The 164,694-nt window shown below is 46.1% G+C and carries 163 protein-coding genes and 2 riboswitches; of the genes, 113 read left to right on the forward strand and 50 right to left on the reverse strand.

What is annotated here, in order from left to right; genetic code table 11:
- The 31 genes from ACFPOF_RS06150 to ACFPOF_RS06300 all read left to right on the forward strand — a co-directional run.
- On the forward strand, positions 1-806 hold an 806-nt coding region (locus ACFPOF_RS06150; RefSeq protein ID WP_378130651.1), incomplete at its 5' end, for an S-layer homology domain-containing protein.
- Positions 807-1,360: 554 nt separating this feature from the next.
- Complete coding sequence (locus ACFPOF_RS06155) at positions 1,361-1,900, forward strand: hypothetical protein (protein WP_378130653.1); 540 nt, start codon at positions 1,361-1,363, stop codon at positions 1,898-1,900.
- Between the two features lie 50 nt (positions 1,901-1,950).
- On the forward strand, positions 1,951-2,451 hold the full coding sequence (locus tag ACFPOF_RS06160; RefSeq protein WP_378130654.1) for a hypothetical protein: 501 nt from the start codon (positions 1,951-1,953) through the stop codon (positions 2,449-2,451).
- A gap of 198 nt (positions 2,452-2,649) precedes the next feature.
- Positions 2,650-3,990 carry a DNA cytosine methyltransferase gene (locus ACFPOF_RS06165; protein WP_378130656.1) on the forward strand — a complete coding sequence of 447 codons (1,341 nt, stop codon included), beginning with the start codon at positions 2,650-2,652 and terminating at the stop codon, positions 3,988-3,990.
- A gap of 271 nt (positions 3,991-4,261) precedes the next feature.
- The gene (locus tag ACFPOF_RS06170) at positions 4,262-5,152 is read left to right on the forward strand and encodes a hypothetical protein (protein ID WP_378130658.1); all 891 of its coding nucleotides are present in this window, start codon (positions 4,262-4,264) and stop codon (positions 5,150-5,152) included.
- A 58-nt stretch (positions 5,153-5,210) separates the two neighbouring features.
- Complete coding sequence (locus tag ACFPOF_RS06175; RefSeq protein WP_378130660.1) at positions 5,211-5,396, forward strand: hypothetical protein; 186 nt, start codon at positions 5,211-5,213, stop codon at positions 5,394-5,396.
- A 294-nt stretch (positions 5,397-5,690) separates the two neighbouring features.
- The gene (locus tag ACFPOF_RS06180; RefSeq protein WP_378130662.1) at positions 5,691-6,515 is read left to right on the forward strand and encodes a DNA adenine methylase; all 825 of its coding nucleotides are present in this window, start codon (positions 5,691-5,693) and stop codon (positions 6,513-6,515) included.
- Positions 6,516-6,530: 15 nt separating this feature from the next.
- Positions 6,531-6,851, forward strand: coding sequence for a hypothetical protein (locus ACFPOF_RS06185; RefSeq protein ID WP_378130664.1), 321 nt, complete (start codon positions 6,531-6,533; stop codon positions 6,849-6,851).
- A 172-nt stretch (positions 6,852-7,023) separates the two neighbouring features.
- Positions 7,024-8,619: a stalk domain-containing protein gene (locus ACFPOF_RS06190; protein WP_378130666.1), complete on the forward strand. Its 1,596-nt coding sequence runs from the start codon at positions 7,024-7,026 to the stop codon at positions 8,617-8,619.
- A 368-nt stretch (positions 8,620-8,987) separates the two neighbouring features.
- A complete protein-coding gene (locus ACFPOF_RS06195; protein ID WP_378130668.1) occupies positions 8,988-9,302 on the forward strand; it encodes a hypothetical protein in 315 nt (104 codons plus the stop codon).
- The gene (locus ACFPOF_RS06200) at positions 9,299-10,189 is read left to right on the forward strand and encodes a hypothetical protein (protein WP_378130670.1); all 891 of its coding nucleotides are present in this window, start codon (positions 9,299-9,301) and stop codon (positions 10,187-10,189) included. Before ACFPOF_RS06195 ends, ACFPOF_RS06200 begins: the two co-directional genes overlap by 4 nt.
- Positions 10,190-10,272: 83 nt before the next feature.
- A complete protein-coding gene (locus ACFPOF_RS06205) occupies positions 10,273-11,181 on the forward strand; it encodes a DNA-methyltransferase (protein ID WP_378130672.1) in 909 nt (302 codons plus the stop codon).
- Between the two features lie 72 nt (positions 11,182-11,253).
- Positions 11,254-11,673 carry a hypothetical protein gene (locus ACFPOF_RS06210; protein ID WP_378130673.1) on the forward strand — a complete coding sequence of 140 codons (420 nt, stop codon included), beginning with the start codon at positions 11,254-11,256 and terminating at the stop codon, positions 11,671-11,673.
- Position 11,674: 1 nt separating this feature from the next.
- Positions 11,675-12,232, forward strand: coding sequence for a hypothetical protein (locus ACFPOF_RS06215; RefSeq protein ID WP_378130675.1), 558 nt, complete (start codon positions 11,675-11,677; stop codon positions 12,230-12,232).
- Positions 12,233-12,322: 90 nt separating this feature from the next.
- Positions 12,323-13,771, forward strand: a complete 1,449-nt coding sequence (locus tag ACFPOF_RS06220; RefSeq protein ID WP_378130677.1) for a DNA cytosine methyltransferase — start codon at positions 12,323-12,325, stop codon at positions 13,769-13,771.
- Between the two features lie 920 nt (positions 13,772-14,691).
- Positions 14,692-16,017, forward strand: coding sequence for a replication initiation protein (locus ACFPOF_RS06225; RefSeq protein ID WP_378130679.1), 1,326 nt, complete (start codon positions 14,692-14,694; stop codon positions 16,015-16,017).
- Positions 16,018-16,468: 451 nt separating this feature from the next.
- Positions 16,469-16,756: a hypothetical protein gene (locus ACFPOF_RS06230; protein WP_378130681.1), complete on the forward strand. Its 288-nt coding sequence runs from the start codon at positions 16,469-16,471 to the stop codon at positions 16,754-16,756.
- Positions 16,731-18,563, forward strand: a complete 1,833-nt coding sequence (locus ACFPOF_RS06235) for a phosphoadenosine phosphosulfate reductase domain-containing protein (protein ID WP_378130683.1) — start codon at positions 16,731-16,733, stop codon at positions 18,561-18,563. Before ACFPOF_RS06230 ends, ACFPOF_RS06235 begins: the two co-directional genes overlap by 26 nt.
- Before the next feature lie 387 nt (positions 18,564-18,950).
- Entirely contained in the window at positions 18,951-20,678 is a 1,728-nt protein-coding gene (locus ACFPOF_RS06240; protein WP_378130685.1) for an LPD1 domain-containing protein, read from the forward strand.
- Positions 20,679-20,701: 23 nt separating this feature from the next.
- Positions 20,702-20,869 (forward strand): Spo0E family sporulation regulatory protein-aspartic acid phosphatase, encoded by a 168-nt coding sequence (locus ACFPOF_RS06245; protein ID WP_378130957.1) that lies wholly within the window; start codon positions 20,702-20,704, stop codon positions 20,867-20,869.
- A 331-nt stretch (positions 20,870-21,200) separates the two neighbouring features.
- Positions 21,201-21,755 (forward strand): hypothetical protein, encoded by a 555-nt coding sequence (locus tag ACFPOF_RS06250; protein ID WP_378130686.1) that lies wholly within the window; start codon positions 21,201-21,203, stop codon positions 21,753-21,755.
- The gene (locus ACFPOF_RS06255; RefSeq protein WP_378130688.1) at positions 21,730-22,344 is read left to right on the forward strand and encodes a hypothetical protein; all 615 of its coding nucleotides are present in this window, start codon (positions 21,730-21,732) and stop codon (positions 22,342-22,344) included. Before ACFPOF_RS06250 ends, ACFPOF_RS06255 begins: the two co-directional genes overlap by 26 nt.
- Before the next feature lie 345 nt (positions 22,345-22,689).
- Positions 22,690-23,736, forward strand: coding sequence for a hypothetical protein (locus tag ACFPOF_RS06260; RefSeq protein ID WP_378130690.1), 1,047 nt, complete (start codon positions 22,690-22,692; stop codon positions 23,734-23,736).
- Positions 23,737-23,751: 15 nt separating this feature from the next.
- Positions 23,752-25,008 carry a hypothetical protein gene (locus tag ACFPOF_RS06265; RefSeq protein WP_378130692.1) on the forward strand — a complete coding sequence of 419 codons (1,257 nt, stop codon included), beginning with the start codon at positions 23,752-23,754 and terminating at the stop codon, positions 25,006-25,008.
- Positions 25,009-25,071: 63 nt separating this feature from the next.
- Positions 25,072-25,587: a single-stranded DNA-binding protein gene (gene ssb, locus ACFPOF_RS06270; protein ID WP_378130694.1), complete on the forward strand. Its 516-nt coding sequence runs from the start codon at positions 25,072-25,074 to the stop codon at positions 25,585-25,587.
- A gap of 547 nt (positions 25,588-26,134) precedes the next feature.
- Positions 26,135-26,800 (forward strand): hypothetical protein, encoded by a 666-nt coding sequence (locus ACFPOF_RS06275; protein WP_378130696.1) that lies wholly within the window; start codon positions 26,135-26,137, stop codon positions 26,798-26,800.
- Between the two features lie 178 nt (positions 26,801-26,978).
- The gene (locus ACFPOF_RS06280) at positions 26,979-27,788 is read left to right on the forward strand and encodes a hypothetical protein (protein ID WP_378130698.1); all 810 of its coding nucleotides are present in this window, start codon (positions 26,979-26,981) and stop codon (positions 27,786-27,788) included.
- A 79-nt stretch (positions 27,789-27,867) separates the two neighbouring features.
- The gene (locus ACFPOF_RS06285) at positions 27,868-28,422 is read left to right on the forward strand and encodes a hypothetical protein (protein WP_378130700.1); all 555 of its coding nucleotides are present in this window, start codon (positions 27,868-27,870) and stop codon (positions 28,420-28,422) included.
- A complete protein-coding gene (locus tag ACFPOF_RS06290) occupies positions 28,416-29,009 on the forward strand; it encodes an HD domain-containing protein (protein WP_378130702.1) in 594 nt (197 codons plus the stop codon). The genes ACFPOF_RS06285 and ACFPOF_RS06290 overlap by 7 nt, the downstream gene beginning before the upstream one ends.
- Before the next feature lie 265 nt (positions 29,010-29,274).
- Positions 29,275-30,447, forward strand: coding sequence for a DNA polymerase III subunit beta (gene dnaN, locus ACFPOF_RS06295; RefSeq protein ID WP_378130703.1), 1,173 nt, complete (start codon positions 29,275-29,277; stop codon positions 30,445-30,447).
- A 459-nt stretch (positions 30,448-30,906) separates the two neighbouring features.
- On the forward strand, positions 30,907-31,224 hold the full coding sequence (locus ACFPOF_RS06300; protein ID WP_378130705.1) for a helix-turn-helix domain-containing protein: 318 nt from the start codon (positions 30,907-30,909) through the stop codon (positions 31,222-31,224).
- 329 nt (positions 31,225-31,553) lie between these two features.
- On the opposite strand, the gene ACFPOF_RS06305 is transcribed toward ACFPOF_RS06300, so the two are convergent.
- Both ACFPOF_RS06305 and ACFPOF_RS06310 read right to left on the reverse strand, forming a co-directional pair.
- On the reverse strand, positions 31,554-33,053 hold the full coding sequence (locus ACFPOF_RS06305) for a caspase family protein (protein ID WP_378130706.1): 1,500 nt from the start codon (positions 33,051-33,053) through the stop codon (positions 31,554-31,556).
- Between the two features lie 254 nt (positions 33,054-33,307).
- A complete protein-coding gene (locus ACFPOF_RS06310; protein ID WP_378130708.1) occupies positions 33,308-33,589 on the reverse strand; it encodes a hypothetical protein in 282 nt (93 codons plus the stop codon).
- Positions 33,590-33,930: 341 nt separating this feature from the next.
- Between ACFPOF_RS06310 and ACFPOF_RS06315 the strand changes: the two genes are divergently transcribed.
- From ACFPOF_RS06315 to ACFPOF_RS06360, 10 genes are all read left to right on the forward strand, one after another.
- Positions 33,931-34,980 (forward strand): DUF6094 domain-containing protein, encoded by a 1,050-nt coding sequence (locus ACFPOF_RS06315; protein ID WP_378130710.1) that lies wholly within the window; start codon positions 33,931-33,933, stop codon positions 34,978-34,980.
- A 28-nt stretch (positions 34,981-35,008) separates the two neighbouring features.
- Entirely contained in the window at positions 35,009-35,644 is a 636-nt protein-coding gene (locus ACFPOF_RS06320; RefSeq protein ID WP_378130712.1) for a hypothetical protein, read from the forward strand.
- A 2-nt stretch (positions 35,645-35,646) separates the two neighbouring features.
- Positions 35,647-38,514 (forward strand): hypothetical protein, encoded by a 2,868-nt coding sequence (locus tag ACFPOF_RS06325; protein ID WP_378130713.1) that lies wholly within the window; start codon positions 35,647-35,649, stop codon positions 38,512-38,514.
- 484 nt (positions 38,515-38,998) lie between these two features.
- On the forward strand, positions 38,999-39,784 hold the full coding sequence (locus tag ACFPOF_RS06330; protein ID WP_378130715.1) for a hypothetical protein: 786 nt from the start codon (positions 38,999-39,001) through the stop codon (positions 39,782-39,784).
- Between the two features lie 97 nt (positions 39,785-39,881).
- A complete protein-coding gene (locus tag ACFPOF_RS06335; RefSeq protein ID WP_378130717.1) occupies positions 39,882-40,247 on the forward strand; it encodes a hypothetical protein in 366 nt (121 codons plus the stop codon).
- Between the two features lie 39 nt (positions 40,248-40,286).
- Positions 40,287-40,886 carry a phospholipase D-like domain-containing protein gene (locus ACFPOF_RS06340; RefSeq protein ID WP_378130719.1) on the forward strand — a complete coding sequence of 200 codons (600 nt, stop codon included), beginning with the start codon at positions 40,287-40,289 and terminating at the stop codon, positions 40,884-40,886.
- A gap of 60 nt (positions 40,887-40,946) precedes the next feature.
- On the forward strand, positions 40,947-41,390 hold the full coding sequence (locus tag ACFPOF_RS06345) for a hypothetical protein (protein WP_378130721.1): 444 nt from the start codon (positions 40,947-40,949) through the stop codon (positions 41,388-41,390).
- A gap of 593 nt (positions 41,391-41,983) precedes the next feature.
- Positions 41,984-42,904: an exonuclease domain-containing protein gene (locus ACFPOF_RS06350; protein WP_378130723.1), complete on the forward strand. Its 921-nt coding sequence runs from the start codon at positions 41,984-41,986 to the stop codon at positions 42,902-42,904.
- Between the two features lie 49 nt (positions 42,905-42,953).
- Positions 42,954-43,487: a hypothetical protein gene (locus ACFPOF_RS06355; protein WP_378130725.1), complete on the forward strand. Its 534-nt coding sequence runs from the start codon at positions 42,954-42,956 to the stop codon at positions 43,485-43,487.
- Between the two features lie 33 nt (positions 43,488-43,520).
- A complete protein-coding gene (locus ACFPOF_RS06360; protein ID WP_378130727.1) occupies positions 43,521-43,724 on the forward strand; it encodes a hypothetical protein in 204 nt (67 codons plus the stop codon).
- An 83-nt stretch (positions 43,725-43,807) separates the two neighbouring features.
- Here the strand turns inward: ACFPOF_RS06360 and ACFPOF_RS06365 are convergent, their stop codons facing one another.
- Entirely contained in the window at positions 43,808-44,260 is a 453-nt protein-coding gene (locus tag ACFPOF_RS06365) for an AbrB/MazE/SpoVT family DNA-binding domain-containing protein (RefSeq protein WP_378130729.1), read from the reverse strand.
- An 823-nt stretch (positions 44,261-45,083) separates the two neighbouring features.
- Here ACFPOF_RS06365 and ACFPOF_RS06370 point away from each other — a divergent pair.
- The 31 genes from ACFPOF_RS06370 to ACFPOF_RS06520 all read left to right on the forward strand — a co-directional run bounded on the left by ACFPOF_RS06370 (position 45,084) and on the right by ACFPOF_RS06520 (position 66,929).
- Positions 45,084-45,542 carry a hypothetical protein gene (locus tag ACFPOF_RS06370; protein WP_378130731.1) on the forward strand — a complete coding sequence of 153 codons (459 nt, stop codon included), beginning with the start codon at positions 45,084-45,086 and terminating at the stop codon, positions 45,540-45,542.
- A 52-nt stretch (positions 45,543-45,594) separates the two neighbouring features.
- Positions 45,595-45,849, forward strand: a complete 255-nt coding sequence (locus ACFPOF_RS06375; RefSeq protein WP_378130733.1) for a hypothetical protein — start codon at positions 45,595-45,597, stop codon at positions 45,847-45,849.
- A 103-nt stretch (positions 45,850-45,952) separates the two neighbouring features.
- The gene (locus tag ACFPOF_RS06380) at positions 45,953-46,954 is read left to right on the forward strand and encodes a 3'-5' exonuclease (RefSeq protein ID WP_378130734.1); all 1,002 of its coding nucleotides are present in this window, start codon (positions 45,953-45,955) and stop codon (positions 46,952-46,954) included.
- A 22-nt stretch (positions 46,955-46,976) separates the two neighbouring features.
- A complete protein-coding gene (locus ACFPOF_RS06385; protein WP_378130736.1) occupies positions 46,977-47,375 on the forward strand; it encodes a PadR family transcriptional regulator in 399 nt (132 codons plus the stop codon).
- 13 nt (positions 47,376-47,388) lie between these two features.
- Positions 47,389-48,063, forward strand: coding sequence for a hypothetical protein (locus ACFPOF_RS06390; RefSeq protein ID WP_378130738.1), 675 nt, complete (start codon positions 47,389-47,391; stop codon positions 48,061-48,063).
- Positions 48,064-48,140: 77 nt separating this feature from the next.
- On the forward strand, positions 48,141-48,545 hold the full coding sequence (locus tag ACFPOF_RS06395; RefSeq protein WP_378130741.1) for a hypothetical protein: 405 nt from the start codon (positions 48,141-48,143) through the stop codon (positions 48,543-48,545).
- A gap of 491 nt (positions 48,546-49,036) precedes the next feature.
- Positions 49,037-49,300 (forward strand): hypothetical protein, encoded by a 264-nt coding sequence (locus ACFPOF_RS06400; RefSeq protein WP_378130743.1) that lies wholly within the window; start codon positions 49,037-49,039, stop codon positions 49,298-49,300.
- A gap of 399 nt (positions 49,301-49,699) precedes the next feature.
- The gene (locus ACFPOF_RS06405) at positions 49,700-50,041 is read left to right on the forward strand and encodes a YodL domain-containing protein (RefSeq protein ID WP_378130745.1); all 342 of its coding nucleotides are present in this window, start codon (positions 49,700-49,702) and stop codon (positions 50,039-50,041) included.
- Positions 50,042-50,732: 691 nt separating this feature from the next.
- Positions 50,733-51,050 (forward strand): hypothetical protein, encoded by a 318-nt coding sequence (locus ACFPOF_RS06410; protein ID WP_378130747.1) that lies wholly within the window; start codon positions 50,733-50,735, stop codon positions 51,048-51,050.
- Positions 51,051-51,713: 663 nt separating this feature from the next.
- Positions 51,714-51,908: a hypothetical protein gene (locus ACFPOF_RS06415; protein ID WP_378130748.1), complete on the forward strand. Its 195-nt coding sequence runs from the start codon at positions 51,714-51,716 to the stop codon at positions 51,906-51,908.
- Positions 51,909-51,979: 71 nt separating this feature from the next.
- The gene (locus tag ACFPOF_RS06420; RefSeq protein ID WP_378130750.1) at positions 51,980-52,276 is read left to right on the forward strand and encodes a hypothetical protein; all 297 of its coding nucleotides are present in this window, start codon (positions 51,980-51,982) and stop codon (positions 52,274-52,276) included.
- Positions 52,277-52,287: 11 nt separating this feature from the next.
- Positions 52,288-52,557: a hypothetical protein gene (locus ACFPOF_RS06425; protein ID WP_378130752.1), complete on the forward strand. Its 270-nt coding sequence runs from the start codon at positions 52,288-52,290 to the stop codon at positions 52,555-52,557.
- Positions 52,558-52,815: 258 nt separating this feature from the next.
- Positions 52,816-53,217 (forward strand): hypothetical protein, encoded by a 402-nt coding sequence (locus ACFPOF_RS06430; RefSeq protein WP_378130754.1) that lies wholly within the window; start codon positions 52,816-52,818, stop codon positions 53,215-53,217.
- 163 nt (positions 53,218-53,380) lie between these two features.
- Complete coding sequence (locus tag ACFPOF_RS06435; protein ID WP_378130756.1) at positions 53,381-53,659, forward strand: hypothetical protein; 279 nt, start codon at positions 53,381-53,383, stop codon at positions 53,657-53,659.
- Between the two features lie 61 nt (positions 53,660-53,720).
- Positions 53,721-55,640 (forward strand): ATP-dependent DNA helicase, encoded by a 1,920-nt coding sequence (locus ACFPOF_RS06440; protein WP_378130758.1) that lies wholly within the window; start codon positions 53,721-53,723, stop codon positions 55,638-55,640.
- 15 nt (positions 55,641-55,655) lie between these two features.
- Entirely contained in the window at positions 55,656-56,369 is a 714-nt protein-coding gene (locus tag ACFPOF_RS06445; RefSeq protein WP_378130760.1) for a metal-dependent hydrolase, read from the forward strand.
- A gap of 21 nt (positions 56,370-56,390) precedes the next feature.
- Positions 56,391-56,723: a response regulator transcription factor gene (locus tag ACFPOF_RS06450; protein ID WP_378130762.1), complete on the forward strand. Its 333-nt coding sequence runs from the start codon at positions 56,391-56,393 to the stop codon at positions 56,721-56,723.
- Entirely contained in the window at positions 56,704-56,856 is a 153-nt protein-coding gene (locus tag ACFPOF_RS06455; protein WP_378130764.1) for a hypothetical protein, read from the forward strand. Before ACFPOF_RS06450 ends, ACFPOF_RS06455 begins: the two co-directional genes overlap by 20 nt.
- Before the next feature lie 261 nt (positions 56,857-57,117).
- Positions 57,118-57,456 (forward strand): hypothetical protein, encoded by a 339-nt coding sequence (locus tag ACFPOF_RS06460; RefSeq protein WP_378130766.1) that lies wholly within the window; start codon positions 57,118-57,120, stop codon positions 57,454-57,456.
- Between the two features lie 17 nt (positions 57,457-57,473).
- Complete coding sequence (locus ACFPOF_RS06465; RefSeq protein ID WP_378130768.1) at positions 57,474-58,223, forward strand: hypothetical protein; 750 nt, start codon at positions 57,474-57,476, stop codon at positions 58,221-58,223.
- Entirely contained in the window at positions 58,220-58,918 is a 699-nt protein-coding gene (locus tag ACFPOF_RS06470; RefSeq protein ID WP_378130770.1) for a hypothetical protein, read from the forward strand. Before ACFPOF_RS06465 ends, ACFPOF_RS06470 begins: the two co-directional genes overlap by 4 nt.
- A gap of 58 nt (positions 58,919-58,976) precedes the next feature.
- Positions 58,977-60,344 (forward strand): hypothetical protein, encoded by a 1,368-nt coding sequence (locus ACFPOF_RS06475; RefSeq protein WP_378130772.1) that lies wholly within the window; start codon positions 58,977-58,979, stop codon positions 60,342-60,344.
- Positions 60,345-60,366: 22 nt separating this feature from the next.
- Positions 60,367-61,335 (forward strand): ThiF family adenylyltransferase, encoded by a 969-nt coding sequence (locus ACFPOF_RS06480; RefSeq protein WP_378130774.1) that lies wholly within the window; start codon positions 60,367-60,369, stop codon positions 61,333-61,335.
- An 80-nt stretch (positions 61,336-61,415) separates the two neighbouring features.
- Positions 61,416-61,871 carry a hypothetical protein gene (locus ACFPOF_RS06485; protein ID WP_378130776.1) on the forward strand — a complete coding sequence of 152 codons (456 nt, stop codon included), beginning with the start codon at positions 61,416-61,418 and terminating at the stop codon, positions 61,869-61,871.
- Between the two features lie 276 nt (positions 61,872-62,147).
- Entirely contained in the window at positions 62,148-62,984 is an 837-nt protein-coding gene (locus tag ACFPOF_RS06490) for a phosphoadenosine phosphosulfate reductase domain-containing protein (RefSeq protein ID WP_378130778.1), read from the forward strand.
- Positions 62,985-63,025: 41 nt separating this feature from the next.
- Entirely contained in the window at positions 63,026-63,412 is a 387-nt protein-coding gene (locus ACFPOF_RS06495) for a hypothetical protein (RefSeq protein ID WP_378130780.1), read from the forward strand.
- A gap of 99 nt (positions 63,413-63,511) precedes the next feature.
- Positions 63,512-63,775 carry a type II toxin-antitoxin system HicB family antitoxin gene (locus ACFPOF_RS06500; protein ID WP_378130782.1) on the forward strand — a complete coding sequence of 88 codons (264 nt, stop codon included), beginning with the start codon at positions 63,512-63,514 and terminating at the stop codon, positions 63,773-63,775.
- 128 nt (positions 63,776-63,903) lie between these two features.
- Entirely contained in the window at positions 63,904-64,791 is an 888-nt protein-coding gene (locus ACFPOF_RS06505; protein ID WP_378130784.1) for an ATP-dependent DNA ligase, read from the forward strand.
- 123 nt (positions 64,792-64,914) lie between these two features.
- Entirely contained in the window at positions 64,915-66,198 is a 1,284-nt protein-coding gene (locus ACFPOF_RS06510) for a Y-family DNA polymerase (RefSeq protein WP_378130786.1), read from the forward strand.
- The gene (locus ACFPOF_RS06515) at positions 66,195-66,521 is read left to right on the forward strand and encodes a YolD-like family protein (RefSeq protein WP_378130788.1); all 327 of its coding nucleotides are present in this window, start codon (positions 66,195-66,197) and stop codon (positions 66,519-66,521) included. The genes ACFPOF_RS06510 and ACFPOF_RS06515 overlap by 4 nt, the downstream gene beginning before the upstream one ends.
- 177 nt (positions 66,522-66,698) lie before the next feature.
- On the forward strand, positions 66,699-66,929 hold the full coding sequence (locus ACFPOF_RS06520; protein WP_378130790.1) for a type II toxin-antitoxin system HicB family antitoxin: 231 nt from the start codon (positions 66,699-66,701) through the stop codon (positions 66,927-66,929).
- Between the two features lie 132 nt (positions 66,930-67,061).
- Here the strand turns inward: ACFPOF_RS06520 and ACFPOF_RS06525 are convergent, their stop codons facing one another.
- From ACFPOF_RS06525 to ACFPOF_RS06535, 3 genes are all read right to left on the reverse strand, one after another.
- The gene (locus tag ACFPOF_RS06525; protein WP_378130792.1) at positions 67,062-67,703 is read right to left on the reverse strand and encodes a serine/threonine-protein kinase; all 642 of its coding nucleotides are present in this window, start codon (positions 67,701-67,703) and stop codon (positions 67,062-67,064) included.
- Between the two features lie 394 nt (positions 67,704-68,097).
- Positions 68,098-68,568, reverse strand: a complete 471-nt coding sequence (locus ACFPOF_RS06530; protein ID WP_378130794.1) for a hypothetical protein — start codon at positions 68,566-68,568, stop codon at positions 68,098-68,100.
- A 116-nt stretch (positions 68,569-68,684) separates the two neighbouring features.
- The gene (locus tag ACFPOF_RS06535; RefSeq protein WP_378130796.1) at positions 68,685-70,991 is read right to left on the reverse strand and encodes a sensor histidine kinase; all 2,307 of its coding nucleotides are present in this window, start codon (positions 70,989-70,991) and stop codon (positions 68,685-68,687) included.
- 90 nt (positions 70,992-71,081) lie between these two features.
- On the opposite strand from ACFPOF_RS06535, the gene ACFPOF_RS06540 reads away from it, so the two are divergent.
- From ACFPOF_RS06540 to ACFPOF_RS06560, 5 genes are all read left to right on the forward strand, one after another.
- Positions 71,082-71,252 (forward strand): hypothetical protein, encoded by a 171-nt coding sequence (locus ACFPOF_RS06540; protein ID WP_378130798.1) that lies wholly within the window; start codon positions 71,082-71,084, stop codon positions 71,250-71,252.
- A gap of 509 nt (positions 71,253-71,761) precedes the next feature.
- Entirely contained in the window at positions 71,762-73,570 is a 1,809-nt protein-coding gene (locus ACFPOF_RS06545) for a PA14 domain-containing protein (protein WP_378130800.1), read from the forward strand.
- Between the two features lie 174 nt (positions 73,571-73,744).
- On the forward strand, positions 73,745-80,233 hold the full coding sequence (locus ACFPOF_RS06550) for a S8 family serine peptidase (protein WP_378130802.1): 6,489 nt from the start codon (positions 73,745-73,747) through the stop codon (positions 80,231-80,233).
- Positions 80,234-80,713 carry a hypothetical protein gene (locus tag ACFPOF_RS06555; RefSeq protein ID WP_378130804.1) on the forward strand — a complete coding sequence of 160 codons (480 nt, stop codon included), beginning with the start codon at positions 80,234-80,236 and terminating at the stop codon, positions 80,711-80,713. It abuts the gene before it with no gap.
- Positions 80,714-80,972: 259 nt separating this feature from the next.
- Positions 80,973-82,403, forward strand: a complete 1,431-nt coding sequence (locus ACFPOF_RS06560; RefSeq protein ID WP_378130806.1) for a hypothetical protein — start codon at positions 80,973-80,975, stop codon at positions 82,401-82,403.
- A gap of 47 nt (positions 82,404-82,450) precedes the next feature.
- On the opposite strand, the gene ACFPOF_RS06565 is transcribed toward ACFPOF_RS06560, so the two are convergent.
- Positions 82,451-83,434, reverse strand: a complete 984-nt coding sequence (locus tag ACFPOF_RS06565) for a tyrosine-type recombinase/integrase (RefSeq protein WP_378130808.1) — start codon at positions 83,432-83,434, stop codon at positions 82,451-82,453.
- A gap of 193 nt (positions 83,435-83,627) precedes the next feature.
- On the opposite strand from ACFPOF_RS06565, the gene ACFPOF_RS06570 reads away from it, so the two are divergent.
- A complete protein-coding gene (locus ACFPOF_RS06570) occupies positions 83,628-84,293 on the forward strand; it encodes a hypothetical protein (protein WP_378130810.1) in 666 nt (221 codons plus the stop codon).
- Between the two features lie 557 nt (positions 84,294-84,850).
- Here the strand turns inward: ACFPOF_RS06570 and ACFPOF_RS06575 are convergent.
- The 7 genes from ACFPOF_RS06575 to ACFPOF_RS06605 all read right to left on the reverse strand — a co-directional run bounded on the left by ACFPOF_RS06575 (position 84,851) and on the right by ACFPOF_RS06605 (position 93,134).
- Entirely contained in the window at positions 84,851-85,531 is a 681-nt protein-coding gene (locus tag ACFPOF_RS06575; RefSeq protein WP_378130812.1) for a GIY-YIG nuclease family protein, read from the reverse strand.
- Positions 85,532-86,473: 942 nt separating this feature from the next.
- Positions 86,474-86,980, reverse strand: coding sequence for a hypothetical protein (locus ACFPOF_RS06580; RefSeq protein WP_378130814.1), 507 nt, complete (start codon positions 86,978-86,980; stop codon positions 86,474-86,476).
- Positions 86,981-87,238: 258 nt separating this feature from the next.
- Complete coding sequence (locus ACFPOF_RS06585; protein WP_378130816.1) at positions 87,239-87,955, reverse strand: helix-turn-helix domain-containing protein; 717 nt, start codon at positions 87,953-87,955, stop codon at positions 87,239-87,241.
- A gap of 411 nt (positions 87,956-88,366) precedes the next feature.
- Positions 88,367-89,407 carry an NAD(P)-dependent oxidoreductase gene (locus ACFPOF_RS06590; protein WP_378130817.1) on the reverse strand — a complete coding sequence of 347 codons (1,041 nt, stop codon included), beginning with the start codon at positions 89,405-89,407 and terminating at the stop codon, positions 88,367-88,369.
- Between the two features lie 3 nt (positions 89,408-89,410).
- Positions 89,411-90,526, reverse strand: coding sequence for a Gfo/Idh/MocA family protein (locus ACFPOF_RS06595; protein WP_378130819.1), 1,116 nt, complete (start codon positions 90,524-90,526; stop codon positions 89,411-89,413).
- A gap of 24 nt (positions 90,527-90,550) precedes the next feature.
- Positions 90,551-92,299, reverse strand: coding sequence for a sensor histidine kinase (locus ACFPOF_RS06600; RefSeq protein WP_378130821.1), 1,749 nt, complete (start codon positions 92,297-92,299; stop codon positions 90,551-90,553).
- A gap of 67 nt (positions 92,300-92,366) precedes the next feature.
- Entirely contained in the window at positions 92,367-93,134 is a 768-nt protein-coding gene (locus ACFPOF_RS06605; protein ID WP_378130823.1) for a LytR/AlgR family response regulator transcription factor, read from the reverse strand.
- A gap of 161 nt (positions 93,135-93,295) precedes the next feature.
- Here ACFPOF_RS06605 and ACFPOF_RS06610 point away from each other — a divergent pair, with 161 nt between their 5' ends.
- Positions 93,296-93,520, forward strand: a complete 225-nt coding sequence (locus tag ACFPOF_RS06610; RefSeq protein ID WP_378130825.1) for a type II toxin-antitoxin system HicB family antitoxin — start codon at positions 93,296-93,298, stop codon at positions 93,518-93,520.
- A gap of 100 nt (positions 93,521-93,620) precedes the next feature.
- Positions 93,621-93,711: riboswitch (cyclic di-GMP riboswitch) on the reverse strand.
- A gap of 411 nt (positions 93,712-94,122) precedes the next feature.
- On the opposite strand, the gene ACFPOF_RS06615 is transcribed toward ACFPOF_RS06610, so the two are convergent.
- The 10 genes from ACFPOF_RS06615 to ACFPOF_RS06660 form a co-directional block, all read right to left on the reverse strand.
- Positions 94,123-95,232, reverse strand: coding sequence for a GGDEF domain-containing protein (locus ACFPOF_RS06615; protein ID WP_378130827.1), 1,110 nt, complete (start codon positions 95,230-95,232; stop codon positions 94,123-94,125).
- 17 nt (positions 95,233-95,249) lie between these two features.
- Positions 95,250-96,392 (reverse strand): hypothetical protein, encoded by a 1,143-nt coding sequence (locus ACFPOF_RS06620; protein ID WP_378130829.1) that lies wholly within the window; start codon positions 96,390-96,392, stop codon positions 95,250-95,252.
- A 40-nt stretch (positions 96,393-96,432) separates the two neighbouring features.
- Positions 96,433-97,056, reverse strand: coding sequence for a nuclease-related domain-containing protein (locus ACFPOF_RS06625; protein WP_378130831.1), 624 nt, complete (start codon positions 97,054-97,056; stop codon positions 96,433-96,435).
- 102 nt (positions 97,057-97,158) lie between these two features.
- Positions 97,159-97,629: a hypothetical protein gene (locus tag ACFPOF_RS06630; protein WP_378130833.1), complete on the reverse strand. Its 471-nt coding sequence runs from the start codon at positions 97,627-97,629 to the stop codon at positions 97,159-97,161.
- 276 nt (positions 97,630-97,905) lie between these two features.
- Complete coding sequence (locus tag ACFPOF_RS06635) at positions 97,906-98,082, reverse strand: hypothetical protein (protein ID WP_378130835.1); 177 nt, start codon at positions 98,080-98,082, stop codon at positions 97,906-97,908.
- A gap of 475 nt (positions 98,083-98,557) precedes the next feature.
- Positions 98,558-98,959 carry a hypothetical protein gene (locus ACFPOF_RS06640; protein WP_378130837.1) on the reverse strand — a complete coding sequence of 134 codons (402 nt, stop codon included), beginning with the start codon at positions 98,957-98,959 and terminating at the stop codon, positions 98,558-98,560.
- Between the two features lie 245 nt (positions 98,960-99,204).
- Complete coding sequence (locus tag ACFPOF_RS06645; RefSeq protein ID WP_378130839.1) at positions 99,205-99,801, reverse strand: hypothetical protein; 597 nt, start codon at positions 99,799-99,801, stop codon at positions 99,205-99,207.
- Between the two features lie 30 nt (positions 99,802-99,831).
- Positions 99,832-100,809 carry a helix-turn-helix domain-containing protein gene (locus tag ACFPOF_RS06650; protein ID WP_378130841.1) on the reverse strand — a complete coding sequence of 326 codons (978 nt, stop codon included), beginning with the start codon at positions 100,807-100,809 and terminating at the stop codon, positions 99,832-99,834.
- A gap of 453 nt (positions 100,810-101,262) precedes the next feature.
- Positions 101,263-101,448: a hypothetical protein gene (locus ACFPOF_RS06655; protein ID WP_378130843.1), complete on the reverse strand. Its 186-nt coding sequence runs from the start codon at positions 101,446-101,448 to the stop codon at positions 101,263-101,265.
- A 26-nt stretch (positions 101,449-101,474) separates the two neighbouring features.
- Positions 101,475-101,831 carry a hypothetical protein gene (locus tag ACFPOF_RS06660; protein WP_378130845.1) on the reverse strand — a complete coding sequence of 119 codons (357 nt, stop codon included), beginning with the start codon at positions 101,829-101,831 and terminating at the stop codon, positions 101,475-101,477.
- Between the two features lie 465 nt (positions 101,832-102,296).
- Here ACFPOF_RS06660 and ACFPOF_RS06665 point away from each other — a divergent pair, with 465 nt between their 5' ends.
- A complete protein-coding gene (locus tag ACFPOF_RS06665; RefSeq protein ID WP_378130847.1) occupies positions 102,297-102,803 on the forward strand; it encodes a prepilin peptidase in 507 nt (168 codons plus the stop codon).
- A 350-nt stretch (positions 102,804-103,153) separates the two neighbouring features.
- On the opposite strand, the gene ACFPOF_RS06670 is transcribed toward ACFPOF_RS06665, so the two are convergent.
- The 20 genes from ACFPOF_RS06670 to ACFPOF_RS06765 all read right to left on the reverse strand — a co-directional run bounded on the left by ACFPOF_RS06670 (position 103,154) and on the right by ACFPOF_RS06765 (position 123,572).
- Positions 103,154-108,733 carry an Athe_2463 domain-containing protein gene (locus tag ACFPOF_RS06670; RefSeq protein ID WP_378130959.1) on the reverse strand — a complete coding sequence of 1,860 codons (5,580 nt, stop codon included), beginning with the start codon at positions 108,731-108,733 and terminating at the stop codon, positions 103,154-103,156.
- Between the two features lie 72 nt (positions 108,734-108,805).
- Positions 108,806-110,086 carry an S-layer homology domain-containing protein gene (locus tag ACFPOF_RS06675; RefSeq protein ID WP_378130849.1) on the reverse strand — a complete coding sequence of 427 codons (1,281 nt, stop codon included), beginning with the start codon at positions 110,084-110,086 and terminating at the stop codon, positions 108,806-108,808.
- Between the two features lie 57 nt (positions 110,087-110,143).
- Positions 110,144-110,755, reverse strand: coding sequence for an HD-GYP domain-containing protein (locus ACFPOF_RS06680; RefSeq protein WP_378130851.1), 612 nt, complete (start codon positions 110,753-110,755; stop codon positions 110,144-110,146).
- Between the two features lie 147 nt (positions 110,756-110,902).
- The gene (locus ACFPOF_RS06685) at positions 110,903-111,529 is read right to left on the reverse strand and encodes a hypothetical protein (protein WP_378130853.1); all 627 of its coding nucleotides are present in this window, start codon (positions 111,527-111,529) and stop codon (positions 110,903-110,905) included.
- The gene (locus ACFPOF_RS06690; protein ID WP_378130855.1) at positions 111,526-111,987 is read right to left on the reverse strand and encodes a hypothetical protein; all 462 of its coding nucleotides are present in this window, start codon (positions 111,985-111,987) and stop codon (positions 111,526-111,528) included. Before ACFPOF_RS06690 ends, ACFPOF_RS06685 begins: the two co-directional genes overlap by 4 nt.
- A gap of 71 nt (positions 111,988-112,058) precedes the next feature.
- On the reverse strand, positions 112,059-112,217 hold the full coding sequence (locus ACFPOF_RS06695; RefSeq protein ID WP_378130857.1) for a hypothetical protein: 159 nt from the start codon (positions 112,215-112,217) through the stop codon (positions 112,059-112,061).
- A gap of 1 nt (position 112,218) precedes the next feature.
- Positions 112,219-112,407, reverse strand: a complete 189-nt coding sequence (locus tag ACFPOF_RS06700) for a hypothetical protein (RefSeq protein ID WP_378130858.1) — start codon at positions 112,405-112,407, stop codon at positions 112,219-112,221.
- A 24-nt stretch (positions 112,408-112,431) separates the two neighbouring features.
- Positions 112,432-112,581, reverse strand: coding sequence for a hypothetical protein (locus tag ACFPOF_RS06705; RefSeq protein ID WP_378130860.1), 150 nt, complete (start codon positions 112,579-112,581; stop codon positions 112,432-112,434).
- Positions 112,582-112,593: 12 nt separating this feature from the next.
- Positions 112,594-113,469 carry a hypothetical protein gene (locus tag ACFPOF_RS06710; RefSeq protein WP_378130862.1) on the reverse strand — a complete coding sequence of 292 codons (876 nt, stop codon included), beginning with the start codon at positions 113,467-113,469 and terminating at the stop codon, positions 112,594-112,596.
- Between the two features lie 15 nt (positions 113,470-113,484).
- On the reverse strand, positions 113,485-114,414 hold the full coding sequence (locus tag ACFPOF_RS06715; RefSeq protein ID WP_378130864.1) for a hypothetical protein: 930 nt from the start codon (positions 114,412-114,414) through the stop codon (positions 113,485-113,487).
- Complete coding sequence (locus tag ACFPOF_RS06720; protein WP_378130866.1) at positions 114,414-115,814, reverse strand: ATPase, T2SS/T4P/T4SS family; 1,401 nt, start codon at positions 115,812-115,814, stop codon at positions 114,414-114,416. The genes ACFPOF_RS06715 and ACFPOF_RS06720 overlap by 1 nt, the downstream gene beginning before the upstream one ends.
- 18 nt (positions 115,815-115,832) lie before the next feature.
- Positions 115,833-117,071: an AAA family ATPase gene (locus tag ACFPOF_RS06725; RefSeq protein WP_378130868.1), complete on the reverse strand. Its 1,239-nt coding sequence runs from the start codon at positions 117,069-117,071 to the stop codon at positions 115,833-115,835.
- The gene (locus ACFPOF_RS06730) at positions 117,068-118,042 is read right to left on the reverse strand and encodes a CpaB family protein (protein ID WP_378130870.1); all 975 of its coding nucleotides are present in this window, start codon (positions 118,040-118,042) and stop codon (positions 117,068-117,070) included. Before ACFPOF_RS06730 ends, ACFPOF_RS06725 begins: the two co-directional genes overlap by 4 nt.
- A gap of 22 nt (positions 118,043-118,064) precedes the next feature.
- Positions 118,065-119,597 (reverse strand): hypothetical protein, encoded by a 1,533-nt coding sequence (locus tag ACFPOF_RS06735; protein ID WP_378130872.1) that lies wholly within the window; start codon positions 119,595-119,597, stop codon positions 118,065-118,067.
- Positions 119,598-119,660: 63 nt separating this feature from the next.
- A complete protein-coding gene (locus ACFPOF_RS06740) occupies positions 119,661-120,188 on the reverse strand; it encodes a hypothetical protein (RefSeq protein WP_378130874.1) in 528 nt (175 codons plus the stop codon).
- Between the two features lie 15 nt (positions 120,189-120,203).
- A complete protein-coding gene (locus ACFPOF_RS06745) occupies positions 120,204-121,118 on the reverse strand; it encodes a replication-relaxation family protein (RefSeq protein ID WP_378130876.1) in 915 nt (304 codons plus the stop codon).
- Positions 121,119-121,129: 11 nt separating this feature from the next.
- Positions 121,130-121,981 (reverse strand): 30S ribosomal protein S1, encoded by an 852-nt coding sequence (locus ACFPOF_RS06750; protein ID WP_378130878.1) that lies wholly within the window; start codon positions 121,979-121,981, stop codon positions 121,130-121,132.
- Positions 121,978-122,463 carry a hypothetical protein gene (locus ACFPOF_RS06755; protein WP_378130880.1) on the reverse strand — a complete coding sequence of 162 codons (486 nt, stop codon included), beginning with the start codon at positions 122,461-122,463 and terminating at the stop codon, positions 121,978-121,980. Before ACFPOF_RS06755 ends, ACFPOF_RS06750 begins: the two co-directional genes overlap by 4 nt.
- Before the next feature lie 94 nt (positions 122,464-122,557).
- Positions 122,558-123,166 (reverse strand): hypothetical protein, encoded by a 609-nt coding sequence (locus ACFPOF_RS06760; RefSeq protein WP_378130882.1) that lies wholly within the window; start codon positions 123,164-123,166, stop codon positions 122,558-122,560.
- A gap of 163 nt (positions 123,167-123,329) precedes the next feature.
- A complete protein-coding gene (locus ACFPOF_RS06765) occupies positions 123,330-123,572 on the reverse strand; it encodes a hypothetical protein (protein WP_378130884.1) in 243 nt (80 codons plus the stop codon).
- A 308-nt stretch (positions 123,573-123,880) separates the two neighbouring features.
- Positions 123,881-123,963: riboswitch (cyclic di-GMP riboswitch) on the forward strand.
- 37 nt (positions 123,964-124,000) lie between these two features.
- Here ACFPOF_RS06765 and ACFPOF_RS06770 point away from each other — a divergent pair.
- Both ACFPOF_RS06770 and ACFPOF_RS06775 read left to right on the forward strand, forming a co-directional pair.
- Entirely contained in the window at positions 124,001-124,663 is a 663-nt protein-coding gene (locus ACFPOF_RS06770) for a LytTR family transcriptional regulator DNA-binding domain-containing protein (protein WP_378130886.1), read from the forward strand.
- A 160-nt stretch (positions 124,664-124,823) separates the two neighbouring features.
- A complete protein-coding gene (locus ACFPOF_RS06775; RefSeq protein ID WP_378130888.1) occupies positions 124,824-125,135 on the forward strand; it encodes a hypothetical protein in 312 nt (103 codons plus the stop codon).
- 58 nt (positions 125,136-125,193) lie between these two features.
- On the opposite strand, the gene ACFPOF_RS06780 is transcribed toward ACFPOF_RS06775, so the two are convergent.
- The 5 genes from ACFPOF_RS06780 to ACFPOF_RS06800 form a co-directional block, all read right to left on the reverse strand.
- Positions 125,194-127,584 (reverse strand): type IV secretory system conjugative DNA transfer family protein, encoded by a 2,391-nt coding sequence (locus ACFPOF_RS06780; protein ID WP_378130890.1) that lies wholly within the window; start codon positions 127,582-127,584, stop codon positions 125,194-125,196.
- Between the two features lie 102 nt (positions 127,585-127,686).
- Positions 127,687-128,427 (reverse strand): hypothetical protein, encoded by a 741-nt coding sequence (locus ACFPOF_RS06785; RefSeq protein WP_378130892.1) that lies wholly within the window; start codon positions 128,425-128,427, stop codon positions 127,687-127,689.
- A gap of 632 nt (positions 128,428-129,059) precedes the next feature.
- Complete coding sequence (locus ACFPOF_RS06790; RefSeq protein ID WP_378130894.1) at positions 129,060-129,929, reverse strand: hypothetical protein; 870 nt, start codon at positions 129,927-129,929, stop codon at positions 129,060-129,062.
- A gap of 158 nt (positions 129,930-130,087) precedes the next feature.
- On the reverse strand, positions 130,088-130,627 hold the full coding sequence (locus tag ACFPOF_RS06795; protein ID WP_378130895.1) for a hypothetical protein: 540 nt from the start codon (positions 130,625-130,627) through the stop codon (positions 130,088-130,090).
- Positions 130,628-130,662: 35 nt separating this feature from the next.
- Positions 130,663-131,973, reverse strand: coding sequence for a hypothetical protein (locus ACFPOF_RS06800; RefSeq protein WP_378130897.1), 1,311 nt, complete (start codon positions 131,971-131,973; stop codon positions 130,663-130,665).
- A 595-nt stretch (positions 131,974-132,568) separates the two neighbouring features.
- On the opposite strand from ACFPOF_RS06800, the gene ACFPOF_RS06805 reads away from it, so the two are divergent.
- From ACFPOF_RS06805 to ACFPOF_RS06920, 24 genes are all read left to right on the forward strand, one after another.
- Positions 132,569-133,585 carry a replication-relaxation family protein gene (locus tag ACFPOF_RS06805; protein ID WP_378130899.1) on the forward strand — a complete coding sequence of 339 codons (1,017 nt, stop codon included), beginning with the start codon at positions 132,569-132,571 and terminating at the stop codon, positions 133,583-133,585.
- A 272-nt stretch (positions 133,586-133,857) separates the two neighbouring features.
- Positions 133,858-134,265 (forward strand): hypothetical protein, encoded by a 408-nt coding sequence (locus ACFPOF_RS06810; RefSeq protein WP_378130901.1) that lies wholly within the window; start codon positions 133,858-133,860, stop codon positions 134,263-134,265.
- 15 nt (positions 134,266-134,280) lie between these two features.
- The gene (locus tag ACFPOF_RS06815; protein WP_378130903.1) at positions 134,281-135,369 is read left to right on the forward strand and encodes a conjugal transfer protein; all 1,089 of its coding nucleotides are present in this window, start codon (positions 134,281-134,283) and stop codon (positions 135,367-135,369) included.
- Positions 135,370-135,418: 49 nt separating this feature from the next.
- Complete coding sequence (locus tag ACFPOF_RS06820; protein WP_378130905.1) at positions 135,419-135,721, forward strand: hypothetical protein; 303 nt, start codon at positions 135,419-135,421, stop codon at positions 135,719-135,721.
- Between the two features lie 81 nt (positions 135,722-135,802).
- The gene (locus ACFPOF_RS06825) at positions 135,803-136,138 is read left to right on the forward strand and encodes a TcpE family conjugal transfer membrane protein (protein WP_378130960.1); all 336 of its coding nucleotides are present in this window, start codon (positions 135,803-135,805) and stop codon (positions 136,136-136,138) included.
- 294 nt (positions 136,139-136,432) lie between these two features.
- Entirely contained in the window at positions 136,433-138,820 is a 2,388-nt protein-coding gene (locus ACFPOF_RS06830; protein WP_378130907.1) for an ATP-binding protein, read from the forward strand.
- The gene (locus ACFPOF_RS06835; RefSeq protein WP_378130909.1) at positions 138,786-141,791 is read left to right on the forward strand and encodes a CD3337/EF1877 family mobilome membrane protein; all 3,006 of its coding nucleotides are present in this window, start codon (positions 138,786-138,788) and stop codon (positions 141,789-141,791) included. Before ACFPOF_RS06830 ends, ACFPOF_RS06835 begins: the two co-directional genes overlap by 35 nt.
- 47 nt (positions 141,792-141,838) lie before the next feature.
- On the forward strand, positions 141,839-143,758 hold the full coding sequence (locus ACFPOF_RS06840; protein WP_378130911.1) for a glucosaminidase domain-containing protein: 1,920 nt from the start codon (positions 141,839-141,841) through the stop codon (positions 143,756-143,758).
- Between the two features lies 1 nt (position 143,759).
- Positions 143,760-144,191, forward strand: a complete 432-nt coding sequence (locus tag ACFPOF_RS06845; RefSeq protein ID WP_378130913.1) for a hypothetical protein — start codon at positions 143,760-143,762, stop codon at positions 144,189-144,191.
- Positions 144,192-144,218: 27 nt separating this feature from the next.
- Entirely contained in the window at positions 144,219-144,911 is a 693-nt protein-coding gene (locus ACFPOF_RS06850; RefSeq protein WP_378130915.1) for a YkgJ family cysteine cluster protein, read from the forward strand.
- Between the two features lie 289 nt (positions 144,912-145,200).
- Positions 145,201-145,593, forward strand: a complete 393-nt coding sequence (locus tag ACFPOF_RS06855; protein ID WP_378130917.1) for a DUF4258 domain-containing protein — start codon at positions 145,201-145,203, stop codon at positions 145,591-145,593.
- A gap of 79 nt (positions 145,594-145,672) precedes the next feature.
- Positions 145,673-145,906 carry a hypothetical protein gene (locus ACFPOF_RS06860; RefSeq protein WP_378130919.1) on the forward strand — a complete coding sequence of 78 codons (234 nt, stop codon included), beginning with the start codon at positions 145,673-145,675 and terminating at the stop codon, positions 145,904-145,906.
- 100 nt (positions 145,907-146,006) lie between these two features.
- Positions 146,007-146,252 carry a hypothetical protein gene (locus ACFPOF_RS06865; protein WP_378130921.1) on the forward strand — a complete coding sequence of 82 codons (246 nt, stop codon included), beginning with the start codon at positions 146,007-146,009 and terminating at the stop codon, positions 146,250-146,252.
- A gap of 192 nt (positions 146,253-146,444) precedes the next feature.
- Entirely contained in the window at positions 146,445-146,729 is a 285-nt protein-coding gene (locus ACFPOF_RS06870) for a hypothetical protein (protein ID WP_378130923.1), read from the forward strand.
- Positions 146,726-147,076 (forward strand): hypothetical protein, encoded by a 351-nt coding sequence (locus ACFPOF_RS06875; RefSeq protein WP_378130925.1) that lies wholly within the window; start codon positions 146,726-146,728, stop codon positions 147,074-147,076. Before ACFPOF_RS06870 ends, ACFPOF_RS06875 begins: the two co-directional genes overlap by 4 nt.
- 3 nt (positions 147,077-147,079) lie before the next feature.
- On the forward strand, positions 147,080-147,637 hold the full coding sequence (locus ACFPOF_RS06880) for a hypothetical protein (RefSeq protein ID WP_378130927.1): 558 nt from the start codon (positions 147,080-147,082) through the stop codon (positions 147,635-147,637).
- Between the two features lie 507 nt (positions 147,638-148,144).
- Positions 148,145-148,819, forward strand: coding sequence for a RadC family protein (radC, locus tag ACFPOF_RS06885; protein ID WP_378130928.1), 675 nt, complete (start codon positions 148,145-148,147; stop codon positions 148,817-148,819).
- A 288-nt stretch (positions 148,820-149,107) separates the two neighbouring features.
- Positions 149,108-149,599 (forward strand): hypothetical protein, encoded by a 492-nt coding sequence (locus ACFPOF_RS06890; RefSeq protein WP_378130930.1) that lies wholly within the window; start codon positions 149,108-149,110, stop codon positions 149,597-149,599.
- The gene (locus ACFPOF_RS06895) at positions 149,599-150,441 is read left to right on the forward strand and encodes a hypothetical protein (protein WP_378130932.1); all 843 of its coding nucleotides are present in this window, start codon (positions 149,599-149,601) and stop codon (positions 150,439-150,441) included. The genes ACFPOF_RS06890 and ACFPOF_RS06895 overlap by 1 nt, the downstream gene beginning before the upstream one ends.
- Positions 150,368-150,748: a DUF6573 family protein gene (locus ACFPOF_RS06900; RefSeq protein ID WP_378130934.1), complete on the forward strand. Its 381-nt coding sequence runs from the start codon at positions 150,368-150,370 to the stop codon at positions 150,746-150,748. Before ACFPOF_RS06895 ends, ACFPOF_RS06900 begins: the two co-directional genes overlap by 74 nt.
- Positions 150,749-150,773: 25 nt before the next feature.
- A complete protein-coding gene (locus ACFPOF_RS06905; protein ID WP_378130936.1) occupies positions 150,774-151,490 on the forward strand; it encodes a hypothetical protein in 717 nt (238 codons plus the stop codon).
- A gap of 13 nt (positions 151,491-151,503) precedes the next feature.
- Positions 151,504-151,698 carry a hypothetical protein gene (locus ACFPOF_RS06910; RefSeq protein ID WP_378130938.1) on the forward strand — a complete coding sequence of 65 codons (195 nt, stop codon included), beginning with the start codon at positions 151,504-151,506 and terminating at the stop codon, positions 151,696-151,698.
- 99 nt (positions 151,699-151,797) lie between these two features.
- Positions 151,798-152,238, forward strand: a complete 441-nt coding sequence (locus ACFPOF_RS06915; RefSeq protein WP_378130940.1) for an LPD11 domain-containing protein — start codon at positions 151,798-151,800, stop codon at positions 152,236-152,238.
- 293 nt (positions 152,239-152,531) lie between these two features.
- Positions 152,532-153,665 carry a hypothetical protein gene (locus tag ACFPOF_RS06920; protein ID WP_378130941.1) on the forward strand — a complete coding sequence of 378 codons (1,134 nt, stop codon included), beginning with the start codon at positions 152,532-152,534 and terminating at the stop codon, positions 153,663-153,665.
- Positions 153,666-153,982: 317 nt separating this feature from the next.
- Here the strand turns inward: ACFPOF_RS06920 and ACFPOF_RS06925 are convergent, their stop codons facing one another.
- Entirely contained in the window at positions 153,983-154,891 is a 909-nt protein-coding gene (locus ACFPOF_RS06925; protein WP_378130943.1) for a hypothetical protein, read from the reverse strand.
- Between the two features lie 616 nt (positions 154,892-155,507).
- On the opposite strand from ACFPOF_RS06925, the gene ACFPOF_RS06930 reads away from it, so the two are divergent.
- The 7 genes from ACFPOF_RS06930 to ACFPOF_RS06960 all read left to right on the forward strand — a co-directional run.
- Positions 155,508-156,071, forward strand: coding sequence for a hypothetical protein (locus tag ACFPOF_RS06930; RefSeq protein ID WP_378130945.1), 564 nt, complete (start codon positions 155,508-155,510; stop codon positions 156,069-156,071).
- Positions 156,064-156,732, forward strand: a complete 669-nt coding sequence (locus ACFPOF_RS06935) for a hypothetical protein (protein WP_378130947.1) — start codon at positions 156,064-156,066, stop codon at positions 156,730-156,732. Before ACFPOF_RS06930 ends, ACFPOF_RS06935 begins: the two co-directional genes overlap by 8 nt.
- Positions 156,733-156,869: 137 nt before the next feature.
- Positions 156,870-157,130 carry a YgiT-type zinc finger protein gene (locus tag ACFPOF_RS06940; protein ID WP_378130949.1) on the forward strand — a complete coding sequence of 87 codons (261 nt, stop codon included), beginning with the start codon at positions 156,870-156,872 and terminating at the stop codon, positions 157,128-157,130.
- A gap of 186 nt (positions 157,131-157,316) precedes the next feature.
- Positions 157,317-157,691, forward strand: coding sequence for a hypothetical protein (locus ACFPOF_RS06945; RefSeq protein WP_378130951.1), 375 nt, complete (start codon positions 157,317-157,319; stop codon positions 157,689-157,691).
- Between the two features lie 438 nt (positions 157,692-158,129).
- On the forward strand, positions 158,130-159,524 hold the full coding sequence (locus ACFPOF_RS06950) for a DNA cytosine methyltransferase (RefSeq protein ID WP_378130953.1): 1,395 nt from the start codon (positions 158,130-158,132) through the stop codon (positions 159,522-159,524).
- Between the two features lie 53 nt (positions 159,525-159,577).
- The gene (locus ACFPOF_RS06955; protein WP_378130955.1) at positions 159,578-159,928 is read left to right on the forward strand and encodes a hypothetical protein; all 351 of its coding nucleotides are present in this window, start codon (positions 159,578-159,580) and stop codon (positions 159,926-159,928) included.
- Between the two features lie 418 nt (positions 159,929-160,346).
- Positions 160,347-164,694, forward strand: a 4,348-nt coding sequence (locus tag ACFPOF_RS06960) for a fibronectin type III domain-containing protein (RefSeq protein ID WP_465251465.1), incomplete at its 3' end; no start/stop codon positions are given.

The following is a 164,694-nucleotide window of genomic DNA, read 5'->3' on the forward strand; positions in this document are numbered from 1 at the left end:
CTGGCGGTACTGGCGGTACTGGCGGTACTGGCGGTACTGGCGGTACTGGCGGTACTGGCGGTACTGGCGGTACTGGCGGTACTGGCGGTACTGGCGGTACAGGTGGCTCTGGTGGTTCTGGTGGCTCTGGTGGCTCTGGCACAATTACTTTGGACAACGGTGATGAGTTCACCGTGGATTCGGAGTGGGTGGCAGCGCGTGTATCGAGCTGCACATATGACCCAAGTGATCTCGTTCCTAGCGACATCGCCAAAAATTGGGCGAAATCGGACATTGAGAGCCTCATTAAGAAAGGTGTAATCAAGGGCTATAAAGACGGAACATACGGCCCTGGTAAAAATATTACACGAGCAGAGTTCACGGCGTTGTTTGTTCGTTCGTTGTGCCTTGGAAACTTCCACGCAGAAAAAGGATTCGAAGATGTCAACAGCAACGCTTGGTACTACGATGAGATCAATGTAGCCAAAGCACTCGGGCTTGTTGCAGGAATTAACGATTCCGAGTTCGCACCAGAAAAGAACATTACGCGTCAGGAAATGGCGACAATCATCGGCAGATTCTTAATTAATGCGAAAGTATCCGCTTCTCTGGATAAAACGCAAACGGATAGCGCCTTTGCTCCGTTCAAAGATGCTGCTCTCGTTGCAATTTGGGCAAAACCTTTTATTGCAGTCGGTGTTGTCGAAGGGATCATTACGGGCATACAGTCAAACGTAGTCTCCCCTAAAGGACTTACAACACGTGCTGAAACGGCTGCAGTTCTGAACCGGGTCCTGACGTTGATAAACAAGAAAAGCAAAGTTTAGGTTGGAGAAGCTATCCTCTCTTTCATCGGAGAGGGTAGCTTTTTTTTGATCAAAAAAAAAGATATCACTCCAGGATGACGAAATCGCGTTACACTGTTATTGGCTCAGCACGCGATCCCAAACACCAAAATGAGGCCATCGCTCCGCCTTAGAGCGGTGGGCTCTCATTACATTCGTTGCGCCTATGCCGCACCATAGTTTATAATGAAATCATTACGAATCACCATCATTATCCATGCCGATACTATTTTTCAGGTATGGAAGGAGTCAGCTTTTTAGCGGATATGTAGTGGCATAGACTAAGGAGACCATTAGAACATACGGGACACGTGTGTTCTATTTTTGTGTCTTCTTTTTTTTATGCCCAAAAACAAGGAGGCGTTGGAATGCTTCAGTTTGCCCGCCGAGTTCCAGTATGACGACGGGGCCGTCAAAGAAGCGATCACACGGATTGAGGACACCGTTAAGGGAGATTACTCACCCGAGACGCAGCAGAAATTGCAGCGTGTGTTAGCGGAATTGAAAACAATATAAATTTTGGAGGTAATTCGAAAATGGGAAGAGCGACTAGATCAGGATTTGGGTATGGCATGAATGAGCGCGAAGCACAGAGCGATTTCATGGACACGCTGAATCGGCAGTATGGAGAAGGCGGGTACCAGGGCGGTGGGAACGACATTTGTGAATGGCTTGATAGCAAGTGCGAACAAGAGCCGGTTCCCGCTTCGGCACCATCCAAGACGAAGTTCGTCAAGGTTGCTGCGAGAGCGGAAGGCAAGCTCGTAAACGGCTTTCTGATAACAACAGAAACGCCGAAACTTATCCGTCAACAATCGCGCGCGATATTCGGCAATCGGGCACCCGTTCCAGAAGTCATTGAATCGTTCGCCCTCACTCAAGGTAGCGCGAAGCAAATCGCGAACGACATGGCGATCAAGCACAGTACGCCTGTACATGTGCTGCCAGCTCGTCTTTGGCAGGATAACCGCACAAAGCGTTTGTCCCTTCCGCCACGTATCGCTGAGGTGACGCCAATCGGCGGAAAAGAAGCAGAGCCGGGCAAGTGGCAGTTCAATGTTGAAGTTCTGGGTTAAGCCTGATCCCGATGGAGGCTATTCGAATTTAACTAGAGGGAGGATGCTTCGTGCCAAAATCACGACCTGTTGAAGTACATGTAAACAGCAGGGGACGAAAGCATCTGAAGCTCCAGGAATTGCTTCATTCCGAAGGGACGCATGTATACCTTTCCGTCGATGCAAAAAGAAAAACCGATTTGTTCAACAAAGGCTTCATGGACGGGCGAAAACGTCCAGTCCAGTTACAGTCTTCCTACGAGGAGTGCCGCGAAGAAAAGTTCGTGTTCGCGATCGAAAAGGGGATTGTCGAGGACAAGTTGGATGATCAATTTCGGTTTTCCGGTCTCGTCTCGCTGGATAAGACGTTCTTGATCAACGTTCGCGAAGCGGATCAGTTTATCGAGAACGTCTGCATGGACTGCGAATACTTCGGGGAAGCGGGATGCTTCAGAAACGATTTTGCATGTGCGGAAGAAGATCGTGATCGTTTTCGCGATTCTCCGCACTTTGAAGCGCTTAAAGAAAAACGACAGGAGAGGAGACTTCAAACATTTCCCTTAATGGGTTGAGGGATACGGCTTGCTCCTTGCCACAGTAAGGTTTCTTACTTGAGCTAAGCCGACTCTTTAGTACCTCGTAAAACTGAAGCAGGAGAGAAGGGCGGGCTTGATCCCTTTCTTGGATAGTGCAGGTGTCGCGGCCCGGGCGCTTCACCCTTTCGGTTGTCCTCTTGTGAGCTGTGAGCTCACGCGAATAGAGGACTGTAAATGTTTGAACGATCCGACAAACTCACTGTCTGTTCGTTTTTCGCGGGTGGTGGCTTGCTAGATTACGGATTCAAGGACGATTTCGACATAGTATGGGCGAACGAACTTAATCCAGCAGCAGCTGCATGTTACCGCGCGAACATCGGAGATCATATTCAAATTTGTGATTTGGCGAAAGTGAAGCCTTCTGACATCCCATTTTCGGATGGCTTCATCGGCGGTCCGCCATGCATCGATTATAGCTCAACAGGTGCGAACCGTGGGGAATTCGGCTCAACAGGCAAACTGGTCTGGGTCTACTTCGAACTCATCAATGCCAAGCGCCCTAAGTTCTTTATTTTCGAGAACGTTCTGGGTCTGGCAGTGCGGCATAAAGAAACGCTTGAGCGATTGCTTCGCGCATTCGAACAATCCGGATATAACGTGTCAGTTGAAATACTCGACGCGTCAACATTTGGCGTATCTCAGGCACGGAAGCGGGTTTTTATCGCAGGTATTCGAAGAGAACTTGGATTTACGTTCCGTTTCCCTGTACCGACACACACCAAGTCAAGCGTAAGAGATGCCATTGGTGATCTGCCGGCGCCGACCACCATAGCCGCGCGCGATCGAATGCTTGGTACGTTCCCTAATCATGTTGCGACTTGGGAAAGTCCTACCCCTGAGCGTATCGTTGATGTCATTCATCATCCCAGGTCACAATGGCGCGGGATGCGGCGCTTGGTATGGGAGGAACAATCCCCTACCCTTACCGCGCATATCGCAAAGGACGGACGGGAACACCTCCATCCGGAGGAACCGCGGCGAATCACGGTGAGAGAAGGTTTGCGGCTGATGTCGGTACCAGATGACTTCGTTATCCCTACTGAGGTACCACTAAGTCATCAGTACAGGATAGTGGGCAACGGAATTGCTTACAACATAGCTAAGGCTCTGTCGGAGGAAATGAATGCCCAGATCCGATCCCATCGGTGTCAATTGCAATTTGAACGCAAAGGAGGGCGCGCCATGATCTGGTTTCACGGAACATCCCAATCCAATAGGAACGCTATTTGGGACTCATGGTTTGTGCCGAACGAAGGTACGTGGGGGAAGGGAGTTTACTTCTCTTCAAGTTTGGAAGGCTCGTCATTTTTCGGTGACTGTGTGCTTCGGGTAGAAGTTCCTGATGTTCACATCCTGAACATCGATTTCGAGGACTGGCAGACTAAGTACCCGGAAGAGGACAGTTGGGCCGATACGCTTTTGCGTTTTGCGCCACAAGCAGCGGCGATCCATTATCCATATGGAGAAGTGGAGCTCTGCGTGTTCCAACCTGAAATCATTCGCTTGGTTCAGTAACCACAAAAGTCTCATTACCAGGGAACTGTTCATGAAGACCCGGGAATTGGTCTAGCAGCGGGATTAATCGTTTCAAATACTGTCCGCGCTACACGGGCTTGTACCGGCAATCTAGGATTTGGAGCATTACGACTATACCCTCAACAGAAATCCCGCTCGATGGCCCCGGGATCGGCGAACAGCACCTGAATGCGAAACTGAACCAGACCGAGCGACGTCATATTGGCGCCGTTTTTGCTCCAGGAGGCAATTTGAAGGGAGAGACAGCACATTGAGAAGAATCGCCTTCATTACGGAAAGCTCAACCCGTCAGGACACGGCTATGCGAGCATTCGAGTTTTTCCAAGGACATCGCTCACGGTGGGTAAATGCGGTTATTGCGTACATGCAGATTCGCGACTTCCCTCGGAATGATATTTTCTTTCTGAGCCAGTATGGGCAGCGGATTATCGGATTCGACGAAATCATCGAGCCGTATCCGGTGGGAAAGTATCACCTGCGCAAAGACGCGAGTCGCCAATTTGCCGATAAAATTCTGGCACATGTACGTGCCATGAACCCGCTTCCCTTTGTCGAAATTCATGCCGGCCAGACGATCGCTAATCCGCTTATGGATTTGTTCAACCAGCACGGCATCGAATACCGCTTATACGGCGACGGCGTTCCCCTTGGAGCGAAACCGTCGGCTTATGAGTCGTTGATCGAGGAAGAACTGAATATCCGCAAACTCAAGGACATTCAGCGGGAGAAATGGCACGTTACCGCATGCATTCAGCATCGATCCCCGCGGGAGGCCAGCCAACTTGTCACCGAATACGCCGATCGCGCTCAGCTTTACGGCGTGGAGGGTCTATTTCGCGAACTGAAGGAGTTGCTGGGCAACTACAATCAAAAGCGAAAGGACGAGAAGAAGGCACTCGGCGAGCTTGAATCCGTTATGACTCAGGAGGATACAGACGGGGAAATGTCGGCTTTCTTTTATATGAAGAAGACCGTCGCCGACCTTTTTATCAACCTGCCGGAATACGAGCGGCTGAAAGCGAAGTTCGGCAAATCCATCGCGAAATTTACGACCTATCTGTTGAAGCGGGACTACGCTCTGCAGGCGGAGAATCGAATCAGCGAAACGATGCTGCGCATGCAGATCGCGCTTCTCAAATAGTTCAAAGGGGAATTTTGAGCGATGGAACCAAAAATTATCTCAGGGGGAAATATGAAATATGGCCGTAGTAAAAGCAAAACCAGGTCAAAAACTCGATGAATTCGTTCGCGAAGCTATTATGGATCAACAGGTCGGGTTGTTTGAGTTTAATAACTATCAATTCGAACTGAAAGGCGGAGAGGAACATCGGGATTTTTTTCTGATTATGGCTGATTACTATCTCCAAATGGCGAGAAAAAGTTAGGGGAATCGATGTTTCCAATTAATCGGCGTCCACTTCAAATGATGACTTGTAGGGTGGCTTTCCGAGGAGGTAATTCGAATGAAACTAGCTAAGGAAATACGATCTCTCTAATCTCAGGTGCGAAGAAGGAGCGGGCGGGGGCGGTGACCCTCGCTCGTTACGAGGTTCAATGTAGCCCCCTTCAGCGAGCTCCCAATCGGGATAAGTAGCACTCGCGCTTCGGCGCGTGAGGACAGAAAGAGTCCTGCCTGTTTCCGAATCGGCATTATTCGATCCGGAAATGGAGAGATTGGTATGACAACCGCAAATGCAACGGAAATTAGAACGCACAGCCCGATCAGATGGTTTGGTGGCAAGCATTACGTCTCAAGGCACATGATTCCGCTTTTCCCGAAACATCATTGCTTCGTCGATGTGTTCGGCGGTGGCGCCCATGTAACCGTGGCAAAACCGCGTGAAATGAGCCGTGTCGAAATTTATAACGACCTCGATGACTCGCTTCTACATTTCCTTTGGACACTTAGGAATCACAAGAAGGAGCTCATGGCGGCACTGGCTTCCATGCCCACAAGCAGGAGCCTGTATCGCCAGATTTGTCAGTCTCCGACGCCGACCGATCCGATTGAGCGTGCTGCCTACTGGTTCTACAAACTGAGGCAGCAGATCATCCCGACAAACGGGGCCCCTAGCGGGTTCAGGTACGGCAAGGTGAAGAATAGCGCTTTGGACTTCCAAAACGCCGTTGCTCGACTTGACAGCTTCGAAAGAAGGATGTCGACCGTGCTTCTGGAAAATCTGGATTTCCGTGAAGTTATCGCGCGCTATGATGGAGAATCGACATTTTTCGTGGTCGATGCCCCTTATTTTTCGAAGGAACATTACTATTTGGGCGGATTTTCGAAAAACGACCACATTGAACTTGCGTCGATGCTCAAGCAGATTAAGGGAAAATGCATGGTCACATACTATGGAGATCCCTTCATCTTGGAGCTTTACCACGGGTTCTATGTTCGGACCGTGGAAACCAAGGTGGGCACCGTTGCAAAAGCGCAGCTTGGCCAAGAGCGACGCCGGGAAACGGAATTCTTTTTCATGAATTACAACCCGGATTCGCTCTAACGAGATAGGGACTGTATGGCTGCTAACGCCATACAGTCTCATCTCGCCTTGCTCACCATGGTCGAGGACATGTTGCAAGAAGTTGAAGACCTCAAAGGGAGAGGCCTCTTTCTCATAATTGCGAAGGGACTCGGCAGAAGCATTGTAGCAGAGCTACAGCGAATACTGACGGAAATGCGAGAGAATAAATTGTGGGTGTTTGACATTCCGATCGCAGAACATCGATATCGTTACTCTCTTTATGGCAAGCACGAGGAAATCGAAATTTCTCCAGATGAACTTGAATTCTACCGGGAAGCGGCTATGGATGTGATCGAAAAAAAGGTCACGAAATAGCTATCCCGGATATTCGAATACTCTAAATTTCGGATGCACCAGCTCGAACATGGGAGCTTTACAATATACGAATATGTATGTTCTTATTCAACTTTTGCGGTGTTTTCTCAATTTGGAAGGACATGGGCAAAGTCTGTCGAAATCTGAATAATCAAGATTAAGGGGATGTACTATGAAGAGATGGTTTCTGATTCTAATTATGATGATAGTCTTATTCCTAACCACTAATACAGTCGTATTATACGAAGCGATTGCCAAGAGCAATCAATCGTTTCTAAAGCTTTCTTTTTCTTTTAAACTGAACCCGAATGAGATGCAGGGCAATTTAAGCCCAATGTTCATTAACAGAGATAAGCAAATCTTAATGTCTGTAAAGGTCGCTGAGAAACAACAAGTAATTCGGATATACGACGCGCTGAATGGGAAGATAATAAAAGAACAAAAGGTAAAAGATATTAATAGCTATTTTCAGGTAAGCCCAGACCTGAAGTGGATATACGAAGTGAACTATAATACCGCAATTAAATTTATGGGTCCTGTCACTGTGTATAACACTGCCACGCTCCAGCCTGTTATAACAATTGATAGCGCAGGCTTACCAGAATATTTAGTTATTCCTCCAAACGGGAAGGGGGTATATCTACTGTCTGTTCGTGAATTTGAAACAAAATTTTCGCGCTTTAAAATACGCTATTGGCAGGAAGGTATGGATGAAGCTGCGGAATATGCGGAATATGATTATTTTGACAGGTTACCTCTGTGGTATAGCTTTAAGATCTGGCCTGATGGAGAACGGGCAAGCTTCACGATTTTCGGGGGTGCGGTCGGAACGACTTGGGGGAGTCGTCTCGTTGTCTTTAATTTAAAGACCGGAAAGGTTCTGCATACTTTCAAAGACACAGGGGGTATTTATAACTTCATAGAATCAAGGAATATGATTCTCGTAAATTCCCTCTATCCTACAGCATACGATATGACTACATACAAGAAAATAGCCACTTATAAAACACCTCCAATACGTAAAGGTGGCACATCATTTGGGGGTTTGTCTAATATTCAGATCACTTCGGACAGTAAGTATATGATCAACTCATATGGGGACGGAAAAATAAGAAAATGGGATCTAAACACCGGAAAAATCATTTCAACTTTAGCTGTATCCTCAGATAATGTTTCACATGACTTGTTCAGAGATGAAAATACTATGACAGTTGAAGGCTCTTACACCTACAGCAAAAGCCTGATATGGCGTTATTCAATACGGAAACAATTAATGGAATTTCCAAAAATCAATGCCTTCAAGGTTTTTTGGGCGAGAACCAATCGGGTTTTGCTTACTGGAGAAGGATGGGTTAATGGCTCGACATACTCGGTTTGGAAGCTCGATCAGTTGTTAAAAGATACCGAAGTTATTATCGATACTTATGTCGACGGGATTAAGAAAACTGGATCATTCCCTCCAACAATCCAGAATAACAAAGCTTTCGTATCGATTTCTGATTTATCCCGCTATATAGGTGGTAAGAAGGTGGCAAGCAAGTCCAATAAGGATATACTGGTAACGATTCAAACAATCGACCATAAGATCGTTGTTCAGGAGAAGAATGGTCAGATAAAAGTAAATGATCTTCCCCGAACTCTACTGGAACAACCAAGGGCTATTAATGGTGAGTTATACGTTTCCGTTGATGATGTAAAAACGATTTTCGGGATCCAAGCTGAATACGACACCAGAACGAAAAGTGTTTATTTGACCATAGAAAATTAAAAACCAACCAAGCCTATCGGATGTCAGAAACATTGTCACATAAAAAGTCGTATAAATCGCGGCTTTTTTATTTATGGGATCAAGTTCTAGTATTTCGCCGATGTCACAAACTTGATCCCATTCCCGTGGCAAACTCTTTTCCATTTGCTTCAAACTTTCTGCTTTCAAGGAACGCTCATGACATGGTATTATTGAGATATTACCTATTCCCACCGTTTGCCTTGCCGATCCTATTTTCGTGCAGGGAAGGAGTCGCTTAAGCGAACATCATAAGGTTCAACCATTTGAGCACATTGAAGACATACGGAACCCGTATGTATTTTTTTGTGCTCTTTTTGCGTTGTCCAAAACCCAGGAGGAGTTTGAATATGTTGAGCGTCAAGAATCTCTACATCAAGTCGTGGTTATTAGCTGAGGAAGAAATCGAAGCAGAGTTGTCTGGATCCGAACTTCAATGGAAGCGAATGGGCCGGCAGTTTTTCTTCGCGGTGACTCCCGAAACATACGAGAAAGTGCTGGATGCGATCAGGCCCTTGAACAATCGAAACGGATCGATGATTCACGAAAGCGACATTGATTACGTCAACAGTTCACCGGAGGAGATTGACCAGCAGATCGAAGCGTTGTATGAGGAAATCGGCATTGAGGCAGTGACAATCGAAAAGGATGGTGTACCGGCATGATTATCGTAGAAAGCAAATTCTCCATGCTCCAACCAAACGGTAAACCGCAATGCACTGGTGACATTACCCTGCGGGAGATGATCGACAGAAGGTTGTATGTAATGATGTCGCCGGATATGGGAGACTATCGTCATAAACAAGCTATCGTCATCAAAGAAGGGGAATCCCTTACCGTCACATTTATCGGGTTCGAGGACGGGGATGCGGCAGATGAGCAGAAATGGAATAGAACTATCACATTCCAGATCAATTTGCTCCGACTGCTACAGGAGAATTGCGATAAGTTGATGGTCATCCGACATGATCCGGATTCAGAATTCCTCTTGGGATTTCTGAAAAACCTGGATATCGCAGAGTTTTCGCTAAGCATTTTGATCGAAACGATCGCTTATCAGCTGAGTATGGCTGCCAGGCGGGGAGCGCTGAGGGTGTTCGATACGAGGTTCGGTACAAACTACCGCAGCATGGTATCCATCCAGCCGAGTGACGAATTCGAGGCGGATCGCGTGTACGATGAGTTGTGCCGTTACGCCGCAGAACGGATCGCGGAAGAAGGCGTCACCCTCACCTGGGCGCTTCGGCAGTATGAATGCGAGAAACTTATTGAATGCTCCGTCTTGGAAATTTTGGCCGGCGCGGTGAAGACGTTCTCTGATCTGGAGCGGGATGTGCTTGCTTTGATGCCAGCGAAAACCCATCCCGAATCCGGATTCGACTTTATCGAGATCAGCTTGCAGGCAGCTATGACGCTCTTTTCTGCAGGTGATGCGGTACACGTCGATTGGGATAATCTGCGCCGTGTAGAAAAAGGACACTGGGCGGAGCTGAACACCAACCATCTCCAGCATGGTAAATGGTATATGAGGGTCACAAAGGAAGCGGAATAGGGAATCTCCTAATGGTTGCCCCTGCATGGGCGAGAGAACTTGACTCGTCCCGATGCAGCGGGCGAGCATTGGAGGTCATTCGAATGAGCCAAGCCATTTTAGCAGAACGAATTGCCGAGGTCATGCGTCGGTCCGGCCGGGCGGTGACGATCAAGGAAATTTCGAACCACATTCCGGACAAACCGGAGACGACGATCCGCGGCAGATTGTACAACAACTTGGAACGTAGATTTAAGCGCGTCACGCGCGGCGTTTATATGCTGATCGACGGCGCTGCTCTCGTTGTTCAAGGTGATGGTCGGGACCTGTCCATTCTGGATTCATCCAGCGTAGACGGACTGGTAACTGATCACCCATGGAGGGATGATAAATCGAACTCGGGCAGCAATCGTCGCTTCGACAAGACGTACGATCAAACCTCGTTTCGTTATACGTTGGAGGACTTCAAGGAGAAAGCTCGCGTACTGAAGCCGGGCGGCTTTTTAGTGGAAGTGCTGCCGGCTGAAAACGAGAACAATTGGAAGTATCTCTACGAGATCAAGTGTATGGCGGAGCAAGTGGGGCTTCGGTTCTATGCCAAGGTGCCATGGCGTAAAGGGGAATTCGTCTACAATACCGGCAGAAAATCCAAGAATACCGAGGATATCATGTTTTTCACGAAGGGCAGGGCGCGATGCCTTCGTCCGGACGTCCAGCGCGGCGGTCTGATGAGCGGGACGGCCTTCATGCTCCCAACGGAATTTGACTTCGCCCCAAAAGCTCCGCACCTGCGGATCCATCAGTCCGAGAAGCCCGTCGAACTGTATGAGGCGATCTTGGAGGCTATAACGCTGCCCGGAGAAGTTGTCGTTGACTCGTTCGCTGGAAGTGGGAACCTCGGAAAAGCTGCGATTAACCGCGGCCGTATTGCCATTCTCTTTGAACTTCTGAAAGAGAACGTGACGAAAATCTTAGACAACCTGGCGCCGCAACATTCGCCGGCTCTTCTTTAACCGCTTTTCCCCTGCACGGGAGTTCGGAAAAATCGACTCCCGGTGCAGCGGGGAGTTTCAGGAGCGATTCGGATGAATGTAGCTGTAGCTAATGAGGAAACACACGTTAAAGAAAAAGTGCAGTTGGATATCGGCTATAAAACCATTTGGTGTCGACTCGAGAACGGTGGTTACTGGTTATTCCGTTCCCGTCCGGCGCCGATGGCAGACCTTCTTGTGCGGGAGTTTAATGAGCAGGTAGAGCCTGGTCGCCGCTATTACGCGTTTCCCATGGGATTTAACGCGAAAACGCTTGGCCCAAATTACTTCGCCCCAATCCTGTTGCAGGCAATGGAAGATCATCTGCAACACCCAGACGATGAGAAGAATCGCCGGATAAAGGAAGAAGTCGTTGGGCTTGCGATTACTCAACACGGCATGACACGAGAATTGGTCGATGTCATTGAACAGGAAATCGCCGCAGTTTACAACCAATCAAGAGGAGGCTGGTAGTATGGCAAAGGATATGGAGATTGTCCATGAAATCGATGTAAAGGTTCGCATACGCGTAAGCAACGATCGTCTGCAGGAAGCGGGTATATCGGCTAAGGAATTCGCGGAGAACATCACTCTCTTCGAACGCGGATTCGATATTCCATCTGTTGTTCTTTCCCAATCCGAGGAGGATCCGGTTGCATGCTTTTCAGCTGCTATCATAAGCTCTGAGGTCATTTCGGAACCAGAAACGTATCCTGCAGTAATCGGTGAGCCGCTTACTCCTGGCGTAGAACTGATTTTCGTTCATACTTTCTTTAAGCCCAGCGTAACAGCTCAAGCGTTTATTGCACTTCAACCGGGGCACGTTTGGACTGTCCAATGGCGAGAAATGAGCCAAACAGGCGTTCAAACAGTTGAAGTTTGGGGGGAAGGCTGTGAATGGGACGAATTACTCGTCTTATTCCGAAAAGGCGTTGCTCAAAAGCTGAAGATGGGGTTCCTGATAACGGCCAACGCAGAATCCGGTTTTGCTGAGAGAAAAGAATCTGACTTGGAATGGACATTGGCAATGTAATTGAAAGAAAATCGAATATCCATAAACAGAAGGAGGGAGCCCCTTGTAGCATTAGGGGGGGCTTCCCCCCCCTCGGCTATGGGGCATACCATGAAGAACCAATCGAAATTACTTCTTCAGAAGGTGTATTCGGTCAGCAGCAAGCATGAGAAACCGCGCCTTTGGCTTCAGCATCTTGTCTGTGAGACTGCTGGCTTCCAGCCAGGCGCCGACTTGTATGTACTTGTCAATGAAGACGATAGATCAATTTGCGTCCAGAATAAGCCGTTTGACAGCGTAGAGGACGTGTATGAGATCAGCGTCGCTTCTAGAATGAACCGTACAAGCGGTCAACCGCGGCCGCTCGTTGATACATGCGGCGACCGATACTCGAAGATCCTTTGCATCCAAGAAAAAATCGAGATTTCCGTTTATCATCATGGAGATTTCGGGAAGGTCGTCGTCCGCCCACTACGATATAAACTTTTCGAGATGGATTCCTTCGAAACTAACGATGAGCGCATTCGTCTTTTATCCATTTGCGCCGGCGCGGGAATCGGAACAGCTTGTTTTAAAGACACGGCGTACTATAGCCCGACAATGGAAATTGAGCTCGAGGAGGATAGTGCATCTGTTCTGAAGCATAACTTCGAACACAGTTATCTATTCATCGGGGACCTGCGGGATTGTCATACCGTCGCCAAAGCGGATGTAGCGTTTGTATCTATGCCGTGTACGGAATTTTCTAACATTGGGGATCTCGACCAAGGTTATTTTCAAAATCTTGTTTTGGGAACGTACAAGATTTTAAAGACCGCGGCTCCGCGGGTTGTGTTCTGCGAGAATGTCCCCGGATTTTACAGCTCTGTGACCTACCAGGATTTGCGGGAGCTTTTAAACAACGACTACCCGTATATCGTCGGGCCGCTTCAGCTTCAAAGCCATGATTTCGGAAGTATAGCGCTGCGCGATCGTTCGTATGCGGTTTACTTTCAGGACAAGGCAGATTTTGAATTGTTCCGTGTCCCGAAACCGCCGATCGTTCGCCACAAGAAGCTCAAGGAATTCATGGATCCACGTTCTACGGTTCATGAGTGGAAAAGCCTTGAAAACTGGCATGAGAGCTTTGCGAAGAAGGCAGAGAAGGATAATTCGTGGCAGGACCGAAATTTGGACAAAACTTTTGTCGACGAGAACGCGACAATGCTGCAATGTATCCCACGGAGGTATCGCGGCCATTCGGCGAGCAATTCCTATGTGCTAAGCGCAGACCGGAAACAGTGGAGGTTTTTGACCGTAAGCGAATTGCGGCGAATATTCTCCATCCCAGACTGGTTTGAGTTTCCTGCGCATGTGCCGGTTACGAGGATTTACGAAATGATTGGACAGTCCGTATGCGGCCGCGTTATTCGCGCGTTCGCGAACGAGATCGCTTCTCTGTTTTTCAAACGGTTTGCAATGTCCTCTTTAACGGGGCGGCAACTGATGAAGAAGGAAGAGGAGGTAGGTATCCCTATTTCAATGGACCAGACCGGTCAAATTGGATTTATTCTTTCATAGTCACCTGACGAACTGAAAGGGTAATAAGTATGAAGAAGCTCCGTGGGATTAGTCCCAGGAGCTTTTTTCTTTATAATGGATGTAAATTCTCATTCTGAAACCTTTATTTTTCTGAGAATATTAATTAATGGTGGCTCATATGCTATATGTTAATGTTCTTTTCTCTTTTTATTATATTGTTTAAACCTATTAATACTTGTTTAAGAGAGCGGAGAGCCCAATAGAATCAAGCCTTCAGGGATTCAAATGTCCGGTTGTAGGTGGTGAAAAGTCCGGGGATTTGTGGTTTGCTGTCCGGCGATTCGTGGTGAAATGTCCTGTGGATAGTGGTCGTATGCCCGCTTAGAAGTGGCTTAATGTCCTGTTAATAGTGGTTGTGTCCGGATAGAAGGGGTAATGTGTCCGGATAAACGGGGTAAATCGTTCCGCATAGGATAATGTCCGGAGAAAAAGGGCTGATTTATTCTATACATGTCCGGAAAATTGGGGTCAATTGCACCAAACTCTCGATAACACGGTTCAATGTCCGGTAAAAAGGTACTAAGTTCATGGATTAGTAAACCGGTAGTGTTCTATTGGTGCTACACACGGCGATCGAGGCACTTTTCTTCAGGACATGTTGGGATTTATTGCATGCCGATAGTAATATATGATAATTTCTCACCCTTTTTGAACGGACATTAAAGAAATCGAGGGACAACACGAAAAAAAACTTTCACCCTGTTTTTCCGGACATTATATTCAGCTTCATCCGGAGCACGAATAAACAATAGCGTAGTGAGTAGGTTATCAGACTATTGACTCAAATGGAAGTGGCCCCATTTTTCCGGACATATTGATTTCCCCTATTTCTGGCATGTATTGTGTCATTTCATTAGCGAAATAAATCAGATATAGTAGATATGTGGGGAGGGACAATCATGAGTGAAACGATCTTGGATGATACATACGTGTTAGAAGAAAATGGGCAGATCGCGTTTCCGGATGAGCCGGAGCATTCTGCCACGATAAAGGATTATTACTGGATCAACCAATCCAGAGAAATCATTAACTCTCAACAAGACTTGACCCTCATGGAGAGACGACTCATTTTCTCTTTGGTCTCTCTCATACAGCCAGATGATGATGAGTTTAAAACATACACCATTCAAATAAAAGACCTTGCGAATCTGCTTGGTGTCGCAGAGAAATCTTTCTATGAGCGGGTTGAAAAGACTGTCGACCAGCTTCAGTCCAAGCAGCTCATAGTTGAAAACGAAAAAGTCCTCAAGAAAATTACCTGGGTGCAGAGCGCGACATATGTAAAGGGCGAAGGCAGAGTAATCATTAAGTTGTCAGAGGATCTTGCCCCGTTTTTCCGGAACTTAAAACGAGCATACACCAAGTACCGTCTAAAAAATGTCTTGATGATGAAATCGGAATACTCCTGGCGTTTATATGAAATTCTGAAAGAACGGGAATTCCGTAAGGAAAGAATATTGAGGATCGCGGATATACGATATTTAATGAATATTCCTGAAGATAAATACAAAATGCTTAAACATCTGAGGGAACTCTTGGATGCAGCTCAGAAAGAGATCGATGAAAAAACGGATATCACCTTTACATATGACGTACATAAGAAAATTGGTCGGTCTGTAGATTCGTTCATATTTAAGATCAGCAATAACACCAAGAACAATCAAACCGAGGCTGACAGCGCGAGTTATGACGCAGAGCGCCTTCTTCATTTGCTTGCTGAGCACGGCGTTCATCGAAAAAAAGCGAGTCAGCTCATAAAGAAATTTCACCCGTTCTACATTGAGGAAAACGTACGGCAGGCATTATCCATCAATGGCAATGACTCGATTCGTAATGTGGCGGGTTTTATCGTCAAGGCCATCGAAGACAACTACGCCAACTCCAATTGGGATACTCCAAATGATGATGCACTCTTTAACATGGAGCTTCGTAACGTCGAGCAGCGTTTGGAAGATGCGACCGCTGCAGATATCGAAAGCCTGAAAAACGTTCTTAGAACTTATCATGATCTTATAAATCGAGAAGCTGCTAATGCTAATATTAAAGACGTAGATGATCTTAACAGGCTAGGTAAAGAACGTGATGAAATGATTCTGAAGCATTTTGATACGATTCAGCGAAAAAGAAAGATGTCCCATATGCCGCCTTTACACTATGACGATCTTCAAGATTCACTGTTAAAGAGAGCATATGAAAGTTGGGAAGTCGCACAAACCTATTATTAATTGGTTTTCGGGATTTTATGGTGGATAACACCCCAACCTTCTTGCGTCCTTACTAGCCATATGCTACGCTAATATTGCCTTTTCTTTTTCTTCTCATACGGGAGACTAGGCTCGTATAGAGGTAAAATCGGTGGTCTTATCAACCACCTGACCACGATCACTTCTGTAGTAAGTGATCGTGGTTTTTTTCTATTTTGAGAACATTAATTATAACACCCTATCGATCCACCATAAGTTGAGCCCAATCTATTGCCCTACAACTACCTGCATGGTAAAATTTTGTTACTAACGATTCATTTGATTTCCTTCGCCAATCTATTTTGGTGAAGATGGAGCACGCTATTTTAGCGAATAAATAAGGGCATGTGATACAGGAGACATTCGAACATACGGGATCCGTATGTTTTTTTGTCTTCTGTTTTTTTTATGCCCAAAACAAGGAGGATATTCGATGACACAGGTTCAGCGCACGTTAATGCTCGATGGAGGACTCCCCGATTATTTGGTGACTTCCTCTGGCCGCCGCTTTGCCCGGGTTTATACCGTGGACGACGGCAGCTATGCTGAGTACTTCCTCGAAACACCGGACGAACTGCATGCCTTTACAACAGGTGAAATGATCACAGTGGTGAGGCAAGATGCAATGTTCGTTGGTTATTACGAAGGCTTTATTTTCGGCAACGACTCATTTCGTGCAGAGGGGGAAAATTGGAATGGAACGGTACGCGTTTGTCGATAGCAAGAACAAGGTTAACGTTGCCGAACGGCTGAAGGAGTACAACTTTATCCTAGCCGACGTATGGGACTTCTTGGAGCGGGCAGGCTTTGCCTTTCACGGCGTCATCCGAGATTGGTCAGCAGTTTTTCACTTGGACACTTTTTTCGTGCTTCATACATTCCTCAAGGACAAGCCTCAAGAGGACTGTATCGAGAGAGACAGCAATCTCCAATGGGAGCAAATATTTGAGCGCGATTCCTCCGCGGGCGCGCTCTTTTCGTTCCTGGAGCTTGCTGGCTTCCGACTGATGATTCCGGTTCAAGCCATGATCGATGCGTTATTCGACGACGGGGAGAACTGGCATTACCAAAGTCCGAAGCATAAGTTCCAAATGTACTGCTTCCATGCCTCGTGCACGATGCTCGTCGAAGTCTATTTGCAAAATCAGATTCCGCCGTATGGCGCCCAGGAAGACGCGCTGCCGTACCCTGTCGATCGTTGTCAGCAGTCATTTGATTTTGACTTCGAAACAGTGGCTACGGGCAAACAGGGCCGGACACGCGTGATTGAAGGCGAATCTCTCGATATCTTGGAGAAGGTAGAAGAGGAATTGCTCGCTGACACACGCTCGCGTATTCGAAAGATTTACGACGAACACTCTCGTATCGGATTGCTAGTCTCCGGGGGAAAGGACTCGAGACTTGTTGCCCAACTCATGATCGAGCATGCGATCGCGAATCCGGACCCGACAAAAAAAGTCTCGATTGTCTCGAGCGATACCCTGGTCGAGAATCCTGGTGTCAGGGCGGGAATTTTGGCGCTGCAGGAGGCGCTTTCCAAAGCGCTGCCGTGGGTCGAATTCCATATCGTCGAGCCCAGTGAGGATCAAACCCTGATGGTCTGTATCATCGGGAAGGGGTACCAAGCGCCGTCCGTCTCGTTCAAGTATTGTGTCCGCCGTTTAAAGATCGAACCCGCCAGAGATTATCTTGAAGCGGTGTTTCTAGCGGAAGGCGCCGCCGACACGTGCCTCGTGATGGGTAGCCGAGATAACGAGAGCGGAAATCGTCAAAGGAGCCTTGGGAAGTATTTCGGAGAGGAATTTTACGGCCATCATCCAGTCGGAAATATCCGAACCGCGAGCCCTATTCGTGATTGGACGGGGCAGGAAGTCGTCACGTATCTGGCTTTCAATCGCGCGCCGTGGAGTAAGTACGGAGCTCGCAATACCGAGCTGCTTCAGTTTTACGGCAGCGCTGCCGGAAGTGAATGCCCGCTCGGCGCCGCAGTCGTGAACGATAACGAGGCGATGATGCAATGCGGAAAATCTGCGAGAACCGGTTGTTACGCGTGTACAATCTCGAACGACAGGAGCATGGGAAATTTGATCAGCTCCTATCCGGAGTACCAGAAGTATTATCGCTTCCGTGGAATCCTAAAGGGCATCGCCCAGGACATTCGCTACGGAGGCATTACCGGATACCAACGCATTGGCCGTTCGAAAATTGGCCGCGGCATCGGTGACCTGACAATCGACGCTCGCACGGTCATTCTCGAAGCGATGCACCGATTGGGTATCGAATGGCGCGAAAGCGAAATTCTGATCGCCTACCAGATGGTGCTTCATCGGGAAGAGCTCGAGGGTTTTCCCGTGACGGACCGCTTCAGGGAAGCCATCTATGCGCTTCTTGGCGTTTCCGGCGGATTCCGCGGCGTGCTTTGTCATCCCGTATTCGATCCGTTTGGAACGGGAATCGATCAGTTCACCTCTGAGGACGCGGCTGCCATTAAGCGAATTCGAATGAAAGAGGGAGTGGGAGCTTTATGACCATGATCGCAGAGGATATTGAAGAATACGATATTCCTATTGAAATTTGTGCTTGTTGCTATAAGAGAAGGGATAATCTCGATTCAAAATTGCACTTGTGTCCTACCTGTGAGGATGAGATTTTTCCCGAAACCTCGAAATGCACAAGTTGCGGAGATGAGGTTGTGGTAAATAATATGGTACACGATCAGACGATTTGTATTCCGTGTCATATTGAAGCCTTCGAGGTGGCATATGACGCTTACCTGGACCAAGAAATTGATAGGTACACACGACAAGAGTAAGGCGGCAACGTCATAGATCCATACCATATGTAACTCCGGCTGAGCGGAGGGATGACACTATTGTCTCCCGCTCAGCGCGGGGGGCATATGGAGGTAATTCGTAGTGGCTGTTGAACAACTTGAATTTTCGCTCTTTGACTATTTTCCTGCGGTGTTTGCGGGACATACCGCGCCCGCTCCAGTCGTAACGGAAATAGAGAAGGACGAAACCGTCGCAAGCCGTAAGCTGTACTCCTATGACGTAGGTGAAGAACTCTGGGGCGCTAGGAAGCACTTTGCATCCTTACTCAAGTTTTCACCCGAACGGTATGCAGCGCTCGAGAAAGACCCGACGCAGGCATTCGAAGCCATTTGCAAGGACGAACTGTTCGGTGCGCTTCCTGTCGACGAGCTCCGCGAGCGTGGGTTTGCGTCGGAAGTGGCGTTCGCCATCAAGCAAATTTGGGATCGCGTCGTTCAGCGTCCCGAGGATTCCGCTAAGGCTCGTGAACACTATGTTCTGGCGATCGCGGAATTGAAGGGTGTCTTTTCAGACACTCTGACGGTGACGGCGTTCGACACGGCGTTCTTTGCGCTCAAGGATTCCGTCAAAAAGGCAACGAATTCCGAGTCGTCTCGATTGGTTCAAAAGGATCCGTCCTTGCTAGACCACGCCTTTTGGCTTTCCCTTGGCGATCGATTCAGGAACTTTTTTCTCGGTAAAGCCAGGAGGGATGCCGGCTACATTTCCGTATTCAAGCGGGCGTTCCATTCGGACGAGGCCAAGGGTTGGAAGTGGACGGAGCCAAAGGCACGTAATACCACCAAGAGTAGTTCGAGAGAGCGCTGGGAACGCAGGGTGCCGACGGAAGTCATTCGACTCTCCAAGGAACCTTCTGGCGTCGAGAAGCCGGAGGACTTCCTTGAGCATTATGGATATCGCGGTGTTCAATTCGGACATTGGATGGAGGACGCTGCAGGCCGTTACCATGTGCTTTGCTGTGGGAACGCGAATGCCGACCTTGCCATGATACTGAACCTGCCGCGGCATGCGATCAGTTTCTATGGAAGGCTTGGGCTTGCTTTCGGCGCACGCGGTTCCGGTAAGGCAAGCGCTCATTTTGAGCCGAATACGAACGTCTTCAACCTGACGAAGATGAACGGTGGCGGTGCGCTTTGCCATGAATGGGCTCACGCGCTGGATTATAACCTGAACTCGTTCGCGCATGGGTTTGGCAATGGCAAGATAGCAGCGCTATCCGGCAGCGATGCCGGGCCGCAATTGCCGCACAACGTCGCGTACGCGTTCAAGCGCATAATGGAGAGGATCAAGAAGGGAAACGGCAAACTACGTTATGTGGTTCCAAGTGAACTTCCTTCAACAAAGGGTAATTTCCGTAGGAGTGTTATTTCCTCTGTTCTGAAGCGCTGCGATTATGACGTATCTGAAGCGCTCATGTCGATCAAAGACTCTTACAGAGTCAAGCAGAACCTATGGGCAGACGTCGGTATTACCTGCTGCTACATCATTAAGGATGCGGGCAGAGAGGTGCCAACAGAGTTTTTCATACCGACCGACTTTAGTGCATTTTTCCTCGATGCGAAAGACCGAGGCGAATACTGGCGTCGGGACCATGAACTTTTCGCGCGAGCGTTCGAGGCTTGGGTTGAGGACGAGCTTGCCGATTGTGGAATGACAAACAGCTACCTGGTCAGCGGAACCCGCTCCGAAGGTCCGTACCCGCAAGGATCCGAGAGGATTGCCATTAACGAAGCATTTCGTTGGTGGTGGAAGGAGTTGCTTGATTCCAACATCTTAGAGGACGAGCAAACATGGAGGCGAGACCGTTGATAGAGGGAGTGAGGGTCATGCCGATGCAAAGGCGAGCCAATATCAGAAGGGCTATTGAACGTAAGCGGAGAGAAATGCATTCTCTTAGCGATCGGTATGGGATTACGTCTGAAAAGGTCTTGCGGAAATCGGAAGAGCTCGACCATTTGCTGAATACATATGGGCAAGGGGAGAGCGTGAAGAAAAATTAACGTTCCAGAAAAAAGACGCATGCTGCGCTGTAGTGCAGTATGCGTCTTATTTTTTTATGATTTTCGGTCCGCCCATCTTGGCAGATGTACTGAGCATGATCTTTGCGAGCTTTTTCGCTTGTTCCGTGGACAGTTCTTTTACAGCAGTCATCGGGGTTCACTCCGTCCCATACTAGATTTATATACTAGCATCGACGGATTTCATCCGCCCTATACGTACAATGAGGTTCTATGAACCGCTTCCCCGCTCATATACTTGTCCAAAGTGGAATTTTGGAATAGTGACCGGGCGTTAACCGGTCATGAACCGTGAGGGGATGTTCGATCGATCATGGCAAGCCTATTAAATGATGTGCTTCGACCGCTGGGCAAAGATTCACCAATCGCAAAACCGAGTGTTCAAGAAAAACGAGACGAAATACTCACGGCACCGTCTACGCCGTCTCGCCCGACAAAGTCAGCATCAAAAGGAGCGGGCAGTTCCGCCGCGGTGAAGGGCCGAGTCCGAAGGGAGCGATCGGATAAGAAGAAGGATATCAAATTTCCGGTCACTCCAGAGCAGCGGGAAGAGCTACGGCGCCTAGCGAGTGAAATGCGCATCATGGACCGTAAGCCGGGTGTAAAGTACGAAACCATCTCCAATACGGCCGTATTGAAGAAGGCGATGGAGCAGTTCGCCATTTTTCCGGAGCGGTACCCGCCGCTTCTCTATAAAGATTCGGGGCAGTACATGCATGCGGAGCCGATTCTAAAAGAATATGAGCAAATCGAGGCACTCGCCAGACGGTGGAACCTATCATACCGGAAGACAGTTTATCGTCTCATTATGAACTATATCTTCATCAAGGAAGTGGATATGGATGCTTATCGGAAACAGCAGAAATAGCCATAGTGTCGCCGAGAAGCTGCGGGGAATAACAGGGAGCCTGACTTGGAGTGACCTGTTTACGCGATCAAAGCGTCTTATCCGAATCCAGGTACGTGCAGAAGAAATCGACTTTTCGCGTGCGGAAGTATTCATCGGTGACATTAACAAGAAGACGAAAGGTACTTTTTCAGAGCTGACTGTCGAACATCTCGTGCATATTCTCTATGCAGACTTTCTCATACATATCCGTGAGCAATTGAACGAGTCCAAAGTCACCGCGGACGCGATTACCTTGGAGGATACCGTTCAGAGCCTTCGGATGAAGCGGGCCGCATACTTCCCTCGATCCAGAAAAAAGGACCCTACCGGCGGACTCGCGACACCTAAACGCTGGGCGCTATTGGACGTACAATTTTTACGGGAGAACATTCAGAGGGGCGAGGTGTTCCTATACGACGCCCAAACCGTATTTCCTGAGTTTTCGATGGAGATTTCGGAGCTCATCTCTATTTTGTTCGTCGATTTCGTCGCGCAGCTGCGCAGAGGAAATCAGCAAAAACTAATCAATGCGTTAATCGATCGATTTTTTTCCCATGACTTCGAATGATTGGAGTGCGGTTGTTGGTACCACTGTCGTAACTTACTTTACCATTCCTACTTGGTGATGCTATAATTCTTGTATTACAGTATCTTTTCATATTCTCCGTTGTCACTTTTTTCAATGGAGATGGAGTCGCCTTACGGCATCAATGTATGTAAATGGAAACTAGATGGGCTTACACTATCCGTGTGCCCATTTTTTTGTTTCCGTCGCCATGAAAGACGCATTCGTATTTTGAATGCGTCTTTTTTTATTGGCAATTTGAACGAGGAGGCGCGCTGGTCTTAGTTCTTGATTATCTGACCTGCAAGCACGGAGGTAATTCAAAATTTATTAATGGAGGAATGTACAATGGGGAAACAAGAGTATACCTTCCCGCCATTGTCGGGTGAGGAAGGCGAGTACATCGTCAACTTGGCAAAAGAAAAGAAGAAACTAGCTCATTCTGTGATCGAATCCGTTTATGAACTGGTTCCGAGTGAATACCACAAGAACATTCGCTTGCTCAGCCAGAAGGAAAAGATCGCAGATAAGCAGTATACGCTCACGCCAAAGCATATGGAATATGGTCTCCATTCTTACCGTGGAAAAACCTATATGGAGACTTTCCGGCCGTACGTGGACGTGGAAGGCAGAATCGAGCAGATGATCGCCGTTCACAAGGAACACAGTGCCAGTTACGAGCTCGACATCACTCCGGAGCAAATCGGTGACAAGTGGGTCATGACTTGCCACTTTAGCGGGCTCAACAAAAATGGACAGCCATTCAAGACGAAGGAGCGGTCAATTATTGGTTTTGGAGCTACGCATGGCGTTGACGCCACGAACCCGATTGAAAATGCATCCACAAGTGCAGTCGGTCGTGCATTGTCGCATGGCGGTTACGGCAATATCGGTTCTGGCCTTTCTTCTTACGAAGACATTTACATCGCAATTTCCCGGCAAAAAGCACTCGACAAGCTGAAAGAAGATTCCAGCGGATCCAACGGAGCCAAGCAGACGCCGACCGGCGCTGACGGAAATACTGGTCACGCACAAGATGGGAAACAATCGCAAGGAAGCGACCGATCTTCGCAAGGAAGCGGACATCGCCCACCATCTGGAAACGGAAATTCTTCTCAGCATCGATCCCAAGGCAATTCCGGTCGTCCGGTAAACAACGGAAACGGTCACGGCCAAGGGCAGGGCAACGCCGGGCAGGAGGAGAAAAATCGCCTGAGAGAGAAAAATAAATTGGTTAACCGATTAATGGTCGGCACCCAGAACTGGGCCAAGGGAGACCTTAAAGCGAAGGTTCAAAACTTGATTCAGGCGACCTGGGATGGGAAGTTCAATTCGCTTTCTCTCGAGCAGCTGCAGACCCTCGATCAGCGGCTAGGCGTAAATCAAGCATCGTAGTAAAGGAGTGGGGGCATGAAGCTACGCAGAACAAAGCACGATGGATGGTACGAGATTCAGGCTCGCTGCCCCATTTGTGGACATAAAGGCTGGTGCCGGATAAACCGTGAGCTGACGATCGTGCATTGCATGCGTGTAGCAAGCGATGATTATTTCGACTCGATTATCGGCCGTCAATTCCGGCATTATCTCGATCCAAATGCTGTCCCGAAGACGAAGGTTGAAATTGAGATGAGTAACGCAGTCGAGAAGAAGCCTGATTACCATCTCAACCGCGTCTATCGTGCCTTGCTTAAGGAGCTCCCGTTGTCCCCAGAGCATTTCACGCATCTGCTGGATGACCGTAATTTCGAAGAAAAGGTTGTTCGATTACGCGAGTATCGGACCATGCCGACCCAAGAGCGCTATAAAATCGCGAAAAGCGTCATCAACCGCTTGAGCGATAACAGCGACCTCTTGGGCGTGCCAGGCTTTTTCTGTCAGGAGGGTCGGTACGGTCCGTACTGGACGATGGCGGGTGGAGCGGGACTTATGATCCCGTTCCGTACCGTCACGAACGAGATTACGGGATGGCAGATTAGGGTGGATAACCCGGCGCTTGAGCTCGATATGGAGGGTGCAATCAAGGGAGAAATATTGGAAGAGCTTCCGCGTGATGAGAGCGGAAATCGTACTGCGAAATGTTCGCTGAAAATCCAGGATAAAATCTTAGAGGTTATCCTTACCGAAAAGGATAAGAAGGTGTGTTACTCCAAGTCTGGTCAGTTCGTTTTCAGTGTTGAATTAAAGCAAGGGCAGCGCTATTGGTGGTGGAGCAGCGGATCGAAAGACAACGGCTCGTCAATTGGCGGACCGATTCCTATCCATCTTGCTTTACCAAGCCCATGCTTGAAATTCTGGGAGACCGGGGATCTTGCGAACAATTTATTGGACTGCTCCGAAGTCTGGGTTACAGAAGGGCCGATCAAAGCTGATAAAGCCGCTGATGGACTTCTCAAACCTGTTTTCGGCATTCCTGGCGTTGGCGCATTCTCGCTCTTGCTGGAACCGCTGAAAAAGCTAGGCTGCAAGCACATCGTCTTTGCGTATGACGCGGATGTCATCAAGACGCCCGAGGTTGAGATGGCGCTCGAGCAATGCGTCGAATTTTTTGCAAAAGAAACCGACATGAAGCTCAGCCTCGCAATGTGGGACATTTCTTACGGTAAAGGGCTCGATGATTTGCTGGACAACGGCTACACGCCTCATGTATCTACGCTGCTTGAAGCATAAATGTGGTGTCGACCTTTGTTCGACTCGGAGAAAATTCAAAAACTTAAAAGGTGGTAATTAACCATGTTGAACAGAGTCATCCTTATCGGCCGCACGACCAAAGATTGCGAGCTTCGCTATACGCCGGCCGGCATCGCAGTTGGGCAATTTTCGCTTGCCGTTGACCGTCCTTTTTCCGGTGGAGAAGGAAGGGAAAAGGAAGCTGATTTCATTCCGATCGTTACTTGGAGACAGCTTGCGGAAACATGCGCAAATTATCTTCGCAAGGGACGGCTATGCGCGGTAGAAGGCCGTATACAAGTTCGTAATTACGAGAACAACGAAGGTCGCCGTGTGTACGTGACGGAGGTCATCGCTGACAACGTTCGTTTCCTCGAATCTGCGAATCGAGAAAATGCCGGTGGAAACGGCGGTGGGGGCAATAGCGGTTCTGGTTACGGCGGTAACGGCGGTGGTAATAGCGGTTCCGGTCACAGCGGAAACGGCGGCGGCTACGGTGGTAGTGGTAGCAGGAGTAACGACCCGTTTGCCGATGACGGCAGACCGATCGACATCAGCGATGAAGATTTGCCATTCTGACCGGCGTACTGTTGTGCAATCTGAAAGTAACCTAATAACCCGCGTTATATATGGGTTTTTCTGTGATAAGTAGTGTGTAATCTGGTGAATAATTCCGAGAGTTATTCCCTTACTTATCATTGGTGAAAAGAGTTGTGCAATATGCGCATTTAAGGGAAGGTAAGGGTGAATAAAAATGATAAAAGGTATTTTGGATTACGAAGTTAATAATGGTATTACCGAGGTTATTCTGGAGGATGAATCCAACGACCTCGTTGCATACCAAATTATTAACAGCAAGGAGAAAGGGACTTCCTTCGCATTTTTCTATGAGGGGTGCCATGTAGATTCGGCTAATCTCAGTGAACGTGAAAAAACTGAGATCTTAGCGTACCTACAAACAAATAACATTTCTCTGGCTGAGTAATCTCGGAAATAAATTCACAATGAGCTCTTTTGGAATGGTAGGAAGATATGCAACCATAAGGCAACCTTGATAGTTCCCAGCCGCGGGGGTGAGAAAACGACTCCCCGCGGTGATCGGGGGCGTTGAGGAGGCATTCGTACAATGAACAATCGGAATTTTCCAATATATTCGTTCGTGCTGAATAGCAAGGGCTTGATTCATCAGCTAAAAGCGGAGTTGGACTTGGGCAGGCTCGCTGAAGTTGCAAACGATGCTGTCCGGGAATTCCTGAACAAGTATGGCGAAAATGACCCATGGGACAAGGCACCGAATCATTTCGACGGCTTCGCCCAAATTTATCGGGACATTCCTGGAGTTCAGGGAACGACCGACATTTGGACGTATCATTTCGATGGAGAAACTTCTTTGGACGAAATGGAATCTGATCTTGCGGAGATGATGCTGCAGGAAGGCAGCCGGATCTGCGAATGGTTCCTCGCGGTAAATGATGGACATTTCATCAAGCCGGTAAATTATGATTTTCGGAACGGGTATATCAATGCACTCCTGCGGTATATCTGGGATGAATTCGATGATCCGGTATTACCGTCGGTACTGGCATGCAAATCGCACCACGTCTTCACGCTTACCAACGAAGGCGGCGGCTATGCCATCGTCCCGGGTCTTTGTGCGATTAACCGCGTCGGCTACATTGTCTTGGATCAGGCCTGCGATATCGGCGTCGGATTCAGATTGGAACCTTCAGTAGCTCTTCAGGAAAAGAGACGGTTGGTTTCGTGCTTAGAACGCATGAACTCGTGGTTATGAACTCAGGCGGCCGCTAAATGGTAGAGTAGGCTAAGCATAGCGAAAGCGGCGAGCATGGCTTTTCAAATGCCTTCATAGGCAGCTGCGACGAGGATCAAAGTTATCCGATCTGTACCCGGCATGGGGGATTAATTTCCAGTCCCCCCATGCGAAAGGGGACTGAAAGGAGCTCATTCAAATGATTGTCGGTCTTTACTTTTGCGATTGCGGTGAAAGCTATGTGGCGGATGTCGCGTCTCAAGAAGTGTTGTGCTTAAAATGCCATACATCGCTGAAACTCGTGACGGATCCGTCGCTAAAGATGCTCTCGAGGCTGGAAAATAGACAGCTTGAGCACCTATGGAAACTCTTTAGCAAAGTCTCGTTCGATCCTTCGAACGAGGAGATTACTGAGCGTTTCCTTTGCTGGTTGCCGACAACGAATCGATTCGCTATATGGCTGTGGTTCGCGAAGCAGTATCAAGGTACGTTCGCGGACCTGCCGGGCAAATTGATTTGGCAGGAGAAAGGCCGGCAATATGCGAATGACTGTGATTGCGGTCAGCATGTTCCTGTAGGTCAATCCTGTTACTTCAACGAGAAGCACAGCAAAGTTCGTTGCGATACATGCGGAAAGCGGGAAATGCTGGATCTTTGGTTGCTCGAGGGCTACCGAAACCCTTGGATTCGAGGAGCAAGCGACCCGGAATTCGATCGGACAAGCTTCTGCTTCATCGATACGGTTGTCGAGCTTCTCGAGAAATTCCGGCATGGTAATTGGAGTCTAGGAAATGCATTCGTTTATAAAAACCTCGTTTTCATCAACCAAGTGAACGGCGGGGACGAATGGATGGCCATCAAGGACTGGTGCCCTTTCGATTCTATTACGTTCCGCGCAGTACTCCGCCACGGCGACGAGAATGGCCGAAAGTACATCCGGAAATTGCTCAATTACCCGATCGATGACCGCAGCATGCCGAACTATTGGCTTGCGGATGCGTTGAGTTAATCGATCTCATTTCGTCTTACCCTTTTCGGAGGGGGCTGAATTTTACGCCCCCTTCGTGGGGGTGAGAGGAGCGATCAAATTGTCTACTAATGACCTGTCTTTTTGCAAGGATTGCGGTAAACCGGAATGGCGTAGTTTAGATGAGTTTGATTCCATCATTAGCGAGTGCATTTGCGAGAGCGCCAGAGTTAAATGCGATCTCTGCATGCATCGGTTCTTGCGCAAGGACATGTCCCTGAATGATATGTTCCTATCACTTTGCAAGATGTGCAATCAGGCCGAACCACATCTAATGGATAACCTTGCAGTTGCTAGATTTAACCCGTCCGATCGTCCAGCGGCCATGCTTTGTGTCCAGGAAATCGATGGGATGCTGCAGCTGACGATGCGGGCATACCATTTGGGTGTCAGCATCGTATTCCCGGCCATGACGAAGCAAAATCTCGTGGCTCGGTGGTTATTCGGACCGGTTGACCCATCCAAAGAAGAGCCAGAATCAAATTTCCTTTTTGACGCTGCTTTTCTCCGAATGATGGACGATTACATGGGTAAATCCGAAGTTGCTTCCATCCGGCGAACGCTAATGGAGCGGGCAAAGGCGGAGGCGCCGCAAGGTGATCCTATATCATGTTGATCTTTCGTAGAATGAAGGACGTCAAATCCGTCATTCCAAAACAAGCAGGTGGTCAGCACATGAGCCTCTTCAGACGGCTTTTTCCAGTCGGTACCCGCAGTCTACTGTTCGGGGTGCATCAATTTCTCTGGCATCCTTGGACGGTATATCGGGCCTGGCGGTATTTATACGGGAAACCGACTTGGAGAGAAATTGTGTGCATCTTCCTGCATGATCTCGGATATTTCGGAAAACCGAATATGGACGGGAAAGAAGGAGGACGGCATCCGGAGGTAGGCGCCAAGATCGCAGATCGTTTGTTCGGAGATGAGTACCGGCAGCTGGTTTTATACCATAGTCGGCACTATGCGAAAATGCAAGGGGAACTGCCGAGCAAGCTCTGTTGGGCAGATAAGCTGTCCATCATGTTCGATCCCAAATGGTTCTATTTATTGCGGGCCAGATTCACGGGGGAGATCAAAGAGTATCGCTTCTACGGCAAATCGTCTGTAGCAATGAGCAAGTCCGATTCGGAATGGTTTGATTGGATTACCCATCACTTCGTGGAATCGGCGAGGATGGAATCGACCCAAATCAAAAAGGTATAAGTTCGAGCCGGTGGCAATCGCCATCGGCTTTCCTTCTAGACTTGGCTATTGATAGAGAATGGATAATCGTGATAAAATAGGCTCATTACAAAGATCAACACTTTTCACGGCCGTCAAATTTTCGGCTTGTGAATGAGCGTCCGTCAACGGACAAAACTATAATCGGGCACGTAACTGCCACGGAGAATTGATGAAACATACCACAAGTATGTTTTTTTCTATTTTTCGTGGTTTTTTGCGTGCGAAAAACAGGGAGGAAATTCGAATGGCAACAGCAGTAAAAGGTAAAGAGGAAAAACAGACTGGTTTGATGACACTTGGCAAGGCAGCATTTAGCGTTGAGCGCGAATCTTTGTTGAATACGCTCTTACTTTGCGCCAAGATTGTGCCGAAAACGAGTGCGATCCCGCTCCTTCAGTGCATCAAACTCGATCTGAAAGGCGAAGTGCTCTTCATCACGGCGATGGATTTGCCGGAGCAAGCGGTTCTTCAGTTCCTCAATGTCACAAACGACGGCGGCCAAGACGGAAGCTACTTGCTGAACGCGAAAGAGTTCATCGATCTTGTGGGGAAGATGCCGGAAGGAACCCTGTCCTTCATGCAGAAGGATTCCACGGTTACGGTGAAATACGGTGACCGTGGACGGGCAAATCTTCAGGCGCTCAGCTCGGAGCAGTATCCGGCTTTGCCGGAGCCAGGTAATGCGAGCTACTTGACGTGCCCGATCGAAATGCTTCGTAAAGGCGCTCATTCTTTCCGCTTTGTCGGGTCAGATGAGTCGTCGCCAGCTTTAACCGCGGTCAATCTGTACGACGCGGAAGGGAAGTTGGGCTTTATGGCGACGAACCGCCATCGCGTTTATCGGTATATCTCCGATATCGCAATCGATAACGCAGAGTCCTTTCACAGCGGTATGATACCGGCCATCAAGTTCAAAGGAATCGTCGATTCGCTCAAATCGTCAAACGTGGACTTGGCGGTCACAAGGAATTACCTCGTGCTGCGGGACAAGAACGTGATTTACTTTGGGAAGCTCCTAGATGGCGTGTACCCGGATCTCAATCCCGTTTTCGGGAAAATCAAGAGCGGTCCAAGTTTCTCGGTGTTGCGAGCAATGTTAGATGACACCATTAAACGGATGCTTTCGCTCGTTGGTGTCGAAAACAATCGTGTCACGCTCGAAGTAGACGAGAGTGGCGCACTGACGATGCATTCGCGATCTGCGACAGGTGAGATTTGCGAATCGTTTCCGGACGCCAAACTGGATGGAGAGTTCCCGACGATCAAGTTCAATGCGATGTATTTGCGCGATGCACTTCTTGTCGGCGATCGTGAGGTAAAGACCATCTCCTTGCGCACAGCGGGTCCTTCATCCCCCGGTTACATCGAGTTCGACGGGGATACTTCCGTGGTCGTAGTCGTTAACCCAGTCAGGTAATTCGTATTTACAGAGAAGACCGGGCGCTTGCCCGGTCTTCATCCACTTCTAATAGGAGTTGGTTACCGTCGAAGGTATCGCGCAAGACGGGAAAAGCGCATACTTAATGAGTCTTAAGAGCCGTCAATCTGAACTCAAAAAATTAGATTCAATTGACGAGAAAATAAAAGAATATTAATCGCAATCATTATGATGTAAATTACAAATGCTGAATACATAAGCCCTAGCCCACAGTATGCAAATAGTGTCCATCCCCATTGTATAGGTTCACATTCCTTAGACAAAGTTGTCATGCACTTTTTTCCCAACGACCTATTCTCCTTTGTTCGCTATCAAAAATATTATCTTAATAATACAATAAATTACTCATGTTTTTAATATTATGAGCAATATAATATTCTGATTATTTGTTCTTCTTTTGACTACACTATTAGTGTGGTAGAAAGAGGGATGACACCTGTGATCAATAATCGTATCGGTAGCATCATCAGAAACTTCCGGTTGAGCCGTACAATGACACAAGAACAACTTGCAGATAAAATCGGAGCATCCTCTGGATATATAGGCAATATCGAAAGAGGCAATATTAACATAACGATAAAAACGCTAAACCGAATTGCAGAAGCCTGTGAAACGGATTTCGTCGACTTAATAAAGATTGGATCAACGGAGGATGAGGCAAACGCAAAAATACTTGCGCTGTTGCTTACAAAAGAGCCTTCGGAACGGCGAAGAGCATTGAATGTGCTGGTGGAGATGTTCAGGATCGATCCATAATAAAAGGCATTAGGCTTGGGGTACCAGGAGTCTAATGCCTTTTATATTGGTTATTTTCGTTTGGTGGAGCAGGCGATAATAGAAATTGAATTATACTGTACTGTTATAGTGCAGTATCGTTCTTTAGACTTCGTGCTCGGGCAGGAGCTTAATCGGAAATGTTACGATACTGAACTACAATTAATCCCAATACCAAAAAAAGGCTTCTCTCACCTCAGTCAGAAGGGAGGGGGCCTTTTTTTAGTTTTTGGCGATATTTTACGTCACGATCGTGCACTTTGGTGTTTCATCCACTTAGAGCACCTCACTTGCGGGCATTACTGAAGACACTATCCATTCAGTTCTAGTGGTTTTTCGATTTGTGCAAGTGCAAGCACGCTTGCTTTCGCGCCTGTTAACATTTCCCGAATGGTCCTGGCTCCTCTTGGCTTTAAGATCAATTCATTGCTATTCGTTAGGATGATCAACTTCGTGCCATCGGGAGTTGTGTATTCTATATAACCACTTGTATCATCTTCAATTAGCTTTCCGCCAATCTCATCTTCAGCGGTCTCGAACTTATCGACCATTTCGTCATAGTTCACTTCGCTATTGATAGGAATTACAATCTCATCCGGACAAACAGGGAATATTCGCTCAACGTCCTCAGGCAATTCACCTGGGTCAACGCGAAGATGCAATGTGCGGATAATCAAGACTTGTTTTGATTCATCGGGATCTTGGGACGATTCGATGATAAAGCGAAATAACGGAGTATCGAGAGTACCACCACCTCCATTTGTCGTCTTTGTCATTTGTTTGCGACGAAAGCCTAGATAATCTTTGCAGCGTTCGTAGATGGTGTCAATTTCTTCGGTAACTGGACCCTCCATTAATTGATTGATAAAGTTCCGGGCACCGGCGGAATGATATTCAGGCTCCCTATGTGCTTTCCTGCTAAATCCCGGAAGGCTACGGACAGAACGGTTTTCACACTTCCGAAACATCATATCCTCATATGCAAGATCTAAACCCGTTAAAGGCAATGTCAATGCATCTTGCTCATCTACTCCCAGTTCCCGAATAACGAATGTATTTGAACTCGAAATTTGTGCCCATGGTGTTTGCGATCTACGATGATCCGTACTGCTACGGATATAATCAGGCACCGCCTGTCGTAGATAATTCTGCAAAGAGGAATCAGTGATGTATTGATCTCGATAGACGGCATCTCTCACTTCACCTTTGAGCGCTTTCAGAAGGTGATGTGTCCAAATACCATGTTGTAGTAAGTCACTTGGATACGATTTCTGTCCGGGAGAGCAAGATACAAACATCGCCTGATATTCAGTGGTTCGGACAAACTCGGCGAATTCCTGATTTCTCATATCGGCAAGTAAGTCGCGCGAATGAATTTGCTCTTGCAAATAGGTTGCGCAGGCATCGATAAAGATAAGACTCTTATTACACTGGGACTCGTGTAGAGGATCAAATAAAACTTCCCTAAGGGCAACCGTTGTGTCATGAAGATTCGTTGGGTGAGTATCCCATGTGGTGACCCGATTAGACCCACCAGCAAAGAAACCATGCCCAGCGTAGTAGAAAATAAACCGACTTTCTTCATGGAGATTTTTAATGTGATATCGGAGCTCTTCCCGTAGTGCCGTCGCGGTCGCATCCTGATTAAGCCACATCGTGATGTGTTCTTCGGGGACACGCATGTCCTGTACAAGCCAATCATAGAATGCCCTTGCGTCGTTCTCCGCATAATGGACTTGCGAAATTGGGAACTGGTATTGTTCCACGGCAATAATAACCGCGTAAGTCTGATTAGGTGCAATGACGTCCATAAGGCCCTCCATTTTCCGGATCAATAATACTATTTTCCATTTTACCTAAAATGGGCTGGGAATTTAAGACATAGACCATAAGAAGATTTTTTATTCGGTATTTAGCACGTTCGCCCGCATCATACCGCGTCGTAGAAGCGATGTGAAAAACGATCAGAAAAAAACAAGGCTTCTCTCCTTCGTTTGAAGGGAGGAGCCTTGTTTTCGTTTTCGGGAAGGACGTGGATGATCGTCTCCTTTTTGGCTTTCCACGCTCATCGCGCATCCCGCGATTCATCGTTTGGGTATGTGCGTTTTTGCGCCTCTACCTGAGAAACCAACACTTTCGCACGGTTCCCGGCTACCTCCGAATAAGGCAATTTTGTTAAGTCTTCCACAAGTACATATTTCTCGCCGTTCCACATTTCCGCGAAATTCGTTCTATATTCGATTTCTCCGCCATCCAGGACAAATTGCCCGTTGAACAGAGCAGATCTAAAGAGGTAACCATAAACGTATCCATCTTCGATCTTTCCAGCTCTAAAGGTATCGTTCATAGAAGTGCTCCTTCCAATTTCACTCAGAGGCTCTTTAATAAATTTAGTATAAACGAGGTATTCTGTTTCTCCAAATCAATTTCAAAAATCGCTCCGGCTATCATTTGAACGGATTTTCAAGTATAATATAAGCATTACGACTTCCATTTTTTTCTTTGCTTATCCATTTAGGCGAAGAGCGGGTGTCCCCATTTACGGGGAAATTTTCATCAATGCTTGGACATACAAAGGGATCACGCCATAGGTGTGCCCTTTTTTTGTTTAAGCCAATAACTTGGATGTAAGAGCTGATCGCTGATGCGGCCGGCTCTTTTTTTATTTCCAAAAAGGAGGATATTAGAATGTCAGCTGCAGACAACATGAAAGGCATGTTCGACCGAACGATCAGAAACAAGGTGCGTATGGGGAATTTCGAGACGACTGATCAGGATATTCTTTCGATCCGTAGTCTCCTGCAGTATCCCGCTTCACCGTTTTCTGTCGCGGACTTTTGCGCCGGCAGCGGACGCGCGCTCGAGCTTCTGATGGAAGAATCGTCCGGCGTTGGGTTCGGAATTGAACCAAATGAGGAGAAGTATTTGGAGCTGCGATCGCGGATTCCGAATGCTTTGTATGGCGGGTATGAAGAGTGCCGTATCAGCCGGGATACGTTCCGTCTGATGTACCTCAATCCGCCTTACGATTCCGATAGCGAGACGGCCGAAGCCAAGGTGGAGCGAAAAGAAAAGCGATTCTTGCGTCATCTGATGATGTATGTCGCAGTAGACGGTATTCTCGTTTACAACATACCGCGCCGTAGAATGACCAAGGATATCGTATCCATGCTCGTGGCGAATCTCGATGATATCCGCGTTTACCAGTCACACGACGACACCTATAACCAGGTGTACACGATCGGCCGGAAGCGGAGAGAGAAATTCAGCAGAGCGAGTGAAGTGGAACGGATTTTGGCGTTGATGCAGGAGGGCGGCAGTCTTGAACGTCTTCCAATGCTGGATGTGCCGGTCTATAAGGTGCTATCCGGGAACATCGCGCCGAAGTATTTTCGTTCTAGCAACATGGACGTCGATCAAGTGCGCGAGGTGTCTTTGAAATCGACCTTGACGGAGCGGGGCCAGGAATGGACAACCCCGAAGAAGCCGGCCGCGAGGCTCCAACCGCTATTGCCCGATAAAGAAATGCATCGGGTGCTTCGGATGGCGAGCGGACGACTAAACGGAAAGGTTGGGCATGGCGACATGCTTCACGTGCTCAAAGGCATCGTGAAGAAGGAAATCAACCAGGTGATTCAAGAGATGCCGGGCGAAACGGTCGTCACGGACTCGGAGGTTTTCAAGATCACCTTCAAGACAGTTGACCGGTTCGGCACTATTCGCACAATCACTGGTTAAATTCTAAGCACGAACTGGAGGCAATTGGATGAAACATATGGAGTTCATAGACAAAGACTTGTATATCAAGGTGCATACCTCGCTTGTTGTGACCCGCTTCGATGAGAAGGCAAGTAAGCACGAGTTGATCTACGCGAATGTCATCGACATCGACTCGCGGGTTCAGGCCGTGTTCGCCCAGTTCCATCACGCGCGCAAGGCGAGCGACGTTTACTTCTCGATCCGGCACGCCCCGCGGATTGGTGAGAAGGGGTATGACAAGTCCTCATGGTCTATTCGACCGAATGGAAAGTACAAACACCAGACCCAGCGGGAGAACGAAACGTTCGTTACCGGTCTTATTGCCAGTGAATGTGTGCTTGAGCGGCAAAAGGACAGTTTCGCGATCTTCGCTTGGGATGGCAACATCCTACAAAAGCTCTTTTGGGCGATCGAGGCGTACTATGAGACGCCTCTGCTCGAAGAATGGACGCCGTACCTCTATGACCAGCTCGTAAATGACAAGTTTTTAGTTCCGCTTGTTGTTCACGATTTCACGGGCGAGTACCGTGATTTGGTTGCCTACGAGTTGCTCGCAGGCGAGGACGTTTTGGATGGGTACATTTCTTCTGGGATTCGCAGCGGCCGGATAGTATTGACCGAGGACATCAGGGAGGCGATTTGAAGTTGACGACTGCGGCAATCGAATCATTAAATATCACAACCGAGGACGAAATCCTACCGCTAACAACAGCTCCAGTAGGTTCTCCGACTTCCCTTGACGGTATCGAGAGCATTGGCGATTACCTTGCTCTTTTCGGCGCCGATCTCATTCGACGTCTGGACGAGGAATATGTTCCTTTGCATCACCCAGGTAGGGACGAGCCGCTCGACATTCTCGACCATCTGAAACGCCCGCTCTTTAGCGCGCAAGCTCATGTGGTTACCGCGCTATTCAAGGGATACCAGAAAAATCGGAACCAGCTGCTCGTGGGGATGATGGGAACGGGCAAAACGGCGATGTCCGTGGCTATGTTTTTTGCCCTCATTTCCCAGCAACTTTCTGATTGGCTGAACGGTGTCGGGCGTGTGATTTACATGGTTCCGAATCATCTGATCAAAAAGACGAAGCGGGAAGTCGGCATTCTCCTCGATAAACGTGTGTTTGAAGTAACCTTCCTAGAGGATTACGTAGACGTCATCAAGCTGCGGGACTCCAGGAAGATGGAGAGCAAGCCGAAGAAAATCGAAGTGTACATCATCGCGCGGGATACGGCCAAGTTGGGTTATATTTACGAACCGGCCGCCACTTGGGTTGACCGGACCTATAACAAACGCTATATTCGCCATGGTGAGGAGGTCACGACGAGTCGGACCGCATTCCAAGGGTGGAAATGCCCTTGCTGCGGCGGACAACTCATGAAACTCGAAGAGGGCAGTATTGTGCCGCTCGAGAAGAGTGACTTCTTTAACAAACACGGGAAGCCGGCACGCCGGAACGATAATTTAATTTGCTCAAATAAAGTTCGCCTCTACAAGAACAGCGATCCGGAGAAAGATGATTACCGGGTATGCGGCGCCCCCTTGTGGCAAGCCAAAAACAAGGACCGACGCAGTTTTTCCGGTGAGCAGCGTCCTCCGGGTGGCGTAGCGCCTCGCAAAGTATCGCCTGCGGATCTATTGAAGCGTTATTTCAAGAACAAGTTCGATTTGGCGATCGGGGACGAGTGCCATGAATTAACCGGTGGCAGTGCTCAGGCGCATGCGTTTCACGTTCTCATGCAATGCTCGAAGCATGCGCTCGCTATGACAGGAACGCTTATGAACGGGTACGCCTCCAATCTATTTGAGCTATTCTATCGAATGTTCCCGAATCGATTGAAAGAGAACGGGTTCAAGTGGGGCGATGTTGGGCGATGGGTGGATTTGTACGGTGTTCGTGAGAAGGTCACGAAAATCAGGAAGAGCGACAAGCTAAACAGCTCCAGTAATGGCAAACCGCGTGTCAGCATCAAGGAAATGCCGGCCGCAGCTCCGCAGCTCTTCACGGATATGCTGAGCGACGTCGCATGCTTCATCCAGATGTCCGATATGTTCGAGGTTTTGCCTGAACTGACTGAAGGGCCGATGTTTGTCCCGCTGGCGCATGATCGTAAAATGATTGCCTGCGAGACTTCGATTATGCGTAGACCCGGGACGAAGCGGCGTCCATCCAAGGGGATGCGTCTTGTTGCGCCTTCTTGGTATTTGGAGCGAAACCTTGCTAGCGTTGAAGATCGCTTACGCGATGCAGTCATGGCGGAACTTGAATGCGGCCAGTCTGTATTGATGGGCAGCTTGCTTAGCACGCTTCTAAGCTATCCGGACGTGCCTTTCAATTTTCAAGGCGTCTATCATCCGGATACCGGCGAAGAGATCGTCTCTCCTGATTATCGGCTCAGCGACCGGGTGATATATCCGAAAGAGGTAGAGCTGATCAAGTTCGTGAGAGAACGCGTCAAAGCCGGGCGCAAGGTCGGGGTATATGCGACATTTACGGGCAAACTGGGGACGCTTCAGCGTCTTCAAATGCTCCTGGAGGAGAGAGGTTTCAAGACAGCCGTTCTGGAGTCTGATATCGAAGGGCCGGAGCGGGAAGAATGGATTTCGCAGCGGGAGAAGGAAGGATGTCAGGTTTTGCTTACTAACCCAATTTTAGTAAGCACAGGCCTCGACCTCTTGGGTTTCCCATCCCTGTTTTTCTACCAGACGGGGTACCGCTTGTCGATCGTCCGTCAAGCAAGCCGGCGCCATTGGCGCATAGGGCAGAAGAATCTTTGCGAAACAGTGTACTGCGGTTACAAGGATACGATGCAAGAGCTTGCGATCAATTTGATGGCGGCGAAGATGAGTGCGGCGCTTGCGCTTGAAGGCCAGTTTAGCCAGGAAGGTCTTGCAGCGTTGACGGAGGGATCTGGGGGAAGTCTTGCGACCGAACTTGCGAAACGCTTCGTCGGTAACGACATTGCGGGCGTTGAGAGCGCTGAATCGATTTGGGGCAAGATGTCGATCGACGCTTCGAAACTTGCTGTCGTTGCGGCCGAGCCGCCGGCTGAACAAGAGGAAGATGACGTTCTGGATATATCGAACGACCACGATGCTTCTGCCCAACTTGAATCCAGTTCCCCAATCCAAACCTTTTATGCAGAATCTCTGCAGGCCGCGATATTGGCATGGGCGAAGGTGGCGATCCCTGTTGACCTTTACGCGCGCGTTGAACAGCAATTGTCATATGTTGAGCAAAACGTGTTGAAAGGCTATGCCGGGCTCACCGCGGTATCCGTTTCCTTGCTGGGGGATTACGATCTGGTTTGGGACAAAGCGAGTTCGCCATCTGATGATGAGTCGCTTCGCCGCTGGGTCTATAACCTTACCGTAAAACCGGCAGTGGAAAGAACGAAACCGTCGGCTACCGGAGGAAATTCGCTGGAGCTTCTCGTGGAAGGTAAGACGGTGAAGGTGAAGACCAAAAAAGTCTACAACGTCACCGAAGGTCAGTATGCTTTTAATTTCTAATTATGACCAAAGGAGCGGTCATTGGCACGAACAGCATTATAATCGGAAGGCGCGGGTGATCCCCGCGTCTTTTTCGTTTTCTCCGAAAAATTGAACATCACACAAGTTACACTTTTCTGAATGGTTTGGAAAGCACGAATTTAGGAGATGCTATTAAATAGAGTAGGAGAATGTGATTGTCCTGTATTATTCTTTGCCGGTCCTGAAACCTGAAGTGGCCACCATCTGCAGACAATGCGGATGCGGGAAGTAGGGGAGCCGCGTTGTTCATCTGAGAGGATGCATTCTCTGAACGAGCGCTCGTGCATGTCAACGATTCGCGTTGTTCATTTCTAGGCGATTCGCGCCAAAGTGACGGCGATCCGCGCCATATTCAAGTGGAATACCCAATCCCACACCGCCCCAACGTGCAGGTTTAACGTAGGGGCTTTTTGGCGTGGGGAATATGATAAAATAGGAGCAAATTGCCTAGGGGGACAAGAACTTGTCTATAAACTGGTTGGAGGCATTCAATAAGCTCATGAAGCTGCTCGATGAGGAACCAACGTATCATTCAGGCGGCGACTTTATTAAGGTCATCAAGGATTTTTCGGACGAACTGCCGCAGTCATATAACGATGCGATAGAGTTTCTTAAAAGAATGGGATTAAGCACGACACGCAGAGATTACTTCAAGTACTTTCTCGAGCAGCTGCCGGAGCATGTTCGCGTGCAGGCATACGCTGCATTTGCTGAGAATCTTAGACAAATCGTTGCGGATAAGAATGAAGACTCGGATGAGGAAGATCGAATCAAGACGACGAAATATGATGCGTTCTACGGGTATGTCCAGAATATGATCTCCGGTGGCATTCTCGTTCCAAAGCCTGTCGTTGAAGATGAGACATGGAATGCCGAGCGAATCAAGAAGTATCTCGAGAAAATGGATAGGGCATTCAACGCTGGAGAATATGAGCAAACCAATACGCTTGCCTATACGTTCCTCGAAGGATTGTTCAAAGCGTTCCTGAATGAGAAGGATCCGGGGTTTAAGGACAATCAGCTAATTGCGATGGGGAAAAGGGTAAGGGATATCATAGAGGAGGAAGTAAGCGCAGAATACCCTACGGGCCTGACCAAGTTGATAGCGACGGTCGCCAACAATATTTCGGAAATCCGTAACAGGTACAGCGATTCGCATTTTGATAGGACCGCAGAGAGAAGCATTGCGCAGTTTTCACGCGACCTAGTGAATAGTGTTGGCCGATATGTCTTATCGTTTTTGACTTGACCTGCGAACAAGGTCGACAAGATTTTTTTGCAAAAAATTTTGAGAATACGAAATCTCGTTATATGATATTGGCAAATAACAAAGGAGGTTGGTCACCATGGCCAAGCCAGCAACAGCCAAGCCGAAAATATACCCGACCTGCCGAATTTGTGACAAGTTGAACGCCGAAATGACGCATTGCGCCATTTTCGGAGCTCTCAAACCTGGTCAAGTAGACAATACTGCCGTGGGTAGCGCTTGTAACAAATCGGGTGATTTCGTCCGGATGCTTCATGCTAAACCGAATGAATATAATCTGGGTCGTACGCCGGCGGGCAAGCCGGTAGATGAAGATGCGGATAGCCAGCTCCTCGTTTTTGATGTAGACGACGAGACGATGGGCTTTAAAGAACGTCACGGCATGACGCTCGAACAATGGGCATTAAATACGTTTGGCGGTACACCGCCAGAAAAACCTGAATAAAAACGGCCAAGTCGCCACAAAAGAAGGAGCTGTAATAAGATGAAGCTAAAATGGAAATTGAGCGGCGCCGCAATCGTTGCTGCGGTTCTGCTCGCTAGTAACGGTCAACTTCAGGGTTTATTGAATTCGGGTTTAGTGCATGCAGCAGCATCAACAGGATCCGGCTCGGGGAATGCGCAGATCGAGTACGCGTTCACGCAAGCAGGGCAGCATCCGGAGAAAATGCTCGATGGCGTAATCGACGGTGCGAAGAAGACTCTCGACATCTCGATCTACAGCTTAACGGAAAAGTCCATCGTTTCTGCGATTGTGAACGCGAAAAAGCGCGGTGTTGTTGTTCGCGTTATTAGCGACAAGCAGGAGGTCGAAGGAAAAGCGCAGGCTGCAGCTATGAAAAAGCTCGTTAAAGCGGGTATTCCGATTAAGATCAACACATTTTCTGGGCTCATGCATGAAAAAGTCACAGTGGCCGACGGGGCCGTCGTCACGACTGGATCTTTTAACTATTCCGCAGCCGCCAGTACAAAAAACGACGAGGTGCTAGTAGTAATCCGAGACGCAAAGATCGCACAGGACTGGACGCAAGAGTTCGAAGTCATGTGGAATGACACACAGCGATATAGAGACTATTCCGTGTAACATGATGCTACAATTCCTGTATGTTAGTATATTAATATGCGAATGTTGAGGAGGAGAAAAATGAGAAGAATTACGAGAGATTACCGGGAATCCGTGTTGGAAAGAATGGCGGCCGTCAATGCCATACCGAAGCTCGAGTCGCTTCAACCGTACGCATTAACCCATACACATGATGAAAGCCCGCGGCAGTTCTATATCAAGGCGCCGTATTCGGAAGATACGATGAACGTGCTCATCGCGTTCATTCAATTCGCATCGTCCGAGCTCGATGAATGCTTTGGGATGGATCAAGCCGACATCATCGACGTGCTGAAGGAATTGTACGACTGCGAACCTTCCCAAGACCCGCTCCCGGACGCGGCTGAGATCGATTTGTACCTGAATTGGGAAATCTGGTGTGGAGTAGGGGACCGCGTTCAAGCCCTTGAATACCTCGGGCACGACCGGCTGAATGGAATACTTCAAGGGTTTATTGATACCTGGCTCAAAAAGAACCCGGCTTGAAAATGGCGAAGGTGTTCGAATCGCCACCCATCTTAAATGTTGATCCGGACACCTTCGATTCCATCCCGTGCCCGGTGTGCGATCGTCTGGGCGTAATTGACGCAAGTTGCATCTGGTGCGCGGGAGCGGGAAGTATAGAGCAACTCCGTTTTATCGTCGAGCCGGAAGTATCAACGGTCGTTAACGCGAACACGCATTCGAATATTCTTCCTGAATCTACCGAAAAATGCTATAATAGAGGTAAGGATACTGGTGGGCCGGTCACGGTGTAGCTCTCTTTAAGGGGGTGATCACCCTGACCGACATCGATGCGCTTATTGCTGTAGTTCGTCTACTAACCGCACTGTTGAGTCTATGGTTTGGTATCCGTAAACTCTATCGCTGGTTAAAACGCAAAAAGCAGCAAAAAACCCACCGCCAAGGTTGACCGCCGATAGCGTGGGTTTTTTGCTGAATTCCTTCTGATTCAGTTGCGCACCGTGGGTTGAACCACAGTATCCGGGACGGGGGTGGCTCCCCGTCTTATTTCTAGTTTAAGCATACCATTTCTGAAATATTCCCGCAAGGATAGAAGCGTGAAACGGGGAGGGAGCATGGTGCAAAGCGATGGACATCTTGAGCCGCTTCGGTATAAGAGTTGGGATGATATCCCTGCAGGACTATTCAGCAAAACCGCGCTCGGCCAGAAGGGGTTAAAACCCGGCCCATTCGTCCACGGGTCCATTTACCTGAAGAGTCGTCGCATTCTCGTCGAACTCTATCGTGAGGATGAGGCTGTTCCCAAACGTGCACCGAGTCCCAAACAACTCGCCGCGCTCGAGAAAGCCCGCGCCGTTCAGGAGGAAGCACGAACCTGCACAAGCTGCCGGACGGTCGGGTCCGAGTATCTTTATGGCCAGCTTTGTGAACATTGTCGGCATGAACTATGGTTGACGGAAGTCAGCGAGAAATCCAGGGAGAGATTTCGGCGTTGGGTTGAACATTCAAATGCGTATGCTGTCCTCGACGTTGAGACAACCGCCCTCGATGACGACGCTGAGATCGTAGAAATTGCTGTCGTTGCTCTCGACGGCGCCGTGCTTTATCAGTCTCTCGTTCGGCCGTTAAATCCAATTCCTCCGGAGGCGACCGCCATCCACGGCATTACCGATGAAATGGTTGCCGGCGCGCCGCGTTGGACCGATGTATGGCCAGACGTTCGGCGGCTATTTGTTGACCGAATTGCGCTCATCTATAACGATGACTTCGACACACGAATGGTTTATCAGGCGTGCATGCAGCATCACCTTCCGGCAGGAATAATCGCCAGTAAATGCGTGATGAAAACCTATGCACGCTTCGGGCGTTCATATAGTTGGAAACACCGAGATTATACTTGGATTAGTTTGGCGAACGCTTGCTCGGAACAGGGAGTTAAGGTCAAAGACGCGCATAGAGCGCTTGGTGACGCCTCAATGACTGTTCAACTGATTCAATGCGTGGGTAGAAAAGAATATGGGATAACATGCTTATAACTTTCGCCTTCCGGCGATAATAGATAATAGAACAGAGAGGAGTGGTCGAGTGAACGCAGAATCGGTAAAAATCGGTGATGTCCTTCAGCAAATCTATTGGTTCTCGGAATCCATACACAGCGCCAGGAAAATGGCGCGATTTATCGTCGAACGTGGCGGTCTTGGGGAATATGCCGAGCCTGAAACCTCCGGGCGTTATCAAGGGCAACCGAAAGTAATGACTCTGATCTCGTACGTCTTCCAATGCTACGCTGAATCTCGCATTGCCCATTTGCAGTTGACTGACGATCATGACTGCCTCTTAACGCCAGTGATTCACCCGCACGTTCTAGTCAACCATTGCAAATCTCGCAACCCGGTAAAATTTCTTGGCATTCGCGCTGCAAAAGCCGGTGAACGTTTCGGGTTTACGATATGGGACGGAGACGGCGCGCCTTCCAATGTACGGGATTGGACTGGGACGGTCATGCGCAAACAATCGATGTACAGCGGAGGCCCAATCGAATACATCCTGAAACGGGATATCGACGGCCAACTTATCAAATTGCAAAAGGACTTTCTGATCCCGCTTCAGCCTGCATAACACTGATCCAATACACCATGGGGAGGAATACTGATGTATGATTTCGCACTCCAGATGCGGGTTCTCCGCACCAAGCGGAAGGAGATGGGTGTCTGCATTTACTGCACGGGGCCGCTCGTCACCTCGACGATGTGCGAGAGGTGCGCCGATAAAAAGCGGCCGGGGACGAACGAGCTTATCATGCGAGAGAAGATGAGATACCCGCTCACTCGTAAACGCGCGGAGCGCAATAGATAAAAGGCCGGATGCCATAGGGCGCCGGCCTTTTATCTGCTCATATGCTCTCTATCAATATACTTGTTTACACCCCTGTGCATGTTTCAGATTGTCCGCTCCTTCAGCTCCTTATAGAGCTGGCTTACGCGTCCGGTGGTCACGCCGAGCATCTCGCCAAGCGCACGCTGTTTCGCGTTCGGATGCTGAACCATGAGCTGCTGCAGGCGCTCGAGCATCGCAGATTGTTTTTCCCGACGCTTCCGTGGAGCAGAACCGTCGCCTGACTGTATCGTCTCCGGCCGCTCCGGCGCCGGCGGCCGCAACTCATCTAAGCAGCTATTGCAAATCAAACGTCCTTTAAAATTCACCAAGGAAGATCCGGCATCACTGCAGAATAAGCAGGAGAACCCGCGGTACGTCTTCAGCATGATATATTTTTCATCCACGTATATTTCAAGTGGGTCGCCTACACCGATGCCCAATACCCGTCTGAGCTCGATGGGGAAGACGATCCTCCCGAGTTCGTCGACCTTCCGTACGATGCCAGTGTTTTGCATATCTCCCAATCTCCCTCGATGAGTGTTTGAAAAAAATGCTTTCTTCCATTTTATCACAATCCCAACGCCCATTGTCCTTACTCTTTTGAAGCATATTCTTACTCATAGCCTCCTGGGCGCCGTCCAAAACGCAAACATACTTCTTTTCAATATACTTGCTAGCACCCTTACCGCCCACCGGCCGCCCGACTATCGGCGCACGTGTTCGACGTATCCTGCTACTACGCCGCGCCACCCGCTGCTTTCTCCGACCGATCGTCTGCCGTCGCCCAGCGACGTCGCTGCCAGCCTGCCGCAATTCGCGTATCTATATTCTTCCCGCTCCGGTTGTCCTTTAGCCCCGCTCCAGCTTCCTGCGACTGCCCGCTTCCGTTAGCTCACTCGGCGGTCTGGCCGCGACCTGCGGCTTTGCACGCATGTCCTTCCACGTCCCGCGGCCCTTCGACTTTTGGATTTGGTTTTCCCCTTCCAAACCCGGTTTTGATTTTCGCGCAGCGCGCGTCGTCGGCCCCCCCGACGAGCGGAAGGCTGCTACTGGATCCGGATGAAGTGGCAGGGAGGAGGTCTTCGACTAGATACGAATACAGCAAAAAGATAAACACGTATTTAGTAGAAGAGCTGCATCGAGGTACTAGATTCGAATCTAGGTACAGACAGCAGTAGAAGGGCAGGTTGAAAGGGGAGAGGTACGCGAGAATGCGCCGAAAGTGCGGGGCGCGGGAGCGGGTAAGGGTGTTTACAAGTATATTGCTAGGAAGCATGTTAGGAGGTATAATATGGTTATGGGTGAGAATGTGTGTTCGTTATAATGGAGGTATAATGGATGGCAAATGAATCGGCGCCGGCGCAGTTCGTGCCACTGGAACTTGCGGTCGCTAGGCTTGGATTGACCGCAGCGGAGCGGGATGAGACGCTTTCTAACTACATGTACATGTATCGCGATGGCGACATTTTTGCCTACAAGCATTACTGGACGCGGCATTATGTCTATCTCAATGAAGTTGGCACCATCCAGGATGGCGTGCTCAATACCGGAGATTACAATTCGGTTTTGGAGTTGGACAAGCCGCCTGCGGAGCGAGTGACACCTTGCTTCATTTGTGGGTCGGCTGCCGCCGCGGAGTTTGCCGGCGCATCGATCTGCAGCTCGTGTGAATCGATCGTTCAGCAAACACCGACGACAGCGCCTGTCTCGAACATGAGCGAAGAAGCCCGGCGGAAAATGGCCTTTCTTATCGTGAAAGTTTACCTCGAGCTCGAGGAGGAGGAGACGGGCGAATAATGTTTTTTGGATGTAAAACAGAGTAGACACATAATGCGAAGGAGCGAAATAGATGGGAGCATTTATAGCACAGCAACCGAACGGTTTGTATTGTCGATTTTCAGAAGTTGTTGATTGTCCTACTCATTACAATATGACAAGAGATGATCTTCTTAATAATCATACTGGAACTGTGCCAAGTAAGGCAGTAGGAGAAGATATTCTCAATAATTACTTAAAACCATTTTCAGAAGTCATTGAACGGTTTGCACCAAACAATATGACACAGGAAGAGTTTGACAAGTTGGTTAAGGAAATGAGTTCTTGATGAACAGTACGAAGATACTGTGCAACTGCAAAATGAAACCAGAACTGAGTTCAAAAGCAACCGACATCGGCCGACGATGATTCCCTCTCCTGCAGGTGATTCGATGCAAAAGACGATTCTACTAGCCGCGAATTTGTATGAGCACAATCGGGAGACCCGTTTGATGTTTTATTGCCTTGTCCCTGGCGTGAAAGAAGGATATATGGCGCTGAACGTTGGAGCGGGACGGGCGGATTACGGCTTCTGGACGGGGCTACACCAAGTCCTTACATTGCTCCATCGCTCCTATAATGGTTTCAGCCTCAATCTTGCAGTCTACCAATCCGCTTTGTCGCTTCAGGGACACCAAAACGATAAGGATAATGTCGCCCGTCTGCTTAGTGAATTCGTTTCTTATTCGCACATCCCGAGCGATCCGTATATTAAGCGTCTCGATTTGGTTAATGACCTTGCGATCGTCGACCAGATTAAGCCCGGAGAGCTGAAGGGATATTCACTCACGGCGATCGATGCCGTGGAAGCCAGCCCGCCGGTTATCGCCAAGGAGAAGCCAAAGAAATTTGATTACTACAGCGACCTCACCATGCCGCGGGATGGTGTCGTGCTCGACTTTGAAGCGACGTCGCAGATCGTGGAATATGCGAGAGTCATAGAAATCAGTGCGCTGAAGTTTCGCGACGGAAAGATTATTGACCGCTATGAAACACTCTGCAATCCAAAGTTCAAGATTCCAAAGCAAGCACGGGAGCTCACCGGCATTACCGATTCGGACGTCGCCGATAAGCCCAGTTCGTTCCAGGCCATGAAGCAGCTGAACAAATTTCTTGCCGGCACGCCGGTTCTCGTTGGACAGAACATCCAATACGACTATCGGGTGCTAAAAGCGGTATGCGAGAAAGCGAGTATTCCGGTATGGAACGGTAAGCTGCTTTGCACAATGAAGCTAGCCCGGCAATCGAATCTATCGATTGACAAATACGACCTCTCCACGCTCTGCAGCGTCTTTGATATCGTGAACGAACGGCCGCATCGCGCGTGGGCGGACACAAGGGCAACTTTTGAGGTTATGCAGTCCATCTACCAATCTGCTCGTCTAACATCGTAACAAATTCAAAGGAGACATACAGATGCCACGTAACGAAAACCCTATTGAAAAAACCGAATCGCTCGGTCATCTCGTCAAAGTACAGCAGGTCATCGATTTCATGGTACTGTCTGACTTGATGAACGGCCAGCGCTACCATAGCGAGATGGAGCAGTTCATCACTCAAACGCTCGGCAACGGCGTTGGCGTCAATGACGCCTATTTCAGCAAGCGGCTTCAGACACTATACGAAAACGGCCATGTTACCCGTCATTGGGAAGGTGACAATCGTTACAATCGATTCTACAAAATTACCGATGCAGGTATTGAATACTTCAAGCTCATGCTTCGCGAGTTGCCGGCAAGGGTTGGCCGGGCCAAGCAGGTATACGATCGTTTCGACTCGTATTTGGAAAAGTTCGGCCACGTGAATTTGAAGTAAGGAGAGTGCAATCATGGAAGAACTGAATTATCCAGAAGTGATCGAAAAGATAAAGGCGCGCTTTCCGGAGGGAACGGTAAGGAAGCGCGAAGACAATAGGCGCGCCTATATCCCGAACCAGGTATACAATGACCGCGTGGAATCCGCAACGCAGAGCCGGTGGGATCAAGAATTTCGCGAGGTTGAGATCAACATCCCGCATCGGTTCGTCAAAGTCGTCGCCAGGGTGACCATCGGGTCCCATTACAGAGATGGCATCGGTTTTGCCGAAATCGGAGTAGACGCCAGCGGGAAACCAAAGCAGCTCGCTACCACGGTTGACCAAGCCAAAGCGGAAGCGATCCGTGAAGCACTCGATACGTGGGAAATTGGGTGGCAAGACCTTGCACCGTACTATCAAGATGAGAAGGATTGGGGAAGCAACCCTGCACTAGCGCACTTGCTAACAACTCGGGCGCCTGATAAGGGAACTCCCGCTCCACAATCGGCCGAGATGGTCGAGCGAAACTGCATCTTTAGAAATTGCGGTACCAAACTGAGCCGTGATGAATGGGAATTGCTCAGCAATGTCCCGAACCTTGACCGCTCGCGGATGACATACTGCTTCGCCCATATCCCAGAACAGTATAGAAAGAAGATTCCGCATGAAAAATTGCAAGAATTTCAAAGGAAAAAAACTGATAGATAGTGCTTTTACCCATTCTAATATATTGATATATTGGTATTATAAAAAACTGGAAAACTCATTTGAAAAGGAGAATGTATATGCAGCCATTTTTGGAACTGAAAGGCCATATGATCGCCTTGAACGCAGTACGGGCCATTGTCAAAGACGAGGAGCGCGTTGTTCTTCTATTGATCAATCAACCGGCAAGGGAGGTTTCGCTGGATGATGACAGATTAATGCAACAACTGGTGCTTCTCGCCGGGAATCATGGATTTACGAAATACGTTGAGGTTGTTGGCGGGTCGCTTAAAACGCCGCTTATTGAGGACAACGGCCGACCTTATTCAGCTCTGATCAATCTCAATCTCATAGCAGAAGTAAAGGAAGGCTGGGAAGGGCAAATTCATTTTACGGATGGTTCCATGATCGAGTCAGCGAACTCGTATGCCGGAATGCTCTCGGTTCTGAAACTCCCCATGATGGCTCGGGTGGATCCACAGTAAGAGGAGAATGAAACATGGCGCTGAAAACGTCTGGTTGAAGAGAGGCAGGGGAGACTAACGAAAGTTTGTGCGATTTGTCAGTTACCAGGAAATGATTTTGGTCGCTGTGAGGAGCATTATTGTTGTGATGGTTGTGGGAGTAGGGATAAGGGCAAGCGTATAGCAACTGAAATCGGGATCTACTGCAAAGAGTGTTATTGCGATTATTGGAGAAACCGGAAACCTATAGGATCGACATATTTACGTTTAGTCATTATATGTCCTTGGTGCGGCTTTACTGAAACGGACTGTGGAGAGTATAGAAACGAAAAAACGAATTGTAACGGCTGCGAACGAGATTATTATGTAAGAATCAAAGGGAGAAGATTTACAACAACGAAACGGGAACCCCGGTATGGGTGGTACTAATTCACGGTTCTTCCGGACTGAAAGGTTCGCTCTGATACTTATAACGAAGACAATTTGGCCAGTATCTGGAATGGAGGTTCGAAATGGAAATTTTAATAAGAAAACATGTTGTTAATTCTGATGCTGTTGCGTTGCGAGAATTGAAAACGTATCAGCTGGTCGCAGCATGGAAAAGAACTGATTCGAAAAATCAGCAACTCATTGAACAAGTTCGAAAAATCGAGGATACCATTGAGAGCGGAGAATACTCGAATGAGGGCGAAAAGTTAACTCAATATAGTCGTCTCATTTCAAAAAATATCGAAGATCAATTGATCTCGGACATTCTTGGTGAACACATAGAGTAGAATGACAACAGAATGAATAGGACGGTGTATAACGATGTTGCTGGTTATTGGTATTACAGGTGAAATGATATCCAATCCTTGTCATGTTAGAGTGATCGAAAATGGCAAACAAAGTTTTATTGAAGTTACTACATCGTCTGGCAAAGAAGTAAGAACACCTCCCCTATAACAAATGATTTCGCAAATAAGCTTCTTAAAGATCTTGCTGATAATATGAGCCATGCTGTAATAACTGGCCAAGCTACTGTAGTTGATTACCGCGAGGAAGACTTTAGTAAATATATTGTTCAAGAAGTAGGTTAATGTTTAAGTAACTTACTGAATTGAATACGCGGTTGTAATCTGTAAAATCTTGAACGGTGAAGTGGCACGATTCAAAATTAAAGGAGCTTACGATAAATGAAAGTGGAAATTCTTCAATACCGGTCTCCTCTAGGACATGCGTCTCATACATTTATTGAATATGCTGGTATCCGTGATGAATATAATTCGGCAATAAGTGAAAAACGAGAGATAGTTTATGAGATTGAAGATTTATATTCATTTTCAAATGGAGAGATTGATGGAAATACCACTCCTGTAGAAATATTGGATTACTTGACCTATATTTTCAACGTCGAACATCCTGACGATTACACGGCTCGTTCTGTTTCCATATCAGATGTCATTCGAATAGAGCAAAATGAATTTATCTATACCGAGGAAGGTTGGATTCCTCTGATGGGGAATAAGACCGCCTGATCAGACTCATATAAGAAAATATGTTTCTAGCTTTGCAAATGGATCAAATGAATAGAAAGGTGTGAATGAGATGTATGAGGTCATCTTAACCGAAAAGTCATTTTGCCCTATCTGTGAAAAGCCGGTTCACTTGTTGCAGGATAGAAATGAAGAAAACCCAAAATTCTATATTTGTCATCCATGTAATTTCATAGACCAAGTAGGGGTCGGAGCAGTTACACCGTTTCCAGATCCAAGAATTTTGAACAACGTGAAGCGAGTCTTTGTTTGGCCTAAAGAATATGAAGAAAACAAATGAACTTTAATAGGGAGGTATTTTAGAGATTGGAATTTACACCAGCACAAAAAGAGACTTATCAAATATATAGTGAATTTCTTGTAAAACATAACCCGTTGATGAAAGGAATGTAAAAATGGTGAGCAACAACGTTGCATGAATACCGTCTGAATATTTAGTTGTATAACAAGAAGAATGGAGTGAGACATGTGGAGAATGCCATGAGGGGATTTGTTATCATTGCATTGCTTTGTTTATTAGTTTTTTGGTCTATGCAACATGGCTATTTATGAATAGGTCCGTTCATAACATTAATTTGGGAGGTTTGTATGCTCTCTAATATTTTCAAAAGGCATTCAGTATATCCTATTGCTTCAAATACACTTTCCGATGTTCAGAAGAAGAGAGTTCTACGTGATCTTGCTGATCGAGCAGAGGGAATCGAATATCATTGCGACAGATATCTCATTAACGGAAATCAGTAATGAAACTCTTTATCTTCAATTGATCAGATTGCTAAACAAGAAAATCGAAAGAAACGAACCTCTCACGAATAATGATGTCAATATCCTCAATGGGATGTTTGACTCTTCATATGACATTGCAGCCGAAATAGTCCCAATCAGTGAATTATCTAGCGACGGAAGAGCACTACCAGGAGACGGTTTCTTCTTTGTTAACTATTTTGGTTATGTCAGATTGCATAATGTAAATAAGTGGCACTTTGAATAATTCCGTTCATTCGTAAGGAGGAAGTTTATGAGGATTACGGAGCAATATCGCACTTACCATTCTTGGAGTAGGCGTGCAATTCTAGCGATGTTTACGTTCTTGGCTATTATCGGAATGATAACGTCTATCGTGATCATTCCCATTAGTAGAGATATGACCATTTCTCAGCAAGTGAGAATTTGGTCGAAGACTTCGATTGGATTTGCAATCCTATGCTGTTCGATTATGATTCTCTATTTTATTGCTGACCATCTCAGGAGAAGAAAATTACCAAAGTAACATAGTGAATAGGAGAGTGCATTCTCTTGTATGGTTTCGGTTTCCCAGGTCAAGAGGATAACTGCAGAGCAATCATTCGCGTAAATTGTTTTAATGATAGCTGTGACAATGTTTTGCAGCATCTATTGATTTGGATGATAGTACTCCCCGAATAAATGGAGCATATCCTAAGTGCGGTTTTGAGTACTCAAAAAAAGTAAACGATATAGATGATCGCATAGTCCATAGAGAATCTAAACCGAGAAGTTGAATGCATCAAAATGAATGTTAGGAGTGCATAAGCTATGAGCCAAATTTGCGTTATTTGCGAATCTCAGCCTACAGGAAGCTCAGAGATTGCGGAATGCCCCTCCTGTCTAGCAGAGGTCGAAAAGGAACTTGATCGTGAAGAAGATCATGAACAACCTTCGCAATAAAAAGAGTTTGACCACCACGACGATGATTACGATCCGTGGGGAGGCTGAATACAACCTTGTAACCGGAGAGGGTGATTTTATGAGTCGAGACGTTAAGAATTTTCTTTATGGATTCTTGGCAGCAACCTTTTTAGCAATCGCAATATATGGCCTTATAAAGTAACTCGATGAATATCAGGGTTCATTGATTCGAATCATGTAAATCCAATTCTCCGGGGAGAAGGATGATAAAAGTTGCTCGATCAAGTCATTTCGGAACTCAAACGGATAGGCGTTTATGACAAGGGTGATGGTGGCGTTATCGCTGGAATTAAAGGCGATTCGATTCTCATTCGGGACGAAGCTTCTGCTATTGTTGGCAACGTTAAGGACGTTCTGCAAACCCTAAAGACGATTACAGACGACAGCGGTCACGTGGGGATTATCTCCACCATTGATCGATTCTTTGAAGTTTGGGATGCTCTTGGGGCGGTCATGGAAGATGCTGAAAGCACTGACGGGTTCGTACTTGAGCAGGACTTGGCTAAATAGGAGGCGCAGCCATGTACCAAATGGAAACTGATAAATTGGGCAACTTCATTATTGCCAGTTGTAAGCATTGTTTCAAAAGTGTTCGATTGGATTGTAAAGACGAGGCACAAGTAGCAAGCTGGAATGAGGATTTGAAGGAAGGTATTGGTTCCGGTGTCTATATTCAATGTGAAACAACTTGCCCCGCCTGCGAAGAGGATGTAAGGAGAGCCGAGGATTATTACGAGAAAAGAGACGACGCGGGGTATCAGCTTTTTCAATATGACGATGATGAGTTTTAATTTTCTGAACACCTGATTAAACCTGATATTCCGAGTTCCCTATTTTTCGATTTCGTTATCGTTTCTTGAAAGGATATCCTTACCTATTCGATTATTAATATGGAGGCGGTTGTTTTGAAAAAAATTAAAGGTACTCTTTTATTGGCAATAATTGCATGCATGGCCGTTGTCTTGTTTTGGGAATTCACGGACAATAAACCTAATGAGGTTCTTCCCGGTAAGTTCGAAATTCAGAACTTTTAGTAAGAGGGTGATAACTTGTCTAATTACCAAAGTGACAGAATCGATGCTCCTAAATGTAAAATTCAAGACTGCGAATTTCCCGGCACAAGAGATGGGTATTGCCAAAAACACTATTATCGATTGAATAAATATCAGGTGAATCGGTTTCCACGAAAAACCAACTTACAAGTTGTCCTTGATGATAATCCGGAAATTAACAAATGGTTTAATCTTATAGTCAAACGTGGATTGGCAGACAATATGTTTATTTCAACTGATGGGAATCAAGAATTGAAGTTAACTATAGGAGACCACACAGAAATCTTAGTATTATCTGAAGGACTCGATCAGATTGAAATTGGGCTGCGGTCGTTGAAGGAAAAATATCCTGAACACAGACTGAATATTAAGATGTTTTTGAAAGGGGTATGGAGTTGAATAAGAGTACGAAATGGATAATGCTTGGGAGCGCATCTTTACTAATTGCAATGACTGCTTGGGCCTTCTTTATCTATCAGAATGCTATGACTGGCTTGTTTGGAAAATGAACACCATTTTTATAATAGGATGCTACTGAAAGTTGGGAAGTGGGAAGAGCAGCATGAGTATATATTCCAGCACACTCTCGAGAAAGTTTGAACAATTGCGTCGCGATAATACGCTCATCCACCTGGATATTGTCAAATCACGTGGACAATTCTTTAAGCTAGCGGCTCGTGTCATATCCGTTAATACTGAAAATAATACAATGCTCCTTTATGACGTTGATGGCAAGAAGGTAGAGAATATCCACTTCTCCGAGATCGACGATTATACTCATGACGCTGCGCCGCCGCAGCCGCCTGCAGATTTAATTGAAATTAATTTGGAGAAATCTTAGTAATATAGTACTATATTAATATATTATCTAATTAATATATATGTATTGCGAGGTGAGCGTTATGGAAGAGTTCATCGAACGAGCATTAGGAAGTGGAGGACACTTATCAAAGCTCGTTCAAGGGTACATACCACGGGCACCACAGGTCCTTATTGCGACAAAGGTTGGAATGGCACTCGAAGAAGGTAAACACCTCTTGGCGGAAGCTGGTACAGGAACGGGTAAATCCCTCGGTTATTTAATTCCGGCAGCACAATGGGCCGTGGCGAATAAAAAAACCGTTGTGGTATGCACGCATACGATCCCGCTCATGACTCAAATCGTAAATGTCGAGCTTCCACGGGTTCAGCAGATCCTTAAAATGGAGAACCTGAACCTGAAATATCAGCTCGTTAAGGGCAAAGCCCATTATGTCTGCTATAAGAAACTCGAAGGCTTATGGCAGGAAGTATTGCGCAGCAACAGCATGGAAACAAAACTCATTCAACGCATCTTCGCCAAAGTAACCAAGGAACGTATCGCCGATCGATCGGCATTTGGCTTCGACATCGATGACTCGCTCTGGAACCGAATTTCCGCTTCTTCCTGTCCAGCTATTAAGAAGCCTGAAAACTGTATGATCGAAGACCTGAAAGTAAAAATGCAGAAGGCACATATTATCGTTACGAACCACGCGTACTTCTTCAGTGACCTGATAATGCGGAAGAAAACCGGAAACGGCTCGTTGCCCGCATACGATGCGGTTATCTTCGACGAAGCCCACGAGCTCGAGGACGTATGTTGCAATATATTCGAGAAGGAAGTCAATCTCAACCGGTTTGAATCGCTATTCGATTACTTTTTCAAGCGCGAAGCGATCGGCGACCTCGACAAGAGTATTCAACTTGAACTCACCCAGCTCCGCCAATCCTTTTCACGAAAGTTGGAGGAAATATATGAGGGTGTCGGGAAGGGAATGAAGCGTGACGCCTTCAAGCTGATGACGGATAAGGTTGATGTATCAGACGTTTGCTCAATCCTGGCGCAATTCATTGAGCGCGTGAAATCGCTAAAGGTTCGCGGGGTTTCAGAAATTCTCGATCGGCTTTTCGAATCAAACGACGATCTTGACTTTATTGGCAACAACGAGAAGAAGTCATGGGCGTACTGGGCGACGGTACACGGCCGCGGAGACATTTCGCTCCACGCGGCGCCCTTGTTTCCCAAAACCGTGCTAGCGAATGGACTCTTCGATAAAGTCCCAGTCATCCTAGCCAGCGCAACGATGTCCACGGACGGAAAGTTTACTTTCTTCGCTGGCCGTTGTGGGGTGCAGGAATATGACAGCCTCATGGTCGGTAGTCCATTCGACTATGAGAAAAAGACCATGATCATCTGTCCCGATGATGCACCGGATCCGGACAGCCCGGAATTTATGCAATATACCGTCGAGAAGCTGCAGGAGACTTTGATGTACTCCGGTGGACGTATGCTTGTACTGTTTACGAGCTTCGATTCAATGAATCAAGTCGCAAGACGATTCGAACAGCATTGTATTGAGCGGGGCTACAGTTTACTGGTTCAGTATCCGGGTTGCGATCGCGAAAAGATCATCCAGCAGCTCAAAACCAATTCACGGACGATTGTTCTCGGGTGTACGAGCTTCTGGACCGGGGTCGATGTCGCAGGGGACGCACTCACAACGCTTGTCATCGTGAAATTTCCGTTCCCGCAGCCGAACGAACCGCTTATCCAGGCGCAAATCGCTTTGCTCGAAAAGGCCAATCGAAATAGCTTTCAGTTTTTCATGTTCCCAAAGATGATGATCAAATTGAAGCAAGGTTTTGGCCGTCTCAACCGCTCGGTTAAATGCCAAGGTGCCGTCATTATATTGGACCCGCGCATGAGAACGAAGCGATACGGGAAAGCCGTTTTGAGAAGTCTGCCGAAGTGCAGATATTCCGAGAAGCTCGAAGATATTATTCATATTCTTCCCGTTTGAAAGGAAGTGGCCGATATGATGGGAAAATCCCATTTGGTAATCAGTACCGGACTCACATTAAGCGTATTGGGTATGGCCGATGAGAAAATTACGATACCGGTCGCCGCGGTCACCGCTGTCAGCGCGCTGCTCCCAGACATCGATGAACCGAACTCGCTTCTTGTTTCCCGTGCGATTCCGACCCGCTTCCTCCGATTCATTCAAACGGCTCTTATCGGACTTGGCATCTTCCTTTACTTTTATGGTCATGCCTACGCGCCGTGGAATACAGTTCTCGCCGCTCTCGTCGGCATCGTTTCGTTCATGCCGACCCGGACACTTCGAAACGTTGTGATGGTACTGATCGGCGCCGGTTTGATCCTCTACGGCCATGCGTTTATCCCTTGGAGTTACATCGTCGGCAGTCTTATCATCCTGTGTGCGCTTCTCCCTCATCGCGGGCTTACGCACACGGTATACGGCGTCATCGGGTGGGGGATATTGCTTTATTTCTCGACAGCCAGTTACGACCATGCCATTTGGATTGCTGGAACGCTGTCGTACACGCTTCATCTTCTCGCCGATTCGCTTACCAACCACGGCATTCGACCGTTACCGCCCTTTGAGTGGCGCTTGAAACTGAACCTCATGAGTACAGGTACAAGATTCGGGGCCTTTGTCGAAAGTGGATTTATGCTTTTGACCTTCGCTGTCGTCTACCTCGTATTCTTTCGCCATAGCGCGATCTAGTTAAGAAGGGAGAATGCAATTATGGATTCCATCACTCTGCAGCAGCACCCATTTATCGGTATGCTCTTTGACGAATTAAAAGATAAGTACCAACTGACCCGTCGTGAAAACGAAGTGCTCCAGATTTTTACGCTCAACGGCTGGACGAACCGCGAGCTTGGGGATGCCCTCAATCTTAGTGAGAAGACCATGAAAAATCACATCGCCTCAATCCAGCGGAAATTCAACGTCAACTCGTCCCGCGAGATTCAAGCTGTTGTCTTTCGCAGCACGCTTTTGCCGGCATTCTTGAACGGATCCGACTCTCAAAATTCCCAAGAAGGAAAACGTCCTTATGCTGCTCTATCATCTTAATCAAGCCGCTACGGCTGCCGCAAAGGGGAACGGCGTGCCGTCTTTAACCCAGGTGGAGCTCGATCAAATTTTGAAAGAACTCGAGGAGAAAGCCACGCGAGCGGGGTTGCTCAGCACTACGCTCAAGTCATAGGTTATTCTTAAGATCGAGGAGCATCGTCTCACTCGATTTTTTGTTTTTCTAAGTCCCGAAAATATGGTATAATATGCTCATTACAATGATTTTTTTATTTTCTTCTCCGTCAATTTTTCGGATGAAGAACGGGAACATGTGGCTTTGCCGCATCATTATCATCGAGACGTAATTGGCCTGGAAACCGAAGTGTGCCTATTTAGGTGCGCTTTTTAGTTTCCGGGCTTTTTTTGCGTCCAAAACGAGGAGGAAGTTGGAACGATGAGGATCGACTTATCCGCTTTTAAGGAGAATCTTCCGGAGCAGAGGGAATACCTTCAGGGGCTTACTCCGGGACTGTTTCGCGCGATCGATGCCGCACACCATGTAGCAAAAAGTGATGCCGTCGATTGGAGCGGATTCACTCTGGAAGAGGCGAAACGGGCTTTGGAGATGGCGATGTATTACGAAAGTGACGAGAATATTGATGAAATCGACTTGGAGAATGGGGTACCGAATGAAGGGAACGCCATTCACGAGTTTCTTCACAACGTTCAAGTCATTTCGAAATTCAAGCACATCCAGCCTGAAAAAGCCGGTGAAGAAATCATCTTCTTTTAAGAGAGGAGCTGGGGAAATTGGAAAGGTCATACTATTGTGCTGAACAGGTCTACCAGATGCAAGCTACGTACGATGGATTCGTTCTCTGCAAGATTGCACATGAGGCCGGAGTCGATATGGTATCTAATCCTATCGATTACTTCTGTAATCATTTCGGCGAGCAAAGTGACGTCTTCTGGGAATGCATGAAACGTATCTTTGGTGAGATCGAGCATACGGGCGAGGGTCTTGATGAATACAGCTACGAACAGAACACCTACAAGGTCCCGCTTCCGGAATTGAACGAATTTTACATGTTCCTTTCTGAAGAAGAAAAGGGTAAATACGTCCAAAAGTTCAATAAGATGCTCACGATCAGCGACGATTTCTCCTGTGAGTTTGAAATGGAAGGTGTAATGGCAGGAAACTGCTTTTATATCACCTTACATGGGGGATACGGGTGTTATTCTCCTTTTTTGGAGAAGATGGTGGAAATTCGAAATGAAGTTCGGGAAGTGATCCGAGCGCGTAAAGCGTTGATCGTTAACCAGCTTCGAAACGTTGTCTTGCTCAAGTTGGTCTATGATCGACTGGGAGTGGTGGTTGAATCAGCGATGGAAGACCATGTGAATGTGGTCTTTTCTCGGATTATGGAGCGCTGCTCGAATCTGAGTGTTGCCCTGTCGCCGGGAGATTCGTTCTCGTTTGATTCCATGCTCTCTATGCTTAACCAATCACTCGACAACCAGGTAGCAATTCAAATTAAAAGAGGGGAAGTGGCGGCATGACTTTGGCTACTCAATTGGAAAAGGAAACCGGTACAAAAATGGTGATCACGCTCCGCGAACACGGTTTACCGTCCGTCGAGGAGTTTCACGATGGAGTCAGCATGGGGGAAGGCGTCTACACACACGAAGCTGTTGCGGAGGCCGTTATCCAATCCCTCGATTATGAAGCCATCCGGACACCCATTTTGCCAAGGAACACCATCTATTACTCAGAGGGACCGGGGAGACGTTACGTTTTCCTCGAGATTCCACCTCATCGCCGAACGGCGTTTTACCACAAGGCGAAGATAAAAGATGTTCCGTTCCCACGGCTACTCATCGGTTTTCAACTAACGGCACGAAAGGAACAATTGGCCATTACCCAAGTATATGTAGCGGCGTTGGAGGACCAGATCATTCCCAATGAGGAATCGAAGGTCTTTTTTTATCCATATACCAACGTTAACGATTACGTCGTCTGCTGGGGCGGCCAACAACTTCCTAATATCGAGCGAGTGGCTCAATTGGCTACGATTCCGGAACTATTCTTTAATTCCCCGAATTCCGACTGTTACTATTCGACGGCGAACCTGAGCAAGAAGCCGTACCGAGAATTGGTCGAGAGTATCAAGGGAAAATCGTTTCCGGATGATTATCTGAAGCCAACGGGTTTGGGACTCCAGGAATGGATCAGTAAGCTCTCATCCTCGATTTAATGTTATGTGCCATAGGAGCTTTTCGAATTTAACCTAACCCAATGGAGGTAATTCTCAAATGTCTAAAGGACCTGATTTGTTCTCTTATTTTGGCGGTGTCGATCTCTTTTCTTCATCCAACTCGTCGAACGATTCCAAACCACAACCAACGGAACCCCCGAAGAGCAATACGCCAGCGGCCGTGACAGCGGAAGGGAGCACCAACTCCGAGTCTTTGCCGTCTGAAGGCGCCGGCGCTGCAACGGGCGGGATAAATGTCGTTAACCTTGCGGCTAGACGTCTTGAGGAAAGACGCCGCAATAAACCGGAGGATGACTGCGACGATGCTTGCAGCGCAGAGGAAGAAACCGAGAGCGAAGACAAAGAGGACGAAGGCGCTACCGACGAAAATGCATCCGAATCGTTTGATGGTGACGATGAACCGGATGAACGTGCGGCCGATCGAGCTGAGCTAGGTGGAAGAAGTGCTAACACCGAGGTAAAAGGCGACCAAAAGGCGGCAGGGGCTAATCCAGGCGGCAAAAAGGAAGAGGCGAAGCCAAAGTTCGACTTAGGTACGTTTATCGCGTACGCGGGTCACACGCTCAGCATTGGCAAGTATTTCGGTGCCGAGCAATTGGAATCCCTCGATCTTGAAGCCGTCCGCAAACGTCTTGAAAAGGACTTTCCGGAGTTGTCTAAGCAGCGTACCAAAATGGAATGGGACGAGAAGAAAAATCTTGTCATTCCGATGGTCACCGGCGGCAAGAAGGGAGCCTTTTTCAGCCAAGGGCTGAAAGGCTTCTTTTTTCGCTCGCAGGATCTCGCCAAGCACAAGGAACCAATTAACATTTTGGCGGGGCAAGACGGCTATTACGAGGTTCGGGAAAACCCGATCGGCGTATTCGTCTCCAAGGTGCCTGTCGTAGAGGAATTGGAGCCTTGTCGAGAGGGGTTCAAGATGAATCTTCCGAAGATTCCGGCAGATCTCTTCACGCAGCTCGTGACGTTCTTCTACGACTATGCTTGCTTCGAAGTCGAAGTGATGGGCGTTTTCTACTGGGACACCGAAAACGATCGCTACGTGCTGGACGTGCCTTTTCAGTCAGTATCGAAAACGCGTATCAACGTCAGCTATTCCGATTTCCCGCCTCAATTCATCAAGGTAGCGGAGATTCATTCTCACAATACCATGCCCGCATGGTTTAGCGACATAGACGATGAGGACGAGAAGGGAACGATGCTTTACGGCATCGTAGGTCGCATCCAGAAAGGAATCAATCAAGTCAAATTCGACTTAGTTGTGCGCGCTGGCGTCGCCGGGAGATTTATTCACCTCGAGCCGGAAACGATCATTGAGGGTGAATACCCGAAAGGTGCCTGCGTGGACCCGATCCGGTACCCGATGAGCTGGCAAGATCGCGTTCGCATCGACTATTCAAAATAGACGTCCAATGGAGGTAATTCGCATGATTAAATTGCTGGATTTTCACCAAGAAGGTGTAAAGTATCAATCACCCGTGAATCGAATTTTCTACTATATCGTGATGATCGGTTGCGGCGGCAACGGTGGTTATGCGGTCCAGCGCATTACCAAGATGCTTCACGCATTCGGTAATGTTGGATCATTCCTGATGCTCGCCGATCCGGACACGGTAGAGGAGAAAAACCTTCTGCGCCAACCGTTTATCCAATCGGATATCGGAAAGAAGAAAGCAGATGTGCTGGCCAAGCGGTACGGTGCAACCTATGGGCTCAAAATCGGTTCTTATTCGGACGGCTACATTGAGTCCGTAGAACAGCTCGAAGGATTGTTCTCGCATACGGATTATAAGCATGCGAGCGGGCAATACATCCAGAAGGTTCTTATCGGTGCTGTCGACAACGACTTTTCTCGGAAGATCATGAACGACTACTTCAATAAGACAGACGATTTGATTTACATCGATGCCGGCATTGAAGGCGTCTTCCTTCCGGAAAACGGCACGAAGCCCGAAGAAAGCTGGACGAGCGAAGAGCGCCAGGAGCACTTGGAAAGCGGGTATTCCGGTCAGGTGGTTGTCGGCGTGAAGAAGAACGGAAATCTCGTTCTCAAACCGCTTGACGGCGTTTATTCTATCGATGCGAAGGATGCAATTCCGCCCTCGCACAGCTGCGGGCTTGAGCCTTATCAGCCACAACGGATGATCGCAAACGAGATGGCCGCTTTTCAAATTACGACCGTTGTGAATGAATTGTTTGCCACGAACTCGGTTTATGTTCATGTCCTGAACTTCAACGCCCGCGCGGGCAGTTGTCGTCCTATCTTTGCTGAAGATGCAGTGATTGGCGACCTTCCCGCTCCGGCGGCCGCAAGCGAACCAGAAGAGTCGGATGACGATTCCGATGACGATCTTCTGGACGAGGACGAGAATGAAGCCTTGGAAGATGACAATTGATTCGCAGCTAGCATAGGGGAGTCATCGTTTGAGGAGCGCGAAAGCGTTCCTCTTTCCATTTTATCGGGGAGGCATTTGGCATGAGGGAAATGGATCCGGAGAAGTTGTTCAATAAATTCAAGAAAGTGGTCGATGCTCGCGATAGCCAAAAAATCGATAAGGCGCTTTATGAGCACCTTCATCTTCATACGGGCTTCATCGCCCACTACGATATTCACGGATTCCGTGAAACGTACTCGGACCGGGGTTTCCTAGATTTCGTCGATCACTTTGAGAACTGCTTCTACTTGACGTATGGAAAGCATGGTGATTTCAACCAACGTCTCAAAGCGTACATCCTGGAACACGCAGCCGACATTCGGCTGGAGTTTCAGCGAGCGGCGGAGCTGAAGGAACTCTCTCTCCTGAATGCTCTTGCAAACAAACACGGACTATCGGTTCAACCGAAGGCTGGTTCTGCTGCAGCAGCTGTGCCTGTACGTGTTGACCTTGAATCGACCATTTCCAACAGCGGGCAATACGAATTTGCTTTTTAAGTCACTATCTTAACTCCGAAGCGGGCGTGCCACATAGCGTTGCCCGCTTCTCTTATGAGAATTGACGAATTTTGGTGAATGGTCTATTATAGACGTATTACTCATTATGCTTGTTTTTTCTCCGTCGATACAATTTCGACGAAGATGGAGTTTGCCGGTTAGACGGTATATTTTTATAGGGTTTATTTTGCCATGGAGACGCTAAACACCTTATTTGGTGTTTTTTTGTGTTTCCATGGCTTTTTTATGCCCAAATTCAGTGGAGGGGATTCGGACATGCTCTCTAATGTGATGGAAATGAAGCGGGGCGCAGGTGCATATGTACTTCCGGAATTGCCAAGCGAGATGCTACCGATCGACGAATACGATGAAGTCCATGTGAACGTCTCCGGAGGAGCCGATAGCGTTGCCACCGTTCTGGTTGCACTTCACGACTACCGCATTCCGAAGGAGAAAATCAAGCTCGTACACATGAGAGTCGATGGCGATCCCAATTCAGGCAAGCGGCCGCTTTTTGATTGGCCGCAAACCGATGAATTCCTGGAGTACTTAAGCAAAGCGCTCGATCTTCCCTTGATTGTAATATGGGACGAGTTAGGACTAGAAGGCAGGATCCGCGAACGAGGGATGTTTCCTTCGAGCCAATGTCGGTTTTGTACCTCCTACCTAAAGCGCGACGTCTACGCCAAATGGGTTCGCCAGTTCGATAACATCAAAATCCTACTTTTGACCGGCGAGCGTTCGGAGGAGTCAACAGAACGGTCAGAAAAGCCGATCTTCAGGCTTCATTCGGCGCATAAGACACGTCGGAAGAACCGGCTCGTTCATTGGCTGACGCCGATCAAGCATATGCTCAAAACCGAAGTCAGGCAGCTCTGCGCTGATTACGGCATTGAGCTCCATCCCTGTTATCAGTGGGTGAGCCGTTGTTCATGCAAATTCTGCATTTTCAATACGTCCAGCGAAATGAGTCGCACCTCTCAGCTTTTTCCTGAAGACTGGGCGTATCTGAAGGAGATGGAACAAGAACTCGGTCATACCATGAAAAGCAAGGATGGCATGTCCCATTCGCTTAGCGCCTTTATCAAGGAAGATCAAATCGCGTTCTTTTAAACCGGTTGCCTTATAAGTATTCAATATTAGGAGGTAATTCCATGTCTACGATCTTCAAAGTTTCATCACCACCTCATGCCCCTGAAAGGCTAATCGCAAAAATGCGCCGCATTGTAGAAGACGTTGTTGTATTCAAGAAATTTCACTTCGATTTCGAGCTGAATGATCGTACGACGCTCGATCACAAGCCCGGAGTTTATGCCTGGTACGTTTATGAATGTGGGACGCATCTTATGCCGCTTAACGACCTCAGAGCCGTCCAGGAGTTCCAACGTGATTGGATTAAAGGATTGGCTTCTATCGAGGGTAAGAAGGCAGATGATGACCGTCTCTATGTCCTAAACGGTCGGACCGGAGACATCCAGCGCGTAATGGAATTTAAGAAAGAACCAAACCTTATGGAGCGTCTGCTCCATACAGCGATATAAGCGTACGGACGTCTTGAGGATTACTGAAGCATTAGCTTCGGTAGTCCGACTAGGCTGCCCGTGCAAGCCTAATTAATTCAATTTTGGGAGGACTTTATCATGAATAATATTGCCAACGGAAACGAAATGAGCTTTCAAGTTTTGATCGAAGAGGACAAGGTTCAAGGCGATTTCATCGCGTATATTCCGGCAGTTCGTCTCGGCGTCCATGGAGATACGATCGATGAAGTGCGGGCCAATGCCAAAGAACTTCTTCAACTGGAGATCCAGTCGCGCCTGCAGCAAGGCAAAAGCTTGCCTTCCGACAATTTGGCTTGGGTGGAGCAGATTACGATTGAGATCCCGCTTCAACTGAATAAGTAAACGTCGCCTTTTGGCCGTAGCCCCCGGCCCACAATAGGGGTTTATTTTTTTACCCTTTTCGCGACCTGCAGTGTCAATCCCCATCAACTCCCATTTTCGGTTCGACACGCGTCATGATACCATAGAAAATGGTGATGCATATGTTCTTCCCACCCATGCTTTTGCAATACGCAAATAACAACGAGCCATTCGATGACGAAAAATACTATGCCCAGCTCAAGCTAGACGGTATTCGTCTGCTTGTCTCGAATATGGATTCGCTGAACCTATATACAAAGAACTTAAACGTAACAAGCAGATTTCCTGAACTGCATTCCCCGCCGATCAGTAGAGGAACCATCATCGATTGCGAGCTAATCGTTGTCGACCCCGCGACAGGTCATCCGGACTTCGAGGCCTGCTTAGCCCGCTTCAATTCAAAGAAAGCAATGCACGAAGTAAGCGCGTGTGCCTTCGACATTCTCTACTATCGTGGTGAGAATGTTATGGATAGGCCGCTCGAGCAACGCCTTGAGCTTCTCGAGAACGACCTGAAGGAGAACGAGAGGTTTTCCCGCGCCCGCTGCTTTAATGGGAGTGCTGTACAGCTCTTTCAAATCATCAAGTCAGCCGGTTTAGAAGGTCTTGTCCTCAAGCGCAAGGATAGCCGGTACTTGAGTCGGAAGAAGCCGTGCGAACCTGGTGTTAAGGGCATCCGGACATCCCAATGGTTAAAGGTACTAAATTACGACTTAGCGCACGACATCCGGATTATGGGCTATTCGAAAAAAGACAACCGGTGGCTGATCGGCAGGGAAGAGGGGAATTGGTTCAAACCCCTCGGAACAATGGAGCTTGGTATCACCGCGGCGCATCGTCGAATCGTTTGGCCGCGCATGCAGCGATCGATCGTTCGCGAGGACAAGAATTTCATTTACGTCGATCCCATATCCAGTTTAAGCTGCAGCGTGAAACATCGCGGTTTCTACAAATCCGGATTGATGCGTCTCCCCGTTTTGGAAAAGATTCATAATTGAGACCAAGCAACCGAGGGACAGCAGCCTTGGTTTTTTTATGCCCGTAAAATTTCCTTTGATTAATTCGTGTACTTCCACATATAATACCAATACGAACAAATGTTCTGTATTGGAGGGGCGACCATGAATTTTGACATCAACAAACTTCCCCGGCATCCCATTTTTTGCATTGATATTAAATCAGCGTACGCGAGTATTGAGTGTGTCATGCGGGGCCTCGACCCGCTTACAACTTATCTTGCCGTTGTCGGCGATTTGTCGCGGAAAGGCTCGGTGGTTCTCGCGGCCAGTCCACCAATGAAAAAGGATTATGGAATAAAAACCGGCTCACGTTTGTACGAAATACCTACAAACGATTCGCGGATCCATGTCGTGCAAGCCAGAATGGGGAAGTACTTAGATTATGCCATGCAAGTGCCGCGTATTCTAAAACGGTTCATGCCGATGGAGTGCATATCCATCTATTCGGTCGATGAACTTTTTGCCACATATGATCATTCCTTATTCGGGGATAAGTGGACGGCCGCGCGGACAATCCAATCCTCGATCAAACTCGAACTTGGCTTACCTAGTGCGATCGGAATCGGGGAAAACTACTTTCAGAGCAAAATTTGTCTGGACCTGATGGCGAAGAAGAATGTGGCCAACAACTACATCGACGAAGTGACTTATGAAACCTTCGCAGAAAAGCTGTGGCATTTCCCAGTGAAAGACTGCTGGGGCATTGGTAGCCGCATGGAGAAAAACCTTGCCCAATTGGGCATTTTCAACATCGGCGAACTTGCAAAAGCCAATATGCAAAGCATGAAATCTCGCTTCGGTGTCATCGGCCAACAGATGGTTTTACACGCATCAGGAATCGATTATACCAATCCTTATTACAGACCAGAGATGAGTCATAATGCGATCGTACAAAAAGGGTTTGGCAGCGGGATTACCCTTATGCGCGATTACATGAAGCGGGATGAGATCATTACTGCGATTTTAGATCAGACCGAGATTGTTGCTTCCCGAGCTCGAGAAGCAAGGGTGGCCGGGCGGACGATTAACCTTGCGATCGGATATTCGGACGATATGGGGGGCGGGGGGTTTAGCAAGGATAAGACAATTGCAACACCGACAAACCTTACTCATCGGATATTCCAGGTATGTAAGGAGATATTTCAAGAAAAGTTTTCCACATCGGCCCCTGTACGTCGCATTCACGTTGGACTTACCAACCTGTCTCCGGATGAAATAGCACAGCTCGATTTGTTTGAGGATGATACGAAAGAACGCCAGATCGCCGCAGCCATGGACAGGATCCGGAATCGTTTTGGTGCGGCATCGATCACTTGGGCGCGCAGTATAACCGCCGGCGGAACGGCCATCGATCGAGCCGGCAAGATCGGAGGGCACAAGATATGATTCACGACCGCGGCCGAATAAAGTGGGCGCCGTTCCTGATTCCCGAGCACAAGAAGCGGATTGCTCAAATGTATGAATCCGAAGAGGACGTTCAGCGGCCGGAGCTTGATGAACAATTCGTGGAGGAATTACAGGAGACAATTAATTACGCAATAAATGAAGATGCAGAAGTTCTAGTTACTTACCACCTAAATAATAGATTTCACACGATAAGCGGTGCCATCTATAAAGTTGACCCATTTTCTCAGGAAATCGTTCTTCTAAGAGACTCGGAGCGTACTAGGATCCGAATTGCACATATAACAAATCTACAGAAAAAGTGATGGTGTCAAAGTAGCCATCACTTTTTCTGTAGTTAGAAAGTATCAACTAGAGCTCATGTTCTCAAAATACAAGAACACACGTTCCTATTTTGTGTTATAATTCAATTAACGACACCGTTTGACTTCGGGTAAGTTAGGCGGAGGGGTAAATTGGAGTCCCAGGAGGGTGTAATTATTATGGAACATGAACAGCAGTTTTTGGTTTTATTTGAGGAAGATAAAATGGAAAAAAACTTTACGGCGTATATCCCGGCGTTCCGTCTTGGTGCCCGTGGAGATACGCTGGAAGAGGCGAGAGAGAATGCGAAGGACTTAGCTCAAATGGCTATTGCGCTAGCTAGGATATCCGGCAAATCGCTTCCACAAGGCGACGCGATCGTAGAATCTATCACCGTCGCAACAATCTAACATGGTTCCCGCCGAATAATAGGCGGGTTTTTATTTGCATGGAGTAGGGGGTAGTAACAGCTCTCGGGTTGGATGGCTGGCAACTGCGTCGCCGACATCACAACATCGGCGACTGTAACCATGCTTGATGGATTATACTAACCGGGGCGTTTTAGCTTGGAAGCTTTCCAATGCAGCGGCGAAGTCTGCTTTCCTGATCCCATTGAAAAGAAATTTTTGCATTAAATTATTTATGGATTCCGGATCGTTGTTGTACAGTCCTTCGATTTTACGGATGAGGTCGTCTTGAAACTGATTTTGCAGGATTGAGGGGACAGGTTCGCAAATGCCGAAATCTAGGCGTTTGACTTCTCCAGAATCCGTCCATAGAAGGCTCTCGGATAGTTTGAAATCCCAGTCCTTGAATCCGGCCTGAAGTTCTCCTAGCTCTGTCCGAAACATGTCATAAATCAGATCTGGCGGGAGCTGCTCATGCATGTCTCTATAGCCGCTCAGGTTAACGCCCTCGATCCATTCCATAAGGACAAACACGCCAGGTTGATACGCATAGAGAATCGGTGCGCTAGTTTTCTGTAAGGCGAGCAGCGCTTTGCACTCCGTCTCGCCATCCTTCGTACCTTTTCGCGTGTAAACCTTTAGAGCGTAATCCCGAATTCGATAGACATTCGAGCGGCTTCCGGGGACAGTAGGAGGCCATATCGGTAGATCATTGGTCTTCAGAAATGACTCTAGTAACTCCAGGATGTCGGAGGGTAGGGGGGTCACAACATACATAAATCTCGCTCCTTCGCTGATGGTAGATGCTGTGAATTTGGGGATTCATGTCTATTAAACCATATTTCATTCTTCTTGACATGTTCCGTAGAGGAATCAGCGTCCTTATTACCACCACTTCAAAAATAGACTTTCTCTTTCTTTCAATTACGCGTTACTTACCGGTCATCAGCCCGGCTTCCCGTTCACGCAAGGATCGCGGTACTCTCGCCAATAACTCTGATCAATAAGGGTGGATTTGTATCAATTATAAGGGGGAGTTGGTGTAGACGGACAAGAACTTACAATCATTGCCCCCCGTACAACGCGGTTTTTTTATTATATCGATGCAAGTTCTTGTCTTTTCCTCGGGACAAGAACTTACATATGGGGTATTTTGCGAAGTTAGTAAATCTTACGTTGTGCGTAATTGCTGTGTTTTTTCAAGTTCCTTAATACATACTTTAATAATTTCTTTTTCAAATGAATTTTTCTCATACTTTCTTATATATATTAATGCAATTGGAAGAAACATAACTAATACCGTCAATCCATAACCAAGTATGCTAAGAAACTCATTTTTAATGTCAATCAGACTTTTTAATTTAAATCCCATAAATGTAAAAGTAAAGCCCATAAATATTCCAAGGAAAGTTGCTATAAATTTTAGTAGATTGTCTTTTGACTCTTTCTTCGCTAGCAATAAGCTTAAGTCTGAATGGTTATAATTCCTAAGATAATATTCTTTGACTTCTTTTTCTTTTGTTATTATTTTTTGAGCACGTGTAAACTCTTTTTTGAGTTTTTCTTTATCTTTTTCTATTTGCTTTGATTCTTGAAAACTACGTCTATAATGATGTTTTAGACTTCTTGATGGATTTTTCATTTTCAATCCCCCAGTAGTGTAATTATCGGAAGAAATATGTAATTTTATTAAGATTGAGGGTTCAGCAACTACGCATAACACCATGTTCAAACTTCGGGCCATTTTTTAAAGAGCTTCTAAATCGGGAAGACGGCTTTAAGTTTCATTCCATTACCCTTGCTCGAATTGAGCTCGTAAAGGCCGTTTAGGGAGAGAATTCGGCTTTTCATATACTCCATTCCCGTCCGAGAACCACCAATTTCTCTTTCCCATTTCTCAGTGGTGTCGAAACCAATTCCGTTATCTTCGTAAGCTAATGTAAGTCGTGAGCCTGTTGCAAGAAGGTTTATTTTTAGGCGAGTGGCTTGTGAATGCTTTTTGGCGTTATTAAGTAATTCCTGGATGATCCGGAAGATGTGACGCTTCATTTCCATAGTACAACTCTCGATCAATGATGGTGAGGACGTGCGAAATTCAATTTCAAAAAGGGAATTACTTGACTCAAGGTTTATCTGTTTTTCGATTGTTTTGATCAGTCCGAGTTCTTGAAGTAGATAAGGATGAAGCTCGAAGCAGCTTTGCCGCAGATTCAAGTTGATAATGTCTATAAAGTTTACTATGGACTTCATTTGTTCCAGGTCGTCTGTAGTTAATTTTTGGTTACCAATTACAGAAGTACACCTGCGTTTTAGAAAAAATAAATCCTGCATGGTTGAATCATGTAAGTCTAAAGCGATGCGAACCCGTTCCTTTTCCTGCAGCTCGAACATCAGTTTTCGGAACCAAGCGAAGTCGCCTGAAGCCTCTTCAGTTGGAATATGGGCTGCTAGTTTTTCCAACCTTAAGGTTATCTTGCGAATTAGATGCAGGTTCTCGAGACTAATAGATAAATACGAAATCACCAAATTAAGCCATTGTAGCTCTTCGTGGCCGAGATAGGTGTTCGCCTTCTTCTGTGTCAAAATCAAGTAGCAGGCATATTCCTCATTTCGAGTGATCTCCAGGCGAATGTAGGTTGGATGTTCGGGTGACTCTGCTTCCGCCAATATCCCTGCTTCGTATTCATCGATATTTCCGACTGAGATAATTTCTTTATTACTTTTATGCAGGAAGATGATTGCCCCCCCGAGTACTTGTAGCGTTTCGGTGATGTCGATCAGTATGATCTCTCTAAGTTCACGGAAGCTTGAAATATGTCTGAGGTTTTTTGCGATTTTTTTTAAAGATTGTTGCAAGTGGTATTTTCTCGGAAACATGACTCTTTCTAGCTTCGTGGTCAAATATTCGAGTGAGTATAGGATGAAAGAGAACAGTACTACGATCAGGAGGAAAGTTGCGATCAGGCGGTTGGTTTCATTTTCTTCTGGGTACAGGAGGGCTATTGCCCCAACGATAATACCGCTGGGGATAAGGGCAACTAATGTCGTAAGGATGAAACGTCGGATGACGAGATCGATGTCATATAATTTTTTAGAAACGAGCAAGTAGGTGAACGATAATGGAAAGAATAATACGGCCCAACTGGAATAGACAGACGAGACACCTGTTCTCCCCATCAACAAACTTGGAAGGAAAGAGAAACAGATTAGCGGCAAAAACGAGAGGATAAAAGATGCCCCGATCGTACGGATGATCATCCGCAATTCCTTGTTCTCTTTCCGGATTTTCGAGTAAATGGTTATTAAATAAATGATGTTTGCTATTACGCCTACTATGAATAACGTGATGTTGTATAAGTAAAGAGATCTAAAAAGAGAATAAACCTTCGCACCGGCTACAAAAAGTAAGCCGTGAAAAATCAAAGTTAGAACAACTAATCCGTACATCAATTGAATTGTCGAATTCCTGCCAGGCTTTTTGCCTCTGTCTTCAAAGAACACAATGAAGAAGTGCATGAGTACAACTGGAAGTAAGACTACGCAAGTACCTATAACCGCTTTGCCCATGAGATCATCACGAACAGAAGCCCCCAAACTCATAAATGCGCCACCAATTGAAATAAAAACGAATGATAAATATTTGGCTGAACGAATATGCGCTAATCGTTTATATATGGATGCTGCCACAGCAAAACATAATAGCTCTACCGACAGTCCCAAGTAATCATAAGAAAACAAGTTTGAATTCTTTTGAACATCTATTTTGTGCTCTTCTCCAGCCCGCAGAACGACGAAAGATTCAGCTCCGGCTATAGAGCCCCATTTGATGATGGAAGAATAGTCGCTCGTTTTCTGGCCGTTGATTGATACGATCTCATCATCTATTTTTAGAGCACCGATTGGAATGCTCTTGCTTTCGGAGTCGACATGAGTAACAAACCAGTGATGTTCTTTGTTTTGCAGCTCGACTCCGAGATAGGGCTGATTTAATGAAATAAAAAAATACCAAAATTGTAAGGAAGCAATAGATCCTAGTAGGAGACCCAATAATATTCGCTTTTTCATTCGACATTATTCTCCATTATTCTATTTTTTGTGATATAAAATATTTAGTATGTAGTCTCTAAAATAAAACACGAAGGGAGTTGGCTGCTTGTGTCAAAGGTTGTTTGGTCACCCGAATTGCGCGAGGAAGTCAAAAAAGCTAAAAAAGGTGCAAGTCAATTAGGTTCTGTGAAATTGCTCCCCCACGAAAAGAAAGCTGTAGAAGACGTGTTACGAGACAAGGCTGATAATGTTATTAGCCCGCAAGGTGTTTGGTTCTAAGTGTAATAATATTACACCATTTATTTCCTTTCCCTCAAGACCAATTGCAATGGGTTTGAGATCATTAGCAATCCGTAGATTTAACATGACTAATAATTTCGTTTCACAAAGAATCCTTACTCTGTAAGGGTTCTTTTTAGCGTTCTCAGAAATTCAATGTCTTTCTCAACTTGTAAGAGCGATTGTTAGATCGATCGTTCAAAAGGGGGAATTAGATCAAAATTGAAAGGTAGGGGAAGTCATGCTAAAGAAGATCAATCGATCCATCGTAAATCATCAAGTAACTAGCCGGTCGGGAGCCCGTTGCCATCTAGCGACTGCTTGTTTTTTGTCGTTTCACGATATTTTTTCTGATCGAACGCTTTGAAAATATAACAAAATGCGAGAATTCCATAATTTATTTAGTATATTCGACAATTACAAGTTTTATTCGACAATAGTTCTCATGGAAAAAAACAGGAAAATAGATTTTAATGAGCTTGATAGTACAAATAATTAAGGAGGTAGCTATGAGAAACGCAAAGCGATCGCTCTTTATTTTGCTGTGCATTATTAGTTTGTTTGTGACACCGTTTTCAAGTGGTATATCGAATGCGACAAGTCCCACCGGGACAGGTTTGACAGGTGAGTATTTTAATAACCCTGATTTGACAGATTTAGCTTTGACGCGAGTCGATCCGACAATCGATTTCACATGGGGAGCAGGCTCTCCCGACCCGGCAATCGATCCGGCTTATTTCTCGGTCAGATGGACGGGGAAAATCCAACCGCAATATAGCGAGGCTTATGTCTTCAACATGGATCAGTCCGACGGAGCGAAAATATGGGTGAATGGTCAGCTTATCTTGGATAGCTGGGAAGACGAGATGCCAAAGACAAGTTCTCCAATCGTACTTATAGCCGGTACGCTATATGACATCAAGGTAGAATTCGTCGTGTATGGAACGGGGGCGACCGCGATACTGAAGTGGTCGAGCCCAAGTCAGACTCAACAAGTCGTTCCGCAGAGCCAACTGTACGTAAATGTTCCAGAACCTCCGATAGGCACAGGAACAGGAACCGGGCTGATGGGAGCGTACTTCAATAGTGAGTATCTGACGGATCTGGCGTTGACGCGAATCGATCCGACAATTAATTTTACATGGGGAACAGGATCACCCGACCCGACAATGGATCCGGATTATTTCTCGATCAGATGGACGGGGAAAATTCAACCGCAATATAGCGAAGCTTATGTATTCAGCATGGAGCAGTCCGATGGTGCGAGAATCTGGGTAAATGGTCAACTCATTCTGGATGGTTGGGAATACGAGATGCCAAAGACGAGTTCTCCAATCGAGCTAACGGCCGGCATGCTTTATGACATTAAAGTAGAGTTCGCAGTGTACGGAACCGGAGCGACCGCGATACTGAAGTGGTCGAGTCAGAGTCAGGCGCAGCAGGTCGTTCCTCAGAGCCAATTGTACGTTAATGTCCCAGAGGTGCCTGCAGGTACGGGAACTGGGCTGACGGGAGTCTATTATAACAGTCATGAATTGACGAATCTGGCGCTGACGCGAATCGATCCGACAATTAATTTTACATGGGGAACAGGGTCACCCGACCCGACAATGGATCCGGATTATTTCTCGGTCAGGTGGACGGGGAAAATTCAACCGCAATATAGCGAAGCCTATGTATTCAGCATGGAGCAATCAGATGGTGCCAGAATATGGGTAAATGGTCAACTCATCCTGGATGGCTGGGAATACGAGAAGCCAAAGACGAGTTCTCCAATCGAGCTAACGGCTGGCATGCTTTATGACATTAAAGTAGAGTTCGCTGTGTATGGAACCGGAGCGACCGCGATACTGAAGTGGTCGAGTCAGAGTCAGGCGCAGCAAGTCGTTCCGCAGAGCCAGCTTTATGTTGTTAATACAGTATTATCGAAGCCGACCGGAGTGAAGGTTAGCGGATTAACGAGTTCTACAGCTACTGTCAGTTGGAGCGCACAGCCTAACGATGTGGGCATCGAGAGTTATGAGGTCTACGTAAATGCGGCATTGGCGGCGGCAACACCGCCCTCTACAACTCCGTCCGTTACGCTAAATAATCTGAGTCCGAATCATTTATATCGTATTACCGTCAAAGCCAAAGGGATTAACGGTCAATATTCGGACTCAAGTAGTCGAATCATCACTTATTTACCTGGCTCGACCTTGAAATACAACTATACCAAAGGAAGACTGATGAGCATCACCCTTCAATCAACGAATGAATTGGTCAGATCATTTTTATATGACTTGAAAGGAAGATTAGTTGGCACAATTATGGGCTGAAGCGGATCTATTTTACTGTTCTAGGGCGGTTATTGACTAACCTAAGCCCGATTCCAGGTGGAAATCGGGAGAGGCTGGACTATTCAAAAATTCACATTCACGAGGTGAATTATGCAAAGAATATTTGCACTTATTCTATGCTTCTGTCTCTGTCTTACTCCGGAGTTGTCTCAAATGGCGAATGCTCAATCTAGTACTTCCGACAATTCCAATCTCAAGAAACCAAAAATCGATGGGTCGTCAGCACCCAGTCCTCAAAACGTCATTATCAAATTCAAGGATGTAGAGCGTGGGAAGAAACAGCTTAAAGATAAACGTAAGAAAGTCAAAAAGGCATTCAAACACGCTCGGACGGTCGTTGTAGAGCAACTGACATCCGAGGAGATTGCCAGCCTGCGCCAAGATCCGAATGTTGAGTATGCCGAGATTGACTCGCCTATTCAACTGGCCGCTGATCGCATCATTCCGGATATCGAGCAAATCCATGCGGCATCATCTTCGGTGCAGGGTGTTGATGGTACAGGGATCAAAGTGGCTGTGCTGGATACAGGCATCAATACCGAATCAGCTGAATTGTCTATTGCCGGAGGCGTCTCGTTCGTACCCGAGGAGCCGTCATTTGACGACCTGAACGGCCACGGTACCGCAGTCGCGGGGATTCTGGCGGCACAGAAGAATGAAACCGGGATCGTTGGCGTTGCACCGGGCATCGACTTATACGCCGTCAAAGTCATGAATCAAAGCGGTGTAGGCTACTATAGCCAGGTCATTGATGCACTGGACTGGGCGATTGAACAGCACATAGACATTGTCTCGATGAGCTTTGCCGGGCAAGCGAATTCGAAAGCGCTTTCCGAAGCGATCCACTTGGCCGCCGAGAGCGGCATTCTGATGGTCGCTGCGACCGGTAATGATGGAATCAACGCTGTGAGCTACCCGGCCAAGTATGACAAGGTCGTAGCCGTAGGGGCTGTGAATCGGCAAAATCAACTCGCGTATTTTTCCAATACGGGCAACGAGGTCGATTTGGTCGCACCCGGTGTAGATGTCGAGGTGCTCAAGTTGGACGATACGACGGAGGCGCGAAGCGGCACATCATTCGCAGTGCCATTCGTGACCGGAACGCTTGCGCTGCTCAAGAGTCAGCATCCAGAGATGGGGGCTGATGCAGTTCGTCAACAGATTATCAATTATGCTACTCCGCTCAGTACGCAACCAAGTCCGTCTTTCGGTCATGGTCTAGTGAATGCGGAAGAAGCACTGCGTGATCATACGACAGGTGGTCCGACCGACCCGACGTTCCTGTTTGCCCTGCTGCAGCAAAATGTGCCGTTTAGCGCATTGCAGCCGGAAGAGCGCCAACAATTGGCCGATTTCTATGGGGTGCAAGAAGCGCTGTTTGAGGCGTGCGAGCAAGCCAATCTGTCGCTTTCGGCATCACTGCAGGCTATACCACGCATGAAACAATTTGATCTGAGCCCCGCTGAATTCATACAGCTTTCCACGCAGCAACCAGATCTTAAGCAGTTAGACAAGGTGTTGCTCGCCTATCAGGCTTTGTTGCGTCATCACGTTATCCGCGAAGAAGCACGGGAAGCTGTCCGCAAATTGCTTTTGGACGGTTACAACGCCGTTTCCGTCTACAATGCATATGTCGTCGGTGGAGCGCTGAATATCCCAATGGAGCATCTAGCGATTCTGGAAACGGCGATGGACGATGATCGATTCAGCCAATTGGAAAGCATTGCCGATGTTTCGGAGGCGAAAGCGGCACAACGTCTAATTAGTATGTTTATTGTTAATCCTGTTGTCCTGCAGAACTATGTCAATCATTCGAGCCAAACATGGACGGAAGTCGAGGCGCAGTTGCAAGCATCTGCAGCTACACAAGAACAAAGAGGGGGCGCTGAACCGGACCCGGTGATCGGGATTGCAGACGGGGGAGCACCTACGGTTTCGTACGACAAGTACGTGCAAGCACCGTTCGACATCAAGTTGAACGGCAACGAATCGGTGGAAGCTGGAACAGGCAACCTGATTTACAGTATGAAAAACTATTCTCTATCCGGACGTAGTGGTTTGGATGTGCAGTTGAATTTGCGCTACGACGGGGCGGAAGCTGGTCTATACGAACCCGATTATTATTATAGCTATTCTAGATACGACGATTACGACTATATCGTTACTGGAGGTGCGCTAGCCGGGTACTCTAACTGGATCGGCACCGGCAGAGTACCAGCGCTGGATATAGCTGAATCCGTTCGAGGTACGTATGAAACGTTTGAGGAAGCAGTCGTAGCCGCGCTTAATTGGCAAGCTAATTCCTACACCCATAAAGCGTATTGGTCAGACGGGACGGATCTAACTATGTCCTACTATGCAAACATTACACCTTTCTACGATCCCAGTGGTTCATGGGAATCCGAGTCGAAATCCGACCTGGTGATCAACAACACGTACACTGAATTGCAGAGTAATCTCGGCTCTGGCTGGTCGCTCGATTTCCCATCCATCGAGTCTGACTCACGGGGTACAAAATATTTGCATTTGCCAGGTGGGCGTAAGTACAAGGTTACACTAACTTCCACGGTCGGAGATTCCAATCTCGATCAATATACGCTCAAAGATTTGCGGTTAGAAACGGACAGTTCCACATATACCAACACGCAAAGTATACCTTCCGCTTATGTGTTGCTCATGGAAGGCGGGGGCAAAGATTATTTTGGCTCCGACGGGCGTCTACTCGCGATGCAGGATCGGTTCGGCAACACGATCAAATTCGAGCACACTGTCATCAACGGCCGGCCGGTCATCTCCAAAATCACTGATACGCTGGATCGCAATTTTCTTTTTGCTTACACGACGGACGCAGTTGGCAAAAAACTGATCGTAACGTTGCCGGACAGCAATAAAATCCAGTACATTTCCAAATTAATACCGGGCTATACCAATGAATATATGTTGGACAGCGTCATAGATCAGCAAGGCAGAACGACATCCTTCCAATATGACATGGCCGGCTGCAACACCTCCTTCTCTTTCTTCAGCAAGTCGAATAGGAGTCAAGCCAATCCCGTCGCTTGCCTGAAAACGATTACTTATCCGACCAACGCAACGACGACGTTTACGTATCAGCAAGCAGTTGGTAATCTGGGCAACCAGGGCAGCTATTCTTACAACCGCGTCTTAACCAGAGAAGATAAGGCTGACGGACAATCCTATGGGAAGGTAACGTACGGATATACCGGCAACTTTACCGGCTATCCCGACTACAGTAGTATCGATGCAATGCCAACGGGCTATCAGTACGTCATGACGGCAATGGACACGAATAACACGGTGACCCTTATGAAGTTTAACAACAAACACTTGTTAGAGAGTTCGGAAGTGAAGCAAGGCAGCAATAACATCAGCCGTGTCGTTTACGTGTATAATGCCGACCGTCTACCGACCTCTATCTCAACGACCCAATACAATATCGGGACAACTGAATCGGCAACAAAAACGGAGAGTTATCAATACGATGCTTGGGGCGGCGTGCTGAGTTATACGAATCCGCTCGGGGACGTGACGACCTATACGTATGAGAACACCGATCTGCATCGTCAATTAACAGCGAGTTCTTACATGGACGCTACGACAATTCAACAGACGCAGTTTATTCCGGTATCGCCGACAGTGGAGCAGGTGAGAATTCGGCATTTCGAGAATGGCACCGATTATTCAATCGTGAAGACATACACATACGATAGTTACCATAACCTGATTTCTGAGCAAACGCCGATGCGTGACGGTAGTACGGTAACCATCAATTACGAGTATAGCAATAGCTCGACCAATAAATCCGGGTATCTTACGCGTGCCTTTCAAACAGTCAAGAATGTGTCTGGCACACCCGAACTGCTGGAACAGTCATATACGTATGACTTTACCACCGGCGCATTGCTCACGTATAAAGACGCGAATCAACATACGACATCCTATAGTTACGATAAACTCGGACGATTGCTTACCGTCACGATGCCGGCGAATCCGACAACTAGTCTGAAACAACTGATTTACGACGATGCGAACAATACTGTCGAGCAAGTGAACGAGGAGGGTTATCGACTCCGCAATCTGTATGATCGTCTGGGAAGACTGGTCAAGACACAATCGTATAAGAACAGCAATTGGGTGACGCTAACAGAAAATCATTACAATGCACTTGGGTGGTTGGACTGGACGAAAGATGCTGCAGGAAACCAAACAACGTATCAATACGATGCTCTAGGTCGGAATATCAAGATAATCAACCCAGGGAACCCAGGGAGTCAGACCTTTAAGCAAATCATCTACAAGGATGCCTGGCTGTATGAGAACGGTTCGAATCAGGTGCAGACCATCGATGAAGACAACCGTTCTACTTGGGAGTATTACAACAAAATCGGCTGGAAGACTGCAGACAAGGTGCTGGATTTCCAGCGATACACTTACGACAAGGCCGGCAATTTAAAAACATTCGTCGATGCCAAGGGGAAAACGACGCAGTATGTCTATGACGATTTGAATCGCCTTACCCAGGTCACCAATGCCATGCCCGAGACGACTTCTTACGCCTATGACAATCTCAATCGACTGATACGTACACAATTCCCAAATGGGGACGACCGGCAGCAGCAATACGACGAAGCTGGCCGTATCATTAAGAAGACGGATGAAGGTGGGGATGAAGAGAAGTTCTTTTATGATAAAGGCAGTAATATGACAAAGCATGTCTATCTGAAGGGACAGACGTACGACTTCAGCTACGATGCGAGGGACTGGCTAAAGAGCGTCGTTTCTACTTCTGGCGGAACGACGCAGACGAAGTCGTTCACGTACAACAAAGCCGGTCAGCGTTTAACTGCTACGAACGAGGCAGGGACGTTCAGCTACCAGTATCGTACCGACAACGGGGAACTTAAACGCATGACGTATCCAGACGGTCGATATACAGAAATCGAAACCGATTGGGCGCTGTCTCAAAGTCAACTTACCGACCCATATGGACAGCAAATTTTCTATAAGTACGACGAACGCAAACAACTGGACTATGTCAGTTTAAATTCTATCATCGGCACACGCGAAGTAGACTACAGCTATACGAACAACGGGAAGTTGTCCGCAATTGCGTTCCCTAACGGCATCAGTCAGACGTTCGAATACTATGCGAACGATGGGAACCAACTGTATAAAGTGAAGCATAAAAATGCATCAAATACAGTATTAAACGAATATACCAATACTTACGATCCGAACTTCAATATCAAACAACAGGTAAATAACGACTCCACAATCACGTTGACTTACGACCCGCTCAACCGTATCAAGACGTCGACCGATGGGAATGAGATCTATGACTATGATACGCAGGGCAATCGATTATCGCTGCAATCAGACAAGCCGCTTCTATCCTCAGGCGATAAACTGTATGTATATGATCTGTGGGATCAGCTAACGTCAGCGACCGTTGACGGGGTAACGACGACTTACATGTACGATCCTGATGGCTTGCTGTACGAGAGAAGCAGCAAAGGATCGAAGACGCGTTACTATTATTTCAAATCTCAACTGATTGCGAAAGGAAATGTCGCATCGAACGGCAGTGCGTCGTTGACAGCACGCTATATTTACGGCAACAGCTTGGCGATGCAAATGGACGATGAAGGGAACAAGCTTTATTACTTGACCAACGCCCACGGCGATGTTGTAGAACTGCGCAAAAGTGACGGAGGGTTTGAAAATCATTATTCGTATGACCTTTGGGGGAACGTAACCGGAGTAGCCAATTCCAACGAAACGGTAGATAATCAGTTCATGTACGCCGGGGAGTTCTGGGACGATGCTACAGGCTTGCAATATTTAAGAGCACGGTGGTACGACCCAAGTATAGGCAGGTTTATTAACAAAGATACGTATGAGGGGCAGGTTGATAATCCGCTGACGTTAAACCTTTACACGTATGTGCAAAATAATCCGTTAATTCACAGTGATCCGTCAGGACATTTAACCTTTAAAGCCGCGTGGTATATTGCGAGAGGGAGTCAAGATTTTTTTGTAAATTCATTAGTTGATGGAGTTAAAGCAGTCTTTAATTTTAATACTTATAAAAATATATGGAACGTATCTAGTGCATTAATTAATGGTGACTATGATTTTTGGGAATTTGCGAGTGTTTTGGGTGATGGGGTAGCAGAACCATTTAGATACATTAAAGAAAATGGCGATCATGTATTGAATGGTAAACCTACTAAATCTGAAGCATATGCATTTGGCCAAGCATATGGTAAAGCTTTTATGACGCTACAAGCAGCCTTTACAGCTGGAGTTACTCTAACTCCTAAGCTGGCAGCTGCCTTTAGTAAGGCAACATCGTTATTAAAGATGTTCAAGTCATTAACGGCAAATGTTGCAGATTTAAGAAAAAATCCACTGGATGAGTTCGATTATTATGGTGGGAATTATAATGCCGATGCACTGCGAAAAGCACGAGAATATATTCATAAGAATGGAACTATTGAAAGCCCAATTAAAGTAAGGATATTGGATGACGGCACAATGGAAATAGTAGATGGACACCATCGTTGGTGGGCTGCACAGCAAGCGGGATTAAAAACAGTACCGATAGAGGTGGTAAAATAAATGGGATTAGAAAGTTTCTATATAAGCGTAGTTCCAGCCAATGATTTAGACAAAAGACAAATAGAATTAAAACTCCAAAATCATGGTTATAAATTGAAGGTGACAAGCGAAAACGAATATTACATTAATGATTTTATTATTCTGAACATATTTTGCGAACATGACGTGATTAAGAAAATATCATTCGAGGGGTGCTTTTCTTGGTATAGGGAGTGTATTAAAGAAATTTACGATGTAAATAATTTTATTAATGTTAATTTAGAAAAATTGACGATTATCTGGCCAGAACCAATTGAAGAGTTTTTGGAAAATGAGCATGAGTTTTTTGAAAAAGTAAACTTCTATTATTCAAGTAAATACAATCAGTATGTTACTACCTTTAAATTAATAAATAAAAAGCTATTACCTAGAGAAAACTTTTATCATCATATCAAGAAAAAAAACTTACTAAGATCAATATCAAGTTTGTTTAAGAAATAGGAAGATTTATCAATACCACATGCGAGTGTAACAACTCCATGTGGTTTTTCTTTGGATGGACTCGGAAGGATAATCCAGTTTTGTTTCTTTAAATTACGCATTATTCTAGTAACGCGAAATACAATACAGAAGCATTTCAATTGCATGCCATCAAGTTTTTTTGATTGGAGCTCTTTTCCGCTATATAATTTCCCTGATTATGGTCATAATATAGCTAACGATGTATTTTGATATAGTGGGATTAATGGAGGAATATGAAATGTGGGTAACCCGCTCGAATCAACCAATTGATTATCGAGAAGAACTTCTCGATAGGCTGCATTCCATTCCGACTCATAGAGAGACTTCATATAAGAAATTCGTCAATTACATTGAGCAAACATTGCTCGACTATGACGATCCGGATGTAATCGAAATGCAGTGCTACATAGGGAACGATTACTATAACGCTGACATCATGATTAGTGGGGGCTTTTTTAGCTTTGTTGCATATAGACAACCGACCGAGAACATTGGTCGCCCGGCGTGGGAGATGACTTTCAAACACTCCTACTTACCTCATGAGAAAGTCCTCCAGTACAGCAGTAGGTTATCCGAATCCAAATTTGAGCATGGATTAGTAAACGCGATATCGGATCAATGGCGAACTGAAATTAATAATTCAGTAAGAGCGCTTCGTATTCGTGCAAGAAGAATGATTACGGTTGAAGAGGTATTGAGCAATCTACGAATTAACGAGTTGACTTTACACACGCATATTCAGAACTTGATACAGTCAGTAGACGCTTTTTTGGATACCAATATAGAGGATCAGATGCAGTCTTTGTACAATCAGATACAGCATGAGATTAATAAGTATGATTGGGACGACTTCTATCCTTCGACTCCCCACCATTACCCAACTCATAATACTGAAAAGCCGAAAGAGAGAGTACCAGTATCAGGATATATTTATATAGTCAAAAGCACCGATTTGAATTTGTATGGTTTTAGAAAATCAACAAGTGACATCGATCCCAATTTACACGCACAGCTTAATTTCTCCAATCAAAAATATCCCCTAGAGACTATTTCATATTTCAAAAGCAATGACACTAATAAAATGTTCAGGGTTGTAAAAAAGAAGTTTGATAGCAAGAAAGTAGATAATTATAATGCCGGAATCACTTTTGAGAAATGGGATTTCCTTTCTCAATCTAATTGGTACGATTTAAGTGTAGATGATATTTCCGAAATTACGAACGGCAACTTTTCCGAGGTCATGCAAGAAGAATTAACACAAAGCGAAATGAAGAAAAACGAATTCTTGTCTCCTGGGGGCTATTTAGTTTTGTTCCGAGATGAGTTTAACGCTTATCATTTGCGATCGACAGCAAAGGCTAATCCTCAAAATCTAATTTGGAGAGGCAGCCATGAATATACCAAACCAGTAATAGGATTTCTTACGAAGGATCTCGAAAAATTGAGGGGATATTTCCACAATACTTTTCGAGATAAAAGAGACTTTTCTGGAAATGGAAACAAAGAAAAGTATCTATTTAATGAAGAGGAAATCGAGCAAAGAATACGTCCGATGGCATTAAACGAGACGTTGCAAATTGTAGAAGTAATTAACCCGAGATCCGACCGTGGTAGTGTGGTTTTTGAAACTACACCAGTGTCAGAACTAGGTCCGAAAATCGTCAGTTAACACATCAAAAATGAAGGCGCCCTACAGCGCCTTCTTTGATTTAAAGACTAAATTTCTTCGAGAGGATTAGAGGCTACAACTTGACGCAGCCTTTGCTTATTGACCTTAGTATATATTTTCGTAGTATTCGGATCCTCGTGTCCAAGAAGCTCGGCAAGGCCAAGGATGTCGACGTTTTCTCCTTCGTTATACAAGATAGTAGCGCAAGTGTGACGAAGTTTATGTGGGGTGACTTTAAGGTTTTGACCAGCTTTAACCCCGGCTGCAGCCGCAATTTCCTCAATAATGAGCTCAATGCCACGACGAGAAAGACGCTCTCCGCGCTTTTCCGATATAAAGAGCGCTTTCTCCTTTGCATTATTACGCTTTGTTAAAATCTCAGCTCTAACAGGCTTATACGCGTCTAATGCTCTAATTATTTTAGGCGTAATCGGCAATGCACGCTCCTTGTTACCTTTACCGATAATGGTGAGAGTGCCGTCGAAATCATTAAAGCTATCAATGTCGATACTCACCAACTCCGACACACGCACACCAAGTAGTAGAAAGATAGTCGTGATCAGATAATCACGCACTCCAGTTTTTCTTGAAGCTGCTGCTAGTTCCATTTTCTTAGCATCCTCAAGAGTTAGGCTTTTAGGAATACGCTGACCGAGCTTAGGAGCTTCTATCGATTGGGCGACGTCATATTTCACATGATGATATTTAACGGCCCATTTAAAGAACTGTTTGATTGCAGAGATAATTCTCGCCCTGGTAGTCGGCATAAGCAGTTCACCAGCTTTCGGGTGTTTCTTTGAACCGGATGCTGTTTCCTTAGCTTTAGGAAATACAAGAGACCCTAGAAATATCGTTAGGTGCTCTGTAGTCACATTCTCAAGTTGTGTGATATTTTGATGTTTTTCTAGCCACTCGACAAGACGAACAACGGAGCTATTATATGATTCCGCAGTACCCTGAGCATAGTTTTTGCTTACGAGAAGATATTGAGTAAATGGTTGTATGAGTGTATCGATCGTCCTAACAGTCATGAAGGTCACCTCACATCTATTGTAGCATGGGGACACACTAATAAAAACGTACGTTCTCATAGATGGCATATATTTAATGCCATTAAATATACTGCAAAGTATCATGATACTGCGAAGTATTTTGAGAGGTAAATGTCTGCCATTACCCGTAATCGGAAATACTAGTAGAAAAGCGGGATGGATGGTGGTATATGTGCGTATTGCGAAAGATGATCAAGTAGCTGGATATCCAGCTATAAAAATTCGTAATTATCTACGACCGATTACCGATATTTACATTGGAGCTATGGGGAGTGTAGAAAACGTTGAAGATGAATTAGGTATATCCAATTCGGATGCTAGAGCATTGGTAAAGCAGCTTTTAGCTGAAGGATACATAGAGATAGCACATATGAATGGGTTGTTTAAGTTAACAGCAAAAGGAAAACGGTTCAGTTTAGCAACAGCTCGCAAGCCAATAAAGAAGAAAACTGCTGACAATCTACTATCGGATTTCATAAAGAGAGTGGAGCATGCAAACAGCCAAGGAACGTTCGCATATACTATCGAAAAAGTCATAGTATTCGGAAGTTATTTAGATGATGAAGTTAACCGAATAAATGATCTCGATATCGCCGTCGATTTAGTACATAAAGGTAATTCCGTTGAAGATAGACTAAGAATCGATCAAGAGCGAATTATTTCAGCAATAAAAAACAAAAGAATATTTAGCAGCAGCTTAGAACAATTAACATGGCCATACATAGAAGTTGTGCGACACCTTAAAAATGGATCAAGAAGCATAAGCCTTCACACTACTGATGACCGTATCTTTGCAATGCCACAAACTCGATCTCGGACGATTTATGTACGAACTTGAGCGATGATCTGACATAATGCCAGGCACACCTTTACTTTATTTGATTATACTGCAAGAAACATGTATTTTGTGAAGTAATAATTTTTACTTCTCTTATAACCTTTCTTCGATATAATTTAAGAAGTCCACTATTATCTGCTCTTTCTTCCTTGCTCGGCGAGATAATCTCAAATGAGAACATTCAAAGATAAAGAACTGAGGTGTCATCATGCCAATTCGTTATCCACTCCGTGATGAACCAGGAATGACCATGTTTGTGTTTCTGAAGAACGGTAAGTATTATGGCCATGTCATAAAGGATAGGACCGATAAGTCGCCTGCTAGGTTTGTTTACGAGACAGAGAAAAAGTACGATTCCATCGATGAGTTGAAAATTGATTTTCCGGAGGCCGAGTAAGATCCGCTTCTTCCCTTCTCGGGCCGGTGCAAGGCAACACCCCGATGGTGCATAAATTGACAACCAGCCTCGTATATTTTTTCTCAGTGGATTCACCTTCTCTTATTCGACAAAACGGCGAGGTTTTGCAACTCAACCTTGGAAATTCTGCAAAAATTAATTAAGATGGCGTTCTTCGTATCTTGCCGTCCTTTAGATATTCAATTAGTTTTAGCACATCGGAAGAGTCTCCTTGGCCAAGGCCGTACCAGGGAGCTTTTTCCTTCAACCAATACTTACTCATTTGAATACAGTCAATAGATTCAAGTTGTTCTATTGAGAAATACTTTGTTTGATTTGAAAACCAATTTTTAATTGAAACTATTACTTTCTTTCGAATCTCATCGGTGTAAGCTTCAAATCCCTTGGGTCCATTAGGCCCGCGAACAGTACTTTTTTGAATTTTTTCCAGGTAATTGTCAGACATATATTCAGCTTTACCTAATTCAAATCCGAGTTTTCCTTTAATCGAGAGTTTATAAAGCGTTTTGTACAATTTGATCTCATCAACCATGTGAAAATCGCCGCCGCGAACATTGTACCATCCATGACGTGCCATGTACTGAAGCGTAAAGGCGTTTTCTAAGATACGTGTTTCTTCTAAAGAACATAATCCTGCTCGAGCAACTTCGATAGTGGCTATTGGACGATGAATTGATGTCCAAGAGCTGCCTTTGTTAGTGTTATGATGATGAATTGTTTGGTTGAGTTGTTCAACAACAGTTTGTCCGATGTAATAACATCCATCTTCAAGGTGTAGTACATAGACACACCTTTCTGTTAATTCATATGGCAGCACCATAACAATGATCAACCTTTCTCGATAGCCAATTTATTTGCTGCTCGGCGGCGGGGCTGACGGAGATTAAGTTGCGTGGATATAGCGTGAATCCGTGAATAAAGCGGATTCCCCTGATCGCTTTACCGATTACGGCTTCCTTATCTACGCATTTCTTTTTCCTTGTCTGCAAAATCGACTTTTATAGCACCAATATCCGGTGATAGTCTTTTAAACACGTTATTATACATTAGCTCCGTCTCCGTCGGCGGCGTATTTTTTTCTTCAAATAATCAAAATCTCCTTTTAGCCATTTTTCAAAAAAAACGGCAGCTGCGTCCCAGTCTTGCGCTCGTGTACGAACGCTGCCGTCGCCATAAAGAATTTCTATACAACCTTTCGGATAATCCCGGTGTATTTCACACTTTCGCATTGAAAATGGCGTTTGGGCACATAAAGAACGTGCGCGATTATATGAGCTTTCCATGCTTCCTCACCGTACCTAATTTTTTTATTTCAGTTTGGGCTACTTACTTACGAAATCTCTACTATTCTTTGATTGCCCCTCGAATAATCAATTCTCTCTTTAACACTTAAGATTTCTTGGGATGAACCATCGTATTCCATCTTACCTCTAGGTCTTCATCAAACATTTTAAGCTCTTCACTCGAATTACAATATTATTATACCAAACGTAAGTTCTTATGGTAGATATTTGGATTGACCAAAAGAAATGATGATTTTTTGTCAGAATACCCTTTTTATTAATCGAAGCACTTTAGATAAATGGGGTAGAAATGGAAATATTGTCGCCCTTATTCCTACAAGAGAAATGTATCCAATCCAAGCGATAAAATTATAGTCATTTATCTTCAAGTATTCCCCAGCGGAATATGTAAGTCCGAAATATACCATCGTTCCAACCACAAATCTAATTATTGGTATCATTCGATCATCCATGAAATCTTAACCCCTCTCTCCCATCATGTTCTCTACCCACTCGACATCCAGGAGTGCTTTATTTGGATCGATCCGCATTCGAACCACTAAAACCACTTCACCGTCTTCATCGTTCCCTCCTCCCTCTTCGATCGGAGGATTTAATGTATTCAGGACTTCATTTGCTCGTTGCCCGAAATAGATTAAGATAGTCCGTTGCTGCTTAAAGGTGGCGCTCGGAAAAAAACTTTTTACGATCGATACTGCAGACGACATAATCGATGACACATCCCACACTGATCCCGAAAGAATTGTCGCCGCGGCGAGGTTTGTTTTTGGGTCAGCAGTGGCGAATAGGAAATCAGCTGTTGCGCCGGTATGAATGAAATGGAACCTGAAGTCCCATTGGAAATCATATTGAAGAGAATGACTCCTCTCATCCCCACCTTCCATCACATTCCGCGGCTTTGAGGCGTCTCGTACGGATTTCCACACTTCCTCTTTCTGTCCATCAAAGCAACGTAGAATTTCCATCTTGCACCCTCCGATTTTTTTTGGAAAACAAAAAAACCGAATAAACAAGGGCTTTCCCCCTATTTATCCGGTGCTTCCGAATGTGTTGTACCTATTGGCTGATTCGATTATACCATGAATATTATTTTTCGTGATAATTCTTCTTGCGACGTTCGACGGCCGCACCTGCAGGTCGGTGAATAGAGAAACTATAGTTTTAGACTGACCGCAAAACCGAGACTAAATATTGAATCAAAGGAGGCTCCCTTTTATTTGTCTTCATTGCGCCGATGAATGATTCGATCGGAGTTGCAGTTTACGGTATACGAATAGCTGCTGTTCTAAAAATCTTACCTCGTCATCAGTGATATCGTCACCAAATACTGAATAGTTCCTTGTTTGTGCTCGATGCAATTCGACATACTTCTCGAGAGTGTATGCTACGTTCTCTGTGTTAATATCATATATATTTTGACCAACAACAGCAAATAGTTCACAGAATTTCTTACTTAAGCTATTACAAATGAGCGCAGCCTCACTCGTGATTATCGGTGTGCCCGGGGTGTGATAGAGGGAGCCCGTGATACACTTCAAACGCTCTTCTGAAATCCCTGACTTTACAGACAGTTCAATCAAATCGTCAAATTTATTATTGCTGCAATTGTAGTAAATGTCGTAAAGAGGGCTAATCGCGCGAATCTCATAGGTCCCTTTTTGAAGACCAATTTCAACTTGATTAAAGCTCAATTCAGATCCATTTAATGCGCTCAGGTTTGGCTTCGGCTCTCTGGCGCGGTGAGGTACGAGTAGGTTATACAATGGAATATTTAGATTCTTTGACAATCTTTGAATAGCACTATCCGTTATGTCCATCTCACCACGTTCCAGTTTACCAACATAGCCGCCTGAGTAGCCAATGCGTGACCCGAAATCATCCAATGTAAGCCGTTTGTCTTGTCGCAATTTGCTAATAATATCACTGACATGAGGTATCATCTATCACGCCTCCTTTGTTCATATTGTAGCAATAAACAGGTAAATGTAAAGGACAGATTATTACTTAGCATTTTCTCCAAATGCAGAATGCACTCGGCGCCAGCATGAGCAAGGATCTCACTCCTGGTTGTTCTTCCGGAAGCACCGGGTCGACCCACACCCGTCCGCCGGTGCTAGTGACCATCGCGCCCAACAGCCTGAAGCACAAACGGAGTGCCGCACCCGACCGGCCGTAACCGATTCTAAATGCTGCACTCCGTCGTCAAATTAATTTTAGACTGCTAGTAACGCCAGCTGCTCCGGGGGAGGACTGATCTTAACCTAAGCACTAAGAAAATACTTTACATTCTACCGACATTTTATGCCTATGGCTCATCACGTTATAACAAATGCTTATTTTTTTCCACAATATTAAGATCTCTCTTTGTTCGCTAATGGGAGAAATTGCTCATAAAGCTTCTCTATGAAACGGTAATTTGCATCTTTTGTGCGTCCAGCATTATGTGGCGTATGAATCACATTAGGGCGTCCAAGCAATGGATCGCTTAACGGGAGAGGTTCAATATCGAATACATCTGCAGCCAGGCATAGCTCATCTTCCAACACTCGCTTACGGAGCGCATTCATATCGCAGATTTCAGCTCGAGTCGCCAGTACGACCAATGTACCCTTCGGAAGTGCATTGATATGTTCGGACGTAATGATTCCATTTGTCTCTGTAGTCAAAGGCAGCATTGGTACAAAAATCTCCGCTTCCTTTATCAGGCGATCGAGGTGCCATTCCTTCCGCGCGCCGGCACGATGAAAGCTCGGTTCAGTTGCAAACGGATCCCAAGCCGCGACATCGGCACCAAGCATATGTACGAAGCTCGCGTAACGACTCGCAATATTTCCCGCTCCAACGATTCGAACCCTTTTCCCTTCAACGGTGCCATTGGTGAAGCGGGTATCATCGCCAAATTGGAACCCTCTCCCCCCAGGAGCACCTATCCCGCCGGGCACATCATAATCCCATGGTTTTTGGGATTGGATAATATCATGATGAAGCTGTGGAATACGACGTAAACCGCAAATGGTAAGGCCAAGCGCAAATTCGCTAACCGACTGCGACCAGAAGCCCTCTGTCGGCTGCGTATACCATCGGATATTCAATCGATTCAAAGCTTCAATGATTTCCGGTTTTGGAAGAGCACGCTGGAAGGTGCATTCAATTACCGCTTCCTTCAGCGAAGTAAACTTTTCAAGACAAGATGTCGTAATTTCGGCATTTAACGAGAACAGACGATCGACCGTTTCAGGTTGATCTACGACGTCGCCTACAATGCTTTGCGCGAAAGCGTCGAGGCGAATCAATTCCACGGGACCATCTTGCTTCACGAGCTGCAGCAGTCTCTCGATGCCAAATGGCCATGTCCGATCAAACTCTGGATGAACGACAATTACACTTCTCAAGAATTATGCCTCCTCCCGGTCGACTACAGGTACTGTGACGAGCTCGCCGCCTTTAAGTGCCGATTCGTGCGCGCACAGTCCGGCCAAAGTCCAATTGGCTGACATAAAAACATCCGGGAACGGAGCGCGATTTTCCATGATACTCATGATGAATTCTTGTACCATATGAGGATGGGAGCCACCGTGGCTGCCGCGGGGTCTCAAGCCCAATACTTTATGTTCTTCTTCATCATTAAGGCAACCCGTTATAAATGGCCGGATGCCCTCGGGAAGTACGTAATCGTAGTCAGGGATGGAAACTCTTGATCCTTTATCACCGCTGAATACGATGCATTCCTCTTGAAGAAGCCTGCGCCATTCAAAACTCATTTTCTCGCCGTACACATCGAAGCTTTCTGTATATTCCCTCGAGGTCTGAAACAAGGAGCGTGTGACTTCTGCAGCGATATCCGAGTCCCTAAGTCGCAGAAGCGCCGATTCAACCGCAAACGGCGAGTTATATTTGCTAGTGAGCTCCTCAGTTATCCGTCCGGATCCAAGGCAGCTAATTGCTTCCGCTTCTGTCTCAGCAAGAGCAAGCAATGGAGCGATCGCATGAGAAGAATAATGCATCGGCGGCAAACCTTCCCAGTATCCGGGCCATCCGGCCATATTCTGATGATGAGAACCACGAAGAAATTGAATTCGACCTAATTCACCATTATCACGCAGCATCTTCAGAAAGAAAAATTCTTTCGTAAATACCGCTGTCTCCATCAACATAAAATTCTTACCGGACGCCTTCTTCGCTTCTACGACCCGCTTACAATCATCGTAGGACGTTGCCATCGGGACAGTGCAAGCCACATGCTTACCGGCTTTTAACGCACATATGGAGTGCTTAGCATGATCCGCGATTGGAGTGTTAATATGAATGGCGTCGACTGCATCGTCCATAAGTAATTTTTCAAAGCTGGAATACCGGACCGGAATGTTGAAGTGATCTCCGATTAGTTTCAATTTTTCCTCGTTACGTTGACATATCGCATATAACTCGGCATGAGGGTGATTTTGGTAGATCGGAATAAATTCGGCACCAAAGCCCATTCCAACGATAGCAACTTTTATTTTATTTTGCAAAAGCACTCCCACCCTCGTCTTGGATTAATCCAGCGAAATAGATACCTCAAACTTAACCATTCCTGGCTCGTCCTTATTGATCGAAATCGTTCCCCGATACTTTTGGACAAGTTGTTTTGTTGCAGGTAGACCAACGCCATGTGAGCCTTTTTTGGTTGTATATCCATGCTCGAATGCTTTTAATTCATCAATCGTTCCTGGGTTTGTAACAGTGATCCGGAGCAAATTGTCTTCAACCCAACCCTTAATAGTAACATGCTGTAATTCGGCCGCCTCATTCATAACCGCGTAAAATGCGTTATCAATAAGGTTGCCCATAATTTTCACGATATCAACGGAACGAATGCCAAGCTCAAAGTTCTTAATATTTTCAAAATCGTACTTGAAGTTAATTTTTCTTTGAATTGCAGTTGCAGATTTTGATTGAATTAAGGCACAAATGGCCGGCTGACCAATCGAAATGATCTCGTTAATATCTGTGACTTCCTCTACCATCTCATCTACATAACGCTTGAGGGCGTCATATTTCTTCAAAAATAACATTGAGTGAATCGTATTGATGTGATTAAGCAGATCATGTCTTTGGCCGAGGATAGATGCAAACATATTATCAATGGTTTGAATATATTCTGTTTGCGTAAAGCGTACAGCGCGATCGCGAGCTTTTGCGAGGAAGCGAATGATTATTGCAATTAGGAAAATCGAGATGGCCGATACAATGCCAATTTCTAATGCTAATTTTTTAAACTGACTATTTAAAGAATCCTGGATAATTGAATAATCGGAAACTAAGGTAAGTACATAGCGATTAATTGGTTTTCCAGTCTTATCCGTTAGCTCAGCTGTAGGATTTATCGAGACCGGCATGTATATTTTCAATACTTTTTGTTCGTTTACATACTTAACATCAGAAATCCGTTCGTTTGTGGATGCTGCCTTTTGAACGAGTGAAAAATCATCCTCGGAGGCATATTTATTTTGCCCATAAATAATTGGCCGAGGGGTACTATGAGACACTTCACCCTTATCATTTTGTGTTTTTAATTCGTCTGTACCAAATGTTACTGGGTTAAACGCCGTAATATCCAGAATCTCTTTAGATTGTTGTATCGTCTTATTTAGGATTGCGGTGATGCCTGCCTTATCCTCGAACTCTTTATGTAATCTATCCGAGACGATTGGGTCGATAATATAATTTGTTGTCCCATCATAATAATATCCGTACTTTTCAATCTTTTTTGCGGCTGGGTCCGCAGAAGAATATTCAAATGGCCCAGTCCAAAAGTTCGGAAGGCTTAATCCCCAATTTACCGTTACTTTTTGAGCATCAAATAATTGCTGAAAAGCCTGATACCATGGCTTCCAGGTTTTTGTCGAAACGCCTTCTTCTTTCGGGTCCGAGGATTTATAGAGAACAATATCATCCTTGGTCTGTTTTAAAAGCGTGATAGACTCAATACCGAGTAAAGAGGATAATTTACGCAATTCCTCTTGTGAAACCTTTTCAACATCGGAGTCTAAAGCAAGCTGTGCAGCAATAGAATCACTACGCAATTTCTGCGAAATGGCATAATCCAGGTATGTAGAAGCGGAGCGGGAATTCTCAATAGAAAGCTGAATTTGATTTGCCAGTGTTTCTAATTGACTCTCCATCCTGTTTTCAAGTGTATCTTTTGTCAGCGAGTAATAAATCACGTTATTGATCGCGATAAAAATAATCGTCAAACAGATTGTGATTATGGTGAATGGTACACGGTTTAGTATAACCTTCATGACTGAGCCCCCATGTCAAAAAAGGGAAGATCTCACTTTCTCAAGAGATCCTCCCTTGATTGTCGTCCTAGTTTGCTTTGGATATTTTCGAATAAAGAATTTCGAACTCCTTACGTTTCCTTCGGGTCAAGTCAATTTCAATATCGCGGTAGTCTAATTGAATGATGTAAGTCCCAAAGAGTCGATCGCTTGGAAAGACTTTCTTTATGTAATTTACATTTATCAAGTTCGACTGATTAGGCGAATAAATAGACTCGCTGCACTGGCTAAATATTTCCGAAATTGAAGCCGTAGTCTCGATGCCTGTCTGCTTTTCGCCTTCTACATAAATGACGGTTTTGTGCTCCCCTTTTAATTTTTGGGCATATATCAATTTGTTTTCGTTAATAAATACATTTCGATAATTCGATTTGACTTGAATTATTTTACCCGGTACCGCCTTAGAAAAGTGCAAATCCTTCTCTAAAAAGACTTTTGCTTTACCTACTGCTTCTTGAAGTCGCATAAAAGTGATCGGCTTTGTTACAAAATCGATGCAATTCATTGCAACTCCCGCCAAGATTAAAGTTGGGTCATTTGTACCAGACACCATAATTAAATATGGGGATAAACCTTTTTCTAAAATTGTCCTGTATGCTGTTAGGCCATCCGTACCATTAAGTCCGATATCTAAGAATACGAGGTCTGGTTGGTATTGAAGAGCATCTTCTACAAGCCACTCTCCCGATCCTACTGAACTCACGACCTTAAGACCAAGTTGACCAGCATATGCTTCAAGTTTTAGTCGATCAAACTCGCTGTCCTCCGCGATGATAACCGTTAAATCCCGTTTCATTCGACACACCCCGCTTTCCTTTCGGCTGAATTCGACTATTTTCGACATTATTCTTAGCCAGATAGGCAGGAATTTAGACCAGTTATGAAGGGTAAATCTGCCGTCCTATTTTTGTACTATAATAGTCTTACATTACTACTCGATAAATGTAGGAGGAACCAATGATGAATTTTACCGTTTTGCTCGAACAAGATTTTGCTTCCAATAACTTTACCGCCTACGTTCCAGAGCTTCGGCTTAGTTCTGTTGGTGATACAGAGGAAGAAGCGATGGACTGTGTTAAAGAACTGATCGCTCTGGAGTTGGAGAAGGGCCGATATAAAATTTATTCCTCCAAAGTTGTATCGGTAACGGTTGATTCAATTCAGGTGCGCACTGCAGTATAATTCCCATCATTTCCCATCTCGTTTAATCACGAAAAAAAGGCCCTCCTTTTTTAGGGAGCAGGCCTAAAAACCAAAAAATCTTCGCAATAAATGAAAGATTTTCAGCAACTAGGCTGTCATGGCTCCTCGAGGGAACTTTAGACCCTATAGTTTTGCGCCCTTGTTTTTCAACAAGTTTGCCTTATTTCGATATTTCCTTCGACTTTAACAAAAATTTAGATAAAGTTTTCTCTATAGTATATAAGAAATAGGACAAATGACATACATGTCATCCGTCCTATTTTTCGTATCTTGCAAGCTGGATTTCAGGCATTTATATGCCATGGTTTCGAATCGACAAGGCATGCATTTTGAAAAGATGTCGGTATCAACGCAGTACATTGTCCCGCTCCCCCATAAGCCGCTGATCGAGCCGTTCCGTATCTACACTCCTCGCCGCGGCCGCAGATGCAATCCTGGGTGCGCGAAGCGCCCGACGTTTCGTTGCGATCCGGAACAAGTGCCACGCTGGCGCCTGTTCCCAAAAAACCGAATAAACAGGGGATCTTCCCCTGCTTCCGGAGATGTTGTGCCTACTGGCTGATTCGAGTAAATCATAGATTCTAGCTTGCGAGAAGTGCAAGCTGCTCCTCCGTCAAATTTTCGAACCCGAGCGCGCGGTTCTTTCCGGATTTTTTTGACACATACATCGCCTTATCCGCATTCTTAATCAGCATGTCCGTCGTTACCCCATCTGCAAGAGTCGCAAAGCCGATGCTTGCCGTCACGACCGTTTCGTCTTCGATGCGGGAGCGAATATGCTCAGCTAAGGTTGCAACGTTAACGTCCGGATCGTCGATAAGCATCACCATTTCCTCACCGCCGTAGCGCCCGGCAATGCCAACCTCTTCAGCTTCTTCTTTCAAGATGGATGCGACAGCTTTCAGCGCATTATCACCTTCCCCGTGACCGCGAGTGTCGTTCAACTTCTTAAAGTTGTCCAAGTCGAAGAAAATGACGGATATCGGCCTTTTGTCGTTCACTTGGAATGATACGGCCGTGTAGAAGTAAAAGCGATTGTACAGTCCCGTCAAAGCGTCACGAGTTGATTTGTTGTAGCTGGATTCCATAAGAGTTAGCACTTTATCGAACATAATGAGGAAAAGCACCATGAAGAACGCGATCCGGAAGAGGTTATCGACAGCGGCGATCCCAGCAACATTCGTCGCGAATACTGATACGACATGTGCGATCGTCGCGATTGCGTAGAATGCGATCCCAACTTGATATTTCGTACCGCCCTCTTCCATGACTGGGCGTACGATGAGAAATGCGAACCCTACGAGAAGAATCGAATACAAGGCACTTGCAACCGGCATAAAGGAAAGGATGACTGCGAAGCTTAGCAAGACATAAGCGGTAATCATTACACGTCTTGTTGTAGCGGCATATAGCTGAAAGGCTCCCATATTCGCCAGGATGAACGACATAGAGTTTAGGATATTATGCGCGATCGTAAGCCCGCGCCCTCCCGCCTCCATAAATCCCGCTCCGAGCAAAGCGATTTGACCGAGCAGCATTACCGCCATGCACACCGATAAGGATAGGTATGCCCGCTTCTGCCGGCTGAACAATAGCCGAACGGAAAGGATAAGCATCAGCATAATCACCAGGATGTTGAGCGATGCAAAATAGATTTCGCCGGCGGCGCTTGTAAATATAGTATTTGCCATATTGTCGTTCCTCCAGATTACAATGGGAATGAGTCTTTACCGTCCCACGCGATAAATTGAAATCCTTTGCCTACATATCCATCCTGCTTTTTTTGGAGAATTGAGCCGCCTTCGTCAAGTGCGATAATCGTTTTTGGCTCCGTATCGTGAAGGATGATATCAATTCGTTGCTCGGAGAAGAGCTCAGTTACGTTCCCGATTAACGGCCGTTCGAAGTGGCGGCGACCTTCGGCGAGATATTGAATCAGTCCCGCTTCTGCAGAAGAGTCTACCGGAATCCTGGTTCTTTGCTCTTCAGCAGGGATGAAGCATAGCTGCCGATCCCAGATGTTTGTATCCCCCTTCTTAGTTGGTCCGCGAAAGAGGACATAGTATCCTGAATCGACATCCGGTACCGGGTTGGTACATTGCTCGTAGATGCTTCTCAGCACGGTGAGTTCCGTCACAAGTCGCTCCGGATCGTCAACCGAACTTATCGGTAATCGAACGAATTTCGGATTCGTGGGGTGTGCGATCGCCGGCATACTCCGCCTACCCCATCCGATTATGAACTGATGCTTATCCCTTTTCGGCCAGTTCGCCTTATTGTCCGCTACGTACAGCATATCGAATAATGGCATGCCGTTGACCTTAATTATCTTGGCGATTTTGTAAAGCCGGCTAGCGATATTGCGCTTGCCCCCTGGACGGAATTCCGTTACTTTGAACTCCTGCAGCATCGTAAAGAATAGCGTAGTCAACTGCACTTTCCGGTCAGTAGGCTCACTCTTTCCTCGAGGCTTGATATCTGTGAGCTTTGCCGAAGCGGGACCGGCCGCCTTTTCGCTTTTGGGTCTCGAAGGATCCATGTCGAGATTTACCCTGATTTCGTCATCAATGACTTGAACGCCCTTATCCTGCAGGAGTGATCGATAACCTTGGCGGTTATACCGGCATTTGTAATCATGCCTGACGTTGTTCTTTGCATTGCTCGGATAATTGGCGAAAAACAGTCCGTCATTCACTTGCTTCACATACAGGAGCGGGTTCAGGATATGGCGCTCTCCATGGCATAAACACTCGACGGCTACACTCTTATGCCAGGATGCCATTAACCGATCTTGTTCAGCTTCATCCAGATATTCAAAATCAAAAATAGTCTCCTCAACGCGGAACCTCAACTTTTTCCCCTCCTTAATTTAAGGATTTCCCGCTTCAGTCTTAATTCTCGTATTCCGAGGTAAGCACGATTTCTCGCGCCGTGTTCAACCATTCTATTATCGTCAGGATATTTTTGTCGGTAATGATTTTGTATGGCCGGAAGTTTATCAGGTAGTCACGCAGTTCCTCTTCCTTCAAAACAGGGAACGCCGGGCTATCTATGTTAAGACTCACATGAAGGTTATCGAATACTACGACACCTTGTACCCAATCAAAAATGCCAATATTCCGAAGGGCTTTTGATAGGACAAATACATGGAGGCGCGCTTCACGTACCGGATTTTTCATGTTCTTATTTTGTTTATGTTTCGTCTGCTGCCAGTAAATATCATCCGAGCATCCGATAATATGACCCGAGCGGTTTTTTCTTACAATTAGGAAAATGCCATTTTTTCTGATCCGAACTTCACTTAGAATCACCGTGAAATCATTCCATGTGATGGGGATGTTGTACAAGACTTCTTCATTAGATAACTGTGCTATTCTACCTGTACCTTCGGGTTCCTCGACCGGCTTTCCCACTTCTTCCCACTGTACAAATTTAGCACCCTTTGTTTTTTTCATTAGGAAAAGTATGACCAGTGCAAGAAAGGGAATTATGCTTGCAACAATAAGAAGGACCATATCGACCTCGATCTTCAATGTCCCAAAGAGGACATGACGTAATTGATACAGACAACGCTCAGTACAAGCAAGACCCTAATGTTCAAACTAGTCAAACGTTGTTTATACTGTAAGCTGAAATAATCTCAATTGATCCGGATATGGTCCCCTTGAAATAACTCGATCTATGAACCGCTTTATAGCTTCCCCTATCAACAGCTCTGCTCTTTTTAGATCCACTTCTGTATTAAAATGAAATTTCGCATCAATCGTCTTGAACTCACCGATATTAAATTTAGCATTCGCAGAAGCCGCTTCAGCAAAAGCAATCGATTTTGAAGAACCATAAGTGAGAGTCTTTAAATCCTCTATGTCCATAACACTGATACGGTCATCATGCCACACTGGAAGCCACGACCAACGAGCGCGACGGTACAAGTGCAGTCCGTAGTTATTACTTTGGAGAAGCTGCTCCAAATCGGCTCTTATATCGTCGTCATCAATGTCTATTCGAACAGATATGGTATGAAGTTTTCTTGCTTGGGCCGCATACTCGATAGGATAGAATTCGCTCATTAATTGGATCTGATACATGCTATAATGCCTCCTAGAAACAACATATTATTCAATAAGTTACCTATTTTTAGATTGCTTATTGAAGTAATAGATTGTCGCTAATCCTACCACAGCTATTACAATACCAACTGGCAACCATCTCATTGCAAAATCATTAAGGTCGTTCATGTTATGAACACATCCTATTCATTTATTTTGAATGATAAGTTCATCCGGATTATGCCCAAGTTCGATGTAACCCATCAATCTCTTATCTTTCATTCCAATACACGCTCCGTATTCAATTTGATGTGTTCACTGATCCTTTCTAGGTTTCACATCAATCCAGTTAAATAAAAGGCATACAGCGATTACAAAGGGAAGCAGCCACCAATCGCTCATTTCTTTTTTTAGCACCAGACTCTTAAACAACCAGCCTGAGATAATGCTACCTGAAATTATGATCAGTTCATGCCATTTGATTTTTTTCATGTAAGCTCCTATTCAATAAGTGGCCTAAAGGTAGACAGGTTCGTCTTCTCTATGTATAATCCATCCGATCGGCGATACGACTGACCTTCTTTGAGTACCCTTGCCCGCATTTAGGACAATTCCCATCGATCCGAGGATCATCGTTATACGAAGGGTAAGTATGCACCAGAACGTTGTCACAGTTATCATTAAAACATTTCACTCGGACGGTGATTCTATAGTAGTCAATCTGGCCAGGGAATCCGTACATGCTATACACTCTCCTATTCAGTTTGTTACGCTACATTTGAAATTTGCAAGCAAAATGCCGCTAGGTTAACAGCGAGTCCGGTGCCGGCAAATGCTAGTGATTTGGGCCGATTATCTGCGTAGCTCTTAAAAACATATCCGAAGAAATATGCTACGGAAATTGCATTTAAAATTAGTAGGGCAACGTTCATGAAAATACACGCTCCTTATTCAAAGTGTTGTGTTTTCACCCGAGCACTTGAAGCATATCTCGGACATATTGCTTAGGCGGTGGTGTAGAGCTATGAAATACAGTTGGGTCAGATTGCCCCAGTGAATACAGCAAGTCAACCATTCTCATTTTGAGAAGTGCCAGTGCATCGGCAATTTTTGATGGCTCTTCGTGTTTTACCTCCTGAAGTACCGCACATAATAACACAAAGTGTCCCGAGTAATTATCCAGTTCTGTAAGGAGCAAATCCGCATCAACATCTAATAGTTCAAATATCTTCGATGGAAAGCGTAAGTTGCTTAAAGATGAAAGAGCAGAATCTAGATTCTCTCCTCCTATTAATCGTAGAAGCAACAACTCTACAAATTCCTGCGTTACGCGGGCTGGAATAGATGGTTTTTTATTTTTTTTGAACATATTTTCAATCCCCCACCATTATGTAATGAATTATTCAATGAAATCATTGTTCAATTATTTTTCCATGGATTATCTATTTATAAAGAAGACCTCTCTCCAGCAATGAATTCTTCTCGGATAGCATTTAATTCTTCAAACTTGGTTCCATCCCAACCAAGAGGCGTATACGTCCCCCGCATGTTCACACCAAACAACTGCTTTTGCCGGAGCGCACCCCATTTTGGTGCATTTTATCGTATATTGCATTACCCTTCTCCCTCGTTTTCCTTTTTTAGAATTCGTTCAATACTGCCACTCGTTCTTTTTTCATCGAATACAACCTCGAATTCGTGTTTTTTATAAAAGTGTTCGGAACGATCGAAGTGCTCGGCGTCAACGGGCGATAGCTTTCCAATAATACTGTGTGCGTCACGCAACTGGGCTTCCCTAATGAGATACTTCAACAAAATCGACCCGTTTCCAATGTCGTTATCTTCATTTTGAATATCCTCGATTTTGATATAGGTTTGACGAACGGAGGACATCAAATCTTTGTAGATCATTCCGTAAATTCTTGGCCGATTCGTGATTCCAGGATAAGAGTTTCCTGTTAAAAAGAACTCGATCATCGACTCTCGCACAATTCTAACGACGAACAAGTCCTCTCTCTTATTTTTCTCGATGCCTACGATTTCGGCGCCTTTGGAGTGCAGCATAAAAACTCTATAAGCAATGCCAATAAGGTCGCTATATCGTTGTGCTTTATCCCTTTCAGTTGCAAGTTCCAAATTGGCTTTTTCAATTTTGGAGTCGTAGTATTCCGTGATTTGGCTTATTTGCTTTCTGAACAGCCATTTCAACATTTTTGCTCATCTCCCATGATGGTTATATTTTTAGGATTCTTCCGGATCCGCAATCATTCGGTAATAAATCCATTCCTGCAAGGTCATATTCGCCTCTGCTGCGCGCCGGCTGATCTCCAATTTCTTTGAATCAGGAACATAAATGGTTATCGGGGAAAGGCAGGTATCAATTAAAGTTCCGTCATATTTAGGAACGATTTCCCCTTGCGTAATAAAAAGTTGCAGTTTATCAATCATATCTGGATGGGTGGTAGGCATGACGCCTACCAAAACCGATTTCTTCACTTCGACGACGATCTTATCGGCTTGCCTGATTCTAATGTTCGCCGGGCCGACTTGGAGGAACAATTCCTCAATGATGGAGTAAATGATTGATTCGATTGAAGCGGGCCTTGGAAACTCGAATCGAGCATATCCTTGGCTCGTTATGGCTTTTTTGTGCTGCAGATCATTCAACGGCACCCATCCGTCTAAAGCAGCCTGCTCGTATGAAATTTCTCCATTTCCCGTCTGCAGGACAATTTCCGTTTTCCGATAGTTTACCCGATTCATGCTGACAATCCGCGCATTATCCTTTCCAAACCTGTACGCCTGGTAGAGATAAGCGCCTGTTTTCCGATCGAAGATCGTTTCGTGCTTTCCGCTATCTGGATTGCTCGAGATGAATGAGCGCAAATCCTCTTCTTCAATGAAGAATGTCCTTTTCCCCCGGAGCTCGCCTTCATAAAAAGGTAGTTTCGCTTCTCGGAGTAGTTTGTGAATATGAGTAGGCGATCGACCGATTTTCTTTGCGGCTTCCGATACCGTCAAATCCCGTTTAACGTAAACCGGCTTGATATGATCGATATCCTCTCGTCTATAAACGAATCCTCCGTCAACCTTATATGTTTTTTTGTTCACCGGCTCGAGCTTTTTGGAAGGATCCGCGTGATTTCGAATTCTGTAAAGCGAAGTCGTTGTAATGCCGAGCTCGGCAGCCGCTTCACTTGCCTTGATATATGCGGTCATGGCGTCCTGCCTTTCATTTCGATTTCAATACTGTCCTGTGCTTTCAAAAATCGATTGAATATCCAGTTCGTAATCGGAATTACCGTTAAGTACGCAATTGCGGATGTATATTCTACACCTGTTCGGTTTTGAAGGTATACGGACATCCCATACATACTAACCATCGAATAACACGATCCAATATAACCCGCGGCATAGCGGAAATACTCAATAACTCTCAATCTGCGTCTAAACAAAACGCGTTGAAGCACGATGTAACTGAGAATGATTGGAAGCAACGAGATTGCCAATCGAAACGAATAGTGACTCAAGCTGCCGATATTTCTTTCAAAGTAAGTAGCGCCGACCAAAGATATGAGAAGCAGGTATGCTTCGGTGTACAAGACCATCCAGGAAAAGCGTCCCCTTACTCCCCCTAATAAATAGCTAATAGCTCTCCCCCCCTTGTTTGGTTCAGCTCGATTTTTGAAGAAGGTTCATTTCGCGTTCGACGAGCTTCGTAAGTTCAGGCTCATAGCCGGAAGTTATCCGATACTTGCGAATGAAGTCTTTCACGAATTTCGAGGCATTCTCTGGCCGGTATATACGCGTCAAATCTCGCAGGCTATCTTTTACCTCGTTTTGACTATGCTTTGCCATTGTCCTCATCCCTTCAACATCGGCTTTTAGTACGCGTCTCTCATATATTCTTGGTAGCATGGGTAACAAGCCCGTTCAGATTTCGGATGCACATTTTTCTCCGATAAATACATCGCTTCCAATTTAGCTGCCGTCTCGTTCTCGAACTCGAGGATTCCCATATCGCAGCCGCCTATTGTGCAGAATTCGGTTGTTATCGTCCACTTCCCAATCTCTTCATCAAAGAATACGGGCAGAGTAAATGTTTTCTCTCCGGACTCATAGCACGCCAGTTCGCGATCAATCTTCTGTAACCGTTCCAGGAATCGCAATGCCGCACTGTATGATTGATCGGACATGAATGATGGCTTCTTCGATAAATCAGAATTCGTCTTCTCCTGCATTGCTCAACCTCCGGATTATTGTATATTAGTTAATTAATATATTAGTATTGTACCATATCTTGTCATTGATAGACATCTCAATCCTACGTTTACACTTTTCGCCGTCTAGTCTTTCTCAACCACTCTTATTGAACTTTTCTAAATATATCTATTTGAATTTGAATAGTGGATAATATGAAACGAATAACCCATATTCTTCGCACGACATGATATTACACACTTCTCATTCTTGATTAGGCGTTTGAACAAGCTGTTTGATATAATAGTGGTATATTAATAAATTGATATGTGATAATTGTCAATGAATCATGTTACTCCATCTGATCCACTCTACGTGGCCCCTGCGCTTCCGTCTCCTTCATTGGTGGACACCTCGCCGGCAGATTTGGATAATACACAATTCTATGACTTTCTTTCTCTGATCGGCTCCCGATCGACAAAACTTTATAATAAAGGAGATTTGCCATGTATTCGGTAAGTACCTTCTTTCACACTTGGGAATGGATTGTCGGTATCCCTTTCGCGGCACTTATCGTCGCGGCCTCGTTTCTTGATATAAGGACCAGGGAGATTCCCGATATCCTCATATTGCCGGGGATCGCATACTTCACGCTTGTCCGCATATGGATTCATCCGGATTCCTACTCAAGTCATCTCATCGCGGGTTTGGTCGCTGGAGGACTCTTTTATCTCATCGCCGTACTCGTCCCAAAAAAAGGCGATAAGTATGAGGTAGGTGGCGGCGATATTAAATTCCTTGCATTGACCGGAATTGTGCTTGGGGTGAAGTTGACCATCCTCTCCCTCGCCCTTCTCTCCCTCATCGGCACGTTCGCTGCGATTGTCTTCTTGATCGTAAGACGTCGCGACGGTATTATTCCATTCGGTCCTTTTATCGCCGGCGCCGCATTAATAAGTTATTACTTTGGTTACGAATTCTTTCGATGGTCGCTAACTCATATCGTTGTTTAATAAAAGGATAATCAGATTTTGAGGTGAAAACATAAAAAGGGGACTGATGGAAAATGGAAAACAAGGAGATGCCTCTGCCTAACTTTATGGTGTTGAGGCAGAAGAACAACAAGGGCCCTGCCTACAAAGTAACTATCAGCAAAAGTACATTGAAAGTGCTGGACGAAGAAGTTATACGGTATTCCTGTTGGTTGGTCAGTCCAAGATTTCTACGATTTGTTGGATGAAGGAAAGAGATATTTTGGGCATACCGACAGTACAACAGCAGAAAATTGTGAAGGGCGTTCAACCCAAGATTCCAAATAACCTAAGAAAAATCCCACTCCGATAGGAGCGGGATTTTCTTTTGGTCAGTGAACACGGTGAGTGCCGGTTACGTCCCAAATGCTGTCTTTAATTTTTACTGGCACGGTTGTCGATTTTACGACACCGTTAGAGTAGGTGACCGTGAACTTAAAGTTGTAGGTTCCATCGGCCAGTTGATCAAAGTTCTTTTGCCACATCGAACCTCCCCAATTATAGCCAGAGATCAGGTTCAGGTTCACCGTTACACCCTTCTCGATCAGTAATACCGTTACGTTTGTGGCGACGTCGAGCGACGAACCCGTATTGGTTACGCTCGATGCGAGATTGAATTGCTCTCCCGCCCAGAAAGTGTCTGCCGATCGAGTTGAGGAAGGATTAGCGGTGTTGTACGCGATCCGGTTCGCCTCCCATTGTGCGGTATGGTTGACCGCGCCAGTAATTCCGAGCGGATTCACAATGAATGTGTGCGTCACGGTCACCGGAGCTGCCTTTCCGTCACTCAAGGTCATCGTAGCTGTGTAAGTCCCAACCGCATTTACGACTAGCGTAGGCCCGCCGCTTGTTGGATATGGGAAATTCCACGTAAGATTCGTATTCATCACGACGGCACCGCTTGGATTCTTCACGGTATAATTGACAGCCAATTGATCATGCTCATTATCGCCTACACCAACCGGGTCAAAATGAACAGTATCGCCTTCGAAAATCGGCATTGCCGTATTATTCGAATTGTACGTATAGATTTTGAAGTCACCGAATGGCGGCGTGTTGTGCGTGAGAGTTACCGTTTTCGAAACTCTTTGCACGTTACCATTTGGTGTGGTCGAAGTCCACTCGAACGTGTAGTTACCGTCCGGAATACTGGCTCCTGGCGTATAGCCACCAGACCAACTCTTACTTCCGAAGGCGACGGTCGATGTGGTCGTAGACGTCAATGGCACCGTTGCCTGATACGCAGTCCCCTTGAATACGGTAACGGTCGTTGTGTTTGGATACTTCGTTGTAGTTGCCCGAAGCGTCAACGGATAAGTTGCAACGATCGTAGACACGTTCGTATTGAACGTATTGTCGATCCAACCGTTTAGGTTAATCGGTGTCGAGACAGTCACCGGAAAGTCCAAGAAGGCATTCGTGCCCGGCACCGAACCAACGGCAGTGACGCGATACATATAGTTGCCATCCGCTAGAGTCGCAGGAATAGCCATCGTTTCATCTGCCCAGCTGATGTCGTTACCACTCTTCGTTCCCGTGTAATAGTTCACGTGTCTGCTCATGACTCCGCTTGCCATGGTCAAATCCAACGAGACAGAATATGGATATCGCGTCCACATGTTGAATGCTGTCAGGCTTTCGCTCGCTGGAATTGCCGCAAGGGAAAACGCACTATCCGTTGTTTTTAACTTTGCTTTCAGCTGCATTGGCGGAGATGCCGGAAGTACATAAGTTTTAATATACGGATCCGACCAAACACCCTCCATGTCCTTTACAACATATTCGACCTTGTACGTTCCAGGCGCTAAGCTGTCGGGAATCGAGGTAAACGTCTCGCCAGTTCCCATGTCAGTAAACTTCATTTTCGAATCGACGATACCCTTGTCGGTTGCGGCGCGTGTCACGTTGTGGTCGAGGTCGTATGACTGGTCCACCCAACGTGTATTGTACGTGTTGTTGTTTAAGTCATAATCGAAATCCAAGTCCAGCAGCGCGATCGGCTTGCGGTGAACCATCACTTCAAGAATTGCTTCATTTGAATAATAACCGTAGCTGGCAAATGCCGGGTCTGTTGACGGTTTATCCTTCACGCGTCGTACGAACGTATATTTCCCCGTTTTGTTAAACGTAACGGTGTTCTTGTATGCGTCCCATATTGCGTCGTCATAATTATTTCTTAGTGTTACACCGCTAAGCTTGTCCATCCCCATCGAGTTATCGAACGCGTCTGGATCCTGAAATATTTTAAGCTCGTCGGTTGGAATCAGATCATTCTCGAAGTCAAAAGTTGCCGTGTGGGTCAAGATCGGTTCGCCAATCAACTTGTAAATGCGCGGAACAGCCGGATTGTTTTCCGCGATATAGGCGATGACATCTGCGATCAGTTGATCCATCGGCTTGTCATTCTTGAAATATTTCGTGAAACCCGGAACTTGCACCTTTATGCCGTCCTGCCCAATCAGAATCACCTTGACGGCATTCCGGGAGATCGTGTACTGCAAGTCGGGTAATTGACTTACCTTATCGTCGGACACATAAACCAAATACTTTTCAGACTGCGATCGAAGGAACGACGTAGACGAACTATATGGCTGTCGCACATCCTTCGTTATCTTCCCTGCATAAAAGCCGGTATAACTATCGTAATATACGATGTCCGGCGGAAGTGGCACATCGTGTGTCCAGTATACGGTTCCTGCATAGTTGGCTGTCCAAGTCACAGTACACGAACCATTCTTCGGACCGGTGTTGCCACAACTCCCACTAGGTGATTGACCGGTACGGGATAAGGTTCCTGAGTAACTGCCATCATTATAACCTTGGGAATCACCGCATTCGCCCCATGAGCTATGGTCCTTCATATTTCCATTTCCATCGTAGGTCGTGACAACATTATTACTACAGGTATTGGTTGCTGTCTTGGAGTCTGTTACGGTTTTCGTTTTTCCTGCATTTAAGTCTACAGGGTATGGCGAATTGGAAACGCTTGTCCGGGCCAATGTGCCGCAATATCCGCTGTCGCAGTAATAATAGGTCGACGAGGGATATGAGGATCCCGTACCACTCGAATATGAAGCTTGCTTTTCGTATGTGTAGGTTTTCATATCCCATATCCCTACAGCCGGATCCATACTTGCCTGAGTCATGCTATTCGTGATCGTCACGGTGTTACCCAACACATAGTCGGCGGAAGTCTGCTTCAGGTTCGCATCCAACAGCATAAATACATCCACTTTAGGCTTATCATTCGGCGTATCCAGGTACAGATCCGCTGACGGCGCCAAGTTATCGACGGCGAAATAAACGCTGAAGCGATTTTCCTGATCATCCTCGGGCTTTATGAACTCCATCAACCGTTCTTGCGTCGTCCCTTCTTTCGCGTATACGTCGATGCGGTACTGGCCTATCTTGTTGAAATTTGGCAGCTCCGTCAAGTCACCATCCGTACTGTATACAAGCGTATCAAATGAATCGTTGTTTTTGCTGTCATACCACACTTTTAGTGACTTTTCCGCGATAAAATCTTTGTCGATCGACTGTACATCGTAAAAGAGTTTAAGTTGGTCGAGTCGACTGATTTGTGAGGAATAAGGATGTGCAATAATGGCCGGTGTCTCGTCTGGCAAAATCTCAAATTCAACCTCATAAGGCTCTGAATAGCGGTTCATGACAAAGTTACCATGAATGTCGGTGAGCGTATTGACGGCTCTGAGCGAAATTTTCTTGCCTTGTCCCGGCTTCTTGTACATGAACGTCTTTATTTCGTTGGTGTCCGTACGCAAGACCAGATCGGGATCGGTCGGATCAGCAAAGGACATTGTGTACGTATTCGGATACCGGTTTAGCACAAACGGATCATTGAACGTGTCTGAATCGTTCTGTACGTCCATGCGTCGGTTTTGCTTGTACAACTTGCTGAAAGCGGTATGGACTACAGGCACGGTATCGTGGATAGCGACTGTCTTTTCCAAAAAGGAGACGTTACCATCCGGCGCTTTCCATTCAGCGCGTACGACGTGTAGTCCGTCTGCGGCGTCGCCGAACACGTACTTCCCTGCCCAAAACTCGTCCGCATCTATACTTTTTCCATCGACTGTGACGCTGCGCGTGAAACTACCGTAATCCGGAACCGGGTCGCCGTTATTATGAATGATGTCTGATGGCGCGATATCCTCTGCTGGAAACGGTACAACGTCATACCACCTTTCGGGAACGTCCGCGTTTGGCATAAAAAACATCGGCTGCGGAGGCAGTTTGATCGGCGTACCATCATCACCCTTGTTCTTGACCTGTATGGCGGTATGCTCTTGCTTATATATCGATTTCTTCGTCGGGTCTTTCTTGTCATATATCGTCTGCGTAATATCGAACTTGATGACTTTCGAGGCCGTCACCGTTTCGCTTGGGAAATGAGACTTAATCCACGTAAACATCATGCCGTTCACGGCGGCGATGTCCAGGTCACCGATATCAACGTTAAGCAAAGGATCGGTGGAATATGAGAAAGACTTCGAAGTACCATCATCAGCGGCGATGTCGATCCGGTAGCCGTGCGCCACTTTACCCGAGTACGACATATCTAGGTAGCCGAGCATGTCCGGCTTATAGTCCGATGCCTTCTGAAATTGAACTCTCTCGATGACCGAGAAACGGGAAGCCATAGGTTCGATCGACTTTTTGAACTTGATCGTAACTAGCGGGTAAGCGTAAAGCGGTGTGGGCTGACCGTAGAACCACACAGTCACCTTCGCGTCGGTCGTGTGCGCCAGATCTGCCCCTGAAGCGACAAGCGATGCAAGATCCACATTGAGGTCAAATGATCCCGTCGCGGTGAAGTCCCCGCCTGACGATTGGCCAATGACGATTTTATCTTTGTTCACGTTCTTTTCAATATCGAACTCTTGCACGAGCATCTTTCCGGATGACTTCTCATTCAGCTCGAGCCGTACTTTCGAAACGTCTGCTCGCGTATAGAACAGCTGCTTATTTTGCTCACTTTTGAAATACGCTCCGTCTTTCAGGATACCGATGACGTCTACTTTGACTTTTTTCGTACGTTCGTCATAAGTCGGGATCGGCTGTGGATCTCTAACTTTGGTGTCCCCTGCAACGGGCGTAAAGTTCTTCTTGATTGATTCTAGCGGGAACGTTTGGCGCCATACTTTGTTGCTATTCCAAGAATAGTGCCATAAAACGCCGTATCCACCTGCGCGGGTCGATGGGAATTGGTCGATTTGAACATAGTTACGTGGATCTCTATAAGCATCACCAGATAACACTGTTCTAGGTTGATCATACTTAACGGGATACTTTATCCCAAAAGAAAGTGAGGACTGTAGATTTGATAATATATTATCGAACTTTGATGAAAGCACGTCGTCATATTTTGATGTAGCATCATTCAAGTATATTTTCCCTGGATCTGTTGCTTTATAGTTGCTCTTCAATGTTGCATTATCCCAGGGGCGATAGAGCCAGTGCTTTTGATAATTCTCTAAAGGTCCTTCTGCGTCGTTTGGAAAAAACTTATTGTGATACAGGCCTCCACTTTCAGTGAAACCGATATATTCCCATTCCCCATAACTCATCTTGCCTGTTTCTTCATCGTAGGCATAAAAATGACCGGCTCCCTTTGTCACAGAATCCGGATCATCTGCATCTGCCTGTGTTGCTGGCTTAAAACGGTTCCTTGGAGATTCACCGTTGCTACCCGATACATCCAAAGGTGTACCGTAAACAACAATATTTTTTAAGCCTGTGCTGTCGGTTGTCCCATTCCCGAGATCCCATGACTTCTTCGTGTAATAGTCATAACGCAACGGATGGCCGTGCGGATCACAAGGCGTGACGCCAACAGGAATCGGCCCGTTATAAGAACAAGAAGATGCGGCCGTAGCCCTTCCTGGAATCATATCCAGGAAGGGTGCGACCAGAAAAGAGATTGCTACAAGAATTGCTAGTAGTTTTTTCAAAATGACATCTCCTTAGCTCAAACTCACATAAATTATCTCTTTTGTTCTGGTAAGTTCGATTTTTCGACCATTAAAAGTGATGACGGTATAATCCGAAGTCAAGGTTTTTTCCATCGAGAATACTTTCGCTTTGAGATCCAGACCTTTCCCATCGCCCGCTAGAAACTCGAATGCAGCATCCACAAATTCTTTGGTTCCCACAAATGAATGATCGGCTTTATAACCAAACCCTGGTTTGTTTCCGACGCTATTTGCAATCCCAAATGTTGCTTCAGGGAGATAAGTAACATCGTTAAGCAAACCGATTCTAATAGTCCAATCCCAATTTTTGTAGGTGTCTTCATCCTTGAAGCAACCGACTCCAAAACCGGTTACATCCAGGTAGCCATCTTTGCAGTATGTCTTTCCAATCCGTACAATCTCTTTATAATTAGAAAACGTAGCTTTACTATTAAACAAATAAATATTCCCTTTGGCTTCAACATACATTTGTCCAGATAAATCCGGAGTAAAAGGCGTACGCGCTTCTTTGTTCCTCAAGCGATCTATAAGAGAAAGCGCCTCAGCTCGTGTAATGAATCGATGGGGCTTGAATTTATGATCCGGATAGCCGCGCATTAAACCCGCGAGCATAACTGACATCTTAAAATCTTCAACAGGACCTTTAGTGAAAGTATTTAAGTCAGTTACGTCAGCCTTGGTTATAGCATAATCTGTGTAGTTCGTATCAAAGTTATTTTCAAAACTCTTGTACCACAGTCCAAGAATGTATGATGCTTTTTCACGACTTAATGGCTTTTTGAATGTTTTGTAATCTTTCTCCAGTGGGAAAACATCATCATACTTCTGAATGAACGACATGTCATAAAGGAAATCGATAAACGGTTTCGCGTAATATCCGCTTTTCGCATTCGTAAAGTTAAATCCCGTACTCCAAACAGCATTTTGAATACTGCCAATTCGGCCGGGATACAGCTTTTGCGTTGCCTCCAACCATTCCCGATCCCATTCCGCCGCTTTCCCGTCATAGGTTTTGCTAAAGGCGCGGAGCATCATGATGACAAACTGGTCAGCGGTCACCACGTCATCCGGACGGAAAGTGCCATCCGGAAACCCAGAAATAATACCCAGTTGGTACATACGGTCGATGGAAGGCTTCGCCCAGTGGTTTGGTTTCACATCTTTGAATTGAGCGGTCGCTTCTTGGGCACTGTTGTCGGCGCTGGCAATTCCAGAGAAAAGCATTGTCACTAAAGAGAATATGGCTATGATTGAGTAAAATTTCGATTTCATTAATATATCCCTCCTAGAAGTTGTCTTTTGTAGTATCGGCCGTTGAACGGGAAATCGTTATTGGTGATTCATCATTTTGAAAAAGAATTGCAGGATGAGCGGGTCGAATTGATGGCTATCCCGCTTCATAACTTCAAGCGCTTGGTCGATGCTTTTTGCATTCGAGTAAGGACGTTCCGTGGTCAACGCGGAATAGGTGTCGGTAATTGCTGCAATCCTGCCAGGTAGCGGGATCTCCAGCTCCTGCAAGCCTTCGAGATAACCTGAGCCGTTGAAGCGTTCATGATGATAACGAACGATGTCTAGCATAATGCTAGGCATCGACAATCTACACAACAGCCGGTAACCATCGACAACATGATCCCGAAGGCACCCTTTTTCTTCGGGTGTAAGAATACCGCTCCCTTTAAGCACCTTGTCGTTCATCCCGATTTTTCCGATGTCATGCGTTAGCGAACCGGCGAAATACAGAACAGCGTTTTGCGGGTCGAACTGTTCTGCAAGTCGGTATGAGAGGTGCGCCATCTGTACGGAATGCTCAGCGGTCAGTGGGTCACGAATCAATAAACATGAGAACAGCGCATTGATGACGCGCAAAATATCTTCCGGTTCGTTTGTTCTATCCCAAAGGATTCGTAGTTCATCGGCAACGGTGCCATTGTTATGCAACTGTATCGTGCTCTTCACCCCCCTGTCGATTTCCCACCGTCATCGGTCACCTTTGTCTCCGCTCGCATGTATCCGGACGATAGTCGTATGTTAGTTAATATATATATTATAAAACGAAAATAACAAAACTCATAATTATTTTAGCCATTAGTTGATATTGAAATAGACTTCCTGAACAGCAGGAATCAACAATGGTTCATTCATAATCGAACCGATACCTTCATGAACAGAGTCCACAATCGCCACGAGTGATGGACCGACGATTGTTTCGTTTACCGTTCTCGTGACTTGGAGTGGACTAGAAGGATTCAAAGTTACCGAACACGTCACGCGAGATGCTGCGCTACTGTATGTGCATGAGGTTGGTTTTGTATTCAGATTCGTGATAGTACCTGCTTCGTAATCGACATACAAGAGCTCGTCTATATTTACGACGCTCCCCTCCTTTAAGGGGCTACCCGGGAGTGCAACATTTGAATTGTCGAGCCTCATATTCATTCGAAGATATTTATAGAACATATCTTGCACACGTGTCCCAGGTGTCGAAATGTCTAGTTTGAAATTTCCTTGAGAAAGCTGCACCTCGTCGATAGACAAAGAGCCGGCGTGCACAGCAACATTCAACTTGTTTTTAAGCCTGTTTTGCGTTTTGTACATCTGTATATAGTCAAGGCAACGCGCCATTACGAGTACGGAGAGAAGCATCGAGATGATATAAATGATCATCACGCCTACACCGCCGCGCTGATTACCTACGATTTTCAGCTTTTTCATTTATGCTCACTTCTCCCGTAATCATCAAGGTAGAAGTAACCGGGTTCTTCAGTGGAACTGATTCCAAAGAAAAACATAACTTTTGCCAAATCCGTAGCCGGATACTTGATTACCAACCGTATCGTTGGGTCGGCATCATATTTCCTGACCAGAGTTGTCGTCGTGCCTGCGAATGATGGGTAGGTCACACCGCCCTTTACAACCGTTGGGTATCCAAGCGAAGACAGCTTGTCTTGCAAATCCGTCTGAATCTGCGGAGTTAAATACCCGGCCGTCTGAACCATTTGAAGTGCCCGATCCTTCATATCATCCATTTTGGCTTGCTTCATGAGAAAGAGAAATATTGTTAGCATGATTACCGTAATGCCTAAAGTGGGAACCAGAACGATAAGTAGGGTTATCAGGTTGGTAACGCCTTTTTGATTTTTTAGTGGCCTAAGCAATTTATTCCATATCATTAGAAACACACTTCTTTCCGAGATATTGTGAGGGGGAAGGGTCACAAGGGTCAACCCTCCCCCCTCCATGTTCACGGACCAGGTTTGTATCCGTAAGAACGGACTTCCGTTTTTAACTTATCGTAGCCGGTCGTTACGGAATTGTTTAACCCAAATGGACTTAAGAAAATCCACGTGCAAAGACCGATAATGATGATGGCCGAAACGATTTTGATTGCAGGATCATCCATTTCACGGTGCCTTTTGTCCGACGCCTGGTGCGATAGCGCCATCGTAGTTGAAAGTAGTGACTTTCGTGTGAACATTGCCAGCTCCTCTACTTGCACCGTCTCCGACGCCGTTCGGGTTGTTGAATACCCAGAACATAAGAGCAGCACCAATAATTATCCCGATAATCGTACCAATAGCTTTATCTGACATGTGAGATTGCCTCCTTGATTTTTCTTATTTTGTGGCTTCAATGATTTTCGTACGAACGTTCGCTCCACCTTTATCCAGACCGTCGCCTATCCCATTTGGATTGTTGAAAATCCAAAAAGTAAGGGCAACACCTATGATGATCGCGACGATGGTGCCTATTGCCTTGTCAGACACATGACCTCCTCCTCAAAACACTTGTTTAATAACTTCTTGAAAACTTATATACCACGGTAGCAACGCAAGAGCGCTGGCTACACCAAAAGGTATCAAAATGACGAAGGTGACTCGGAGCGGGGATGCCTCAATCTTCTTTTTAATCTGAAAATCCCGCATGATGTCGATGTTCCTTACCTGCTGATCAAACAGGTTGATGATTTTTTCTTGTGGAGCATTCCAACTCGCCAGCAGCGTGTTCGTTAACGGCAGCACTTCATTGATCCCAATTTGCTCACCGAAATGGTTAATGGCCATCCTTGGATTGTCCATCCAGTCGATAAGCAGATCATCCACATACGGCTTTAACTCCTTGCATGTTCTTCCAGCTCGTTTAATCGCGTAATAGAGCGGAATTTTGTCCGTAATACATACGATCAATCGATGGGAGAACTTCACGATCTCTTCCGCCAACACTTCACGGCGATTCCGCGCGAAGAAGTGTATAATGAACCGCGGAAGGTAGTAACCGATTAGAACAAATACCACAAAGGGCAGGAACGGGAATGGTGGAGAATACCCGTTCAGAATACCTCGTAGCTTGGTCAGGAAGATGCAGAGAAACCCGAGGGCGACTGGTAATCCCAAGCGAAGCAAATGGTAATGAAATACTTGCATGCCATAAGGATGCCCCGCCGTTTTCAACATTCTTGCAACTTTGTAGTTCACCTTACGGGTATTTGCCTTTGATACCAAGGAAGCGTAATAATCTTGAAGATACTGTTTCCGTCTTGTTCTGGTCGATGGGACGCGCAGCCGGCGCTTGAGTTTGATAGATAATGCAAATGGCAAAATCATCATTCCCGCGCCAATGGTGAATACGATCGCGATGACCCAATATATAAACATTGCCTGCCCCCCTTTTTATAACCGCTTTCTGCCCATATGCAGTGCCCCGATAAATGAGATAAACAATACAATCACAGCCAGGGTAACAATATGGACGCCAGACGCTGTATGAAAATAGTAGTCGTAGTTTTTCGAGTCCATTCTGATATTGAAATAGATGACAATCGCTGAAAGAGCGATCATGATGAAGGTCCCCCACTTGTATTGGGTGAGCAACGTTATCCTTTTTTCTTCGTTATACTCGGAGTTTTGCATTTCACTTATCAATTTGAACAAGGATGAAGTGATATTCACGCCAGTATCTATGTGCGTAATCAAGATGTCGGCGAAGTACTGGGCCCAATCGTTACCGATGCGATTTGCAAATCCAATGAGTGCTTTCTCTGGCTTTTCCCCGGTCTGTAAGTCCATGATCAAACGATTCCATTCTCCTGCAATTTCCGGTTCAACGGTCCTCGCCGATTTATAAATGGCGCTCTCAAAGTTTTCAGCCTCAGTGAAGAAACCTACAAAATTTTGCACGGTGGGGATCATAACCTTCGCCATCGAAAGCGTCTTTTTCAGATATCGTGCCCAGACCCATAGAAGCGGAGCGGTTCCAAATACCAGGCCGATAAGTAGGTCATATGGTGGCGCTGGCATGACTTTATTGGCAAGTATGAAGACCATAAGAACGATGACCAGACAAATTGCTAGAAGGTTTTTGGCTGACATCTTGATCTCTGCAACGCTCATGTTTTCGTCGAGTTTATTAAGGAGCGGGCGGTCGAACAACGCTTTCTTGGGCTCGGCCGTAGCTAGGCGTCCATTGTTCCTTCTCTTGTCGTAGAAACGATTTCGTCTAAAGATCATAAACCCAACCATCAGACGGCCGACAATCGGTTCTACGATAAGGGACATGCCGATGATGAATACTGCGAGAAATGCGATCTCTACGATTTGCATCAGTACAGACCCAGATTTCTAAAGTCTTCGGGATCGGCACCGTAACTCATCATATGCTCCATCAGGTCATGACTGATGGTATGATCCGTACGTTCCCAATCCCGCGCTGCGATATTCCAGACGAATAAAGGATTCATCTGAATTTCACCGGTTTCGGTCGGTACGATCTCGGTGATCTCGGTCATCACGCGCCGATTTTTGTACTCGTGTTCTTTGACAAAACGCTGATAGATAACGATATTGAACGCGCGGCCGATTCGGTTTATAAGCATTCTGTCATCGTGTGTTCGACCGTCCTGCTTAACCATATCCATGATGTCAGTGATGATCATGCTGCGATATTTCGAGTGCAAGGATAACAACGTATCGTGTCCGCGAAGTGCAGCCTGCACAGCCTGAGATGCTTCAGATCCACGAATCTCACCAATTACAAACCGATCTGGACTTTCGCGAAGAAGTGGTTTGAATGCATCTTCCATCGTGATACCCAGTTCAGGGACAGACTGAAATGGAACAATATTGCGCCCTGGAAGACGTTCATGGAGCATCATTTCATGCTCGGTTTCCAAAGTGAGTACCCGTTCTTTTTCGGGAATTTCTCTAGCAAGCGCGTAGAGGGTAGTTGTTTTACCCGTTTGCGTACCACCTGCCACAATCATTGAGGCGTGATACCTTACTAGGAGTACCAGGAACTTTGCCATTAACATGTTCAAAGTTCCTTTATCAACAAGAGTTCCCTCCAAGGTTGGATCCTTCAATATGAAGTTCCGGATAGCGATTGTAGGAAATGCACTAAAAGGTGCCTGTGTCATGGTCAGACGTGCCTTATTGTACATGTAGGTGTGACATATAGGGTGTTGCTCGTTAATTCTTGCACGGCCATACAACGCAAGCCGTTCCTGAAGGCGAATGACTTGTTCAGGACTATCGAATGATCGAGGGAAGCGGGTTTTGACACCATCTTTCATGATGAAAATGTCCGTGTTATTCACCTGAACTTCCTCGATGTCCTTACCTTTGTATAAATCCTCGACATAGCCAGCTCCAACCGTCAAAGCGAAGACGGCTTCGGGAAGGTTCATTCGTTCCTGCAGCTCGCCGATAGACGCATACAGCATGTTGTCGTTAATGATCTGCTTGATATGCGCCTTGACTTTTTCCTGAGCAATTGGGTTCCCGAGACCAGCTTGGTGAATCGTTTCTTTTTGCTCATCCTGTTCGTCGGCAGTACCGTCCGTCATCTTCAAATGCTCCTGTACAATGCGGACGACTTCCTCAAGCGTACGATGCTGATAACCCCGGTTCGAAATTGCTTTTTTCTTTTCTTGCTTGTCTACTTGCAGTTGCTCAACAATGCTGAATCTCGTACGCTGCTTCCTTGCCGGTAATGTACCGTTCAATTCTAGCCCTCCTTCCTATCAAATAATTCCAAAGAGTTTCCGTTTCCCCTTAAGCGCCGCTTTGCTGTCCTTTTGAAGCGGGACAAGCTCCACGCCTATTCTTTCAGCGATCCACGACGTCAATTGCAGGATATTGTCACGAAACTCGTTCGTTTCGACTCCCTCATTCAGGTACAATGGTTGTCCATAATTGATGGCTTTTATGCCGGCTCCCTTATCGACATTCCGGACGCGCGCCACGATCTTGGTGCCCATGGCTTTCTCGATACTGAATCCCTCAAGTGCTCCTTTATTGTCGCGATTCAAAACCAAATGGAAATCCGTCTCTTTCATCCCGTAATGTTGCCACACGCTATTAAACCAATCGTTCCATGAGGACTGATAACTCGTTACAATCGGCTGAACAACCACAATCCGTTCGTCGGCGTTCTTCATGCATTTTAGAGTGGCCGCCTGGTCGGGGAACGTATGAACATCTGCGATAATCAAATCGAATGTTTTTCGAGCAACCGCCAAGAAATGTCCGATCTCGTCAATCGTGATTTTCTCTGCCCATTCCCGTCGCTGATTCCCTGTCAGAATGTGGAGGTTGGGTACGTCCTTCAACTTTTCGCAGGCCTTCAGCAAAGCGCTTTGCTCTAGTGTCCCCGAGTCACAATCCGACTGGATGAGTTGATACCCTCTATCTGATTGAATGTTCAATTGATCCCGGACTTCCGGGCTTTTGAGGTTAAAGTCTACGAGCAGGACGGTTTTATCCGGCATACGCATAGCCGCGCAAATCGCTGTCGAAATTGCAATGGTCGTCGCTCCATCTTTAGGGGATGCTGACATAACCGCAGCTAGACGTCCGCCCTCGTTCTCATCCGATGTTTTTGTTTTCGGATATACGCGGTTTCCGATCTCTTCTGCAATTTCGTCGATTGTCAGCCCGCTCGGTATGAGGGAAATTTCCAAATCAACACTCAAACGTTTGATGATTTCTCGATACCATGAATCTGTCGACTCCGAAAGTAGGATAACGATTTTTGTTTTGATTCCTACAGAGGTCTTGATGTAAGAGATCCATTCCCATGGATACCTCGTGTTGAAAATTTCCTCATGTGCGAAGATAAAGTCGAGCTCCCGTCCGGATTTATTTAATGCCCGAGTGAGCTCCTCTTCGTTAAATGCGAAAGTGGTTTCAACTTCTTTATTAATTACTTTTCCCGCTGCTTCTGCGAGATTTGGCTTTGAAAAGGCGAAAGTGATTTTCACTTGGAAATCTCCCCTTTGCTATCTGCAACTGGCGTCGATTTGTTCCCAGCTTGATTCGATGGTGATTGACTCGCCGGAACGCTTTGGTCGGGTGTTATCGAGATGTTGTTGTCCATCTTTACCGGACCTTTACTGGAATCTTTCTCGTCCATATGGTCGTTTTTTGATTTTGAGATTGTCCCAATCATTTTCATTTCCATCATGTTAGGCAAACCTAATCGAATATTACCGTCCTTGGCACCGGCGGCAAACGTTTCATACTGTTCGGGTGACATAATAAAGGTGATATACGATGGTTGACCTGAGGCATTTTGACGGTAGCGGTCTGAGTTGGTAACATCCTTCTGATCACTCGACAGCGGAAGAGATATCGGCCCAGACGAAGTTGCATCCGTTATTTCAATCCCTTCCTGATCTTTGATGTAAGCCACAGTGAGATTTTCTAACAATTTATTGGTATAAACTTTTTTGAACGTCAAATTTGGGTTCGCAGCAAGGAGGGCCGCTTGCTGCGCATCCGTGATTTCATTTCCAAAGTCGTCGAACACCTTTGGCACGGTGTACTCGACCCATGCCGTCACTTTGTCACCGCGACGAACCATGTTGTTTACAGCGCCTACAAAGTCGATTTTGAACCCGATGTAGTCCTCATCCCCTGTTGGAAACAACGCATCAGGCCCAATCTTCCAAGAAAGGAATTCTTCTGTCTCTCCGATCGGGATAATCGTTCGTTTTCCGACGATTTGACTTCTCTCCAGTAATGCATTACCCATGTGCTGTACGGTAGGTATTTGAACCTTATGAATCATGTCAGACGTAATCATCTGCCCGGCTTGAATCATTTTGACTGGTTTCCAAGTTTCCATCATCGTTACGTCAGTTCTCACACTGTTCATGTACTGCTTAAAACCCAATACGCATCCAACGACGATAATCAGACCGATAAGTCCGGGAATCCACTTTCTCCGCATACCTTAGTTCACTCCAACCTGATCAGAATTTTCGCGACTTTGATTCATCTTCTAGCGAGCTCATTTGATTAAATAATCGCCGGACTTTCGCACCCAACCCGTAATCCTTCTTCATGAGCGCGTACATTTCTTTGGCCACGACGGATCTTGCCAACGGCTTAAAAGGGGCAGCGAGAGTGTTTTTCAACTTTGCATCATCCCAAGCCAGTTTTCCTTCCCAAGCAAGCTTTAGCACAACGTTGCCAAGATCAGGGATTTGCGTGAGCGTAGGAAGAAGCAATGCATCCTTCCATTCGTTTTGCTTAATGTAATCCCCCCACCGGTTCCCTATGACTTTCATTTGTTTGCCTGGAAACTCAGATTTAAGGTCATCTATCTTATGGAGATAATGGTTCAGTTGAACCGGGTCGCCGTCTGCGACAATCCATATCTCGTCGGACATACTCAATATCTTTTTACAACGCGGATCATCATAATGTGATGAGATATCGCAAAGCGTAACGGGATATTTTTTTGCGGCAAGAAGGAGTTGCATGGTATGCCCCTCGTTCCAATTTGGAGTTGGATCGACGTTAGATGGAATCCAATTGACTCCGTGCGTATACCATGATTTTTCTTGCGTGATATATCCAGATCTTTGAATTTGCGCCGGCCAGGAAATCCAATCCTTTGGCGCATTCGTTTCGCCATGCATAAGCTCGTAATATGTAGAGCCGATATACTCGAGGACAGGTTCCATTACTGCAACTGGTACCTTATGCTCCCCGAGCATCCTACCAAAATTGGAACACACGAACGTTGCTCCAGCCCTCGGATAAAGGCTAACAAAGGATATTAATTTAGAATTGAAATGAACCGGCACATGAACGGTTACAATTTTTTCTTCGATTACAATTCGTTCTTTTATTCGTTGTAGCTTTAACCGTTGTTCTTCTGAAGACTTACGTTGCTTGGACTGCACTTCTTCCTCGTCCATGTGCTCGCTATGGTCTTCTTCAGATCGATCCTTCTCGTGAGTCATATCTGGGACGCGATTTTCTGTCGGCAGTGTCTCCGGCAGCCGTGGCTCGGATGCAGGCGGAGCTTCTGGTACAGCCCGCTTATCTTCTTGCTTATGTGATTCCTTGAATGGTTTATCTTGCCGAGATACTGTTTGGTTAGGCCGCGATTGGGCTGGTGCCCGATTCCTTTCTTTCAATCTTTTTTCCAAGAGACCGGTATCGAGTTCATCAAAGCTTATGCAGACATTTCCCTCAGTCTCGAGACTTTGTATGAATTGATCTTTTTCACGATAGTAGATGATCAAAAATACCGTGTCTGGCGATCCGGATTTTACGGTTCGATATATCTTCAGAAATGACTCTTCGGATTTTAGGGTGGCTTCAGGCAGAATCACAACATCTGCTTTCGCTCCCACTGCTTCCCATTGGGGAAAGAAAAAGTCCAAGGAATCAAGCGAACGGATAAAGCGGCCGTAGTCGGACAATTCATCCTGTATCCATTCAGCGAAATCTTTATCGTCATAGATAAGAAATAAGCGTTGTTCTAACTCCATATAATACTTACCACCTTTATTGCGGTATAGTAATCAATTAACTAACATACAACGAATCGTAAATTAGTATCCTACGCCCGCAAGTTCCTTCACGCCGCTGCCGCTTGTCTCCGATGGAAGATCAACTAGCAGCAAGAGATAAAATTGATCGTTCTCCAGAATCAAATCCGCCAATCCGCTTACACGTCGATCGTAAGCACCGGGACGATAACTTTCCACACGAAACGGAATCTCGATCCTACTATTAAGTGTGGAAATGGATACACGGTTCATCCATTTAAATGTCAGGAGTCTCATGTCGTATACAACAGAAGTCGTTTCACCGAATTTTTGGACCGATTTGACCCCGGACTTATAAGCCTCAACTACCTTGCCGATCGCTCGTACCACCATCTGCGATGGAATCGCATATTGCTCACGAACAGGATGGTAGCATTCATTCGAGAGTTTGATTTTGTTCGTGTGCGTTTTTGTCTGGAAGCCAATTTCGCTGATGTGATTGCATACCTGATTGAAGCGGGTCATCACTTCAGTTAAAGACTCGTGCTGAGAACCGTCGGTAAGGAGCTGGATTTTCATCGTATGCAGCACCCGATCCCCTCCTTTCTATCTCAAATCGTAGTACACTTTTTCTCCGTTGTTGAACGTGAAGAAGCCCTGTCGTCTTATGTCAAAGTCGCCATCAAGCAAGTCCTTGTCGGTAACGTACCAGATTGAGGACGCCGCACCTTCTTGTTCGGCGATCTTATTGGCCAATGATGCTTTTTCATCCGACGACACAAGCACAATCACAGTTGCCATTTTGTCCTCTGCGCTAATGAATTCCTTCATAAACCGCATTTGGAAACGAATCGTTTTTACCCACTTTTCATCTTGTCGATGGCAAAGGAGATAAAACGGCATTTCTCTACCTTTCGGATTGCGGAGAACAAACTTTGCAGTCGGCACTACATGATCTTCTTTTCTTTTCAAAGACGGATGAAATTCGAAATGAATGAGATCGAACGATTCTCGCAGTTGAATGTAGAGTTCGTTCGTAATAACGTATCGCATACGGTAGAGCATTGTTGCTGGCTTTGCCATCCGTGGATCCCTTTGTCCTGGAATAATACCGAACTTGTTCTTCAGGATGTCTGTGCCGCTGTCTCCCATTTCATACAGGCTCGGTCGGTTTTTTTCTGGCTGAGAATAGCTTGTCCATTGCGTTCGTCGTATTAATCCATAGTCGATGAGCCGATTCAATCGATTGCGAACCGATTTGTCACGTTCGACTTCCGGAAAAAATAAGCGCTCAATCTGCTTCAATACAAGCCAGCGGTGAACAAAGATGAACCTTACGAGATCGATGTCCCTCTCCGTTATCCAGTTACTTGAAATTTTGCGATCAATATAATGATATGCATGTCCGGGCAGCGCACTTTGCAGCGTCATAGTGGCGTAGGGATCATCCCATGTTGGCTGCTCCGGAACCGCAATATTCGTTTGCGGTTTGATCAAAGGGGAGATGTTCATTTTCGTCATTTCCCCTTCTGTTAAATTTCATGCGGGAAATCGACGATAACCGTGCCGATTCTGCGTTTTTCGGGATTTACATTCTTGATCCGTACCGAACATGTCTTCCCCAGAAGCACACCGTCGCGCGGCATTTTCTTTGGGTTCGGGAACCACGACAGCGCTTCAACGCCCGGCGCCAGTTTAATAAAGACGCCTAAGTCTTGAACTACGCTTGTAATGACGCCGGAGTAAAAGTTTTCGACACCGAACTTCTCACGAACGCGACCCCACGGATCTTCGAGGAGTTCTTTCCTCGAGACGCGAACCTGTTTCTTTTCGCGATCGATGTATTTGATTTTCACTGTGAGCTCGGCGCCGAGCGGAACCAGACCTTTGCCAGATGGTGTCCAGTCATATTCATAGTCTTGAATCGGCAATACGCAAATGACGCCCTTGATACGAACGTAAATCCGTTCTTCTTCAAAACCGGATACGTCACCGGTAACTACGTGGTCGAGATCCGCTGTCTCCCAAAATTCTTCCTGCAGTTCGTCTATCGCCTGGACGCGGGAAAGGAGAATGATCCCCTTTTCTTCGTCGAATACTTTAACTTTGCTTTCGTCCAGACCGATCTTAGCGACGTCTAAAACCATGAAGTCGATTTTGTGGTCAATGAATCCGACGAGAGAGCGGTATTTACGACGGTCGAATTGATCTTCGTAAATTAGTCCCTTGAGGCCATTGTTCAAGTTAACGATTGCGCATTGCATGTTATGGCCGAACGGGGCATGAATTTCAACGCCAGACACAACCCCTTGATGGATTTGTTTCCGTCGTGCCGAAACTTTGTATTCCTGCATCGGGTTTACAGCTAACGCTTCGTTCATCATTGTGGTTTCCTCCCTTTTTTTACATACAAATGATATTGGTTGTGACCTACCTTGCTAATACCGACCAGATGTAACCTGCCTTCAAGTTTATCGAAAACAAGGAGCGACTTCGTTTTAAAGTGCGCATTCACTATCGGTTCTTCGATTTCGGAAGTCCACTTTACGAGATAAATGCCGTTTTGTGTCGGTGTTATTTCCCGCAAATCAACCGGCACATTGAGCTCCTGCAATTCGCGGCCATCCCCTACTTTTTCTGGCACTAAGTCGATCATGAGTGATCGAACAGTTGTATTAAGCATCGACCACTCTCTCAAAAGTTTGGGATTTTCCTTGCGCATATGTTCGACCATCGTGAAGAGGGGCACCTCGTCATACATCATCAGACAGTTATGATAGAATTTATCGATAACTGCTGCGTTGCATGAGGGATGGGTGAGCATGAAATCAAGCTCTTGGATTATGTATGAAGGCCCATATCCCATTTTCTACTCCTTTCCATCGCTAAAGGTAATGTATTGAATAATTAACTAATTAATATATTAGTATATTACTATATGACTATCGGAATGAGAAGAACTATTTTATTCGTTTCAAGTGCCCACTACTTCTTTTGGTTATTGGCTTTTCCGTAAGCTTTGGTTCCAGATGAATTTGTAAGACTGGGTTTCCTAATCGGTCCATTGTATACGCGACGGAATATACGTGATCATCGTTAAGAATCAGAGAATCTTCATCATATCGTGTTCCTGCAACCACTTCATCAATCAAATGGCTAAGGATGTCTTTTCCGTGAATCGTATCCCCATCGACTTCTGCTTCCGGATGCCCATAAAGTTCGGAAAGACCTTTGGAGATATACTTCGCAGGCTCACCTTGTGGATTTAAGATCGTAAGGATTCGCGGTTGATCTACCTTGCAGTAAACAATATGGGCAAATCCATCGTCTCTCTGTTCGAGTTTCAACAGGTTCCCGTTGTAGTTCCAGGTCGAATTGATATTAAACTCCAAACTGAAAATTCGGTCAAGGATGTCGAGAAGCAATTGCTCCCCTTCTTCTCCAGCCCCTTCGAACATAATGTCAGTGTAGCCATAATGGTGTAGCCCGTTCGTTTTCACATACAGTACGTTCCCGTCCAAATCCGTTGTCGTTATCGGCAGCAAGGATGGATCAAAGAATTGTCGCATATTACCTCTCGCCTCCTCTCTTAACCTTTAACTTAATTATACTTCCATTTCTATATTCCACCTAATTATTTAATAGAATTATTATCGCACATAAATGCGAATAGATTTCAATGCCTTTGGCCAAAAAAAGAGATGGAAGAGTTGCTCCATCTCAGTGTTGCGGTTATTCAATTTCAAGTTCGATCCGCTCGATGATTGGTTCGTTCTCCTTGCAGCCTTTAAGCAGTCTAGCATGCTCCATCTTCGCCAGATCGATCGCATGTTCACGCGCCTCTTCGTGCGTATCCCCAATGACCCCAAGCCGAAGTTCCGGTATATACACCGAAATGTTATTGTCGCTAGCGTTCCCTTCAAACAAAAGGGTAATTGCTACCTTGCTTTTTTCCAGAAAGGTTTCATGCTGCACGCTTAATCTTCCCTTCGCCTGTTGTCTTTACTTTTAGTACATATTCACTAACTAAATTAGGATCCAGGTAGAATCCACGCGGTAAATTGTGGTGCATATGTACTATAATTAGTACAGTCGAATTTTACTATGAACGTTAAATAGCGGTCAACACTTTTCTTCCTAATTTGGCTCGATTCGCCATTGCTCGCTATTATCTATCATTATTCGACAGTATTCGACACTTTATTAAAATTTAATGAATTATGTTTCCCAAATACTTTCTGTATGTACTTGAAAATCATGCTATATTTTCTTTAGAGGTTGTATGCAGACTTGAGCAAACTGTGCGAAAGTACAGGACGCAAAACCACGGGTCTAATGCGCAAGCTATGACAGCCGGGTTGCCAATCCTCTGCCTATAACTTAACGAAAGGGACACACAAATTATGATCCAGAACGATATCGGTAAACACTTAGAGTTAATACGTTTGTCGAAAGATTATAGTTTAAGAACCGCTGGTAAGCTATGCAAATTAAGCCACGGTTATATTCGTGATGTTGAACTCGGTGATAACAGGAAGACAGGACCGGCCATCATTCCCCAACCTCAGACGCTTAGGAAGTTTGCTGAGGCATACCAAACAGATTTTAACGAGTTAATGCGAATTGCAGGCCATATAGAAGACGTAAAATCAAGTTCTACCGTTTTCAATACGATAAATATCGATCTTAATAACGTTCTGTTTGTCCAGGTAGACGAATCAAATCGCGTCCAATTTCATCAATCAGATCGCATCTACTATGAAAATATGACGCTACATGAGTTTATGCAGTTAGAAGAACTTTTGGAATCAAATCGTTTTATTCGTGTTCATTCGGGAACATATGTAAATCTGAATCATATTTCCGAATACAACGAAAACTCCGGCCACCTTCAAGTAGGACGAGGAGAAACCGGAAAAGTTGTTGAAATTACATGGGTTCGTGGGCAAATGCTCAAGAATGAAATTCTAAGATCCGTAGCTGCAAATAAAAGACTAAATATGGATTCCAAAGTTGAATTCGTTCAGCAACCGGCTATGCTTAAAGTTCGTAACCTTCAATTTTAATTCTCATTCTTTATATTTTGTCGAATAGTGTTGTTAACATTCTTTAGTTCATGTATACTATCATTTTGCTTCGGGAATGATTGGTATATGTAAATTGTTTAACCAATGTGTTACTATATTAGATAATTGGATGACTAACATAAAGGAGTGCTAATTTGGCATGACTGTTGATTTTAAGATCGAAGGAACATTACAACCCTATTTAGAGAAAATGATCAAAAACTTACCCAATGGACCTAAATTAGTTATGCAGGCGCTTTCAAAAAAGGATTGGAACAAAGAAGATTTATCTTTGAAATCTGGCGTAAGACGTGGAGAATTAAATTTCGCTGTTTGTTATCTTGAAGCATTAGGTTTAGCTGAATACAATTCGTCAGGCCGGCAAAAACTATATAAACTTACACCGCTTGGCGTTTCAGCATTCGAGATGTATAACGCATTATTTATGGACATAAAAGAAGAAGATGAATAATCAAATTTTTATCATGTTAATAAAACAGCCGATACCTCATTAGAGTATCGGCTGTCTTTCATTCATGGCTTGATTGACCTCGTGCTTCCTCAGCTTTTTTGGCAAGCCTCTCCTCCAAATCGGTCAATTTAGCATTCCGGGCAGCGTGTGGGTCCGTTGACTTCGTGTCTGGTTCATTGTCGGAATCCCATGCAGTATTTCTTATGGTATTTTGTGCGCCATCTTCTCCTTCTTTTGATTTCGACTCTGCAGCACGTTGTTTTATCCGATCAAGTTTTTCTGTCTTGCTATCATTCTTTTTGTCTGCCTTTTCTTCGATTGGTACTGATTTTTGCTCTTGTTCATTTGGTGTTACTGATTCTCTCTGACCACTTATCTCAATCTTGGAATATTCCTCTTCTACCTCATCATTCTCAACATCTTTGTCAGTCTCCGTTTGGCTCGATGCAGACTCTAACGGTTCAAACAGCTTACGAGGAAGCGGATAAACCAGTCCGATAACCGGTTCCAGCCTAATGTTATTGCGGACACCCCTGAAGAGACACTCCCCTGGTTCGCCAGTTTTCGGATTATAACCCTTCAGTCTTGTGATTTCACTTGGAAGGACCTTGTACCGTTTCTCCTCTTTCAATTGGGTCTTGAATCCAGTTGTCGACATTTCATCGGTGCCACTACTTTGGCCAATTTGGTATTCCTCACCGATCATATCAGCGTAATATTCCGCATCCTCATTGTCCAAGCCGGCTAGGATGAACTTTTGAACTGCATTTTGTTTAACCATGCCTCCAAGTCGTTCACTCACATCAGTAAGCTGCACGTTGCCCTGATGAATTACGTTTACATAAACTTCAAATTCGCGTGCCATCTCTAGGAATGTGGAGAATTCCTCATCCGCGAACATTTCGAGTTCGTCGACAGTTAATTGATGCGGTCGCACTTTACCCTTTAAGCTTCTACGGAATGTGCTTGCCCTAAGTAAGTTCAAATACAGCCGGCCAACTGTATAAGTCAACGTCTGCAGTTTTCCATATGCCCCGTTTACCAAGACGATTTCACCATTACTCAATGAATCGTCGATATTGAACGTTGAAGGCCCGCAGAAAATTCGTTGTATATATTTACTCGATGTCAGCTCGCTCAAGTAATCATACAGACCCGAATACGTCTTCATTGCGAATTCAGCAGTTCTATCATTACCCATGTTTCTTGTATATTCAAGCAGTAATGATACCTCAGATTCTCGACCGATGAATTCCTGCATAATCTCTGCCCTGTAATCATCATTTATGGGTTGAATAAGACGATTTAGATCGTTGTATGTACAGTTATTACCTTTGCACAGTTTTAATGCCTTGATACTAACGCGTAAGAGTTGAGTGGATCGGCTTTTAAAGTATTGCTCTGCTTCAGGCCCAAGATAGCCATGAAATGCTGATACATTCGCTTCAATCATGGGTTCAATATCTTCGCCTTCCGGCACATAAAACGGGTTCAAGCAATCTGTAAATTCATATTCTGGGTCCAGTCTTCGATACGGCCGTCCTGTTCGATCAATAAAATGTGATAATCGATTGATGAATGAGCCTTTTGGTTCAAGTATTGTTGATCCCATAAAATCATTCAGTATATCCTGGACGACTAGCGTGGTTGCTAAGAGTGTTTTACCGGCGCCAGTACCACCGATCGTTTGGGAATGTTGGGCACGGTCCTCTCTTCCGAGCTCCATCAATTCACTCTGCTTATATTTTGTAGGAACGGTATGAAACAGTTCCAGTTTGCATTCTTCTGAATAATACCGCAAATGACTCAAACAGCCCTTTTCGCTTAAGTCTACCTCCTCGATGGCTGCTGCAAGGTCCGCATTTGAAACACCTTTTCGCGATTCCACGCTTCCCTTTTGACCATTTATTGATTTCGCGATCAGATCCGCTTCTTCGGCTGCCCTCGTCAGCTTGCTGAAAATAGTCGCGCGAATTTTGATATGAAGCGTATAGTACAATGTAATGATTATCGTACCAAAAAATAAAATACATGAAATGGCAAGACCTTTCCACCCCGGCACATACTTCATGAAAATTTGACCTGCAGCCATTATACTGGTTGCATTCAAAAACGTTTGTATTATTGGCTTTGCGTAAGTGCTCTTGAAAAAAAGCGGACATGAATAAATTAGATGACCCATGAAGCATGCTAGGAGAAGCGGAATTGCCCTGTAGAACACCGGATGCCCCACTCCGTAAAACAAATCCTGGTACTTCCCGACTAACCATAAGAAAGAAAGAATAATCAGCATCAGGACACCAATAGCCTGCATATTCCATATAGCATTTTTGTTCGCAGGGTCCATGGCAAATCGTCTGATCTGTATAAATACATTCTTGAACATGAAAGCAAACATATGCCCAAGTACCGAAAATATCCCTCCAATGACCATGCCAATATACTTCATGGCGCCACTCCAATTCATGTATATTAATATATTAAACAAGTATCATGATACAATAAGTCTACTCTTTTGTCATTGACACACCTTAAAGAACAACGGATTCTCCTATCCGTTGTTCTCTTCATATTCCTTCTTAAGCTCTTCATCAAAATGTGAGTCGACGTACTCCTTAATAAAGGTCGTTTTGGCTTCAATATCTTCTGACTTGAATATAAAGCCTTTCTTCTTCGGGTTTAGGGCCCATTCCTTTGCGGCTCTGTCTGCCAATCTTCTCTCAATCTTCTTTTGTGTTGTTAACTGGTCGAAAAGCATTGTTCTTATTTCTATATTCCTTTGCCTCTTCTCCTCTGCTGGATCCGGAAGAAGTAATCGTTGATTTTCGTAATTTTCCTTCGCAGACTTTAGTTCTTCTTGGGCACGCAGCATTTGCTCTTTTACTAAGTTCAGCTCTTCCAATTCCGAACGGATGATTTCTTTTATGCGATGTTCAGATGCGATCAAACCAGTTCCTGGATCAGTTTGGCCGCCATCGGTAGGGTCATAGTTTAAATGTTTGCTAAATCGCTCATCTGACTGAATCATGGTTGAAATAGCATCCATTGTCATATTTTTTCCAAAACGTTTTTTCGCCTCGTGGATGAACAACAAGATTTGTATATCAATCTCACTATAAATCCGTTCTCCTCTTTGATTTCGCGGAAGCGTGTGAACTTGAAGTTGATGCAAGTCGTTGCTCCAATTTCGTATTGTTGGTATAGGCTCATTAGCTCCCATACTCAAAAGTCGCTCTCTTGCTGCTCCTATCGTATGATACCCCTCAAATTTCTTGAAAACATCATCTGACATGGGGACCACCTCCCTCTCATCGTAATCTTAGATTTATTTCAATCGCATTATCGCACCTTATAGCAGTCTCCCAGATACCAATATGCTGTTGGCACCAATTTATTATATCACATCGCAACAAACTGTTAACATCCAATCAATAGATTAACCACAGGCTATCAGCTATTGAAAGCCTATCGAAAGCCTATCAATATTTAATTGCAAATATATTATTAGCATGCTAATGATCTCCTAATAGTAGACTATCATATTAAAACTGCCTATCTCCCAGTAGAGTGTTATTAGGTTGTGATATATCATTATGCATGTAATTTTTACCTATCAATAGCCTATCACATGTTAATAGCCTAAATTGTCTCGGCATAGTTTTGAAATTTTATGCTGCGGGGATAGGGGGTGTAGGGGGCCGAAATGGATGCCGGCACTTGTCTGCAAATTCGTCAGACTATAATTTGAATGTTATTATAATATGATTTATATGTTATTATTGTGCTATTAATATAGAATCAATATTAGATATTAATTTGAACTATATTTGATTATTACAAGATTAATATCTAATTATAATTTTATTTGAATGCAATTAAAAAAACGCCTCCTGCGAAAGGAGGCGCTGCACCTTAATATGAAGATCATTCGGAATCTGAAGAAATTTGGTTCGAAGGGGGAGGAGGGGTCTTGCCATGAACCTGACCGTCAAGAAGTTTTCGGATTCGTTCTGCATATTCCGCCGAATCACGATCACGTTCGGTTTGATGACGTTTTTCAACGTTAAGTACCGCTCTTTCTAAATCTAATGCGGCCCTGCTCGTCAACTTCTCGATCTCAGATGCGTGCTTTTCATCTTTTTGTTTTAGTTGGTACTCAAAGCGTTCTTTGACTTCGTTTAACTCGATGATCCCGCGATCAGCACTTTTCTGTAGTTCTTTAAGATCCGCGCGCAACTGTTCGGCTTCCTCGATCGCACTTCGACCTGCATCAGCTGCACCTTTTTGCTCGGATAGGAGGGAGGAGAGGTCTCTAATTTGGGTTTTATAACCTTCAGAAAGCTCTTCATCCTTCTTCCGAAGAGACTCTAATTGTTCTATCAAAGACTTTTGCGAATCAGTGTTCTTTATTAACTCCTGATTGGAAATATCCTTTTGCTTATTCACCGTCTTTAATTCCTGAATCTCGTCCAGAGCATTTCTCAATTCCAAGGATACTTTGGCCAACAACTCATCGTGCTGTTGCGTCATTTCCATTCTTCTTGCAGCTTCCGTTTGGATCATGGAAAGGTAAAGTTCAACGAACCTTCGACTATGATAATTCAACTCATCCAGTTGTTCCTTGTAACCTGATGATCCGTCTCTTTGTAGTTGTAATTCAAAGAGAGAGAGGAGTTGCGCATAGAACTCGCCTTTTTCCTCAAAACCAGAAGCATCGTAGGCAGCCTGCGCTCTTCGTTTGGTATCTTCAGAAACCTTATACTGGACAACCTCATTTTTCTTTTCTTCTGACATCGATATTCTCCTTTCACAACCATCGTATATTCCTCGATTATATCCTAAATTTGTTCTTTAGTATACTTAGTAATACCGGTATACCGTTGTAAAATCAAGGTTTTGTGGTATGTACATGAAAACTCCCCGCTAGCAATTTGCCGGCGGGGGTTTCACTCTTAGTTACTATACGACTCAAGCACATTATCGCTAAACTTTTTGGCTGCACTACGCTTAGTCCCGGATGCAGTCTCAGGAATCGATGATGGATTCGGTGGTGAAGTGGAAGGGGCGGTATGTAAGCCGGTCGTTGACTCATCTATACTTTTTTCTTCCGCAATTGTTCGTTCCATAGTTAGAGTGGCGGGTTCGGCTGCCCTTTGCAAAGGTTCGTCTGGTGCCACCACGTTCGATGCAGGAGACGGGGGAGGGCTTGAGAAACCACCCCCGGACTGGCTTTGGAAATCTGCAATTTGAGCAAAATGGGACTGAGAAGTAGTCATTTGTAGCAGAGATTTTAGAGTCTCAACGGTACGGTGTTGCGGAATAAATTGTTGAAGATTCCGTAAACCATTTACCGCAATCTCTTGCTGGATAAGGTATCTAAGGGAGTCACTATAGGCACTCTGTAAATTCAGCCACTTACAGACAATATCCTCTTCATCTTCTCGTAATTTCAGTACAATTGGTTTCCCTGGAACGGCTTCAGTTTTTTTCAAAGGTGTCACCCCCGATCAATCAAAATTGGTGGTAATTAACGCTGCTGTGCAGACGCAATCTCTTTTTTTGATTTTTGGGGAGTCGACGGGATTCCAACGGCCCGCGCCTTCAAAGCCTTATAAATATCACTTCTAACGAAGTAATCAAGTCCCTCAGCGTTAAGAGTTACCGCATACTGAGCAGGCACATAGAACAGTTGGATCCGAGACTTATCAGCCAATTCTTTCAGCTTTGGATACAGTTGCTCTTTCATGAGAATGCTGCCACCGCCGTAGACGGTGAGAATATCAATTTCGTTTGCACCGATTTTAAGGATTTGGTCCGTGATGTGCTTGATGATTTGATTCGCTTGATTTTCGCAATGCGGTCGAAAAGCCTGTTTTGCTTCACTCAAGAATTTATGTGGACGGTCAGAAAATTCACTTCTCAAAATATCGCTGTACTGCTGACGAGAAACAGAGTTGAACGCGTGCGGGGCGAGACTCAATAGATCGTTTATAGAATCGCTAATGGCATGACCGACGCCATGGTTTACCCCGTCACAGAAGTCGTTATCCACCGCGTCGCCTTTTGTGAATGGGCTATCGGCTGTACCGTCTCCCAGGTCAAGATGTAATATATTTTTCCCATCCAGATAGCTTCCATCTGTCTCTTCCGGAAGGTTGTATTCCTTGGCGAATTCCGAAAAGAGATCCCGTTTTGTATTCTCATCTTCTGGCATATAACTCCCGGTTCTCCAATTTCCTTCCGAGTCCATTTGGAGCGCAAATACAGGAGGGGTTCCTTCTTGCAGAAGGTGGACGTACTCGAAAGAGATCTTAACATCAATTTTTTTTGTGAGGCCAAGGTGGAAAGAGACCGTATGTGTCCCATCCATGAATTTCTTTTTCATTATTTCGATGTTTGCCGGCGTATGCTGTTTGACCGGAAGAGCGGCCGACATATCAATGGTTAAATCGATATCTTGTACATCCGGATCCAACTCAATAGCCTTTTCAACCGCACGGGCCGCCATAATCGCGAGTGTGTTCACGTAAGGGACATCTTGGTCGGCTTTAGACCGGTTGCCTTTGACGTATAGGCTTGTTACATTTTCGCCAAACGTTTTAAGTGCATAGCGGCCCACAACGTAGAGGTTTGTACGAACTGCGCCGGAAATGATCGATACTGCAATGTTATCGTAGATATTTTTCAGATTCTTCTTCACGTCTAGATCGTCATCGGCCCAAGGATTCTGGCCAGCTACTGCAAATACGTTCGGTTGACGAATGAGCTTCCCTTCAATAATCGCATCTAATTCCGAGTTTCCGAAGTCCAGGCCTGCATCCGTGAAATGAAGTTTCATGGTTTTTCCTCCCGAGGATAATATATCATTCTAGTACGATTGTATTCCCTTTTAATATTCCAGTCAAATAAGATAAGAATTATTTTAATATCGGATTATAATCCGATTAATATCCAATTCAAGTAAATGCATGACTTCCCCCATTTTCGCCCCTTTACTTCACCCCCCCCCTCCAAACTACGGTCATAATTCCATTATTCCAAAATTACACTCTAGTCATTGCTGAATGGTTTGCTGCTGTATTATGATTACTTTGATGGCTGGAATGTTCTGGCACGCCTTATTGCGATCCAAATTCGTGGCAGGAAGGGAGGACACATTTTTTTTAGTCTCCTGGATTCTTTATTAGGCTCACAAACGTTTCGCCATGTGTATCATCATTGTTTTTGTATTTGTTTCTTTATTCGTTTCCGATATGCTTCCTCAAGGGTTTCTTTATTCAGCAAAACATTGTTAGTCGAAATTGACCGTATTTGTTGCGTATCCCGCGTCGGACAAGGAATTCTAAGTCGAGTGAAATCGCGACTAATGCCGAAATTCGGCCGCAACTGAAAGTTGGCAAGCCGTTTTTGCCGTTTGAAAGGAGTGAACGCCGATGAAGGGGGATTTGGAGCAGGGGAAAGGCTCTGATCCGGGTACAGGGGAAGGACGAAAGCGCAAGGTTCGGACTCCTGGGGAAGCGTCTTTTGGTGCTGTTGTTGATCGTTTGAGTTCGAGGGATTGGAGATTCCTGATAGATCTATACCTTTGCAGATGTATGCCAATCTCTGCTGCTATTGAGCATTACTTTTGGAAGGATCCTTCAGAAGTGTTTCCTGACTATGATGATTCTTCTGAATCTAAGAAGCGGGTATTGGATGAGAGCAATTTGAAGTCTGCCAAACTTCGGGCTCAACGAAGACTCTTTGATCTCTATGCAAAAGGTGTACTCGAAAAGTCAAATACAATTCCTGATGAATTGGACAAGGCTCCAAAACTTAGAGTGCAGGTGAAAGGGGAGACTTGGTACTATCTCACCTCAAGAGGTCTTAGACTCGTTGAGATGAAGATCGGGGTTTTGGAGGAATCCAAACTTTCGAAGCTGGAGCTCGACATGGAGAGGGCGAAGAAAGAACACTTCTGGGAGCTCGCCAAAGTCTACCTTGAGCTGAAATACAAACATTTGGAGCAGATCGGAGCCATGCAGTTTACCGATTGGGACTGGCACCCGGCACTTTCAATTCAGGGGAATAAGGATTTGAACATTGAGGTACGACCAGATGCGGTTTTCAGGCTAGACGAACAGGTGTTCTATGTTGAACTTGACCGATCCACGGAACCGGTCCAGAGGTCGCCTTTTATCAGCGCGAAGGATCAGCAAGTGTCGATTGAAAATAAGCTCCATAGGTACAAGGCCGTCATGCATCACAAGGATGCACCTGTCATCCAGAAGAATGGGATTATCGCATTCATCGTGCCGGAGGCCATTTACGAGGCACGACTGAATAATATCCGTGCGGCAGCCAAGAGTGTATTCAAAGGGTTTGAAACTCAGGTCTTTGTAGGACGATCTATTGGCGATGTGCTCACCCAAAGGTTCGCTGCGAGCGGGTGGGGGAGGAAGGATGGTTAAGGTTATGAAATACAAGGATATGACGCCTCAGCAGAAGCGGGACTATGGCTTCGTTAAACTTTCACCGAGTGAAATATCGATCTTAACTTGCCGGAGCGGGAAACCCCCGAACAATCGAATTGTTGTTTCGGAGAGAAAACGGCCGGAATTACGCCTCATCGTCAATAATTGATGGCACTAAATGCCAATTGTCGTATGTTAATTAGTATAGTGGTATGTTAATATATAGAACATCTAACATACCATTATCCCGCCTAGGAGGAGGTGAGGGATTGAGTAAAAACAAAAAGGTTATTCTGGCGAGTGTTGGTGTCATATTCGCGTTAATCGTTGCAGTTCTCTTAATACGTGAACCGGCACCCACAGTCACCAAAGAAGCCCCGAAGGTTGAGTCACCCGCTCCAACATCAAAGCCCGCTCCAGCAACTCAACAACCGAAGAGTGAGCAGGAGAAGGAACAGTTGGATGATTCTCATCAGAAGGTCGTAGATATCATCGACGACGCATCCAAGACCGTTGCTGATAAGGCTCCATCTGTTTGGGCGAAGATGAAGGACTATTGGAATTGGATGATGGAGTTCGATACGAAGCATGCAATCATTCTCTTTGTCGTTATTGCAATTGTTGTATCTGTGCTCATTAACGGAGCAGAATCGAGCAAGAAAAGAAAACAAAAATAGGCAGGTGATCTAGGTTTGGCGTTTTTCAAAAAACAGAATAAGGACGCCGAAGGGCCGCCGGTGGAGAAGGTCAAGTCCAAAAAGGACAAGTCTATCAAACCGAGGGCACCGAAGATGATGGCGGGGAGGAAAGTGGGACGCTTTTTCTTCTGGGTATTTATGAGTCTGTTGTTCCTCAAGGGTGCACTTGCATTCGCCCAAGGGAACAGGACGATTAACCAGACGATTGTGAAGGGGAACACTACCCCTATTGTCTCCGATTCAGTCAAAGGATTCGCGTTAGACTTCGCCACGGAGTACTTTACTTGGGACGCAAACTTTGTAGCGGACCGGACCACGCGACTCTCTAACTTTATTAAGGGCATTGATCCTGATATGGGGTTAAAGAATTTCGACGTTAAGGGTTCGAGTAAAGTCACCTCTGCAGAAGTTTATGGCACGAATCAAATCGATGCACAGCATATCGACGTAACCGTAGTCATTCGCCGAGATGTTCAGCAATTGCCCGATCAACTACTCGATGCGCAGGACAAGGCTACCACGCCCCCGTTGCTAAAGAAGAAGGCCTACATGATCGTATCGGTTACATTGGCGAAAGAGGGCCCGGTTATCCAGTCGTATCCACGGTTCGTTTCCGAGCAGCAAAGAGGGGACACTATCGACTCAGCTGACGAAAGCAAGCTCGTAGGCAATGCTGATCTTCAAAGTAAAGCGAAAGAACTTGCAGATAGCTATATCCGTTCCTGGTACGAAGGGAACGCTGGTCAGCTCCGTTATTTCTATGCGGATACCGAGCAGGCACCGAGAGCGATCCAGAAATCAGATTTCGTCTACCAAAAGCTTGAGCAAGCTGCCCTATACCAAATGCCATCTGGAGTAGGAGAGTCATCGAGTTATCGGATTGTTGCGACTGTCACGGTGAACAGTGATTTAGGAGAACCATTCACGAATACATGGAACCTTGACGTTGTTGAACAAGATGCTCGCTTCTACGTGACATCGAACGGTATCCAATCTGGCAACAACACCGCTCAATCGCCGTCATCGAGTCCCGCTCCATCGGCAACGTCCGATAACAACACGGCTCCAATCACAAATCAATAGTGGTATATCAATAATCTAATATGATTCAAAAATCGAGAGGAGATTCACAATGAAAAACCAAAAGCACCAAATGACGCTCCGAGTTGTTCTTCTTACCCTGACGATCTTTACGTTCCTTGCACCCGTTGTCTTCGCAGCCACGCCGGGCGAAAAGATCGGTAATTCTGTTAGCTCTAACGTTAACGGTCTGATTCCGGCAGTGCTCGGATGCATCGGTATATACTTTCTCGTTACACGTGACTGGATCAAGATGGCCAGCGCTTTCGCCATAACGATACTCGTCGCAATCTTTATGAACTGGACATGGGTATCCGGTATCGCAACCAAGCTGTATAATGCTTTCCTTGCGTAAGGTCGGCCTATGAGTGAGAAGAATGAATCCCCACGGGTAACGGTCTCAAACTACACACGGATTTGGAACCTTGACTTTGTTATGTATGCCTGGGAAGGGAAGAAACTCCCGCTTCCGGCTAACCTGAAGGTAATTGGCATCTTCTTTGTCTGCGAATTTATCTTCTGGATGCTCGGGAAGACGTTCTTGTTCTTCCTCCCACCCATTTACACCTACATTGCCTTGCCAATCGGAGCCACTTGGCTAATCGCCAAACAAAAGCTTGACGGCAAGGCGCCGCACCGATGGCTCCTTGGGATGATCTTCTACTGGATGCGTCCCAAGCGCACCCATCGTTACCGCAAATTCCAGCATATGAAGCATTACAAGTACGGCAGTAAGGTAGCCTACCGCATCGAGGAGAGGGCGCGTACATAGCGCGTCCCTCTTTTTACAAGGAGGTATTGAATTTTGGCACTCAACGTTAAGAGAAAAGTCAGCAAAGTGAACATTCAGTTTCCGGTCGCTTATTACGAGGGGAACTTGATCTTTAACCACGATAAATCTGTTTGGGCCATCTATGAAATCGATTCGTTCGTCTACGACCATCTGAGCGACCAACAAAAAATCGACAAGTTGATCACGCATACATCGTTTCTTGCGCTGCTCACCGACCAGTTTCACATATTGTGGCTTCCACGGACGCATGACATTTACGAGCACCACGAACGCTTGAAGGAGCGTCTCTCTGGCCCACTGAAGAACTGGGGCAAGAAATATACGAATACCTTGGGAGAACACTTGATAGAAAGGTACGGCGATGTTTCCGGATCTAACAATTCAGATTATCGTGCCTTCATCGCCGTTTACCTGCCGAAAAACGAAGCAAAAGACCTTGTTGAACAGATCGGAACGGCGACTATCGAACTGAAAAAGTTCTTTCTCCATCCCAAGCGGACGATCGAGAACTTCGCCGGCTTGAACGAACCGGAAGTTTTTGAACACGAATATCAGGCCTATAAAGTCAAGGAGCGGCAAATCTACGATCGCCTCACTCGTAAGGTCAGGGTGGAGCGGGCAACCCATGCGAAGATCGAATGGCTGCTCAAGCGGAATTTTTGGTGGGGTATCGCCGAGCCGACGCTGCGTTCGGTTGACATCGACGGTTGGAGTCCGAAGAAAACGAAAGGGAAGCGGGGCGGACTCAGTACGTTTCTCTACGATCCTCGTCAACTGCTCACGCTTACCGAAGGAGATATCGACACAAGCAACGCACGCCGTGTAACCATCACGCAGCCGCACGATGGAGAGGACAAGGTTGTCCATCACGCGTACCTCGCGCTCTCTGATCTCCCGGACAACATGGACATGCCTGGCAGTGAGTGGTTATACAGCGCATCGGCCTTGCCTTTCCCCGTTCAGATGAGCATTAAGGTTGAAGTGCTGGAAGCGCGGGATGCCATTAAGAAGCTCAGTCGTAAGAAGATGGACATTGACAATCAGGTCAAAAATATTCACGAAGCGGGCGCGCAAACCCCACTCGATCTCCAAGAGAAGCAAGAGAAGGCTTTGTATCTCGAGGATGAGTATAAGAAACGGAAAAATCCGACGTTCGTCACACACGTTTCCTTCGGCCTTTATCATACGGACCTGAACATGCTCAAAAGCAACGTGAGAATATTTCAAGACCATTTCCGTGACTTCGGCAATATTCAGATTGAAAATCCGTCAGGCGACCAATGGCTGCTCTTCAATGACTTCATTCCTGGTTCTCCGCGATATGTCTCCGACTACATTCAGCGGATCCCACCTGAAACGCTTGCATCCGGCATGATCGGGGCAACACAGGACCTGGGGGACGGAACAGGATTCTATATCGGCACCACTGGTTCTCTCCAAAATCCGGTCTATGTGGATTTACGGCACGCCAGTCAGATAAACCGTTCACCGTCATTTAGCATCACCGGTACGCTTGGCGGCGGTAAATCTGTTCTCATGAACCTGCTTGGGTATCAAAACGCGATTTCGAGCGGTAAGACGCTCATATTCGACCCGAAAGGTGAACGTTCTCATTGGCCAGACATGCTACCGGAGCTCGGCGGCCAAATCCAAGTTGCTACACTATCCTCAGCAGCGGAAGACGTAGGGAAACTCGATCCGTTCGTCATGCTTTCCAACATTGAAGAGGCGAAGGAAGCTGCGATGGACATTTTGTCCTACTTAGCCTCGGTAAAGACGGATACGATCGGCTACAGCTATATTTCACAATCGGTCATGCGCGTCGCATCAGAGCCCAACCCCTTCCTCACGAAATGTATTTTCGTCCTGCAGGAGATGGGGGAGAGCAGGCAAGACGCGGCGGTCATCGCTGAAGTTCTCAACAGTTTCCGCGAACTCTCTTTTGCCAAGCTTCTTTTCGGGAATGGTGAGCAAAAATCCATCAATATGGACTATGCACTCAACATTCTTCAGATCCAAAACCTGAAAATGCCGCCAGTCGACAAACTTCCGGCAGCCTATTCTCTTGCCGAGAAGATGTCGATCGCGGCGATGTACTCGATCGGACGCTTTATGGACTCCTTTATCTACTTCGACCGCGCGATCTTTACCCTGGCAGAAATGGACGAAGCATGGGCTATTCTCGGTACGCAGATCGGTAAGGACATGGCAAACCGCACGATCCGGACCGGTCGCTCGCTTAACGGCGGTCTTGGCGTTGCTACACAGAACGCGACCGACATGGCCGGCGAACTTGCAGGCAACATTGGGATGAAATTCGCCTTTCGTGACCAGGACACGGATAAGATCAAGAACACGCTCGCTTATTTCGGTCTCGAGAAAACGCAGGAGAACATCGACCTGATCAAAAACCTGCAAAATGGCCAATGTCTTATGCAGGATATTTACGGACGCATTGGCGTGCTCTCCGTTGACGTCGTGTTCCAACATCTCTTTGATTGCTTCGATACGCGGCCTCCGGAGGCCTCGGAGGAAGAGGAAGCCGTTCAAGAAGAGAATGAATTCTCGGTACTCGAGCGCTTCGCGGCATACCAAGCCGAAGTAGCCGCGGGAGGGGAGGACTTAGATGACAACAATCCGGATTCCGAGGATGAAGATTAAAAAGCCGTCGAAACGAACGCTTTTGATCTTTAGTTTTGTACTGACGGTTGTGATCGCCTTCATCATCTCGGCCTCATACGTCTACGCAGAGTCAGTTGACCAAATGATCCCAAGCGACAAAACGACGAATACGTTATATAACAAGTACGATGCATCACATTATTCCTTCCAGACCATTACACCCGATCGGCGTTTTTGGCAGATCGGCGCGAAGGCTAACGATAGCGCGGCTCGTATGTATGACCAAGCGCTATCAGGTGTTTTTCTCGGCGGGGTCTATATTACCCGCTTCTTCAACTTCCTTACAAGGGAAGCTTTCACCTTCTCGTTTATGAATGATCTGATAGACGCCGCAGCTGGTATGATACAAAGCCTTACTGGCATTACGAACGGGACACTCGGAAGCGGGCTATGGAGCAGCGTTTTCGGTATGTTTGCCTCGATTACGGTACTCTATATCCTCTGGCAAATTATTCGCTTTCGGTTTCTCGATTCGTTGCAAACCATAATCTCGTTCATCATTGCACTTGTTGTCGCCTTTGCCTTCTTCACTCAGGCGGGTACCTTCCTTAAATTTTTGAACAATACCGGATACGAACTTGGAGCGGCCATGTACGCAGGCTTAGCAAAGCCCGGAGGTCTTAGCACTTCAACCGAAACCGGTGTGACACAAATCAGCGATCAGGTGTGGATGGAGCTCGTTATTAAGCCATATGGCATGCTCCAGTTCAATGATGGAACGGCTTATGAAAAACACCCCTCTCAGGTTGATCAGGTTCTTAAGACTAAGCCTTTTTCTGATGCACGGGAAACTGCGCTTAAAAACATTCAGTCAACTTTCCCGGCTGTTGCCGATGTCAGACCACACGAACAGATGATCATCTTGCTTTTTGCAGCACTATTCGGCATTGTCATTATCGGCTTTTTAAGTTTCTGGGCCTGTGTCACCATCTACATGCGTTTAAAACTACTGATTCATGCGATCGTAATGTCAGTCACTTTGCTTGCCTCGCTAATCCCTGGAAGGGAAGCAAGCATTGCTGTGACGCGTGGACAATTTCTCAAGTTGATAGGACTCGTTATTTCCACCGTGTTTACGATGTTCTTTCTGGACTTGTCCTTGGTCGCAGGTCATGTGGTTTACAACGTCGTTGCTATTAAAGCAAAGGCAGGCTGGTTTACGGGAATGGCGCTTGAAGCCGTTATTATCTTCGTTATCTTCAAGTACAGAGAAGAGATCGGATCCGTGTTCTCTAAGGCTGCCGGGCATATTCCGATGCCGCAGAAAGCCAAATCTACGGTTATCGATGCAATTCAGCGGAACGTTACCCGCTCCTTGTACAACAAAGGTATGTCTACCATCAGCGACATGTTCAACAAGAAGGAGACAGAGGGCGTACCGGGCTCTTTCAATCCGAGCGCGCTCTCCAAGGCTGGCGAAAGTATGAACGATGCGACGACGGCCAGCATGCAACTGCGCTATCAGCGCGAGAAGGATGCGTCAGAGCAGCTTGCAGCAGAGACCGGCGGGCCTGTTCAGTACACGCCGTTTGTCGCTCAGGTCAACGAGAATATGCGTAACGGCACCAAAAATCCATTCCGCGGCATGGACAAGGAGTGGAAGGATGAAAAGAATCGCTTGTCCGCTATCCATAAAGATGGGGGAGACCTTCGCCAAGCAATTCTCTCGCATGGCGTTACGGACGATATGAACGATCAGCAAGTCGCCGCGACCATGTATGCCAACGAAAACTCCATTCGGAACGCGTCTATGTTCATGGTCAACCGTCCGAAAGCGGCTGTCCGCCAGCTTCAGCGCGCCGGCACGCTCAACAAGAATCGAATGCTTGAGACGAGCGTCAACGACTTCGTTATGGTCGAGCTCTTCCAACGTTATAAGGCGGAACATAAAGCAGCCATCGACAACGCTGCAGTTACAGGGGAGCCTGTTAATCATTCCGAATTCGTAAAAAGCATGGACAAGCGCTTCAAATCCGAGGGATTGCATAACACGAACCAAATCAATGATCGCATGACGACACGCGGCGGCAGAATCACGCATGCAGGTTCGTTTAGCTCTATGCCGGAATTCAAACAGAAGAAAGAGGAGCTGCTTCGAGCAAACGAAGCATTCCGTAAAGCGACCGGCACTATCGAGGGTGTACCAATTCCTGAAAAATCCGTTGGAAATCCTGTGCCAATGAACGCATTTGGGATGCTTAATAACGTTTCCGGGGTTAAGGTACTGCCGCCAAAAACACCTCCAGCCCCAACTGTTCAAGAACCGCTTACGGATTCTTTCGTTCCAAAGAACTTTGTTCCCATGTCGCATCAGGCTATCTTGAAGTCTGCGAAGTCTGCGACATTAGCAAGCGGTGGTGGAACACAGGTCATCTCTCAGGATATTGATTTACTAGTGAAACCAAAAATCAATTCTAGCGTCGATTTAAGCAATGTGAAGATTCCGGACGATATGACAAAGGCGATTAAGGCATCTAACGACAAAATCAAGTACAACAATGCTCGAGCAGACTTGGCAGAGAGAGTTGTCATCAAAACTTCATCCGATATTGACCTCCAACATACTAGCCGTATTAATATGACGGTTGACAACAAGATGGATGGAAATACAAAGGTCGATATGAGCCAAGTCAAGCTACCAAAGGATCTCAAGAAGAGTATGGAGGCAGCCAAAAAGAAGCTTCAAAAAGACGCAAAAATGAACATAGGTGACCGACTGGAAATGGATATTGAAAGAAATATAGAAGTATTCACGACACTCAAACAGCGGGTATCACAGCAAGTTTCGAATGATCTCTCGAATCTTGACCATGAGCTTAAGATCATGCAGAAAGCAAACGGTAATAGATTGGCAGAAGCGCCGACGAATGCTAGTACCAGTTCTCTCGTAAAGAAAAACGCACGGACTGCGCAAGAAACACGGAAGAAAAATCAGCGTCCGACCATCTGACAAGGGAGGGCTGAGTCATTCAACTTCCGAATTTCAATTTCAGTCAAATGAAAGACAACGCGATTAACCATCTGAAAGAGCAAGCGAAGAAGAAGCTGAAGCGGGAGATTCGCAAACAGGTTGCGAATCACTTTGCTGGCTTCTGGTGGGTTTATGCGATCCTTCTTGGGATTTTGCTAATCTTCTACTTCTTCGCGGTCATCATCTCTTCGAACACATCCTTGGTGTCAAGCACGGTTCTTTCTGAAAAGTTCTTGCCGCCGCAGATTTACAAGCACGATTTGGAGGATATCATCACCGACGGCTTCGGGGAACGCGTTGACCCGGTCAACGGAGGAGATGAATTCCATGCAGGTGTGGATATCGGTGTGCCGATCGGCACGCCGGTCACCGCGGCCCAAGACGGCACGGTGAAGACTGTCTACTTTCCGAAAACTTCCGACCCACCGAATGCGAAGAGTGCCGGCATCAACGTCGCAATTGAGAGCAAAGACGAGGATATCCCGGGCATCACGCGTTACTTGCATATGAGCAATGCGTTCGTCACGCCGGGGCAAACCGTCAAAAAGGGGCAAATTATCGGGCTCTCGGGGAATACAGGCAAATCGACAGGACCGCACCTTCATTTTGAGTTACATCCAAATGGCGGAGACCCGGTTGATCCGACGCCCTTTATCCTCTTCATGAGCAAGGTAACCGATGTCGCCAGCGAAGCTGCACTTGGCGCCTTTGGGGACGTCAATTTCTCCGAAATGAACGGCTACGACTACCGCACGAATCCGATGCTCTACATCAGCAACGTGTATATTGAAACCGCGCCGCCGAGATTCAGTGAATCCGGGATGATTTATACGCGCGACATGAACACCGGCAGCGTCATCGGTTCCGGTGGCGGAGCGGGAGGCGGTGGAGGCAACGGTCCAGCTATTGTCGTTCCTACCACAGTCGGCGTCTTGCATAACCCGTTTTTCATCAAATGGGCACCCTATGCAATGGAATCGGAGAAGAGAACAGGCGTTAAGGCAAGCGTAACCCTGGCGCAAATGGCGCTTGAGTCGGGCTGGGGCAAATCCGATATCTGTAATAACGTATTCGGGATTAAGGCGAACTCTGCTTGGAAAGGTCCTGTGTGTTACGCCGGGACAAGCGAACAAGACGAGAACGGGACAAGTCATATCAATGCCGGATTCCGCGCGTACTCAAGTTTCGCAGACTCCTTTGATGATCACGCCAAATTCTTGCTTGATAATCCGCGCTACGGCATCACGCTCTCCAAGAAGAACCCGTTTGAATGGGCAAACGAGCTGCAGCGTGCTACGTATGCAACCGACTGGCAGTACGCGAACAAGCTCAAAACGCTGATGATGAACGACAATTTGATGAGCTTGGACCGAGATCGCGGCATTGACCCGGAAACGGGTAAACCGTGGGAAGACGTACCTTATATCGCGACCGGATCTCAGTCTTGGCAAAATAACGCGAATCCATCAACGCCGACGTCTTCGGTCACTCCATCTCCAAAGGGGCCGACAGGGGAGAATACCACCGAATCGATCACGATCACGTTTGGTATCGAGCAGCTTTACGGGACGTATGGCAGGCAAGTCCATCGTAAGCAGGTAAAGAAGCAAAAGACCACGTCTACCGGGACGAGCGGATCCGGCACAGGAACGGGGTCGACGACAACCGGAAGCGGAGGGAAGTCTGGTACCGGAACGGGTAGTTCGGATAGCACCGACGAAACGGAAGAACAGGTGACGTATACGAATCTAATTGATCCGTACACTGGAAAACCCGTCATAAATTTGGAAGCTTACAAAAACGTGATACAATCTTATTCAGGGGAGCTTCAGGCGCCTAGTATCTACGTGAAAGACTTGCCAGACGCAATCGCTGTCACGCTCGAGTCCAGCTCCGGTGATGATCTTCGCGTATCCCATGTTGATTTTGTAAAGGGGCAATATTAATATGAACGCGCAAATGCTCGAAGACTTATTCGTCGAATCCTACATGATGGTGAATTTCGAAATCACGTTCAACGGCGTCCGCCAGTGGTTTGAAATGGCTGGCTATGATTTCGATGAAGCCACGCTGTTTAGGTGTCTGTTATTTCCAGAGCAAATCTCGTCCGATCGCCAAGCGGAATTGGCGCGCTTGGTCGTCTATCGCTACGAGGACGTCTTCTTCCAAGTCAGTAGAATGAACGATCAGGACTCCGTTCGAGTTTCGATTCAAGATGAGAGCGAGCCGGTTCATCAACTTTTGCTGCGTTTAATGAACGTCCGTTCGCTTCGCGGGGTAGAAGACACCATTATCGACCTTGGCGTGGCGCTTCAGAAGGACAAGTCGAGCGCAAGCCCCCTATATGGCCCGCTTCATCGGTTCTTTGAAATCAAATAGGATCCACTAAACATGCAGAGAGCGTAGGTGTCGATCATCAGCCAACCAACTCCGTCACAATTTCAAGCCATGATACTAGATTCAGGCGGTCGAGCCCATCAAATAAAGCAAGAGAGCAACGGGTCTCGCATTCCTGATCATCCGAATCCACTTGCTCTATCGAAATGGTATAAAGCTGAGATTGAGTGGGCGACTGAGCAGATTGATTCTGTCGAGGCCTCTCACAACATCAAGCATTCTTGCTCAAAAGGCTGTCACGCTTGTTGCTACCAACCGATCATGGTTTCTTGGAATGAAATGCGCTCGATGATTCCAGCGATCAAGAGTCTGTCCGGGGAAGCAAGAGATGAACTTAAAGGTAAAATTCAGCACGCAATCGACGAACTTGAGCGACAAGGCATGCGTCATTACAATGGCAACACGCCTGATACCGAGAGATCGCATTACTTCAATGCACATATCCCATGCCCGCTTTTATCTGACGATGGGAGTTGCTCGATGTATGATGCTCGTCCCACGACATGCGCCGTGTATCGCAATTACGGAGATCCATCCGATTGCCAAACGATGGCCGATCCACCGCTGTCCTTACAATTCGAGGATTGGGAAAGTATTGTATTTACGAGACTCTTGAAAGCAACAAAAACCAAAAAAGTATCCGATGGACTCCGATTATTGCCTGTTAGACTAAAGGAATTATTCGATGAACTGCACTACTAAATCATTCGACTGACCGGCATACGCTAAGGTGTGCCGGTTTTTCTTTGATTATGTAGCCCATTCGCATCATTGCCCAAGCGTCTGATATGGAGTATAATCGGGGTATTGCGAATACTTATTGATTGTCTCCGTGGATTTTTTTCTGCGAAGAAGGAGTCGTTGTCGTCTCGACAGCAATTGGATAATGCCTTGGGATTAGAAGTGCAAGCCTTTTTTGGCTGTGCCCTTTTTTTATTCCCAGGGCTTTTTTGCGTTTCTACAACATTCGCGAGAGGGGGGTAATTGGTACATGGACTATCGCAAGGACAATTGGCCTTACGAGCTGGAGTGTATTCGCAAAGGTATCACTGGTACTGATGGTTATCTGACAGACATCTCCAAACATTATACCGATGATCGTCAAGAACAGCGTGGCTTTGAACGAATGGACATTGCGTGCGCAATTCTTACCGGAACCATTGTTGAAGGGTATTCAAGTGAGGCTAATCGAATGCGTAGTTCGCGTTCTTCTGGCCTTGTCACACCTTCGCGTTGCATTCTGGGAAAGAGCTATGAGGGCAAATGGTTTATTGTTGTGGTGGGTCTGGTCAGTACACGGGTTTTCCACGTCATTACTTGCATGGAGCCTTCACATCGGCACTTGCATTTGATCGCAAATTTGGAAAACAATTTGGGAGAATAATTAATCGGTGGTACAATGAAGTCATGAGGAGCGTGATATCATGACGCATTGTGACCGTTGTAAAGGGGAGTATCAGCACATGCTGACGAATGAAAAGGTTTCCTATGACGGTGGCGTCTTGAATGTCATCGACGTACCCGCACGCCAATGCGAGTGCGATACGCTTATCGCCTTGGGTGATGGTGTCATCGTGGACGGCTACAAGAAGGAGCTCGAGAAGAGCGGGATCATTGGTGACATTACCGTATCTTTAACTAAGCTTAAAGAACGGTACGGACCGATGGACTTTCTCGCTCCGGCGCTTAAAGCGTAGGACGGTAATTCGTAATGGATTTTGGGAGAGAATACGCAGCGGCCACTCGGCAGCGGCAATATTCTCTCCTTTTATTTTGGAGACATTTGGAGGCGAGCGCATGTTGATTCAACTGAAACAGCCCTATACGGGCGGTACGGTTGTAGTTATGAACGTGCCCACGGCAGAAGGCTTGGAACAAGCGGTTTCCATCGAAACCTTTGAACTGATTACGCAATACGTGCACTTCTTGGACGACAATCAGATTCTTGGGGACGTCGAGGTAACATTTGCTGAAATCCAAACCAAATTCAGCTCTTCATTGGAGCGGGATTCTGCGGCATCTGGCGGTAGTTCATATTCATAAAAGAGAGGAATGGTTGAACATGCCTTCTAAGAAGGAGACAGTTTTACTGGCCGTTTTCTACGTTGTCGGAGCATTTGTCCTGCTCGATCGTTATCTGATTTTCGGCAACTGAAGCATTCTACCATTCCAGGGATGAACATTAGAAGATGCTACCGGCATCTTCTTTTTTTATTCCCAAAAGGAGACATTCGCATGATGAAAAAGGTTTCGATCCAGGTGAGCAAGAGCCCTGTGTGCTTTGGTCAAGCAGTCGTGGAGAAGGATGGGGTACATATCCCTATTTTTTTTGATGTGGTGAAGTCCTACCCGCTCCATGTGATTGTTAGCGGCCGCGGCAAAACCGTCAAGGACAAGGATGCGGACGCCTACGAGAGGGAACTACTCAAGCTCCTCATCAAACACGGCATCCCTAAGAAACTTGGAATTGTTCGGCAGGTCGTGACTCAAAAAAAACGAGGCCCAAAGGTGGCAATATGAAAATGAAACCCTCTAATCAAAAAGGTGTATGCTTGCTGCTTAATCTTGGTGGTTTCGAGACTCGGATGGACGAAAATCTCGAGATCGCACAGGGACTCGGGAAGGTTCTCTACTCCTTGACCGGCGATGGTTTAGTTAAGGTCGAAGCGGGCGCGCATATCGTTCCTGTAAACGTCCTGTCGTTAACACCGGCCGAGCTTTTCGTTTGGTCTTCACTGATCAACGAGCAGCTGCAGGCGGAAGGCTTTACACCGGACGATGCCGTCATCCTGGCAGCAGGGAAGAAGTATCGCGGTACGCTTCCACTTGGCACCGCCATTTCAAAAGGTCTGACATTGGGGGCCTGACCGATGCGGCTAAGATCGATCGCTTTCAAATGGTCGGTGGATCTGCCGCTTGATGGCATCCTTCCGGCGTTGGCGCAAGTCGGGCTTAACCCTAACAAGCAGTTCGTTTGGACCCGCTCCATCGGCGAGCATCAGCTGCAGGTGGAGTACCGTCCCCGCGTGAGCGAGAAAGAACGATCGTTCTTTTGGCTCCATTGGGAAAGCGCAGCAGGCGTGGTCGATCCCGGCGGTCTAGACCGGATTCTCGCGGAATGGTTCTTCACGATGAGTCAGTACGCGACGACAACGGTAAACTGGCTGCAGGTACCGGTCGATCAATTCGCCTTTCAGCCGCTTCACGGGTACAAGGAGTCCTCGCCAAAGATTTGGTCGAAGGAGGAGAAAGGGCATCACTTTTCTTTCTACCCGATGACGGACACCTATTTTTTCGTAGTCCGAAACCGGGACGCGAGGAAGGCGATCCAGCATCAGCGCTTTTCTTTCTGGATCGATGAGCTGAAGCATAATCTGCTTGGGCACTCGCGGCCGGACGATCAGATCACATTTGATTTGGTGGGATAAGGAAGATCATTTGAAAAGGAGAGATAAGAATGCCTGAACGCGTACAATGTGAAGAATGTGGAGGAGAACATTTTCAAATTTTCCAAGATCCCGTCGATGGATTCATTGTTGGCTTTAAGTGTGTCAATGACGAATGCCAGGCTTATATGAATTGTGAGTAGGGTGCATTTCATCATAGGATCGCTAAGGGATAGGAATTAACGATGCCGCGTTACGGCAGAGGTGGTAATGCGTAGAGCTTTATACAAAAACCAAAATGTGAGGAGGAAGCCCCTCTGCCATCTTCGGCGCGGGGGCGACCCCGCGGATTATGGTACGGGCGACATTCGTATGGCTAAACAGGACTATTTGAACAAAATCAATGTGATGAAGGCATCCTTCAACTATCAGCGCCGGAAGACGATCAAGCAAAACACGGTCGTCGGCAAGCTGTTGTCGAGGGGTTAAACGGAACGGGCGCTTATGCGCCCTTTTTTCATTCCATCATATTCAATGGGGGTAATTGGTATGTCCGTAAAGGACCTGAACAAATTCGCGGTCAAAGAGGTCATGGAGAACTTTTATATCACGGGTAAGGTGCAGTCTCTTTCTACGCGCGATCTCATTGTGACGTTGATGGCGCCGATTGCCAAGGAACGGTCTTTATCCCTTCTGGCAGACGAGTTGCTTCAAAATGGATTGCGCGTGTTATGTTCCTACACCGAATATGAGTTATCTATGCGGTTTGGACTAGATGAGCGACAAGCCTTTTATATGGCTACGCTGCTCGAACTCGGCCGCAGACAAAACCTCGTAAGGCGTGAAGAGAAGGTGACTGTTAGTAATGCGGAAAATGCCGCGGACTTACTTATGGACATGCGTTTTTTGGAAAAAGAACACTTCGTTTGTCTCTTTCTTAATATCAAAAACGAGGTGATCGGCCGCGAAACGATCTCCATTGGTTCCATCTGTGCAGCCGTCGTTCATCCAAGAGAAGTGTTACGATCGGCGATTCGGCATAATGCCGCCTCTTTTGTCGCTGCTCATAACCACCCTTCAGGCAATCCTACACCTTCTCCAGAGGACATTCAACTAACGAAACAGTTAGCTGAAGCTGGAACACTCGTAGGTATTGAGCTTCTCGATCATGTCATTATCGGCGACCAGCGGTTCGAGAGTCTCAAAAATCTTGGACATTTTTAGGACGCCGACCCGAATCTTGAATCGTGCAGATCGCGCTTGCTAGAATTGCAGGAAATGTGTGAGGCTAGGCTATCAGCTTGTGGCAGAGTCCTAGGTGGAAATTGGAAAATGAAGCAATGATGGCGCTTAGGAAGCGGAGCGGGGGAGAACGATCGGTGAGAAGCAATCCGATCTTGATTCCACTTGCCGTAGGCCGCTCTTTTCACGAAATCGTAGATCAATTTGATTGGGGGTAATCGGGGACCACGATTGTGAGTCCCCGTTTTCCGCCCAAAGGAGGATATTCGAATGCTTATTGATGTCATTAGTGGCCTTATTGTCATTATTTTCGCCATCATGACTGGGATTCCGACTGCCGCGCTCATCGTCAGTTTGAAAGCGCGGATTTTGGGTAGGTACCTGAATGGATACTTCAGCATCAGCAAGAAGAAAACCGGCGGCTACGAGCTCCATCATCATCCGACCTTCGGCTTCTATTATGCAAGCCGTCGGAAGTTCTATCGCATGCTAGATGACGCGATTCGGAAATTCCAAACGGGTTATCCGGATCAAATGCTTGTCGCTAGTACGCTGACGTTCTCTTCTCGAACGCGAGGAGGTTCTGTAATCGCAGAAACTGGATTTCCTGTAGCCTTCTCGCGGCTGATGGCTGATTTCCTCGTCCTCTGTAACTTCGCAAATTACCGGAGAGCAGACGATCGCTGGCGCTTTGCGCAGCTCATTCGAGACGTCCATCGGAATAAGCCGATGCGCTTCGTCTTGGTGAAGGGGATTCAATAATGAAGTCGATCCAGCTATCCTTATTCGATCTCGTCGGGATGATGGGGAAGGAATCGATCTCCGTTTACGATTTGTACGATGAGTTTCAATCGCTTTCGACCCATCAGCGCAGCTATGCCGGCTACGGGGGCGACGTGAGAGCTGAGCGTACCGTTCGGGATTTGATTTCCCAAGGGGATTATTCGTACAGGCAATGGAGCCAAAAGGAACTTTCCGATCAAACTTGCAGGGATACGCTGTATGAGCTTATCGTCCAGCTTTGGTGCGTGAAGGTGAACGGGAAGGTCAGTAGGGACATATACCAAAACCCGCGGTCCCCGAAAGTCTACACGCCCGCCATCGACGACAATCTTTTCTCGCGGATGCCTCCGGAGGTGCAATTCTTGCTTCCGAAGGAACCCGTGCTCCTGGTTTCTTACATGGAGCACGCGGGGAACGAGCAGCGCGGCTACCACGTTACGTACTACTGCGAAAGCAAGCGTGCGTGGTTTACAACGGGTCGGCTCTATGACTATGCGAAGAAGAAGTGGTGCGAGGGCCGGACAAACAAGCTGTGCGGCGAACAATTCCGAGCGGACTTGGAAAACCAATGGTGGACCCGCTCCGGCTTTGAGCGAGCAAAGGCCGATAATCGGCTCGATCCTCAAATTGCCGCTGTCTGGTCGAACTATGTGAAATTCTACGGCCGGGACGAAGCGTTATGCCGGCTTGGTCTTCCGCCCGTTTCTGCAGGCTATGATGAAAGACATTTCGAGGAGTGTGACAAGTATGCATATGGACAACGAAAATGTGATCAGTCGGTACACCCGCGGGCAGGCGCTCGAAGACGGACAGCTCGTTGATATTTCGAATTACTCGAGGCGAGTAGGCATCCTTTTTCCCGTCGCGGTGACGCATGCGGTCGACGCGGAAGTGCTCGGTACCGCGCTATCAGGGATGGATCTTTCATTCTCTCGTACGGTGCAACTTGGACGCTTCTTGGTCAAGCTACGCGAGGAAATGCGTAAGGGAAGCGGGGATCGTATCGACTTTGAACATGCCGTCGAAACCAAGGACGGTTCGACAAAGACCGCTGCGCTCTACGCGACCCTGCTGCCGGGCGACGATTTAGAGCCAGTCATCACCGTTTTATTGGTTAGTGAAGACTAATTTAATTTTCTTGGGGGTAATTCGGATGATTCAATCCTTTTTGTTAAAGGTTTCGCGATTTTGTTTGGGGAACGAGGAGGAGGGGATTGACCTTTTGGAGTCAGAGATCCCGGCCGTTTCTATCCGGCAGAAGATCAGGATGCTTGAAGAGAGATTTCTTACTGCGGTCCGGCCGTATGCCATTGAGCTGAATCGGTTGGCTCGTCAGTTCAAGCGACCAACTCCAGTTTCGTTCAAAGCCACACCTGTAAAATTGGATACTTTCGGTATGGGGGAATTGGAACAACAAGCTACGGATGTACCTGCGATATCGCTTTCGAAGAAGAAGCCCGCTTCCGCGATTTGGCTTATCATGCGGATCTCTCTGCTGATTAAACGCGTATCGCCGATTGTGGCGCTCAAGAGGCTGCGTCATGCTCCTTCGGGGCTTTTGGTTCTCGCGCACAACCTCTTCGGTATTGCCTGTTGGGTGAACTTTTACACGGTCACACGAAGCTTTGGTGGCGGGGAAGCGGGTGGATGGTACTATCTGCGATACACGTGCGAGAAATCGCGTCAGATAGGCTTCTGGGAGGCCGAGGCACTGCGTCTGCGCTTGCTTCAGCAATACTCGCCCAGTCACAAGTGGGGCGATTTGCAGACAGGCGGGCAAGACGTCGCCGTGTGCATCGAAAAGCGTAAAGCAGCTCGTCAGACGAAGGTTGCCCCAGCCTATAGTGCGATTCCGGCTGCGTTTGTATAAGGAGGGCCCCAGGATGGTCATTGGAACGTTTGAATGGTCAAAAGATGTAAGTGTCGCGCTATTGTTGGACTTTGACGTTCTTGTCCTTGTGCGGTGGAGCGATAAAGGCTACGCGCATTGGAAAGATGTCTCTGTCGATCCTGATGGAAGACGGTTTTTCAAATGGTGCGGCGTCAACGTTTTTATGGATCACATACGGGCGAGTTAATTTATTAGGGAATTCGGATTATTGAGTTGAACGGGAGTTCTAATTGACTGTATCCCGTTGGGGAGCCTTCCCTAAAACAAACGAATGGAGCTGGTAAGAATGGAAGCAGCGGCAAACGTAAGAACGATGGAATATATGGGGAAAGACGACTGGGACAATCCCGTCTATAAGTGCATCGAGACCGATACGCTGTGGAAGGACGTCGCGATGGGTAAAGGGAGCCCCCAACTGTATAGCTGCGGGAACGAGTTTGACGGTGACCCTTGTTCGCCTATCAGTAGTGACCTGATCGTGACCTTCAAGACGCAGTACGAAGAGAGTCCGTATCGGTTCAACTACATGTTACTGGACAGGCTGCAAAGCGACTGTAAGTACTATCTCGGGTATGGGAATCGAAGCGAATCCTGTCTGTGGGCAGGGAGCGTAAAGGAGCAAATTGAGAAGATGATGGAGCTTCACAATTCGTTCCCTGAAGGGCAAAAGCCGGAATGGTTGACGTACGAAGGCATCCTTGATTACGAAAAACAAATGAGTGAGTGAGTGAGTGAGTGAGTGAGTGAGTGAGTGAGTGAGTGAGTGAGTGAGTGAGTGAGTGAGTGAGTGAGCGCACGAAGGATGTTTTTCGTTTCTGGTAAATAGCAGGGACTGCAATTTAGAACGGAAGAAAAATTGACTATGATCCAAATCTGATCTTCGATTTAAATTTTGTTTTCGATGGAAATTCGGCGTTCAACACGATAATCCGAATTACCATTTATTAAAAAACCAAGGAGGGAAGCTCCGCTGCAATTTGGGCGGGGTTTCCCGTCCTTGTTGTATGAGCATCACGCGATATGCAGCACTTTCTCACGAAAGCCAGGGCGAAGGAGCGGGCCTTCCTGCGCAAGTACGGAAAGGCAGGGTATACCTTCCTTACCGTCAAAGAGCAGCGACCCAACGTCATCCAGAAGGTCACGAACGACTATATCTACGTCACGACGACAAAGAGCGAGAAGCCAAACCGCATTCCGCGCGCGAGCTTGCGGCGCGCACTGGCCATCCTCTTTTATCGTCGGGTTACGACGCTCAAGGCGCTCATCCGGATCAACTCGTTCTCGAGCGCGATCGCCGGCCTTATCAAAACGATTATGAGCGACATCTGCAAAGTGACGGAAACAAAGAACCGAGCGGTTCGCCTTACCCTACGCGGTCTGCGCTATGTATTCAGCGGCGTCAGCAAGCGAAAGGACGATGTGCGAATCGTTAAGCAAAACGGCGGTTTATTCGTGCTTCTCTCGTACTACTATATTCGCTCCGACGCTTCGGCCAGTTGGAAGGATAACCTGCGGGAGCTTGGGTTTGATTATAAATGCTGCATCATCGACCCCGGCGAAAAAAGCTACTATGAGGCTGTCCAAAAAGGAAAATCGCCAAAACCTGTTGACCTGCAGGCGTACGCGGATTTCGTCAAAGCGCATTCGGACGTGATCTTTCAGTACCTAACAGCGGACGTGCTTGGCGATCCCGAACTGACGAGGCGCAATACGGAATTTCTCGAACGTGAAGTCGGCCGCCGGCCGATTCCAATCTATCACGTACAGAATTCGCTGGATGTGCTCGAGCAGCTTATTGCGGAGGACCATGACGTTATCGCCATTGGCGGTTCAGTCTTTGTCAGCCGGACGGAGCGGGCGCGCATCTTCGCGGAAATCTTCAGGCGGTACGGAGACCAAGCGAATTTTCACGCCCTTGGACTCGGCACAACCGACCTGCTACTTCGTTACCCCTGGTTTTCAGCCGACGCCAGCTCATGGCTTAACGGACGTATTTTCCGGAAACTTATTTCCCTTTCGGGAGATTTGCCGGCGCCACGGTGGATGACCAGTGAAGAAGCGCTCGGATTCAATGTTCGATCACTCGCAAAGCTCGAGGAACGATATGGGGAGATGCAACTGCCTGTTAGTATCTTGGAATCGGCTTTCGCGTGAGAAATAAGCAACCCTCTTGCCCAACAATACCCTGTTAAGGGATAAGAACAAGCCTGCTCATTAGAGCAGGCTTGTTCTTATTTATTTCGACTTTTCAAAGAAACATCCCCAAACAATTAGCATAAGAGAGAAAATTGATAGAATTAAAATAATAATAAAAATCCCATATCCGCTACTATCAATTAAATAGCTACCGTAGTCTCCAAATAGAGTTCTACGAACTCTCCCAGCAGCATGCATAGCGTTAACTGCATTTTGGTGGATCTCAGTGAATAAGTAAGCGCAAATTGCAAGAATACCTAACCCAGATATTACCTTTACCATGGTGCTCCACTAGGAGGAGATGGTCTTGGTGAAGTAAACGGAGAAGGGTTTTCCGCCGACCAATATTGGTTACCTTTTGAGGTCAAAGTAACATTGGTTCCTGATTTAAAGTCGGATGTGTAAGTCCAGGAGCTGGTGTAAAGATTATAGTAATGATATATCATGTAGCCTTCCCATGTTTTCCCATTAGACTTTATCCATGGACGATACGCCCAAATATTATGACCTGGTATAGTAGTTCCGACAGTAAATACTGCCTTTTGATTCTCGGTATATTCAGCGGAAAATCCCAAAGTTGCCTTAATATCCGCGGAACCTGAAAATCCAATAGTTCTAGATACCTCAGTTGATAATTCAGTCGAAACCGTGATTGCAAGATTTGACAGCCAGTTATCTTCAATAATCCAAGGTTGCCAATGTACATAATTGGTTGAAGAAGTTGTATATGGATGTCCAGATTGCCATTCACTTGTGACATAGCAGCAGATTGGAACTTCCATTGGTTGAATCCCGATATTTGCTGCATTTTCTTGTTTTGCTTTTTCATTTTGTAGTTGTTTTAAATATGATTGGGTAACAGCATCGATATTTTTGATACTTTCCTTAAAGGATTCTGGATGTTTGTTGAAGTGCTTTAACAATCCTTTTTTAAGTTTAGCTTCATCAATATTTTTTATTTTTCCATTAGCATCGGTCAGGCCGGGATAAAGTGGATCGTATTCACTATCAGGAAGTTTTTCTTGTTGAATGCTTGGGGGGGCGAATGTTTGATAATCAGTGATCTCTACCAGCGGTTCTTCGAGCGAAGCATCAATACTTTTGTTTTGTGCTTGTGCACTTAATGCAAAAACAAAAATGGATAAGACCGCAAAGCTCGATACAACGAAACGTTTTACTCTCACAAAACCACTCCTCATTTTCTGATTTGTCAATACCCAATTCAAAAAAATGAATAACATATTGACAACTAAATTTTAGCATATTTTTCTAATTTCTGGCATGGTAAAATTGTACTAGTTTGAGTTCCTAATCATGTCGATTCTTGGCAGGTGCTATTCCCAATTGCTATAGTGCTCTTCGACATCAACTCGCTATTCATGGCCATGGGTATTATTAAATGGTTTAGGGTGGGGAGCGTTGTCGTTATAGCCGCGCTCGTCCTCGGTAGCCTTTTCGTTTTCGAGAAATCGAAAGAAGCAAACCGTAATCTCCTGAAGGAAAAAGTGGACATAGTTCGCCGGTTCGCCGCGGACTGCCCGCCGGATAACGCAGTTTCGAATCTGGGAATTCTTTGATATAGCCGATTCAATTCTAAGCGAAATAAGCTCGTATCGATTCATCGAACTGTCTTGCCGATAAGGTATGACGGTTCTTTCCTATGTAACCATCGACTTCATTTTTATCTCTTGCTTTTCTCAGATGGGCTTGTTAAAATGACAGTGTCCCAAAATGATCAACAAATATATATCTTTAGATATAACTATGCTCCCATCTCATAAAAAAAGGAGTATCGCTGGCATGTCATACGATGACCAAGACGATGTCCTCAGGTGGGCTGAATTGGATGAAGTTATGGAGATCGTCTTATCCTTGAAGCCGAAAATGCATGCGCTAAATCGATGGTTCTATACAAAGCGAAGTCCTGCCGATGCTGATGAGCTGCTAATCGATACTTGGTTGCTCGTGCATAACGCTCGGAGTGATGGCGGCCCCGTATCGGAGGGAAAATTCGCTTGGGAGCCCATCAATCAAATAGCAATGCAGGCGTTCAAGATGAGGGAAACGCTACAAGATAAGCATTCAAGTACCACCCGCCTGGAGCAACAGTTCATGGAACTGCGGCAATATGCGCTTAAACTAGAGAAAGCCGTTGTTCGGCAGCATTACCTTTTAGACACCGGACGGATTGCTACCGATATCGGTACAATATCGTGGGCATCAAAGATTCTGAAAAAGAGCGAAATTACCGTCCGGCGGTACATAAACGTGAAAAAAATCTGGGCCTTCCAGGTCACGAAGTTCTGGTGGATTCCGATTGAAGAGCTGAAGTTACTTTTGGGAGGGGGAGACGGCGATGAATAGTGCAACTGATGGCGAAAAGAATGCAGAGAAACTGCCTGCTGGACAAGCAGTTGTAGGTGAAGACGGGTCTGCCGCGGAGCAGATGGATGAAGAACTGGGAATCAGGACAAAAGAGGGCGCGATCGCCTTTGTTTTGAAGGTCAATTGTAAATTAGAGCTACTAGATGAACATATTCTCGAGATTACGGCCAACGCTGGCAAACTGCCTAAAGACGAGATTGTCCTCGAGCATGGTTTGGAGATTCGGAATTCCCTGACGACGGCACAGAAAGCAAACATCTTAGCGGCGGTACGTGACGTCACGAAGAATGATGTTGCACACTGCTTGGCGAACGATATTGTTCAGATCCACGGTCACGTGCGAAGGGATTATATTCAAAGAAATCCACGCATTCTTACAAAGCGAGGATTTAGCACGGATGAGTCCAAGCTTCTTAGAGAAATGATTCATATCCTATGTAATCTGAATTCCGTCGAGAAAGCGACCGTGAAATTCCATCCGAGCGGTGACAGCAAGGAAACGCTATCGTACACAGTAGCTGGTGAACTCAATGGCAAGCTTGGCCGACTCGCCTTTAATTTCGATAAAGTGTTCGACGAGGATGGAAACGAAATTGAAGGCATGCTGGTCGTGACAATTCTTGACCCGAAACCGTTATAATCGGTTTTTCGGGTTCTTTTTTTGTCTATACTAGCATTGTATCTATAGAAAGTGACGTTCCCCTTGAATTTGTTAGTATTACTAGGTAAAATAAAGATGTACCTAGAGGGAGGGGGACTGAAATGGGAGCTCTTGTTATGAACAAAGAGAGACATGCCGCTGTGCCCTCGGTGGGGACTTGTTCTAATTGCGAACATCCTTTAGTTCATCGCGTTACAACTTTGGACAGGCCATATAAAAATGTAATGTTACGTTTGCATGGCTTTAAAGTTCGAGTGTGCTTAACCTGCGGCGAGGAATCGTATAGCGCCGCAAGCTTGATTCGATTTGGAGAAGCTGCCATTGAGCACTATTTGAAAACGGGTGAACTTGACTACACCTGCCGATACAAGAACTGACCAAAACCCCTACTCCTTAACGGAAAGGGGTTTTTGTTTTTTGGTGGTATTCGAATTTTTTTGAGGAAATATAAAACAATTCCCCTTCTTATCTTTGTCGTACATGCGACATTATGATAAAATAATTGTATGAAGGTATACATACAAGAGCCAAAAAACTCTTTTCAAAAAAAGGAGAAATTACTTGTGAAATTTACATTTGAAGATTTAAAAGAACTCATGACTTACTCAGAAATCTCTGCAATAAAAATTACCGAACGTGAGCCCGTCTACGTTAATGTTCTTAACAACGATCGGAGTGAAGAGAACACGAAGCCATTGACGAACTTTCCAGAATTATCAAGAGATGAAGTCACTGCACTTATCGAAGGACTTAAGATCGAACTTGGGATCCCTGGTGATCAACGGATAATTGATGCAGAAAATAAAGACGGATTGAGAATTACTGTTTTATGGAATGAATCATCAGATATTCCAATGATTCTAATTACAAGGTTTGTTACTCTTACAAAAAAAACCGCAGATTTCTTTCCTAATCAAAGACTGGTTTTGGGAAACTGACTCCGCTGGACTGTGTAACTACGGTCAAAGGATATGCCCTTCGAAAAGGCATAAACATTCGCACAGTTCAGCGTATGTGTGAGTCAGGGAGACTCAGGGCAAAAAATGAACATGGTGTGTGGCTCATTGAAATAGAAGATCCTTCGTGATCATCTTTTCTTTTTCCAGGCACTGCACCAAAAATCCAAATACCTGTTTTTATATATATCCCAATTGGTCTTACATGCTGCGCTGCCGAGGATTCAAAGATGGCCTTCGATCTGTTATAATTTAGGCATTACGAAATTATCAATGTTCCTAGCCGTCAATTTTTCGGCTTGGTAGGAGAGTTACTTTAACGCATTCAAAGCGGCACGAACAGGCGAACAATTAGTAGACGGGATCCGTCTGCTTTTTTTGTGCGCCTTTTTTCGTGTCCAAAACAAAGGAGCGATTCGCATGATTAAAATGGTACGCAACCTCATGACAACCAAAGCTAACGGACATACCCGCCTTTACTTCGAGCCCAGCGTTCTCGAGTCCGCGGGATTTTCCCCCGGAGACTCTGTGAGTATACGGTTGGAGCAGGAAGCGGTATTCCTTGTGCGGTGTGAAGAGGGCGATGGTGTCATTTCAAGGCGTCAACGCGCCGGTTGGAAGTCGCCAAGACCGTATTTCGACCGGAAGAATCCGGACATCACCCGCGTTCTTCGGGCCCGGCAGCGCATCGATATGATCGTGCGTGACGGCGAGATCGAGGTGAGGGCAATGGCGAGCTTTTCGCTCGTCGAAATCTCGGATGCAGAATTTCAGGGTAGTCACATGAAGCGGCTGCGCTGTTTTTCGATTCCGGCAGGGGCGGGCGTGGCAACAGCAGCGCTTTGTGAGAGTGGGTTATACGAAAGTACGGCGGGCGTGGATTACTGGAATGCTGCGATCGACACCTACAAGCTGAACTTCCCCGATTCGCTCTCGCTATTCGGTGACATCCGGCATATCGCGCCACGATGGGTACCGGAAGCAGACGTCGCATGGCTTTCAGCGGAGTGCATTGACCATAGTCCACTTGGACTTAGTGGTGCAGACGTAGTTGGCGGGCTCGGACCACATTACGCTCGCTTGATTCTTGCTTCGGGCGCTAGGGCGGTTATTTGTGAGCAAGTAAATCAATATTACCGCTCGCGGGCTTATCGTCAGGTTCAAGAAATCCTCGCCGCGGCCGGCTTCGGTAGCTTTTACGAGACGTCGATTGACGCGCACGCATTCGGTTCAATTCCTTCGAGGCATCGGGGGTACGCTGTGGCGTTCAAGGGTCAAGTCGATTTCTCGTGGCCGGACACGCCTCGCATTCCAGAGCGCTTTCGCGCTACCATCGGCCAGGTTATCGGACCGGACTGGGAAGCTAGAGGGGAGTTCAAACCGATCGCCGGCACCTACATGGAGCAACTACTTGGGAGAAGCGGGGAGCGCAACAATTTCACCACTCATCACAACCGAACTCTCGTAGGGCTCGAGGATACGCGAATGGCTGCGGTTCTTGCTTCTTACAGTCGGACGAACAGCACTTCGTCTTATCTACTCCATCCGGACGGGAAGCATTGGCGGAAATTCTTAGCTTCTGAACTGGCGCGGTTCTTGCACATCCCGGAATGGTTCGAATTTCCGGAATGGATGAGCGAAAACATGCGTACGCAGCTCATCGGTCAATCTGTTGATGCAAACGTCGTTCGCGCGATCGGGGTGGAAGTGGCCGTCGCGCTCATGAAGGCGGATCTTTCCGGTAGCAACCGATCCCGCACAAGTGAACGTCCGCTCATTCAAGATAAGACCGGGCAATATACGTTTATGGTGTAATTCATAGCTTTATCCCCTGTGCGGGAGCCGAAATGTATAAGGAGGCGTTACTTTTGGGAGCTTGGGGACCTGAATTGCTAGAAAATGATACGAGTTTGGATGCATCGTGCATGTTTAAAGAACATATTCAGAATGGACATACTCCTGATCGAGCTACTCAGATGACTACAAGCTACTGGAAACATCTTCGTTCTCGTAAGGATGACAAAACTTACGTCTATATTGGTATTGCGATGGCGCAGCTTGAACTCAATTGCCTAACGGAACATGTTAGAAAAACTGTTATTGGATTAATAAAATCTGGTGGATCCCTTGAAGGTTGGTTTAGTGAGCATGACGCTCGTAGAAGAAAACGTGTTCTTCTTGTGTTAAGGAACCGTCTAGATAACATGAAGGGTATCTGATCCATAAGGTTTCGTAGACAAACAGAGAAACATGCCGGTGCATATGGTCAGCACCCGTTACTCATGTTATTGAGCAGTTTCCTATTTATTGGGCTTCGGAATAGCAGAAAGGGGCTCGGTTGACTTAATGTCGATCGCGCCCTTTCTGCTTTGTGCTGCAAATAGAGACAATTAATCGTCCAAGGGCGGAAGACGTGAGAACACTTGTACACGAAAAATAAAGAATTGGAGGGGGGATATTTGATGAATCACAAGATTTGCCAATAGTAATATATTAATTAGTAAAGTTATATGTTAGTATACTAATTAATTAACATATTACTGTTCGATAGGGGGGATTGACTAGAAATTGATGCAAGTACTGTTGAAATTGCATCTGGAACATACAAAAAACACCGCTCAGAAGGAGAACAAACAGATGAATAAGAAGCTAATTTCAATGATTTTGTCGATAGTGCTGATATTTAGCGCTATGACATCAGTGTTTGCGGGTTACCCTAACAGTGCTAGTGCTGCTGCAGACAAGTATTCAGGCCTTCAGAAAACAGGTTCTTTTAATCTGACTCAAAAATTCGGCATTTCTGTAACGTTTATTAGCGCTGTTTCTAACGACGGCACTAAACTCGCAGTAGCTAGTGGTGGCAAAATCAATATTTACAACAGATTGACCGACACAGTTTCCCAAGTAACTATACCGACGGGAGTTAATTGGCTCCAATATAATGCTGATCTTACCTATGCTGCAGGTGTCAGATATAACGGCACTGGTAGTGGAGAGAACGGAGTTAAATATACTCTGATTGATTTAGTAAATAATACTTCTATCATTTTGAACAGCGATAAAGTGGGATATGGTTATCCTTCGTTCTCTGGAGATGGTAGCAAGGTTGTATTCACACAAGCATCCGATAAATCAATTATGATTTACGACATCGATTCTAAAACGGTTACTACAAGTTTTAAAGTAGAAACAGGTAGAACGCCTTATGCCTCATCTCTTAATACTGGAGATACGTATAGTTGGGGATATATGTATGCGGTAAATGATGATGCTACTAAACTTGCTTTTAGAACTGTAGACACTGTAACTAAGACAGCTTATATATCTAGGTACTCTACAGATGGTACAAAGTTGGGGGATGTTTTTTCAGAAAGCTACACGAACCTCAATTACGCGCCTCGTGTCAGCGCAATGGGCACTTCGGATTCTTTTGAAATAATATCTGATCCGACAATGAGTAGCCCTATGTATTATTTTTACGAAGTCGGTACGGGAGTCCTTCCATTGAAGTTCGCAAAAAGATCTAATTTAATTAAACACTCTTCTGGGTTGTTAATGGACTATATCAATACTGCTTCTTTTGTTTCATTAACCTCTAGTGAAGAGCGCGAAGTTTTTCTATCTAGATCTAGAGACACGGGTAGCAAAATATTGTATTACTATTATTACCTGGGTAGAAACTCAACCAGTCTTTTTGAGCTATCTAACGAAGGGGTTGTAGATGTATATGATGCTACAGAGCTTCTAGCTTCCAGCATTTTTACTAAAAAGCCATCTGACGCCCTTAATGTAAAAGTACAGGAAAAGCCAAATGGAGTTTTATATTTTTCTTGGGATCCAATTATTGTCGCCTCTGGAGTAAAGATTTCCATAAACGGTGGCACGCCTATTGTGTACTATCTTACTTCGGATCAGGGATATTCCTTCAAAGGTCAAAAAGGGAAAACTTATAACATAAGTGTAACCCCATTTATTAGGAGTACAGTAGCAGAGGTATTAGGCGATACTTCGTCCATTTCGTACACCTACGAGGCAGGGGCTTCTGATTATGCTATGGTGGGAGCTAGTCAGCTCATTAGAGGCGAGTATGTCCTGTTCGGACCTATGTTGTGGAGAGTGTGGTCTTCGGACGGTCTTCTAATGTCGGACGACTCTGTTAATTTAATGAAATTTGATACTGCTAACTCCTCTGCAAAATTTAATGCCACTGTAAGTACAAATGTTGGCTATTACTTGAATAATGCCTTCTTAAATATGTTTAGTACGGCGGAAAAAGATTTAATAGCCACTACTAAATTTGATTTAAATTATGACGACGCACCTTATAGTAGCCAAGGAACTATTTATGCTAAAGTAGGTTTACCTACTAGTCAACAAGCGAAGATAGCTCCTTATGTCGTCAAGTCTACTGCTTATTTGCTAATGAATCATCAAAATGGCAGTGTGAACGGTAACGCCCTTATTTGGAGTACTCCGAATAACAAAACTGATGGGGCTTATTCTTATGATCGCAATGTTAACCCCGTTATTAAAGTAGTTTCCAATGCAGTCATAAGCTCAGGTACAGGTACAGCGGCAGACCCCTATGTTATTAATTCAACAGGGGTAGTACCTACGACACCTACGAATTTTAAAACGCAGTCCGTGACATCTAATTCGGTGTCCATGACTTGGGACACCTCAGGTGCTACCTCTTACGAACTTAAAAGAGGAGGCCTAGTTGTTTACAGTGGAACCGGGAACAGCTTTACGGATACCGGACTCACTTCTGGTCAAGCCTATTCTTATTCTTTGGTAGCTAAGAATGGAATGGCAGCCAGCCCAGCAACGACACTTAATGTTACTACGGAAACTGTTACATTACCTGCAACTCCAACTGGATTTACAGCTATCGCTAACGGTAGCACAAAGGTTGATCTTTCGTGGAACGCTGTTCCGGGAGCAGCAAGTTATAAGCTTAAGAGAAATGGAACGGTTATTTTTAATGCCGCAGGAAATACCTTCCAAGACTCTGGCTTAACAGCCTCGACTCTGTATTCATACACTCTTGAAGCTGTCGACGCTGGCGGATTGTCAGGTCAAGCGGCAAGTGCTTCTGCTACTACAAGCGCGGCTATTCCTCCGGCTGTCCCAACTAATTTTATTGCGGTTGCCGCAGGAACAGATAAGGTTAATTTGTCATGGGATTCCGTTCCTACAGCAGTAAGCTATAAGCTTAAACGAGATGGTAATGTTATCTCTAACGCTGCAGGAAATACATTCCAAGATTCTGGATTGACTGCCTCAACTAGCTATGTGTATACGATAGAAGCGGTTGACGCTGCAGGTTTGCCTAGCGCCACGGCTAGTGCTTCTGTTACTACGGCATCTATCCCAGCACCGTCAGCACCTACAGGGTTCCGAGTTGTGACTACGACGGAAACTAGTGTTCAACTGGCATGGAATGGAGTTGCTGGGGAGAGTTATACTGTAACGAGGAATGGTTCCGTGGTATATACCGGAACAACTCCTAGTTTTACAGATATTTCTCTTGCTCCTAATACAAGTTTCTCATATGAAGTCACAGCAACTAACGTATCTGGGACTAGCCTGCCTGCTTCTGTGAGCGCTACAACGCTTTCGGAGTTTGTTCCCGCGCCTCAAGGATTTTCCGGTGGAGTTCCGGAGTATAATAAAGTTTCGCTATCGTGGTTAGCAGTAGGGTCCGCGGATAAGTATGTATTGAAGCGTGATGGTAATATCGTGAGCCAAGGCGCTAGTGTGTCTTATGACGATATAACTGTTTCTCCTTCGACGACATATTTGTACACCCTGATTGCTATGAAAGGAAATTCCGCCAGCGTTCCGGCAAATATTACGGTAACAACTCCGGCGCAGGTTGTTCCTGATCTTAGACCAAAACTTCCTTCTGGAACTTCTGTGTTAACTTCTTCCAATGTGGATAAGACCTCCGTGGATCTTGCATGGCCTGCAATCCCTGACGCGGATAGTTACACAGTAAAAAGAAATGGAACCGTTGTTTACACGGGGTCTGATCTTTCTTTCACCGATTCTGGATTAACAGAGGACACCAATTATACGTATACGTTCTTTGCTAGCAATACGCATGGAGATAGTGCTTCGTTTAATCTGGATGTCCACACTAAAGGCTCTGCTCCGGTTAAGCCTACAGGTTTAAAAGCGAATCGCATCTACTCAGACGCCGCTTCTTTCCAATGGACTAGAGGTTCAGGTAATCTCACGTATACGTTGGTTCGGGACGGGGGAATTGTAGTTTATTCCGGTCCTATGACAACATTCCGGGACACAACTCTAGATAAGCTCAGTTCATACACGTATGTGGTAGAGGCAACCAATCAATGGGGAACTACAGTCTCCGACCCGATAACGATTACTACTATTGATGATGTACCTGCTGTAGTGATTTCTCCGTCGCCTGAAACATCTTCGGGCACAATAACTTTCTCTTTCGCGGTGATTGAAGGGGCTTATGAATACCATGTTGAGCGTAACCCGCATTGGACTTATACAGCTAACGGCGATGGAACATTTCACTTAACGTATGTAAATACGACAACCGGTGTAACGCAAGACTACGGTAATGTCAGCCCTGTTAACGGGAAGCTTCCATTCTCCGAGTCAAGCATCAACCCTGGTTCCAACTATCACTATGATGTAACTGCGTTTAAGCAGGGAGCCGGTGGCGCACCAGAACAAGTTGGTGGAAGTAAGGTTGATGTAACCGCTCCGACAAACGGTAGCGGGTCGACAGTTACCCCTGGAAATGTAAATGGTGGTACTGGCGGATTTGATGGCACCCCTACGGGTGGCGGTACAGGTGGCACTGGCGGTACTGGTGGCACAGGTGGTACAGGTGGTACAGGTGGTACTGGCGGTACTGGCGGTACTGGCGGTACTGGCGGTACTGGCGGTACTGGCGGTACTGGCGGTACTGGCGGTACTGGCGGTACTGGCGGTACTGGCG

Origin of the sequence: Cohnella soli (genome assembly GCF_042655525.1) — a bacterium.
Lineage (GTDB): Bacteria > Bacillota > Bacilli > Paenibacillales > Paenibacillaceae > Cohnella > Cohnella soli.

What these genes read in the sequence shown, in the direction of transcription:
- ACFPOF_RS06275 (WP_378130696.1), top strand. Translation starts at nt 26,135, where the DNA reads ATGAACAATCGGAATTTTCCAATATATTCGTTCGTGCTGAATAGCAAG.
- ACFPOF_RS06220 (WP_378130677.1), top strand. Translation starts at nt 12,323, where the DNA reads ATGAAGAACCAATCGAAATTACTTCTTCAGAAGGTGTATTCGGTCAGC.
- ACFPOF_RS06305 (WP_378130706.1), bottom strand. Translation starts at nt 33,053, where the DNA reads ATGGACGTCATTGCACCTAATCAGACTTACGCGGTTATTATTGCCGTG.
- ACFPOF_RS06235 (WP_378130683.1), top strand. Translation starts at nt 16,731, where the DNA reads ATGGAACGGTACGCGTTTGTCGATAGCAAGAACAAGGTTAACGTTGCC.
- ACFPOF_RS06530 (WP_378130794.1), bottom strand. Translation starts at nt 68,568, where the DNA reads ATGAAAAATCCATCAAGAAGTCTAAAACATCATTATAGACGTAGTTTT.
- ACFPOF_RS06690 (WP_378130855.1), bottom strand. Translation starts at nt 111,987, where the DNA reads ATGATATGGAATAAATTGCTTAGGCCACTAAAAAATCAAAAAGGCGTT.
- ACFPOF_RS06450 (WP_378130762.1), top strand. Translation starts at nt 56,391, where the DNA reads ATGGATTCCATCACTCTGCAGCAGCACCCATTTATCGGTATGCTCTTT.
- ACFPOF_RS06825 (WP_378130960.1), top strand. Translation starts at nt 135,803, where the DNA reads ATGTATGCCTGGGAAGGGAAGAAACTCCCGCTTCCGGCTAACCTGAAG.
- ACFPOF_RS06165 (WP_378130656.1), top strand. Translation starts at nt 2,650, where the DNA reads ATGTTTGAACGATCCGACAAACTCACTGTCTGTTCGTTTTTCGCGGGT.
- ACFPOF_RS06600 (WP_378130821.1), bottom strand. Translation starts at nt 92,299, where the DNA reads ATGAAGGTTATACTAAACCGTGTACCATTCACCATAATCACAATCTGT.
- ACFPOF_RS06500 (WP_378130782.1), top strand. Translation starts at nt 63,512, where the DNA reads ATGAATAATATTGCCAACGGAAACGAAATGAGCTTTCAAGTTTTGATC.
- ACFPOF_RS06320 (WP_378130712.1), top strand. Translation starts at nt 35,009, where the DNA reads ATGAAACATATGGAGTTCATAGACAAAGACTTGTATATCAAGGTGCAT.
- ACFPOF_RS06535 (WP_378130796.1), bottom strand. Translation starts at nt 70,991, where the DNA reads ATGAAAAAGCGAATATTATTGGGTCTCCTACTAGGATCTATTGCTTCC.
- ACFPOF_RS06365 (WP_378130729.1), bottom strand. Translation starts at nt 44,260, where the DNA reads ATGCAAAACACTGGCATCGTACGGAAGGTCGACGAACTCGGGAGGATC.
- ACFPOF_RS06215 (WP_378130675.1), top strand. Translation starts at nt 11,675, where the DNA reads ATGGCAAAGGATATGGAGATTGTCCATGAAATCGATGTAAAGGTTCGC.
- ACFPOF_RS06700 (WP_378130858.1), bottom strand. Translation starts at nt 112,407, where the DNA reads ATGTCAGATAAAGCTATTGGTACGATTATCGGGATAATTATTGGTGCT.
- ACFPOF_RS06445 (WP_378130760.1), top strand. Translation starts at nt 55,656, where the DNA reads ATGATGGGAAAATCCCATTTGGTAATCAGTACCGGACTCACATTAAGC.
- ACFPOF_RS06655 (WP_378130843.1), bottom strand. Translation starts at nt 101,448, where the DNA reads ATGGCAAAGCATAGTCAAAACGAGGTAAAAGATAGCCTGCGAGATTTG.
- radC (WP_378130928.1), top strand. Translation starts at nt 148,145, where the DNA reads ATGTCCGTAAAGGACCTGAACAAATTCGCGGTCAAAGAGGTCATGGAG.
- ACFPOF_RS06310 (WP_378130708.1), bottom strand. Translation starts at nt 33,589, where the DNA reads ATGAACGATACCTTTAGAGCTGGAAAGATCGAAGATGGATACGTTTAT.
- ACFPOF_RS06205 (WP_378130672.1), top strand. Translation starts at nt 10,273, where the DNA reads ATGAGCCAAGCCATTTTAGCAGAACGAATTGCCGAGGTCATGCGTCGG.
- ACFPOF_RS06155 (WP_378130653.1), top strand. Translation starts at nt 1,361, where the DNA reads ATGGGAAGAGCGACTAGATCAGGATTTGGGTATGGCATGAATGAGCGC.
- ACFPOF_RS06800 (WP_378130897.1), bottom strand. Translation starts at nt 131,973, where the DNA reads ATGAAACTTCATTTCACGGATGCAGGCCTGGACTTCGGAAACTCGGAA.
- ACFPOF_RS06525 (WP_378130792.1), bottom strand. Translation starts at nt 67,703, where the DNA reads ATGTATGTTGTGACCCCCCTACCCTCCGACATCCTGGAGTTACTAGAG.
- ACFPOF_RS06515 (WP_378130788.1), top strand. Translation starts at nt 66,195, where the DNA reads ATGATTCACGACCGCGGCCGAATAAAGTGGGCGCCGTTCCTGATTCCC.
- ACFPOF_RS06190 (WP_378130666.1), top strand. Translation starts at nt 7,024, where the DNA reads ATGAAGAGATGGTTTCTGATTCTAATTATGATGATAGTCTTATTCCTA.
- ACFPOF_RS06340 (WP_378130719.1), top strand. Translation starts at nt 40,287, where the DNA reads ATGAAGCTAAAATGGAAATTGAGCGGCGCCGCAATCGTTGCTGCGGTT.
- ACFPOF_RS06940 (WP_378130949.1), top strand. Translation starts at nt 156,870, where the DNA reads ATGAACAAAGAGAGACATGCCGCTGTGCCCTCGGTGGGGACTTGTTCT.
- ACFPOF_RS06370 (WP_378130731.1), top strand. Translation starts at nt 45,084, where the DNA reads ATGGCAAATGAATCGGCGCCGGCGCAGTTCGTGCCACTGGAACTTGCG.
- ACFPOF_RS06345 (WP_378130721.1), top strand. Translation starts at nt 40,947, where the DNA reads ATGAGAAGAATTACGAGAGATTACCGGGAATCCGTGTTGGAAAGAATG.
- ACFPOF_RS06245 (WP_378130957.1), top strand. Translation starts at nt 20,702, where the DNA reads ATGCAAAGGCGAGCCAATATCAGAAGGGCTATTGAACGTAAGCGGAGA.
- ACFPOF_RS06255 (WP_378130688.1), top strand. Translation starts at nt 21,730, where the DNA reads ATGCTTATCGGAAACAGCAGAAATAGCCATAGTGTCGCCGAGAAGCTG.
- ACFPOF_RS06375 (WP_378130733.1), top strand. Translation starts at nt 45,595, where the DNA reads ATGGGAGCATTTATAGCACAGCAACCGAACGGTTTGTATTGTCGATTT.
- ACFPOF_RS06950 (WP_378130953.1), top strand. Translation starts at nt 158,130, where the DNA reads ATGATTAAAATGGTACGCAACCTCATGACAACCAAAGCTAACGGACAT.
- ACFPOF_RS06230 (WP_378130681.1), top strand. Translation starts at nt 16,469, where the DNA reads ATGACACAGGTTCAGCGCACGTTAATGCTCGATGGAGGACTCCCCGAT.
- ssb (WP_378130694.1), top strand. Translation starts at nt 25,072, where the DNA reads ATGTTGAACAGAGTCATCCTTATCGGCCGCACGACCAAAGATTGCGAG.
- ACFPOF_RS06805 (WP_378130899.1), top strand. Translation starts at nt 132,569, where the DNA reads ATGAAGGGGGATTTGGAGCAGGGGAAAGGCTCTGATCCGGGTACAGGG.
- ACFPOF_RS06935 (WP_378130947.1), top strand. Translation starts at nt 156,064, where the DNA reads ATGAATAGTGCAACTGATGGCGAAAAGAATGCAGAGAAACTGCCTGCT.
- ACFPOF_RS06770 (WP_378130886.1), top strand. Translation starts at nt 124,001, where the DNA reads ATGATCCAGAACGATATCGGTAAACACTTAGAGTTAATACGTTTGTCG.
- ACFPOF_RS06895 (WP_378130932.1), top strand. Translation starts at nt 149,599, where the DNA reads ATGAAGTCGATCCAGCTATCCTTATTCGATCTCGTCGGGATGATGGGG.
- ACFPOF_RS06565 (WP_378130808.1), bottom strand. Translation starts at nt 83,434, where the DNA reads ATGACTGTTAGGACGATCGATACACTCATACAACCATTTACTCAATAT.
- ACFPOF_RS06865 (WP_378130921.1), top strand. Translation starts at nt 146,007, where the DNA reads ATGTTGATTCAACTGAAACAGCCCTATACGGGCGGTACGGTTGTAGTT.
- ACFPOF_RS06835 (WP_378130909.1), top strand. Translation starts at nt 138,786, where the DNA reads ATGACAACAATCCGGATTCCGAGGATGAAGATTAAAAAGCCGTCGAAA.
- ACFPOF_RS06710 (WP_378130862.1), bottom strand. Translation starts at nt 113,469, where the DNA reads ATGTTTATATATTGGGTCATCGCGATCGTATTCACCATTGGCGCGGGA.
- ACFPOF_RS06545 (WP_378130800.1), top strand. Translation starts at nt 71,762, where the DNA reads ATGAGAAACGCAAAGCGATCGCTCTTTATTTTGCTGTGCATTATTAGT.
- ACFPOF_RS06385 (WP_378130736.1), top strand. Translation starts at nt 46,977, where the DNA reads ATGCCACGTAACGAAAACCCTATTGAAAAAACCGAATCGCTCGGTCAT.
- ACFPOF_RS06510 (WP_378130786.1), top strand. Translation starts at nt 64,915, where the DNA reads ATGAATTTTGACATCAACAAACTTCCCCGGCATCCCATTTTTTGCATT.
- ACFPOF_RS06615 (WP_378130827.1), bottom strand. Translation starts at nt 95,232, where the DNA reads ATGGCAAATACTATATTTACAAGCGCCGCCGGCGAAATCTATTTTGCA.
- ACFPOF_RS06695 (WP_378130857.1), bottom strand. Translation starts at nt 112,217, where the DNA reads ATGGATGATCCTGCAATCAAAATCGTTTCGGCCATCATCATTATCGGT.
- ACFPOF_RS06400 (WP_378130743.1), top strand. Translation starts at nt 49,037, where the DNA reads ATGGAAATTTTAATAAGAAAACATGTTGTTAATTCTGATGCTGTTGCG.
- ACFPOF_RS06730 (WP_378130870.1), bottom strand. Translation starts at nt 118,042, where the DNA reads ATGCGGAGAAAGTGGATTCCCGGACTTATCGGTCTGATTATCGTCGTT.
- ACFPOF_RS06435 (WP_378130756.1), top strand. Translation starts at nt 53,381, where the DNA reads ATGAGTATATATTCCAGCACACTCTCGAGAAAGTTTGAACAATTGCGT.
- ACFPOF_RS06575 (WP_378130812.1), bottom strand. Translation starts at nt 85,531, where the DNA reads ATGGTGCTGCCATATGAATTAACAGAAAGGTGTGTCTATGTACTACAC.
- ACFPOF_RS06395 (WP_378130741.1), top strand. Translation starts at nt 48,141, where the DNA reads ATGCAGCCATTTTTGGAACTGAAAGGCCATATGATCGCCTTGAACGCA.
- ACFPOF_RS06250 (WP_378130686.1), top strand. Translation starts at nt 21,201, where the DNA reads ATGGCAAGCCTATTAAATGATGTGCTTCGACCGCTGGGCAAAGATTCA.
- ACFPOF_RS06910 (WP_378130938.1), top strand. Translation starts at nt 151,504, where the DNA reads ATGGTCATTGGAACGTTTGAATGGTCAAAAGATGTAAGTGTCGCGCTA.
- ACFPOF_RS06280 (WP_378130698.1), top strand. Translation starts at nt 26,979, where the DNA reads ATGATTGTCGGTCTTTACTTTTGCGATTGCGGTGAAAGCTATGTGGCG.
- ACFPOF_RS06665 (WP_378130847.1), top strand. Translation starts at nt 102,297, where the DNA reads ATGTATTCGGTAAGTACCTTCTTTCACACTTGGGAATGGATTGTCGGT.
- ACFPOF_RS06380 (WP_378130734.1), top strand. Translation starts at nt 45,953, where the DNA reads ATGCAAAAGACGATTCTACTAGCCGCGAATTTGTATGAGCACAATCGG.
- ACFPOF_RS06265 (WP_378130692.1), top strand. Translation starts at nt 23,752, where the DNA reads ATGAAGCTACGCAGAACAAAGCACGATGGATGGTACGAGATTCAGGCT.
- ACFPOF_RS06495 (WP_378130780.1), top strand. Translation starts at nt 63,026, where the DNA reads ATGTCTACGATCTTCAAAGTTTCATCACCACCTCATGCCCCTGAAAGG.
- ACFPOF_RS06425 (WP_378130752.1), top strand. Translation starts at nt 52,288, where the DNA reads ATGTACCAAATGGAAACTGATAAATTGGGCAACTTCATTATTGCCAGT.
- ACFPOF_RS06840 (WP_378130911.1), top strand. Translation starts at nt 141,839, where the DNA reads ATGAAAGACAACGCGATTAACCATCTGAAAGAGCAAGCGAAGAAGAAG.
- ACFPOF_RS06775 (WP_378130888.1), top strand. Translation starts at nt 124,824, where the DNA reads ATGACTGTTGATTTTAAGATCGAAGGAACATTACAACCCTATTTAGAG.
- ACFPOF_RS06660 (WP_378130845.1), bottom strand. Translation starts at nt 101,831, where the DNA reads ATGCAGGAGAAGACGAATTCTGATTTATCGAAGAAGCCATCATTCATG.
- ACFPOF_RS06780 (WP_378130890.1), bottom strand. Translation starts at nt 127,584, where the DNA reads ATGAAGTATATTGGCATGGTCATTGGAGGGATATTTTCGGTACTTGGG.
- ACFPOF_RS06485 (WP_378130776.1), top strand. Translation starts at nt 61,416, where the DNA reads ATGAGGGAAATGGATCCGGAGAAGTTGTTCAATAAATTCAAGAAAGTG.
- ACFPOF_RS06470 (WP_378130770.1), top strand. Translation starts at nt 58,220, where the DNA reads ATGACTTTGGCTACTCAATTGGAAAAGGAAACCGGTACAAAAATGGTG.
- ACFPOF_RS06475 (WP_378130772.1), top strand. Translation starts at nt 58,977, where the DNA reads ATGTCTAAAGGACCTGATTTGTTCTCTTATTTTGGCGGTGTCGATCTC.
- ACFPOF_RS06560 (WP_378130806.1), top strand. Translation starts at nt 80,973, where the DNA reads ATGTGGGTAACCCGCTCGAATCAACCAATTGATTATCGAGAAGAACTT.
- ACFPOF_RS06605 (WP_378130823.1), bottom strand. Translation starts at nt 93,134, where the DNA reads ATGAAACGGGATTTAACGGTTATCATCGCGGAGGACAGCGAGTTTGAT.
- ACFPOF_RS06195 (WP_378130668.1), top strand. Translation starts at nt 8,988, where the DNA reads ATGTTGAGCGTCAAGAATCTCTACATCAAGTCGTGGTTATTAGCTGAG.
- ACFPOF_RS06745 (WP_378130876.1), bottom strand. Translation starts at nt 121,118, where the DNA reads ATGACGAAAATGAACATCTCCCCTTTGATCAAACCGCAAACGAATATT.
- ACFPOF_RS06890 (WP_378130930.1), top strand. Translation starts at nt 149,108, where the DNA reads ATGCTTATTGATGTCATTAGTGGCCTTATTGTCATTATTTTCGCCATC.
- ACFPOF_RS06905 (WP_378130936.1), top strand. Translation starts at nt 150,774, where the DNA reads ATGATTCAATCCTTTTTGTTAAAGGTTTCGCGATTTTGTTTGGGGAAC.
- ACFPOF_RS06180 (WP_378130662.1), top strand. Translation starts at nt 5,691, where the DNA reads ATGACAACCGCAAATGCAACGGAAATTAGAACGCACAGCCCGATCAGA.
- ACFPOF_RS06175 (WP_378130660.1), top strand. Translation starts at nt 5,211, where the DNA reads ATGGCCGTAGTAAAAGCAAAACCAGGTCAAAAACTCGATGAATTCGTT.
- ACFPOF_RS06460 (WP_378130766.1), top strand. Translation starts at nt 57,118, where the DNA reads ATGAGGATCGACTTATCCGCTTTTAAGGAGAATCTTCCGGAGCAGAGG.
- ACFPOF_RS06315 (WP_378130710.1), top strand. Translation starts at nt 33,931, where the DNA reads ATGTCAGCTGCAGACAACATGAAAGGCATGTTCGACCGAACGATCAGA.
- ACFPOF_RS06790 (WP_378130894.1), bottom strand. Translation starts at nt 129,929, where the DNA reads ATGTCAGAAGAAAAGAAAAATGAGGTTGTCCAGTATAAGGTTTCTGAA.
- ACFPOF_RS06650 (WP_378130841.1), bottom strand. Translation starts at nt 100,809, where the DNA reads ATGACCGCATATATCAAGGCAAGTGAAGCGGCTGCCGAGCTCGGCATT.
- ACFPOF_RS06290 (WP_378130702.1), top strand. Translation starts at nt 28,416, where the DNA reads ATGTTGATCTTTCGTAGAATGAAGGACGTCAAATCCGTCATTCCAAAA.
- ACFPOF_RS06715 (WP_378130864.1), bottom strand. Translation starts at nt 114,414, where the DNA reads ATGCAAATCGTAGAGATCGCATTTCTCGCAGTATTCATCATCGGCATG.
- ACFPOF_RS06685 (WP_378130853.1), bottom strand. Translation starts at nt 111,529, where the DNA reads ATGAAAAAGCTGAAAATCGTAGGTAATCAGCGCGGCGGTGTAGGCGTG.
- ACFPOF_RS06585 (WP_378130816.1), bottom strand. Translation starts at nt 87,955, where the DNA reads ATGATACCTCATGTCAGTGATATTATTAGCAAATTGCGACAAGACAAA.
- ACFPOF_RS06350 (WP_378130723.1), top strand. Translation starts at nt 41,984, where the DNA reads ATGGTGCAAAGCGATGGACATCTTGAGCCGCTTCGGTATAAGAGTTGG.
- ACFPOF_RS06520 (WP_378130790.1), top strand. Translation starts at nt 66,699, where the DNA reads ATGGAACATGAACAGCAGTTTTTGGTTTTATTTGAGGAAGATAAAATG.
- ACFPOF_RS06480 (WP_378130774.1), top strand. Translation starts at nt 60,367, where the DNA reads ATGATTAAATTGCTGGATTTTCACCAAGAAGGTGTAAAGTATCAATCA.
- ACFPOF_RS06880 (WP_378130927.1), top strand. Translation starts at nt 147,080, where the DNA reads ATGCGGCTAAGATCGATCGCTTTCAAATGGTCGGTGGATCTGCCGCTT.
- ACFPOF_RS06735 (WP_378130872.1), bottom strand. Translation starts at nt 119,597, where the DNA reads ATGGAGTTAGAACAACGCTTATTTCTTATCTATGACGATAAAGATTTC.
- ACFPOF_RS06915 (WP_378130940.1), top strand. Translation starts at nt 151,798, where the DNA reads ATGGAAGCAGCGGCAAACGTAAGAACGATGGAATATATGGGGAAAGAC.
- ACFPOF_RS06210 (WP_378130673.1), top strand. Translation starts at nt 11,254, where the DNA reads ATGAATGTAGCTGTAGCTAATGAGGAAACACACGTTAAAGAAAAAGTG.
- ACFPOF_RS06335 (WP_378130717.1), top strand. Translation starts at nt 39,882, where the DNA reads ATGGCCAAGCCAGCAACAGCCAAGCCGAAAATATACCCGACCTGCCGA.
- ACFPOF_RS06260 (WP_378130690.1), top strand. Translation starts at nt 22,690, where the DNA reads ATGGGGAAACAAGAGTATACCTTCCCGCCATTGTCGGGTGAGGAAGGC.
- ACFPOF_RS06360 (WP_378130727.1), top strand. Translation starts at nt 43,521, where the DNA reads ATGTATGATTTCGCACTCCAGATGCGGGTTCTCCGCACCAAGCGGAAG.
- ACFPOF_RS06440 (WP_378130758.1), top strand. Translation starts at nt 53,721, where the DNA reads ATGGAAGAGTTCATCGAACGAGCATTAGGAAGTGGAGGACACTTATCA.
- ACFPOF_RS06455 (WP_378130764.1), top strand. Translation starts at nt 56,704, where the DNA reads ATGCTGCTCTATCATCTTAATCAAGCCGCTACGGCTGCCGCAAAGGGG.
- ACFPOF_RS06200 (WP_378130670.1), top strand. Translation starts at nt 9,299, where the DNA reads ATGATTATCGTAGAAAGCAAATTCTCCATGCTCCAACCAAACGGTAAA.
- dnaN (WP_378130703.1), top strand. Translation starts at nt 29,275, where the DNA reads ATGGCAACAGCAGTAAAAGGTAAAGAGGAAAAACAGACTGGTTTGATG.
- ACFPOF_RS06635 (WP_378130835.1), bottom strand. Translation starts at nt 98,082, where the DNA reads ATGAAAAAAATCAAATGGCATGAACTGATCATAATTTCAGGTAGCATT.
- ACFPOF_RS06845 (WP_378130913.1), top strand. Translation starts at nt 143,760, where the DNA reads ATGAACGCGCAAATGCTCGAAGACTTATTCGTCGAATCCTACATGATG.
- ACFPOF_RS06505 (WP_378130784.1), top strand. Translation starts at nt 63,904, where the DNA reads ATGGTGATGCATATGTTCTTCCCACCCATGCTTTTGCAATACGCAAAT.
- ACFPOF_RS06820 (WP_378130905.1), top strand. Translation starts at nt 135,419, where the DNA reads ATGAAAAACCAAAAGCACCAAATGACGCTCCGAGTTGTTCTTCTTACC.
- ACFPOF_RS06580 (WP_378130814.1), bottom strand. Translation starts at nt 86,980, where the DNA reads ATGGAAATTCTACGTTGCTTTGATGGACAGAAAGAGGAAGTGTGGAAA.
- ACFPOF_RS06670 (WP_378130959.1), bottom strand. Translation starts at nt 108,733, where the DNA reads ATGATTCCAGGAAGGGCTACGGCCGCATCTTCTTGTTCTTATAACGGG.
- ACFPOF_RS06225 (WP_378130679.1), top strand. Translation starts at nt 14,692, where the DNA reads ATGAGTGAAACGATCTTGGATGATACATACGTGTTAGAAGAAAATGGG.
- ACFPOF_RS06610 (WP_378130825.1), top strand. Translation starts at nt 93,296, where the DNA reads ATGATGAATTTTACCGTTTTGCTCGAACAAGATTTTGCTTCCAATAAC.
- ACFPOF_RS06930 (WP_378130945.1), top strand. Translation starts at nt 155,508, where the DNA reads ATGTCATACGATGACCAAGACGATGTCCTCAGGTGGGCTGAATTGGAT.
- ACFPOF_RS06760 (WP_378130882.1), bottom strand. Translation starts at nt 123,166, where the DNA reads ATGCGACAATTCTTTGATCCATCCTTGCTGCCGATAACGACAACGGAT.
- ACFPOF_RS06855 (WP_378130917.1), top strand. Translation starts at nt 145,201, where the DNA reads ATGGACTATCGCAAGGACAATTGGCCTTACGAGCTGGAGTGTATTCGC.
- ACFPOF_RS06785 (WP_378130892.1), bottom strand. Translation starts at nt 128,427, where the DNA reads ATGTCAGATGATGTTTTCAAGAAATTTGAGGGGTATCATACGATAGGA.
- ACFPOF_RS06555 (WP_378130804.1), top strand. Translation starts at nt 80,234, where the DNA reads ATGGGATTAGAAAGTTTCTATATAAGCGTAGTTCCAGCCAATGATTTA.
- ACFPOF_RS06550 (WP_378130802.1), top strand. Translation starts at nt 73,745, where the DNA reads ATGGCGAATGCTCAATCTAGTACTTCCGACAATTCCAATCTCAAGAAA.
- ACFPOF_RS06405 (WP_378130745.1), top strand. Translation starts at nt 49,700, where the DNA reads ATGAAAGTGGAAATTCTTCAATACCGGTCTCCTCTAGGACATGCGTCT.
- ACFPOF_RS06640 (WP_378130837.1), bottom strand. Translation starts at nt 98,959, where the DNA reads ATGTTCAAAAAAAATAAAAAACCATCTATTCCAGCCCGCGTAACGCAG.
- ACFPOF_RS06675 (WP_378130849.1), bottom strand. Translation starts at nt 110,086, where the DNA reads ATGAAATCGAAATTTTACTCAATCATAGCCATATTCTCTTTAGTGACA.
- ACFPOF_RS06490 (WP_378130778.1), top strand. Translation starts at nt 62,148, where the DNA reads ATGCTCTCTAATGTGATGGAAATGAAGCGGGGCGCAGGTGCATATGTA.
- ACFPOF_RS06870 (WP_378130923.1), top strand. Translation starts at nt 146,445, where the DNA reads ATGATGAAAAAGGTTTCGATCCAGGTGAGCAAGAGCCCTGTGTGCTTT.
- ACFPOF_RS06920 (WP_378130941.1), top strand. Translation starts at nt 152,532, where the DNA reads ATGCAGCACTTTCTCACGAAAGCCAGGGCGAAGGAGCGGGCCTTCCTG.
- ACFPOF_RS06900 (WP_378130934.1), top strand. Translation starts at nt 150,368, where the DNA reads ATGCATATGGACAACGAAAATGTGATCAGTCGGTACACCCGCGGGCAG.
- ACFPOF_RS06390 (WP_378130738.1), top strand. Translation starts at nt 47,389, where the DNA reads ATGGAAGAACTGAATTATCCAGAAGTGATCGAAAAGATAAAGGCGCGC.
- ACFPOF_RS06645 (WP_378130839.1), bottom strand. Translation starts at nt 99,801, where the DNA reads ATGTTGAAATGGCTGTTCAGAAAGCAAATAAGCCAAATCACGGAATAC.
- ACFPOF_RS06875 (WP_378130925.1), top strand. Translation starts at nt 146,726, where the DNA reads ATGAAAATGAAACCCTCTAATCAAAAAGGTGTATGCTTGCTGCTTAAT.
- ACFPOF_RS06860 (WP_378130919.1), top strand. Translation starts at nt 145,673, where the DNA reads ATGCTGACGAATGAAAAGGTTTCCTATGACGGTGGCGTCTTGAATGTC.
- ACFPOF_RS06755 (WP_378130880.1), bottom strand. Translation starts at nt 122,463, where the DNA reads ATGGGATATGGGCCTTCATACATAATCCAAGAGCTTGATTTCATGCTC.
- ACFPOF_RS06185 (WP_378130664.1), top strand. Translation starts at nt 6,531, where the DNA reads ATGGCTGCTAACGCCATACAGTCTCATCTCGCCTTGCTCACCATGGTC.
- ACFPOF_RS06625 (WP_378130831.1), bottom strand. Translation starts at nt 97,056, where the DNA reads ATGGTCCTTCTTATTGTTGCAAGCATAATTCCCTTTCTTGCACTGGTC.
- ACFPOF_RS06750 (WP_378130878.1), bottom strand. Translation starts at nt 121,981, where the DNA reads ATGATGAACGAAGCGTTAGCTGTAAACCCGATGCAGGAATACAAAGTT.
- ACFPOF_RS06630 (WP_378130833.1), bottom strand. Translation starts at nt 97,629, where the DNA reads ATGTATCAGATCCAATTAATGAGCGAATTCTATCCTATCGAGTATGCG.